175 protein-coding genes, 5 tRNA genes and 8 pseudogenes (1 of these 188 cut by a window edge) are annotated in these 229,391 nt (G+C 64.0%); 81 read left to right on the forward strand and 107 right to left on the reverse strand.

The annotated features are described in order from the left end of the window. The 3 genes from H7A19_08390 to H7A19_08400 form a co-directional block, all read right to left on the reverse strand. Positions 1-293: the 5' portion of a hypothetical protein gene (locus H7A19_08390; protein MCP5474847.1), read on the reverse strand. It extends 79 nt beyond the left edge of the window; only the first 293 of its 372 coding nucleotides appear in the window; its start codon is at positions 291-293; the stop codon falls past the left edge of the window. 319 nt (positions 294-612) lie between these two features. Then, entirely contained in the window at positions 613-1,596 is a 984-nt protein-coding gene (locus tag H7A19_08395) for a class I SAM-dependent methyltransferase (protein MCP5474848.1), read from the reverse strand. A gap of 54 nt (positions 1,597-1,650) precedes the next feature. Further along, on the reverse strand, positions 1,651-3,198 hold the full coding sequence (locus H7A19_08400) for a cryptochrome/photolyase family protein (GenBank protein MCP5474849.1): 1,548 nt from the start codon (positions 3,196-3,198) through the stop codon (positions 1,651-1,653). Positions 3,199-3,421: 223 nt separating this feature from the next. On the opposite strand from H7A19_08400, the gene H7A19_08405 reads away from it, so the two are divergent. Further along, on the forward strand, positions 3,422-4,771 hold the full coding sequence (locus tag H7A19_08405; protein MCP5474850.1) for a serine/threonine protein kinase: 1,350 nt from the start codon (positions 3,422-3,424) through the stop codon (positions 4,769-4,771). Between the two features lie 528 nt (positions 4,772-5,299). Here H7A19_08405 and radA read toward each other — a convergent pair. Continuing rightward, positions 5,300-6,676 (reverse strand): DNA repair protein RadA, encoded by a 1,377-nt coding sequence (radA, locus tag H7A19_08410; GenBank protein MCP5474851.1) that lies wholly within the window; start codon positions 6,674-6,676, stop codon positions 5,300-5,302. Between the two features lie 508 nt (positions 6,677-7,184). Here radA and H7A19_08415 point away from each other — a divergent pair. Continuing rightward, on the forward strand, positions 7,185-7,913 hold the full coding sequence (locus H7A19_08415) for a MerR family transcriptional regulator (protein MCP5474852.1): 729 nt from the start codon (positions 7,185-7,187) through the stop codon (positions 7,911-7,913). Positions 7,914-8,328: 415 nt separating this feature from the next. Here the strand turns inward: H7A19_08415 and H7A19_08420 are convergent, their stop codons facing one another. From H7A19_08420 to H7A19_08460, 9 genes are all read right to left on the reverse strand, one after another. Beyond that, positions 8,329-8,949 (reverse strand): bifunctional phosphoribosyl-AMP cyclohydrolase/phosphoribosyl-ATP diphosphatase HisIE, encoded by a 621-nt coding sequence (locus H7A19_08420; protein MCP5474853.1) that lies wholly within the window; start codon positions 8,947-8,949, stop codon positions 8,329-8,331. A 277-nt stretch (positions 8,950-9,226) separates the two neighbouring features. Then, complete coding sequence (gene hisF / locus H7A19_08425; protein ID MCP5474854.1) at positions 9,227-9,997, reverse strand: imidazole glycerol phosphate synthase subunit HisF; 771 nt, start codon at positions 9,995-9,997, stop codon at positions 9,227-9,229. Continuing rightward, on the reverse strand, positions 9,994-10,719 hold the full coding sequence (gene hisA, locus H7A19_08430; GenBank protein ID MCP5474855.1) for a 1-(5-phosphoribosyl)-5-[(5-phosphoribosylamino)methylideneamino]imidazole-4-carboxamide isomerase: 726 nt from the start codon (positions 10,717-10,719) through the stop codon (positions 9,994-9,996). The genes hisF and hisA overlap by 4 nt, the downstream gene beginning before the upstream one ends. Beyond that, the gene (gene hisH / locus H7A19_08435) at positions 10,716-11,351 is read right to left on the reverse strand and encodes an imidazole glycerol phosphate synthase subunit HisH (protein MCP5474856.1); all 636 of its coding nucleotides are present in this window, start codon (positions 11,349-11,351) and stop codon (positions 10,716-10,718) included. Before hisH ends, hisA begins: the two co-directional genes overlap by 4 nt. Next, entirely contained in the window at positions 11,348-12,409 is a 1,062-nt protein-coding gene (gene hisB, locus H7A19_08440; protein MCP5474857.1) for a bifunctional histidinol-phosphatase/imidazoleglycerol-phosphate dehydratase HisB, read from the reverse strand. The genes hisH and hisB overlap by 4 nt, the downstream gene beginning before the upstream one ends. Before the next feature lie 382 nt (positions 12,410-12,791). After that, a complete protein-coding gene (gene hisC / locus H7A19_08445) occupies positions 12,792-13,850 on the reverse strand; it encodes a histidinol-phosphate transaminase (protein ID MCP5474858.1) in 1,059 nt (352 codons plus the stop codon). Continuing rightward, entirely contained in the window at positions 13,847-15,160 is a 1,314-nt protein-coding gene (gene hisD / locus H7A19_08450) for a histidinol dehydrogenase (protein MCP5474859.1), read from the reverse strand. The genes hisC and hisD overlap by 4 nt, the downstream gene beginning before the upstream one ends. Positions 15,161-15,183: 23 nt before the next feature. Beyond that, positions 15,184-16,092 (reverse strand): ATP phosphoribosyltransferase, encoded by a 909-nt coding sequence (locus H7A19_08455; protein MCP5474860.1) that lies wholly within the window; start codon positions 16,090-16,092, stop codon positions 15,184-15,186. 150 nt (positions 16,093-16,242) lie between these two features. Beyond that, positions 16,243-16,578 (reverse strand): DNA-binding transcriptional regulator, encoded by a 336-nt coding sequence (locus tag H7A19_08460; protein MCP5474861.1) that lies wholly within the window; start codon positions 16,576-16,578, stop codon positions 16,243-16,245. Between the two features lie 261 nt (positions 16,579-16,839). Between H7A19_08460 and H7A19_08465 the strand changes: the two genes are divergently transcribed. The 4 genes from H7A19_08465 (at position 16,840) to H7A19_08480 (ending at position 21,868) form a co-directional block, all read left to right on the forward strand. Beyond that, positions 16,840-17,739, forward strand: a complete 900-nt coding sequence (locus tag H7A19_08465; GenBank protein MCP5474862.1) for a hydroxymethylglutaryl-CoA lyase — start codon at positions 16,840-16,842, stop codon at positions 17,737-17,739. 161 nt (positions 17,740-17,900) lie between these two features. Further along, positions 17,901-20,495, forward strand: coding sequence for an EAL domain-containing protein (locus H7A19_08470; protein MCP5474863.1), 2,595 nt, complete (start codon positions 17,901-17,903; stop codon positions 20,493-20,495). A gap of 123 nt (positions 20,496-20,618) precedes the next feature. After that, the gene (locus H7A19_08475; GenBank protein ID MCP5474864.1) at positions 20,619-21,389 is read left to right on the forward strand and encodes a cyanophycinase; all 771 of its coding nucleotides are present in this window, start codon (positions 20,619-20,621) and stop codon (positions 21,387-21,389) included. Further along, the gene (locus H7A19_08480) at positions 21,386-21,868 is read left to right on the forward strand and encodes a GNAT family N-acetyltransferase (protein MCP5474865.1); all 483 of its coding nucleotides are present in this window, start codon (positions 21,386-21,388) and stop codon (positions 21,866-21,868) included. The genes H7A19_08475 and H7A19_08480 overlap by 4 nt, the downstream gene beginning before the upstream one ends. A gap of 360 nt (positions 21,869-22,228) precedes the next feature. Here H7A19_08480 and H7A19_08485 read toward each other — a convergent pair whose 3' ends face one another. From H7A19_08485 to H7A19_08495, 3 genes are read right to left on the reverse strand one after another with little or no spacing between them, the layout of a single operon-like run. Beyond that, positions 22,229-23,623, reverse strand: a complete 1,395-nt coding sequence (locus H7A19_08485) for a sensor histidine kinase N-terminal domain-containing protein (GenBank protein MCP5474866.1) — start codon at positions 23,621-23,623, stop codon at positions 22,229-22,231. Further along, complete coding sequence (locus tag H7A19_08490) at positions 23,620-24,282, reverse strand: response regulator (GenBank protein ID MCP5474867.1); 663 nt, start codon at positions 24,280-24,282, stop codon at positions 23,620-23,622. The genes H7A19_08485 and H7A19_08490 overlap by 4 nt, the downstream gene beginning before the upstream one ends. 32 nt (positions 24,283-24,314) lie before the next feature. Continuing rightward, the gene (locus tag H7A19_08495; protein ID MCP5474868.1) at positions 24,315-24,971 is read right to left on the reverse strand and encodes a methyltransferase domain-containing protein; all 657 of its coding nucleotides are present in this window, start codon (positions 24,969-24,971) and stop codon (positions 24,315-24,317) included. A gap of 66 nt (positions 24,972-25,037) precedes the next feature. On the opposite strand from H7A19_08495, the gene H7A19_08500 reads away from it, so the two are divergent. Next, on the forward strand, positions 25,038-26,129 hold the full coding sequence (locus H7A19_08500) for a homoserine O-acetyltransferase (GenBank protein ID MCP5474869.1): 1,092 nt from the start codon (positions 25,038-25,040) through the stop codon (positions 26,127-26,129). Between the two features lie 218 nt (positions 26,130-26,347). Here the strand turns inward: H7A19_08500 and malQ are convergent, their stop codons facing one another. The 13 genes and pseudogenes from malQ to H7A19_08565 form a co-directional block, all read right to left on the reverse strand. Further along, a complete protein-coding gene (gene malQ / locus H7A19_08505) occupies positions 26,348-27,907 on the reverse strand; it encodes a 4-alpha-glucanotransferase (GenBank protein MCP5474870.1) in 1,560 nt (519 codons plus the stop codon). After that, positions 27,904-30,036, reverse strand: coding sequence for a glycogen debranching protein GlgX (gene glgX / locus H7A19_08510; protein MCP5474871.1), 2,133 nt, complete (start codon positions 30,034-30,036; stop codon positions 27,904-27,906). Before glgX ends, malQ begins: the two co-directional genes overlap by 4 nt. Beyond that, positions 30,033-32,204, reverse strand: a complete 2,172-nt coding sequence (glgB, locus tag H7A19_08515; GenBank protein MCP5474872.1) for a 1,4-alpha-glucan branching protein GlgB — start codon at positions 32,202-32,204, stop codon at positions 30,033-30,035. The genes glgX and glgB overlap by 4 nt, the downstream gene beginning before the upstream one ends. After that, positions 32,197-34,692, reverse strand: a complete 2,496-nt coding sequence (locus H7A19_08520) for a glycogen/starch/alpha-glucan phosphorylase (GenBank protein MCP5474873.1) — start codon at positions 34,690-34,692, stop codon at positions 32,197-32,199. The genes glgB and H7A19_08520 overlap by 8 nt, the downstream gene beginning before the upstream one ends. A gap of 226 nt (positions 34,693-34,918) precedes the next feature. Further along, the gene (locus H7A19_08525) at positions 34,919-35,413 is read right to left on the reverse strand and encodes a GNAT family N-acetyltransferase (GenBank protein ID MCP5474874.1); all 495 of its coding nucleotides are present in this window, start codon (positions 35,411-35,413) and stop codon (positions 34,919-34,921) included. Between the two features lie 52 nt (positions 35,414-35,465). Next, positions 35,466-36,998, reverse strand: coding sequence for a CRTAC1 family protein (locus tag H7A19_08530; protein ID MCP5474875.1), 1,533 nt, complete (start codon positions 36,996-36,998; stop codon positions 35,466-35,468). Positions 36,999-37,053: 55 nt separating this feature from the next. Beyond that, positions 37,054-39,789 carry an Ig-like domain repeat protein gene (locus tag H7A19_08535; GenBank protein MCP5474876.1) on the reverse strand — a complete coding sequence of 912 codons (2,736 nt, stop codon included), beginning with the start codon at positions 39,787-39,789 and terminating at the stop codon, positions 37,054-37,056. Positions 39,790-39,800: 11 nt separating this feature from the next. Beyond that, positions 39,801-41,333 (reverse strand): tail fiber domain-containing protein, encoded by a 1,533-nt coding sequence (locus tag H7A19_08540; protein MCP5474877.1) that lies wholly within the window; start codon positions 41,331-41,333, stop codon positions 39,801-39,803. An 81-nt stretch (positions 41,334-41,414) separates the two neighbouring features. Continuing rightward, positions 41,415-42,404 carry a tetraacyldisaccharide 4'-kinase gene (locus tag H7A19_08545; GenBank protein MCP5474878.1) on the reverse strand — a complete coding sequence of 330 codons (990 nt, stop codon included), beginning with the start codon at positions 42,402-42,404 and terminating at the stop codon, positions 41,415-41,417. Continuing rightward, a pseudogene (gene msbA / locus H7A19_08550) lies at positions 42,388-44,056 on the reverse strand (lipid A export permease/ATP-binding protein MsbA). Before msbA ends, H7A19_08545 begins: the two are co-directional and overlap by 17 nt. Positions 44,057-44,145: 89 nt before the next feature. Beyond that, the gene (locus tag H7A19_08555; protein ID MCP5474879.1) at positions 44,146-44,568 is read right to left on the reverse strand and encodes a biopolymer transporter ExbD; all 423 of its coding nucleotides are present in this window, start codon (positions 44,566-44,568) and stop codon (positions 44,146-44,148) included. Beyond that, on the reverse strand, positions 44,565-45,245 hold the full coding sequence (locus H7A19_08560; protein MCP5474880.1) for a MotA/TolQ/ExbB proton channel family protein: 681 nt from the start codon (positions 45,243-45,245) through the stop codon (positions 44,565-44,567). Before H7A19_08560 ends, H7A19_08555 begins: the two co-directional genes overlap by 4 nt. A 35-nt stretch (positions 45,246-45,280) precedes the next feature. Continuing rightward, positions 45,281-46,603, reverse strand: coding sequence for a DNA internalization-related competence protein ComEC/Rec2 (locus H7A19_08565; protein MCP5474881.1), 1,323 nt, complete (start codon positions 46,601-46,603; stop codon positions 45,281-45,283). A gap of 355 nt (positions 46,604-46,958) precedes the next feature. Here H7A19_08565 and H7A19_08570 point away from each other — a divergent pair, with 355 nt between their 5' ends. After that, on the forward strand, positions 46,959-47,096 hold the full coding sequence (locus H7A19_08570) for a hypothetical protein (GenBank protein ID MCP5474882.1): 138 nt from the start codon (positions 46,959-46,961) through the stop codon (positions 47,094-47,096). A 21-nt stretch (positions 47,097-47,117) separates the two neighbouring features. Here the strand turns inward: H7A19_08570 and H7A19_08575 are convergent. The 10 genes and pseudogenes from H7A19_08575 to H7A19_08620 form a co-directional block, all read right to left on the reverse strand. Next, positions 47,118-47,528: pseudogene (locus H7A19_08575) on the reverse strand (DUF4131 domain-containing protein). Between the two features lie 117 nt (positions 47,529-47,645). Continuing rightward, positions 47,646-48,332 (reverse strand): lipoprotein-releasing ABC transporter ATP-binding protein LolD, encoded by a 687-nt coding sequence (gene lolD / locus H7A19_08580; GenBank protein ID MCP5474883.1) that lies wholly within the window; start codon positions 48,330-48,332, stop codon positions 47,646-47,648. Beyond that, positions 48,325-49,568, reverse strand: a pseudogene (locus H7A19_08585) (lipoprotein-releasing ABC transporter permease subunit). Before H7A19_08585 ends, lolD begins: the two are co-directional and overlap by 8 nt. A 2-nt stretch (positions 49,569-49,570) precedes the next feature. Next, positions 49,571-50,092, reverse strand: a complete 522-nt coding sequence (locus tag H7A19_08590; protein ID MCP5474884.1) for a hypothetical protein — start codon at positions 50,090-50,092, stop codon at positions 49,571-49,573. Then, positions 50,058-50,321 (reverse strand): succinate dehydrogenase assembly factor 2, encoded by a 264-nt coding sequence (locus H7A19_08595; GenBank protein MCP5474885.1) that lies wholly within the window; start codon positions 50,319-50,321, stop codon positions 50,058-50,060. The genes H7A19_08590 and H7A19_08595 overlap by 35 nt, the downstream gene beginning before the upstream one ends. Before the next feature lie 79 nt (positions 50,322-50,400). After that, entirely contained in the window at positions 50,401-51,189 is a 789-nt protein-coding gene (locus H7A19_08600; protein ID MCP5474886.1) for a succinate dehydrogenase iron-sulfur subunit, read from the reverse strand. 124 nt (positions 51,190-51,313) lie between these two features. Next, positions 51,314-53,101 (reverse strand): succinate dehydrogenase flavoprotein subunit, encoded by a 1,788-nt coding sequence (locus tag H7A19_08605; protein ID MCP5474887.1) that lies wholly within the window; start codon positions 53,099-53,101, stop codon positions 51,314-51,316. Next, positions 53,098-53,493 carry a succinate dehydrogenase, hydrophobic membrane anchor protein gene (gene sdhD / locus H7A19_08610; GenBank protein ID MCP5474888.1) on the reverse strand — a complete coding sequence of 132 codons (396 nt, stop codon included), beginning with the start codon at positions 53,491-53,493 and terminating at the stop codon, positions 53,098-53,100. The genes H7A19_08605 and sdhD overlap by 4 nt, the downstream gene beginning before the upstream one ends. A gap of 13 nt (positions 53,494-53,506) precedes the next feature. After that, complete coding sequence (gene sdhC / locus H7A19_08615) at positions 53,507-53,887, reverse strand: succinate dehydrogenase, cytochrome b556 subunit (protein MCP5474889.1); 381 nt, start codon at positions 53,885-53,887, stop codon at positions 53,507-53,509. A 99-nt stretch (positions 53,888-53,986) separates the two neighbouring features. Beyond that, positions 53,987-54,169: a DUF1674 domain-containing protein gene (locus H7A19_08620; protein MCP5474890.1), complete on the reverse strand. Its 183-nt coding sequence runs from the start codon at positions 54,167-54,169 to the stop codon at positions 53,987-53,989. Positions 54,170-54,180: 11 nt separating this feature from the next. Here H7A19_08620 and H7A19_08625 point away from each other — a divergent pair, with 11 nt between their 5' ends. Genes H7A19_08625 through H7A19_08635 form a run of 3 tightly spaced genes read left to right on the forward strand, consistent with a single transcriptional unit; the run spans position 54,181 to position 55,960 of the window. Next, positions 54,181-55,074, forward strand: a complete 894-nt coding sequence (locus H7A19_08625; GenBank protein MCP5474891.1) for a hypothetical protein — start codon at positions 54,181-54,183, stop codon at positions 55,072-55,074. Between the two features lie 53 nt (positions 55,075-55,127). Next, on the forward strand, positions 55,128-55,547 hold the full coding sequence (locus H7A19_08630) for a PhnD/SsuA/transferrin family substrate-binding protein (GenBank protein MCP5474892.1): 420 nt from the start codon (positions 55,128-55,130) through the stop codon (positions 55,545-55,547). Beyond that, positions 55,529-55,960 (forward strand): PhnD/SsuA/transferrin family substrate-binding protein, encoded by a 432-nt coding sequence (locus H7A19_08635; protein MCP5474893.1) that lies wholly within the window; start codon positions 55,529-55,531, stop codon positions 55,958-55,960. The genes H7A19_08630 and H7A19_08635 overlap by 19 nt, the downstream gene beginning before the upstream one ends. Before the next feature lie 66 nt (positions 55,961-56,026). Here the strand turns inward: H7A19_08635 and H7A19_08640 are convergent, their stop codons facing one another. From H7A19_08640 to H7A19_08650, 3 genes are all read right to left on the reverse strand, one after another. After that, positions 56,027-56,512: a methyltransferase domain-containing protein gene (locus tag H7A19_08640; protein ID MCP5474894.1), complete on the reverse strand. Its 486-nt coding sequence runs from the start codon at positions 56,510-56,512 to the stop codon at positions 56,027-56,029. A gap of 272 nt (positions 56,513-56,784) precedes the next feature. Continuing rightward, positions 56,785-57,588 (reverse strand): peptidyl-prolyl cis-trans isomerase, encoded by an 804-nt coding sequence (locus H7A19_08645; GenBank protein MCP5474895.1) that lies wholly within the window; start codon positions 57,586-57,588, stop codon positions 56,785-56,787. Beyond that, positions 57,585-57,857 (reverse strand): BolA family transcriptional regulator, encoded by a 273-nt coding sequence (locus H7A19_08650; GenBank protein ID MCP5474896.1) that lies wholly within the window; start codon positions 57,855-57,857, stop codon positions 57,585-57,587. Before H7A19_08650 ends, H7A19_08645 begins: the two co-directional genes overlap by 4 nt. Before the next feature lie 256 nt (positions 57,858-58,113). Here H7A19_08650 and H7A19_08655 point away from each other — a divergent pair, with 256 nt between their 5' ends. The 6 genes and pseudogenes from H7A19_08655 (at position 58,114) to H7A19_08680 (ending at position 65,520) form a co-directional block, all read left to right on the forward strand. Continuing rightward, positions 58,114-58,731, forward strand: coding sequence for a threonylcarbamoyl-AMP synthase (locus tag H7A19_08655; GenBank protein MCP5474897.1), 618 nt, complete (start codon positions 58,114-58,116; stop codon positions 58,729-58,731). After that, entirely contained in the window at positions 58,728-59,567 is an 840-nt protein-coding gene (locus tag H7A19_08660) for a segregation/condensation protein A (protein ID MCP5474898.1), read from the forward strand. The genes H7A19_08655 and H7A19_08660 overlap by 4 nt, the downstream gene beginning before the upstream one ends. Before the next feature lies 1 nt (position 59,568). Then, entirely contained in the window at positions 59,569-60,213 is a 645-nt protein-coding gene (scpB, locus tag H7A19_08665) for an SMC-Scp complex subunit ScpB (GenBank protein MCP5474899.1), read from the forward strand. Further along, positions 60,210-60,962: pseudogene (locus H7A19_08670) on the forward strand (pseudouridine synthase). Before scpB ends, H7A19_08670 begins: the two are co-directional and overlap by 4 nt. A 1,832-nt stretch (positions 60,963-62,794) precedes the next feature. Next, positions 62,795-63,190 (forward strand): heavy metal-responsive transcriptional regulator, encoded by a 396-nt coding sequence (locus H7A19_08675; GenBank protein MCP5474900.1) that lies wholly within the window; start codon positions 62,795-62,797, stop codon positions 63,188-63,190. Continuing rightward, positions 63,187-65,520, forward strand: coding sequence for a heavy metal translocating P-type ATPase (locus H7A19_08680; GenBank protein ID MCP5474901.1), 2,334 nt, complete (start codon positions 63,187-63,189; stop codon positions 65,518-65,520). Before H7A19_08675 ends, H7A19_08680 begins: the two co-directional genes overlap by 4 nt. Positions 65,521-65,601: 81 nt before the next feature. Here the strand turns inward: H7A19_08680 and H7A19_08685 are convergent, their stop codons facing one another. The 4 genes from H7A19_08685 to H7A19_08700 all read right to left on the reverse strand — a co-directional run bounded on the left by H7A19_08685 (position 65,602) and on the right by H7A19_08700 (position 73,914). Beyond that, positions 65,602-66,327, reverse strand: a complete 726-nt coding sequence (locus tag H7A19_08685) for a CsgG/HfaB family protein (GenBank protein ID MCP5474902.1) — start codon at positions 66,325-66,327, stop codon at positions 65,602-65,604. Positions 66,328-66,473: 146 nt separating this feature from the next. Then, entirely contained in the window at positions 66,474-67,022 is a 549-nt protein-coding gene (locus H7A19_08690; GenBank protein MCP5474903.1) for a DUF1249 domain-containing protein, read from the reverse strand. 94 nt (positions 67,023-67,116) lie between these two features. Next, positions 67,117-69,162: an SEL1-like repeat protein gene (locus tag H7A19_08695; protein ID MCP5474904.1), complete on the reverse strand. Its 2,046-nt coding sequence runs from the start codon at positions 69,160-69,162 to the stop codon at positions 67,117-67,119. Between the two features lie 24 nt (positions 69,163-69,186). Further along, on the reverse strand, positions 69,187-73,914 hold the full coding sequence (locus H7A19_08700) for an autotransporter domain-containing protein (GenBank protein ID MCP5474905.1): 4,728 nt from the start codon (positions 73,912-73,914) through the stop codon (positions 69,187-69,189). A 400-nt stretch (positions 73,915-74,314) separates the two neighbouring features. Here H7A19_08700 and H7A19_08705 point away from each other — a divergent pair, with 400 nt between their 5' ends. Next, positions 74,315-79,237: an alpha-2-macroglobulin family protein gene (locus tag H7A19_08705; GenBank protein MCP5474906.1), complete on the forward strand. Its 4,923-nt coding sequence runs from the start codon at positions 74,315-74,317 to the stop codon at positions 79,235-79,237. Positions 79,238-79,244: 7 nt separating this feature from the next. Beyond that, positions 79,245-81,593, forward strand: a complete 2,349-nt coding sequence (pbpC, locus tag H7A19_08710; GenBank protein MCP5474907.1) for a penicillin-binding protein 1C — start codon at positions 79,245-79,247, stop codon at positions 81,591-81,593. 210 nt (positions 81,594-81,803) lie between these two features. Here the strand turns inward: pbpC and H7A19_08715 are convergent, their stop codons facing one another. Next, complete coding sequence (locus H7A19_08715; GenBank protein MCP5474908.1) at positions 81,804-82,298, reverse strand: macro domain-containing protein; 495 nt, start codon at positions 82,296-82,298, stop codon at positions 81,804-81,806. Between the two features lie 352 nt (positions 82,299-82,650). Further along, positions 82,651-83,202: a putative Fe-S cluster assembly protein SufT gene (gene sufT / locus H7A19_08720; GenBank protein ID MCP5474909.1), complete on the reverse strand. Its 552-nt coding sequence runs from the start codon at positions 83,200-83,202 to the stop codon at positions 82,651-82,653. A 183-nt stretch (positions 83,203-83,385) separates the two neighbouring features. Between sufT and H7A19_08725 the strand changes: the two genes are divergently transcribed. Together H7A19_08725 and H7A19_08730 are read left to right on the forward strand one after the other, a co-directional pair. Beyond that, entirely contained in the window at positions 83,386-86,403 is a 3,018-nt protein-coding gene (locus tag H7A19_08725) for a diguanylate cyclase (GenBank protein ID MCP5474910.1), read from the forward strand. Positions 86,404-86,488: 85 nt separating this feature from the next. Beyond that, positions 86,489-86,938 (forward strand): hypothetical protein, encoded by a 450-nt coding sequence (locus H7A19_08730; protein ID MCP5474911.1) that lies wholly within the window; start codon positions 86,489-86,491, stop codon positions 86,936-86,938. 366 nt (positions 86,939-87,304) lie between these two features. Here H7A19_08730 and pntB read toward each other — a convergent pair whose 3' ends face one another. Further along, entirely contained in the window at positions 87,305-88,717 is a 1,413-nt protein-coding gene (gene pntB, locus H7A19_08735) for a Re/Si-specific NAD(P)(+) transhydrogenase subunit beta (GenBank protein MCP5474912.1), read from the reverse strand. Between the two features lie 11 nt (positions 88,718-88,728). Next, positions 88,729-90,285 carry a Re/Si-specific NAD(P)(+) transhydrogenase subunit alpha gene (locus H7A19_08740; GenBank protein MCP5474913.1) on the reverse strand — a complete coding sequence of 519 codons (1,557 nt, stop codon included), beginning with the start codon at positions 90,283-90,285 and terminating at the stop codon, positions 88,729-88,731. 343 nt (positions 90,286-90,628) lie between these two features. On the opposite strand from H7A19_08740, the gene H7A19_08745 reads away from it, so the two are divergent. Beyond that, on the forward strand, positions 90,629-91,222 hold the full coding sequence (locus tag H7A19_08745; GenBank protein MCP5474914.1) for a nitroreductase: 594 nt from the start codon (positions 90,629-90,631) through the stop codon (positions 91,220-91,222). Then, positions 91,222-92,127, forward strand: a complete 906-nt coding sequence (locus H7A19_08750; GenBank protein MCP5474915.1) for an exodeoxyribonuclease IX — start codon at positions 91,222-91,224, stop codon at positions 92,125-92,127. Before H7A19_08745 ends, H7A19_08750 begins: the two co-directional genes overlap by 1 nt. A 303-nt stretch (positions 92,128-92,430) precedes the next feature. Here H7A19_08750 and H7A19_08755 read toward each other — a convergent pair whose 3' ends face one another. Then, on the reverse strand, positions 92,431-93,795 hold the full coding sequence (locus H7A19_08755) for a hypothetical protein (GenBank protein MCP5474916.1): 1,365 nt from the start codon (positions 93,793-93,795) through the stop codon (positions 92,431-92,433). Positions 93,796-93,987: 192 nt separating this feature from the next. Here H7A19_08755 and H7A19_08760 point away from each other — a divergent pair, with 192 nt between their 5' ends. Then, positions 93,988-94,533: an NUDIX hydrolase gene (locus H7A19_08760; protein ID MCP5474917.1), complete on the forward strand. Its 546-nt coding sequence runs from the start codon at positions 93,988-93,990 to the stop codon at positions 94,531-94,533. Between the two features lie 487 nt (positions 94,534-95,020). Here the strand turns inward: H7A19_08760 and aceA are convergent, their stop codons facing one another. The 5 genes from aceA to H7A19_08785 form a co-directional block, all read right to left on the reverse strand. Next, positions 95,021-96,310 carry an isocitrate lyase gene (aceA, locus tag H7A19_08765; GenBank protein ID MCP5474918.1) on the reverse strand — a complete coding sequence of 430 codons (1,290 nt, stop codon included), beginning with the start codon at positions 96,308-96,310 and terminating at the stop codon, positions 95,021-95,023. Between the two features lie 3 nt (positions 96,311-96,313). Then, the gene (gene aceB / locus H7A19_08770; protein MCP5474919.1) at positions 96,314-97,924 is read right to left on the reverse strand and encodes a malate synthase A; all 1,611 of its coding nucleotides are present in this window, start codon (positions 97,922-97,924) and stop codon (positions 96,314-96,316) included. Between the two features lie 159 nt (positions 97,925-98,083). Next, positions 98,084-99,826, reverse strand: a complete 1,743-nt coding sequence (locus tag H7A19_08775) for a hypothetical protein (protein MCP5474920.1) — start codon at positions 99,824-99,826, stop codon at positions 98,084-98,086. 411 nt (positions 99,827-100,237) lie between these two features. Then, on the reverse strand, positions 100,238-100,846 hold the full coding sequence (locus tag H7A19_08780; protein MCP5474921.1) for a glutathione S-transferase family protein: 609 nt from the start codon (positions 100,844-100,846) through the stop codon (positions 100,238-100,240). Between the two features lie 192 nt (positions 100,847-101,038). Continuing rightward, on the reverse strand, positions 101,039-102,178 hold the full coding sequence (locus tag H7A19_08785; GenBank protein ID MCP5474922.1) for an AraC family transcriptional regulator: 1,140 nt from the start codon (positions 102,176-102,178) through the stop codon (positions 101,039-101,041). A gap of 195 nt (positions 102,179-102,373) precedes the next feature. Between H7A19_08785 and H7A19_08790 the strand changes: the two genes are divergently transcribed. After that, on the forward strand, positions 102,374-103,195 hold the full coding sequence (locus H7A19_08790) for a DUF2306 domain-containing protein (protein MCP5474923.1): 822 nt from the start codon (positions 102,374-102,376) through the stop codon (positions 103,193-103,195). Positions 103,196-103,621: 426 nt separating this feature from the next. Here H7A19_08790 and H7A19_08795 read toward each other — a convergent pair whose 3' ends face one another. The 3 genes from H7A19_08795 to H7A19_08805 all read right to left on the reverse strand — a co-directional run bounded on the left by H7A19_08795 (position 103,622) and on the right by H7A19_08805 (position 107,505). Continuing rightward, complete coding sequence (locus H7A19_08795; protein ID MCP5474924.1) at positions 103,622-104,338, reverse strand: hypothetical protein; 717 nt, start codon at positions 104,336-104,338, stop codon at positions 103,622-103,624. A 325-nt stretch (positions 104,339-104,663) separates the two neighbouring features. Further along, complete coding sequence (locus H7A19_08800) at positions 104,664-106,592, reverse strand: PQQ-binding-like beta-propeller repeat protein (GenBank protein ID MCP5474925.1); 1,929 nt, start codon at positions 106,590-106,592, stop codon at positions 104,664-104,666. Between the two features lie 697 nt (positions 106,593-107,289). Further along, positions 107,290-107,505: a WYL domain-containing protein gene (locus H7A19_08805; protein MCP5474926.1), complete on the reverse strand. Its 216-nt coding sequence runs from the start codon at positions 107,503-107,505 to the stop codon at positions 107,290-107,292. A gap of 228 nt (positions 107,506-107,733) precedes the next feature. On the opposite strand from H7A19_08805, the gene H7A19_08810 reads away from it, so the two are divergent. Beyond that, positions 107,734-107,982, forward strand: coding sequence for a hypothetical protein (locus H7A19_08810; protein MCP5474927.1), 249 nt, complete (start codon positions 107,734-107,736; stop codon positions 107,980-107,982). Positions 107,983-108,211: 229 nt separating this feature from the next. Here H7A19_08810 and H7A19_08815 read toward each other — a convergent pair whose 3' ends face one another. The 3 genes from H7A19_08815 to H7A19_08825 form a co-directional block, all read right to left on the reverse strand. Continuing rightward, a complete protein-coding gene (locus H7A19_08815; GenBank protein ID MCP5474928.1) occupies positions 108,212-108,667 on the reverse strand; it encodes an IS110 family transposase in 456 nt (151 codons plus the stop codon). 87 nt (positions 108,668-108,754) lie between these two features. Then, the gene (locus H7A19_08820) at positions 108,755-109,414 is read right to left on the reverse strand and encodes a hypothetical protein (GenBank protein MCP5474929.1); all 660 of its coding nucleotides are present in this window, start codon (positions 109,412-109,414) and stop codon (positions 108,755-108,757) included. A 304-nt stretch (positions 109,415-109,718) separates the two neighbouring features. Further along, positions 109,719-110,369, reverse strand: a complete 651-nt coding sequence (locus H7A19_08825) for an FMN-binding negative transcriptional regulator (protein MCP5474930.1) — start codon at positions 110,367-110,369, stop codon at positions 109,719-109,721. A gap of 417 nt (positions 110,370-110,786) precedes the next feature. On the opposite strand from H7A19_08825, the gene H7A19_08830 reads away from it, so the two are divergent. The 3 genes from H7A19_08830 to H7A19_08840 all read left to right on the forward strand — a co-directional run bounded on the left by H7A19_08830 (position 110,787) and on the right by H7A19_08840 (position 113,016). Continuing rightward, positions 110,787-111,404 (forward strand): hypothetical protein, encoded by a 618-nt coding sequence (locus H7A19_08830; GenBank protein ID MCP5474931.1) that lies wholly within the window; start codon positions 110,787-110,789, stop codon positions 111,402-111,404. Continuing rightward, positions 111,346-111,840, forward strand: coding sequence for a pilin (locus H7A19_08835; GenBank protein MCP5474932.1), 495 nt, complete (start codon positions 111,346-111,348; stop codon positions 111,838-111,840). Before H7A19_08830 ends, H7A19_08835 begins: the two co-directional genes overlap by 59 nt. A 69-nt stretch (positions 111,841-111,909) precedes the next feature. Further along, complete coding sequence (locus tag H7A19_08840) at positions 111,910-113,016, forward strand: hypothetical protein (protein MCP5474933.1); 1,107 nt, start codon at positions 111,910-111,912, stop codon at positions 113,014-113,016. Positions 113,017-113,183: 167 nt separating this feature from the next. Here the strand turns inward: H7A19_08840 and H7A19_08845 are convergent, their stop codons facing one another. Both H7A19_08845 and ffh read right to left on the reverse strand, forming a co-directional pair. Next, on the reverse strand, positions 113,184-113,939 hold the full coding sequence (locus H7A19_08845) for a hypothetical protein (GenBank protein MCP5474934.1): 756 nt from the start codon (positions 113,937-113,939) through the stop codon (positions 113,184-113,186). Between the two features lie 51 nt (positions 113,940-113,990). Next, positions 113,991-115,376: a signal recognition particle protein gene (gene ffh / locus H7A19_08850; GenBank protein ID MCP5474935.1), complete on the reverse strand. Its 1,386-nt coding sequence runs from the start codon at positions 115,374-115,376 to the stop codon at positions 113,991-113,993. A 147-nt stretch (positions 115,377-115,523) separates the two neighbouring features. On the opposite strand from ffh, the gene ccsA reads away from it, so the two are divergent. Beyond that, complete coding sequence (ccsA, locus tag H7A19_08855) at positions 115,524-116,321, forward strand: cytochrome c biogenesis protein CcsA (protein MCP5474936.1); 798 nt, start codon at positions 115,524-115,526, stop codon at positions 116,319-116,321. Positions 116,322-116,586: 265 nt separating this feature from the next. Here ccsA and H7A19_08860 read toward each other — a convergent pair. The 3 genes and pseudogenes from H7A19_08860 to H7A19_08870 all read right to left on the reverse strand — a co-directional run bounded on the left by H7A19_08860 (position 116,587) and on the right by H7A19_08870 (position 120,867). Further along, positions 116,587-119,245: pseudogene (locus tag H7A19_08860) on the reverse strand (bifunctional acetate--CoA ligase family protein/GNAT family N-acetyltransferase). A 16-nt stretch (positions 119,246-119,261) separates the two neighbouring features. Next, positions 119,262-120,188, reverse strand: coding sequence for a histone deacetylase family protein (locus H7A19_08865; protein MCP5474937.1), 927 nt, complete (start codon positions 120,186-120,188; stop codon positions 119,262-119,264). A gap of 112 nt (positions 120,189-120,300) precedes the next feature. After that, positions 120,301-120,867, reverse strand: a complete 567-nt coding sequence (locus H7A19_08870) for an NUDIX hydrolase (protein MCP5474938.1) — start codon at positions 120,865-120,867, stop codon at positions 120,301-120,303. A 173-nt stretch (positions 120,868-121,040) separates the two neighbouring features. On the opposite strand from H7A19_08870, the gene H7A19_08875 reads away from it, so the two are divergent. The 4 genes from H7A19_08875 (at position 121,041) to H7A19_08890 (ending at position 123,996) form a co-directional block, all read left to right on the forward strand. Beyond that, complete coding sequence (locus H7A19_08875; GenBank protein ID MCP5474939.1) at positions 121,041-122,489, forward strand: amino acid permease; 1,449 nt, start codon at positions 121,041-121,043, stop codon at positions 122,487-122,489. A 330-nt stretch (positions 122,490-122,819) separates the two neighbouring features. Then, a tRNA-Arg gene (locus H7A19_08880) sits at positions 122,820-122,896 on the forward strand. Between the two features lie 216 nt (positions 122,897-123,112). After that, positions 123,113-123,436 (forward strand): hypothetical protein, encoded by a 324-nt coding sequence (locus H7A19_08885; GenBank protein ID MCP5474940.1) that lies wholly within the window; start codon positions 123,113-123,115, stop codon positions 123,434-123,436. Next, positions 123,430-123,996, forward strand: a complete 567-nt coding sequence (locus tag H7A19_08890; protein MCP5474941.1) for a hypothetical protein — start codon at positions 123,430-123,432, stop codon at positions 123,994-123,996. Before H7A19_08885 ends, H7A19_08890 begins: the two co-directional genes overlap by 7 nt. 72 nt (positions 123,997-124,068) lie before the next feature. On the opposite strand, the gene H7A19_08895 is transcribed toward H7A19_08890, so the two are convergent. Together H7A19_08895 and H7A19_08900 are read right to left on the reverse strand one after the other, a co-directional pair. Continuing rightward, on the reverse strand, positions 124,069-124,836 hold the full coding sequence (locus tag H7A19_08895) for a hypothetical protein (GenBank protein ID MCP5474942.1): 768 nt from the start codon (positions 124,834-124,836) through the stop codon (positions 124,069-124,071). A gap of 205 nt (positions 124,837-125,041) precedes the next feature. Then, positions 125,042-125,440 (reverse strand): XRE family transcriptional regulator, encoded by a 399-nt coding sequence (locus H7A19_08900; protein MCP5474943.1) that lies wholly within the window; start codon positions 125,438-125,440, stop codon positions 125,042-125,044. Between the two features lie 112 nt (positions 125,441-125,552). On the opposite strand from H7A19_08900, the gene H7A19_08905 reads away from it, so the two are divergent. The 7 genes from H7A19_08905 to H7A19_08935 all read left to right on the forward strand — a co-directional run bounded on the left by H7A19_08905 (position 125,553) and on the right by H7A19_08935 (position 135,722). Beyond that, positions 125,553-127,703 carry a hypothetical protein gene (locus H7A19_08905; protein MCP5474944.1) on the forward strand — a complete coding sequence of 717 codons (2,151 nt, stop codon included), beginning with the start codon at positions 125,553-125,555 and terminating at the stop codon, positions 127,701-127,703. A 474-nt stretch (positions 127,704-128,177) separates the two neighbouring features. Further along, positions 128,178-129,539 (forward strand): hypothetical protein, encoded by a 1,362-nt coding sequence (locus H7A19_08910; protein ID MCP5474945.1) that lies wholly within the window; start codon positions 128,178-128,180, stop codon positions 129,537-129,539. Positions 129,540-129,822: 283 nt separating this feature from the next. Then, complete coding sequence (locus H7A19_08915) at positions 129,823-130,308, forward strand: hypothetical protein (protein MCP5474946.1); 486 nt, start codon at positions 129,823-129,825, stop codon at positions 130,306-130,308. A gap of 40 nt (positions 130,309-130,348) precedes the next feature. After that, the gene (locus H7A19_08920; GenBank protein MCP5474947.1) at positions 130,349-132,052 is read left to right on the forward strand and encodes an AAA family ATPase; all 1,704 of its coding nucleotides are present in this window, start codon (positions 130,349-130,351) and stop codon (positions 132,050-132,052) included. Then, positions 132,045-133,475 carry a UvrD-helicase domain-containing protein gene (locus H7A19_08925; GenBank protein MCP5474948.1) on the forward strand — a complete coding sequence of 477 codons (1,431 nt, stop codon included), beginning with the start codon at positions 132,045-132,047 and terminating at the stop codon, positions 133,473-133,475. The genes H7A19_08920 and H7A19_08925 overlap by 8 nt, the downstream gene beginning before the upstream one ends. A gap of 269 nt (positions 133,476-133,744) precedes the next feature. Next, entirely contained in the window at positions 133,745-134,890 is a 1,146-nt protein-coding gene (locus H7A19_08930; protein MCP5474949.1) for a hypothetical protein, read from the forward strand. Between the two features lie 361 nt (positions 134,891-135,251). Then, positions 135,252-135,722, forward strand: coding sequence for a hypothetical protein (locus tag H7A19_08935; GenBank protein ID MCP5474950.1), 471 nt, complete (start codon positions 135,252-135,254; stop codon positions 135,720-135,722). A gap of 231 nt (positions 135,723-135,953) precedes the next feature. Here H7A19_08935 and H7A19_08940 read toward each other — a convergent pair whose 3' ends face one another. The 3 genes from H7A19_08940 to H7A19_08950 all read right to left on the reverse strand — a co-directional run bounded on the left by H7A19_08940 (position 135,954) and on the right by H7A19_08950 (position 137,437). Further along, positions 135,954-136,304, reverse strand: a complete 351-nt coding sequence (locus H7A19_08940) for a hypothetical protein (GenBank protein MCP5474951.1) — start codon at positions 136,302-136,304, stop codon at positions 135,954-135,956. Between the two features lie 471 nt (positions 136,305-136,775). Then, entirely contained in the window at positions 136,776-137,135 is a 360-nt protein-coding gene (locus H7A19_08945; protein MCP5474952.1) for a transcriptional regulator, read from the reverse strand. Beyond that, the gene (locus H7A19_08950) at positions 137,135-137,437 is read right to left on the reverse strand and encodes a type II toxin-antitoxin system HigB family toxin (GenBank protein MCP5474953.1); all 303 of its coding nucleotides are present in this window, start codon (positions 137,435-137,437) and stop codon (positions 137,135-137,137) included. Before H7A19_08950 ends, H7A19_08945 begins: the two co-directional genes overlap by 1 nt. A gap of 51 nt (positions 137,438-137,488) precedes the next feature. Here H7A19_08950 and H7A19_08955 point away from each other — a divergent pair, with 51 nt between their 5' ends. Together H7A19_08955 and H7A19_08960 are read left to right on the forward strand one after the other, a co-directional pair. Then, positions 137,489-137,650: an XRE family transcriptional regulator gene (locus H7A19_08955; protein MCP5474954.1), complete on the forward strand. Its 162-nt coding sequence runs from the start codon at positions 137,489-137,491 to the stop codon at positions 137,648-137,650. Between the two features lie 235 nt (positions 137,651-137,885). Then, positions 137,886-139,250 (forward strand): amidase, encoded by a 1,365-nt coding sequence (locus H7A19_08960; GenBank protein ID MCP5474955.1) that lies wholly within the window; start codon positions 137,886-137,888, stop codon positions 139,248-139,250. Positions 139,251-139,378: 128 nt separating this feature from the next. Here the strand turns inward: H7A19_08960 and H7A19_08965 are convergent, their stop codons facing one another. After that, entirely contained in the window at positions 139,379-141,733 is a 2,355-nt protein-coding gene (locus H7A19_08965; GenBank protein ID MCP5474956.1) for a response regulator, read from the reverse strand. 402 nt (positions 141,734-142,135) lie between these two features. Here H7A19_08965 and H7A19_08970 point away from each other — a divergent pair, with 402 nt between their 5' ends. After that, positions 142,136-144,196, forward strand: coding sequence for a cation:proton antiporter (locus H7A19_08970; GenBank protein MCP5474957.1), 2,061 nt, complete (start codon positions 142,136-142,138; stop codon positions 144,194-144,196). A 177-nt stretch (positions 144,197-144,373) separates the two neighbouring features. On the opposite strand, the gene H7A19_08975 is transcribed toward H7A19_08970, so the two are convergent. The 3 genes from H7A19_08975 to H7A19_08985 form a co-directional block, all read right to left on the reverse strand. Further along, positions 144,374-144,592, reverse strand: coding sequence for a hypothetical protein (locus H7A19_08975; GenBank protein ID MCP5474958.1), 219 nt, complete (start codon positions 144,590-144,592; stop codon positions 144,374-144,376). A 681-nt stretch (positions 144,593-145,273) separates the two neighbouring features. Beyond that, positions 145,274-145,861, reverse strand: a complete 588-nt coding sequence (locus tag H7A19_08980) for a hypothetical protein (protein ID MCP5474959.1) — start codon at positions 145,859-145,861, stop codon at positions 145,274-145,276. An 8-nt stretch (positions 145,862-145,869) separates the two neighbouring features. Further along, on the reverse strand, positions 145,870-147,933 hold the full coding sequence (locus H7A19_08985) for a type II/IV secretion system protein (GenBank protein MCP5474960.1): 2,064 nt from the start codon (positions 147,931-147,933) through the stop codon (positions 145,870-145,872). 180 nt (positions 147,934-148,113) lie between these two features. On the opposite strand from H7A19_08985, the pseudogene H7A19_08990 reads away from it, so the two are divergent. Further along, positions 148,114-149,186, forward strand: a pseudogene (locus tag H7A19_08990) (PilT/PilU family type 4a pilus ATPase). On the opposite strand, the pseudogene H7A19_08995 reads toward H7A19_08990, so the two are convergent. After that, positions 149,179-150,064: pseudogene (locus H7A19_08995) on the reverse strand (PhzF family phenazine biosynthesis protein). The pseudogenes H7A19_08990 and H7A19_08995 overlap by 8 nt on opposite strands. 143 nt (positions 150,065-150,207) lie before the next feature. Here H7A19_08995 and H7A19_09000 point away from each other — a divergent pair. The 4 genes from H7A19_09000 to H7A19_09015 all read left to right on the forward strand — a co-directional run bounded on the left by H7A19_09000 (position 150,208) and on the right by H7A19_09015 (position 152,649). Then, a tRNA-Ala gene (locus H7A19_09000) sits at positions 150,208-150,283 on the forward strand. A gap of 9 nt (positions 150,284-150,292) precedes the next feature. After that, positions 150,293-150,368 (forward strand) — tRNA-Glu (locus tag H7A19_09005). A gap of 667 nt (positions 150,369-151,035) precedes the next feature. Continuing rightward, positions 151,036-151,842, forward strand: coding sequence for a hypothetical protein (locus tag H7A19_09010; protein MCP5474961.1), 807 nt, complete (start codon positions 151,036-151,038; stop codon positions 151,840-151,842). 96 nt (positions 151,843-151,938) lie between these two features. Beyond that, positions 151,939-152,649, forward strand: coding sequence for a M50 family metallopeptidase (locus tag H7A19_09015; protein ID MCP5474962.1), 711 nt, complete (start codon positions 151,939-151,941; stop codon positions 152,647-152,649). A 33-nt stretch (positions 152,650-152,682) separates the two neighbouring features. Here the strand turns inward: H7A19_09015 and H7A19_09020 are convergent, their stop codons facing one another. Further along, entirely contained in the window at positions 152,683-152,814 is a 132-nt protein-coding gene (locus tag H7A19_09020) for an entericidin A/B family lipoprotein (protein MCP5474963.1), read from the reverse strand. 219 nt (positions 152,815-153,033) lie between these two features. Between H7A19_09020 and H7A19_09025 the strand changes: the two genes are divergently transcribed. The 5 genes and pseudogenes from H7A19_09025 to H7A19_09045 all read left to right on the forward strand — a co-directional run bounded on the left by H7A19_09025 (position 153,034) and on the right by H7A19_09045 (position 161,963). After that, positions 153,034-155,541 carry a right-handed parallel beta-helix repeat-containing protein gene (locus H7A19_09025; GenBank protein MCP5474964.1) on the forward strand — a complete coding sequence of 836 codons (2,508 nt, stop codon included), beginning with the start codon at positions 153,034-153,036 and terminating at the stop codon, positions 155,539-155,541. A 153-nt stretch (positions 155,542-155,694) separates the two neighbouring features. Continuing rightward, positions 155,695-156,369 carry an RNA polymerase subunit sigma gene (locus H7A19_09030; protein MCP5474965.1) on the forward strand — a complete coding sequence of 225 codons (675 nt, stop codon included), beginning with the start codon at positions 155,695-155,697 and terminating at the stop codon, positions 156,367-156,369. A gap of 218 nt (positions 156,370-156,587) precedes the next feature. Further along, positions 156,588-159,341 (forward strand): protein kinase, encoded by a 2,754-nt coding sequence (locus H7A19_09035; GenBank protein ID MCP5474966.1) that lies wholly within the window; start codon positions 156,588-156,590, stop codon positions 159,339-159,341. Between the two features lie 198 nt (positions 159,342-159,539). Further along, entirely contained in the window at positions 159,540-159,854 is a 315-nt protein-coding gene (locus H7A19_09040; GenBank protein ID MCP5474967.1) for a hypothetical protein, read from the forward strand. Positions 159,855-159,972: 118 nt separating this feature from the next. Then, positions 159,973-161,963, forward strand: a pseudogene (locus tag H7A19_09045) (MBL fold metallo-hydrolase). Positions 161,964-162,112: 149 nt separating this feature from the next. Here H7A19_09045 and H7A19_09050 read toward each other — a convergent pair. Together H7A19_09050 and H7A19_09055 are read right to left on the reverse strand one after the other, a co-directional pair. After that, on the reverse strand, positions 162,113-162,739 hold the full coding sequence (locus H7A19_09050; protein ID MCP5474968.1) for an NAD(P)-binding domain-containing protein: 627 nt from the start codon (positions 162,737-162,739) through the stop codon (positions 162,113-162,115). A gap of 12 nt (positions 162,740-162,751) precedes the next feature. Beyond that, positions 162,752-163,522 carry a type 1 glutamine amidotransferase domain-containing protein gene (locus H7A19_09055; protein MCP5474969.1) on the reverse strand — a complete coding sequence of 257 codons (771 nt, stop codon included), beginning with the start codon at positions 163,520-163,522 and terminating at the stop codon, positions 162,752-162,754. A 96-nt stretch (positions 163,523-163,618) separates the two neighbouring features. Between H7A19_09055 and H7A19_09060 the strand changes: the two genes are divergently transcribed. Both H7A19_09060 and H7A19_09065 read left to right on the forward strand, forming a co-directional pair. Continuing rightward, on the forward strand, positions 163,619-164,671 hold the full coding sequence (locus tag H7A19_09060) for a LysR family transcriptional regulator (GenBank protein MCP5474970.1): 1,053 nt from the start codon (positions 163,619-163,621) through the stop codon (positions 164,669-164,671). Next, positions 164,587-164,931, forward strand: coding sequence for a YkgJ family cysteine cluster protein (locus H7A19_09065; protein ID MCP5474971.1), 345 nt, complete (start codon positions 164,587-164,589; stop codon positions 164,929-164,931). The genes H7A19_09060 and H7A19_09065 overlap by 85 nt, the downstream gene beginning before the upstream one ends. Positions 164,932-164,954: 23 nt before the next feature. Here H7A19_09065 and H7A19_09070 read toward each other — a convergent pair whose 3' ends face one another. The 3 genes from H7A19_09070 to H7A19_09080 form a co-directional block, all read right to left on the reverse strand. Next, entirely contained in the window at positions 164,955-165,356 is a 402-nt protein-coding gene (locus H7A19_09070) for a SirB2 family protein (GenBank protein ID MCP5474972.1), read from the reverse strand. A 482-nt stretch (positions 165,357-165,838) separates the two neighbouring features. Next, a complete protein-coding gene (locus tag H7A19_09075; protein MCP5474973.1) occupies positions 165,839-168,118 on the reverse strand; it encodes a nitric-oxide reductase large subunit in 2,280 nt (759 codons plus the stop codon). Between the two features lie 161 nt (positions 168,119-168,279). Continuing rightward, a complete protein-coding gene (locus tag H7A19_09080; GenBank protein MCP5474974.1) occupies positions 168,280-168,951 on the reverse strand; it encodes a 4'-phosphopantetheinyl transferase superfamily protein in 672 nt (223 codons plus the stop codon). 108 nt (positions 168,952-169,059) lie between these two features. On the opposite strand from H7A19_09080, the gene H7A19_09085 reads away from it, so the two are divergent. Both H7A19_09085 and H7A19_09090 read left to right on the forward strand, forming a co-directional pair. Then, a complete protein-coding gene (locus H7A19_09085) occupies positions 169,060-170,475 on the forward strand; it encodes an MBOAT family protein (GenBank protein ID MCP5474975.1) in 1,416 nt (471 codons plus the stop codon). Continuing rightward, the gene (locus H7A19_09090) at positions 170,450-171,574 is read left to right on the forward strand and encodes a hypothetical protein (GenBank protein ID MCP5474976.1); all 1,125 of its coding nucleotides are present in this window, start codon (positions 170,450-170,452) and stop codon (positions 171,572-171,574) included. Before H7A19_09085 ends, H7A19_09090 begins: the two co-directional genes overlap by 26 nt. A gap of 216 nt (positions 171,575-171,790) precedes the next feature. Here the strand turns inward: H7A19_09090 and H7A19_09095 are convergent, their stop codons facing one another. Further along, on the reverse strand, positions 171,791-172,144 hold the full coding sequence (locus tag H7A19_09095; GenBank protein ID MCP5474977.1) for an acyl carrier protein: 354 nt from the start codon (positions 172,142-172,144) through the stop codon (positions 171,791-171,793). A 268-nt stretch (positions 172,145-172,412) separates the two neighbouring features. Further along, positions 172,413-174,887 (reverse strand): hypothetical protein, encoded by a 2,475-nt coding sequence (locus H7A19_09100; GenBank protein MCP5474978.1) that lies wholly within the window; start codon positions 174,885-174,887, stop codon positions 172,413-172,415. Between the two features lie 362 nt (positions 174,888-175,249). On the opposite strand from H7A19_09100, the gene H7A19_09105 reads away from it, so the two are divergent. Continuing rightward, positions 175,250-175,915 (forward strand): response regulator transcription factor, encoded by a 666-nt coding sequence (locus tag H7A19_09105; protein MCP5474979.1) that lies wholly within the window; start codon positions 175,250-175,252, stop codon positions 175,913-175,915. Between the two features lie 262 nt (positions 175,916-176,177). Here H7A19_09105 and H7A19_09110 read toward each other — a convergent pair whose 3' ends face one another. After that, entirely contained in the window at positions 176,178-178,115 is a 1,938-nt protein-coding gene (locus H7A19_09110; protein MCP5474980.1) for a hypothetical protein, read from the reverse strand. 399 nt (positions 178,116-178,514) lie between these two features. Here H7A19_09110 and H7A19_09115 point away from each other — a divergent pair, with 399 nt between their 5' ends. Then, positions 178,515-179,894 (forward strand): alpha/beta fold hydrolase, encoded by a 1,380-nt coding sequence (locus H7A19_09115; GenBank protein ID MCP5474981.1) that lies wholly within the window; start codon positions 178,515-178,517, stop codon positions 179,892-179,894. Positions 179,895-180,025: 131 nt separating this feature from the next. Here H7A19_09115 and H7A19_09120 read toward each other — a convergent pair whose 3' ends face one another. Further along, positions 180,026-180,985 carry a threonylcarbamoyl-AMP synthase gene (locus H7A19_09120; GenBank protein MCP5474982.1) on the reverse strand — a complete coding sequence of 320 codons (960 nt, stop codon included), beginning with the start codon at positions 180,983-180,985 and terminating at the stop codon, positions 180,026-180,028. Positions 180,986-181,187: 202 nt separating this feature from the next. Here H7A19_09120 and H7A19_09125 point away from each other — a divergent pair, with 202 nt between their 5' ends. The 3 genes from H7A19_09125 to H7A19_09135 all read left to right on the forward strand — a co-directional run bounded on the left by H7A19_09125 (position 181,188) and on the right by H7A19_09135 (position 185,411). After that, the gene (locus H7A19_09125; GenBank protein MCP5474983.1) at positions 181,188-182,828 is read left to right on the forward strand and encodes an acetolactate synthase large subunit; all 1,641 of its coding nucleotides are present in this window, start codon (positions 181,188-181,190) and stop codon (positions 182,826-182,828) included. A gap of 118 nt (positions 182,829-182,946) precedes the next feature. Continuing rightward, positions 182,947-184,380, forward strand: coding sequence for an aldehyde dehydrogenase family protein (locus tag H7A19_09130; GenBank protein MCP5474984.1), 1,434 nt, complete (start codon positions 182,947-182,949; stop codon positions 184,378-184,380). A 593-nt stretch (positions 184,381-184,973) separates the two neighbouring features. After that, on the forward strand, positions 184,974-185,411 hold the full coding sequence (locus H7A19_09135) for a cell wall hydrolase (GenBank protein MCP5474985.1): 438 nt from the start codon (positions 184,974-184,976) through the stop codon (positions 185,409-185,411). A 262-nt stretch (positions 185,412-185,673) separates the two neighbouring features. Here H7A19_09135 and H7A19_09140 read toward each other — a convergent pair whose 3' ends face one another. Further along, positions 185,674-187,023, reverse strand: a complete 1,350-nt coding sequence (locus H7A19_09140) for a substrate-binding domain-containing protein (protein ID MCP5474986.1) — start codon at positions 187,021-187,023, stop codon at positions 185,674-185,676. Positions 187,024-187,119: 96 nt separating this feature from the next. After that, on the reverse strand, positions 187,120-187,512 hold the full coding sequence (locus H7A19_09145) for a hypothetical protein (protein MCP5474987.1): 393 nt from the start codon (positions 187,510-187,512) through the stop codon (positions 187,120-187,122). 463 nt (positions 187,513-187,975) lie between these two features. On the opposite strand from H7A19_09145, the gene H7A19_09150 reads away from it, so the two are divergent. The 5 genes from H7A19_09150 (at position 187,976) to H7A19_09170 (ending at position 193,585) form a co-directional block, all read left to right on the forward strand. After that, a complete protein-coding gene (locus H7A19_09150; protein ID MCP5474988.1) occupies positions 187,976-191,125 on the forward strand; it encodes a glycosyl hydrolase in 3,150 nt (1,049 codons plus the stop codon). Further along, the gene (locus H7A19_09155; GenBank protein ID MCP5474989.1) at positions 191,122-191,337 is read left to right on the forward strand and encodes a hypothetical protein; all 216 of its coding nucleotides are present in this window, start codon (positions 191,122-191,124) and stop codon (positions 191,335-191,337) included. The genes H7A19_09150 and H7A19_09155 overlap by 4 nt, the downstream gene beginning before the upstream one ends. A 549-nt stretch (positions 191,338-191,886) precedes the next feature. Further along, positions 191,887-192,060, forward strand: a complete 174-nt coding sequence (locus H7A19_09160; protein ID MCP5474990.1) for an oxidoreductase-like protein — start codon at positions 191,887-191,889, stop codon at positions 192,058-192,060. 329 nt (positions 192,061-192,389) lie between these two features. Then, positions 192,390-192,668 (forward strand): hypothetical protein, encoded by a 279-nt coding sequence (locus H7A19_09165; GenBank protein MCP5474991.1) that lies wholly within the window; start codon positions 192,390-192,392, stop codon positions 192,666-192,668. After that, on the forward strand, positions 192,668-193,585 hold the full coding sequence (locus H7A19_09170) for a hypothetical protein (protein MCP5474992.1): 918 nt from the start codon (positions 192,668-192,670) through the stop codon (positions 193,583-193,585). The genes H7A19_09165 and H7A19_09170 overlap by 1 nt, the downstream gene beginning before the upstream one ends. 92 nt (positions 193,586-193,677) lie before the next feature. On the opposite strand, the gene H7A19_09175 is transcribed toward H7A19_09170, so the two are convergent. From H7A19_09175 to H7A19_09190, 4 genes are all read right to left on the reverse strand, one after another. Continuing rightward, positions 193,678-195,084 carry an alpha-glucosidase C-terminal domain-containing protein gene (locus tag H7A19_09175; GenBank protein ID MCP5474993.1) on the reverse strand — a complete coding sequence of 469 codons (1,407 nt, stop codon included), beginning with the start codon at positions 195,082-195,084 and terminating at the stop codon, positions 193,678-193,680. A 234-nt stretch (positions 195,085-195,318) separates the two neighbouring features. Continuing rightward, complete coding sequence (locus H7A19_09180; GenBank protein ID MCP5474994.1) at positions 195,319-195,930, reverse strand: membrane integrity-associated transporter subunit PqiC; 612 nt, start codon at positions 195,928-195,930, stop codon at positions 195,319-195,321. Beyond that, the gene (locus H7A19_09185; GenBank protein ID MCP5474995.1) at positions 195,920-197,503 is read right to left on the reverse strand and encodes an MCE family protein; all 1,584 of its coding nucleotides are present in this window, start codon (positions 197,501-197,503) and stop codon (positions 195,920-195,922) included. Before H7A19_09185 ends, H7A19_09180 begins: the two co-directional genes overlap by 11 nt. A gap of 59 nt (positions 197,504-197,562) precedes the next feature. Then, complete coding sequence (locus tag H7A19_09190) at positions 197,563-198,912, reverse strand: paraquat-inducible protein A (GenBank protein ID MCP5474996.1); 1,350 nt, start codon at positions 198,910-198,912, stop codon at positions 197,563-197,565. A 455-nt stretch (positions 198,913-199,367) separates the two neighbouring features. On the opposite strand from H7A19_09190, the gene H7A19_09195 reads away from it, so the two are divergent. The 4 genes from H7A19_09195 to H7A19_09210 all read left to right on the forward strand — a co-directional run bounded on the left by H7A19_09195 (position 199,368) and on the right by H7A19_09210 (position 203,874). Further along, positions 199,368-200,720: an aspartate aminotransferase family protein gene (locus tag H7A19_09195; protein ID MCP5474997.1), complete on the forward strand. Its 1,353-nt coding sequence runs from the start codon at positions 199,368-199,370 to the stop codon at positions 200,718-200,720. 22 nt (positions 200,721-200,742) lie between these two features. Beyond that, on the forward strand, positions 200,743-201,117 hold the full coding sequence (locus H7A19_09200) for a DUF1801 domain-containing protein (protein ID MCP5474998.1): 375 nt from the start codon (positions 200,743-200,745) through the stop codon (positions 201,115-201,117). Positions 201,118-201,514: 397 nt separating this feature from the next. Further along, a complete protein-coding gene (locus H7A19_09205) occupies positions 201,515-202,306 on the forward strand; it encodes a hypothetical protein (GenBank protein ID MCP5474999.1) in 792 nt (263 codons plus the stop codon). Between the two features lie 548 nt (positions 202,307-202,854). Further along, entirely contained in the window at positions 202,855-203,874 is a 1,020-nt protein-coding gene (locus tag H7A19_09210) for a mechanosensitive ion channel family protein (GenBank protein MCP5475000.1), read from the forward strand. Positions 203,875-204,249: 375 nt separating this feature from the next. Here H7A19_09210 and tgt read toward each other — a convergent pair whose 3' ends face one another. Then, entirely contained in the window at positions 204,250-205,362 is a 1,113-nt protein-coding gene (tgt, locus tag H7A19_09215; GenBank protein MCP5475001.1) for a tRNA guanosine(34) transglycosylase Tgt, read from the reverse strand. Next, a complete protein-coding gene (gene queA / locus H7A19_09220) occupies positions 205,359-206,384 on the reverse strand; it encodes a tRNA preQ1(34) S-adenosylmethionine ribosyltransferase-isomerase QueA (protein MCP5475002.1) in 1,026 nt (341 codons plus the stop codon). The genes tgt and queA overlap by 4 nt, the downstream gene beginning before the upstream one ends. Positions 206,385-206,945: 561 nt before the next feature. On the opposite strand from queA, the gene H7A19_09225 reads away from it, so the two are divergent. Next, positions 206,946-208,448 carry an aminotransferase class III-fold pyridoxal phosphate-dependent enzyme gene (locus H7A19_09225; GenBank protein ID MCP5475003.1) on the forward strand — a complete coding sequence of 501 codons (1,503 nt, stop codon included), beginning with the start codon at positions 206,946-206,948 and terminating at the stop codon, positions 208,446-208,448. Positions 208,449-208,451: 3 nt separating this feature from the next. Continuing rightward, entirely contained in the window at positions 208,452-209,309 is an 858-nt protein-coding gene (locus H7A19_09230; protein MCP5475004.1) for a hypothetical protein, read from the forward strand. A gap of 177 nt (positions 209,310-209,486) precedes the next feature. On the opposite strand, the gene pip is transcribed toward H7A19_09230, so the two are convergent. From pip to H7A19_09285, 11 genes are all read right to left on the reverse strand, one after another. Next, positions 209,487-210,437: a prolyl aminopeptidase gene (gene pip / locus H7A19_09235; GenBank protein MCP5475005.1), complete on the reverse strand. Its 951-nt coding sequence runs from the start codon at positions 210,435-210,437 to the stop codon at positions 209,487-209,489. A 76-nt stretch (positions 210,438-210,513) separates the two neighbouring features. Then, positions 210,514-210,590, reverse strand: a tRNA-Pro gene (locus tag H7A19_09240). A 714-nt stretch (positions 210,591-211,304) separates the two neighbouring features. After that, positions 211,305-211,673, reverse strand: a complete 369-nt coding sequence (locus tag H7A19_09245) for a MerR family transcriptional regulator (protein MCP5475006.1) — start codon at positions 211,671-211,673, stop codon at positions 211,305-211,307. Then, positions 211,654-211,953 carry an integration host factor subunit alpha gene (locus H7A19_09250; protein ID MCP5475007.1) on the reverse strand — a complete coding sequence of 100 codons (300 nt, stop codon included), beginning with the start codon at positions 211,951-211,953 and terminating at the stop codon, positions 211,654-211,656. Before H7A19_09250 ends, H7A19_09245 begins: the two co-directional genes overlap by 20 nt. 3 nt (positions 211,954-211,956) lie before the next feature. After that, positions 211,957-214,323: a phenylalanine--tRNA ligase subunit beta gene (locus H7A19_09255; protein ID MCP5475008.1), complete on the reverse strand. Its 2,367-nt coding sequence runs from the start codon at positions 214,321-214,323 to the stop codon at positions 211,957-211,959. Between the two features lie 101 nt (positions 214,324-214,424). Continuing rightward, positions 214,425-215,417: a phenylalanine--tRNA ligase subunit alpha gene (gene pheS / locus H7A19_09260; protein MCP5475009.1), complete on the reverse strand. Its 993-nt coding sequence runs from the start codon at positions 215,415-215,417 to the stop codon at positions 214,425-214,427. Between the two features lie 95 nt (positions 215,418-215,512). Beyond that, positions 215,513-215,875, reverse strand: a complete 363-nt coding sequence (gene rplT, locus H7A19_09265; GenBank protein MCP5475010.1) for a 50S ribosomal protein L20 — start codon at positions 215,873-215,875, stop codon at positions 215,513-215,515. Positions 215,876-215,890: 15 nt separating this feature from the next. Then, positions 215,891-216,088 (reverse strand): 50S ribosomal protein L35, encoded by a 198-nt coding sequence (rpmI, locus tag H7A19_09270; protein MCP5475011.1) that lies wholly within the window; start codon positions 216,086-216,088, stop codon positions 215,891-215,893. 189 nt (positions 216,089-216,277) lie between these two features. Beyond that, on the reverse strand, positions 216,278-216,808 hold the full coding sequence (gene infC / locus H7A19_09275; GenBank protein ID MCP5475012.1) for a translation initiation factor IF-3: 531 nt from the start codon (positions 216,806-216,808) through the stop codon (positions 216,278-216,280). Between the two features lie 48 nt (positions 216,809-216,856). Continuing rightward, entirely contained in the window at positions 216,857-218,770 is a 1,914-nt protein-coding gene (thrS, locus tag H7A19_09280) for a threonine--tRNA ligase (protein ID MCP5475013.1), read from the reverse strand. 222 nt (positions 218,771-218,992) lie between these two features. After that, positions 218,993-219,067, reverse strand: a tRNA-Val gene (locus H7A19_09285). 203 nt (positions 219,068-219,270) lie between these two features. Here H7A19_09285 and H7A19_09290 point away from each other — a divergent pair. From H7A19_09290 to H7A19_09310, 5 genes are all read left to right on the forward strand, one after another. Continuing rightward, complete coding sequence (locus H7A19_09290; GenBank protein MCP5475014.1) at positions 219,271-221,046, forward strand: ABC transporter ATP-binding protein; 1,776 nt, start codon at positions 219,271-219,273, stop codon at positions 221,044-221,046. 14 nt (positions 221,047-221,060) lie between these two features. Next, positions 221,061-222,041 (forward strand): sulfate ABC transporter substrate-binding protein, encoded by a 981-nt coding sequence (locus H7A19_09295; GenBank protein MCP5475015.1) that lies wholly within the window; start codon positions 221,061-221,063, stop codon positions 222,039-222,041. 6 nt (positions 222,042-222,047) lie between these two features. Then, positions 222,048-222,902 (forward strand): sulfate ABC transporter permease subunit CysT, encoded by an 855-nt coding sequence (cysT, locus tag H7A19_09300; GenBank protein MCP5475016.1) that lies wholly within the window; start codon positions 222,048-222,050, stop codon positions 222,900-222,902. Continuing rightward, positions 222,895-223,749: a sulfate ABC transporter permease subunit CysW gene (gene cysW / locus H7A19_09305; protein MCP5475017.1), complete on the forward strand. Its 855-nt coding sequence runs from the start codon at positions 222,895-222,897 to the stop codon at positions 223,747-223,749. Before cysT ends, cysW begins: the two co-directional genes overlap by 8 nt. Before the next feature lie 81 nt (positions 223,750-223,830). Further along, positions 223,831-224,934: a SpoIIE family protein phosphatase gene (locus tag H7A19_09310; protein MCP5475018.1), complete on the forward strand. Its 1,104-nt coding sequence runs from the start codon at positions 223,831-223,833 to the stop codon at positions 224,932-224,934. Positions 224,935-225,365: 431 nt separating this feature from the next. Here the strand turns inward: H7A19_09310 and uvrB are convergent, their stop codons facing one another. Further along, positions 225,366-227,408: an excinuclease ABC subunit UvrB gene (gene uvrB / locus H7A19_09315; GenBank protein MCP5475019.1), complete on the reverse strand. Its 2,043-nt coding sequence runs from the start codon at positions 227,406-227,408 to the stop codon at positions 225,366-225,368. Between the two features lie 118 nt (positions 227,409-227,526). On the opposite strand from uvrB, the gene H7A19_09320 reads away from it, so the two are divergent. After that, complete coding sequence (locus tag H7A19_09320) at positions 227,527-228,078, forward strand: GspH/FimT family pseudopilin (protein MCP5475020.1); 552 nt, start codon at positions 227,527-227,529, stop codon at positions 228,076-228,078. 60 nt (positions 228,079-228,138) lie between these two features. Continuing rightward, positions 228,139-229,391 (forward strand): hypothetical protein (locus tag H7A19_09325; GenBank protein MCP5475021.1); only part of this gene is annotated, 1,253 nt, incomplete at its 3' end.

The following is a 229,391-nucleotide window of genomic DNA, read 5'->3' on the forward strand; positions in this document are numbered from 1 at the left end:
GCCTCGACGTCGATCTCGATGTATTGGGGCTGCGGACGCTCGCGTCGGTTCAGGTGGAAGGCGTTGTCGCGCTCGATCAAGGCCACCACGCCCAGGCGCCGCTTGCCGGGCGCCAAACGGATCAGCTGCCGCGCCATCGGCAGGTTCTGCCCATCGACGCTGATGACTCGAACCGCATACAGACGCTCGCTTTGCCGCGTGAGCACGCTGGTCACCTGCCCCTTGTCATCGGCCAGGGCCACAGATGGAACCAAGAGCATCAGCGCCAATGCCACCGCACACAGAGTACGCATCGACCATCTCCTCGCAGGCCAGCCCCGACGGGGTCAGCAGGCGTGCATCGTAGGCTGCACCGATGTGAGTGCCAAGTGCACAAACGCTCGCACAGCCTGCCGGGCAAGCTCGGCACTACCAAAGCCCCGTACACCGCAGCTGTTGTAGAGCGGAGCTTGCTCCGCTGCTTCTGCTGGGTTTCTTGCTCTTCGCACCGCCAGAGAGCCGCACATCCTGCCGAGCAAGCTCGGCACTACAAAGGCCTCGTACACCGATGCTCTGGTAGCAGAGCTTGCTCCGCTGCTTCGGCTGACTCGTACACCGTCGGCTTGCCGGAATCTACTGCGCGCCGGCCCGTAGCGACCATCCAAACAACTCCTCGCGGACTCGAATCTCGGCGATCTCCAGCGCCAGGCCGTCGCGTTGTGCCAGTTGCTGACCGAGTGACTGCAAGCGATCGGCGCTCAGGGCATGGGCGACGAGTTCGGCCTGACGCAGGCGTGACTGGTTCAGATGTTCGACCAACGCCTGCAACTGGGTCTCGGCGGCACGCTGACCGATGACAGGGGTCGCCGCCACGATCTGGCCCAACGCTTGCTGGGTTTCGCCCAGAAAGTCACCCGCAAGGCCGCTTGCGCGCTGCTGCAGCTCGCGCATGGCCTCGTTGTAGCGCTGTCTGGCCTTGGCGGCTTCAGGATCGCGCTGCACCGAAGCAGCACCCTCGGGCGTGCCCAGGCGAGCGAGAAACGGCAGCAGGCGACGCGCGCGCTGGATCAAACCACCCGATTGCAGCAACCCATCGATCTCCACACGCTCGGCGCGGCCCAATCGCACCGGCAATGAATCGGCATGGTGCACGATCAGCGCCACGCTGGCGCCGGGCTTGAGCACCCGCAGCAGTTCGTGGACGGACAGCGACAGATCGGAATACTCGAGTCCGTATTGGCTGATCACCAGATCGAAGCTGGCGTCGGCAAAGGGCAAGCTTTCCGCCGCGATGTCGGCATGGAAGCGCAGTCGTTCCCGGACGCCGGTGTCGCAGCCCCGTAGCCACGGAGGATCAATGGCCGCAAGATCGATGGCATCGACTTCAGGCATGCCCAGGGCAGTGGTCCGGGTATCGAGCAGCAGCCGCGGCAGAGCGCCATTGCCGGTAGCGATGTCGAGCACCCGGTCGGTCGCCTTCAGCGGCTCGAAAACGCTGCGCCAGAAAGCGCCGATGCTGTCGCCATAATTGCCCTCGAAACTGCCGGCGCAGGAATGCAGTGCCCCGCCCTGCCAATAGCGACTCCAGCTGTCCCTGCGTTGTTCATTGCCGCTCATGCGCATCCGATCCTGTCTCAGCTGGCGCGATCATGCACGGCCCGGCTGCATTTCTCACCCTTGCGCGCGCAAGCTGGCCCGCAGTTGCTCGGCCTGCTGCTCGATGGCCTGGCGCTTGCCGGCACTCATGCGCGCCAGATGCTTCCACTGCAGCGCCGTGCGCGGGTGGCGGGCGAATCGCGACTCGTGGCGAATCAGGAAATCCCAGTAGAGGGTGGTGTAGGGACAGGCCTTGGCCCCGGTGGCTTCGGCCGGGTCGAAAGCGCAGCCGGCGCAGTAGTTGCTCATGCGCTGGATGTACTTGCCGCTGGCGCAATAGGGCTTGCTGGCCATGAAACCGCCATCGGCGTACTGGCTCATGCCGATGGTATTGGGCAGTTCCACCCATTCCACCGCATCCACATACACCGCCAGATACCACTCATGCAGCTCGCGCGGGCGTACGCCCAGCAGCAGGGCAAACAGCCCGGTAACCATCAGCCGCTGGATGTGGTGGGCATAGCCCAGCCGCAATGTCTGCTGGAGCGCATCGGCCAGACAGCGCATGGGCGTCTCGCCAGTCCAGTAGATCGACGGCAGCGGCTCCTCTGCCCCCAGGGCGTTGTCCGCCAGATAGTCCGGCATGCGCTGCCAATACAGCCCGCGCACATATTCGCGCCAGCCCAGTATCTGCCGGACAAAACCCTCGACCGCCTCGATCGGTGCCCGACCCTGCTCCCAGGCGTCGATCGCCGCGGCGATCACGCTGCGCGGATCGATCAGCTTGAGATTCAGCGAACTGGAGATGCGGGCGTGATAGAGCAAGGGCTCACCGCGCCAGAGGGCGTCCTGATAGCGGCCGAAAGCCACCAGGCGGTGGGCGATGAAATCTTCCAGGGCCGCCCGTGCCTGCACTGGGGTGACCGGCCAATCGAAGTTCTCAAGCTCGCCGGGGTGATCGGGCCAACGTGATTGCACCAGTTCCAACACCTCACGGGTGGTGGAATCGGGATCGAAGCGGATCGGTTGCGGCAACAACCCAGGACCACGGGCATCGAAGCTGCCGCGATTGTCGGCATCGAAATTCCAGCGCCCGCCCACCGGCTGGTCGCCGTCCATCAACACCCCAAGGCGCTTGCGGAAGTGTCGGTAGAAATGTTCCAGCCGGAACTCGCGCCGGCCCTGCGCCCATTCGGAAAAGGCCTCCAGGCTCACCAGAAAATGCGGATCGGGCAGTTCCTCCCAGGGCAGCCCGGACTCGTTCAAGGCCTGATGCAAATGTTCACGCACGCGCCAGTCGCCGGGTTCGACCAGAACGACGCTCTGTGGCCGCAGCGCCTGCAGATCCTTGGCCAGGGCTTCAGGCAGGCTGCCGGCATCGTGCTCGCCCAGCCGGCGATAGTGCACCCTGCGACCGCTTTCGCGCATGGCCAGCGCATAGTGGCGCATGGCACTGAGGAAGAGCGCAATGCGGGCCTTGTGCGACCACACATGGGTGGCTTCCTCGGCCACTTCCGCCATCCACAGGGCATCGTGATCGGCATCAAAGTCCGCGAATACCGAACTGGCCGGATCCAGTTGATCCCCCAGCACGAGATACAAACGCCGCAATTCCTGGCTCAAGTTGTCGCATCCACAGGGTTGAGCGGCAACTCTCGCAAAGCCGCGGTATCGACGACGCGAAGCCCCGGCAGAGTCGGGAAGTGGCGCTTCTGGGGAGCCCTGCGGCCATTACGCCGGCCCTTTTTGGGCCCGGCCATGCCCTGTCGCGTCAATCAGCAGTCGAACGCGAACGGTTTGCGCGGTTATGATCGGCCATCGTCCTCACCGACCGACCACCGACCTGATGGATGCACCGATCGAAATCCCGAATTTTGAGCTCTTCAAGGAGATCGGTCGCGGCGGCATGTCTCGCGTCTACCTGGCGCACCAGCTGCAACCCAAGCGCGAGGTGGCCATCAAGATCGTCTCGCCGGGCTCGGCACCCGACGAGACCTTTCTGGCCTCGCTGAAGATCGAAGGCGACACCATCGCCGGCCTCAACCACGACAACATCGTCACCGTATTCGCCTGCGGCGTGGTCGACAAGCACTACTACCTGGCGATGGAGATCCTGCCGGGCGGCGACCTGACCGACAAGATCAAGAAAGGTCTGCGCGCCGAAGACGCGGTCGAGGTGATGATCCAGATCGGCGGCGCCCTGGAGCACGCGCACAAGCGCCACGTGCTGCATCGCGACATCAAGCCCGAAAACGTGATGTTCCACGAAAGCGGCAAGGCCGTGCTGGTGGATTTCGGTATCGCCAAGGAGGGTGACGCCGAATCGAGCTTCACCCAGGTGGGCGCCGTGGTCGGCACGCCGCACTACATGAGTCCCGAGCGCTGCATGGGCAAGTCCACCGATGCCCGCTCCGATCTCTACGCCATGGGCGTGATGTTTTTCGAGATGCTGACCGGCCACAAGGTCTTCGAGGGCCGTGACACCTTTGCCGTGAGCTATGCCCACGTCTACGAACCGGTGCCGCCGCTGCCACCCGAGCACGCGCGCTTCCAGGGCGTGATCAACAAGCTGCTGGCCAAGGATCCCAACGATCGCTACCAGACCGCCGCCGAAATGGTCGCGGCACTGAAGAAGCACCGGGCCGGCGCCGCGGCCCCAGCCGAGCCCGCCACGCGCCGGGTCGACACCAGTATCGCCTCGCCGTTGCAGGTCAAGCTCAACAAGCTGGCGGCAGCCGACAACAATGTCGGCGCCACCACGGTCAATCAGCCCACCGGGCCGATGCGGCCGCAGGACAGCGAAGGCGCCACGGCGGTATCCAAGCCGATGTCCGGCGCCGCCGCCGAGAAACCAGCGGCCGCTCAGGCCAAGCCCAAGCCGGTGATGCTGTATGCCGCGGTCGGGGCGCTGGTGGTCGTGGTGGTTGCGGGCGTGGCGATGTGGCCGAGGGGAACGCCGAACGACTCCGATATCTCGAAGGCCATTCTGACGACAGAACAGACCGTGAAAATGACTGATCTGCTGTCCTCCGGCGCGGCACAGACGCGACTCGGGAACTACGAAGCGGCTGCCGACAATTTTGAACAGGTGCTAATCGAATACGATTGCTCAAATGAAGAAGCCCGACGAGGCCTCAAGGCCACCGACCCCGGCAACGAGCAGCGATACGTGAAGGCCATCGAGAAGTGCAAATAGCCTCAAAGTCGTAGGTCCCGTTGGCAGCAATACGGTCCACGAGACCTACGAATGAACTGGATTTCTCGAAATGCAACAAAATCCTGTGGCCCGATGGCACTTGGGCCCTGGACTCCAACGTGACCTAAGTACGCGGGGTGCCGGTAGGGAGTAAGCCAGTCGCGTCACCGTGTCACGTAGCCGCTGCGCGGCAACGTGACCTACCTACTCCCCACACCGTCATTCCCGCGAAAGCGGGAATCCAGTGCTTTCAGATACTTGCGTACGACTGGGTTCCCGCTTTCGCGGGAACAACGAGTACTCGAAGTCGCTCTCAGGCTTCACCGCTCACCGAAAATGCGCTAACCCATTGATTTCTATACCTGGAAAAGAAGAAGCAAGGGGCAGGGGCAGGGGTCCAACCTCGACGCATGATCTGACCGTGCCGTGACGTGGGTCCCCTGCCCCCTGCCTCCCGCCCCTGTTCAATGCGCGAACAGGCGCACCGCCAGGAGCCAGCGGGACCCTCACCCTCCCGCACCCCAACCCCTACTCTGCCGCCGCATCCAGCGCCTCGGTCAGGGTCTGGGCGCCAATCACTTCCATCTCGCCGACCCTGCCCTTCTTGGGCCGATTCTGCGCCGGCACGATGGCGCGTTTGAAACCGTGGGTTGCGGCTTCACGCAGGCGCTCTTCGCCGTTGGGGATGGGCCGGATCTCTCCCGAAAGTCCGACTTCACCGAAGGCCATGGTGTGCATGCCCAGGCTGCGGTTGCGAAAGCTGGAATGCACTGCCAGCAGCACCGGCAGATCGGCCGCGGTCTCGGACACGCGGATGCCACCGACGATGTTGACGAACACGTCCTGATCGTAGATGGCGACACCGCCGTGGCGGTGGGCCACGGCCAGCAGCAGTGCCAGCCGATTGCTTTCGTAGCCCACCGTGACCCGGCGCGGATTCGCCAGCGGGCTCTGATCAACCAGTGCCTGCACCTCGACCAGCAGCGGCCGGGTGCCTTCGCGGGTGACCATGACGATGCTGCCCGGGCCGCGTTCGGCCTGCCCGGAGAGGAAGATGGCCGAGGGATTGGGCACTTCGCGCAGGCCGCGATCGGTCATCGCGAACACGCCCAGTTCATTGACCGCGCCGAAACGGTTCTTGAGCGAGCGCAGGATACGGAAGCGGCTGCCCGACTCACCCTCGAAATAGAGCACCGCATCGACCATGTGCTCAAGCACGCGCGGGCCGGCAATGCCGCCTTCCTTGGTGACATGGCCGATCAGGAACACGCTGACGCCCTGTTCCTTGGCATAACGCACCAGTCGCGCCGCGCATTCCCGCACCTGCGAGACCGAGCCAGGTGCCGACGTCAGTTCCGGTAGCCACAAGGTCTGGATGGAATCGATGATCAGGACCTTGGGTTTTTCCTTGATGGCCGTGGCCAGGATGCGTTCGACATTGGTTTCGGTCTGACAGCGCAAACCACTGACTTCGACCTGCAGCCGCCGCGCCCGCTGCGCGATCTGGCCCAATGACTCCTCGCCGCTGACGTAGATCACCTCGGCCTTGCCCTGCAGACTGGCGTGCACCTGCAGCATCAGCGTGGACTTGCCGATACCCGGATCACCGCCGACCAGAACCACCGAGCCCGACACCAGACCGCCGCCCAGTACCCGGTTCAATTCAGCCAATCCGGTATCCATCCGGATTTCCTGCTCGGAGGCCACACTGGCCAGGTCCGATACCTCGCCGGCGCTGGCGGCACCGGCATATCCACCGCGGCGCGAGCCCGGACCGGAACCGGCCGAGACTTCCTCGATCAGACTGTTCCAGGCGCCGCAATCCCCGCACTGCCCGGCCCACTTGGGCGCCACCGCGCCGCATTCGGAGCAGACATAACGCGATTTGGGGCGGGCTGTACTCATGCGGGCAGGAATTCCATCGGATATCAGCCGCAAAGGATCGCACGGCGCCCAGGGCAGGAGCGACCTCGCGTCGCGATTGCCCTCGCCGCCGCCATCGCGAAAACCCCAGACCGGCGGCATGTTGAGGTCAAGAGCAGGTCGCAGAGTGCGCAGAGAGAGGCAAAAGCAATTCACCAAGGTTCCTCTGAACAAGGCGTCCCTCCCGCGAAAGCGGGAATCCATGCATCCGCAAGTACCTGAAAGCACTGGATTCCCGCTTGCGCAGGAATGACGGTCAAGATTTGTTCAGAGCTCCCCAATGCTGCTCTCCGCGTGCTCTCTGCTTTTCCTCTGCGTCCTCTGCGTCAGGCATTTTCTCCAACCCGCCTCAGGCACAGGTTTTCGGAGATCGCGGCGCGAGGCCTCCCATCGAGTCCTTGCCAGGGACATGATGCAATCGGCGCTTGACCTTGTCCCAGGGACAAGCTGCAGTCTTTGCATCGATGTCTGAGCGCAGAGGTGCAGCAACATGCGGATGATGCGGATCGGTGAACTGGCCAAGGCCACGGGAGTCAGCGCCAAGGCGCTGCGCCTGTACGAGTCACGGGGCTTGTTGCGGCCGTGCAGTCATTCGATGGCGGGCTATCGTCTGTACGGTACGGAATCGCTTCGGCGTTTGCAGCAGATCCTGGTGCTGCGCAAGGCGGGGTTTGCGCTGGCCGAGATCGGGCCGCTGCTGGCAGCCGGTGCGAACACGGCAGAGCAACTGATCGACCAGCGCATTACCCGCCTGCAGCGCGAGCTGGCCCAGCAACACGGTGCCTTGCAGACGCTGCTGCAGGTGCGCACCCGGCTGCAATCAACATCATCTCTCGATCAACTACTGGAGTGCATACACATGAGTCAGGAACTGGAAGTCAATCTGACGGCCGCCGAGCGCGCCGCCTTCAAGCAACGCGCCGAAGCCCTCGGCACCGAGACCATCCAGCGGGCGGAAATGGAATGGCCGCAGCTGATTGCCGGCGTGCGCGCAGCGATGGACGCGGGCACGCCACCCAGCGATCCCGCGGTCATCGCCATGGCCCAACGTTGGCAGCAGCTGGTGCAGATGGCCACCGGCGGCGATGCCGTGGTCGAGCGCAAGATCGCGACGGCCTGGCAGGCCCAGCCGCAGCAGATGTCGGCCATGGGCATGGATCCGGCGATGTTTGCCTATGTCGGCGCGGCCATGGCGGCGGGCAAGGCGGTGGAGCAGTAGCCCGTCGTTCGAGCTCTTGCGGGGCCAGGCTGGTCGGGACCTGCTCTCGCCCGCATGCGCTAACCCATTGCGTTATGAGACTTAAAAAGAAGGGGCAAGGGGCAGGGGGCAGGTTTCCAACCAAGACGCATGGTCCGACCGTGCCGCGGCGTGGGTCCCATGCCCCCTGCCCCCCGCCCCCTGTTTGATGGGCGAATAGGCGCACCGGCAGCGGCGACCGATACTCTCACCACGCATGCGCTAACCCATTGATTTATGATCCGGAAAGAGCAGGGGCAAGGGGCAGGTTTCCAACCACGACGCAGGGTCCGACCGTGCCGCGACGTGGGTCCCCTGCCCCCTGCCCCTTGCCCCTTGTTCGCTGCAGGGGCGAGAAGCGTCCAGACAAGTCTGGACCTGCACCGCTACGCGGCCGTCACCGATGCCTGGCGCGCAGCGTGCGCGCCAAATCATCCAGACCCAGTCCGCGATCGCGCAGCAGCACCAGCAGGTGAAACAGCAGGTCCGCCGATTCGCCGAGCAGCGCTTCAGCATCCTGGGCGACGGCCGCCAATGCGGTTTCAACGCCTTCTTCGCCGACCTTCTGCGCGATGCGCCGGGTGCCCGATTCGAACAATTTGGTGGTGTAGCTACCGGCGGGACGCTCGGCATGGCGAGTTTCGACCAGGCGACCCAGCTCGCCCAGAAATGCCAGCTCGGGCCCGGGAAAATCCCCGAAGCAGGTGACTGTGCCCTGGTGGCAGGTCGGCCCATGAGGTCGGGCCAGAACCAGCAGAGTGTCGCCATCACAATCGACGGCGATCGACACCAGTTTCAGCACATGCCCACTGCTCTCGCCCTTGGTCCACAGGCGCTGCTTGCTGCGGCTGTAGAAGGTCACCTGACCCAGGGCGCAGGTCTGTTGCAGGGCTTCTTCGTTCATGTAGCCCAGCATCAGCACGAGCCCGGTGTCGACATCCTGGACCACCGCCGGGATCAAGCCCTTGGCCCAGGCGATGCCTTCGGGTATTGCAAAGCCCGAGTTGGGTTCGATCATTTGGTTCATTACGGCATTCCCGGTTTCAGGTAGGAGCGACCTTGTGTCGCGACCGATACCGCGCGCGTGCCACCGCGGTCGCGACACAAGGTCGCTCCTACAGGGAAGCTTGCGGCGATCTGGCAGTCTGAAGTTCTGCCCGCGAGCGCCAGGAAAAACACAACATGCCGAGCGGCAAAGCTCGCGGCCGCAAGACCATATTCATGCAACTCTTGCTTTCCTTGGCGTTCTTCGCGTTCTTTGCAGACAAATGCTCTGGAATCCATGCGTGCCCGCCTCAGGCCTGCCTGATCGAAATGCCGGCATGCGCCAGTTCCGCTTTCAGCTGGGGAATGGCGATCTCGCCGGAGTGAAACACACTGGCCGCCAGCGCGCCGTCGACATCGGCCTGCTCGAAGACCTCGGCGAAGTGTGACATCGCCCCGGCACCGCCAGAGGCAATCAACGGCACCTGGCAGATGCCCCGCACGGCTTTGAGCTGCGGCAGGTCGTAGCCCTGGCGGACACCGTCGACATTCATGCAGTTGAGCACGATCTCCCCGGCGCCACGCTGTTGTACTTCGCGCACCCAGTCCAGCGTCCGCCGCGCCAGCTCGCGCATCTTGCTGGGATCACCGGTGTACTGGTTGACCCGCCATTCACCATCGACCTCGCGCGAATCGATGCCGACGACAATGCACTGAGCACCAAATTCGGCCGAGAGCGCGTCGATCAGTTCCGGTGATTCCAGCGCCGGCGAATTCACCGAAATCTTGTCGGCGCCGGCGTAGAGCACCGCCCGGGCGTCGGCAACGCTGCGGATGCCACCGGCCACGCAGAAGGGGATGTCGATGCTGCGGGCCACCCGCTGCACCCATTCGCGATCGACACTGCGTCCCTCGGGGCTGGCGGTGATGTCGTAGAACACCAGTTCATCGGCGCCGTCATCGCGGTAGCGCATGGCCAGATCGAGGATCTCCCCCATCACCACGTGATCGCGGAAACGCACGCCCTTGACCACCTGACCATCGCGCACGTCCAGGCATGGAATCAGTCGGCGGGCGATCATGCCAGTGCCTCGGTCAGGCTGAAGCGCCCATCCAGCAGCGCCTTGCCGATAACCACTCCGGCGACACCGACCTGGCGCAGCTCGGCGAGATCGTCGAGGCCCTGCACACCTCCCGAGGCGAGGATGGCCGCCTGCGGCGCCAGTGCGCGCAGATGCCGATAGAGCGCCACGTTCGGGCCAGCCAGCATGCCGTCGCGGTCGATGTCGGTGACCAGAAAGTGCGCGAATCCGTCGTCGGCGAAGTCCTGCAGCATCTGGTCCAGGGCCACACTCTCCAGCGTGCGCCAGCCGGCGGTGGCAATGCGGAAGACCTGGTGCTCGTCCACCCGCGCGTCCAGCGCCAGGGTCAGACTGTCGGCGCCGTAACGCACCCGCAGCGCCCGCGCTGCCTGCGGATCACGCACTGCAAAGCTGCCGACTACCACCCGCGAGACCCCGGCATCGACGAAGCGGATGAAGTCCGCTTCGCTGCGTACACCGCCGCCAGCCTGCACCCTGATCGGCACCTGATTGGCAATGGTCTCGATGGCCGCAAGATTGGCGCTGTCGCCGGATCTGGCACCATCCAGATCCACCACATGCAACCATTCGGCACCGGCCTCCGCATAGGAGCGTGCCAGGGCCAGTGGATCCAGTTCATAGCGCTGTTCGCGGTCGTAATCGCCCTTCTGCAGGCGCACCACCCGGCCGCCGCGCAGATCAATGGCTGGGTAGATCTTCATCGGTACTGAGATTCCACGTCCAGGGAAAGGAAATTTCGCAACAGGCGCGCCCCGACTGCCGCCGAGCGCTCGGGATGAAACTGTGCGCCCATGAAATTGCCACGGGCGACGATGGCCGAAAACTCGACGCCGTGCTGACAGGCCATCAGCGTGTGCTCGCCCTCGGCCACGGCAAAGCTGTGCACGAAATAGGCGTAGTCGCGCTGATCCAGTCCGGCGACCAGCGGGTGCGCCCGTCGCGGCAGCAGATTGTTCCAACCCATGTGCGGAATGCGGATACCGGGGCTGGCCGGCAGACGGTCCACCCGTCCCGGCAGCATGCCCAGGCAGCGAACCGCTGCTGGCTGCGCGTCGCCGACACCCTCCTCCGACTCATCAAAGAGCAACTGCATGCCGAGGCACACGCCGAGCACCGGCTGCACCAAGCCGGGCAGCCGATCGACCAGATCCAGCCGCGCCAGTTCGCGCATGGCAGCAGCGGCCGAACCCACACCGGGCAGCAGCACGCGCGGTGCCTGGCGGATGATTTCCCAATCACGACTGACGACCACCTGGGCCTGAGCGCGCTCCAGGGCCGCAACCACCGAGCCGACATTGGCGACCCCCGAGTCAATGACGACGACCGCGCTCACAGCACGCCCTTGGTGCTCGGCAGCGTGTCGCCCTCGCGCCGGAAAGCCTGGCGGAAGGTGCGGGCCACCACTTTGAAGCAGGCCTCGATCTGGTGGTGGGTGTTCTCTCCCTTGACACTGAGATGCAGGTTGGCGCCGAGCGTGTCACAGAGCGAACGGAAGAAGTGCGTGACCATCTCGGTGGGCAGGCCACCGACCTGCTCTCGCCCGAACTGCCCCTCGAACTCGAACCAGGCCCGCCCGGACAGGTCCAGCGCCGCCTCGGCCAGAGTTTCGTCCATGGGCAGCGTGAAGCCGTAGCGACCGATGCCGCGCTTGTCGCCGAGCGCCTGCCGCAGCGCCTGACCGAGCGCCAGCGCGGAATCCTCGACCGTGTGGTGCTCGTCGATATGCAGATCGCCTTGGCACTTCAGCGTCAACCCGAAGCCACCGTGCTTGCCCAGCTGCTCCAGCATGTGATCGAAGAAGCCGAGGCCGGTCGAGATCTGCGGCGCCCGCTCCGAATCCAGATCGACCTCGACCTCGATCCGAGTTTCCTTGGTCACCCGCTCGATCCGGGCCGTGCGCGGTGCGTCCAGCAGCTGGCGCGCGATCTCGGGCCAGGACAACCCACCCGGACCGCAGCGGATGCCGGCCACGCCCAGATTCTTCGCAAACTGCAGATCGGTGTCGCGGTCGCCGATCACCGCGCTGCGCGAGCGATCCCAACCCGGATCGGCCAGATAGTCGAGCATCATGCCGACCTTGGGCTTTCGGGTATCACTGGGCTCGTGCGCAAAGTGGCGATCGACCTTGATGGCCGCAAAGCGAATGCCCTGGGACTCCAGAATGTGCAGCAGCAGATTCTGCGGCGGCCAGAAGGTCTCCTCGGGAAAGCTCGACGTACCCAGACCATCCTGATTGCTGACCATGACCAGCTCATAGCCGGCATCCGCCAGCCGCTTGAGCGGCACGATGACATCGGGCAACAGACGGAACTTCTCGATCGAATCGATCTGCTCGTCGGCAGGCTCTTCGATCAGGGTGCCATCGCGGTCTATGAACAGGATTTTTCGCATGTTTGGGCTCAGCGGATCAGGAAGTCAGCTTGCAGGAAGGGCTTCGGTTTGCCCGATGGGAGTCCCGGTCGTCCCTGTCGGTGCGCATATTCGCGCATCAAACTGTGGGCGATCTCGGAGTTCACTTTTTTGTCCGCAAAAGACGCAAAGGACGCGAAGAGTTCAATGGTTGTCCGGCTGAGCCCGATCTCTGGCGACACCGCCCCCCGAGATCTTGGAATTGCTCTACTTTGCGTCCTTTGCGTCCTTTGCGGAAAATGTCTTGTTTCAGGTACTTGCGGCATGTTTGGTGGGAGCGGGCTCCGCCCGCGATGGCGGTACGGCAGCTGCGAGCATCGCGGCTGAAGCCGCTCCCACAGGGTGTCCGAGGCGGCTCTGGCCATCACGACAAGGCCGCCAGAAAGGCATCGTTCTCGGCCGGGGTACCGATGCTGACACGCAGGCAATTAGCCAGTCCGAGGTAATGACTGACATCGCGGACGATCACACCGGCCTGCTGCAGCCTTTGCCAACTGACGTGCGCCTCATCCACGCGGAAGGCGATGAAATTGGCGTCGCTCGGCCACTGCTGGCGCACGGCTGGATGCGAGGCCAGCGCCGCCTGCACGCGGACGCGCTCGCTGCGCGTCTGCGCCAGATGCGTGGTGCGCGCAGCGCTGGCCTCATCAGAGAATGCCGACAGGGCCGCGGCCAGACAGGGCGTGGGCACTGGATACGGAGCCATGATGCGGCGGATCAGGGCGATGATCTCGGAGGATGCAATCAGCACACCCAGTCTGGCGCCAGCCAGACCGTAGGCCTTGGACAAGGTCCGCAGCACGACCAGATTGGGCAGCTGCGGCATCCTGGTCGTGAGGGATGGGACATCGGCAAACTCGGCATAGGCCTCGTCGACGACCACCAGCGCACGACCCGCCAGATCAGCAGCCAGCGCGGCAATCGCATCGGCGGCGACGCTGCCGCCAGTGGGATTGTTGGGTGTGCAGACGAAGACCAGCTTGACCGGCTCAGCCAAGGCCGTTGCCCGAAGGGCGTCAAAGTCCGGTTTGAAGTCGTTGTCCGCCGTCAGCGGCACGCTCAATACCGCAGCGCCCTGCACGCCCGCGGCCACCGCATACATGCCGAAGGTCGGCGGCGAGATCAGCACCGCATCCTGACCGGCACGACAGAAGGCCCGCACCAGCAGATCGATGGCCTCATCGCTGCCGCGGCCGATGAACAACTGTTCGGTAGTCACGCCATAGCTTTGCGCAAGTTGCTCCAGCAGCGCGCGCGGTTGTGGATCGGGATAGCGATTGAGTGCCCAGGTATCGCCCACAAAGGGCGCATAGGGCGATTCATTGGCATTCAGCATCACGGCCGCGCTGCCCGCTTCCATGCGCGCCGAGCTGTAGGGCTTGAGCGCCAGCAGTTCCGGGCGTGCCAGATCGAGCACGCTCACGGCCGACCCTCGCTGGCAATCGCCCGCAAACGCAGCTGCACGGCCAGCGCATGTGCGGACAGGCCTTCGGCCTGAGCCATGGTGATGGCGGTGGGGCCAATGGCCTTGAGGCCTTCGGCGCTGGCTTCCTGGACCGTCACCAGTTTCTGGAAACTCTGCACCGACAAGCCACTCAGCGTGCGCGCATGGCCGTAAGTCGGCAGTACATGATTGGTGCCACTGGTGTAGTCGCCGAGCGATTCGGGCGTATAGCGGCCCAGGAACACCGAACCGGCGTTGTCCACCGACAGCAGTAGCCGCCGAGGATCGGCGACATTGAGGATCAGGTGCTCGGGCGCGTAGGCATTCGAGACTTCGATAGCCTGCTGCAGATCCTGCACCAGAATGGCCCGACCATGGGCCAGCGAGGCCGTGGCCTGATTCGATCGGGACAGACCTTCCAGCAATTCGCGCAGCGCCTCGTTGACAGTCTCCAGCAGCTCCCGACTGGGCGTGACCAGCAGGGCCTGCGAATCGTGACCATGTTCGGCCTGCGAGAGCAGATCAGCCGCGACAAATTCGGCATCGGCCATGGCATCGGCCACCACCAGCACTTCCGAAGGTCCTGCAGGCATGTCGATGGCCGGGCCGCCCTGTTGCTGCGACACCCGCATCTTGGCCGCCGTGACATAGGCATTGCCGGGACCGAACAGCTTGTCGCATCGGGGCACACTCTCGGTGCCGTAGGCCATGGCCGCGATTGCCTGGGCGCCACCGAGCTTGAAGACCCGGGTCACGCCGCAGGCGTGGGCCGCAAACAGCACCGCCGGATCGGCGCTGCCGTCGCTGCGCGGCGGCGTGCACAGCACGATCTGGCGGCATCCCGCCAGCCGCGCCGGCGTGCACAGCATCAACGCCGTCGACGGCAGCGGAGCGCTGCCGGCCGGCACATACAATCCCACATTGACGATGGGCAGCGGCAGGCGCTCGCACATCACGCCCGGCGCGGTCGACAGCGCCATCGGTTGAGGACGGGTTTCACGATGAAAGCGTTCAATGCGGTGACGCGAATCCTCGATGGCCTGTTTCAGCTCTACGCTGAGTTGGCCGGCGGCGGCGGCGAATTCCTCCGGCGTGACCTCGAAACTGGCCAGTTCGCAACCATCGAAGCGCCGCGTCAATGCCCGCAAGGCGCCATCGCCATCGGCCTTGACCTGTTCCAGCACCCGCTCGACCGCGGCCTGCAGCTCGGCACTGCTGCTGCTCGCCGGACGCGCCAGGACTGCCTCACGCTGCGCGGGCGTGGCGCTGGCCCAATCCAGCATCTGCATCTGGGTAAACTCGCTGATCGCACTCATGCCAGCATCTTCTCCACCGGCAGCACCACCAATTGAGTGGCCCCGGCTCGTTTCAGGTCTTCCATGTGCTGCCAGTTGATGGCCTCGTGGCAGATCGCCTGCACCGACAAGGTGTCTGCGGGCGCTTCCAGTCGCGACACCGACGGCGGATCACCCTTGGGCAGGGCCGCCAGAACCGCACCGAGTTGCGCACGGCCCACCTGCAGCAACACCAGTTTGGTCTCACGCACCCTGATGACACCGTCAATTCTGCGTAACAGCAGCTCACGCAGTTCAGTTCGTTCGTCGGCGTAATCCTGCGGCGCCCCGATCAGCACCGCCTGACTGTCCAGAATGGAGACCACTTCGCGCAGCTGATTGGCAATCAGGGTGGCACCGGAGGACACCAGATCGCAGATCAGATCGGCCGTGCCCAGGCGCGGCGCGATCTCGACCGAACCGTTGAGCACCACGATGTCGGCCTCGACCCCGTTGTGACTCAGGTAGTCGCGCAGCAGATTCGGATAGCTGGTGGCGATGCGCCGCCCTGCCAGGTCCTGCGGACCCTCGTAGCCTTCCTCCTGCGGCACCGCTATCGACAAGCGGCAGCGCCCGAAGCCCAATTCGCGCAGCTCGGCGAAGGGCGCAACGCTGCCCGGTCCACCCTCCAGCACCTGCTCTGCCGAGACATTGCGGCCGACAATGCCGAGTTCGCAAACGCCTTGGGCAATCAGCCCGGGGATATCGTCATCGCGCACCAGCAACAGATCGATGGGCATCGACTCGCCAAAGCAGAACAGCTTGTCCCGGCTCTGACGGAACTTGAGGCCGCAGCGGCCCAGCAGATCCTGCGAGGACTCCGACAGTCGTCCGGATTTCTGTACGGCAATGCGAAGTCGATCTCTGGGTTTGGTCATGGTCTTCATTCTGTCTGGCGGACACCAGGGGCATCCGCGTGAGGCTGAGGCTGCGCAGGAGCCGGATTGGCGCTGCGTTTGGCGGGTATCAGGGCGCTGAGCGAGCGTTCACGAGATGGCACCCCACGTCGCTTGCGTCTCGCGGGTGAAATGGCCAGATCAGTCGGTTTCCGAAGGCGGCCAGCGACCCTTGCGCTGCAGGCGCTTGGCTGCCAGCGCGTAACCCCCCTGCTCTCCCACCAGAAACCGGGCGACACGACCGATGGTGGTGACGCTGACCGCCGTGCGATCATGGATCTCGCGGTAGGCCACTTCGCGCAGCAGATAGGGAACCACACGCCAGCGATCGGTGAGCGCCTCAAGTTCCGCGGGCGTGGTCAGATCGCGCAGAAAGGCGCGCATCTCCTCCACCGTGCGCATCGACATCATCGCCTCGCAGAGAAAATCCAGCGAAGCGGTGTCGGAGGTTTCTGGCTGTACCGCTCGACGTTTCATTCACGTAATAGCGCGTTATTACAATGCGGCGGAGCATAGGGGCGATGCTGCATAGCGTCAAGGGCGGGAGTTTGCACCTCGTTCAGGTCCCGGGTCAGGTCGACACGGATCGCCGACAATCTGCCTCGTGGCGCTGCGGGCCCTCTGCGGCCGCCATGGACGCATGTACGGCGGCCAAGTGATTCCCGAAGCAAGGCTTGATAAGCGCGCCGCACCACCCCAGCATAGCCTGACCATCAAGATGTTCAGTACGCATCGCTCATGACTGACAAGCATATCCGCCTGGTGGAAGTTGGCCCCCGCGACGGTTTGCAGAACGAAGCCCGGCACTTGCCCACGGCCAGCAAGATCGAACTGATCGAGCGACTGGCGGCGGCGGGCCATCGCACGGTCGAGGCCACCAGCTTCGTCAGCCCCAAATGGGTACCGCAGATGGCCGATGCTGCCGACGTCTATGCCGGACTGCAGCAGCGGCCAGGCGTGGCCTATCCGGTGCTGGTTCCGAACCTGCAGGGCTATGAGCGCGCGCGCGCGGTGGGTGTGGCCGAGATAGCGGTGTTTGGCGCCGCCTCCGAAGCCTTCAGTCAGCGCAACATCAATGCCTCCATCGCCGAGTCGCTCGCCCGATTTGCGCCGGTGATCGAGCGTGCCCGCGCTGACCAGGTGCGCGTGCGCGGCTATGTTTCCACGGTGCTTGGCTGTCCCTACCAGGGCGAAGTCCCCTTGTCCGACGTAGTCCGGGTGGCGCGCACGCTGTATCAGATGGGCTGCTACGAGATTTCCCTGGGCGACACGATAGGCGTCGGCACGGCTGGCAAGGCCCGGGCCATGCTGAAGGCAGTGGCCACGGAGGTGCCGATGGTGGCGCTGGCCGTGCACTTCCACGACACTTACGGGCAGGCGCTGGCCAATACCCTGGCCTGTGTCGAGGAAGGCGTGCGCGTGGTCGACGCCTCGGTTGCAGGCCTTGGCGGATGTCCCTATGCCGCCGGCGCCAGCGGCAACGTCGCCAGCGAGGATGTGGTCTACCTGCTGCACGGCCTGGGCATGGAGACCGGTATCGATCTGTCCGCACTGGTGGAGACCGGCCGCTGGATCAGCACCCTGTTGCAACGAAACAATGGCAGCAAGGTGGGCCTGGCGTTCAAGAAGACGGCCTGAAAGATCGAATCCGGCGATGACGAATTCGTTCGCTCCCTGCTAACCTGAAGACTCCGCGGCTACGCAGCCCGCGCCGACCAGAACAGGGCCATGAAGCCAGCGCTTGCGCATCACCCTCAGATCGGTGCTCGTCTGCTTCCAGCGGCTGTCAGCGGCCAGCGGTGAGCACGCAGCCACCCTCGCTGTCGCGGCGGTCAGCGGTCGATCAGACGGCCCGCGAACTGCTGGAGTGGCTGAGCGAGCTGCGCGCCAAGGCCGCCGGCGACGGCCTGGACTCCAACGATCTGGCCGAGATCGCCCGACGCGTGGGCGAATTGCTGAAAATCGGCCGTTCCGCCGTTTCGCGTTATGTCGGACTGTTCGATGCGGCCGCCGATGCCATCACGCTGATCGACCGTAATGGCCATATTGTCGATGCCAACCTGGCAGCGGAAAGGATGTTCGGCTGGAGTCGTCAGGAACTGCGGGAGCGCAGCGTCTACGACCTCAATCCCAGCCTGCCGGCGAACCACATCGAGCGCATCTGGGACAATCTGGCGGTCGGCGAGAGTACCTCGACCGAGACCACCAATCGCTGCAAGGACGGCCGCCTGATTCCAGTCGAGGTGCACTCACGCGCCTATTTCGATCACGATCAGAAGCTGATCGTGGCCATCGCCCGCAACATCAGCGAACGCCTGCATTCGGAGCGTGAACTGCGCGCTGGAGAGGAGCGCTACGCGGCCTTGCTGCAGGCCGTGGACAAGGGTGTGATCGTCCATGACGCCAAGGGCCGCATCGTGTCGATGAACGCCTCGGCTGAACGCATCCTCGGCATGGACACCGAAGCTTCCGGCGATCTGTCCAGGATCACCGAGTGGGATTTGTATGACGACAACGGCCAGGCGATCGAATGGTCCGCCAATCCGGTGCTGCAAGCGGTGCGCACAGGACAGCGGGTCGAATCCACGGTGCTCGGCCTGGTTGATCGCCGCACCGGGCATGGCCGTTGGGTGGCCATCAGCGTCGTGCCGCAGTTTCGCGAAGGTGAATCCCAGCCCTTCCAGTTGATTTCCCTGTTCAGCGACATCACCGAACTGAAGCGCACCGCAGAGCTCTTCGACCAGGTGCAGGCGCTGGCCCGGATCGGCGGCTGGACCGTGGATCTCAAGCAGCACACGCTGTACTGGACCGAAGCACTCTATCACCTGTTGGGACGCGACCCCGGCGCGGGCATCGGCCGCGACGGGCTGGCGGAGATGCTGGTGCCGGAGGACCGGCAACGATTCGAGAACGCCGTCCGTCGCTCTGCCGAAACCGGCGCAGCACTTGACACCGAAGTGCGGGTGGCACACCCCTCCAACCGCATCATGTGGGTGCGCGTGCTCGGTCATGTCCAGAGTCGCCGTGGCGTTCCCTACCAGATGTCCGGAACGGTGCAGGAGATCACGTCGCGCAAGCTGGAAGAGGAACGGCTGCGACGGCAGGCACAGACCGATCCCCTGACCGGCCTGCTCAACCGCGATACGATCCTGGCCGGCCTCAGCGCTGCGCTGGTCGGCAACACTGGGCAGGCAGGCCCGGCGCTGATGTACGTGGATCTGGATCGCTTCAAGGTGGTCAACGACCTGATCGGACACACCGCCGGAGATCGCTTGCTGGTCGCCGCTGCGCGGCGTCTGCTGGGCGTGCTCCCCGAAGGCATCAGTGCCGGTCGATTCGGGGGTGACGAGTTCCTTGTCCTGATGCCCAGCGCGACCTCGGAGGAAGAGGTTTGCGCCCTCGCCGAAACCATCAGCGCCGCATTCGCCAAGCCATTTGCGCATTCCGGCGAGGAGTTTGTCATCACGCCGTCGATAGGCATCGCCCGCTATCCGAATGATGGCCTGAACGCGCAGCAGCTGCTGAACCATGCCGATGTCGCCATGTACGAGGCCAAGCGCCGCGGTCGCAACACCTGGCAGATGTTTTCTCCAGCACTGGCCCTGCAGCTGAAGGAACGCCTGCTGATCGAGACCCAACTGCGCCGGGCCATCGAAAACGAGGAGTTCTATCTGTTGTACCAGCCCAAGATCGACATGCGCACCGGCTGCGTGGTCGGTGCTGAAGCATTGCTGCGATGGCGCAGCCGGGTGCTTGGCGATCTGGCGCCCGACACCTTCATCCCGATCGCCGAGACCTCCGGCGACATCGTCCGGATTGGCGCCTTCGTGTTGGAACAGGCCTGCATGCAATGGCGCCTGTGGCACGAGCGCGGACTGACCGTGGGCCATGTCGCAGTCAATGTCTCTTTCCGGCAGTTCCTGGGCGAGAGCTTCGAACGCAATGTGCGCCGAGTGCTTGAGGCCACGGGCGTGCCTGCGCATGCGCTGGAACTGGAAATGACCGAACGCGCGCTGATCGAGGATGCGCCCGCCACCGAGCAGACCCTGGCGCGCCTGCGTGATCTGGGCGTGGCGATCAGCATCGACGATTTTGGCGAGGGCTACAGTGCTCTCGGCTATCTGCGGCGACTGCCTATCGCCGGCATCAAGATCTCGCATAATTTCATGCACGGCATCCCCGGTCACGAGACCGACGCCAAACTCTGTCGCGCCATCCTGCAGATGGCCCAGGCCCTGGGTCTGTCGGTGGTCGCCGAAGGCGTGGAGACCGTCGAACAGCGGGATTTCCTGCTGGAACTGGGCGCCCGCTATGCGCAGGGCTTCTACTTCTCCAAGCCCCTGAACGCCACGGAATTCGAGCGTTTCGCGCGCGATCGCGAGTGTGCCATCTAGCCGTTTCCAGACGCGAAGACGGCGGCGGATGCGCTTTCGCTATACTCCCGCGGCTTTGTACCCTCTGGAGGTTCTGTGCCGGCCAAAAGCCAGCCCGACAAGACGCGTGGATTTCTGATTCCCATTGGCGGAGCCGAAGACAAGATCGGCGCGACCAAGATTCTCAAGCGCTTCGTCAAGCTCTGCGGCCGTCGGCCGACCATTGCCATCATTCCGACCGCGTCCAGACGCGAGGATGCCGGCATCAATTATCAGGAACTGTTCTCTGGCTTCGACGCAGCGCAGACGCCGATCCTGCGATTTGCCCGGCGTGAGGATTGCGAAGACGACGCTGCCCTGGACACGCTCAAGAACTGCGATGGCGTGTTCATCACCGGCGGCAATCAACTGCGCCTGTCGACCACCATCGGCGGCACTTCGGTGGCGCGACTGTTGCGTCGTCGCAATGCCGACGGCATGCCCATCGCCGGCACCTCTGCCGGGGCAGCGATCATGCCCTCGCACATGATCTCGGGGGGCGAGGAAGGCGCCACGCCGCACGCAGGCATGGTCAGCCTGGCGCCGGGCCTGGGGCTGGTCAACAAGATCATGATCGACCAACACTTTCGCCAACGCGACCGGATTGGCCGACTGCTGACCGCGCTGGCGCTCAACCCCTTCGCCGTCGCCTTGGGCATCGACGAGGACACAGCGGCCTTCATCGGTCCCGACAACGTCCTGGAAGTGGTGGGCAGCAGCACCGTGCTGGTGCTGGACCCGTCCGAAGTGCGCCATTCCAGTCTGGCTGAGGCCGAACACGGCGAACCGGTCAGCATCACCAATGTGCGCCTGCATATTCTGACGCCAGGCATGCGTTACGACATCAATGCCCGTAGCGTCGAGGACATCGAATGAGCCTGCTGATTCGCGCAATCACCGCCCAGGACGACCCAGCCGTCGCCGCCATCATCCGGACCGTCATGCCCGAATTCGGTGCCGACGGGCCGGGTTTTGCGATTCACGATCCCGAAGTCGCGGCGATGAGCGCGGCCTATGCGCGGGCGCGGCATCGCTACTTTGTCGTCGACATCGATGGCCAGGTTGTCGGCGGTGCCGGCATCGCGCCCTTGTCTGGCGCTGACGAGGACGTCTGCGAATTGCGCAAGATGTACTTCCTGCCCCAGGCGCGCGGCATCGGCGCCGGCGCCGCCATGATGCGTACCTGCCTGGACTTTGCCCGCGGCGCCGGCTTCAGCCGCTGCTATCTGGAAACCCTGACCGGTATGGACCAGGCCCAGGCCTTGTACGAGAAAGTGGGATTCCGGCAGATTTCGGCGGCCATGGGCGCCACCGGACACTTTGCCTGCAACCGGTTTTATCTGTTGAGCCTTTGACGGGGCACGGGGCACGGGGCACGGCACGGGGCACGGGGCACGGGAAAGGCTACGGGAATCGGGCTCTTGTGGGTCCAGACAAGTCTGGACCTACAGCACTCCATGAACCCATATCGTAAGTTATTGATTTGACGTCCACGTGGGCACAGCGCCGGCTTCATCCACCTGTAGGAGCGCCCTTGTGGCGCGACCGCTACTGTGGACCTGCGGCTTGGCGGTCGCGACGCGAGGTCGCTCCTACAGGCAGCTTGTGGTTCATGGCGCGAGGGCGCGAGGGCGCGAGGGCGCGAGGGCATGAAAGAGCAACGGCGCGCGTCGAACCAGCTTTTTCGTGCCCTCGCGCCCTCGCGCCCTCGACTATTACGCTTCCCGCGCCACCGGAAAGCGCACCTGCACGCGCAAGCCCTTGCCGCCACTGCCCTCGCCGAGTTCGATGCTGGCTTTGTGCAGTTCGGCCACACGACGCACGATCGACAGACCGATGCCGCTGCCAGGGCCAGTCGCGTCCGGCTCGCGATGAAAGCGATGGAAGACCAACTCGCGCTGCCGCTGATCAATGCCTGGGCCCTGATCCTCAACCAGCAGCAGCACGCTGGCTCGTTCACGTTGCAAGGCGATGTCGACGGCGGCCTCCGCCGGGCCATGGCGGATGGCGTTCTCGATCAGATTGCGGGCCAGCACCGCCAGCAGCACCGGATCCCCGGACACCAGACAGCTTGAATCTCCGGAAAATGCCAGCTCGATGTTGCGGCGGTGCGCTTCCGGCGCCAGATCGGCAATGACTTGACGAATCACCGCGCCCAGATCCAGAGACTGGGCCTCCAGCTTCAGCGCCCCCCGTTCCAGCCGGGCCAATTCCAGCAGTTGCGACACCAGGCGCTCACAACGATCTATTCCTGCCCTCAGTCCCCGGCTTGAGGCGTCACGCGCGGCTTGATCCTTGCCCTCGGCCAGATTCTGGGCATGCAGCTTGATCGCCGAAATCGGCGTGCGCAGTTCATGTGCGGCATCGGCGGTGAAGCGCTTTTCATGTTCCAGCGTCGCCTGCACGCGCAGGAACAAGCGGTTGATCGACTGAATCAGGCCCGTCAGCTCCTGTGGCGCGGCCTTCACGTCGATGGGATGCAGCTGATCGGCCGGCCTGGCCTCCACCTCGTCCGCCACACGGGCGATGAACCGCGTCGCCCGGTTGACCACCAGCACGATCAGCACGGCGATGATCGGCAGCGCCAGCAAGGGCGGCAGCGCAGTGCCCACGGCAATCTCCGCTGCCAGTTCGCTACGGATATCGTCGCGCTCGGCCACCAGATACCAGCGACCACCGGCCCTGTGCAGCGCAAAGGTGCGCCAGATCGTGTCGCCCAGGCGCTGGCGGGCAAACCCGGGTCGCTCGGGCTTGCTGAATTCTGCCGGAGCATTATTCGACTGCAGCAAGCGCGCACCGTTCTCGGCATACACCAGGAAGGCGAGTTTGGTCTCGTAGGCATGACCGTCGTCGGTGGCCAGATCATCTCCGTCTCCCTCGATGTCGAGTTCAGGCACGCTCACGACCACCGCTTTTGTCTGGGCCTGCATCTGGTCCAGGCGATGCCCGACCAACGCCTGGAGTACCCGCGCCGACTGCGCCAATTTGGCGTCGAAGAGCTCTTTGGCCTCGTTGCGACTGGCGGCATAGCTGAGCAGAGTACTGATCGCTGCCGCCACGCCGATGGTCAGCAGCAGGGCCACCAGCAGCAGCCGGCGCAGGGATCTCACGGCTGCTGCTCGACCAGATAGCCCACGCCACGAATGGTGCGGATCAGTTCTGGATAGAGCTTCTTGCGCAGATGATGTACATGCACTTCCAGTGCATTGCTTTCCAGTGCTTCGTCCCAGCCGTAGACGCGCTGGACCACGGCGTCGCGGGTCAGCACCCGTCCGGCGTTCTCCAGCAGGCAACGCAGCAGCGCAAACTCGCGCCGTGGCAGATCGATCACCCGACCCTGATAGGTGCACAGGTGGGCGGCAGCATCCAGCCTGATCTCGCCATGGGTGAGGATGTTGCTGGCCTGTCCCAGCGAACGCCGGTGCAAGGCCCGAATCCGGGCCAGCAGCTCGTTCAGGTCGAAGGGTTTGACCATGTAATCGTCGGCACCCAGATCCAGCCCACGCACGCGATCGCTGATCTGGTCGCGCGCGGTCAACACCAGCACCGGCAGGCGCTTGCCGGCCTTGCGCACCGCGCTGAGCACGGCATGACCGTCCTGCCGCGGCAGTCCCAGGTCGAGCACGGCCAGATCAAATTCTTCCGAGGACAACGCGGCGATGGCAGCACTGCCGTCGCTGACCCAGTCGGCGGTGTAGCCATGGCGCTTGAGCGCAGCCACCAGGCCCTCGCCCAGCAGTGGGTCATCCTCGACGACCAGTATTCGCAAGTCCTGCCCTCCTGATATCCGATGATTGCCACTCAGCCGAGGTCGACCGACAGCCGCCACAAGCCATGGCCCGAGTCACGATACTTGCGCTCGAAGGGACTCACCGGCTCGTCGCTGGCATCGACGGCAGTGATGATGCCCTGATGGCCGCAGGCTTGCAGCGCCAATGCGAATTCGTCCACATACAGGCGCCAGTTGCTGCGCAGTTCCAGCTTGCCTCCCAGCGCCAGCAACTGTGGAAAGACCGGGTGGCCGTGCCAGCGTCGCTGCAGGTGCTCGGGCTTGGGCCAGGGGTTGGGATACCACAGACAATGGCGCAGCGGACGGAAGCCCTGCGCCAGCATCAGTCGCCACAGATCCTCCAGCGGCGCCCGCAGGCGCAGGGCGTTGGCAAGCTCGGCAGTGGCCCGACCCAGGCGCGCCTCCGACTGGTCGATACCGAGCACGGCGTGTGCCGGATGGCTCTCGGCCAGCAGTAGCGTGCTGGCCCCGGTTCCGCAACCGCTGTCCAGAATCAGCTGGCGGTCCGGATGCGCCTGCAGCCACTGTTGCAGGCGCTCGAACGCTGCCAGTGAATGCGCCGCATAGGGCCGCTGCCAGGCATGGCGGCGGTGCCGCTCGACCACGTCCAGCAGCCGTGGATGCGGCCCGGATTGCGGCGTCTCGATCATCGGCGAGTTGGCATACATCGCTGTCCGGCCTCTGATCCCCGGCGGTTCTGGTTATGATGCCCGCCCCAGACCGCAATATCGCCTATGTCCGGTGCCGCTCAATTTGTTGCCCTGCCCTCGCCAATGCCGCTGTTGCGTGGCGGTGAGTTGCGCGAGGCGGTCATCGCCTACGAAACCTGGGGCAAGCTGTCGCCAGCCCGGGACAATGCCATTCTGATCGTCACCGGCATGTCGCCGAGCGCCCATGCCGCCTCCAACGCGCAGGATCCAACCCCCGGTTGGTGGGAGCCGATGATCGGCCGCGATCGCAGCTTCGATACCGAACGCTATTTCATCATCTGCGTCAATTCCCTGGGGAGCTGCAAGGGCTCCACCGGTCCGGCCTCGCCGCATCCGGATGACGGCCTGCCCTACCGTTTGCGCTTTCCCTCGATCAGCATCGAGGATGTCGCCGATGGGGCCGCCGCGGTGGCCCGGGCGCTGGGCATCGAGCGCCTGCTGGCCGTGGTCGGCCCGAGCATGGGGGGCATGACCGCGCAGGCGATGGCACTGCGACATCCGCCGCTGGTGCCGAATCTGATCATCATGTCCTGCGCCGCGCGCTCGTCGGCCTTTGCCATCGCCCTGCGCTCGCTGCAGCGCCAGATCGTGCGCGCCGACCCCGCCTTTGCCAACGGCAACTATGCCCACGCCGCCGACGTCTCCAGCGGCATGGGCCTGGCGCGCAAACTGGGCGTGGCCACCTACCGCTCGCCGCTGGAATGGCGCGAGCGCTTCGGCCGCGAACGCCTGAGCGAGCGGGACGCCGATCCCTTCGCCAGCGAGTTCCAGATCGAATCCTATCTCGATGCCCATGCCCGACGCTGGTCGGGCGGTTTCGATCCGCTGAGTTATCTGTATCTGTCCAGGGCCATGGACTGGTTCGACCTGGCCGACTACGGTGGCAGTGTCGAGGCTGGCTGCCGACGAATGGCGGTCGAAAAAGCATTGGTGATCGGCGTCTCCACCGACATCCTGTTCCCGGTCGAGCAACAGGAGGAAATCGCCGAGGCCCTGACTGAGGCCGGCGCCGAGGTCGACTACCAAGCCCTGCCCTCCATCCAGGGCCATGACGCCTTCCTGGTCGACATTCCGCGCTTCGCGCCAGTGATCTCGCGTTTTCTGGATCGGCTGTAGGGTCTGCCAGCGTTCGGGCCGGGACCACACAATGCCGGATCCAAGAGCAGAATTTTCCGCAAAGGACGGTCAATACCGATTCCACTTCTCCGCGGCTCCGCGTGAGACGTCCGCCTTGCACCTGCCCGCAGCGACGATCTGACCCAAACGCCCTTTCGGCATTTGCCGTCTTCGCGTTCTTTGCGTCCTTCGCGGACCAATGCTCTGAACAAACCCGCTCAAGCTGCCAGCGATGTCGCTATCGGCTGGGTCTCGCAGCCCGGCAAGCGCAGCAGATCGAAGGGCCCACGACCGCTGGCGGCGGTGATCAGGCCTAGCACGCGTGAGGGTTCGGGGCCGACCATCTCCCAGCGGAAACGCCAGCTCCAGTTGTGGCCGCCGATGGTTCCCGGAATGTTCATGCGATGGGCGCTGTCCAGCCCGAGCACGTCCTGGAACTGACACACGGCGATGTTGGCCACCGAGTTGCAGCAGGCGCGGATCATGGCCCAGTGCACATCGTGGTCGCTGGCCGCCAGATAGCTGCCGGCGTAGGCACGCTCGCGCTCGCTGGCCCGATTCCACCAGCCACGCACCGTGTCGTTGTCATGAGTGCCGGTGTAAGCCACGAAATGTCGGCTCCAGTTGTGCGGCAGGAATTCGTCACTGGCGTCGCTGCCAAAACCGAACTGCAGGATCTTCATGCCGGGGAAGCCGCAACCATCACGCAGTTCCACCACATCGGGCGTGATCAGACCAAGGTCTTCGGCCACGATCGGCAACTCACCGAGCTCGGCACCGATGGCGTCGAACAAGGCCTTGCCCGGACCCGTCACCCACACGCCCTCTTCGGCCGTCGGGCAACTGGCGGGAATCTCGTAGTAGCCGGCGAATCCGCGGAAATGATCGATACGGAACACATCGGCCTGATGCAGGGCCCGACGCAGGCGTGCCGTCCACCAGCGGTAGTTCTCGGCGGCCATGCGATCCCAGCGGTACAAGGGATTGCCCCAGCGCTGGCCGGTCGGCGCCATGGCATCGGGTGGGCATCCGGCAACGACCGTGGGCTGGAAATCCTGATCCAGGAAGTACAGATCCGGCCGCGCCCAGCAATCCGAACTGTGGTGGGCGATGAAGATCGGCAGATCCCCCATCAGCGCGACATCGCGGGCATTGGCATAGGCCTTGAGTGCCACCGCCTGCGTGTCGAAACACCACTGCACGAATTGCCAGAAACGGATTTCCGATGCATGTGCCTTGCGCGCAGCGGCCAGTGCCACCGGATCGCGATCGCGCAGTTCGGCTGACCAGAACCACCAGGCACTGCCCTGATGCGCGGCCTCCAGCGCCATGAACAGGCTGTAGTCATCCAACCAGTGCGCCTGTTCGGTGCACCAGCGCCCGAAGGCGGCGCGATCGGCGGCAGCGGCCCGCGCTTCGAAACCGGCGGCGGCCAGTCGCAGTTGCGCCAGCCGCCACGGCACCACCCGGGAATAATCGACCCGCTGTGGATCGAAGCCGCCATCGGGCAGGGTCGGAGGCGGCAGCCAGCCCGAAGCCACCAGCGGTTCCAGCGCCACCATCAGTGGACTGCCGGCAAAGGCACTGACGCTCTGGTAGGGCGAATCGCCGGGACCGATGGGATTGATCGGCAACCATTGCCACAGGCGCTGCCCGGCCGCCGCCAGCCAATCGACGAAGCGGAAGGCATCCGGCCCGAAATCACCGATGCCGTGGGGACCGGGCAGAGAACTCAGGTGCAAGAGCACGCCGGAACTGCGTTGGTGTAGATCGATCATTGCAGACCCTCGGGTACATCAATACGAGCCAGCACCAGCAACGCCTGTGCCGGCACCAGCAGGGTGGGAAGCAAGACGGGAACCGCGCTCAGCGCCGGCCGCGTCGAGGGCAGCGGCAGGCGTTCGCCGCTACTGTCCAGACACAAGCACCAACCCTCGCCGGAAAGCGCAAACTCGCAGTCCTGCGGCGCTGGATTGAACATCAGACAGAGTTCGGCCTGATCAGCGCCAGCGGGCGTCATTTCGCAAGCGAAGGCACGCTGATCCGCGTCATGCCAGTCACTCACACGCATGTCGCGACCTGCGGGCGTCAGCCAGCGCACGCGCGCCCGCTGCGGGTCAGCGGCATCGGCAAACCAGTGTGGATGCCGTAACAAGGCATGCCCCTGGCGCAGCGCCAGCAATGCACCGACCAGGGACGAGTCGTCTTCATCCGCGTTCCAGTCCAGCCAGGCCAGCGGATTGTCCTGACAGTAGGCGTTGTTGTTGCCACGTTGGCTGTTGCCGTGCTCGTCGCCCGCCAACAGCATCGGTGTGCCCTGAGCCAAGAACAGCGTGGCCAGCAGCGCGCGCCGCACACGACGGCGCTGCAGCATCACCTGCGGATCGGTGCTGGGTCCTTCGATACCGAAATTGTGCGCCGGCTCGTCATTGCGACCATCGCGATTGTCCTCGCCATTGGCCTGATTGTGCTTGACAGCGTATGAGACCACATCGGCCAGGGTTCGCCCGTCGTGCGCGCTGACGAAATTGACGCTCGCCTGAGGCCTACGCAAGCCGTGATGGAAGAGATCGCTGGAACCGCAGAAGCGCCGGGCGAATTCGCCGCGGCTGCTGCCGCGGCCGCTGCTTTGCGGTAGCCAGTAGCGACGCACACTGTCCCGGAAACGATCGTTCCAATCGAGGAATCGCCCCGGGAACCGTCCCACCTGATAGCCGTTCGGGCCGATATCCCAGGGCTCGGCAATCAGATGCACCGCGGCCAGCAGCGGATCCTGCTGCAGAGCAACAAAAAAGGCGGCGTGAGGGTCGAATCCGTGGTCGTCACGACCGAGCACCGTGGCCAGATCAAAGCGGAAGCCGTCCACGCCCATGGTTTCAACCCAGTAGCGCAGCGAATCCAGCACGAACTGGGTGACCCGCGGGTGGGCCACATTGAGCGTGTTGCCGCAGCCACTCCAGTTCTCGCAGCGGCTGCGATCATCGGCGAGCGTGCGGTACCAGTTCGCATTGTCCAGGCCGCGAAAGCTCAAGGTCGGCCCCAGTTCATCGCTCTCGGCCGTGTGGTTGTAGACCACGTCCAGAATGACGTCGATGCCGGCCGCGTGCAGTGCTGACACCATCTCGCGGAACTCGGCAATCAAGGCTGTCGGATCTTCCCCCGGGCCGCCCAGGCGAGGATCGGGACTGAAGAATCCCAGGGTGTTGTAACCCCAGTAGTTGACCCGCCCGCCACGGCTGAGGGCGGCCTCGCTGATGGCGTAATGCACCGGCATCAATGCCAGTGTGTTGACCCCCAGCTGGTGGAAATGGGCAATGGCCAGCGGGTGCGCCAATGCCGCATAGCGACCACGCAACTCCTCCGGCATGCCGGGGAATTGCATGGAGAAGCCCTTGACGTGAACTTCGTACAGCACCAGGTCGGTCACGCGGTGGCGCGGACGCGCTCCGACCAGGGGAGCGAATGGCTCGGCCACCCGCGCCTTGAGGGCAAGGATGGCATTGTCCTGCGCATCGAAGGAGCGGGCACCGTCCGGATGACCGAGTGCGTAGCCGTAATGGCTGTCGCGCCAGCGAAAGCGGCCTACGATCTCGCGAGCCCAGGGGTCCAGCAGCAATTTGTTCGGATTGAAGCGATGGCCGTGCTCGGGGGCATAGGCGCCGTGCGCTCGGTAGCCATAGACCAGTCCGGCACCAAGACCCGGCAGAAACCCGCAGTGCACGCCGGCTTCCTCGGCCTGCAGCGGATAGCGACGAAGCTCGCGAGTGCCGCTGTGGTCGAACACGCAGAGCTCCACCCGTGTCGCGCCCTCCGACCACAGCGAGAAGTTCACACCCTCGGCGCAGACCATCGCACCGAAAGGTTCGGCCCGGCCGGGCAACAAGGTATCTGGCAGTCTCACATTCATGCCGGCAGCAGGTACAGCGTCGCCAAAGGCGGCAGGCAAAGGCTCAGGGAATGGCTACGGCCGTGGCTGGCCACCGCCTCGGCCCGAAGCACCTGTCCAGCGTTGCCGTTGTCACTGCCACCATAATGAGACGAATCAGTGTTCAGCACTTCGCGCCACTGATGCAGGCCCTCGGGCACCGGCAATCGGTAGTCATGGCGCGGCACCGGCGTGAAGTTGCAGACCACGATGGCGGCGCCGCCGGCACCGTCAAGACGAGCCCAGGCATAAACCGAGTTGGCGCTGTCATCGGCAATCAACCACTGGAATCCGGCCGTCTCGCAATCGAGTCGATGCAGCGCCGATTGCGCCCGGTACAGACGGTTGAGATCGCCGATCAGACGCTGCACCTGGGCGTGGCGCGGCTCATTCAGCAGATGCCAGGGCAAGGCCTGTTCGTGATTCCATTCCTGCGGCTGGGCAAATTCCTGGCCCATGAACAGCAGCTTCTTGCCCGGATGGCCCCACATGAAACCGTAGTACGCACGCAGATTGGCAAAGCGTTGCCAGTCATCGCCGGGCATCTTCGCCAGCATCGAGCCCTTGCCGTGCACCACCTCATCATGCGAGATCGGCAGCACGAAGTTCTCGCTGAAGGCATAGACCAAGCCGAAGCTGAGCTTGTCGTGATGCCAGCGCCGGTGCACCGGATCTTCGGCGATATAGCGCAGCGTGTCGTTCATCCAGCCCATGTTCCACTTGAAGTGAAAGCCCAGGCCACCGGCGTAGGTGGGCGCCGTCACCTGCGGAAAAGCCGTGGATTCCTCGGCCAGGGTGATGCTGCCCGGGCATTCCGTGCCCAGTTGCACATGCAGATTGCGCAGCAGCGCGATCGCCTCCAGATTCTCGCGGCCACCGTGCTGATTGGGTATCCACTCGCCGGCCTGTCGCGAATAGTCGCGGTAGAGCATCGACGCCACCGCATCCACACGTAGCCCATCGACCGCAAAACTCTCCAGCCAGTAGAGCGCGCTGCCGGTCAGAAAACTGGCCACCTCGGTGCGGCCGAAGTTGTAGATCAGGGTGTTCCAGTCGCGGTGGAAACCCTCGCGCGGATCGGCGTACTCGTACAGCGCGGTGCCATCGAACTGGGCCAGACCATGGGCATCGGCCGGGAAATGCGCCGGCACCCAGTCCAGCAACACGCCCACACCCCGGGCGTGACAGGCCGCGACAAAGCGAACCAGACCGTCAGGGTCACCAAAGCGCGAGCTCGGCGCGTACAGGCCCAGCGGCTGATAGCCCCAGGAACCATCAAAAGGATATTCGCTGACCGGCAACAACTCGATATGGGTGAATCCCAGCTCCGCCGCATAGGCCGGCAGTGTGGCGGCCAGTTCGTCCCAGCATGGAAACTCGCCCGTACCATGGCGCCAGGACGGCGCGTGGACCTCATAGATGCTGATCGGCGCCAAACGCTGATTGGCCTCGGCGCGTTCTGGCGGCAAGGCCTTCCGCGCGGGCAAGCCACTGATCCTGCTGGCGTTGTCGGGTCGCAACTGGGCGGCGAAGGCATAGGGATCTGCCTTCAGCGGCAACAACTGGCCATCGGCACCGACGATTTCGTACTTGTACAGATCGCCTGCCGCGACATGTGGAATGAAGATTTCCCAGATGCCGCCCTCATGACGCAGGCGCATCGGATGGCGACGTCCATCCCAGCCGTTGAAACTGCCGACCACGCTGACCCGGCGCGCATTCGGTGCCCACAGCGCAAAACGCACGCCATCGACCCCGCTCACCTCAAACGAATGCGCACCCAGCACCTGGTAAGGCCGCGGATGTTCGCCGCTACGCAGCGCCCGCAGCTCCGCATCAGAGATCAGGGCGCCAAAGGCATAGGCATCGGCATAGACACCGCTGCTGTCATCCTGCCAATGCACCGCCAGCCGGTACTCGAAGCGCTTGCGACGGCGCGGAATCCGACCTTCGAACCAGCCATCCTCACCCGCGTTCAGCACCGCCAACATCTGGCCGCTCGGCACCAGTTGCACCTCAACACGGCTGGCTCCCGGCAACAGCGCCCGCAGCCACAGCTGGCCTCGCCCGTCAGCGTGCAGCCCGAGCACCGCGAAGGGATCGCCGTGGCGAGCCTCCAGCAGGGCCTGGCGCTGATCCTGATCAAGCATGGTGCGGCAACGCCCGCAACAGACCACTGCGATTCAGAGCCGCGGGCGACCAGACCTGTTCGATGTAGTCGCGCACGCTGCGATCGGCAGAGAACCGGCCCATGCCGGCGATATTGCGCAGCGCACAGGCAGCCCACTGCTGCGGATCGGCATACAGGGCATCGACCCGCGCTTGCGCCTGCAGATAGTCGTCAAAGTCCGCCAGCAGGAAGTAGCGATCGCGATGCAGCAGACTGTCGACCAGATCGCGGTGGCGGGCGGGCTCGCCCGGCGAGAAACCGCCACCGGCGATGGCATCGAGCACCCGCCGCAGGCGGAGATCCTGTTCGACATACAGGCTGGGGTCGTAGCCCGTCGCCCGCAATCCTGCCAGCTGCTCCACGCGCAGACCGAATTCGAAGACATCAGAAACGCCGATGGCCTCGGCCATCTCGATGTTGGCACCGTCCCAGGTACCGATGGTCAGGGCACCGTTCATGGCGAACTTCATGTTGCCCGTGCCGGAAGCCTCGGTGCCCGCTGTCGAGATCTGTTCGGACAGATCGGCCGCTGGGATGATCACCTCGGCCATACTGACGCCGTAGTTGGGCAGAAACACCAGTTTCAGACGACCAGCCACGCGCGGATCGCTGTTGACCACGCGGGCGATGTCGTGGGCCAGCTGAATGATCTGCTTGGCCACCCGATAGGCCGACGCCGCCTTGCCGGCGATGATTACGGTACGCGGCACCCAGGGCTTTCCATTGATACCGGCGGGCTGCTCCAGAATGGCTTGATATCGGGATACCACATGCAGCAGGTTGAGCAGTTGCCGCTTGTACTCGTGGATGCGCTTGATCTGCACGTCGTACAGGCTGTCAGCCTGGACGAATGGGCCAAGATCGCGGCGGATCAGGGTAGCCAGGCGCTGTTTGTTGGTCTGCTTGACCGCGAGAAAGCGGGCTTGCAGCTGGGCATCACCTGCCAGCGGGCGCAGCTTGGCCAATTCCTCCAGATTGCGCCGCCAGCCGCTGCCGATGGCCTCGTCGAGCAAGCCCGACAAGGACGGATTGGCCTGCTGCAGCCAGCGCCGGGGCGTGACCCCGTTGGTCACGTTGAAGAAGCGCTCCGGGTACAACCGTGCGTAATCGGCAAAGATGGTCCGCACCATCAGTTGTGAATGCAGTGCAGCCACTCCGTTGATCTTGTGCGAGGCAACGATGGCGAGCCCAGCCATGCGGATCCGCCGGCCCTGGCCTTCATCGATCAACGAGATTCGCTGCACCAGCGCCTCATCGCCGGGGAAACGTCGGCGCACATCGGCCAGCAGGCGTTCGTTGATCTGGTAGATCACTTCCAGATGTCGCGGCAGCCAGCGCTCGAACAGACTCACCGGCCAGGTTTCCAGGGCCTCGGGCAACAGCGTGTGGTTGGTATACGACAAGGCCTGTCGGGTGATGCGCCAGGCCTCGCCCCATTCGAGCCCGTGCTCATCCAGCAGCAGGCGCATCAACTCAGCCGGCGCCAGCGCCGGATGGGTGTCATTGAGATGGATGGCGTTGCGCTGGCCGAGCTGGGCAATAGGCCCTCCCTCCTGCAGGTGTCGCGCGATCAGATCCTGCAGCGACGCCGAGACCAGAAAAGCCTCCTGCTTCAGCCGCAACTCGCGACCAGCGTCGGTGCTGTCATCCGGATACAGCACCCAGTTGAGCACATCGGCGTCCAGCCGGTGCTGCGCCGCCGCCGGATAGTCACCACGGCAGAAAGCCGCGAAATCGATGCTCTCGCTGGCTTCTGCATGCCATTGGCGGAGCGTGGCCACCCGCTCGCTCTGATGGGCGGGAACGATGAAATCATAGGCCCGGGCGACGATGCGCTGCGCCGGTGTCCAATAGCGGCCGGCGCCTTCGGCATTGACCCGCCCACCAAAGCCGACCACGTAATGCAGGTCCGGGCGAGCCACCTCCCAGGGATTGCCGGAGCGCAGCCAGTCGTCAGGCACTTCAATCTGACGACCATCCTGGATACGCTGGGCAAACATGCCGTAGCGGTAACGCAGGCCATAGCCGAAAGCCGGCAAACCGACTTCGGCAAAGGAATCCAGAAAGCAGGCCGCCAGGCGACCCAGACCGCCATTGCCCAGCGCGGCATCGACCTCGCCCTCCAGCACATCGGCAAGCTCCAGGCCCAGTTTGGCCAGCATCTCGCGCAGGGTCTCGATGCAGGACAAGGCCGCCATCGCATTGCCCAAGGCACGACCCAGCAGAAACTCCATCGACAGATAGTGCACACGTCGCGCCTGACCCGCCGACACCGCAGCGGCGTCCTCGACCTGGGTGCGCCCCCAACGTGTCAGCAGTGCATCGCGGCAGACGTCTGCCAGGGCCCGGAACAGCGCCGACCGACGCTGCTCGCGCGAGGCCCCTGCGGTCAGGGGCTGCTGCGCCAATCGAGCATCCAGCGCGTCGCGCAGCGAGGGCCGGATGGGCACATCAACAACTTCGATCATGCAGCGCTCGCTTTCTGGCTGAGGAAGGGATGTCGCGCTTCTCCTGGCGCAAACGGGACCGGTCGGATGCCGAAGGGCAAGCGCCAGAGCACCCGTCTCGGGCGGCCCCGGGCAGCTTAATGGCCGAGCCCGAAACTGCGGCGCAGGTGCAAACGTATTCATGATCCTGCCGACCCTGGACGAAGGTCCAGGTGCGTCCGTCGAGCCGCAGCGAGGCCTCGTCGGCCTACGCTGGCTGACGCAGAAACAGGCCCATGTAGTGATCCGAAAGCTCGCGCATCTGGCCCGCTTGCGGCGCACAACGCGCCAGAGTGCGTTCAATGACGAATCCCAGTCGCTGGTAGCAAGCGATTGCGCGACGGTTGCGGCTGTCGACAATCAGGTCGATGCGCGCCACACCGCCGCGCTTCAGTTCCTCGATCAGATCCCCCAGCACCTGCTGCGCCAGACCCTTGCCCTGATGCTCGGGCGCCAGGGCGATGGTGCTGAGGTAGGCGCTGATGCCGGCAGCACTGACCAGCAGACTGAGATGGTGGAAGCCGACCACTACGCCGCCGAGCTCCCAGACCTGAAAACTCGGACGCGCACACAGATCGTCGAACAGCGGCTCGAAGTCTTGCAGCGCCATCGATTCGCGCCCAAGCCAGGCGGCGATCTGCGGATGGGCATAGATGGCGTGCACCGCCGCCAGATCCTTCGCAGTGGCGAGACGGGTGGTCATCTGCAAGCAATGGTCGGAATCGGCATGCCCCAATGTATAGCGCGTGCCGTCTTCAATCGCGCGTCGCGAATACCCGGTCCGGGTCGTCAACGGTCAGCAAGGCCTGAGCATCGGGCTCGGCGATGCAGGTGGTGCGGCCATCGGGCCAGTCGATCTCCAGCGCATCGGCCCGGGTTGCCGGACCCAGCCCGAAATGGGCCTCGACGGGGCTGGAGGACTGGAAATGACTGCCAGCCATCAATACCCGGGTTTGGATCTGCCCATCCAGACGCAGCCGCAGCCGTGCGCCTACCGCCTGAGCATTGGCGCCGCCCGTGCGCAAGCGCACGCCCAGCCCGTGATTGGCAGCTGGCGCGTCGTTTCGATACAGGCGGCCATTGCCTTCGTTGTTGGCGATGTAGATGTCGATATCGCCGTCGCGATCGTAGTCGAAGCAAGCGATGCCACGTCCCTGCCTGGTGTCATCGATGCCCAGAGCCAGCGCCTTCTCGACGAAGGTGCCATCGCCCTGATTGACGAAGAGCCGACTGGGATCGGCGTTGAACACCGGGTGGTTGCCGAAAGGCATGCCGTTGACGTTAAAGATGTCGAGCCAGCCATCCTGGTTGAAATCGGCAAAACAGCTGCCCCAACCCCAATAGCCCTGACGCACGCCAGCGGCGGCGCTGACGTCGACGAAGACGCCATTGCCATCGTTGCGGTAGAGCCGATTGCCGGTGATGCCCTGCCCGGCCACCGGCACGCCTGCCGGGTCGTAGATCGAGCTGACGAACCAGTCGAGGTCGCCGTCGTTGTCGTAGTCACCGACATCGGCACCCATGCCGTTCTCATCATCGAACAACAGCGGATCGAGCATCTGGAACTGGCCGTTGCCGAGGTTGCGGAAGGCCTTGCTGGTACCGAAATCACTGGCCATCAGCAGATCGACATCGCCATCGTCGTCAAAATCGACCAGATGCGGGCTGAAACTGTAGTCCGGCCCGGTGTAGGCCACGTTGATGCCGCTGCTGACGTCGATGTCGGTGAATCCGGATCCGGAATTGCGCCACAGGTGTCCGCTGGTGGGCGCAGCGCCGGTGCGGTTGTCCCAATGGCTGACCGCCAGATCGAGCCAGCCATCCCCATCGATATCGCCGGCGGCCGCGGAATAGGCGTCGATGGTCGACCCAGCCAGTCCCCAGGCCGCCGTGGCCTCGGTGTACTGGCCTGACTGGTTCAGATACAGGCGGGTACCGAAGCCGCGCAGGCCGGTCAGCACCAGATCCAGGTCGCCGTTGTTGTCGAGGTCGGCCAACAGCGCGCCAGCCGCGACGTTGCCAGTGAGGTTCAGACCCACCTGCGCTGCCACTGATTGGAAGCCGCCATTGCCCAGATTGCGCAAGACCCGCAACGGCAGGTAGTCGCCCTGCGGGATGATCAGGTCGATATCGCCATCATTGTCGATATCCCCGGCGGCAACTCCCGCCGGCATCATGTCGCGGGTTTCGGAGTAGCCGAACTCGAAGCGGAACTGCGAGCTGGCACCTGAGGCACTGGTGACGTCGACAAAACCCCAGTTGCCGCTGGCCGCAGCACCTGAACTCATTCCAGGTGCGGCAAGCAAGACGAGAATCGCTAATCCAGTGCTGTGCATGGGGCTATCAAAGTTGACGTCGGACTCCCGGCAACAGCACCAGACCGGCCATCAGCAGACCCAGCAACAGCAGACCCGGGCCACCGAGGGCAGGCACCTTGATCGCGGTGACCGTGACCGAAGCTGTGCCCGAGGACGGCAGATCATCGACGTCCCCGGAATAGGTCGCCACCAGCTGGTAGACGTTGAAATCTGCAAAGGTCACCACGCACGAAGTCTGTCCGTTGCCGTCCAGCACCAGGTTCTGACACACCGGCAGGGCCACGCCATTGGCGCTGATGCTCACGGTGCCGGACAGCGGCGGTACGCCGCCGCTGACGGTGATCGACAACTGCACCGGATCGCCTACGACCACCGCCTGTGGCGAAACCGTCAGTGTGGTCGTTGTCGGCACCCTTTCCACGGGCAGCGACAGCGCGCCCGAGGAGGCCAGGTTGTTGGCATCACCGGAATAGTTGGCAACGAGATTGCGCGCGCCTTCGGGCGAGAAGCTGGTGCTGCAGCTGGCCGTTGCAGCCACCACGGTCACCGCGGCACACCCGGCAATCGGATTGGCGCCTTCCAGGAATGCGACCGTGCCTGTGGTGTTGACGCCATCGCTGACGGTGGCCGTCAGTACCACCGTCTGACCGACAATCGCCGGATTCGGTACGGCGCTCAGCGCAGTAGTCGTGGGCGCCGGGTTGACCGTCTGCGCCGCGGTGGCGGACGACGGCAGATTGTTGACATCGCCCGAATAGCTGGCCGTCAGGGTCTTGGCGCCGGCCGTCTGCGAGCTGAGATTGCAGCTGACCGCCGGCAGCGCGATCGTGCAGCTGGCGCCGGTGCCGTCATCGACCATGACGCTTCCAGTTGGCGTACCAAAGCCGGTCACGCTGACCGTCACCGCATAGGGCTGACCGGCAACGCTCGGCGACGGCACCACGGTAACGATCGTGGTGGTCGAGGGTGCCCGGTCTATGGTGTAGGGCTCGGTGTCGGCACTCGGCAGGTTGTTGACATCGCCGCCGTAGCTGGCGGTCAGAGTCTTTGCGCCGGCGAGGTTGGATGTCAGATTGCAGCTGCTTGCAGGCAGCACCACGGTGCAACTGGCGCCGGCGCCATCGTCGATGACGACATTGCCGACCGGCACACCAAAGCCGGTCACGCTGACGCTGACCGCATAGGCTTGACCGACCACGCTGCTGGCGACTGGCACAACGCCGGTGATGGTCGTGACTGAGGCCGCGCGAAGCACTTCGTGCGCTGCGGTGGCGCTGCTGGGCAGATTGAATCCGTCGCCAGGATAGCTGGCGCTGATGGTCTTCGGTCCGGCCACGGTGGATGTCAGCATGCAGCTGACAGCGGGCAGCGTAATGGTGCACATCGCGCCGTTGCCATCGTCGACGCTGACGTCGCCGCCAGGCGGACCAAAGCCACTGACGCTGACGCTGACCACATAGCTCTGACCCACCGTGCTGGGTGAGGGCACGATGCTGTCGATCTGGGTGCTGCTCGGGGCTCTATCGACCGTCAGCGCCGCCGTGTCGCTGCTACCCGCATAGCTGCTGTCGCCACCGTAGCTGGCAGTGATCGTCAAGGGTCCGACAACAACGGAGGTCAGCTGGCAACTGCTGGCTGGGAGCACGATGGTGCATTGGGCGCCGTTGCCGTCGCCGACCACCACGCTGCCGGTAGGCGTACCGCTGGCGGCCGACACCGCCACGGTGACGGTGTAGGGCTGACCGACCACCGCCGGCGACGGCGATATCGAGACAATGCTGGTGGTCGAGGGCAACAAGCCCTTGAGCAGATCGAACATGCCATCCACGATCCGATTGGCGGCGATCGGCGCGGAACTGAAGCTGGCCGCGCCGGTGCCGAGATCGAAGGAGATCAGATCGAATCCGCTCATGCCGACACGGGTACCGACGGCGCGCAGTGCGCCATCGTTGACGGTGACGGTATCCGGAGCAATGGCACAGCAATCGGCGGTTGCGGCACCGATGGGAGACAGGTTGGCGCTGCTCGGATCGACGCTCACCAGTTGCAGGCTGTAGTTTGCGGGCGCACCACTGGCCAGCTGCTGCAGCCCAATCAGCGTGTTGGTCAATCGATCGGTGACCAGTGCCACCAGCTCGGCGCTCATGGCGGTCTGGCTCACCGCGGGAGAGCTGGTGGAGAATCCGATCAGCATCTGGGTTCCGGGCGCGCCTTGCAGGCGACCGACCGCGTAGAGCACGCCGCTGCGTTCGGCCACAGCCCCGGAAATCAGCTGACAGCAGTCCGCTGCACCCGGATTGACCACTGTTGCGGTCGCGGTGGCGGTGTCCACTGCCAGCACGTCAAGCTGCGTGGCCGACACCTGACGCAGGGCCAGCAGGCGCTGGGTACTCTGCTCGAAAGCGGCGCCGACGATACGTCCAGGCAGGGACAGGCTGCCCACCAGCGCCCCGGCGCCGCTGAGCGCATCAAAACGATAGAGCACGCTGATCGACGGATCGGACGAACTTGGCCCGAACGCAAACAGCACCTGCGAGAAGGGGTCAAAGGCGTTGGCACTCATTGCCACTTCACAGCAGGCCGCCGCACCGGTGCCAAGATCGGTCAGCGAGCCGTCCGCGGGATTGATCGCTGCCAGCGTGGTGCTGCCCGTGCTGCGGTCGTAGCTCAGGGCGTACAGCTGTGCTGCGGCCGGACTGGCCTGCAGCAAGGCCACCAAAGCCAGCGCCGCGCTGGCCAACAAGGGCAGGAGGGTGCGCATGACCGCGCCCCTCAGTGGGCGTTGGCGTCAGAACGCAACAGCGCTGCTTCCAGCCGCTCCAGGCGGGCTTCCAGCTCGGCAATGCGCCGATCGCGCTTGTCGATCTCGGCACTCAGCGCCTGACTGGCCGCCAGCGCGACGCCGGCCACGTCCGCCGGCGCCAGTGAACGTTCGCTCACGCCGAAGCCGAAGGTGCGATAGAAGTCCTCGGCCACCGGGCCGATATGACGATCGCCATCACTAGTCTTGATGTAGTTCCAGCTGAAGATCGGCAACTGGCGCAGCTGAGACAGCAGTTCACCACCGGCGACGGCGACGAAGTTTTCCTTGCTGTAGCGGCTGGACAGCTGGGTAATGGTGCCACCCACGAACAGATTGCCGGCGCTGTCGAGCTCCAGCCGACGCTCCTCGGTGGCCGGATCCGAATCGTCGGGCAGATCAACACGCAGCAAGGCATCCGTGTAGGCAGGCCCGCGCCTCAGGTGCAGCGCCGCCAGAGGGGCGGAGTTACCCATGGCCACATCACCGTCGGAATCCACGAAAAAACTGCTGGTCGGCGCACCAGGTCGGATGCGAAAGGGCAACTGGGAACCGTTGGTGACATCACGCACGAAGAATTGGGTCTCGTTGCCCGCGACATCCCAGATCTGGGCCAGGAATCCACTGGAACTGTTCTGGTCCAGCCGGACTCCCGGCGTGTTGCCCGTGTTGATGTGCAAATCCAGTACCGGGGCGCTGATCCCCAAGCCAATGCGACCGGAGCTGTCCACGTAGAGTGCATTGGCGCGGGCCGCTGCTTCCACGGTAAAGGGCCGCGCCGACGTACCGCGGTCAAGGAAGGCGAGGTAGTTCAGGCCGCCGCTGGCGCTGTCGTTCGCGGTGATCTCCCAGTCGTTGCTGGGAAAGGCCCCGACCGAAGTATCCTCGAAATTGACGCGGGTGTTGTTTTCCTTCAAGCGCAAGGTGTCGAAACCGAAACTCTCGTTATTGACACAATCCATGCCTATGCAGGCACTGCCGTCGACGATCAGGTCATCGGCAATCACCTGATCCTTGAGTCCCAGCTCCGCCTTGCCTCCACGCGCCGTCGAGGTACCTGCGGCAGTGCTCTTGTCGGGCACGCTGCTGCTGGCCTCCTCCAGATCCATTGGCGCAAAGCGGCCGTTCTGGATCAGGAACAAGCCCGATTGCGTGGGCAGCGCGGCCGGCCAACCGGCCGGCAACTCGGTGACGCCAGCCTCGCGCGCCTGACCGCCCGCCTGACGCTGGGCCGTGGAAATCTGCGGCGCAAACACCAGCGACCACTTCCAGGTGCCATTGGCGAGATTGCCCAGCCCCGGCACCGCAGAGTTGATCGTGACGGCTTGACCGGCTGCGAAGTCAATGCTGGCGCGCTGCCCATTGGGGCCGCTCAAGAGCAGCGTGGCCGTACTGGAATTGGCCGGTCGGATCCAGGAATAACTGTCACTACTGCTCTGTGCGTAGCCCATTGAGCCCGCGGTCAAGACCAGTGCCATGACCAGAAACAGGGGGGACTTGCGCATGGCCAGACTCCGGTCGGATTCGAGGCCACTAGGCTACCGGCAACAAGGCCTCAGTGTCGCCCATCACGTAACAATGTGTATCTATCTTCCGCTGGCGGCTTCGATAGCCGAAATCGCCGCGGCCACCACGGCCGGATCGATCTCAGCCCGCACTTCCAGCACATACCAATCGACGTCGGAGGCCAGCTTGACCGCGTCCTTTTCGGTGGTGATGCACGGCAGCCCGTCATCGAACTCGGGCATGCCCGACCGCGCGTAATCGTGATGATCCGCCAGTGTGTGCTCGATCACCTCGATGCCCAATGAGCGTACCGTCGCGAACACCCGCGCCGGGTTGCCGGTGCCGGCAATCACATGTGCCTTGCGCCCACGCCACTCCTGCAGGGACTCGGGGCGCTCGGATCCCAACTTGCGAAGTGCCCTGACCTTGAGGGTCATCGCCAGCTCGCCCGCCTGCGGCTCGCCACCATTGCGCACCCGCAACTGCGTCTTGCGCAAACGGCTCAGCGGCGCCCGCAGCGGCCCGGCCGGCAGCAATCGACCGTTGCCGAAACCGCGCTGACCATCAATGACCACGATCTCGCAGCAGCGCGGCAGCGCCATGTGCTCCAGGCCATCATCGGAAATCAACACATCCAGCGGTACCACGCCGATCAGTCGCTGCGCGGCCGCGACCCGATCCTCGCCCACCGCCACCGGGGCGCGACTGAGACGAGCTATCAGCAAGGGCTCGTCGCCGACTTCGGCCGCCGTACTGGCACGATCCACCAGGCGCACACCAGTGGTTCTGCGGCCATAACCGCGGCTGATCACGCCGACGCCATAGCCCTGCGCACGCAGCGCCTCCACCAGGGCGATGGTCAACGGCGTCTTGCCGGTGCCGCCGACGGTGAGGTTGCCGACGACGATGACCGGCACTTCCAGCCGCCGCGGTCGACGCAGGCGCAGCCGCCAGGGCAGTTGCACCAGCAGACGCAGGCCGCCATAGACCACGCTGCCGAGCTTCAGGTACCACGGTATCGCCGCGCCCTCGTACCAAATCGAGTGCAGCCGCTCAGGGGATATCGGCATCGACCGCATCCTCGCGCGAGCGATAGAGCTGGGCATACATGCCGCCCTGGGCCAGCAACTCGGCGTGACTGCCTTGCTCGACGATGCGTCCCTCGTCCATGACCACGATGCGATCGGCCTGCTCCACCGTACTCAAGCGGTGGGCAATGACAACGGGTCGTGCGGCCGTTCATGGCGCTGCGCAGCGCCTGCTGTACCTGGCGCTCGGAGGTGTTGTCGAGGGCCGAAGTGGCCTCATCCAGGATCAGGATCGGCGCATTCTTGAGCAGCGCCCGGGCAATCGCCAGACGCTGGCGCTGGCCACCGGACAGTGCAGCGCCACGCTCGCCAATGGTGGTGTCAGGCCCTGCGGCAGCGCCTCGATGAACTCCCAGGCATGGGCCGCACGCGCGGCCGCCTCGATCTCTGCGCGCGAACTGCGACGCAGATCGCCGTAGGCAATATTGCGGGCCACCGAGTCGTTGAACAGCACGATCTGCTGACTGACCAGCGCCAACTGCCGCCGCAGTGCCGTCAGGCTGTAATCGTCCAGCGGCACACCGTCAATGCTGACCTGCCCGGAATCCGGATGGAGAAAGCGCGCCAGCAGCGCCACCAGCGAGCTCTTGCCGCTGCCGGATCGACCGACCAGGGCCACGGTTTCGCCGGCAGCCACGTGCAGATCGATGCCACCAAGGGCGTAGTCCTCCCGGCCGGGATAGCGCAAGCGTATGCCGTCCAGACGGATTTCGCCGCGCACGCGTTCCGGCGCATAGGTGCCCGGATCCGGTTCTGCGGCCTCATCCAGGATGGAGAACACCGACTCGGCCGCCGCCAGGCCACGCTGAATCAGCGATTGCGCGCTGGTCAACCGCTTCAGCGAGGGCAGGATCGCCAGCATCGCGGTCATGAAGGCGGTGAAAGCGCCGGGGGTCAGACGTTCCAGCTCACCCCGGCCGGGTGGCCACGTAGACCACCAACGCCAGACTGCTGGCCGCCAGGATCTGCACCAGCGCCGAACTCATGGCATTGGTGGCGGACACCTTCAGATGCTGGCGCCGATTGTGTTCATTGACCTTGGAGAAGCGCTCGGCTTCGTCCTGCTGGCCACCGTAGATCTTGATCTCGCGCTCGCCCAGGATCACGTCCTGCCCGATCTGGGTGACGTCGGCCACCGAGGTCTGGATGCGCCGGCTGATGGCGCGATAGCGCTTGGACACCAGCCGCACCACCAGGGCAATGGCCGGGCCGGCCAACAGCACCGATAGCGTCAACTGCGGGCTGTACCAGGTCATCACCCCGAGCAGGCCGATGATGATCAGCGAGTCCAGTACCCAGATCTTCAGGCCCTCGGTGCAGGCCTGCCCGATCTGTTCGACCTGGAAACTCAGGCGCGACAGTGCATCGCCGCTGGCGCGCTCGGCAAAAAAGCGCGAGGGCAGCACCAGGTAGCGCTCGAAGACCTGCGCCCGCAGATCGGCAATCATGCGCCGGCTGATCCAGGCCATGCCGTAGTCGCCGATGAAAACGCCGAGGCCGCGAGCCACGAACAGGGCGATGATGGCGAAGGGCAACCAGGCAATGACGCTGGCATTGCGCGCCCCCAAGGCATCATCGAGCAGCGGCTGCATCAGCGCTGTGAACCCTGCCGCGACGCTGGCTTCCAGCACCATACCGGCCAAGGCGCCCAGCGCTACCGGCCAATGCGGACGCGCATAGGGCAGCAGGCGCCGATACAGGCGCGGGTTGCCCGGATCTTCGGTCACGGCGACTCGCTGGCGCGCACCGTCGCGATCGACAGATTGCGATAGCCGGTCTGTGCCAGCGCATCCATGGCCGTCACCACTGCCTGATGCTGGGTGCGGGCATCGGCACGCAGCACCACCGACTGCTTGGCCGGGTCACCGCCCTGCTGCTGCAGCGCCGACTTCAACGTCTCGATACGGGAATTGATGACTTCGCTGTTGTTGACGAAATAACGCCCTTCGGCGTCGATCTGCACGATCAGGGGTTGATCGGCCGCCGGGGTCGCTTCGCTGCTGGCCTCGGGCAACTGCACCTTGATGCGCGAGTTCTGGTCAAAGGTGGCCGTCGCCATGAAGAAGATCAGCAGCACCAGAATCACGTCGATGAGCGGAATGACCGTAATTTCAAGGTCGTCACTCTCCGGTGCCGTGAACTTCATCGCACCGCCCTCACCGGGGTCGCACTGCTTTCCGGCACATGCTCCAGGCTGTCGATCAGCAAGGTGGCTTCCTGTTCCAGCTCCACCGCAAGATCACTGAGCTTGCCGCGGAAATAGCGATGAAACAGATAGGCGACAATGGCGATGCACAAACCGACTGCGGTGGCGACCAGAGCCTCGCCGATGCCGCCCGCCAGCGCATTGGCATCACCGATGCCGGCGGTGGTGATTACGAGGAACATGCGGATCAGACCGGAAACCGTGCCGAGCAGGCCCATCAGCGGCGAAATGATGGCGATGGTGCCGAGCGCATTCAGATAGCGGCTGAGACGATGAATGGCCAGGCGACCCGCATCCTCGGCCTTTTCGCGGATCAACTCACGCGAACGTTGGCGATTGCCGACAATGGCCGCCAGCACCAGCCCTAGTGGCGAGTTGTTGCGCAGCTTTTCCAGATGATCGCGCTCGATCTTCGGTGATCGCGCCCAGGCTCGTACCTCGGCACCGAGCTTGGACGGAATCACCGCGCTGCGACGCAGCGTCCAGAAGCGCTCAAGCACGATGCCAAGCATGGCGATGGATGTCGCCACCAGCGGGAACATGACCCAGCCGCCAGACTTCAGGATTTCAAACACGCTTGACCTCGCATCAGCAAAGACTCCAAAGCCGGCGATCATACAAGGCCTCCACCGGCAATGCCGTGACCGGCGGCCTAATCGGCCGACGACCGGAGCATGGGCGCAGCAGCGGGATTGAGCGATTTTTCGGGCAAAGCGGGTGCCAGCGGCTCCTGCCACCAGCGTCGGACCGCCATCCGCTGACCCAGCGCCACCGGCGCCCTGCCCGGCTTGAAGTCGAAGCCGATGGCACCGAAATCGGCCGTGTTCCACTGCATGGCGCCCGCCGCGGCCACCCGTTCGACCACTTCCGGGCGCGGGAAACCGAAGCGATTGCGACTGCCGGCCGAATACACCACCCAGACCGGCGACACGGCAGACAGGAACTCGGCGCTCGATGAGCCTGCGCTGCCATGATGGCCGGCAATCAAGAGGTCGACATCGAGCAGATCGGCCTGCTCGCGCACCAGTCTGGCCTCGATGACCTCGCCGATGTCACCGGGAATCAGCGCGCTGCCGCCGGCACCCGCTACCCTGACCACGCAGGAACTCTCGTTGCCCAGGTAAGGCAAGGTGCTGGGTGGGTGCATGATCGCGAATTCGACGCCATCCCACTGCCAGTGCTCACCGGCGCGGCAGAGCTCGGCATCCGGAATCTTCTCGGGCAATGAGGCAGCCACCGCGTCCACTGGCACCCGCCGCCGCAAGCTGGCAGTTCCGCCACTGTGATCCAGATCGTTGTGACTGATGATCAGCCGATCCAGCCGCCCCACCCCCTGTTGTACCAGACTCGGCACCAGCACCCGGTCGCCGAGATCGCCGCCCTCGGGGAATCCAGGGCCGGTATCGATCAGCAGCGCATGTTCGGCGGTCCGGATCAACACCGACTGTCCCTGCCCCACATCCAGCACCGTCAGCATGTAGGCCCCTTGTTCTGGACCTGTACTGACCGGCAACAGCAGAGGCAGAAGGCCAAATACGCCCAAGGCGCGAGCCGGCCAGCCGCGCGGCGCCAACAGCCACAGCGTACCCAGCAGCGCCAGCGTCCAGGCCAGCAGATCCGGGGCCGGCAAAGCCCAGCGCGCCGCCGGCCATTGCGCGGCCGTGACCAACAGTGCATCGAAGCCACCGAGCAGCCAAGCCGCCAGATGCAGCAATCCATGGCTCAGCCAGGCCCAGGGCCAGAACACCAGCGCTGCCAGCAGCACCGGTATGACCACCAGGGTAACGAAGGGCACCGCAATCAGATTGACCAGCGGCGCGGCCAGACTGGCCTGCTGGAAAAAGGCCAGCCCCAGTGGCAAAAGCGCAAGCGACAAACCGAGTTGCGGCAGCAGCCACAGACGCCAGCGCGATTGCGCCCGCCAGCGCCCGCTGAACGCCAGGATCAACCAGGCGACGGCGCCGAAGGACAGCAAATCCGGCGCTCAGCGGCGCCAGCGGATCGATCAGCAATACGCCAGCCAGCGCCAGGGCATAACGCGTCCACCAACCGAGTTCCCGTCGGGTCAGCACACCGGCCAGCAAGGCCAGCATGGTGATCAGGGTGCGCTGGGTCGGCAGACTGAAGCCAGCCAGCGCGGCATAGGCACTGGCACTGAGCAGCGCCCCCAGCGCCATGGCCTGCGGGCGCGGCAGACGCAGCCCCAGCGCCGGCCACAGCCCGTACAGCAGCCAGATCGCGCCGGCGCCGATGGCCGCCGCCAGACCCACGTGCAGACCGGAAATGGCGATCAGATGGCTGGTCCCGGTGGCACGGAACAGATCCCAGTCATGCTCGTCCAGCTCGCGGGTATCGCCAATGGCCAGGGCCTTGATCGTGGCGCGGATGCGCCCGGCCGTCAGTGTCTGGTCGATGCCCTTGGCGATCGACGAGCGCAGCGCATCCACGCGCCCACCGCCCGCGCATGAGGCAGCGGGCCGTACTTCGCTCACCACATAAGCGGTCGCGCCGATATTGGCCGCCAGGGCGTAGCGTTCGAAGTCGAAACCGGCCGGATTGCTGAGCCCGCGCGGGCGCTTTAGGCGGACCATCAGCGACAGGCAGTCGCCAGGGCCAAGCTGGGGTGCCTGTTCGTACCACGACAGCCGCAGATGGCTCGGCAGGCCGCGCCCATCGGGCTCAGTGCGCAGATCAAATCGCAGTGCGCGACCGCTCTGCTCTGGCAAGCCGATCACGGTGCCACTCACGGCCAGATCCTGTCCCTGCAGTGACGCCGGCAGGCGCTCGGCCAGACGCTGCTGGGCCGTGACCGTTGCCAGCAATAGTCCGATGAGCACTGCCGGAATCGCGCTCGCCACCCGGCGTGGGCGATATCGCCATGCCAGCAGCAGGCTCAGCATCAGCAGGCCGGCTATCCAGAGTGGATCGGGCAATTCCGGAAAGGCCAGCACCGCGCTGGCACCCAGTGCAAAGGCCAGGCCGTGCAGCGGATGCAGTCCGAGGCGCAAGCCTGCGGCTCAGAGCTCAGCCGGCGCCAGACGACCGCCGCGCAGCTCCAGCACCCGGTCCATGCGCGCCGCGAGGCGGCGGTCATGGGTGACGATCACCAGACTGGTGCCGATTTCGCGGTTCAGCTCCAGCATCAGCTCGTAGACCTGTCCGGCGGTGCGCTCGTCGAGATTGCCGGTGGGCTCGTCACCGAGCACACAGGCCGGTCGAGTCACCAGCGCACGCGCGACCGCGGCACGCTGACGCTCGCCGCCCGACAATTCCCCCGGCTTGTGCCGCAGGCGCTCGCCCAGCCCTACCCTTCCGAGCAGCGCAGCAGCCCGCTCGCTGGCCTGCGCCACCGGCATGCCGCCGATCAGCAGCGGCATGGCGACATTCTCCAGCGCGCTGAATTCGGGCAGCAGGTGGTGGAATTGATAGACAAATCCCAGAGCCTGATTGCGCAACCGGCCCCGCTCCCGATCCGACAACCTGGACATGCGCTGGCCCTGCACCATGACCTCGCCACGGGAGGGCAAATCCAGCCCGCCGAGGATATGCAGCAAGGTGCTCTTGCCCGCACCCGAAGTGCCGATGATGGCCACGCTCTCACCCTTGGCCACCGCCAGCGAGGCATCGCTGAGCACCTCCACGCGCAAATCGCCCTCGGCATAGACCCGGGCAATGCCACTGGCTTCGATCACGGTCTCACTCATAGCGCAGCGCCTGGGCGGGTTGGGTGCGCGCGGCGCGCCAGGCCGGATACAGCGTGGCCACTACCGAGAACAGCACCGACAGCAGGCCGATCCGGGCCACGTCACCCATACGCAGTTCTGAAGGCACGCTGGAGATGTAATAGATGTCGCTGGGCATGGCCTGGAAGCCGAAGGTGCGCTCGATGAAGGGCACGATGACATCGATGTTGCTGGCCACCGTGACGCCCAGGATCAGGCCCAGCAGGGTGCCGATGATGCCCACCGCCAGACCCTGCACCATGAACACATTCATGATCAGCCGCGGACTCGCCCCCAGCGTGCGCAGAATGGCGATGTCGGCCTGCTTGTCGGTCACCACCATGACCAGGGTGGACACCAGATTGAAGGCAGCCACGGCCACGATCAGCGAGAGGATGATGAACATCACCAGCTTCTCGGTTTTCACGGCCCGGAAGAAATTGCTGTGCTGCTGGGTCCAGTCGCGCACGCTGTAGAGGCCGTCGAGCCGGTTGGTCAGATCCTGAGCCACGCGCCAGGCCAGGAACATGTCGTCAGCTTCAGGCGCACCCCGGTCACGCCGTCGCCCTCGCGAAACAGCTTGGCGGCATCGTTCAGATGGACGAAGGCGTAGCCGCGATCGTACTCGTACATGCCGACCTCGAAGATGCCCGTTACCGTGAATCGGCGCATCTGTGGAATCACGCCGACCGGCGTCGCCCGCATCTGCGGAGCCATCAGGGTGACGTGATCGCCCAGCGTCACCCCCAGCGTATGGGCCAGCTCGGCGCCGAGCACGATGTTGTAACTGCCCGGTTGCAGCTCGGAAAACGAGCCCTCACGGGTGTCCTTGACCACCTCCGAGACGCCGGCCTCAAGCTCTGGTTCGACACCACGGATCATCGCCCCGCTGATACGCTTGCCCTGCAGCATGCCCTCGCGTTCGATATAGGGCGCAGCGCCGATCACATGCGGCTGCTTGCGCGCCTCTGCGACCACCTGTGGCCAGTCGCTGACGTTGTCGCCATAGGCGGTGATGGTCGCGTGCGACACCATGCCCAGAATCCGCGCGCGCAGTTCCTGCTCGAAGCCGTTCATGACCGAAATGACCACGATCAGCGCGCTGACGCCGAGCGCAATGCCCAGCATCGACACCAGCGAAATGAAGGAGATGAAGTGATTGCGACGCTTGGCGCCGGTATAGCGCAGGCCGATGGCGGTCGACAGCGGATGAAACAACTTCATAGGCCAGTCCTGCCGTAGGAGCGACCTTGTGCCGCGACGGCTGCTGCCGCCGCAGCGGCATGGTCGCGGCGCAAGCCAGGAGCAGCCGCCGAGTCTTCGGGCCGGTGCGTGGCCAGCCAGACCCGCAATCGATGCCGACCGCCGGGATCCAACCGATCCGGGAACAGCAGACCACTGTGGCGACGACCATCGGCATCGCGCAGTTCCAGCTGCGGCAAGCCCAGATAGCTGCAGGCCTGCAGCAACTCGGCGGCACGCAGATCACCGCCGACATTCGCCTCGACCTGGCCATCTGCGTACAGCAGCAGTCGCGTCGGCCGCGCTGCGGCCTGCCGCCAGCCATGCACGGCCCAGACCATGGCGAGCAACAGCAATCCCGCCATCTGCGTGCCGGACAGCGCGCTCAGCCAGATGCCGCATGCAGCCACCAGAACCGCCACCCCCAGGGCAAGGCGCTCCCAGCGTCCGGGGGTCAGATCGAGTTCAAGAGGTGCCGCGTATGCGCTGGACGAGGGCATCGAGTTCCGAATCTTCAGGGTGGCTGCGCCCGAGGAACCAGGCCCAGAGCAGATCATCTTCGACCTTCAGCAAGCGCAGGAAGTTCTCTCGCTCTATGGCCGAAGCGCTGCAGAAGTGCGCATCAAGATAGCGCACCAGCAGGAAATCCAGCTCCTTCATGCCGCGTCTGCACTGCCAGCGAAGCTGGCGTTGCAGCGCCAGCACCGATTCTTCAGATTCCGTATTCATGATCGGCACCGGTGCGCAGGCAACTTCCAATCCTGATCCATGGGCCGCAACCCACGCCGACTTGACGCCTGTGCCCTGCTCAAACAGAACGCCGCGCAATCATCGCCTTCTTGATCTCGGCAATGGCCTTGGCCGGGTTCAAGCCCTTCGGGCAGGTCTTGGTGCAGTTCATGATGGTATGACAGCGGTACAGCCTGAAGGGATCCTCCAGATCGTCCAGGCGGGCGCCGGTATCTTCATCGCGACTGTCGGCAATCCAGCGATAAGCCTGCAGCAGGATGGCCGGACCCAGATAGCGGTCGCCGTTCCACCAGTAGCTGGGGCAGGAGGTGCTGCAGCAGGCGCAGAGGATGCATTCGTACAGACCGTCGAGCCGGGCACGATCTTCCGGCGACTGGCGACGCTCCACATCCGGCGGCGGCGAGCTCTGGGTGCGAATCCAGGGCTTGATCGAGGCGTACTGGGCATAGAACTGGGTCAGATCGGGCACCAGATCCTTGACCACCGGCATGTGCGGCAGCGGATAGATCTTGACCTCGCCCGACACCTCGCTGATGGCCTTGGTGCAGGCCAGGGTATTCGTGCCGTCGATGTTCATCGCACAGGAGCCGCAGATACCTTCGCGGCAGGAACGGCGGAAGGTCAGGGTCGGGTCGATCTCGTTCTTGATCTTGATCAGCGCGTCCAGAACCATCGGACCACAGCTGGCGAGGTCGACCTCGTAGGTGTCGGTACTCGGGTTCTCGGTGCCATCCGGGTCATAGCGATAGATCTTGAAGCGACGGATCGACTGTCCTGCGCCGCCCTTGGCAGCGAAAGTCTTGCCGACCTTGATCTTGGAATTCTTCGGTAGCGTGAATTGGGCCATGATGATTGCCTCGGTGCAGCGTTAATCTGGTCAACCGCGACTGGGGCCAGGTCCAGCACGCCCGGCGGTCCCCTGAATCCTGCGTCAGGCGTGGCCCAGGGGCCACCACCCGAAACGCGTAACCTCAATAGACACGAGCCTTGGGCGGAACCATCTCGACCTCGTCGGTGAGCGTGTACAAGTGCACCGGCCGGTAGTCGAAGCTGACCTTGCCGGACTCATCGACATAGGACAGCGTGTGCTTCAGCCACTCGGTGTCATCGCGATCCGGATAGTCCTCGCGGGCGTGGGCGCCTCGGCTCTCCTTGCGGTTCTCCGCCGAATAGATCGAAGCCACGGCGCACCCGAGCAGATTCTGCAACTCCAGGGTCTCCACCAGATCGGAGTTCCAGATCATCGAGCGATCGGCCACGCGCACGTCGTCGAAGCTGCGGTAGATCTCGCTGACCTTCTGGCAACCTTCCTGCAGCGATTCGCCGGTGCGGAACACGGCCGCATGCGCCTGCATCGCTTTCTGCATCGACAGTCGGATGTCGGCCGTCGGCGTGCTGCCCTTGGCGTGGCGCAGCTTGTCCAGATTGGACAGCGCCTTGTCGTAAGCCGAGTTCGGCAGCGTCTTGTGGGTGGCGCCGGCCTTGACCACCTCGGCCGCGCGATTGGCCGCCGCTCGACCGAACACCACCAGATCCAGCAGCGAGTTCGAGCCCAGGCGGTTGGCGCCGTGCACGGAGACACAGGCGGCCTCGCCGATGGCAAACAGCCCCGGTACCACACTGTTCGGATCGCCGTCCTTGATGGTGACCACCTCGCCATGGACGTTGGTCTGCACGCCGCCCATGTTGTAGTGCACGGTCGGCAGCACGGGAATGGGCTCCTTGGCCACATCGACGCCGGCAAAGATCTTGGCCGTCTCGGCGATGCCAGGCAGGCGCTCGTGAATCACTTCCGGCCCCAGATGATCCAGATACAGGTAGATGTGGTCCTTGTCCGGACCCACACCGCGTCCCTCGCGGATCTCGATGGTCATGGCGCGACTGACCACGTCACGCGAGGCCAGATCCTTGGCGTTGGGCGCATAGCGCTCCATGAAGCGCTCGCCCTTGGAGTTCTTGAGCTGTCCACCCTCACCACGCACGCCTTCGGTGATCAGGCAGCCGGCACCGTAGATGCCGGTCGGGTGGAACTGGGTGAATTCCATGTCCTGCAGCGGCAGGCCTGCACGCAGGACCATGCCGTTGCCGTCACCAGTGCAGGTGTGCGCCGAGGTGCAGGAAAAATAGGAGCGTCCATAGCCACCAGTGGCCAGCACCACGGCGTGGGCGTGGAAGACGTGCATGCTGCCATCCGACAGATCCCAGGCGATGACGCCACGACATTCGCCGTTGTCCATGATCAGATCGATGGCGAAATATTCGATGTAGAAGCGCGCGTCAAAGCGCAGCGACTGCTGGTAAAGCGTGTGCAACATGGCGTGACCGGTGCGGTCGGCCGCCGCGCAAGTGCGCTGCGCCGTGCCCTTGCCATAGTTCGTGGTCATGCCGCCGAAGGGCCGCTGATAGATCTTGCCGTCCTCGGTGCGCGAGAAGGGAACGCCGTAGTGTTCGAGTTCGATGATGGCCGGAATCGCTTCCTTGCACATGTACTCGATGGCGTCCTGATCACCCAACCAATCCGAACCCTTGATGGTGTCGTAGAAATGGAAGCGCCAGTCGTCCTCGCCCATGTTGCCCAACGCAGCACTGATGCCGCCCTGCGCCGCCACGGTGTGGCTGCGGGTGGGAAAGACCTTGGTGATGCAGGCGGTGGACAGGCCCTTGGCGGCCATGCCCATGGTCGCCCGCAATCCGGCGCCACCGGCACCGACGACAACCACGTCGTACTTGTGATGAATCAGCTTGTAGGAATCGGTCATGAGCGCTCAACCGCAAGAAAGACGAGACGCAGAATGGCAATCGCGGCGGCCAGAACGGCCAGCACGGCGCCAAACCGGATCAACACCATCAGCGTGATTTCGAGGGCACGCGGGTGCACGTAGTCCTCGATGACGACCTGCAGACCCAGGTAGGCGTGGTAGAACATCGAGCTGACGAAAGCCAGCAGCAGCACGGCATTGATCGGCTGCCCCACAGCCGTGCTGAGGCTGCTGTAGTCAGCGCCGCTGTGAGCCACGGCAAACCAGACAAACCACAGACTCAGCGGCGCCAGAGCAATGGCGGTGACGCGTTGCCCCCACCAATGACCCGTGCCCTCGCGGGCAGAACCGAGGCCGCGTACGTTTTTCAACGGGGTGCGAAAAGCGGTCATGGACATCAACTCCTCAGATCCACAGGCGCCACAGGATCAGTGCGGTCAGCAACGGGGCAAGCACCACCAGGGACCAGCCTGTCGCGTAGGCGCGTTTCAGATCCAGACCCCAGCCGGTGTCCCACGCCAGATGGCGCAGTCCATTCAGCCAGTGATACACCAGGGAAAACACGAAGGCGGCCACCACCAGCCGGCCAACAACGGTCGACATCAGCTGCGCGAACTCATGCCACGCCTCCGGCCCCGCCGCCAGCGCCACCAGTCCCCAGACCAGCAACAGACTTCCGGCCGACAGCGCCACGCCGGTTGCACGATGGGTGATGGACAGCAAGGAAGTGAGTTGGGGTCGGTAGATCTGCAGATGCGGCGATAGCGGCCGTGCTCGCGTTGCCATCTCGAAAACTCCCGATTCGGTCATGTAGGGGCGTCTGTTGCAGACGCCAAGTGCTGCTGAACAATAGCAGCTGAGCCCCGAAGGTCCAGCGTCAATCTGTCAAAAGTCAATGCACCGTCCGTTCTTCTCCCAATCGCCATAGCGCGTTGGGTCCGGGCCCTTGCGTCCACCAATCTCGGCCGGCGTCGGCACAGCCACCGCAGGCACTGCCTTCGCCTCCGGCGAGACGGCCTTTCCCAACGAATCTTCACGTGATGCCAATGGAGTACTGCTGTCAGACATTTGTATGCTCCTTGAACGGGCTCAACGCTAGCCCACGCCGGATGATGATGCCGCCAAGTTTTGCCGAAATTCTCGTCGACGGACCAGACGCGCTCAGCTTTGTCCACGGACAGCTGGCCGGCGACATCAAGGCCATCGCGCACGGACACTGGCGCTTTGCAGCTTACTGCGTGCCCGACGGCAGGGTACAGGCCTTGATGATGGTCGCCGTCAACGCTGCGACCCGCTTGCGCCTGCTGCTGCCGGAAGAACTGGCGGGCACCGTGCAGGACCGGCTGCGCCGCTACCGGCTGCGGGCTCGATGTGAGATCGCGGGGAGATCGGTACAGATTGCCCGCTGCGGCCCGACGGGCCCAGGCGCGCTGGCTGACAATCATTGCGTCTACCAGAGCGACGCCTTCCAATGGCAGCTGTGCAACGCCGAATCGACCCCGCTGGATGCATCGATCTGGTCAGATCAGGTGGCTCTCGGCATTCCCTGGATCGTCTCTGCCACCAGCGAGAAATTTCTTCCACAAATGCTCTCACTGGAGCAATTGGGCGCGTTTTCGCTACGCAAGGGCTGTTTTCCGGGACAGGAAATCGTGGCCCGCACCCATTTTCTTGGACGCAGCAAGCGTCATCTCGCCACTCTGACACGAACCGCCGGGTCCGACCCACTGGCCCCGGGCTGCGAGTTGTTGAGCACGATCAATACCTCAGTGACAGCGGGCTGGATCATCGCTGACGGACATCCCGAATTGCCGCTGGCGCTGGCCGTCGTGACTGATTCCGCCTCTGAAACGCTGTGTTCGGGAGTTGCTTCACAGGACTCGCGCGCAACCTTCGTCATTAACCGTGAATCAACTGAAACAAAGCGCGACAAGCTACTGAACGGCCGCTGTTTGCTGCCTTTGCAGACATAGCGTTTTCGGCCACGAAAATGGTATGAACTTATCGTCTTCCAGGGGGGGGATGCATGATGATCAAAAATCAAGGCAAGGGCCCGGTCCACGCGATCGCACTCGGATTGACGTTGATGGGTTTGACTGCCGTCGATGCACTCTCCGCAGCGGAATACAATTTTGCGGTGGAACCCACCTACACGCCGGAGCGAGCCCGGGAAGTCTACGAGCCTCTGGTGGACTATCTGAGCAAGGCGACCGGCGAGCAATTCAAGCTGGTGGTGGCGCGCAACTACGCCTTCTACTGGAACGACATGCGCAACCGCAAGGATCTGCACTTTGTCTTCGACGAGGCGCATTTCACTGATTTTCGGATCCAGCGCTTCGGCTACGAGCCCCTGGCAAAATCATCCATCCCACCAGCTACTCGCTGCTCTCGCAGGATGACGTCGGAGAGGGCAATGTCCAGGCCTTCGTGGCCCGCCGTCTGGTGACCATGCCGGCACCGAATCTGGGCTTTGCACTGATGCTGGAGTATTTCCCCAACCCCATGCAGCAGCCCGACCTGCGCTCACTGGCCACCTCCTGGCGCGACACGGTGGAAATCGTGTTCGCCGGCGAGGCCGACGCCGCGCTGGTGCCCAGCTGGCTGCGCGATCTGTATCCGAACCTGATTCCCATCGTGACCACCCGCGAATTCCCGGGACCTGCGGTGTCGGCGTCAGCGGACGTGCCCGACGACCTCAAGGCCAAGGTGAAGGAAGCCCTGCTGGTGCTGCATGAGGATGCTGCGCTTTACGAGGTGCTTAGCGAAATCGGCATGCAGCAGTTCGTGGAAGCGAGCAAGGAGGAGTACAAGGGTTCCGAGCAGATGCTGAAGAACTTCTACGGCTACAAGCAACGCTGAATGGCGATCGCCTGACGGATGCCCCGGCATCCGCAGCGCTTCTTCCCCACTCACCATCGCACTCGCTCAATTGCCGCCCGGATTTCGTCGCAACTCGTAGACGGATGCGGGCGGCAGATTCATCCATGTGAAATCCACGCGCCGCGCCACCAGCCCGAGACGCCGCAGGATCGCGGCACGAACCGGGCACTTCGGCCCGTAGGTAAACTGGATCAGTACCCCATCATCGGGCAGGCAGGCAAAGGATGCCGCGAGAATTTCCTCGACCAGCGACGGTGGCATCGACAGGAAGCCCAGCGAACTGACCACGGCGTCGACCTTGCCGTCCCGAAACCCGGTGTGTGCACCCAGTAGTTGTGGCAGTTGCCGGGCATCGCCGCATACGACGGTCGACAGCGGAAAGGCCTGGGTCAGATCGTCGTGCAATTCCTCATTCAGTTCCAGCACGAACAGCTGCTCAGGCCGCACCCGGTAACGCAGTAGCTCACGCGTGATGGCGCCGGTGCCGGCGCCGAGTTCCACCACGCGAGCGACATCGGAAGGCAGAGCCATGGCCATCGCCCGGCCCAGTCGTGGGCTGCTCGGCACCACCGAAGCGGTCGTCAGCGGTGCGCGCAGCCATTGCCGAAAGAAAACCCAGTTCCGGGACGCGCCGCTACGCCATCGATTGAAAGACGATTCCAGGGACGAGTGCATGGCGCGCCGCGTTGTGGTTTGGACGGAGCCTAGCAAGGTCCACAGGCTACTGCCAATGTGTCGCAGGCCATGCCCGCCGAACTGCGGGTCGATGGCTCGTTGGACAACAGGCGTCGGCTCACACCTGCCTAGTGCTCGATCTTGGCCTCAGCCTTGATCGCCTTGGCGACGTCCAGCGCCCGCTTGCGTTCCAGGGAGGCACGGATGGCTTCGTGTACCTGCTCGAAGGGCGGCGCTGCGAAAGGTCGCTTTGCCCGCAGCAGAGCCACGTGAAATCCGAACTCGGTCTGTACCGCCTGCGGCGTCCACTGACCCGGCGTCAATGCCGACAGCGCCGTGGCCAGGGCTTCCGGCAACTGGTTTCGACGCACCCAGCCAAGCTCCTTGGAATCGCGCACCCCGGATTGACCTACTTCGGCCGCCATGACCTGATCGAAACTGGTTCCGGCGTTGAGCGACGCCAGGACCTGCTCGGCGCGCTCGGCATTGTCGACCAGCACATGCGCGACCTGGTACTCCTCGTTGCCGGTGGTCGCCAGTTCCTGGTCATAGGCCGCACGCAGATCCTGTTCGGTCACCGGCGCAGCGCCGCGTTCGATCATCAGTCCGCTCAGGCGGTTGAGACGCTCCAGTTCCAGATCGGCCTGCACCTGGGCGTCGTCCAGCAAGCCCTGCTTTCGGGCCGCCATGGCCACGGCCAGCAACTCGCCCAACTGTTCATAGACCTGTTCCAGCTGACCCGGATCGCGAACCTCCCAACCGCGCTTGCGCGCATAGGCCTCCACCAGAGCTTGCGGCACGGCCTCGCCGTTGACCTTGAGGTCGCTGCTGGCGCCCTTGAGCTGCACCAGACCTTCCGGCTGCTGCGGTTGACCACAGGCAAACAAGGACAGGGCCAGCATCAGCCCAAGAAGCACATTTCGAACGTTCATCCAATTTCCTCAGGTGTGAGCGCCTGAATCGACAAGGCGTGAATATCGGTATCCATCAGGGAACCCAGGGCCGCATAGACCATCCGGTGCCGCGCCAGCGGCGCCTTCCCCTTGAAGCAGGAGGCGACGATGCGCACGCTGAAATGACCGCGACCGTCACGCGCCCCGGCGTGTCCCACGTGTTTGTGACTGTCATCGACCAGATCCAGCGATTCTGGCGCCAGGGCGCCTTCGAGGCAGGTGCGCAGTCGTTGCATGCGATCAGACATGAATTCCCCGGCTGTGGACTCGGATGAGGGCAAGAAGTTCCCCGCGCAGCGCGGATGATGCCCGGGCCCTGGTGTCGGTGCCTTGGCAACATGCGGGCTTGGGGCGCCAAGATGAACCGCGGGACCTGCCAATTCGCGGTGGCGCATGGTACGGAATCGGCCTCGTCCGGTACACTCCCGCGGCTAAGAGTTTGCAGTTTGCCCGGCGCTCAGCCCGTGAATGCGCATTCCGCAGCCCCGATCAGTCTGGAATTTCATGTCGCGCCGCATCGCCATCCATCCACAATCGCCCCAGAAACGTCTGATCGATCAGGCCGTGGAGGGTCTGAAGGCGGGCCAACTGCTGGTCTATCCGACCGATTCGGGCTACGCCTTCGGCTTTGCACTGGATTCCCGCAACGCGCTGGAGCGGGTCGCCAAGCTGCGTCAGCTCAAGCCGCGGCACAACTTCACCCTGGCCTGCCGCGATCTCAAGCATGTGGGCCAGTACGCCCGCCTGGACGACGCCGCCTTTCGCATGATCCGTTCACACGTGCCTGGCGCCTACACTTTCATCCTTCCGGCCAGTTCTCTGGTACCCAAGCGGGTCGCCACCGAGAAACGCCGCTCCATCGGTGTGCGGGTGCCCGACAACCGGGTCGCTCAGGCCCTGATCGAAGGGCTGGGAGAGCCCATCCTCAGTTCCAGCCTGCTGCTGCCGGACCGGGAGCTGCACGGCATGGAAGTCGACGAGCTTTTCGATGCGTTGGATGCCCATGTGGACCTGTTCATAGACGGTGGCCCCTGCGGTTTTGATCCAACCACGGTGGTCTCACTGATCGATCAACCGTACACGGTCCTGCGCTACGGCAGCGGCCCGGTGGATTGGGAATGAGCGAGCATCCGGTCATCCCCAGCGGCGAAGGCGGTAGCGCCAGGCAGGGAGAAATCCCCTTCGCGCTGGTGCGCGGCGAACCCTTCTACGAGCTGCCCAAGGACCTGTACATCCCGCCGGACGCGCTGGAAGTCATCCTGGAAGCCTTCGAGGGCCCGCTGGATCTGCTGCTGTACCTGATCCGGCGCCAGAATCTCGACATCCTCGACATTCCGATCGCCGCGATCACGCGCCAGTACGTCGGCTACATCGACATGATGCAGGAGCTGCGCTTCGAGCTCGCGGCCGAGTATCTGGTGATGGCCGCCATCCTGGCCGAGATCAAGTCCAGACTCCTGCTGCCCAGGCCCCCGGCTACTGGCGAGGAGGAAGAGGATCCGCGCGCAGAACTGGTACGTCGGCTGCAGGAGTACGAGCGTTTCAAGAAGGCTGCCGAAGATCTCGATGCGCTGCCGCGCATGGAACGCGATACCTGCGCGGTCACCGTGCACGTGCCGGAACGCAAGATCAGCGTGGTACCGCCCGAGGTCGAACTGCGCGAACTGCTGCTGGCATTCCGCGACGTGCTCAACCGGGCCGACCTCTTCGTCAGTCATCAGATCCGCCGCGAACCCCTGTCGGTGCGGGCCAAGATGACCGAATTGCTGGATGCGCTGAACAGCGGCGAGTTCATCGAGTTCACCACCGTCTTCACGCCCGCCGAAGGTCGGCTGGGCGTGGTGGTCTGCTTTCTGGCAATGCTGGAGCTGGGCAAGGCCGGACTGCTGGAAATCGTGCAAGACCGACCGCTGGCACCCATCTACCTCAAATCATTGGCCGCGCGAGACGCTGACTGACATGCCCATTGCCCCTCTCAAGCCGATCATCGAAGCGGCCATTCTGGCTGCCGGTCAGCCGCTGACCATTGCCCAGATCAGCGAACTCTTCGACGAGTCGGAGCGCCCCAGCCATACCGAGGTGGCCCAGGCGCTGGAGTCGCTTGCCGCTGACTGCGCCGAACGCGGGGTGGAACTGGTCGAGGTCGCCAGTGGCTTTCGCTATCAGGTGAAGACCCAGGTCCACGCCCATGTCGCCAGGCTTTGGACCGAGCGTCAGAGCAAGTATTCCCGCGCTCTGCTGGAGACGCTCTCTCTGATTGCCTACCGACAGCCAATCACCCGAGGCGAAATCGAAGCGGTACGCGGCGTGGCGGTCAGCACCAACATCATCAAGACGCTGGAAGAACGCGAGTGGATCCGCGTCATCGGCCATCGCGATGTCCCCGGCCGCCCTGCCCTCTACGGCACTACCCGAGCTTTTCTCGACTATTTCGGCCTGAAGAGTCTGGATCAGCTGCCGACACTGGCAGAAATCCGCGATCTGGATTCGATGGAACCCGAATTGTCCTTTCCCGAGCGCGAAGCCTCCACCGCGACGGAAGTCGAGATGCCGCCGGTTCCGCTTGCCCCTGTTGAAGTTCCGTCCACGGAGACGCGTCAATGAAACGCCGCAATACCCTTTCACTCAAGCGCGGCGCCGATCTGGCGGGTCCCGAGCGTCTGCAGAAGCTGCTGTCCAAGGCCGGACTCGGATCCCGCCGGATGATCGAAGAGCGCATCCTCCGCGGGGAAATCGAGGTCGACGGTCGACCAGCGTCGATCGGCGATTCGCTGGGAGACGGACAGCACATCAAGCTCGATGGTCGCGAATTCGTGGTCCGGGCCGTGACCCACGAGGGTCCGCGCGTACTCGCCTACAACAAGCCCGAGGGCGAAGTCACAACCGTGATCGATCCGGAGGGCAGGCCGACGGTCTTCGATCGCCTGCCGCGCCTCAAGGGCCTGCGCTGGATCGCTGTCGGTCGCCTGGATCTGAACACGGCCGGCTTGTTGCTGTTTACCACCGACGGCGAACTCGCCAATCGATTGATGCATCCTTCTCGCGAAGTTGATCGCGAGTACCTGTGCCGGGTGCACGGCGATGTCGAAGACGCCGCCCTGAAGCAGCTCAAGGCCGGCGTGCAGCTCGAAGACGGCCCCGGCCACTTCGACGAGATCGAGGCCATGGGCGGCGAAGGCAGCAACAAGTGGTTCAAGGTGGTGATGCGCGAAGGCCGCCAGCGCGAAGTGCGACGCCTGTGGGATGCGGTCGGTGCCGAGGTCAGCCGCCTGAAGCGGGTGCGCTACGGCGTCATTGAACTGGGCAAGGATCTCAAGCGCGGCTGGTATCGCGAACTTGAAGCCGAGGAGATCGCGCAGTTGCTGGAATCGGTGGAGATGCCGATGACCACGCGCAACGAACTGCGGGTCATGCCGGTGGAGGTTGCCCGCAAGTTCGAGCGCGGATTGCGCGGCGACAAGCGCCCCGAAGAGCGACCGCGCTGGAAGCGTGAAGCGGATGAAACCGTGGCCGAACGAGGCTCACAGGCGCGCCCGCCACGTGCCGCCGGCGCTGCGCGCGACGGCGAGCAGTTCCGGGCCCGCGGCACTCAGCCGGGACGACGTCCGGCCAGCCAACGCCCCCGCGATCGTGCCGGCACCGGCCCGCGTCCGGCCCATCCAAAACCGAGTCCTGCGGCCGAGGCCCGCGCCGCCGAAGCCGACAATGCCGGACAACGACCGTGGCGCAGCGCTGAAGAGGGCCGCGGCCAGCGCCGCGACGAACGCAGCGCTGGCCCCCGTGGGCCCCGTAGCAGCGCTGCTGCGGAGCTGGCGAGCCTGCGAGAACGCCGTTGCAGCGGACCCGGACGCGGCTCAGCGAAACCAGCGCCGGCAACGCTACGCGTACGCGAGCGCCTGTCGGCTGGCACACGCGGCGAGCGATGGACCGCCGGCAGCGGTGGCAAACAGCGGACGGAAAAGCCCCGAGCGCACGCAGCGCCGGCGAGCGCGACCTATGCCCGCGAGGGCGGTGCCCGCCGTAAACCGGCGGCGCCATGCAGGCCGGGGAGCCAGCACAACGCCGCGCACCGGACCCGCAAACCGGGCACGCGGCGCGGCGAGCTGGCTTCGTGCGGGCGCAGAGGGGCACAGGGCACACGGGGCACAGGGCACGGGGCACAGGCCACAGGGCACAGGGCACGGGCGCAGGGCACAGGGCACCAGGCTTCGTCCCTCGGCGCTGTTGGGTCAGACTTGTCTGGACGCTTTTCGAGACGACGCCAGGGCGTGAACGAAGTCTGGACCCACAGGGTGCCTGCCATTGCGAGCCACGTGTATCGGCCCGACACTGCCACCACGGGCCATGACCACCAGTTGTCTGTAGGAGCGGCCTCGCGTCGCGACCGGCAAACCACGTCCCGCGCGGTCGCGCCGCAAGGGCGCTGCCAGTGAACAAAACCGGCGTTGCGCGGAGGCGCGGAAGGCCAGGGCGCTCAATGGCGATTGCATCTCCGGTTCGCCGCGCCTCGCGTGAGCATCCGTGAAACCTGTGGATCGCTAGGCAGAAAGCCCCGCTGAGACGCGCTGGCAGGCTACCGCTGAGTTCATGGCGTGCTCGGTGTCGGCGGGACGCCGGTAGCCTCCGCCGGCCTTGTCGCAAGTCGTTGATTTTCAGCGGGTCAGGTTGCTGGCGCAGCGCGCGTGACAACGCTGGTTCCACGCCGAGGCGGAAAGACTTCAAGGCGCTGTTAGCGTCACGCATTCTCCGCGCCTCCGGCAGACATCAGCGGAAACTGTGGGATCGCTGCTGGATGGGGCCGGCGAGGCAGCCCCGCTGACGCTGCGCACCGCAGGCTACACGCAAGAATGAGTTCATGGTCGCGTGCTCGGTATCCCGGACGCAGGTAGCCTCCATAACCCATATCGCAAGTTGTTGTTGCTGTTGCTAGGTCAGGTTGCTCGCGCGCTACGTCAGCACCGCTTATTCGCAGGCGCAGAGGCCGCAAAAGGCCAGGGCGCTCGATGGCGATTACACCTCCGCGCTCTCCGCGCCTCCGCGTGAACATCCAGCGAAACTCCTTCCTTTTCCCTTTCGCCTTTGGTCTTTGACTATCCCGCCCCCTGCCCCGTAAATCACGCCGACCTTGACTCTGGACCATGGTCCAGGGTTCACACTAGGGGCCACATCAATCACGGGCCTCATCATGAAGATCGGAGAACTCGCCCGGCGAGCAGACGTCTCCGTCGACACCGTGCGCTATTACGAGCGTGACGGTCTGTTGACCCCGGCAGGGCGCCAGGCCTCGGGCTATCGCGTCTATGGCGACACCGAGCTCAAGCGCATGCGCTTCATCCGGCGCGCCAAGGCACTGGGATTCTCGCTCGACGAGATCCGCGGCCTGCTGGCCCTGAGCACAGATCCGGACGTGGCTGAGGTCAGGCGAGTTGCCGTCGCCAAGATCGCCGATGTCGATGAGCGTCTTGCTGAACTGCAGCGAATTCGGGCGGGACTGAGCCGGCTCGTGACGGCCTGCCCCGGACACGGCCAGGCCGAGGCCTGCCCGATACTCAACGCCCTCAACGACGAGGCCCCGACATGAACGCCGGGCACACACAGCCGCATTCTGGCAGCGCTTCCTGCTGCAGCCATGGCGCCGGGCGCGCCAAGGTTGATCCGGTCTGCGGCATGTCGGTCGCTGCCGACGCGCCCCATCAGGCCATGCACGACGGTCAGGACTACCGCTTCTGCTGTGCCGGTTGCCGCAACAAGTTCCTTGCCGAGCCGGCGCGATATCTCAAGGCCGCTGGCAATACGCCAACGCCTGAAACCGCTGTGGCCGGGGCACAGTACACCTGCCCCATGCACCCGGAAATCGTCCGCGATGAACCGGGTGAATGCCCGATCTGCGGCATGGCCCTGGAACCGACGATGCCTGGAGTGGACGAGGCCGAGAACCCGGAGCTGACCGACTTCCGACGGCGCTTCTGGTGGACCCTGCCGCTGTCCGCGACCGTGCTGATGCTGGCAATGTTCGGCCACCAGTTCGATGGGCTCTCGGCGAATACCCGCACCTGGCTGGAATTCGCGCTGTCGGCGCCGGTGGTGCTGTGGGCCGGCCTGCCCTTCTTTCAGCGCTGGCTGCAGTCGCTGCGCAATCGCAATCCGAACATGTGGACGCTGATCGGCACCGGCGTCGGCGCAGCCTTCGGATACAGCGTGGTGGCCACGCTGGCACCCGGACTGTTCCCCGAATCCCTGCATGAACATGGACGGGTCGGTGTCTACTTCGAGGCGGCGGCGGTCATTGTCTCGCTGACCCTGCTGGGCCAGCTGCTGGAGCTGAAGGCACGATCCAGCACCTCGGCCGCCCTCAGGAACTTGCTGGGACTGGCCCCCAGGACCGCGCGGCGGCTGCGCGATGATGGCCGCGAGGAAGACGTCGAACTGGACCAGGTGCGAGTGGGCGACCGCTTGCGGGTGCGCCCGGGCGAGAAGGTCCCGGTCGACGGCAGCGTGCTCGAGGGCCGTTCCAGCGTCGATGAATCGATGCTCACCGGCGAGCCGATGCCGGTCGAAAAGACTGAAGGTGCCAAGGTGATCGGGGCCACGATCAATGGCAATGGCGCGCTGGTGATCAGCGCCGAAAAGATTGGTTCCAACACGGTTCTGGCGCAGATCGTTCAGCTGGTGGCGCAAGCCCAGCGTTCGCGCGCGCCGATGCAGCGCATGGCCGACAAGGTGAGTTTCTGGTTTGTGCTGGTGGTGCTGGCCATAGCCTTCGCGACCTTCCTGGTCTGGGGCCTCATAGGTCCGGAACCGTCCTGGACCTATGCCGTGGTCAACGCGGTTTCCGTGCTGATCATCGCCTGTCCCTGTGCGCTGGGACTGGCGACACCCATGTCGATCATGGTCGCCACCGGCCGTGCCGCACAGGTGGGTGTGTTGTTTCGTGACGCCGAAGCCATCGAGCACATGCGCAGCATCGACACCCTGATCGTGGACAAGACTGGCACTCTGACAGTAGGCAAACCGGCGTTCAAAGAGGTGCTGGTTGTCGACGGCATGGGTGCCGACGAAGTGCTGCGCCTGGCTGCCAGTCTGGATCAGGGCAGCGAACACCCTCTGGCGGATGCCGTTGTCGCCGAGGCAAGACGCCGCGGCCTGGTGTTGACCGAAGCGACGGAATTCCAGTCTGTGTCTGGCTTTGGTGTGCGCGGCGCGGTGGACGATCGGGAACTGGCGCTGGGCAATGATGCGCTGATGGCCGATATCGGCGCCGATATCAGCAGTCTCGGCCAGGATTCAGAACGCCTGCGCAGGGAAGGTGCCAGCGTGATGTTTCTGGCGATCGACGGCCGAGCCGCGGGACTGCTGGCGGTCGCCGACCCGATCAAGGAAAGCACACCCGCTGCCATCAAGGCACTCAAGGCCGCCGGACTGCGCATGGTCATGGCCACCGGCGACAGCAAGACCACGGCCGCGACAGTGGGCCGACAACTCGACATGGACGAGGTTCATGGCGAGCTTCGGCCTGGGGACAAATCCGACCTGGTGGCGACACTGAAAGCCCAGGGTCGACGCGTGGCCATGGCCGGCGACGGCATCAACGATGCCCCCGCGCTGGCCGCGGCGGATGTGGGTATTGCCATGGGCTCGGGCACCGATGTGGCCATGTCCAGCGCTCAGGTGACCCTGGTCAAGGGCGATCTGAGTGGCATTCTGCGGGCGCGCGAGATCTCCGAAGCGACCGTCGCCAACATGAAACAGAATCTCGCCTTCGCCTTTGCCTACAACGCATTGGGCGTGCCCCTGGCCGCCGGCGTGCTCTACCCGGTATTCGGCTGGTTGCTGAGTCCGATGGTTGCAGCCCTGGCGATGAGCCTTTCCTCGGTTTCAGTTGTAAGCAACGCCTTGAGAATCCGGCGATGAAGGACCCTCAGAACGCAACAAGCCGGTCGGAGAGCCGACCGGCTTGTGCGCTCTTCAGCCTCGCTCGGGCGCAGACGAAGATCAGTCGTCCAGATCCAGCGCGCCGCGGGTCTTGTCGCGACGGCGGCTTTCCTTGGCGTCATACTCGGACATGCAGCGACTGGTCTGCTTGACCATCACGCATTCCAGGTAGTCAGTGATCTCGACCAGCGCGGCGCGAATGGCCTTGCCGGCAGGGGTCTTGTTCTCGCTGGCGAGATTGCCGCCAAAGCCGCCGCGGTACAGACCGATGCTCATGCCGCCGCCCTTGCTGGTGCCCTCGATGGTGCGGGCAAAATCGATCTCGCCGGTTTCCGCATTGATGACCCGCAGATCCACGGCCAGATAGGCTTTCTCGCTCTTGCCGCCCAGCGATACGCCGCCGAAGCTGATACCGCCACCGGTGCTGGCAGTCTCTTCTTCGTAGGCCGTCACCGTGCCCGTGATCAGGTACTGGGCGCCGGTCAACTGACCGATCTGGGCGCCGGTGCCGGCCTTGACCCGACCGGAAGCGGCCAGATTCTGCTCTTCCAACACCGACTGAATCTGTGCCCGCTCCAGCACCTTGAAGGCGCCGCTGGCACTGAGTTCATTGCTGAGCATGCCGGCCAGTTCCCAGCCCACGCCTCCGCGCCACCAACCGGCGCCGGATTGATTCTCGAATTCCGTCACGGCAACCACCGGCTTGTCGCCTCGGGCCGCAGCCAGATTGGGTGCCAGGGCGAAAGCGCCCGCCATTGCCAGACCACACCACCAGATTGCTCGCATCGACATGTCCTCAGGGCTGTACCGCCGTACCGGCGTAGACGTCAGATTGTGAATACCGCGCGCAATGCTGGCACAAGTCCAGCTCGGCGCGACGATGTGTACACAGATTCCCTAGTGTAAACGCAAGAAAGCCAGAATCAGGGACATCAGGCCATTCGAGCCGTCCGCCGCCCATCACCGCGACGCTTCGCCCCGGCTCGGTCCAGATCCTCGACCTCCCCGGGCGCCATCATCAGCGCCCGGTCCCATTCGGGTACCGGACCGGCTTCGCGCCAGGATTGGGCGGCGTAATCCAGCTCCAGCAGATGTTCCAGCCACTTGTTGGCGAAACTGTTCATGCGCCTGCGGTACTGTGCGATCAGCCGCGCAGGGGTATCCGGCGCAAACAGGCGGACCCGATGGGCGTCAAATCGACAGTGAGTGACTTCGGCCTGCAGCGCATCGTGATAGACCCGCCAATAGGATTCCGGGTCTTCGGCGGGCGTCGATTGCTCAAAGCGCAGGCTCAACCGCAACAGCGTCGTGTAGGGCTGCTGCTCGAGAATGTCGAGCACCAGGGCCGGCCTGCCATCGGGCTGATTCAGATAACGGCCCGGCAACAGTCGGCGGCTGTCCACCAGCTTGCGCAAGCGTTCGAAGTTGTCGCTGTAGAGGCCAAGCAGCCATTCGAAGGCGTTGGGTAGAGCTTTGGTCATGGTCATCGTCTGGCGGTGCCTGTGTCGCTGTGGGCCGCCAGCAGCAGAGCTGCGGCGGGTGCCTTGGTGATCAGCACCCGCCGCCTGCGCCGCCTCAGGCGTCGCGAGGCAGGAAGAAGAACTCACTGCCTTCGTGACCGGCGTGCCGCAACGCCGAGTACTGAGGGCGCTGCGGCAGCCGGGCGACAGCGGAGCGCTGACCAACCAGTTCCGAGACCTCCTCGTATAGGCGATAGCCCTCGTTGAGTCCATCGGCCTGTTTCAGGGCAGTCAGGAAAGCCGTGGCAAACACCGAGTGCCCGCTACCGTCGTCATCCAGCACCGGCTGCAGCCCGCCCGAGGTAATGACCGTTCGTGCCTTTACCCGGGAGATGAACAGCAGATCCTCTTCCTTGGCGTCCAGCGGGATCGGTCGGATCGCATTACCGGACATGGTGCCGGAATAGCAGGAATCGGCAACCACCATGACGTGCTTGGCCTCAGAGGCCCCCAGATAATCATTGATCTGGTCATTGCCGATCCAGGTGGCCGGATCGTCGGTGCGACCGTCCACCGGTATCCAGTAGCCATTGCCCTTGTCGTCGATCTGGCCATGGCCGGCGTAGTAGATCAGAAGGTTGTCATTCTTTTTCATCCCCATGGTCATTTCGGCGAGCTTGGTGATGATCACCTGACGCCCGACATTGGTCAGCTTGGTGACCTTGAAACCGTAATGAGATTGCAGTTGCTCGGCGATGGCATCGGCATCGGCAACGGCCGTCGACAGGGCCGGGAAAGAACTATAGGCGTCGTTGCCGATCACCAGCGCATGGAAGGTGCCGAGATCCTGACGCATGCGCCGCTGGAACAACTTGCTGGTCACACGCTTGGCTGCGGCCGCGCCGCCGCGATCACGGGTGATGAGAAAGCTCTCGACTGCGCTCAAGCCGTCATTTGTGATTGCCTGGATCTCCACGGGCGTGTCGCCGGCCACCAGGTCAAGGTCGATCTGGAACAGGCCATCGGAGTCAACCTTGTCGCGGTAATCGCGATCATTGACTTTGAGCGCCTTCAGGCTGCTGGCCGGATAGACCCTGCCAACCACCTGGTAGGTGGGCACCGCCGCCAGCAAAGGCGCGGCCAGCACGCCACTGCGGGTAGCGACCAGCTTGGGCGCAATCACCTGGATCTTCGGTGATGTGCCCTCGGGTGCCGGGCCACGCAGATTGGGATCAACACCCAGCGCGGTATAGAGCTTGTCGGCCTCGGCATGCGATGACGCGACTGCCTGCTCCTGAGCCGCAATCTGCTGTTCCAGCTCGGCAATGCGCTGACTGGCGCGCTGGGCACGGGCACGATCGGCGCTCGCCGCGGCCAGCTCCGCCTTGGCTGAACTCAGCTGATTGCGCGACTGACCCAGTTCCGTTTCGAGCTGACCGAGATCGGCGCGGGTCTGTTCCAGCTGCGCACGCAGGCGGCTGACTTCGCCACGCAGTTGCTCGGTTTCTTCAGCCGCGGCGCGCCTGCGGGCATTCTCTTCTTCGGTGACCAGCTCCAGGTTGCCGCTGCTGAGACCGGAGGCCTTGCGGTACCAGTTCATCGCCATCGTCAGATCCTGGGGCACGCCCTTGCCAGCCTCATACAGGCTGCCCAGATTGATCATGGCCGAGGAACTGCCTTTCTCGGCCGCTTGCCGGTACCACTCGACGGCAGTGGCGTAGTCAGGGGTGACACCCAGGCCTTTCTCGTAAATCTCGCCCAGATAGTTCATGGCTTCCACATCACCCTGCTTGGCGGCGGGCAGCCAGACCTTGAGCGCGGTGGCGTAGTTCGCTCGATCGTAAGCCACGTATTCGCCGCCACGGATGGCGCAATCCTTGGCCGTGGTGCGGATTGGGCGCCTGGCCGACAGATAGGTGAAGTTGCCACCCAGTTGGCGTACTTGCCCCGGCAACAGACAGTCGACGATGTACAGATCCTCGACGTTGACACCGCCCTTGGGAACTTCGGTCTTCTTGGCCAGCACGCTGGCACTGCCCAGCAGGCCGATCACCAGCGCACTGCCCAGAATCAGGGCGAGTCGCCCGCTTGTGCTCGTGCCCGGCAGCGCCGGCTTGGCGGCAGCGACTCCCGGCTTCGTGATTGTGTCTTGTTTCGGCATGGTATAGATCCTCCTCTGCCGTAGTTAGAACTCGAAACGGGCGCCCAGGTTCACCGTCGAGCGACTCAATCCATCCACGCCGACGCTCTCGCGCCATTGCAGATAGGCCTGTTTGCCATTGGCCAGCACATAGACCAGCCCGATGCCCACGCTACCGTAGCTCTTGTCGGGCTCCTCCGGTGACAGGCTGAAGAATTCACCCGGATCGCCACTGACGAAACTGGCATCAATGACGGTGTCGTTGTTTCGGCTTTCATGATTCCAGATCAGATCGAACTGCGGCGTCAGCACCCCGTTCGACAGACTGATCACACGATTGACCTGTATGCCGGCACCAAGTACCAGCGAACTGACCGTCTGGTCGCCGTAGCGCACCGCAAAATCACTGCCGCGCTCGCTGAAACCGTCGACCGTGCTGCGCATGTAACGCACGAAACCGTTCGGCGTGAAGGTCCACGCACCCCGCGTGAAGTGATGCCCCAGACTGGTCGCCAGCGTCAGTTGATTGGCCTGGGTGTCGCTGGTCAGCGTTTCGTCCAGCGTGAAACCGGTGAGGTTGACCCGCAGGCGCCGCGTCTGGTCAAGGTTAACCCGACCGTAGCTCAAGCGGGTATCGAGATAGGTCAGGTCGTTCAGGTAGTAGGCACTGTAGCCGCTCAGCGTCAGCGCACGGGTCTCCAGCTTGCCATCATCGGTGAGGGCCGAATTGAACTTGTCGAAGCCCACAGCCGCGCCCATCACCCAGCGCGCACTGCGCCGGTAGTCCACGCCGGCGGTCACACCAATGGAGTCAAAGTCCAGCACTACCTCTCGGTTGCTGCCATTGACGTTCTGATCGCCGCGACTGATGGTTCCGTTCACGAAGAAACCCCACGGACTGATGAGGTCGCCGGGGCCACCGATCTCCGGTTCGTCGGCATTCTGGAACAGACTCTGCAGCAGGGCGATGGGAATGGACTGGGTGCCGTTGATGACGTTGAGCCCACCCAGATTGACGCCGGTACCGCCACCGCTGTGCAACTGGCTCAAGCGGGCATCAAGATTGAATGACTGCGTATTCGAGAGCTGGTTCAGGGACGCGTGCTGGGACAACACTTCTTCTGGATAGAGCGCGCGCAGGGCACTGCTGACCTCTGCATTGTTGCCGTTGGCGGCATCCTGGAACAAGGCGTCACAAAGGGCCGACACCTGCCCTGTGGAGCCGTCGCAAAGGTCGACGACTGGATTGACCGCATCACTTGCCAGCGTATCTCCCAGCGTGGTCTGCATCAGCGAATCACTCGCCTCGGAGCCTTCCGGCGGCAGCACCTCGGTGCTCAGCAAGGAGCGGTTGTTGCCAAGTACCGGATCCGCCGTGGTGGCTGACACTGACACCTCGTTGCTGAGCGTCGCCCGCTCATTGGGGGCATCGACGGTCACGGTCAGCTGCAGTTGTTGACCAGAGGACAGCGGTGCGCTGGCCCGACAGAGCACCGTGCCCGCACCCGTGCAGGTCAAACCCGCCCCGGAAGCCGAGATCAGCGTGGTGCCTACCGGCAGGATCTCGGTGATCAGCACTTCCTGCGCCGCGGCGGGCCCCAGATTGCTGACCGTCACGCTGTAGCTGTAGCGCTGGGCAAAGGCGAGCGGATCGTCACTGACCGTCTGACTGATGCCGAGATCCGCCGATTCAGGCGGTGGTGGCGTCTGCGTCACGGTGATCTGGGCGACTGCGGAATTGTCGGCCGGATTGGGGTCCGTCAATGCCGAATTCACATCAAGCAGCGCCTGCACCGAAGCGCTGGCCGCGACCCCAAGCTGAGCGCGCAGATTGAGGGCCGCACTGGCGCCCGCTGCCAGTGAGGTCAGCCGGCAGTCCACGCCACCGCCCGCCGGCACACAGGAGAAGCCGCCGCCCGATCCACTCTGAATGGTGAAGTCTCCGTTGCTGCGCGCGCGTACCAGAACATTGGCGGCTGCGGACGGCCCCAGATTGAGCACGTCGGCAGCCAGATCGACGATGTCACCCGCCGCGGCCGACGCAGGACCGGACAGACTCAGACTGAGATCCGCAGCATTTGGCTGTACGCCGACAATCTGGGTGCTTTCCTGGGCGCTGTTGTTGGCGCTGACCGGATCGGCCTCGGACGCGGAAACGGTAGCGCTGTTGCTGGCCGTACCGGCCCCGTCGGCGCGCACCCTCAAGCTCAGCAGCGACTCTGCACCCGGCGCCAGCGGTTCCGCCAGAGTACATTCGGACGTTCCCACCAAGGGACAGGTCCAGCCCGGTGAACTGCTGCCCAGCACCGCGAGGTTCAACGAGGGGCTGTTGACCACGCGTATGCCGCTGGCCGTACCCGGCCCCAGATTTCGCACCCGGATCAGATAGTTGAACGGCGTGCCAGCGGTTGCCGGATCGGCGCTGTCACTCATCTCCAGGGCCAGGTCGGCACTGCCGGGCGGCGGCGTGTTGGTAACCGTAACCGTCGCATTGGACGCCTGTGGTGCCAGCCCCAGCGCCTGCAGCTGCGCGCGATTGACGAAACTACCGGCGCTGGTCGGCAGCGTTTCCAGCACGATGGTGCTGCTGGCACCGGCCGCAAGTGAGGGCCGGCGGCAGTCCACGCGCCCGGCATTGAAAGTGCAGGTCCAGCCATCACTACTGGCGGTCACGAAATCAAATCCCGACGGCAAATCATCCAGCACCACCAGACCCAGTGCCTCGCTCTGGCCAGCGTTGCTCACGGTCAGGTCGAACACGGCCATCTGCCCCAACACGACCGAAGCGCTCCGCGCCTGTTTGCTGAAGCTCAGTGATTGCGACTGCGTGATCGTCGTCGCCTGCGAGGCCGAGCTTCCAAGCGTGTTCTGCAGGCTGCTGGCCTGGGCAGTGTTGGTCACGGTGCCCGTCGCGTTGCCGCGCACGCGCAGACTCACACTGGCGCTGGCTCCGGGCGCCAGGGGCCCCGGATTGCTGCAATTGACCACGACCGGAACGCCAGTGCTGGCGGTGCAGTTCCAACCTGCGCCGACAAAGCTCAGATAGCTGAGATCCGCAGGCAAGGTATCAATGATGGTCAGACCGGTCTGGCTGATGTTTCCGGCGTTGCTGACGCTCAGCAGATAGTCGTAGGGGATGCCCACGGCCACCGGATCGATACTGTCGGTCTTGGTCAGATTCAGCGTCGTCACGGCGGCAGTGACCGTGATCGGCAGCAATGCCGAGTTGTTGGACGTCACGGCGTCGAAGTTGTCGGAGCTGATCGAGCCCTGCTGACTGAAAGGCCCGCCGGCCGAGGCAGGCGCGCTCAGCGTCAGGCTTGCCGCAGTGCTGCTGCCCGTCGGCATGGTGGCGCGTTGGCAGCTCACCGACTGTCCGGAGGCCAGACACGACCACCCTGCCCCACCACTGACCACGCCGACGCCGAAGCCTGGCGAAACGATCGCGGTCGCAGTGACATTGGCGGCCAGATCCGGCCCCAGATTGGTGGCCACCAGATCCAGGGTGAAGGAGCTGCCGGCGACTACCGGAGAAACGGCATTCAGTTGCACGGCCAGGTCGGAGCTGCCGCGGATCGAAGCCGTCGCCGAAGCTTGATTGTTGGCCGACACCGGATCGGGTTCGGCGCCGCTGACCGTCGCCGTATTGGAAACCGAGCTACCGCCTGCCGGTACCGCGCTGTCATAGACCACCTGCAGATCCAGCGGCGCACTGCTCTGACCTGCAGCCAGAGTCGGCGCATAGCTGCAATTGACATTGCCACTGCAGTTCCAGCCGGCACCGCTGAAGCCCTGCAGCACCAGACCTGCGGGCAGGGGATCGCTGATCTGGATGCCGCTGCCGGTCTGGGTGCTGTTGATCGCGTTGCTGACGATCAGACGGAAGACAAAGGGCACATTGCGCGGAATCGGCTGGGCGCCCACTACAACCTTGCTCAAGGACAGGTCAACCAGGCCCGGACTGGCAGCCGTGACCGCGATGGCGGCGTTGGCGGTCGCCGGGGTCGGGTCATTGGCCGAGGAACTGGCCGTCAATCCCAGAGTGGCGCTTCCGGTCCCAGGTCCAGCGACACCGTTGATGACGATCGGCGCCGCATTCAAGCCGCTGGCCAAGGTGCCGGCAGGTGCTCCACCCTGATAGAGACAGCTGATGGAGCCGGCCGAGTGCGTGCAGTTCCAGGAGGTCGATACGCTGAAGTTGCTGAACACCACGGCCCCGCTGAGCGTGCCGCTGACCTGAAGTGATGGAGCCGCTCCCGGCCCTGCGTTGCTGACGTTCGCCGTGAAACTGATCGGGGTGCCGACTTCCACCGATGTCGCACTACTCGCAAGACTCAGGTTCAGATCGGCATTGCTGTTCACCACCTGGGTGTTCTGGGTGATGTTGGTGTTGTTGGCTGGATCGAAATCCGGATCCAGCGAGGAAGCGGTCACGGCGACCTGCACGGTTTGCGCGGTGGGCGGCGCGGTAAAGCGCAGCCGCAGCAAAGGGGCAGTGCCTGATACGGCAATGCTTCCGGAATCGAGGGTGCAACTGATGACCGTGGAGCTGAAGCAGGTCCAGCCGGGTGTCGCCAGCGTCACTGGCGTCAAGGCGCCTGAATAGAACACCGACACATCGACCATGGTCGCAGCGATGGTGCCGATGTTGCCGACGCTGATGTCGTAATCGACCGTCTGACCGACAAATACTGGATCAGGGGCGTCAGTGACACTGACGGTCAGATCCGGAAAGGATCCTCGAACCGCGTTGCCGATGGCTGCGTCCGCCATCGCGCCGGATTGAGCAAAAGCACCCATCGGTGCGGCGAGGCATAGCGCTAGCAAGGCGCCAAGGGCCAAGGGCAAGGTCCATCGACGCGGTCTCGTCGCCCGCAAGCATCCATCTCGATTCACGAAGTTCCCCCACCACCATCTGTGTCTGAGCTGCATTTCACGCTGATTGCGTTGCGGTAGCAAGCGCATGAGGTCAATTTCCGCATCAGATACCGAACAAACGGACAATCTGGCCCGTTCGGGACACTCGCAATCGGCAATTTCTGCGAGTGCCGAAGCCGAGAGACAGGATGCGGGCAGACCGCGCAAATCGGTCTTGGTGAACCCCCCGGGACATGGCCGAAACCCTACAATGCCGACCCTGGAAGTCCCCAGAATTGCTGCCCGGAGTCATGCCATGTCCATGCTCGCCCCTGATTGCCACCACCCAGCACTTCAGACACCCGGGGAGTGTTGGAAGCCATGGCCACGGCTGCTCTGGGCGGCATCGCTTCTGCTCCTGGTGGCGTGCGGGCGCGCGCCCGAGGCGCCGTCGGCACCCACGAGCGACACGGCGATCGAAGCACCCAGCGGCTTTGCCGTTGCCGCGGTCAACGGCGAAGCCAGCGACGGTCGCCCGGCGCTGACCGTGCGTTTCACCCGGCCGCTGGCGCAGGCCCAGGATCTGGGGCAGTTCCTGAAGGTCACCGACAGCGAAGGCAAGGCCGTGGACGGCGCCTGGATCACCGACGACGGCGAGCGCATCGCCCGTTTTCCGCACGTCAAGGCGCAACAAGAATTTACGGTTGAAGTGCTGCCGGGCGTGGTGGCCGCCGATGGCAGCACCCTGACCGAAGGGCTTACGCGCAAGGTGCAGTCGGTCGATCTGCCGCCCGCCGCGGGCTTTGCCAGCCAGGGCAGCATCCTGCCCAGCATCGGCACTGATGGACTTCCGATCGTCAGCGTCAACATCAACGAGGTCGATGTCGAGTTCTTCAAGGTGCGCGCCGAGAGCTTGCCGCGCTTTCTCAGTGAGTTTCAGGGCGGCGGTCGACGCGGCTACTGGGATCTTGATCAACTGAAGCGGATTGCCGACAGCGTCTATCTGAATCGCTTCGTCATCAATGCCAGCGCCAACGAGCGCAAGGTCTCGCACCTGCCGGTACACCAGATCGCCGAACTGGAAGCGCCCGGGGTCTACTTCGCGGTGCTCAAGCAGAGCGGCCAGTTCGACAGTCAGTTCCAGACCACCTACTTCGTGCGCAGCGACATCGGCATCCACAGCCGTGTCCATGGTGACAAGCTGTGGGTGGCGACACGCTCGCTGGCCGATGGCGAGGCGCTCAGCGGCGTCGAGGTGTCGATCCTGGATGCCAACGGTGCGGTGGTCGTCAAGGGCGTCAGTGACGGCGACGGCATGCTCGAGCTGAACTACCGGATCAATACCCGTCATGTGCTGGTCGGCCATCGTGGCGAGCAGATGTCCATGCTGGGTTTCAATCAGCCGGCGCTGGATCTGTCGGATTTTGATGTCGCCGGTAACACTGCCGCCGAACTCAGCGTGTTCCTGTGGTCGGGCCGTGACCTCTATCGCCCGGGCGAAACGCTGCGGGTCTCGGCACTGCTGCGCGACTACGACGGTCGACCCATCCAGGGCGAACAGCCCTTGTTTGCGACCCTGCGCCAGCCGGATGGTCGCCCCTACGCCAGCAGCCAGTTGCTGGCCGCCAAGGGCGGCTATTACGCCTACGAGAAAGCCATGACCAGCGATGCGCCCACCGGGCGCTGGCGACTGGACGTGAGTCCGGATCCCGCCGGCGAGCGCGCGGTCTACGGCTACAACCTGCGCATCGAGGAATTTCTTCCCGAGCGCATGAAGCTCAATCTGGACAGCACCCAGACGGCGCTGAAACCTGGCGACGCGCTCGAATTCAGCGTGGAAGGCGCTTACCTCTACGGCGCCCCGGCGGCGGGCAATCGCTTCACCGGCAAGCTCAGTTATGCAGTCGACACCCATCCGGTCGAAGGGCTGAAGGGCTATGTGTTCGGCGACCCGGTCAATCCGCCCAACCAGGAACCGGTGGACGCGGTCGACACCGCGCTGGATGCCGCGGGCGAATTGCAGCAATCGCTGGAGCTGCAACCGGGCACGGTGGCCGGGCCGATTGCGGTCACCCTGTTCGGCAGCCTGTACGAGAGTGGCGGGCGCCCGGTGTCGCGCATCCTCAAGCGCACCCTGTGGCCGGCGCCGCAACTGGTCGCGGTGCGGCCACTGTTCGATCCGGAGAACCTCTCTGGTGGTCAGGAGGCCCGCTTTGAAGTGCTCAAGGTCGACGCCCAGGGCCAGCGGGTGGCAGCCAGCGGCCTGCAGGCGCGTCTGATCCGCGAGGATCGTGACTACAACTGGACCTACGACAACGCGCTCGGCTGGCGGGTCGATTTCACCCAGCGCTTCGTCGAAGTGGAACAGCGCAGTCTGGATCTGCCCGGCGAAAGTCCGGGCAGCATCGGCTTCAATGTCCAATGGGGACCCTATCGCCTGGAGATCACCGATCCGGCCACCGGCCTGATCACCCGCTACCCGTTCACCGCCGGCTGGAGTTATGACGACGACAACCGTGGCGTCGATGCCCGCCCGGACAAGGTCAAGCTGGCGCTGGACAAGAGCAGCTACCGCGCCGGTGATCGACTGACTCTGACGGTCACCCCGCCGCACGACGGCCCGGGACTGCTGCTGGTCGAGAGCGATCAACTGATCCAGAGCCAGAGCTTCAATGCGCGCGCCGGCGTTGAGCTCAAGCTTGAGGTCGCCCCGACCTGGGAGCGCCACGACGTCTACATCACCGCGCTGGTGTTCCGGCCCGGCACGGCCGCTGACAAGATCACGCCCTCGCGCGCCGTCGGCATTGTCCATGTGCCCATAGACCGCAGCGATCGCAGCATCGCAGTGGCGGTGTCGGCGCCCGAGCGCATCCGCCCGCAGGAAGCGCTGAAGGTCTCGGTGTCGGCGCCGGATCTGGCCGGACAGGACGCCTTCGTGACGGTTTCGGCAGTCGATCAGGGCATCCTCAACATCACCCGTTTCGAAGTGCCCGACGCGGTCAAGTTCTTCTTCGGCAAACGCCGCTACGCGGTCGAGGCCTACGACCTCTACGGACGCATCATCGAGGCGCTGGCCGGTGAGCGGGCCCGCCTCAAGTTCGGTGGCGACATGGCCGTGCCGGGACTGCCGCAAGCGCGTCGACCCACAGCCAAGGTGCTGACGGTTGATCTCTACAGCGGGCCGATCGCGCTGGATGCCGCCGGCAAGGCCGAGATCAGCCTGCCGGTGCCGGACTTCAACGGCGCGCTCAGGGTCTCGGCCCTGGCTTTCGGCAAGGATCGCTACGGTTCGGCCTCGACCGAGACGCTGGTGCGCGCACCGGTGGTCGCCGAGGTCAGCACACCTCGGGTCATGGCACCAGGCGATCGCGCAGTGCTGACGCTGGACCTGCAGAATCTGTCCGGCGCCACCCAGACTCTGGACGTGCAGTTCGAAGCGGACTCACCGATTGCCATCGATGACGCCAGCCGCCGAGTCAGCCTTGCCGACAATGCGCGCACCACCCTGCGATTCCCGCTGCGGGCACTGGGCGATATCGGTGTCGGCAAGTTCCGGCTGCAGGTCCGCGGCGGCGCCATCGGTCTCGACCGCGATTGGGAAATCGCGGTGCGTTCGCCCTACGCGCCGGAACGGCGCAGCCGCGTCGAGCAACTCACCGGACCGGGCAGCGTCGATCTGGGTGTGTCCACGCAGGGCCTGCTGCCGGCCAGCGTGCGCTCGCGCGCCAGCGTGTCCACGCGGGTGCCCCTGCCGATCGGGCGCCTGATCGGCGAACTGATGGAATACCCCTATGGCTGCATCGAGCAGACCACCAGCAAGGGCTATCCCTACGTGTTGCTGGACGAGGCCGGCAGCAAGGCGCTGGGTATCGCCAGTCTCGATCCCGAGAAGCGCCGGACCAACGTCCAGTACGCGATCGACCGCATCGCGTCGATGCAGCTGGACAACGGCCACTTCAGCTTCTGGCCGGGCAGCAGCGACTACTCCGATCCCCTGATGACACCCTATGTGGTCGAGTTCCTGCAGGATGCGGCAGCTGCCGGATTCACGGTGCCTGCCCGGGTATTGCAGAAGTCGCTGGAGCGCTTGCGCGAAGATCTGCTGAGCGGTGGCGTGGTCGCCTGGGAGCGGGTCTGGGGCGATCCCGCCAACCATGTGCGACTGGCCTTCAATGCCCATGCCGCACTGGTGCTGGCGCGGGTCAACCAGGCACCCTTGGGCACGCTGCGCAACATCTACGACAACAATCGCAACGAGGCCCGAGGCCCGGTGCCGCTGATGCGGCTGGCAGTAGCCCTGAAGATGTCGGGCGACCAGGAGCGCGCCGCAGCCGCCGCAAAGCTGGCCTTGGGCAAACGCTACGCCCGGAACAATGACTACTGGGGCGATTACTACACCGCACTCGGCGACCGTGCCGAGGCCCTGGCGCTGGCCGTGACCCACGGCTTCCTGGCCGATGATCAAGGCGCACGCCTGCTCAAGCTGGGTCAGGAAGCTCAGGCCAGCCGCTGGATCGGCACCCACGACGCCCTGGCCCTGCTGAAGCTCGGCAAGGCCTTGTCGGGCAGTGGCGGCAGCCTGTCCGGCCAGCTGCTGATCGGCGGCATCGCCGAGGGCTTCGCCAGTGCCGGCTGGTTCACCCGCGACCTGGTGATCGAAGACCTGCGCGCCGGCGCCTCGCTGCAGATCGACAGCAAGAGTCGCTACTATCTGGTGCAGGACACCGTCGGCATCCCCGAAAACCCGCCGGCGGCGAGCAGCAACGGCGTCCGCATCCAGAGCCAGTGGTATCGCCATGATGGCAGCGTCTTCACCGGCGACACCCTCAAGGAAGGCGAAGGCCTGGTCGTGCACATCAAGGTGCAGGCCAGCGAGCGCATGCCCGACACGCTGGTGGAAGCGCCGCTCCCTGGCGGTCTGGAAATCGAGAATCTCAACCTGATGGACAGCAAGCAACTGGCCGATCTGGTCATCGAGGGCACGAATCTGGACGAATGGCGCAGCTACTCGGCCAATGTACGCTTCCAGGAGTATCGCGAAGACCGATTTGTCGCCGCAGTGTCGCTGGAACAAGGCGGAGAGGTCGATCTCTATTACCTGGTCCGCGCGGTATCGCCCGGCGAATACCTGATTCCAGCGCCCTACGTTGAAGACATGTACCGCCCGGAGCTGCGTGCCCAGGGTGCGCCATCCACAATCCGGCTGAAGGTGGTGGCGCCGACGGCGAACACGCCATGAGCTGAGCGTGCGCGGCTTGCGCCTGCCCGGCTGGATGCGGCGATGGTGGTGGCTGCCACTCATCCTCGCCGCAGCCGTGTTCCTGGCAGACCGACTGGATCCGCCGCCGCTGGAACGGATCGATGCGCCTGGCAGCGCGCTGGTGCTGGCGAGAGACGGATCGCCGCTGCGGGCCTTTGCCGACGCGGGGGGTGTCTGGCGTTACCGCGTGCGCATCGATCAGGTCGCGCCCGTCTACATCGATGCGCTGCTGAATTACGAGGATCGCTGGTTCTTTCACCATCCGGGCATCAATCCGGCCAGTATGTTGCGGGCGCTGGCGCAGGCCGGCCTCCACGGCGAAATCGTTTCCGGCGGCTCCACGCTGACCATGCAGGTCGCGCGCATGCTGGAAGCCATTCCGCACACACCGCTGGGCAAGCTCAAGCAATGCTGGCGTGCGCTGCAACTGGAGTGGCGCTTCAGCAAGACCGAGATCCTGGAGATGTACCTCAACCTGGCGCCCTTCGGTGGCACGATCGAGGGCGTGCAGGCCGCCAGCTATGCCTATCTCGGCAAGTCCGCCGACCGTCTCAGCGACGCCGAGGCAGCCTTGCTGGTCGTGCTGCCACAGTCACCCAGCCGCTGGCGGCCGGATCGTCACCCCGAGCGGGCACAGAAGGCCCGCGACAAGGTCATTGGACGCCTGGTGGCACAGGGAGTCTGGTCCGCCGCCCGCGCTGCCGACGCCCGCATCGAACAGGTGGCCGCCCGCCGCCTGCGCCCGCCCATGGTCGCGCCGCTGCTGTCACGGCGACTGCGCCAGAATCAGCCTGAAGAGTCGATCATTCACAGCACCATCGATCTGGCGATACAAACCCGGGTGGAGGCCCGCGTGCGCTCGCGGCTGCGACGGCTGCCGGAGCGCAACTCGGTGGCGGTGATGGTCGTCGACAACCGCAGTGCACAGACGCTCGCCTATGTGGGATCAGCCTATCTGCTGGCCAGTGACCGGGCCGGCCATGTCGACATGATCCGGGCACCCCGTTCACCCGGGTCGACGTTGAAGCCGATGCTCTACGGCATGGCGCTGGATCAGGGGCTGATCCATTCGATGAGCCTGCTGATCGACGCCCCGCAATCCTTCGATGGCTACCAACCCAGCAATTTCGCCGAGCGCTTCCAGGGGCCGGTCAGCGCCACTCAGGCGCTGCGGCTGTCCCTGAACGTACCGGCGGTCGATCTGCTGGATCGGGTCGGCGTGGTCCGCTTCGCCTCGACGCTGGAGAACGCCGGCCTGCGGCTGCGCATGGCCGAGGGCGCCACGCCCAATCTGTCGCTGATCCTGGGCGGCGGCGCCACCACGCTGGAAGAACTGGTCGGCAGCTATCTGGCACTGGCGCGCGAAGGCCGCTCGGCTCGGCCGCGCCTGAGTGCCAGCGATCCCTTGCGCGAGCGCTATCTGATGAGCCCGGGAGCGGCATTCATCGTCCGCCGCATGCTCGAGCGCGATCCCAACGACAACCTGGGAACCGCACAGTACGACACCGCCAGCCGCGTCAGCCTGGCCTGGAAGACCGGCACCAGCTACGGCTATCGCGACAGCTGGGCACTGGCAGTCACGCCCGAATACACCATCGGTGTCTGGATCGGCCGCCCCGATGGCACACCGCAACCTGGGCAGTTCGGCGCGATCACCGCCCTGCCCCTGCTGATCGAAGTGGCCGACAGCCTGCCCACCCGCAAGACCCGGGATCTGGGCGCGCCGCCGGTCACGGTCAGCCAGCGCGAAATCTGCTGGCCCCTGGGTACCGAGCCAGACCCCGAGCAACCGGGCTTCTGCCATCGTCGACTCGATGCCTGGGTGCTCAACAACACCGTGCCACCGACCTTTGCCGATCGCCAGTCCGGCCACTGGCAGGGCAGTCTGTTGCAGTACTGGCGCGATCCGGTGAGCCGAAAACGTCTGAACCTCAGTTGCCTCAAGCCCGACTCCCGACTGATCACGGTGGCTCGCTGGCCGGCATTGGCCTACCCCTGGCTGTCCACAGGACTGCGCCGGCGCTCCGAGCTGCCGCCGTTGGCGCCCGGTTGTATCGGCGACGAATACAGCACTGGATTGCGCATCGCCGGCATCAACGACGGCAGCGTGCTGCGCACCCCCAGCAATCGCCGCGGCCCCATCCGCACCCAGGTCCAGGCGCTCGGCACCGATGGCGAAGTGCGCTGGCTGTTGAACGACCGCTATCTCGGCAAGACCCAAGGCCCGGCCATGCTCGACCTGGAATTCGACCACTCCGGCGACCAGCGCCTGGTGGCCATCGATCCGGCAGGCCGCTACGACGGCATCAGCGTGCGCACCATTCTCAATCCGTAGGGGCACGGGGCACGGGGCACGGGGCACGGGGCACGGGAAAAGGCTACGGGCTTCGGTGCTGTTGTAGGTCCAGACTTGTCTGGAGGCTTTTTCGCCGCGTCGCCAGAAGCGTCCAGACAAGTCTGGACCTACAAGAGCTCGCGTCCTTGCGCCGCTGCGCTCGCCTGAGCTACCGGGGGCTTGGTTGAGCCCCCAGTTCGCCCTATCTCCCTAGCCCGCCAGCCCCTCATCGGCGGCAACGCCCGCCTGGAAGCTTGAATAGACCACAACCGGAATACTCAACGCTCCCAGATGCGTCTCGATCAGTGGCGCCACGGATTCCCAATCGAGCCCACCGATTCCGGTCGCCAGCCGCGGCAAGGCCACGCTTCGGTAGCCTTCCTTCTGAATCTCGGCAGCCAGAGCGCGCAAGGCGTGATTGACATTGGCCACCGTGGCCCGGCCTGGTTTGGCACCGTGCCCGTAAGCACCTTCCTGGGTGAACAGGTTGATCAGATGCGTATCGCCAGCGCCGCTCCAGGTCCAGAGCGTGCCCGGGTCAGGGTGACGGGTCTGACAGAAATGCCGGAAGTCCTTGTACATGGCCGGCCATTGCTCGCGCAGGCTGTGCGCCAGACCGTGGCTGAAGGGATCATTCGGCGCCACCCCATGGGCGATGGCCTGTGCCTTGCTCAACAAGATGTCCCCACTGACGTTTCGAATCATGCGCTGCCCTTTGACGTAACGCCGAAAACCGGCTGATGCGGGCAATGCTGCGAGAAGTGGGACGACCACACCCTGATCGAGGTCAACAGGCACGGGGCACGGGGCACGGGGCACGGGGCACGGGGCACGGGGCACGGGAAAAGGCTACGGGCTTCAGTGCTGTTGTGGGTCCAGACTTGTCTGGACGCTTCCCGCAGGTTGAAGCCAAAAGCGTCCAGACAAGTCTGGACCTACAAGAGCTGGTGTCATGGGGAACTCCGGTCACACGATCCGCAGCGCACCCCGCTCTTCCCGTGCCCCCTGCCCCGCTCTTTGGCTGCTCTTCCCCTGCCCCCGCTCTTCCCGTGCCCCGTCAAAGCATGCCCGTCTCAAGCTTTGCCGCTTCACTCATCATGTTCTGGTTCCAGGGCGGATCGAACACCAACTCGACATCGGCTTCGCTGATGGTGGGTATCAGCTCCACCTTGGACTGCACATCGCTGACCAGGGTATCGCCCATGCCGCAGCCGGGCGCGGTCAGGGTCATCTTGATCTCCGCGCGGCGCTGGCCGTCGTCCAGACGGAACAGATTGCATTCGTAGACCAGACCCAGATCAACGATGTTCACCGGAATCTCCGGATCGAAGCAGGTGCGCAACTGCTCCCAGACCAGCACTTCGACATCATGATCAGAGGCGCCTTCGGCCAGTTCCGGTGGCGCCATCGGCGGCTTGCCGATGGCATCGGCATCGGTGCCGGCTATCCGGAACAGATTGCCCTCCACGTAGACGGTGAAACTGCCGCCCAGGGCCTGGGTGATGTAGCCGACACTGCCCGCCGGCAGGCTGACCACTTCACCGCTGGGCACCATCACCGCCTGGCAATCTCTCTCAAACTTCACCGGTTCGCTGGTTCTGCTGTACATGCTGGTCGCGATCTCATCCGATCAGGGGTAAGGCCAGATCCTGGCCATGCTTACTCGCTCTACAATACCCGGTCATCATCCCCAAAACCCCCACTGCACAGGCTCGCTCAGGTGCCAGTTCAGCTGCAGCTCTCGCCATGCGCCAACGACACACACCTCCGCGGCCGATGGCGGGGCTACGCCGTGGCCATGTTGCTGTGGCTGCTGGCCTTCAATGCCCATGCGCTGGACCCCGACAAGGCCTTTCGCCACTACGTCATAGACCAGTGGGGCATCGAAGACGGGTTGCCGCAGTTGTCCGTACTCTCGATCACGCAGGATACGACCGGATATCTGTGGCTGACGACCCAGAACGGCGTGGCCCGTTTCGACGGCGTCCGATTTCGGGTCTTCAATGTCGAGAATACGCCGGCCCTGCGTGCAAATATCATCGACAAGACCCATCTGGCCGCGGATGGCAGCCTGTGGTTTGGGTCGAATCGCGGACTGACGCGCTACGCCGGTGGCGAATGGGCCGGTATCGACCTGATTCCCGGCAAGGACGTGGCCATCGGCGCCTTGCTCAACGATATTGACGGACGGGTGCTGGTCGGTACCGAGAACGGATTGTTCCGGGTCGATGGTCAAAGCGTCGAGGCGCCCGTGCTTCCCGGCGTAGCCGTTCATTCCCTGGCCCGTATCGGCAGCACGGTCTACGCGGGCAGCAATGGCGAAGTCATCGAACTGAAGGCCAGCCGATCGCGCTCGATCGCCATTCCCGGTGCGGCCGACGCACCGGCGGTGATGGCCTTGCTGCCCACACCCGAAGGCTTGCTCGCGGGCACCCGGCGCGGACTGTTCCAGCGCAGCGGCGATGGCTGGGTGATTCCACCCTGGGCGCAGCCGCTGGCCATGCACCGCATCGAAGCGCTGTTTCGGGACAATGACGCGAATGTGTGGATCGGCACCACCCAGGGGCTGTATCGCTACCATCCGCGGCTGGGACTGGAACATTGCCTGACGGCACAACTGGGCGACAATGCCTGGATCTCCAGCTTCTTCGAGGACCGTGAGGGCAATCTCTGGGTCGGCAGCCTAACCCACAGCCTGACCCGGGTCTGGAACGGCTGGGTGGCGCGCCTCAGCCTGGAAGAAGGGTTGTCCGACGCCTTCGTCTGGAGTGTACTCAGCGATGACAGCGGGCGGGTGTGGATCGGCACCAACACTGGCATCGAGGAAATGAGCCCCAACGGTGCTGTGCGCCTGCTGACCAGCACCCGCGAGCTGCCGGATTCATCGGCCTATGACCTGTACCGCACCCAGAACGGCGATCTGCTGGTCGGCACCCGCGCGGGGCTGGCACGCTGGGATGGCCACACGCTGAGCCGCGATCCGATCTGGGAGCCGATCGCACAGTCGGCGATCCGGGCCATCATCGAGGAAACACCGGGGCAACTCTGGATCGGCACCGACCAGGGTCTCTACGTGCAATCCGAAGGTTCCCTGGCACGCATCGGGCCCGAACAGGGACTCACCGAATCCAGAGTCCGGGCCTTGGCGCAATCTCAACACGGGGAGATCTGGGTCGGCACCGAACGCGGCGTGTTCCGCGGCATCAATGGCCGCTATCGGCGCCTGGACCAGCCGCCGGAACTGACACCAGCTCTGATCACTGCCATCGTCCCCTGGCTTGGCAATCGTTTCCTGATCACCAGCATGGACGCCGGCTTGTTCATCGGTGCTGCCGGCGATTTCCGCCAACTCACCACCACCGACGGCCTGCCCTTCAACAGCGCCTTTGCCGCTATCGCCGATGGCGGCTGGGTGTACGTGAGCAGCCCCGAGGGTGTCTACAGGATCACCGAGAGCGATCTGGACCACTTCCATCGCCAGGGCGGCCGTGTCGAGGCCGACATGGTCGTGCAGACCGGATCGCAACATCCGGGCGCCCTGCGCGCACGCTGTTGCAATGGCGGCGCGCAGGCGCGGATCACCCGCGCCAACGGCAGTCTCTGGCTGCCGACGCTGGAGGGCGTGCTGCGCCTCGATACCGGCAAGATTCGCCGCAGTGCCCTGCCGCCGCCGGCCGTGGCAGAGTCGGTCGAGCACCTGGGCGTGACCTATGAAGACCAGGGCCCTTTTCGGCTGGACGGCAGTAGCGGTGATGTCGCCATCCAGTTCTCGGGATTGGCGCTGCAAGACCCAATAGGCCTGCGCTTTCGCTATCGATTGATAGGCTATGACTCCCGCTGGCGATCAGCGGGTGAAAGGCGCACGGTCTATTACACCAATCTTGCGCCGGGCTCCTATCGCTTCGAAGCCGTCGCCAGCAGCAGTTCCGGTTTGCTCAGCCCGGAACCGGCACAGCTGCGCTTCGAACTCGTGCCGCCCTTCTATCGGGCGTGGTGGTTCCTGGCATTGATGGCCTTGATCGGGCTTGGCCTGGTGGCCCTGGGATGGAGCGGATATCGGCGTCGGGTGCAGGCCCGCGAACGGGCGCTGGAACGCCAGATCCAGCAGCGAACAGCCGAACTGGATCGCGCCAACGAGCGCCTGAGATCGGCCAATCGAGCCCTGCTGGAGGAGTCCCAGACCGACGCGCTGACGGGCTTGCGCAATCGCCGCTATCTGGCCCGGTACATGGCCGAGTGGCGGCTCGATGCCAACGATGACCGCCCCCAGCGACTGGCATTCGTGCTCATCGATCTGGACCACTTCAAGCGCATCAACGATGTCCATGGCCACCTTGCCGGCGATGAAGTGCTGCGCCAGCTGGCCGAGGTTTTGTCCGAATTCACCGGCAATGAAGGATTTCCGCTGCGCTGGGGCGGCGAGGAGTTCATGCTGGTCCTGGCGGCGGAGTCGATTACCGATCCGGAGCAGTTCTGCGAGAGTCTGCGCCAGCGTATCGGCTCGAAAGCTTTCGAGCATTCGACCAACCAGCGCAGCCACGTGAGCGCCTCGATCGGCTATGCCCTGTTCCCGGCTCTGGCTGACCGCAGCGACGCCAATGACTGGAACCTGTCACTGGAACTGGCAGATGCCGGCCTGTACCTGATCAAGTCGGGCGGACGCAATGGCTGGGCCATCGTTCAGGCCCGCGCCCGTGCCGGCGCTGCCGCGTTCTCCGGCGGGGTCACGGGCCGACTGGATCAGCTGGAGCGCGAGGGACTGATCCAGATCGACACTGGTCCGCGCCGCCGCGTCGGCGATCCGCACTGATCCGCCCTCTTTCGGTTGCCTACGGCACAGCGCAGACCTCAGCCAGCTGGCATCATCCCCGCCTTTCCGCACCTCAGGCCTGCGCATGCGCTTCATCAATCTACTGCTCGGCGTGATTGCCGCGCTGCTGGCGGCGACCGCCATGGGCGCAATCTGGTCACTGTTCGGCCTGGCCGGCAGTGGCCGCGCCAGTTGGATGGCCGTTCCCAGTGCGCTGGCGCTGGCAGCGGTGCTGCGCTTCAACAACCATCCACCGGGCGTGGTGCGAGCCGTGCTCTGCCTGTGCCTGCTGGCCTTGACCATTGCCTACGCCAACTGGCTGATTGCCGCAGGTTTCATCGCCGCGCAGATGGGCCTGGGCTTGCTCGATGCCATACGCATCATCGGCCTGGACATGGCCTACGCCGTGGCCCGGGCGCAGAACACCGCGCTGGACCTCAGCTGGTACGGCGCCGCGCTGATCCTCGCCTTCGGCCTGGGCTGGGCCCAGCCCGGCGAAGCACCCGGCAGGAAGGTTCGGAAAAAGCGCGGCTGAATCGGTTCCACCATTGCGGCGGCTGTGGAGGGCGTCGCGCCGCGGCGCCGCTTTGCTTGTGCCACGGAAATCAAGAGCGGCCGCGCAGGCGCGCGACCCTCCTCAAAGCCGTAGGCCGGGTCCGCGCGCCGGAGCCGCGCTACCTCACACCCTGGTTCATGGCCCGAGCGCCGTTTCGGACCGACACACCCCGTAGGCCGAGAGCGCGCGCCGCAGGCGCGTTCCCCGGCACACGCACCACTCAACGCCTCGCGGCAGCCTCGGCCTACCTCCGACCGCCGGCGAACTCATCGCCCATGGCGAATGTCGTTCCTGCACAACTCGCCCTCCATGCCGAAGTAGAGTTCTCCTGCTTGTATTCGACAATCAAGCCTTCAAAGCCACCAGCACCTCGTCCAGCATCTTCTTGGCATCGCCAAAGAGCATCCGATTATTTTCTTTGTAGAACAATGGGTTATCTACACCTGCATAACCGGAAGCCATGCTCCGCTTCATGACGATCGAGGTCTTGGCCTTCCACACTTCCAGCACCGGCATGCCAGCAATCGGGCTGGTCGGGTCGTCCTGCGCGGCCGGATTGACGATGTCGTTGGCGCCGATCACGATCGCCACGTCCGTACTCGGGAAATCGTCGTTGAGTTCGTCCATTTCCAGCACGATGTCATAAGGCACCTTGGCTTCAGCCAACAGCACATTCATGTGCCCGGGCATGCGCCCGGCCACCGGGTGGATGCCGAAGCGGATCTTGACGCCGTTCTCGCGCAGATGCTTGGTGATCTCGTACACCGTGTGCTGGGCCTGCGCCACGGCCATGCCGTAGCCGGGAACGATGATCACGCTCTTGGAGTCGCGCAGCATCTCGGCCGTTTCGGTGCTGCTGATCGGCACCACGTCACCGGCCGGCTGGGCCGCACCAGCGGGCTTCGCGCCGCTGGTGGTGCCAAAGCCACCGGCAATCACGCTGATGAAATTGCGATTCATCGCGTTGCACATGATGTACGAGAGGATGGCGCCACTCGATCCCACCAGCGCGCCGGTGACGATCAGCAGATCGTTGCTGAGCATGAAGCCGGTGGCTGCGGCAGCCCATCCCGAGTAACTGTTGAGCATCGACACCACCACCGGCATGTCGGCACCGCCAATCGCCATGACCATGTGGATGCCGAAGAGCAGCGCTATCGTGGTCATCACGATCAGCGGCGTCATGCCGTCAGTGACCGAATGGGCGTTGAGGAAGGCGTGCCCGAACCAGATCACCACCAGCAGACCGATGAGATTGAGCCAGTGACGCCCCGGCAGCAGCAAGGGATTGCCACCAATCTTGCCCGAGAGCTTGCCGAAGGCAATGATCGAACCAGAGAAGGTCACGGCACCAATCAGGATGCCGACGTAGATCTCGATCTCGTGGATGGTCTTCTCGGCGCCGCTGAGTCCCTCGGAGGCCGAGGGATCGATATAGCTGGCAAAGCCGACCAGGCAGGCGGCCAGGCCGACCAGGCTGTGCATCAGCGCCACCAGTTCCGGCATCTGGGTCATCTTGACGGTGCGCGCGGCATACAGCCCGACCGCACCGCCAGCGACCATGGCGCCGACGATCCAGGGAACGCCCGCCATGGTGACACGCGGCCCAAAGACCGTTGCCAGCACGGCAATGGTCATGCCCAGCATGCCGTAGAGATTGCCGCGGCGGGAGGTTTCCGGGTTTGACAGCCCGCCCAGGCTGAGGATGAAGAGAATGATGGCCCCGATGTAGGCGACAGTAACCAGACTTGCAGACATTCGTGTGTCCCCTACTTGTGGAACATCTGCAGCATGCGCTGCGTGACGGCGAATCCGCCGAACATGTTCACCGCGGTCAGCGCGATCGCCGCCACCGCCAGCCAGCGAATCCAGCCTTCAGGCCCGACCTGGATCAGGGCGCCGATGGCGATGATGCTGCTGATGGCGTTGGTGACGCTCATCAAGGGCGTGTGCAGCGCGGGCGTCACGTTCCAGACCACCATGTAGCCGACAAAGCAGGCCAGCACGAACACCGTGAAATGGGCCAGAAAGGCTGAAGGTGCGCCATAGCCGATCAACCCGAAAATCACGGCGCCGACCAGGAACATCACGGCAGTTCGGGTCGCCGAGGCCGGCTCGCTGGGCTTGCCGTGGCCACCACTCTTCTTCTGCACCGGTGCGGCCGGCTTGGCGGCTGGCGTGGCCGCGGGCAACTTGGGCGCCGGCGGCGGCCAGGTCACTTCGCCGTTCTTGATGACCGTCAGGCCGCGGATGGCATCGTCGTCCATGTTGACGTCAATGACCCCATCCTTGGTCTTGCACAGCTCTTCGCTGAGACGGAACAGGTTGTTGGCGTAGAGCGTCGATGACTGCTTGGCCAGTCGGCTGGTCAGATCGGTGTATCCGACGATGGTCACCCCGTGCTTGACCACGGCCTGGCCGGGCTCGGTCAGCTCGCAGTTGCCGCCGCGTTCGGCCGCCATGTCGACGATCACGCTGCCGGGCTTCATGCTCTGGACCATCTCGGCCGTGATCAGCCTGGGGGCGGGCTTGCCGGGGATCAGCGCGGTGGTGATGATGATGTCCACCTCCTTGGCCTGCTTGGCGTACATCTCGCGCTGGGCCTTCTGGAAGCCCTCGCTCATCACCTTGGCGTAGCCACCGCCGCCGGAGCCTTCCTCTTCGTAATCGACCTTGACGAACTCGCCGCCCAGCGACACCACCTGATCGGCCACTTCGGCGCGGGTGTCATTGGCGCGCACGATGGCACCGAGGCCCGCTGCCGTGCCGATCGCCGCCAGACCAGCGACGCCAGCGCCGGCGATGAACACCTTGGCCGGCGGCACCTTGCCTGCGGCCGTGATCTGGCCGTTGAAGAAGCGACCAAAGGCATTGGCGGCTTCAATCACCGCGCGATACCCGGCGACGCCGGCCTGCGAGGTCAGCGCGTCCATCTTCTGGGCGCGGCTGAGCATGCGCGGCAGGCAATCGATGGCCAGCACGGTGGCCTTCCTGGCGCTCAGCTGCTGCATCAATTCCGGATTCTGCGCCGGCCAGATGAAACCGATCAGCGTACCGCCTTCGCGCAGCAAGCCGACTTCCTCGGTGGTCGGAACGCCAACCTTGAAGACGATGTCCGATTCCGCCCAAAGCCGGGCCGGGTCCGGGATGATCCGGGCGCCGGCGGCGCTGTAGCTGTCGTCACTGCAATTCGCCCCCTCGCCGGCGCCGGATTCAACGGCAACCTGGAAGCCCAGCTTGATCAATTTCTCGACCACTTCGGGAACAGTCGCAACGCGCTTCTCGCCCGCCGTGACCTCTCGTGGCACTCCGATAGTCAGTGACATTCAGTTCTCCATGACTCGATTCATCAGCATTGGATACACGGTCCGGACTGCAAGCTACTCCCGCAATCCTTCTCCCCGTTGACGCGCATCAAGACAGCAGCCAGCGAACCGCCATGCGGCGAGTGCAGAGCGTTGTCCCGCCAGTCTGCCATATGCCGCTTCACCACCCCAAGCCCCGCGCGCGCGAACGGGTGCTACACCGTGTCACCTGGCCCGCGTTGCGGCCAACGTGACCTACCTTCGGTCAACCCGTGCGCTTGTAGGTCACGTTGCGCTTGCGCTACGTGACGCGCTCGTCTCTAACCTACGTAGAATCGAATGACCCCACGAAAAGCCCGCCGCCATGACCATCGAATCCAAACTCAGGCCGCTGACCGATCGGCAGTCCACCCCGCAACGCTTCCTCGGCCTGCCAGCACCCACGGAAGCCGAACTGCGGGCCTTGATCGAGGCCGCCGCCAAGGTGTCCGATCACGGCCGCCTGCGTCCGTGGCGATTGTTGCTGATCCACGGCGAGGCCCGTGATGCACTCGGCCGGGCCCTGGTGGACATGCGCAAGGCCCGCGGCGACGAGATGGATGAAGCGCTGCTGCAGAAGGACCTGCAGCGCTTTTCCCACGCCCCGGTGGTCATCGCCGTGATTGCCAGGCTGACGCCGGATCACAAGATTCCGGAAGTCGAGCAATTGCTGTCGGCAGCGGCGCTGGCCCAGAACCTGCTGATCGGCGCCTGCGCCCTGGGCTATGGTGCCATCTGGCTGACCGGCTGGCCCGCCTACGACGAGATCGCGCTGCGCATTCTGGGTGTGGAAGCGCATGAGAAGGTCGTGGGCTTCATCCACATCGGCACCGCCCAGGGCGAGGCACCACCACGGGAACGGCCCAGTTACGAACAACTGGTCCGCGAATGGCGCCCCGCCGACATGCCAGCCATCTGATGAGCACTGCCGACGAACCGGTTTGTCTGGTCGATGCCAGTCTCTACATCTTCCGCGCCTACCACTCGTTGCCACCCGACTGGCACGACCGAGACGGCTGGCCCACCAATGCCGTGCAGGGGTTCGCCAGCTTTCTGCTGCAGTTGCTGGAACAGGGGCAGCACAGCCATATGGCCGTGTGTTTCGACGAGGCCCTGGACAGCGGCTTCCGCCACGAAATCTATCCAGCCTACAAGGCCAACCGCGAGCCGCCCGATGAGGCCCTGTTGCGCCAGTTTGCCCATTGCAAGGCCGTCGCCAGCCTGCTCGGGCTGAGCATCCATTCCGATCAACGCTATGAGGCCGACGATTTGATCGGCTCCCTGGCGACTGTGGCCCGCAACCAGGGGCGCCGGATCCTGGTGATCTCGGCCGACAAGGATCTGACCCAGTTGCTGGGCGACGGCGACGAGCAATGGGACTATGGTCGCGACAAGCGCTACAACTGCGCCACCGTGGAGGAACGTTTCGGTGTGCGCCCCGACCAGATGGTCGATCTGCTGGCGCTGGCCGGCGATCCGGTCGACAACATTCCCGGCGTGCGCGGCGTCGGCCAGATCAGCGCGGCACGGCTGCTGGCACATTTCGGCAGCCTGGATGAACTCTACAGCCGGGTACAGGAAGTCGAACACCTGCGCCTGCGCGGCGCCAAATCACTGCAGCTCAAGCTGATCGAACACCGCGAGCAGGCGTTTCTGTCACGTCAGCTCACGCAGATCCACTGCGCCGCGCCGGTGCCGGACGATCTCGAACTGCTGCGCCCGCAGCAACCGGATCTGGATGCACTCGGCCAGCTGTTCGACCAGCTCGGATTCGGACCCTTCCTGCGCCGGCGAGCCGCGGCCATCCACGCCCGCTTTGCCTAGCCCGAACTCCCGGGCGCGCAGACTCGACCTACTTCAACGCTCCGACGTCGCCGTCGGTCAGCGAGGTAGCGCGGCTCCGGCGCGCCGCGAATCGGGATGTGCGTCAGGGCCGTTCGCGCCGGCGGCCGCGGCATGGCCTGCCGGACCCACCCTCGCGAGCCAACAGTCTGGCCCCGCGCTGCTCACAGGCCATGAGCCCCCATCGTCATCCCCGCGAAGGCGGGGATCCAGCGACCCGTAGCTGGATTCCCGCCTTCGCGGGAATGGCGCCTCACCTTTCCGCGTATTGCGCGCTTTGCTCCCTTACTCCGGCTTGGCAGGCAGCGCGCCCTGTGTGCCGACCGCGTCCTCACCCTGCCAGGCAAAGCGTGCCGAGACCTGGTAGAGCTTGCGCGCTTCCGGGAAGAATCCGGCCACCGGATTGCCGTTGGCGTCGTAGACATCGCGCTGGCTGTTGGGGATGAAGTAGAAATCGTCCCCCACCATGGCGCCGTAGGTCGGCATTTCCAGCACGTCCTTGTTGGCTTCGATCGGCTGCACGGCCTTGATGGCCATGTGATCAGGCGTCAGGGCGATGCGCAGTACGCGGGTCGGGATCGATCCGTTCTGCACGGCAATCAAATGGTCCTTGTAGAAGTACAAACCATCGATGCCGCCCAGATTCTGGCCGTCCTTGCTGAGATCACGCACTTCGCTCTTGCTCAGATCAGCCACGCGCAAGCCGAGTTCATAGTCGACGAAGTAGAGGAATTTCTGGTCGGGCGTCACTGCAATGCCGCGCAGGCTGGTCGAGCCCGGCACGGTCAGCAGGACCCGCAGCTCGCCACCCTGCACCTGGTAGATCACGTTGGTGAGCGCATCCGTGGCGTACACCGTGCCGTTGCTGGACACCGTGATCGACCCGAAATTGCGCGGCGTTGGCGCCGGCGGCAAGGGATAGGCTTCGATCAACTTGCCGGTCTTCAGATCCATCTTCAGCAGCGCGGCAAAGCCCATGTCGGCGGGCTTGTGGTCCACATACTGCGGCGCACCGGCCGTGCCCACCCAGAGAAAGCCCCGGGCCTCATCAGCCGCCAGGGCGAAGACACTCTTCAAGCCCACGGTCGTGGCCGGCTTGGCCCAGACGCTCTGCTTCTTGCCGTCCAGACTCACGCTCAGGATTTCACCCGTGCGCACGCTGCCCACCAGAAAGCGCTTGCCCTTGGCGTCATAGGTCAGGCTCTCGATGAGTTCCGGCGCGTCCTTCAGCGTGATCGCCACCTTGCCCTCACCAAAGGGCGTGGCATTGGCTTCCAGCCCCTCGATGATGTACTTGAAGGCCTGCGTGTTGCGGATGGGATCGAAATCCTTGTCCTTGTCCGGATTGATCGCCAGGCCCTGCTTCTGCACCTGGATCAGCAGGTTGTAGGCCCGGGTCTTGTCGTCCTGGATGGCGTAGGCCTCGGCCAGCCGATACATGAAAGTCGGGCTGTAGGGGCGCAGTGCCAGCAGGCGCTCCATGGCATAGGTGTAGCGGCGCATGTCGCCCGCGGACTTCCAGCCCTCCGCCTTCTGCATCAGCTGGCCGATATCGGAGATCTTGGACAGTTCGATCTGGGTGTCAGTAGGTGGCGGCGGCGGCGCATTGCGCAGGGCCTGGGCCGACAAGTTGGAGGCCGCGAGGATCATTGCAGCTGCGCAAATGTTGAGAACGTAGGTCTTTGATTTCATGACACCAACAGAGATGAGGAACAAGAAAGGGGCAATTCCGGACCGGCACGGCGTCTGGCGGCACAGTCGGACAAGCGTGGCATTATCGCGTGCGCCGCGCTGAACTGCGAAGCAATGCTGACCGCCCCCCGCCGATTAAGTTCCCCAATCATGACTGATCAATCCATTGAAACCCTGTTCGCTGGCAAGTATGTGCATCTGCGCCGACGCGGTACCTGGGAATACGCCGAGCGCGCCAATCCGCAGGGTGCCGTGATCATCGTCGCGGTCACGCCCGAGGACCGGGTGTTGCTGGTGGAGCAGTACCGCATCCCGATCCAGTCAAAGACCCTGGAGTTTCCGGCCGGACTGATCGGCGATCAGGCCAGCTTCGAAGGCGAATCCTGGCGCGAGTCGGCCCGTCGCGAACTGCTGGAAGAAACCGGCTGGGACTGCGAGCACGTCGACAGCATCATGGCCGGCCCGAGTTCCGCCGGCATGAGCACCGAAATCATGCATTTCGTCCGCGCCCGCGGCCTGATGCGGGTAAATGCCGGCGGTGGCGATGCCAGCGAGGACATCACCGTGCACGAAGTCCCGGTCAACGAGATCGCCGCCTTCGTCGCCGCCAAGATGGCCGCCGGTTTCGCAATTGATCCCAAGGTCTATGCCGGCATTTATTTCCTCAATCACGACGCCGCCGGCCGCGCTCTGTAGCGACCTCGCGTCGCGACCGGCGGCCCGGCACCGCGACCCACCCGCTACTCTGCGGCGTCATCGGTCGCGCCGTGAAGGCGCTCCTGCGCGAAACCCTGCCCGGTAGGAGCGACCTCGCGTCGCGACAAGGCAGCGCAAGCCGGACCACGTGGCGGGCTTGATCGAAGAAGCTGAACGCGGAGAACGCAGAGGGGCGCGGAGCACGCAGAGAGAAGCAGATTCAGGTTGGCATTCGCCCTTCTCCGCGTTCTCTGCGTGCCTCTGCGTTCTCCGCGTTGATGCGTCGGCTACCAAATGGCCCGGAACACGTTCGGGCGCAAGCCTCCGGTGTTGGCGCTCGCGACACGAGGTCGCTCCAACGAAACTACAGGCACAAAAAACCCCGACAGAAACCTGCCGGGGTGAGGGTGCAATACCTACAAGAACGACCCGGGAAGGTCCCCGGGGCCATCCGCGCCGTTCAGAAACGGCGCGGCGGCGATCCTGTTCAGGCTACCTTTTCATCGAGGAACTGCTCGTCCTCGGTGGAACCCTTCAGCGCGGTGATCGAAGACTGCGCGCCGGCGATGACCTGGGTGACCTGGTCGAAGTAACCCGTGCCCACTTCGCGCTGGTGCTTGGTCGCAGTGTAGCCCAGCGGCTCGGCCGCAAACTCAGCCTGCTGCAGTTCCACATAAGCCGACATCTGACGCGACTTGTAGCCCTTGGCCAGCTGGAACATCGAGAAATTCAGCGCGTGGAAACCGGCCAGCGTGATGAACTGGAACTTGTAGCCCATGGCGCCGAGCTCGCGCTGGAACTTGGCGATGGTGGCGTCGTCCAGGTACTTCTTCCAGTTGAAGCTCGGCGAGCAGTTGTATGCGAGCATCTTGCCCGGGAACTTGGCATGGATGGCATCGGCGAACTGCTTGGCGAATTCCAGATCCGGCTTGCCGGTCTCGCACCAGATCAGATCGCAATAGGGTGCATAGGCCAGACCACGCGAGATCGCCTGCTCCGGACCCATATTGCTCAGGTAGAAGCCCTCAACGGTGCGCTCACCGGTCAGGAAGGGCTTGTCATTCGGATCAATATCGCTGGTGACCAGATCGGCGGCGAGCGCATCGGTGCGGGCAACGATGATGCTCGGCACGCCGGCGCAGTCGGCCGCCAGACGTGCGGCAATCAGCTTCTGCACCGCTTCCTGGGTCGGCACCAGCACCTTGCCGCCCATGTGGCCGCACTTCTTGGCGCTGGCCAGCTGGTCTTCCCAATGCACACCGGCGGCACCGGCCTCGATCATGTGCTTCATCAGTTCGAAGGCATTGAGCACGCCGCCGAAACCGGCCTCGGCGTCGGCCACGATCGGCTGCAGCCAGTCGAAGTCGGCATCGCCTTCAGCATGGTGCAGCTCGTCGGCGCGCAGCAGCGCGTTGTTGATGCGGCGCACCACATTCGGCACCGAGTCCACCGGATACAGCGACTGGTCGGGATACATGGCGCCAGCGGTATTGGCATCTGCAGCCACCTGCCAGCCCGACAGGTAGATGGCCTTGAGGCCAGCCTTGACCTGCTGCATGGCCATGTTGCCGGTCAGCGCGCCGAGCGCATTGACGTAATCCTCGGTGTGCAGATAGCGCCAGAGCTTCTCGGAACCGAGCTTGGCCAGCGTGTGCTCTACGGGCACGGTGCCGCGCAGACGTACCACGTCGGCTGCACTGTAGGGGCGGGTGACGCCCTTCCATCGGGGATTGGTGGCCCAATCTTGTTCCAATTGCTCAGCAGTCAAAAACGCCATGATTCAGCCTCGTTCACGTTGCAATAGCAGCCCGTAGGCCGGGAGGGTAAGAAAACGCTCGAAACGCTCGGCCAGAGCCAACTGCTTCAGAATTGCGGCGGCGGCATCCAGGTCGGTGGCGCTCAGCGGGTGATTGCCGTTCTTGAGCTTAACCACTTCCTCATTGAGCCACTGCTCCACCTTGGCCGCATCGATCACTCGACCATCGTCCAGGCGGGCACCGGTGCGCACCCACTGCCACAACTGGGCGCGGGAGATCTCGGCAGTCGCGGCGTCTTCCATCAGGTTGTGGATGGGCACACAGCCGTTGCCCGAGAACCAGGCGCCGATGTATTCCAGACCGATGTTCATGTTCAGGCGCACACCAGCCTCGGTGATCGTGCCCTGCTGCGGACGGATCAGGTCCTCGGCCGACACCTCGACATCGGGGCGCAGATTGCCCAGCTGATTGGCTTCGGGCATGTGCTTGTCGAAGATCTCCATCGCGATCGGCACCAGCCCCGGATGCGCCACCCAGGTGCCGTCGTGGCCATTGCTGGCCTCGCGCTCCTTGTCGATGCGCACCTTGGCCATTGCCGCCTCATTGGCTTCCGGATCGTTCTTGATGGGAATCTGCGCCGCCATGCCGCCCATCGCAAAAGCGCCGCGGCGATGGCAGGTCTTGATCAGCAGCTGCGAATAGGCCTTGAGGAAACCGCTGCCCATCGTGACCTGTCCGCGCTCGGGCAACACCCGGCTGGCATCGGTCTGGAAGGTGCGGATGTAGCTGAAGATGTAATCCCAGCGGCCGCAATTGAGGCCCACGATGTGCTCGCGCAGTTCGTAAAGAATTTCATCCATTTCGAAAGCGCCGAGCAGGGTCTCGATCAGCACCGTGACCTTGACCGAACCCCGCGGCAATTTCAGCTGCGTTTCGCAGTGATCGATGACCAGATTCCACAACCGCGCTTCAATGTGGTTTTCCAGCTTCGGCAGATAGAAGTACGGGCCACTGCCGCGCGCCAGCAGTTCCTGGCCGTTGTGAAACAGGAACAGGGCGAAGTCGAACAGCGAGCCTGAAATCGGCTCGCCATCGAGCGTCACGTGGGCCTCGTCCAGATGCCAGCCGCGCGGTCGCACGATCAGCGTGGCGGTCTGGTCCTTGAGCTTGTAGGCCTTGCCTTCGGGCGTGACGAAATCGACCTGGCGGCGGATGGCATCAAAGAGATTGCCCTGCCCTCCGATCAGATTGTCCCAGGTCGGCGCATTCGAATCCTCGAAATCGGCCATGAAGGTCTTGGCGCCCGAGTTGAGCGCGTTGATGATCATCTTGCGATCCACCGGCCCGGTGATCTCGACCCGGCGATCCCACAGGTCGAGGGGAATCGGCGCCACCTTCCAGTCGCCAGCGCGGATCGCGGCGGTCTCGGGACGAAAATCCGGCAGCTCGCCGGCGTTGATGCGCTCCTGACGGGCCTCACGCGCCGCCAGCAGCCGCTTGCGCTCAGGCAGGAAGCGAATGCAGAGATCTTCCAGGAATTGCAGCGCTTCCGGGGTGAGAATGCGCGCTGCATCGGCCGCGGGAGGAGCGACGACACGCAGACGAGACGTCGGCGCGGACTGATCTTGGGTCATGGATGGCTCTCGTTGGTGGCACCGCACAGCCCCCTCCCAAGGCCCATGCGGCAGATGAATCCGAGCCTAACGGACGAACGTAGTGCGCGCAAACCGGACATAAGTCTGAGGTAAGCCGGCCCCGCAGGGCACGTGTAGCCCGTTGTGCCGCGCAGCGGCTCAGCGGGGGCTTTTCCGCGTCACCGTCCGCACGGCCATTTCCAGTTCCGGATCGCGACCGGCGCGTACGCTCGCTACCGTCGGCGCCACTTCGATGTCCGGCAGCACGCCCACGCCGACGAAATCGGTGCCATCCGGGTAGCTGTCGCGTTTGACGCAGATGCGCGCGAAGCCGCCGCCGGGCAGCGGGAAGCCCAGGGGTTGACCGGTGCTGCCGCCGCTGGCGACGCCGATGATGGGGCCGCGCTGCATCAGCTTGAATGCGGCAGCCGTGTCTTCGGCCGCCGAGAAGGTGCGGGCATCGATCAGCATGGCTACCGGGCCGCTGAACTTGCGCGAGTCCCGTCGCTGGTAGGGCTCGTCCGGCACGATTCGCCATTTGATCGAGGCATTCTCGCCATTGCGGGCTCGACTCAGTGGCGAGCCATCGCGGTAGCGAGACACCGGTGTTACCACCGGATCGTCGCTGAGATGCGTCAGCAGATCCCAGCCATGGTTGCTGGAACCACCGCCGTTGCCGCGCAGATCGAGCACCAGGGCTTTGGCGGAACTCAGTTCCGACCAGTGCTTGAGCAGCAATTGATGGGCCGCATCCGATTCGAACTGCGAAGCCCGCAACACCGCCACGCCGTCGCGGCGCACTTCAAAACTCTCGGACGCCCGCCCCGGCGTGCGCTGGTAGCCCGAGCGCGGTGCGGACACCTCGAACAGCTTGCCGCCCGCCGATCGCAGCTGCAGTTGTACAGGCTGCTGGGCATCGCCAGCCAGCAATCCATAGCTGAAACTGCGCACGTCGCGATCTTGCCGCGTGGAACTGCTTTCGTACGGCGCCACCTGCGCTTCTGCATAGCTCCGCACCGGTTGGCCGTCGATGCGGAGGATCTCATCGCCGACCTTCACGCCCGACTTCGCCAGCGCCGGATCACGCACCTCCAGCACCAGCACCTTGTCCTCCACCAGCGCCGTGCGCAGACCCGGGCGCGAGTACATGGCCGGCGCCAGCTCATCGGGTGGATAGGCGTTACTGTGCCCATCCTTGAGCAGAGCGGCAAAGCGCATCAGTTCGCGATAGTAGTCGGCGGTGTCCTTGGCCTCGATCACCTTGGGCAGCGTTTCCAGATAGGCCTGATCCCAGTCGAGCTCCGGCAGCTGATCGAACCAGACAAAATTGTCGCGAGCCACCGACCAGATCAGCGACAGCCCGGCAATGCGCTCGGCTACCGGCAACTGCTCGCGATACGGTGTCTTCAAGGCTGGATAGCCAGCCCAGCGCGCCGTTACTTCGGCTTGCGCCCGAATGCCGGCAGAGCGCGGATCGGCCAGCAGGCGCTGGACATGAACATCGGAGACGAAGGGGCTGATCTCCGACAACCAGGCGATGTCCTGCACCGATTCCCAAGCCGCCAGCGCCTCCGTCATCTCGTTCAGCCGCGCATGCACCTTGACCTTGTCGATCAGGAAATTGAAACGTCGATAGCGCAGATATTCATTGCCTTCGCCCAGATCCCGGTACAGCGGCGTATCGAGCTTGGCCAATCCCTGGTCCAGATCGACCAGAATGGCGCGCAGTTCCTCTGGCGTGGCGGCGGCACCCTGATAAATGACGTCCGAATGCGGATCGCGCAATCGAGTCACGTCCTCGTAGGCCTCCATCGCCGGCGACAGTTCATCGGCGTCGGCGGGCAAATTGGCCGTCAAGCCGAGCACCAGGCTGACGGAGAGCGCGAAGATAGGTCTGGCCATGGAAGCTCCTGCTGGCGATGTAGTGCTGGGTTCGACGGCTGGCGAAGGCCGCGCAATCAACGCAACCCCGCGCCCGCAGCGCCTGAATGAGTGCACGATGAGAGCAGCAAGCGCAAACAATAGTTCCAGCGCGGCCGGAATGGACCCTGCTGCACGCAGTTCAGTAGCCCGTTGTGCCGCGCAGCGGCTCAGCGGGGCTCTTCGCGTCACCGCCCGGACAGCGCTACGCGCAGTTCGGGCTACAGTAGCCGGCAGCAATGGACACCCAGAAACCCATACGCTCCAAATGCCCTACCCCGAACCCGCAGGCAGGGCACCGGCGACAAACGTACCTGATAGACCCATCCGCAACGTCTGGCTGTCTATTTTCATCCATGGGTCCGCAGCAATCGCCTTGATCGATTGCGCTTGCTACGCCCGCGCGTACCAGGCCTTGATCTGCGGATGCTCGCGCACGGCGTCGTGTACGCCCATGAGTTTGGGGTAGCTGCAGAAGATGTTGGCCGGAATGTGGTCGACGTTGCCGCCGAGGAACCAGCGCACGGCCATATGCAGTTTCACGTCGACCACGTGGATGCGCTCGCCCGCGAAGTACGGCCCGGTGGCGATGTTGCGTTCGGCCGCGCGGCCCCAGGCGGGCAGGTAGCCGGCCACCAGTGCTTCGCGGGCGGTCTTTTTCTCGGCCTCGCCCATGCGGATGGTGGGGCCGACATTCGCACGCAGATCTTCCACGTGCTGCATCATGCCCTCGTGGCGGGCCGCCTCGAAGTCGTCGGCCGGGTGCAGCCCGTGGCGGCGACCAATCAGCACCAGGATGGCATTGGTCTGCGCCAGCGGCGGATGTCCAGGCAAATCGAGCACGGGCAGCGAGCCGTAGGGCGTGTGTTCCTTCAACGCCGGCCAGTCTTCGCGACGAATACGATGGTCTTCAAAGTCGACGCCCGCCAACTGCAGCGCGAGGCGGCATTCCTCACCGCGGCTCACCGGGGCGTCGAAATAGGTCAGGCTGGGTCGAGTCACAGCGGTATCTCCCAGGCAAGAGGCAAAGGGTGCGGCGCGTTGGCGGCGGCATTATCCGTCACGGCCCCGCCATCCAGCGTAGCCCGGACAACGACGCTTGCCTCGCTCATCTGCGAGCAACTCCGCGTAGCGTGACGCTTCCGATCGAAGATGGGGCGCTGGCAATCGTTGCATGATCGCCGCTGACGCCGTTCATGTCTGTGGGAACAACTCGCGCGTTGCTGCCGCAGAGTTGCTGGAAAGTGGGTATCCGATGGTGTCCGCCTGATGGTGTCTGCCTTCGGCCAGGCAACGGGCACGATACGCGGTGGGCGTGCAGCCCATCATGGACTTGAATGCGCGGTTGAATGGGCCCAGCGAGGCGAAGCCGCTTTCGCTGCTGACCTGCAGGATAGTGCCGCAGCCCTCTGGGGCCGCGAGCAGCGCACAGGCGTGGGCTACGCGGTGGCGGTTGAGCAATTGGTTGAAGTTTCTTTCGCCGGTGTGCTGGGTGATCAGCTTGCTGAGCCGATGCTCAACGGTTCCCAGTCGCTCGGCCAGCTGCGCAACTTTCAGCTCGGGTTCGCGATAGACCTTGAGGACGCTCAGGTGGCGCTGCAGCTCGGCGATCAGGGTCGCGTCACCGGCAGCCGGAACCGGGGCCCTCGGCGCGGAATGCGCCCGGTCAGCGGCAAGCAAGGGTGCCGGACTCAGGCGCCGCAGGCGAAAGGCATGATGCATGAAAGCGATCATCAGCATGGCGCAAAGCGCCACAGCGCTGGTTCGCAGCGGGACCAGCGTCGGGAAGGCATGCGCGAGTTCACCCAACAGCGTCGTCGAAAGGACGCTGCTGCCGTAGAGGATCATGAAGCCGATGCGCAAGCTCCGCTCGGTCTGTGTCCATTGCGCGGACCAGCCGCGCAGGGGTTCAACGAAGCTCAACGCCAGCAAGGAAGTGCTGCTCAACGTCAGCAAGGCATCGATGCTCACAGTAGCCATGGACGGTTCGGCGTTGGCTTGCAGCGCCGTGCCGCGATGGATGGCAATGAGGATGGCCACACTTGCCGCCAGCAGAAGGTGTACCCGCCGCACGCCGCGGTCGCCGCGGAACAGGGTGCGGGAGACCAGCCAGAAGCCGTTGCAGGTGACTGAGCCACCGATCGCCACCATCCACACCAGCCAGGGTTGGGTGTCCACCACGAACGGTGACATCAGCGACAACGCCAGAGAGCCGCTGACCACGGCGAACAGCCGCTCGTGATCCCGCAGGTTGTGCTGCATCCGCAAGGTCAGCAACGACAGCAGTGCCACGCCAACGGCCACGGCGGTCAAAGTTGCTTCCCACCACAGCATCGTCAATCCCTCCCCTGGAGCCCGAACAGTCTGACGCACCAACGGTGACTTCGCATGCGTCGCCAGTCACAGCCTAACCGCAGTTGAACAACGATTTCCGGTGCGGATTTTCGACTCGCCGATTCGCGAATCGGCGAGACCCCGCGTTGGCACAGGGGCAGGCTTGAGACTTCTCCACAGACCCGGCATCACGGCATGACCCACACTCGCACCCATTCTTCCGCCCGCGCCCTGCAGCTGGGGGCCGCCGCCTGGTTCATCTGCGCCACGATAGGTCAGTGGACCTTCGTCCTGTTCATCCTGCTGTTCTTCGGCGGGCACACCGTCAGCGGTGACCTCGCCGGACTCAATCAAAAGGCGCATGTTACCGGCTATGTCCCTGGCGATGCCATCGGCAACTTTCAGTTCATCGCCCATGCGCTGATGGGCGGCATCGTCACTTTCGCCGGAACCTGGCAATTGATACCCGGCGTACGTCGTCGCTGGCCTCGCCTGCATCGCTGGAATGGCCGGATTTTCCTGGGCATCTCCCTGGTGGCCGCATTGACCGGGTTGTCGCTGACCTGGATTCGCGGCTCGCAGCTTGGCCCGGGCAGCAACCTGTCGATCACCCTCAACGGCGTGCTGATCCTGGTGTTCGCGACGCTGGCATGGCGCACCGCGATCCACCGAGACTTTGCCCGACATCGCGTTCATGCACTACGAACCTTTCTGTTGGTGAACGGCGTTTGGTTCCTGCGCATCGGGATCATGCTTGCCGGACTGCTGCTGGCGCCGCTGGGAGTCGAGATCAACTACCGGGGGATGGTGTTTGTCGGGGTGAGTCTTGCCAGCTGGATACTGCCTTTGCTGATGCTGGAACTGTATCTGCGTGCGGAAAGATCGCTGCGAGTAGCGCCGCGCTACGCCATGGCAGTCACGCTGGGCCTGTTGGCACTGCTCACCCTGGCCGGCAGTCTGGCGGCGGCGGCATTCATGTGGTTGCCGGCACTACACCCGGCCGCCTCTTCCTTCTAGCCCGCATTTTTCACACCTGTTGCGGAAGATCGCGCAGGGCTTTGCGACTAGCGCAAGGCGCGACGACGAGGAATGGTGATTCCATGGCGAGGAGGAGCAACGCAGCGATAGTCGCAAAGAACCAGCGAGGGCCGCAAAGCGGGCAGATGCAGCCAAACACTCCGTGACTGCTGCGTGCCTCGGAATCGCCTGTTTTCACTAGAAGATTGGGGGCATCTGCTCGCGCAGGTGTGAGAAATGCGGGCTAGCACGCGACTGCCAGAACTTTCGGACCAAGGTGCAGGAGAACACGATGTCGCGTGTGTCCGATGGTGGCAGCGGGGCCGAGGTTGGTCACCGTCCAGTTCAGGTTCACCGTGGCGCCGGCGACGACCACGACCGGGGCACTGACATCGACACTGAGGTCCGACAAGGCCGGCGGCTGACTCAGGCACTGGATGTCCAGCGACCAGTCATTGAGCTGCCCGACATCGCCGCCGCCCTGCGGTAGGGACCGTATTTGATGCTCAGCTCGGCGCCTTCGCCCAACACATGGGCCGGTACGTGGACACCAGCACCGAGGCCGGCGACGATCGTGGCGACGGATTGCACCAGGGCATTGGGTCGGGCCGTCACTGACGGAAAACTCATCGGCGCCGGCTGCAGATCCCATGCCGCTGCGGCAAAGCCATTGCCCTGCAGTCGGGTGACCAGGGGCAGCTCCAGGTCCTGCTGGATCGAGCTCAGCAGCAGGATGCGCCCATCGCGCTGCAAGGCGACATCGCGCACCTCCAGCACGCCTTCGCTGCAGTCGGAGAAGTCGAACAGCGGCTGCACGGGATACCAGAAGGCCTGCCCCTGGGCGGCGAAGCTGCCATCGCCACCGCCGCTGCGCAAACGCCGGGTCAGATGCTGAAAGCGGTCGGTACGCGGACAGGTATGGGGATCGCGTCGCAGCAGGCTGGCGAGCAAGGGGCGACCGTCTGAACCGAGTGCATGGGCGGCCAGGTAGGCGTCGTCATTGCTGCCGCTGCTGGCGCCGAAGCGGTCGTTGACCAGCGGCGGGTCACCGCCATCGACGCCATAGCGATCCACCGAAGCGCGTACGTTGAACTTCTTCGCCAGCGCGACCAGGATCTCATTGTCCGGGAGTACCGTCAGCATCCGGATCAGGAATCAGGGGGACTCAACGCTCAGTCAGCGACTGATTCCAAGCCCACTCGACGAGGATGTCCTGGATCTCCAACCGTAACGGCAACCAATCAGCACCAGAACGGCATTGGTCTGCGCCAGCGGCGCAAGTCCAGGCAGGTCGAGCACCGGCAGCAAGCCGTAGGGCGTGTGTTCCTTCAACGCAGCCCAGTCATCGCGACCAATGCGGTGGTCTTCAAGTCGACTCCCGCCAGCTCTCGCCCCTACTCCTCAAAGCCGTTGCCGAAGAGCTGATCCACCAGTTCCCAGGCCCTGACCTCGTTGTCGCGCACGCCATTCAGCAGTGTCGGCGAGGCAACCTGCAGGACAGGAAAGTCTGCAGCGAGTCGTCGACCGATGTGACTTCGCCTGACAGATCGTCGCGCACGGCCATGTACTGCGGTCGGCTCCCAGTGACGATCCAATCCCCGGCTTCGGCGGGTCGCGCGAGATAGCTCAAGCGACACAGGGACTCGCACGAGCCATTGAGGCTGAGCTGTCGACGGTTCAGTTCGCTGCCGTTGATGTCGAGGAGCACCAGCGTCGAATCCTGCAGCATCACTGCAAGGCGATTGCCGTTTCGGCGCACCGCCCGGACGTCTTGGACCGAATTCATCGGAACATCCCACACAATCTGGCCGGTGCGGGCATCGATCGCGCGCAAACGCTGCTCGGCATGAACGACGAGTTCCGGATAGCTGTCACCGGACAGCTGGGTCAGGGCGCGCAGCGCCTGGGATTGATTGCTGGGACTCGAACTCCAGAAAACGCTGCCATCCTGCCCGTTGAGCACGCGTTGGACGATCGAGTTGCCGGTAGTGCTGCGCTCCTGCACCGCCAGCGGCGGACAATCGATGCCGGCGCACTCGCTGTCTGACAGCTGCACAAAGCTGTACTCGCTGTTCGTGCTGGCGGCCCGTTCCCACAACTGAGTGCCATCCAGCGCAAAGGCGCGGAGCAGGGTGCTCGATATCCGCAGGATTTCCGGGCCCGGGGAGGAATGGAAATCGCCCAGCAGGAATTCCGGAGACTGCACATTTCCGGGCGAAGGGAAGGGCAGGTTGGGAACGACAATCTCGGTGATGGTCGACAGGGTGCGTGGATTCAGCCGACGGATGAGCAAGTCCCCGCCCGCCTCGATGACAACGACCAATTGCTGCTCGCCTTGCGCCTGAAAATAGCCGAGTGCGTGACTCTCGCCATGGCTCCACTGGAGTACGCTGGCGCCCTCGGGATTTCGCAGCAGACGCATCGACCCTTGATCGAACCACAGCAGGTCCTGGTCGCCGTCATTGTCCCAGTCCAGCGCCTTCGCGATGACTCGACCCACGCCCCCCGGGGCGAGTGACTGGTCCCGCAGCACCGCCCCGCTGCGCGGATCCACCACGGCGACATGGTCGTTACCCAGTGCGACCAGTTCTCGTGATCCTGCTGCAGTCCAGTCGAGCAGGCCCAACGCTCGATAGATATCCGGCATCGGCAGCGCCGGCTCACGGTAGGAACCGCCCATGTCGGGATCGAGCAGCGCCAGCGCTCCGTTTGCAGCGGTCGCCATGGCGATTTCATCGTGGCCATCGCCGTCCCAATCGCCGCTCCAGGCTGGGCGCGCTTCGGTGAAGGTACCAAGCGGCGTCCACGGCTCGTCGATCAGGGTCGACGCGTCGCGAAAGCGCAAGAGGCCGGTGCCCGGCGCCAGCCAACCCAATTCCGATGCGCCATCCGCATCGAACTGTCCGCTGACTACCGTCTTGATATTGGTGGTCGCCAACGTCTGGAAAGGCGGCTGCAGACCGCCGGGAAGCGTGATCAATGCCGAGGACCCCGAGGTGATGCCAATCATCGTCGGGTTCGGGTCACCCGGCAGCTGGGCATAGAACACCGGGTCGGAAGGCAAGGCCGAGGTGAGCGCGAATTCGGAGCGTGCGCCGGTCATGGGATCAATGGCGGCAACCGGATTGGTGGAGAAGAACGGGTTGGTGGTCGCCATGTAGACCTTGTTGTCGCCTGCAATGGGACCACGGACCAGCCTTTGCCAAAACGACAGCGACGTGGGACCCGAGTACCGGCCCGCGTCAGTGACCGTGACCCGGTTGCCCACATGCCGGACGCAGGCCCACTCGCCGTTGTAGAAGAACATCCAGTCGCTTCCACAGCGACTCTGGATGTCGAAACCGATGTAGTCCGGTGACAGCGACAGGCGCGGCTGAGTGGCCACGAGCTTCGGCAACAGCGGCTGCGCCAGACAGGGCAGCGGGAGAAGACACAGAAGAGCAAGAGTGCGCATGGATCCTCGATGAAGGGAATGGCCGCGCGCCGCGACCTTTGAGTAACATTACGATACATTGTCTTAGGACTTGTCGCGAGTGCCGACCCTCTGCGTACTCCGCGTTGATGCGCCTACCGGCAAGCTGTCGTCGTCAACCCGTGGGAGTGGGCTCCGCCGGCGATGCTCTTCAACCGGCGTGAGCATCGCGGACAGAGTCCGCTTGTATGGTCCCGATCGGCTCTTTGGAAGAAGCCTAAAGGGCCGGGGTGGTTGGACTGTTCGCCCGCTTCTGCATGACAGACCGTGGGAGCCCTCCCGCCACTGCCTCACCGTCGATGGGGAATCTCGCTCGGCTAGGGGTGTGGGCGGTGGGATCCGCCTGTGAGGTTGATGGCGAGAGGGGCGGGAAGCGACAGCACAGAGTGCAAATTGGCGATACCGGGGGCGGCTGGGATCGCCGAGTTGTACTCGGCAGCTTTTGGCTTTTCCGCCTTCCGGTGTAGCCGTGTCAGGGCAGCGGCTACGCCGTTGGTGTGTCGGTGGTGGCTGGGCTCGGAGAAGCAAGATCGCCGTGTGCAACTCGGCGATCCCAGAGGGACTGGGTGAAGCAAGAGCGCCGAGTGCAACTCGGCGATCCCGGGTGGCGGCTCGCCCTACTCTACTTGGCTGGCTGGGGACAGTTCGCCAGCGCCGCTGCCAGCATCTCCCGCATCTGCTGGCGCAGCTCGGGTGGGGCGAGGATTTCGGCGTCGGCGCCGTACCGTTGGATGTCCATCAGCAGTTCGCGGGGCTGGGCGTAGGGGATGGTGAGTTCCAGGCTGCCGTGGGGTAGTTGTCGCTGGCGTTGGGCGGGGTGCGAGTGTTCGTCGGCTATCCAGCGCGCGGCGTGGGGGCTGAAGCGGAGCGCGAGCGCTGGGCTTCCTGCATCAGGCGGTCATTGCTCAATCCGTAGCGATTTCGACTCAGCAAGCCGTGCAACAGGGCGATGCGTTCGGTGCGTTCCATGGGGCGGGGTTGCGTGCGGTGGGTGTGAGGATGTTGCCGTTGGGATGGCGCCTGGGCAATGTGGGAGTGGGAAAGCGCCGGGCGCCTCGCGTATGGGGTGAGCGGCCACGTTGGGGTTGGCGGACGCGAGCACCCGGCCTTCTGGTGGCGTGGCGGCAATGTGGGTGTGGGAAATGCGCCGGGCGCCTCGCGTGTGGGGATGTGCGGCCGACTTGAGGCTCGCGGACGCGAGGACCCGGCCTTCTATGAGGGCTTTCCGAACGTCAAGGAATCTGCGGCTCGTTTTGCTTTCCGTTACATGAACTTCCGTTGTCGTTGCGGCGATCCTGCCGTCATCCTCAAGTGATCGGTCGAAGAGCCAGTTTTCGCTGGACCACCTTCTATTCGTGTCCACTCACTGCGGATCACCTTTTGCCGTTTTCGCTGTTGCGAAAGCTGCCGATCCAAGGGCGCCCCATCTACAAGAACGGTGGTCTTGAACCACCCAGGCCGGGTACGGGCGCCCGCCTTGCTGATGTTGACTGGTCGCGTTTCTGTTGCGTTCGTTCTCGCGTTTTCGGGTTCTGTGGCTTAATTCAAGCCGCCATCTGCAGCTGCGCAGCTTCGCCCATGCTCGGCATCCGCACCTCCTTCAGGCGTACGCCTTCCGGGATCACACCGTACTCCAGGTACCGCCAGAGCAGGATCGACAGCCGCCGCGCCAAGGCCACGATGCCGCGCTTGCGCGAGGCCTTGCCGACGCCGAATTTCTCTTGAAACCAGCGCGTTAAGTCGGTGTCCGGCTGGTGGCGGATCCAGCGCCACGCCAGTTCCACCATCATCGCTCGCAGATTAGGCGGCCCGCATTTGCTGATTCCCTGCTCATGGCTTGAATTGCCGGACTCGAACGGGGTTCCGGTCAAACCCATGAAACCGCCGACCTGACGCCGGTTCTTGAAGCCGCGCCAACCGAAGGCTTCGAACACCACCGGCCAGGCCGTATGCACGCCCACACCCACCAATCCCATCAGCTGCCACACCTGCTCCACCATCCGGGCGTGCTCCACAACCTCGCCGGCGCGCGCGCTTCTTCAGCGATGAGATCTGCTCCGCTTCCACCGCGCGAATCTGCTTCCTCGTCAGCAATATGTGTTCCTGCAAACGCTTGAGCTCAGCTTGAATCGACTCCGGCAACGCCTCCCCAAAGCAGTCCTTGATCCGCTCAACCTGGGTGCTCGGCTTGGCTTGACCAAGGTCGCGCCCAGGCTCACCAGCAGCGATTCCCAGCGCAACTCGTGCTGCGTCTTCACCTTCACCCAGTGATCGCGTTCGCGATGCCGCCGCCGCGCCATTTCGACGTCTGCCGGCGGCACGTTGATCGCGTACTTGTCCACGTCTTCATCGAGCGTGCGACGCAATTGCAACACCAGTCGGCGCACGTCCAACCGGTCGGTCTTGGCCTGCTTGCGCGATGGCTTCTCGATCGCATTGCTCGCCCACTCATGCACATCGATCCCCAACCTCTTGAGCATGCGATACGGATAGTGGCCGTGACGGCCAGCCTCGAAGCACGCCAGCACCCGCGTCTCCGGCGGCAGACCCAGTCGCTGCTTCGCCCGGTCAATCAGCGCCAGCAGCGCGGTCCAGTCGTCACCCGTAATCTCATGCACCGAGGGGTTGCGTTCGAACCGCCCCAAAATCCCGATCTTCCACTTCTTCATCGACAACTCGATCGCCACGCACAGCACCGGAAGCGTGATGTTGAAAGTGGTAGCGTTTGCAGCGAGGGTCGTGGACATCAGCGTAGCTCCTTGAGGTTTCGGCACCGCAGAGGATCTCGCGTCCACGGCCCTCATGGCATCTACGGGTGGCGTGGCGGCAATGTGGTGCCGATCAATGACCGCCCGCGCATGTGTGCGTGGAAGCGAGCCGCAGTGTTGGGCCGGCCAGTCTCATCGTTGGGTTGCTGACGACGGTCGTTGGGGCTGGCGGACGCGAGGACCGCACGAGGGAATGGATGGGTCCGGCGGAGCAGTCGGCGCCCGTCGGTGACATCAAGGATTGATTGAGGCGCGCTCAGTTCCCGTCCGGGTGCCGGCGCTGTTATCCCTGAACCTCGCCAGCCTCCTGCAGCCGCGCCTGCATCTGCGCCGCCACCGCTTGCGCGGGCGATTGATCGCGCGCTGAAAGTCCGGCCACCACGCCCCGTTGATTCGGTTCAGGGTGGTTCTGGTGCAACTTGTCCTTGCCGATCAATCGATCCACGCGCAGGTCGATGCCGACGATGGCGCGGAGCTGACGGTCGATGTAATCCGGCGGCGCCTCGTCCAGCCGCCACGGGCGAGGCTGAAACGCCTCGTGCTCCGCGCTCAACTCCTCCAACAGCTGCCGCAGCCAGATCGGATCATCGATCGCCTGCAGACGGCCATGAGCGTGCACCACCGAGTAATTCCAGGTCGGCACGGCCCTGCCGTCCACGGCCTTGCTGGGATACCACTGCGGGCTGACATAGGCCTGCGGGCCATGGAAGATGGCCAGTACCGCTTGCCCGTCGGCCTCGCGCCACAAGGGGTTGGCGCGGGCGACATGACCGACCAGATGCGTGGCCTCACCGACCCTTCGCAGGCGCAGGGGAATGTGGTTGGCGTCCGGCCCGTGCGCGCCGACATGGATCAGCGTGGCGAGCGGAAAACCGCGGATCGACTCGGCAAGCGCCTGCGCATCGGCCTGTTCAAAATGCTTTGGCAAGTACATGACTGTTCCGGGTCGGACTCACGGCTGTCAGATTGTATGCCGGCCATCGGTGGGAGCAGCTTCAGCCGCGATATCCGGACCCCGGCATACATCAGCCGAGATCGCGGAAAGAATCCGCTCCCACAGCCATGTCCAATGGCGGCAGGCATTCCCGAAAAACCTCCGGGGACAATCTGAGACCGTCTCCATCAATGATCAACGAGGTCGTGGTCCGGGTTGGCCTGTGCGCTATTCTCGGCGACGGAAACGCCTTCCACAAAGCCTCGAATACCATTGACGGCACGTCATTGGGGTCGCGAATGCTGGGCCAGCGCATGGGTTCCGAAACGCCGCGTTGCCGCGGTCTTTACCCAAGGCCGCCGACCCGCCGTGTGACAGGGTGTGCAGCATCTGGATACGACGACGCGAGGCAAACCGATGAAAGCTGCGACCTGTTATTCCCTGATGGCTCTTCTGGCCCTGTCAGCCTGCTCAGACACAGGGGTGCCAGACCCGGCGCAGCCGCCGATGGCACCCGATCAAGCGCAGCCGCAAGCCGCGCAGGCGCCTGGCATCGAAGTCAGCACCGAAGGTGGCGTGACCACTATCACCACAGCCGGCAATTTGCAGTCGACCTTCGATATCGGCTGCGTCGATATGGCGCAGGTGAAAAATGTCTACTCACCCGCTGATCTGTTCAAGGGATCGGTTGCCTGCTTCCAGGCTGGCGACGGCGCCCATGGCGCGGGCTTGTTCCGGCTGGCTTTGGCCTATGGACGTTACGACATCGACAGAGTAGCCGACAGAACGGCCCATCAGGGATTGGAAGTCCTGAAGCTATCAAGCTTTGAACCCTTCAGTGAGGCTGACAAGACGTTGATCCAGGAACAGCTTAACGTCTTCTTCAGCTCTCCTGACGCAAATCTGCAATTCTGCGCCCAACTGCGCGGCCCTGGGCCCACCTGCCTACCACCCGGACTACATGATCCAGCACGGCATGCAGGCGTTTCAGCCCTGGAGCCAGGAAGGCATCAACGGACTGGTGGCGGATTTTGACCCGGACGCCACCTGGCAGATGGTGGTGGATCGATACATGAGATGTGCCAGCGACGCGGACGTGACGGCAAGCACATCTCCGGATCCAGACGCAGATCAGAACACCGCGACCAAGACCGATGCGGCAACCCGGGTGCGGGAAGCCCCCTCGCTCGCTGCGTCCGCAAGGACTGCGGTTGCCGAGTACTTCAACTCGGAAGGCACTTGGCCGGAGAGCAATGCGCAAGCGGGCATCGCAGAATCCTCACCGCAATTTCCGGTCAGCATCGGCCCGGGCGGCGTCATCACGATCCATTTTGATGAACCGGCCGAGCTGGTGGGGAAATCCATCGTGCTGACGCCCCGCTCCGAGGCGTCGGGCGACTGGGTTGACGTGTACTGGAGCTGCTCGGCAGTGGACATTCCGATGGAGCTTCGATCGCAGAATTGCCCCTGAGGCGCGTCAGCGCGCGCATCAGAGGCACGGCGCTACTCGCCCGCATCGCATCGAGGGAACTCAGGACACATGGAAACCACCGAGGAACAAGGCACAGCGCGCGGTGACGGTGGAGCCTGGCGAAAACCACTCGTCGCGGCCGCATGGCCGGCAGTTGGTGCGCTGATCTATACCCTCTATGCCTGCTTTCCGCAGTGGTTCCCGGCCGGCACCGGTTCGGCGCTGGTGTTGCTGTTGGTCGCCGAAGGGCTGGCGATGGCCATTGCCTCGGTGCGTGCCAAGGCGCTGGCTGATCCGTCCCCACGAAATCGCCGGAAGGTCATCTGGCTGATCGTATCGATACTGGCGCTGTTGGCTTTGCTGCACTTTGGCTTCGAGGTGGAGTGGGCGGTGATGGTGCCCATGCTGATCTGGATCACCATCGCCTGGCTGGCGCCTCGGTGGTCTGGCAACGAAGACGCGGAACTGGCGCTGCAACAGACTCAGGCGGTCTTGCAGGATCGTGGCACTGTGCTGGAGGCGATCCTGGCCCTGACGGTCCTGGGAACGCCGATACTGTTGGGCTCGACGCAGATCCCGGAATCCTGGCTTGCCTTCTATGGCACGGTGTTGCTGCTGCAGGGCGCCGCCAGTAATGCCTTTGTGCATCGGCCCAAATTCCTGCGCAAACGCAAACGCTTGCTGGATCACCCCTGGATCAACGCGCTCAGCCGTCGCAAACGGATTGAACGCAAGGTGGCCAAGCTGCCGCAGGTGGCCGAGGAGAGTCCTGCAGATCTGGAGGCACACGCTCAACTCAGCCTGACGCAGCGCTTCAAGGTGCTGTTGAGCCCGGCGACCTTGAAGAAATGGTGGCGATATACCTGGATCGGGACAGCCTGGATGTGGGCCATCTCCTCTGGCGGGGCGATCCTCAGTGGCAAGAAGGCCGACGTCTGGGATGACAGCGGTGCGCTTGCAGTGGTCATGAACTGGGCATTCTCGCTGCTGGCCATCGGCTTCGCCTGTCTGGTCGTGGCGGCCGCGGGGATGCTGCCCATCGTCGTTCATTCGGCCGTGGACAGACGCCGCGGGGCGATCGGGCTTGGCTTCCTGCTTGGCCTGATGCTCAGTTGTATCCTGTTGGTGGTGGGCTTCTGGGCCCTGTTCCAGCTACGGGATCTGATCGCAGGGTAAGCGGGGCTGTTCGTAGCCCGTTGTGCCGCGGAGCGGCTCAGCGGGGCTCTTCCGCGTCACCGCCCGGACAGCGCTGCGCGCAGTTCGGGCTACAGTAGCCCGTTGTGCCGCGCAGCGGCTCAGCAGGGCTGTTCGCTGGGCAGAGCAGTCGCGACGCAAGGTCGCTCCTACGGGCCAGCGGGTGGTTCATGGCCGGTCGGGGGAGTCAGTTCGGAACGGGTGGCTCGTGTCCAGTCCTGGAGACCGCCCACGATCCAATCGCCCTGAGTCTGATTGACCGACAGAAGCAGTTTCAGCGTGCGTGGAAACCATCCGCGCCGTCGATGCCGAATGCGCAGGAAATAATCCGGCATATCCTGTCCCCGATCGAGACCGAACAGGCTTTGCGGCTTGCCCTGGAATTCAGGTCCGCTCTCGCGCCTGATGCGGTAGTGCCAGCGCATGCGGAAGGCGATATCAACGGCCAGCACGAGTGATTCAGGCGATCGCTCGATGCGAGCAACCCTGCTGCCGAAAAACTGCAGCGCCACGCCCATGCCGATGATCAGCATGCCCGGCACCCACTCGAACAGAAACAGGGGCTCCAGGGTGCCAAAGGCGATGCCCCAGGCTCTGCTCACCATTGCAAAGGCCATCATGCCGGCCAGCATCAGACCCAGACCGCGACCCACAGACTCGATGAACAACTTGCGCACCGGCAGATGCAGAACGCTGGCGTGATCAGTTTGTTCCACACGCAATCGGGCACCGGACTGACCGTCACGATGCTGCAGCTCGGCACTTTGATCGGGCGCCCGCCACCGCCACGGCGCGCCCGCAGCATGGGAGTGAGCCAGATATTCAAGCTTGCGATAGCGCTGACGGGAGCGAATCCAGGCGCTCAGCGTGGCGATCAATCCGAGCGCCACCAGTGCGATCTTCACGGCAAGATTGACGCTTTCCACCCTGATTCAGTGCAGCACGCGCAGCAGCACTCAGCGCCTCGGACCACCGCCCAAGCCCGGCGGCATGCCGCCGCCCATGCCACCCTTGAGGGCGCGGAGCATGCCCTTGATGCCGCCGCCGGACATCTTCTTCATCATCTTTTCCATCATCATGTACTGCTTCATCAGTCGGTTGATGTCGGAGGGATGAGTGCCCGATCCACGGGCCACGCGGACCTTGCGCGAGCCGTTGAGCAGATCCGGAAAGCGCCGTTCCTTGGGGGTCATCGAATTGATGATCGCCACCATCTTGCGCATTTCCTTGTCGCCCATGGCACCAGCGGCGGCGGTATCGCCCATCTTCGGCATCATCGGCAGCTTGTCCATCAGCTGCGCCATGCCGCCCATGTTCTGCATCTGCAGCAACTGCTCGCGCATGTCGTTGAGGTCAAAGCGCTTGCCGCTGGTCATCTTGGCGGCCAGCTTTTCCACCGAATCCTGATCAGCCTTGCGGGTGACATCCTCGATCAGCGACAGCACATCGCCCATGCCGAGGATGCGCGAGGCCACGCGATCCGGATGGAAGGGTTCCAGCGCGTCCATCTTTTCGCCGGCACCCAGGAACTTGATCGGGCGACCGGTGAGGTAGCGCACCGACAGGGCGGCGCCGCCGCGGGCATCGCCATCGGTCTTGGTCAGGATCACGCCGGTCAACGGCAGCGCATCGGCAAAGGCCTTGGCGGTGTTGGCGGCGTCCTGACCGGTCATGCTGTCGACCACGAACAGGGTCTCGATCGGGCTCAGGGCCTGATTGAGCTCGGCCACTTCGGCCATCATGGCTTCGTCGATGGCCAGGCGACCGGCGGTATCGACGATCAGCACGTCGATCAGCTGCTTGCGGGCAGCATCCAGCGCGGCGCGGGCGATGGCCAGCGGCTTCTGATCCGGGGTGCTGGCAAACCACTCGGCGCCAACCTGGGCGGCCACGGTCTTCAGCTGCTCGATGGCGGCAGGACGGTAGACGTCGCAGCTGACCACCATGACCTTCTTCTTGCGGCGCTCGTGCAGCAGCTTGGCCAGCTTGCCGGTGGTGGTGGTCTTGCCCGAGCCCTGCAGGCCGGCCATGAGCACCACGGCCGGTGCCGGGCAATTCAGGTTCAGCTCTTCGTTCTGCGAGCCCATGACCGCGACCAGCTCGTCGCGCACGATCTTGATCAGGGTCTGACCCGGCGTCAGGCTCTGCATCACCTCCTGACCCACCGCGCGCGCCTTGACCCGCTCCATCAGCGCCTGCACCACCGGCAAGGCCACATCGGCCTCCAGCAGGGCAATGCGCACCTCGCGCAGGGCTTCGCGGATATTGCCTTCGGACAATCGGCCGCGGCCACGCAGTCGGTTGACGGTATCGGACAGGCGTTTGGACAGGTTTTCGAACATGGCGCAGGAACCAGCAATCACTGAGGACGCGCACTCTACGGACTTCTGCCCCGCGCCGGAAGCATTCGCCGCCAGGCGGGCGTCGTGGCATTCAAGCTTTCTGAAGGCCGGATGCCCGCCACGCCGTGGCTATGCGATGATCAGACCATGCTTGAAACCATCCTGCTGACCATCGTGGTGCTCGGCTACGCCGCCGGTTCCACCCTGCTGCTGCTCGACGCCTTCGGCGTGCGCCGCGAGCCCGCGTGGCTGGCGCTGGGTGCCGGTGTCGTCGCGCTGATCGCCCATGCCGGGCTGATCTTCCTGCCGGCCATGGCCGGCCAGCCGCTGAGCACCAATTTCTTCCATGCGCTGTCGCTGGTGTCCTGGGCCATGGCCACGGTGATGACCGTGACCAGTGCCCGAAACCGGGCCCGGGTACTGCTGGCCATGATCTGGCCGATCGCCCTGCTGGCCGCGGTGGCCGCGGCGCTGAGTCAGGCTCCGCCGGCCGATGCCATTTCCGGCTGGCAGATCCGATTGCATGTGGTGATCGCGCTGTCGGCCTATGCCCTGCTCAGCATTGCCGCGCTGCAGGCGTTGGTGGTGGCCTGGCAGGAAGGGGCGCTGCGGCGCAAGCATTTCTCGGCCACGCTGCGCGCGCTGCCGCCGCTGTCGGCGATGGAAGAACTGCTGTTCCAGTACATCGTCGCCGGATTCGCCATGCTCACGCTGACCGTGCTCAGCGGCGCGCTGTTCATCGACGACTGGATGGCCCAGCACCTGGTCCACAAGACGGTGCTGACACTGCTGGCCTGGGTGGTCTTCGGTGGCCTGATCTTCGGGCGCTGGAAATTCGGCTGGCGCGGTCGCACCGCGGTCAACTGGACGCTGGTCGGCATGCTGGTGCTGCTGCTGGCCTTCTTCGGCAGCAAGTTCGTGCTGGAAATCGTGCTCGGGCGATAGGCGGCGCAGGCGCCCTCCACATGAGCCAACAGCGCGTAGCCCGTTGTGCCGCGCAGCGGCTCAGCGGGGCTGTTGATCTTCGATTGGAGCAAAGCGGCGCCGCAGCGCAGGCGCCCTCCACAAGAGCCAACAGCGCGTAGCCCGTTGTGCCGCGCAGCGGCTCAGCGGGGCTCTTCCGCGTCACCTCCCGAACAGCGCTGCGCGCAGTTCGGGCTACAAAGGCCGGCCCGTGGGCGGGGCCGTCCACCCCTGCAACAGCACGGACTCACAACGCCAGCGACACCAGCACCATGGCGGCATCGTCCGGATCGATGCGCACGCTGAAGCCCAGCTTGCGCATCATCTTCTGCATCTTGCGGTTTTCCGCCAGCACCATGCCCTCCATGTGCTTGAGGCCGCGCTCGCGGGCGACGTCGATCAGCGCCTGCATCAGCTGCACGCCCAGGCCCTGTCCCTGCCAGTCGTCGCCGATGGCGATGGCGAACTCGCAGCTGTGCATGTCGGGGTTGAGCATGTAGCGGGCGACACCGGCGATGCGCGTGGGTGCTGCCGGTGCTGATGACTCGACAGGCCCGCGGTCGACTTCGGCCACCAGCGCCATTTCCCGCCAGTAGTCGATCTGGGTGTAGCGCGCCAACTGCCTCGGCGCCAGTTCCTTGACGCTGGCGACAAAGCGGAAGTAGCGGGTTTCTTCCGACATCGAGCGCACGAATTCCTGCAGCGCCTCGGCATCTTCCGGGCGGATGGCCCGCAGGCGCCACGCGCTGCCGTCGTCGCATCAGGCCCTCGCGTTCCAGGGCCGTGGGATAAGGCATGATGGCCATGTGCCCATAGGGCAGGATTCCCGGCTGGTACGAGGGCTTGAGCAGAATCCGGGCATCGACCACGCTGACGCCACGCTCGTCGACAATCAGCGGATTGAGATCGATCTCGGCAATCTCGGGAAACTCGCAGACCAGTTCCGACACCCGCAGCAGCAGCTGTTCGACGGCATCGATGTTGGCAGCAGCCGCGCCACGCCACTCACCCAGCATGCGCGCAGCGCGGCTGCGCTCGATCAGTCGTCGCGCCAGAAAGCGGTTCAGCGGCGGCAGCTCCATGGCCTTGTCGGCATAGACCTCGATGGCCCGCCCGCCGGCACCGAAGAGCAGCACCGGGCCGAACAAGGCATCGGTGACCACGCCCACGTAAAGCTCGCGCGCATGCCGCGAGGACACCATCGGTTCCACCGCGATCCCGTCGATCTGCGCCTCGGGCGCCCGGGCACGCACGCCATCCATCATCGTCTGCCAGGCCAGCTGCAGTTGCCTTGCGCCGCGGATATCGAGCGCCACGCCATCCACATCGGATTTGTGGGTGATGTCCGGCGAACTGATCTTCAGCACCACCGGATAGCCGATCTGCTGGGCGATCAGCGTGGCTTCCTGCGGGCTGCGACTAAGCTGGGTGTGAGCCACGGGAATGTGGAAGGCCGCCAACAACGCCTTGGATTCCATTTCCGACAACAGCGCCCTTCCCTGCCCCGACACGTCTGCCAACAGTAGTCGCGCGCTGTCCAGATCCGGCCACTTGCCCTCGGTCAGCGCTGGCGGCGTCTGCCAGCGCAGTTGCTGATTGCGATAGAAGCTGGCCAGATTGCCGAAGGCATCCACCGCCGGCTCGGGCGTGCGGAAGGTGGGGATACCGGCATGCGAGAGCAGCGCCCGCGATTCCAGCACCCGGCGATCGCCCAGCCAGCAGGCAATCAGCGGCTTCTGCGCACCTTCGTGCAAGGCCATCAGGCTTTGCGCGTAGGCCAGCGGATCGGAATCAGCCTTGGGCGCATGCAAGGCCAGCACGCCATCCACGGCCGGGTCTTTCATCACGGCGGCCACCGCTGCGCCAAAGGTCGCTGCGTCGGCGCGCTCGCCGAGGTCGACTGGCGTGGTGATGGTCGCTTCGGGGCTGAGCGTCAGCAACTGCCGCGCCGTATCCGCGCCCAGCGTGGCCAGGGCCAACCCGGATTCCAGTGCCCAGTCGGCGGCAAGCACGCCCGGGCCACCGCCGTTGGCGACAATGGCCAGCCGCCGACCGCTGGGCCGATAACGCGAGGCCAGGCACTTGACCGCCGAGAACAGCTGCACGAAAAAGCGCACGCGCACGGCGCCGGCCCGGCGCAGCGCGGCATCGAAGACATCGTCCTCGCCCACCAGCGCCCGCGAATGGGTCTGCGCGGCGGCCGCGGTTCCCGGGAAACGCCCGGCCTTCAGCACCACCACCGGCTTGATCGTGGCTACCGCGCGCAAGGCCGAGAGGAAACTGCGCGGCTCGCGCACGCCTTCCAGATAGATGACGATGCTCTCGGTGGCCAGATCGGCGGCCAGGAAATCGAGCACCTCGGCCATGTCGATATCACGCTGGGCGCCGACCGTGGCCACCAGCGAAAAACCCACACCCTGGTCCAGCGCCCAATCCATGGTCGAGGCTGCCAGCGATCCCGATTGCGCCAGAAAAGCCACACTGCCCGGCGGTGGCATCGGACCCAGCAGACTCAGGTTCAAGCCATGCCGCGGACGCTGCAGGCCGATCGAATCCGGCCCCAGCAGGCGCACCCCGTGCTCGCGGGCCGCCTCCAGCAGCCTATCGATGGAGACAGCAGACCCGCACCTTCCGGTATGCAGTGCCAGCCGCAGCTGCCAGGCGCCCAGCCGCGGCATCAGTGCTGCGGCCTGGTCGGCATCCATCAGCAGCCAGACCACCTCCGCGGCGATCGGCGCAGCCTCAGCCGCCAGCAGGCCGGGGCTGAGTTCGTCCAGGCGGGCCCGGCCGTCGGCGATCCAGTCGGCCATCGCCGCCTTGACCTGCTGCAGCTCGGCACCGGCCAGGGCGTGCACCACCCAAACCCGCTGCGGATCAAACAATCGGCTCAGCGCATGCTTGTCCACTAGGCCGGCACTGCGCTCATTCAAAGCCACCGAGCACGCGCACATGCGCCAGCACGCTGCGGGCCAGCGAGGGCAGATCGTAGCCGCCCTCCAGCGTGGACACGATGCGGCCGCGAGCGTGGCGCTCAGCCACCTCGACGATCTGCTCGGTGACCCAGGCATAGTCGGATTCCACCCAGCGCAGCTGCGACATGTCGTCATCACGGTGGGCATCGAAGCCCGCCGAAATCACGATCAGCTGCGGCTGAAAACGCTCCAGCGCCGGCAGCCAGTCGCGACTCACGGCCCCGCGCATGGCGCTGCCATCGCTGTAGGGTGGCAGGGGCACATTGACCATGTTGAAGCCCAGCGGCTCGGTGCCGCTGGCCGGATACAGCGGGTGCTGGAAGGTGGACACCATCAGCACGCGTTCGTCATTGGCCAGGATGTCTTCGCTGCCATTGCCGTGATGAACGTCGAAATCGACCAGGGCCACCCGCGCCAGACCATGTTCCTCCAGCGCATGCAGCACGCCGATGGCGGCATTGTTGTAGAAGCAGAAACCCATGGCCTCGTTTCGGATCGCATGGTGGCCGGGCGGGCGCACCGCGCAGAAGGCGCGGTCGAACTCACCGGCCATGATGCCGTCGACAGCGCGCACCACCGCGCCGGCAGCGCGGCGCGCAGCGCGCAACGTGTAGGCATTCATGAAGGTGTCGGGGTCGACATGGGCGTAGCCCTCGCCGGGCGAGGTCGCGTTCAGTTCGGCCAGATACAGCGCATCGTGCGCATGCCGCAGCACCAGCGGACTGACCTCCGGCGCCTCGATGTGCCGCAGCCAATCCATGACGCCGGCAGCCGCCAGACGATCTTCGATGGCGCGCAATCGAGCCGGGCATTCCGGATGATGCGGCCCCATGTCATGGCGCAGACAATCGGGGTGGGAGATGTAGGCCAGGGTCAACTCAGACTCCGAAGCGTTGGTATGCGGACAAGACTAGCGGCGATTGACCTCGCCGCAAGCCCGTAGCCGTATTGAGCATGCAGATAGCGCCATTTGCGCACCTTGAGCCTGCTCAAGTGCGCCGCTGCCAAAGCCGCGCCATGCGCTGCAGCGAAGGATCCATCGCCGGATCGTCCAGCACCTGCGCCACCGGCACCCAGGCCAGCGCCAGCGATTCCTCCGACACCTGAAAATCCTCGCTGCCGGTGCAATGCAACACGAAGCGCACGTCCCAGTGCGTGTGTTCGGGCTCAGGCCCGCGAGCCGGAATGCGATGCGCGTCCAGATCGAAGATGGCGGGCTCGATCTTGAGATCGCCAAGCCCGGATTCCTCCTCGGCCTCGCGCAGGGCCACGGCCGCCAGGTCAGGATCGCCATCGGCATGACCGCCCAGCTGCAACCAGCGCCCGAGCTTGCGGTGATGAGTCAGCAGCACCCGCTGACCGTCGGCCGACAGCAACCAGCACGAGGCCGTGAAATGCCCGTCCAGGCGCGTACGCAGGAAGACATCATCGCCACTCCGGGCAAATGCCAGGAACTCGCGCGTCACCTCCAGCGCCTCCGGGCGGGCCGGCCCGAAGGCCTGCAGCAGGTCGATCACCTTTGTACTCAGAACTGTAGACAACCGCCACTCCTTCACGCTTGCTGCACACTCCAGTGCTGCCGTATGTTAGCGCCGCCACAGTCCCCGGGATCATCGTCCGACGGTCAATCGGAGGCGATACCGTGGCCCCTGCCCACGCGGCATCGACGGCACCCAGCCATGAGCGGGGCTGACGAGCGCCCGTCCAATCCCACCTGCTGGAGCACGACATGATCTTCTGGCGCGTCAAGCCGCTTGATCAGATTCTGGAAACCGCTGCCAAGAAAAGCCTGAAGCGCCAGCTGGGTGCCTTCCAGCTGACCATGCTCGGCATCGGCGCGATCATTGGTACGGGGATTTTCGTGCTGACCTCGGTGGCCGCCGACAAGGCGGGTCCCGGCATGATGTTCTCCTTCGTCATTGCCGCAGTGGTGTGCGCGCTGACGGCTTTGGTCTACGCCGAAATCGCCGCCATGGTGCCGGTTTCCGGATCCGCCTACACCTACTCCTACGCGGTGCTTGGCGAATTCATCGCCTGGCTAGTCGGCTGGGCGCTGATCCTCGAGTACGCCGTGGCCGCCGGTGCAGTGGCGGTAGGCTGGTCGGGCTATATCAATGGCGTACTGAGGGAAGTGGGATTCGGCCTGCCACTGGCGCTGACGGCGGGACCGGCGGATACGGTCACGCTGGCTGATGGCACCACGGCCAAGGGCGCCTTCAACCTGCTGGCCTTCCTGATTGCCCTGGTGGTCACCTGGCTGCTGGTGATCGGCACCTCCAAGAGCGCCAAGGTCAACGCGGTACTGGTGGCCATCAAGATCACCGCGCTGACGGTGTTCGTGGTGCTCGCCCTGCCCGCGGTCAACACCGCCAATTTTGTCCCGCTGACGCCGAACGGCTGGGGCACGCCCTTGTCGTCAGTGGGTGTGCTTGGCGCTGCAGCATCGATCTTCTTTGCCTACGTCGGCTTCGATGCGGTATCGACCGCCGCCGAAGAAACCAAGAACCCCAATCGCAATGTCCCCATCGGTCTGATTGCCTCGCTTGCGGTCTGCACCGTGTTCTATCTGCTGGTGGCCTACGCCGCCGCGGGTGCGGTCGGCGCACAGCCCGGCGGCGCGCTGTCACAGTCCAAGGAACCGCTCGCCTTCGTCCTGCGAGAAATTGGCTACGGCAAGGTGGGCAACTGGGTGGCGATGGCCGCCGTGGTCGCCCTGCCCTCGGTCATCCTGATGATGATCTACGGCCAGACCCGCATCCTGTTCGTGATGTCCCGCGACGGCCTGATGCCGCAAATGTTCTCCAAGGTGCACGAGAAGTTCCACACGCCGCACGTGGTGACGATCATCACCGGCGTTGCCGTGTCACTGTTTGCGGCGATGTTCCCCGTCGCCATCCTGGCTGACATCTCCAATTCCGGCACGCTGTTCGCTTTCTTCGTGGTGGCGCTGGGCGTCATGGTGCTGCGCAAGACCCAGCCCGACCGCTTCCGCCCCTTCCGCACGCCCCTGATCTGGGTGGTAGGCCCGCTGGCCATGATCGGCTGCGTCACGCTGTTCGTCAGCCTGGGCTGGGAGACCATCAGCCTGTTCTTCGGCTGGGCAGTCATCGGCCTGGTGGTCTACTTCGGCTACAGCATGAAGCGCAGCGAGCTGGCGACGGGCAACAAGCCGAGTTGATCCTGCTGCCCGGACCCTCAAGGACCGCGTGACGCAGGTCACGTTGGTCGCGAAGCGGCCGTGTGACTGACGCAGCTGTCACGTAGACCCTGCGGGTCAACGTGACCTACTTCTCACCGAACATACGCTAACCCATTGATTTATAGTCATGGAAAAGAAGGAGCATGCGTCGGGGGGCAGGAGTCCAACCTCGACGCATGATCTGACCGTGCCGCGACGTGGGTCCCCTGCCCCCTGCCCCTTGCCCCTTTTTTCCGGGCGAACAAGCCCACCGCCAGGGGCGACCGGAACTCCCACGCAGCGCGCCTTGTTGTATGCTCCGCGGCGAGCGGGTCCGTAGCTCAGCTGGATAGAGCACCTGGCTTCGAACCAGGTGGTCGGGGGTTCGAGTCCCTCCGGGCCCGCCATTCCTGAATCAGCCTGGATGGCGAGCAGCCAGCTCGCGTTGCCCTGTCCACGGCAAAGCCGGAGCAGGCGCGTTGCCAAGACTTGCTGGCGACGGTTTCCGCTGTTTCGTGCGAGCCCCAGCGCCGGCCGCGTCCCGCGATCACCCCAGGCGGGCGACTTGCCGCGCGCCCCCAGACGCCTACGATGCCTTGCAGCTCATGACCCCAGGCGCTTCCTTGGACTACGCCGCCCCTCTGCCTTCCCGTTCGACGTCGCCCGCGCGTGAGCGCGAGGCCGCCATGCTGGCACGCTGCGTCGCCATCGCCCGCGGTGAGGTGGAAGCACTGCAGCCGACCGACGCGCCGATCCTTGCCCTGGCCGCCTCCCTGCTGCAACACCGGCTTCCCGACGCCGCGCAGGCCCTTACCACGGCCGCTGAAAAGGTCCGCAGCACGCACTTCGCGCCGCCATTGCCACTCACTGAGCTATTGCGCAGCGGTCTGATCGTGGACCTGCCGCGCTTCAAGTCACGCCTGTTGCAACGCCTGACGGCATCGTGACCGTCCGCGTTCCTGCAACGCCCGTGGGCGTCGCCGTCCGCGAACTGTTTTCCCGACTCGTGGAGAGACTGGGGCTACGGCAAACACTCAAGGTCTACCTCGCAGGCGGAATGGCGGTTTATTTCTACGTCGGCAAGCGCGTGTCGCGCGATCTTCATGCCGAGTTCGGCACTCGCGTCCTGCTGCCCTCGGATCTCGCGGTCGAGATCGAAGGCGAAGAACCGGTCTACTTCGACACCAACTTCAACCCGATGTTTGCACTGGTGCACGAAAACTACCAACGCGACGCCGTTCCGGTGGAACTCGGAGTAGACCACATCGATCTGCGATTGCTCTCGCCTGTGGACCTGGCCGTCAGCAAGATCGCCCGATTCGCCGACGTGGATCGCGAAGACATCACCAGCCTGGTGCAGGCCGGCCTGACGGACGCAGCCGCCATCGCCCAGCGCGCCCGCGAAGCAGCCACGGCCTACATCGGCAACCCCGCCGACATCCGCCACAAGATCGAGCTGGCGGTAGCGTTGGCGGTGAGGGCCCGGCCGGGCCCGCCATCTCGGTAATTTCCGCAGTCCCTTGGTCTGGATAGCGACAAGCCAGGCAGCGCGGGCCCGTGCGCCCGCGCCAGCAAGCCTTCAGTGCCTGGAGCCGTGGCCCGGTTGCGGCCTGATCCAACGCACGTTCTTGAGGATCATGTAGGTGTATCCGTTGTCGTCACCGGTTCGATAGGCGCCGCTGGCGTCCAGAGCCTTCGCTGCGATGGCGGTCATTTCCCAGCCGTCTTCCTCGGTCGCCGACCAATGGGCAGCAGCGAGCCTGAGATAACCCGGCTCCTCACCCAGCTCTCGCAACGATCTGGACAGGGCCTTGACCGATTCCTCCAGCGAGCTGTTGGCCCAGGCCCACATCCAGGTTCCGGACACCGTCGACACCGACCCGACGAAGTGGATATCAGCGTCTACCTGCGGGACACCCTGGTGGGAAAACACGATCTTTCCGGACGTCTGATCCCAGTCCCAACGTTCGTGTTGGTCGATCCGGAACTCGTCCATGAGTTCGGACTGCCTGGCCTGCAGATACTCGAAACCGGAGGCCGCTAGCTCCTCATAGCCCTCGTCATCCTGGATCCAGTTGTCTTCCCGCAGATTCTCGTAGCAATGACTGCAGATCATCTTGATCTCAGCGAATGCCATCGCACGATCATTCCACTCGCCCTCGGCCTGCAGGCACTGCTCGCAGGCGTCACACCAGGCGTCTGGACACAGCGCATCCGGATCATCCGGATCAAAGCCCTGATTGAATCCGAGCCCGCTGCCGACCGTGAGATGCTGGCAGACGAAAGCCCCCTGCGAACTGCCATGCGCAGCGCACTCGATACGAGAATCATCAGCATGCCCGCTCATTCCGACCCTCCGCTGGAACTGAGCGTCATCCCCTCGCCGTCCGGCCCACAAACCTTCGTCATTCTCACCTCACTGGTCCAACAGCCCGCATTTCCGCTGAAGTCGATGAAATCATATGCCAGCCAGTTCGAACTCGCGCACCCAGGAACTCCCGGCCAGAACCGCACTCGACAGGAACATTTCGCCAGCGGACGCCGCCGCCTGATCAATCGACCAAGCCGCATCCTGCATGCGTGCATTCGCCGCCAGCTCCATAGGTTGGCGGTGAGCGCAGCGAACCCCAACGCGAAGGCGCCACCGAACCCGAATGTTGCGGTTCGCTGCGCTCAGCACAAGCTATCGGGCTGTCCAATGTCGCGTGACTATCCAATGTTGTCGATGGTCCAATGTCGTCATCCAATGTCGCTGGGTTTCTAGCTTCGATCTGTGGCGAGGCCTTCAGTCGGGCCGTAGAGAGCGTTAGATGCCCGATCGGCTCGACCGACGGCCGAACGTTGATTTCGATGTCGTAGCCCAGACGGTTCAAGCAGTCCATCAGCTTGTGCGCGGACAGGTTGGTGAAGTCGCCGCGCATCATGGCAGACACCTTCGGTTGCGGAATCATTCTGCCGCTCCCACTGGCGATGAAACTGCGGCGCCCACGACACGAGTACTTGCTCAAGGGTATTCCGCCAGACTCCACGCCCCGGGCAGCTTGCCCAACGGAGCGAGCTGCGATGATGCATTCATGCCTTTGGCAATGGCCTTGTGTGGCCGTCCTTGCGCTGATCGGCGGCGTTGCTGACGCGAGCGGCAGCAACGACACCAGAATGCTCGACGAGCAGGGTCACCGCGCGACGCGGCCGTCGTCGGCAACCACGGCCGATACACCGCCGCGGGCCGCGCTCGCTACCGGCTCATGGCGGGGGCTGGGTCCAAACGGTGGCGATGTGGCCGATGTTGCGGCATCGCCGGTTGCGCCTGGTGTAGTTCTGGCTGGGCTCTCGCCCGCCAGTGGTCCTGGAGCCCTCTATCGCTCGACCGACGACGGCGCCAACTGGACAAGGCTGGCGTATCCCGCCGGTGTGGGTGTCAACGATATTGAGTTCGCTGTCGATGGCACCGCGTACATCGGAACCAACGGTGGGCTCTTGCGCAGCTTCGACCATGGTCAGCACTGGAGCCTGATTGATCTTGGAATTGGCGTGAACCAAGTGGTGCTGGATGTCACGCTGGTTCCAACCGTTCCCCAGACCATCTGGTTGGCACTGGCGAATCCGAACGGAAATCAGCCCATAGTACTTTTGCGCTCCACCAACGCGGGCGGTAGCTGGTCGAATCGCACTCCAGCGCTGACGGCGCCCCTTTACGCGAGCGGGATCGCCGTCGACCCTGCAAACCCCAATACAGTCATGGCTACGTTCAAGGGTGAGTTTTTTGGCGGCGCGGTTTGGGTTTCGACCGATGGCGGCGAGCAATGGGCGGATCGCAGTGCCGGCTTGCCCAACAGCCCGATCAACACTGTCGTCCACGACGGCAGCCGATTCCTGGTTGGCGGAGGTCGGCTGTTCGGCTCGCAGTTCGTGGGCCTCTACGCTACGACCAACCTCGGTCTGCAATGGACACCTGTGCATGACGGAAGCTGGCCGGAGCTTGCAGCGGAGTCAATAGCCATCGACCCGAGCAATCCGGCCGTGATACTCGTGGCCACATCCAGCCATGGGGTCAATCGTTCCATCAACGGTGGCCAGAGCTGGCAGACGGAGATCGGATCCACCGCCGGATTGTTCACGCGAGCGGTACGCTTCGCACCGGGCAGCTCAACGCACGTGTTGCTGGGCGCCAGTTCCACCGGCGTGCTGCGTTCGCTGAACGCCGGCGCAAGCTTCGTCATTTCGTCGGCCGGCATGAGCGAGCTGAATATGACTGCCATCCAGAGCAACCCTCTGAATCCGGAGGAGATCGCGGCTTCCTTCTCTGGTGAGAACAATGGTGGTGTGTACACCTCGATCGACGGCGGAGCCAACTGGATCCTGGAGCCGCTGCCGCCCACGCGATACGAAGCGGTCGGCTTTGCGCCAGACGGCAGGCTGTATGCCGCGTCGACCGGTCCGACTTCGGTAGCCACCGAGGGCCTTTATCGACGCGAGGGCAATGGCATCTGGACGCCGCTGGGACCCGATCAGGGCCCGTTCTTCGAAACCAACATCCTCGCGATTGCTTTCGATCCGGACAATCCGCAGGCGATCCTGATCGGCGGCGCCGATTCGGGCAATGTCCAAGGCTACGAGGCGACGATATGGCGCTCCGAGGATGCCGGCGCCAGTTGGAGCAAGCGCTTTGAGGCGCAGTCCGGCGACACCGTCCGCGGCCTGCAGATGCGCAGCGGCGGCACTGCCGTTGCCGTTGTCGACGGTTATACGGATCCACAGCAGGGTGGCGCGTTGCGCTCCACCAACAGCGGTCTCGATTGGCTGCCAGCGTTGCAGGGACTGCCCGGCTTCGCACGTCTTGGGCGCGTGTGCCTGAGGGCGGACAACCAGTTCATGCTCGCCGTATGGACCAGCTTCCTCGCCAGCGCGCGGGTCTATCGCAGCGCGGATGGGGCCAGCTGGGACGCCACGGGCTGGACCGGGCCGGTCACCACCGGCATAGCCTGCGATCCGATTGACACCAATCGGCTATATCTATCGCTGCAGGATGCGCCCTGGGTGCTGCGGTCAGACGACAAGGGCGAATCGTTCGCGCCCTTCGGTGCTGGGCTGGTCGGCATCAACCGCACCCGGGACTTGAGTATCGCTGGCACACGCCTGCTGCTGGCCACGACGAACGGCGCCTTCGACACCGATCTGGACCGGCTGCATGTCGACGGCTTTGAGAATCCCTGAAGATCCTTGCAACCAGGCTTCCGGTGGCGCCAACCCCTGCGCTCGAGAAAACTGCCTTGTGGCGGCTTGTCGTCCGTCAGCGACATAGGTCACGTTGGCCGCGCAGCGGTGTACGTGGCGCCGACGTCAGCGGGCATCGGGCGAAACCTCAGGCGGGCTAGTGCGCCTCCGGTGTCGCCCCGGGCGATTTGCTGAATCGTGTACCCAGGCTCTTGCGCATGGCATCCAGACCTTCGCTTCGACCCACAAGCTTTTGCAATCCATAGCCTTGCACCACTACCGACATCGCATGCGCTGCCCAAGGCGAAATCGGTGACATTGCCACGCTCAAACCAGCGAGCCGCCTGTCGTAGGATGCCGGCAAGCAAAGCGAAACGCATCGATCGAGATTGAGGGCAATCGACCCGATAGGTGCGCTTCGTGCCCCAACGCATGCTGCGCGCGCCAAGCTGACGAGCATTCAAGGAGTCTCAGATGACCGACACCGCGGATGCGCTCGCGGAGCAATGGAATGCGTTGGGACGGCAGCATGCCGCAGAGGTGCAGGCCCGTCTGGCGCGTTTTCATCGGGGCGAGGTCGAGGACCCAGAGCTCCCCGCGGATCCGCGTGATGCGGCCATGGCCAATCAAGTGCTGCATGCCGTGACCGTGATGAATCAGCAAGGGCGCTGGCGCGAGGCGCGTGGGCGCTTCGATCCAGCGCACGCACCATTCATTCCCCATCTCGGCAAGGAGGGCCTGCCCTTCGTGATCGCGTTGGGCCCGGACGAGGCGCTGTTTCGCCGCGGCAGCTGCTATCAGGCCGGCCATTTGTGGCACGTCTGCGGCGAGAAGCTCACGCCCTTGCCCACACTGATCGCTGCAGCCATCTCACCGGACCGCAGTCGTTTGGCGGTTGCGGACACTGGCGGGGTCCGCATTTTCTTGGGTTGGGGTGGAGCTGAGGTGGCACGTTTGCCGTGGCCATCGTCTGAACAGATGGTTCCCGCGTGGGTGCCATCAGCGTTGCGCTCGCGCTACGACGTGGAGCCGCCAGAGAAAAATCTCAAAACCTTGTGCGTGTCGAACTCCGGCTTGCGGGTGGCAGTGGCCAACGGCAACGGAGTCCTGGTCGGCACGGTGCGGGAAGGCGGGCCGTCCTGGCGGCTGGCGATGCCCTTCGACGATGAGCCGGACGATTTCATCATGGAGAGTCTCGACGAGGACAGCGCCGGATTCTCCGCCGACATGGTGCATGTGGCCCTGTCAGGCGATGGTCGCTTCCTCGCCTGCGGCACGCAGTGCGACGGCCACCATCTGCTGGCGCTGGATGATGACGGCCGGGCGTCGAGATGGGCGCAGGTTGGGCATCTTTCCGAGTATCCGCACCATGCCTGCTTCTCCCACGACGCCAGGTGGGTGGCGCTGAACTCCTGCCACTTCTACCACGGCGCAACCATCGCAGCCGACGTTTCAGCCCTGCAGGGCGCGACCACCGAAGCCTACCAACCCGACCCGCGCGCTCGCGAGATCAACAGCTATCTGCGCGTTTACGCCGCCACCTGGCTGCCGAGGGGCGCCCTGCCGACGGGCCAGCCGGCCTTCGCATTGGCCGGCGCATCGGTCCTGACCTTGGTGACGCCGGAGGGTGCCGTGCAGGGTGAATTGATGTTCGGATCGAGCGCCAGCGGGATCGACTACTGCCCAGCGAGCCGCACGTTGGTGTTGGGCAGCTACTCCGGCTTCCTGCATTTTCTGGACCTGTCGATGACCGACCCAAACGCGCCAGGATGGCAGCCCCCCAGAGAAACCAAGCGCTGGTGTTTTCTGCCAGATCGAGCACCCCTGCAGTGGTAGGCGGTGGCGCGGGCGTCAGCAAGCAACCCGCGTAAGTCATCTATGGACTCCTCCTCGGGCGCAACCGGTCTTTGCTGGCGGATAGAGAGCAACGCGAAGGCACTGCGGCATCGTGGTTGGGGGCCGTCGTCCCCGAGCCGGAATGGGTCGTTCGCACCAAAGCTGCCTATCGGATTCTCGGCACATGAATTCCGCTTTACGTGTGGGTATCCGTAGCCTGGGCAGGATGTCGGTGAGCGCAGCGAACCGCATCGGTCGGGATAGAGGGCGATGGACACGACAGATGCGTTTCGTGCCTCAACGCATCCTACGCGGGCTGATTGAATCCGAGCCCGCTGCCGACCGTGAGATGCTGGCAGACGAAAGCCCCCGGCGAACTGCCATGCGCAGCGCACTCGATACGAGAATCATCGGCATGCCCGCTCATTCCGGCCCTCCGCTGGAACTGAGCGTCATCCCCTCGCCGTCCGGCCCACACACCTTGGCCATTCTCACCTCACTCGTCCAACAGCCCGCATTTCCGCTGAAGTCGATGAAATCATATGCCAGCCAGTTGGAACTCGCGCACCCGGGACTTCCCAGCCAGAACCGCACTCGACAAGAACATTTTGCCAGCGGACGCCGCCGCCTGATCGATCGACCAAGCCGCATCCTGCATGCGTGCATTCGCCGCCAGTTCCATAGGTTGGCGGTGAGCGCAGCGAACTCCAACGCGAAGGCGCCACGAAACGCGAATGTTGTGGTTCACTGCGCTCACCACAGCCAATGAGGGCTGATGGTCCAACAGCGAATTGCACACAGGGGATACGATGAAGATCAGAAAGCTGAAGATCCTTAACTTCAGGGGTATCAATCAGCTTGAATGGGACCTCCCAGACGAGAGGACCTTTTGCCTCATTGGCAAGGGCGATTCCATGAAGACGACGGTTCTTGAAGCTATTCGCTGCGTGTTCAGTCCACAATGGAATCATGCGTTCAATGATTCCGACCTCCACCAATGCAGAAGCGACAATTCGATCCAGATCGAGGTTGTTATCGGAGATTTGCTTCCCGAGTTCTGCGCGGAACAGAAGTACGGCGGGCACCTGCGCGGTTGGAGCAAGAGCCACAGCAAGCTGAACGACGAGCCGGAGGACGACGACGAACCGGTTCTCAGCATCCGGCTCTCCGTATCCAGGGACCTTGAACCCAAATGGAAGGTGGTTACCGACCGCAATCCCGACGGGGTCGACTTTAAGGCGACCGATCGCGCCAAGGTTGGTGTCGGCTTGATTGGCACGTATAGCGAGAAGCAGCTCACCTGGGCCACGGGTACGGCGCTAGCGAGGATCACCGAATCGGACAGCCTGAACGAATCACTCGTCGAGGCGACGCGTGCGGCAAGAAGCTCGCTAGACAGCCAGAGGGCACTGGTCTTAAAGAAGTTCGATGCCGCAGCGACCAAATCGGAGCAGGTCGCCAAGGGTCTTGGAGTTCCTGTAGGACATGGATACAAAGCGCACCTCGATCTCAATGCGATCAGCATCCGGATCGGCGGCCTGAGTCTGCACGATGGAGACATTCCCCTGAGGCAACTGGGACTTGGGTCAAGGCGCATGCTGCTGTGTGGCATCCAACAGGAAAGCCTCGCAGAACAGCACATCACCTTGTTCGACGAAGTCGAATACGGGCTGGAGCCGCACCGAATAGCACGCCTGATAAAGCACATTCGTGATGACCAGAATGGGCAGTACTTCCTGACAACACACTCTCCGGCCGTGCTGCGCGAGTTGACGGTGGAACACCTATACGTGATGCACAAGCAAGAAGACTTTATCCGCGTGGTTCCCGCCGCAGGCAAGGAACTGGAAGGGCTGAATATCCAGGGCCATATCCGGTCCAGCGCGGAAGCATTCCTGTCCCGAAAGGTGGTCGTCTGTGAAGGCGCAACTGAGGTTGGATTCCTGCGTGGCATCGACAATCTGTGGTCCGCGAAAGGACGGCTGCCGTTTTCATACTTAGGCGTGGTCGCGCTAGACGCGCATGGCGCGAGCAAGGTCAAAGGACTTGCAACAGGATTCAAGGCCCTGCACTACGATGTCATGGTGCTCGCCGATGGTGACGCGCAGAACCAGTTCTCCGATCAAGATGCAGTGGACTTGAATGGGAAAGGTGTCGCCGTGGTCATGTGGGCGGACAGGCTTTCGATCGAGCAAAAGGCAATGGTCGACCTGCCTTGGGCACAGGTACTGGCGAGCGCCAAGCTTGCGCAGGAATTTGGATTCCCGGTCCAAGACCAGGTCCGGTCGAAGCACCACGTCCAGCTCGATAAGGACATCGGCAAGTGGCAGGAATCCGATGATCTGCGCAAGGCCATTGGCGATGCCGCGAAATCGTCAAATTGGTTCAAGAACATCACGCACGGCGACCGATGGGCGCAAGCCATCTTCACCGCGTTCGAGGACGCCACATTCCAGCAGAAGGAATTAGCGACCAAGCTGAGCCAGTTGCGCGCATGGGTAGACAATGGATGATGACCTGTCCAAGGTCTTAGCGGATTCCAACGGCAAGGGCTATGTCATCGCCCCTGCCGGCTACGGCAAGACCTATCTGATCGCGAAAGCAGTGCAATTGGCCACCCGTCGCCAACTGGTTCTAACGCATACCTATGCTGGGGTGAATGCGATCAGGAAGAAGATGCAGCTGCTGCGGATTTCGCCGGCGCAATACCAGATTGATACCATTGCGAGTTGGGCGCTGCGAACGTGCCTTTACTTCCCGAAGACATCGAAGTGGATGAAGGACCATCCAGCCGGGAAGGACTGGGGGAAACTCTATGCGGCTTGCTCCCTCCTTTTGGATAAGCCATTCGTGCGGCACATGATCGAGTGCTCGTACGGTGGAGTCTACGTCGATGAATATCAGGATTGCTCCCAACAACAACATGAACTCGTCGAGGCCCTGGCGAGCTTTCTTCCTTGCCGTCTGTTGGGCGACCCTATGCAGGCGATCTTCGACTTCGGTGAGACGCCGGTCGATTGGGAGACGGCCATTTATCCCTACTACAAATGGATGGGTGAACTGAGGACGCCCTGGCGATGGAAGCTGACGGGAGCGGACGAACTCGGGCAATGGCTGAGCCAGGCGCGGGCACTTCTGGCGGAGGACAAGAAGATTCCGCTTGGCGGGCTGCTTCCAAATGGCGTTCGGAAACTCTCGGTTGATCTAAGCGACTTCAAAGATCGAAAGCGATTGAACGTGTTCTACGAATACCTTGACAGCCGGGATTCCGTGATTGCCATCCATGCCGGCGACCAGAGGTCGAAGAACAAGACACATAAGCTGGCGCAAAGCCTGGCGGGCAAGTTCTCCAGTCTGGAAGAGGTAGAGGGAAAGGACCTACATCGATTCATCAAGAAAATCGATACGGCCAAGTCACCGAGTGAGAGACTTCGATACGTGGTCGATTTTTGCAAGGCCTGCTGCAACGCGGTAGGCGGTGTCCTCACGACGGCAACCAAGAGGGGCCAGTGGGGGAAGCCGACAAAGGCCACCAGGTGTCCTGACATTCTTGACGCGGCTAATCGCTACTTGGCAACAGGCGCTAGCGGCGATCTGACCGCATTGCTCAGCCTTATCCGAGACCGCCCTGAAGTCACGACCTATCGCCGTGATCTGCTAAATAGAATGATGGGCGTACTGCGCACATGGGAGGAGCGCTCTGGTATTACTCTCACCGAAGCAGCCAACCTGTACCAACGCGAGTTCCGATACACGGGCAGGCCTATTCGTCACAACAAGCTCATCGGCACGACCTTGTTGGTCAAGGGACTAGAGTACGACCACGCTATCATCCTTGAAGCGGAATCTATGTCCCCTAGGCATCTGTACGTAGCGCTGACGCGTGGCGCAAAATCGATCACTCTGATCACGCTAGACAATGCCATTCCACGGTGAAGGTGTCTCAAGGCGTGCGTCTCGCTTTGCAAAGGCTCATTTCACTTTTCCTTGGAAACTCCGGCACCACCTGCACAACCCCGACGCCCACGAGCAATGCCCATCGTCTTCGATCCACCGAGTTCTTTACGCATGTTTGAAACGTCTGCGGGATTCAGGACACCCAAGTGAACGACCGCGCCGACAAGGGTTCGCGGAAGCAATCTGGGTGTCCAGAACTCCCGTCCTAACTGACTGCAAGTCAACCTTCGAACTGGCATGCTTTCGAGATGGACGATCTTGCGCCTGAAACCGTTGCATGTCTGGACTCTGCGCATTGGGGCCAGTTGCTGGCAGCCTTAGGCTCAACGCAGACACGGCCCCAGGCGCTGGTCCGCCTGTCGGCGTTCGCCGCACAGGGCGGAATGCTGGCTCTTACGTTTCACCACATCCTTGAATTGGCCCAGCACGAAAACACCGAGAAGGTGAAAGTCCGATTCGAAGCGCTCTGCGAGCTGGGGCCGCTGCGTGTGGTGTCCGCTATCACTGTCGACGGCCCCGGCTCCATCGTGGACTTGGTAGCCCTGGAATTGATGGCAGCTTTGAAGTCGCCCGACGCCAACGCGACATCCGTTGCCGACTTAGTCTGGCCAAATGCGCTGGCGACCGCGACCGGGGCGCAGGTTAGCGATTGGGTACTTCCTCAACTCGACGTCCTTCGGACCCACCTCACCGCGGACGCCGCCCGCAGGCGAGCTGTTTCCGCGCTCTCCCAATCCGTCGTACTCGACCGTTCAAAAGAACGACTGATGCCCAACGTCCGCCTGGTTTCGCCGCACCAAGCCAAAGCGAACTTGGCTTCACTGGAGAAGCGCTTGACCGCGGAAGTTGTAAGTCGTCGCGACCCGCGCGCATCAGAGAGTGAAGCTGCCTCTTCTGCAGCTGAATTCGTTCGCGAACTCACGATTGATGCAGACGCCATTGCAGCGCACGGTAACCATTGGGAAGGATTGCTTGCGCGGGCGGGCGTGAGCGCGCAGGACGTAGCCGGGATGCGATACGTCAGCGAGGCAGTTGACTTGGCGCAGTTTAGGAAGCAGGTCGAAATAGCGGCCTATCATCTTGGGGTGTCCGCGGAAGAACTTTGCCGCGTACGCCCCGAGCAATTTCCCACATGGCTCATACACCGCGCTTACAACGCGCACCGACAGTTGGCAACCACAACTCGGGCGAGTGATTTGGGGGATCTTCACCTACTCAGTCATGCGCCCTACATGGATGCCCTGTTCGTGGACAAACGAACGCACGAGAACGTTCGGCGTATCCGGCAGAAGGACGCGAATGCGGGCGTTTTCCTTCAATCGGTTGTGCGAGCGGGTTCGTGGGAAGAAGCGTTGGTGCTTCCTCTGAGCTCGACACGCCCTGGCAAGACCTGAAGCAACAAGCAAGCCTGCGTAGGGCGGGTTCTTCGGTAGGATGAACCCGCACATGCTTCATCGTGCGGATTCCACCGCTTGCCGCGGTTGTTTGCGCAAATTGGAGGTTTGTGGCGTCTCCGACGGTGGAATCCGCCTACGCTGACATATCCTATGGAGGGCGCGAAGTCGTGGGCGGGTTCCACGTGACTGGCGAATACCCGCTTGCGCTTGAGGAGGGAGAGTGGTGCTCACTTTAGTCGCGGCGCCGGCGGCGTACGCTCTGCCCAGAGCACAGTGGCTGTGGGTCGTGGCGTTGTGGATGGGGATGGTGGCAAGCGCTGCCGCGAGCTCTGACAGCGTGATGTGCTCCGAGCCAGTCATGAGCGAGGAGCGAGCCCTGGAACTGGCACAGGTGGCGATGCGCCAGGAATTGCCGGACTTCGAGCGCTACCTGCAAAAAAAGCGAACGAGCGTACATGTGGACTGCCGCGAGGGTCGAAACCTCTGGCTGATCAGCGCGCATGGCCCGACCTATGCCTTGGGCGATTCGGTGCTCTATCTCCTGAATGATCTTGATGGCGAGATCATCACCCGCCCCGACCCGCAGTGTCCCGCAGCACGTCTACGCTTGACTGCCGATCAGGCAATCGAGGTGGTCAAGCGATACGCGGCGGCGGTCTCTTGGGACCTGGGGCAATATGGTGAACCGTACGCATCACCCGAATGCGTCGGCACCGATGCACCGCGCTGGTTTGTCAATGCAAGATCGAGATCGAGTTCGCCAGATTCCGAACTGTTCGTGTACGTCGATGACCGCACGGGCAAAGTTAGGATCGTAAGCCAGGGGTAGTCCGCGTTGCTTCGGATAGGCACAGCGCAGCCCAAGGTCTTCGGGGCCGTGCTGCTTCAATGTTGGGCTTCGCTTCGCTCAGCGCCAACCCATGGCCGGCGCTTGTGTGCGAGATTGCGTTGTTGTGGCCATCGACATGCTGGTTTGCCCGGGCGGGTTCTGCGGTTGTGCGCTGTGCTGCGGCCATCATCCGCGCCAACGCGGGCGCGGATGGCCTGGCAGCCTGTGGCCTCAATCCTTCCACTCGATATGCACTTCCCAGGTGCAGAACTGGAAGGGGTGTACGCCGAGTTCGATGGATTTGCGATCGGCGGAGACGTAGTAGGAACGTCCGGGATCGGGGCAATCGTTGCCGCCCTCGGGGTTGGTGTATTGCAACTGGTACCACTTCACCTTCTTGCCGAAGCGGGCGATCACCGAATTGTCTGATGCGGTGAGGTTGATCTGCTTGTAGCCGTCGATCACCTTGGCCGCATTGGGTTTGGTGATCTGGATCACGGCCCAGCGATCGGCTGCCGTGGCTTCGCGGCCGAAGAGCAACATCAAGGCGGTCACGGCCGCCACCATCTGCACCTGTTTCATCACAGCCTCCTGGTTGGCACGGTCTTGATCGAGATGAACTCGCCTGGCCTGGCTGGCGCCGCGGTGAATGGGCGTCGGCCGCGGGAATGCAGTTCGGCCGGTGTACTCGGTGCGGCAGTGCCGACACGGGCGGGTTCGATATGCAAGGAGATCGACGGGCTGCAAATGTCGCAGCGCGGATGGGTTGGGCCAGGCGCGGCGCATCCCAACATCTTCGGGGCCGGGCGACCTCATTGTTGGGCTTCGCTTTGCTCAGCGCCAACCTGCCCGCGCAGGAGTGAGAAATTCGGGCTGGCAGCCTGTCGGACTTGAAAGATCGAAGCGAAAAATTCGACTGTGCGAGGCCAGATCTTGACGATTTCGCAGGGCAATAGCTGCTCTATTGGCCAAGAAAGCGGTGAAATATGGAGCGCACAGGCGGATTTGCAGCCGATCCCTTTCGAGTCCGACAGGCTGCCAGGGGCTGCCGGCTCAGCTGGTATCGGCCAGCAGACTCTCGTACGGGATGTGCAAACCTGCGTGCAATCGTTTGACCATGGCCAAGCTGAGGCGACGCTTGCGATTGAGCACTTCGGAAACTCGGCCGCTGGTGCCGATATAGGGTTCCAGATCGCGTGCCGTCAGACCCTGTTGCTCCATGCGGAACTTGATCGCCTCAATGGGATCGGAGGGCGGCATCGGCTCATGCTCGGCCTCGTAGCGTTCGACCAGTACCGCCAGGATCTCAAGCTCGTCGCCTTCGGCACTTCCAGCCGGAGCGCCCCACAAGGCATCGATACGGGCCATTGCCTGTTGGTAGGCTGCATCGCTTCGAATGGGTTTGATGTCCATCAGATGGTCTCCGCGTCGATGTCGTCGTATTGCGCATGGGTGCCGACGAAACGCACCTTGGCCAACTGCCGCTGGTAGTCGACGGCCAGCACCACGCGGTACTTGTTTCCGCCGATGTTGAACACCACACGTCCACCCTTGAGAATGCTGGCAGAGCGCAATTCGGCCTTCAGTTCCTGCGGCGTTCGGTAATTGGCCTTTTCCATATGCCGATACCACTCGACCAGCGGTGCTTGGGCATCGGCATAGACAGGACTGCTTTCCCAGAAGAGGCGCAATGTGCCCCGCGCAATGACATGCACATCGATCCTCCCATTTTGGGAGAAGCATAACCTCAAAGTGATCAGCCCGCCATGGTCCCGAACAAGCTTGTTGTTGCAGCGGCCAACATCCTTGGCGTGAGCCAGGCTCGCGTATCGGATTTGGTGCGACACAAGACTGACAAATTCAGCCTCGACACCTTGGTGGCATTCGCGGCCAAACTCGGGCATCCGGCACGCTTGGTGCTGAGCTGAGCCTGGCACTGACGAGGGCATTGATTGTCGTATCAAACGAAAGTGCGTTGCTTGGGCCAGGCGCAGCGCAAGGTTGTCGAGTTCGAGCAAGCTCCTGGCGGGTGCCGGTTGCCAAGCGTCGCGGCTGAAGCCGCTCCCACAGGGGCGGGTTGATGGCACTGGGCGGTGGCGGGCCGGAACAGCTTGTGGGTATTGGCTATGCTTCGCACATTGCTCTGCCACCTGACGGATCTGCATGAACTTCGCCGGCTTGACGCTTCTTGAACTCTCGCAGCGTCTGGCCGGGGGCGGGCTCAGCAGTCGGGAGCTGGTGGAGCAGGCGCTGGCTGCCATCGATGACCCGGCGGGCGAAGGCGGGCGTACTTTCATTCGGGTTCATCGCGACTCGGCCCTGGCGACTGCAGACCGGGTGGACGCGATGCGGCGTGCGGGCGCTGCTTTGCCGCCGCTGGCCGGGATTCCGATTTCGATCAAGGATCTGTTCGACGAGGCCGGCGTGACCACGCTTGGCGGTTCGCGGGTGCGCATAGGCGCGCCGGCGGCGGAGCGTGATTCGACGGTGGTGGAGCGCCTGCGTCGGTCTGGGGCCGTGATCATCGGGCGTACCAATCTGACCGAGTTTGCCTACTCGGGCGTGGGCATCAATCCGCACTACGGAACGCCCAGGAATGTGTTCGATCGGGCGCTGGCGCGAATCCCCGGCGGCTCTTCCTCGGGCGCGGCGATCTCGGTGAGCGATGGCATGGCTGCGGCGGCGATCGGCACCGACACCGGCGGATCGGTGCGCATTCCGGCGGCGCTGAACGGGCTGGTCGGTTTCAAACCGACGGCGCGACGGGTGCCGCGTGAGGGCGTGCTGCCGCTGTCGATCTCGGCCGATTCGGTCGGGCCGATTGCGCATACCGTGGCCGACTGCGCGCTGCTCGATCAGGTGCTGGCGGCCGAGGATACCGGCATTCCCACGCCTGCCGACGTGCGTGGCCTGCGCCTGGCGGTTCCACAGACGGTGGTGATGGACGAGCTGTCCGAGTCGGTGGCAAACGCCTTCGCCGCCGCATTGGCGCGATTGTCGGCAGCCGGCGCCAGCGTGATCGAAGTACCGATGACCGAGCTTGCACAGGTCGCCACGGTGAATCCGCGGGGTGGAATCAGCGCTGCCGAGTCCTACTGGTGGCACCGGAACTGGATTCGCGATGGGGCGGAGCAGTACGACCCGCGCGTCCTGGCGCGCATCCGTCCGGGCGAGTCGATCACGGCGGCGGACTACATCGAGATGCTGCAGCAGCGGCAACGTTTCATTCGCCTCATCGGCGCGGCGACCAGCGGATACGATGCGATGCTGATGCCCACTACCGCGGACACGGCGCCCACCATCGCCGAAACCAGCGCAGACGATGCGAATTACTTCCGCCTCAACTCACGCATGCTGCGCAATCCTTCGATCGTCAACCTGTTCGACGGTTGCGCGCTCTCCCTGCCCTGCCACGCACCCGGAACCGCGCCGGTGGGATTGATGATCGCCGGTACGCAGGGCACTGATCGCAGGATTCTGGCGATAGGCCTGGCCGTTGAGGAAGTGCTGACGCAAGACCGCCGCTGAGATTGGGTCGTCGCCGATGCGTGGCTTGGGCCAGGCGCAGCGCAACCCAACATCGTCGGGGCCAAGCAAGCTTGTTGTTGGGCATCGCTGCGCTCAGCGCCAACCTGTGTCGATGCCCTGCTCCGGCTTCAGCCGAAATCTCCGAAATCGTATTCCAGCTTCTCGCTGGGGGTGCCGATGAAGCTGCCCATGCCAAAGTCCACGCCGAGCGCGAACAGTTTGGCCAGGGTCTGGGCGTCGGGGATGAAATGGGCTACGACTTCGGCGCCGCAATCGCGGGCCAGTCCAAGGATGGGAGGTACCTGGCCGGCGGCCCGCAGCGATACGGCGTCCACGGCAATCAGTTCCGGCGCCAGATCTTCAAGTATCTCGCTGCCCTTGCCGTCAGCGGCAACCCGACCCAGACAGAAACCCACCCGAAGCTCACGCAAGGCCTGCCGCGCAGTCTGTGCGCGCTTCCCCAGCATCAGAGCCTCGTTGTGGTCGATGCTGAGCACCAGACCCGAGTCGCCCAGGACACGGGCATGCAGTTCGTTGGCGAGGGCTGACATGAAGTCGCGGTCGAGCAGACTCTCGGCGCTCACTGCCACCACGATGCGTAAGCCCTTGATGCGTTGACGCATCATTCTGGCCTGGTCAAGCGCGCAGCCGACGGCATGCAGGTCAAGGCCCAGACTGCGGCGACTTTGCCGCGCCAACGACATCCATTGGCGACGCGTGATGATGCGCTCTCCGCCCATGTCCACCCGCAGCCCCAGGTGCAAATGATATTGCGGCCTTGCCGTGCCGTGCAGTGGCACAATCGGCTGGAACAACACACTGCAATTGGCAGAAGAGGGCTCCAGAGCCAGCGATTTCTGGATGGCCAGCGAAAGATCTGGGGGCAGGTCGCTCTGCGCTTCGGCGAGAGCCAGCTTGACACGCTTTCCTCCTGCGTGTCGGGCTACAGCCAGGGTACGGTCAGCAAGATCGACCAGAATCTCGGGCGGCGGCAAGGATTCCGGCGGCAGCGGCAATACGCTCACACTGACCGCCCCGCCCCCGGGCTGCCCGATTTCCTTGGCGATGGTCTGCCTGATCAGTTCAGCGCGCTCCATCAGACTGGCTTCGGGCGCACGTTCAACCAGAAACAAGAAGGCCGAGCCCTGCCATTCCGCCATCCGCTCTTCGTCCGCCAGATCCGCCTGCAACTTGGTGCCGATGCGAAACTGCAGTTCGCGTTCGGCCGCGATATGGGTATTGGGCGAGCACAGGCGACCGCTGTCCGGCGCTGCCAGGAACAGGGCCAGATTGCAGGGACGATCCTCTCCCAGGTGCTGCAGCATGCTGATCAACTCACCGGTGTGGATCAGACGCGACTCACGCTTGACACTGCGCTTGCTGAACTGCTGGCGCAAGGCACGAGCACGCCTGGCCCGCGTCACCACGGCGGTCACCAGGTGGCGGGGACGCACCGGCTTCAACAGATAGTCATCGCCGCCTGCGCGCAGGGCTTCGTAGCGGCGGCCCTCGTCCTGTTCTCCCGTCAGAAAGACGATCGGCAACATCGCCAGATCTGGATTGTCACGGATCAGGGTGGTCAGTTGCATGCCATCGATCTCTGGCATGTGCAGGTCGACCAGCATCAGATCCGGCGCAAAGCTGATCACCTCCTCCAGCGCCTTGCGCGAGTCACTGGCCACTCGCACATCGATGCCTTGCTTGCGCAGAATCGCTTCACAGTACATGGCCTGCGAGCGGTCGTCTTCCACCACCAGAATGCGCAGATGCTCCTGACGATCGCGCACATCAACCAGTTCGAACACCCGCGCGCTGAGTTGCTCGAGATCCTCACCTTCCAGTGACGTGTCGGCGCCCATCGCCAGAGCCATCGACCGGGCTGCCAGATCGCGCCCGCGATTGATGAAGATGATGGTGGCGCCGAGCGATTCGGCGCTGCGGGCGCGTTCCAGTTTCTCAGCGATGGCTCCCAGATCACCGAGGAATTCCTGGTCAACCAACACCGCCGCGAGTCCAATGGGATCGATTCGAGCCAGCAACTGCTGCGCGGTCAGAAATTGTTCGGCGCGATACTCCTTGGTGTCCAGACGCGTCAACAATGCTGCCGTCATTGGCGTTTTCGGTGCCAGCACCATGATCCGCTTGCGGGGATCGACCTTGGTGGTACCGGCTCGCTCGGCGCGCAACAGGCCCAGCGTGGCCTCTTCCAACTGTGCCAATCGATGCCACTGCGTGGGATTGGGTGCAGCCAGATCAGACTCGACCAGGAAGCCCAGATATTGGGCCAGATCGCTCAGCGCGCGAGCCAGGGGTTCGCGCCCGCTGTTGCCGGCAAGATGCACGCCGCTGAGCAGGCCAGAGTGTACTTCTGCAACCGCAGCCTTGGACCACGACCCCTTGCGCACCGCCTGCCAGCGCGACATGACGGAAATGATCTCACGAGGCAAGGGGATGATCGTTGGTGCGGCGCGGGTATCCAGCATGGTCTGGGAAAATTCGGATGAACTGCGGCGGGCTGTTGAATGTTGCGGATGCGGGACAGCGGCGGCAAGCGCAAAGAGCAGCCAGCCCGGCATCAACCGGACTTGGTTCAATACTCGCCGAGGTACCGGAAGCGCCCCTACCCGCGCTGCGTAATCTCTTTTGATTCAATACGATAGGATATTCTGGCCACGTCGAAACGTGGTCTCACAAAACGAGCTGTGCAATGACTTCATGGCTGTCATCTTTTGTCCACCCGCTTTGAATTCGCATCCTGCAGCCGTTGAAGACAGCCAGGTCTGCGGCCGTACACCACAGCTCCGTACACAAGGCAAAGTCGCGCTTGCAAACTCGCTCTGCGGTTCCACGCGGGCAAGATCTACACCCGCAAGCTACTATGGGGCATGCATGGAGATTCCCACTTCCTGGAAAGTCTTGCGGTAGTGCTGTGTGTGGCCGCGGCCACCACGGTGCTGTGCCAGCGCGTGCGCCTGCCTGTCGTATTCGGTTATCTGCTGGCCGGCGTGATGATCGGGCCGCATGCGCCGCCGCTGCTGGTGGCCGATCCCGGGGTGATCGTCACGCTGTCGGAACTGGGCGTGATCCTGCTGATGTTCTACATCGGCATGGAGCTGTCACTGCGCAAGCTCGGAGAAGTGGGCCCGCGCGGCTTTGCCGTGGTGCTGGTGGAAATGGGGCTGATGCTGTTCCTCGGCTATCTGGCCGGGCGGCTGGCTGGATTCACCCCGATCGAGTGCGCCTTTCTGGCGGCCATGCTGTCGATCTCGTCGACGACCATCATTGCCCGCACCTTCGAAGAGCAGAAAGTCAGCCCGCGGCTGCGTGAGCAGGTCTTCGGCGCGCTGGTCATGGAAGATATCGTCGCGATCCTGCTGATCGCCCTGCTGACCACGCTGGCGACCACCCGCAGTTTCGATTTTGCCGGATTGGCCACGGCGGCCGGGCGCCTGGGCATCTTCCTGTCCATCCTCATGCTGGTGGGGCTGGTCACGGTGCCGCGCCTGATTCGTTTCGTGGTGTCGCTACGGCGACCGGAAACCACGCTGGTGACCTCGGTTGGTGTCTGTTTTGCCGCCGCGCTGGCGGCGCAGCGCTATGAGTATTCGGTAGCGCTGGGCGCTTTCCTGGCCGGCTGTCTGGTGGCCGAATCCGGCGAGGGCAAGCGCATTGCCGCCCAGATTCGACCGCTGCGCGACATGTTCACCGCGGTGTTCTTCGTGTCGGTGGGCCTGTCCATCGATCCGGCGCAGATCGTGGCCCAGGCCGGTTGGATTGCGCTGTTCGCGGCGCTGGTGGTGTTCGGCAAGTTCCTCGGCGTGGCGGTGGGCTTCTTTGCCACCGGCAGCGCCGTGCGTTTCTCATCCCAGGCCGGACTGGCCATGGGTCAGATCGGCGAGTTCTCCTTCATCATCGCCGGGCTCGGAGTCAGCCTGGGCGCGGTCGATTCCTCGCTCTATCCGATTGCCGTGGGCGTGTCCTGCGTGACCACGTTGATGACACCGATCGCGGTGAAGTACTCCGGGCAATTTGGCGAGTGGATAGACGCCCGCCTGCCGCGCGCACTGCAGACTTTCGTGTCGCTCTACGGCAGCTGGATCGAACAACTGGGTGATGCCCGCAAGCGCGGCACCCTGGGCACCCGGGTGGGCCGCCTGATCCGCCTGATCGTTCTCGATGCGGCCTTGCTGGTCGCGGTGCTGATCGCCGCCAGTGTCGGTGGAGACGAGGTGGCGGCCTTTCTCCAGCGCAAGGTGCCGGCGATCGCCGACTTCGCCCGCTGGGTGGTCGCCGCCGGCTTTCTGGTTCTCGCGGTGCCGATGGTGCTCGGCCTGTTCCGACTGATTCGCGCGCTCGGACGCGCCCTGGCACTGGCGGCCTTGCCGGCCGCGCCAGAGGGTCATGTCGATTTCGCCAATGCGCCGCGGCGGGCCTTCGTCGTGGCCTTGCAACTGGGCTTGATGGTGCTGGTGGCCCTGCCCTGCCTGGCGCTGGTCCAACCCTTCCTGCCTGGATTGAAAGGCACGCTGCCGCTGTTGCTGCTGTTCCTGGTGGCGGGCTACGCCTTCTGGCGCAGTGCCACGCAATTGCAGGGACATGTACGCGCCGGCGCTCAGGCGCTGGTGGCGGCTGTTGCCGTGCCGGGCGCCACCGCCGACCAGCAGGCCGAAGCGCTGGACCAGATGGAACAGGTGCTGCCGGGACTGGGTGATCTGGCGCCCTTTGCCCTGAGCGAGGGTAATCCCTGGATCGGTCGCTCGCTGGCCGAAATCAATCTGCGCGCAGTGACGGCGGCAACGGTGCTGGCGATCCGTCGCGGCGAGGACGCCGTGCTGACGCCCGATGGCAGCCAGCGACTGATCCTGGGCGATGTACTGATTCTCACCGGCACCCACGACGCCATCGACGCCGCCCGCCGACGGCTGCGGGATGGCGGCAAGGCATGAGGGCACGAGGGCGCGAGGGCATGAGGGCGCGAGGGCACGAGGGCATGAGGGCGCGATGGCACGAGGGCGGTCGTGCCGTCACGTAGCCCGCTTCGCGGCCGACGTGACCTACGTCCAGCGCGATGACGAAGCTGCTCTTGCGTGCCCTCTCGCCCTCGTGCCCTCGTGCCCTCGACTTCAGGCGTAATAACGACGCGGCGGGTCGAACAGTGCGGCATCCAGTATCGACCACAGGTGTATGACCCAGCCGAGCAGGATGATCCACAGCACCGCGGCCATGACGAACTGCACGACGGCGATCAGAAAACGTCCCTGCAACAGCTGCCCCAGCCCTGGGACGAAGAAACTTGCCAGAGCGGCAATCACATTACCGGCAGATCCTTGACCGTGGCTCATCGATTTCCTCCATTTCCGTCACGGGCGATACGCGCCTTCAGCAGGTGTGTCGCAAGATCTGTGCCGCTCGCGGAGCCTGTGGGACGCCATTTGCACTGTGCAATCCTCGCACGCAGTGGTGAATCCGACCCAATTTTGGCCTTTTAGACCATACGAGCTCCGCCTTGGGGAGTCCGTTGGCGCACCGCGCCACCGCCGATCCCGATTCATGGCCTTGGTCAGTGTCGGGTGGCGGCCATAGAGGGCGCCGCGCTGCGGGCGCCAGAAGAACAAGAGCGGCCGCGCAGGCGCGCGTCCCTCCTCGAAGCCGCCTCGAGCCCGCCGCCGGGCAACTTCCCGGCATCGTCAGCATGATCAAGGTCGTCTTCGCTGAGGATCAGACCCTGGCACGCTGACTCTTCGGGCTGTTGAGATGCTGGGCCCATTCACCCGTCTAGCCCGCATTTCTCACACCTGTTGCGGAAGATCGCGCAGGGCTTTGCGACTAGCGCAAGGCGCGACGACGAGGAATGGTGGTTCCATTGCGAGGAGGAGCAACGCCGCGATAGTCGCAAAGAACCAGCGAGGTCCGCAAAGCGGGCAGATGCAGCCAAACACTCCGTGACTGGTACGTGCGTCGGAATCGCCTTGTACCACCAGGGAATTGGGGGCATCTGCTCGCGCAGGTGTGAGAAATGCGGGCTAGGATGAGTGCGCCGAGTCGAGAATCTGGTTCAATCGGCCCTCATCCAGCGTGCCGCAGAGTTCATCCAGATCGCTGTGCCGCCGCCGGACCATATCGGTCACTGCCTTGTAAAAGCGCATGAACTGACCCTCGGCGGCCGCGGTGGGTCGGATATTCATGCGGTTTCGATAGGCCTGTCCCAGCGCATGCAGGAAACGCTCGGCGGGCGAGCGGCTGCCCTGAAACGAGGCGCTAACCAGCGCGCGCAGATCGGTCAATTCCAGGCTGAAACGATCGAGCGCTTCACCGATGCGCTCGGCATCACGACCGACGGCGGCCAGACGTTCGCCGTCGAGAATGCCCACCAGCCCTGATTGATGCAGCTGGTCGGGCAGCGGATACAGCGCCGCCCGCAGCGTGGCGACGGATGCCAGCAGACTTTTCAGTTCATCGCCCAGTGATGTACCCGAGGCGCCGTCCGCACTGCTGCCATAGGCACCCAGGGCCACCTCGACATCCTCGGTCAGATGCCAGGCAGCGCTGTCGCTGCGACCGAGGGCCTGGAAGAATGCATCGCGTTGTTCGGGAGTGAAGGTAAACGCCATGACGCACCTCAATCGACGTGAATCCGGAAGGCTTCAGCCAGGGTAATGGTACCGCCACGGGCCAGACTCAGCGCGTGCTGGCTGATGGTCCTCATGCCCTGATCCAGGGCGTGGCGGTGAATGGCATCGGCATCGGCGTGCGGCTCGATCAGGCGCCGCAGGCCGGCATCAACCGTCATCAGTTCATAGACCGCCACCCGCCCGGAGATGCCGGTACCCTCGCACTGCGAACAGCCCTGGCCGCGATAGAAGCTCTCATCGGCCTGCGCGCCCATCACCTCCGCCATGTGCGGATCATGACGGTCGGCCACCAGACAATGCGGGCAGTTGCGTCGTGCCAGGCGTTGAGCCAGCACGCACAGCAGGGTTGATCGGAGCAGGAAGGCCTCAACCCCCAGATCGAGCAGGCGGGTGACCGCAGTGGCGGCGCTGTTGGTGTGCAGCGTGGACAGCAGCAGGTGACCAGTCAATGCTGCCTCGGTGGCGATGGTGGCGGTCTCGGCATCGCGAATTTCGCCCACCATGACCACATCGGGATCGTGTCTGAGGATATTGCGCAGACAGCGTGCGAAGGTGAAACCGATGTTCTGATTGACCTGGATCTGCATGATGCCGGCGATGTGGTACTCGACCGGATTCTCCACCGTGACGATGTTGATCGACTCGTGGCGCACCTGATTGATGGCTGCGTACAGGGTGGTGCTCTTGCCCGAGCCCGTGGGCCCGGTGACCAGCACCATGCCATGACTGCGCGCGAGTACGTCGCGCAGGCGCACGGTGTCGTCCGGCGACAGCCCGAGCGAGTCCAGATCACGCAGCGATTGCGCGGTATCCAGCAAGCGGATGACCACGCTCTCGCCATCGACCGTGGGCAGGACGGAGATCCGCAGATCGATCAGTCGCTCGTTGAAGGCCAGACTGGCCCGCCCATCCTGCGGCAATCGCCGCTCGGCGATGTTCATGCCGCCCAGCACCTTGATGCGACTGACCACCGCAGGCAGCAGCGCCCGGTCCATGCGGCGAACCACATGCAGCAGACCATCGATGCGGTACAGCACCTCGACCTGCTGGTCGCCAGGGCGCACATGGATGTCCGAGGCCCGCTTTCGGGCCGCGGCCTCCATCAGATCATGTACCAGTCGCACCACGGGTTGCTCGCTCGACAGCCGCTCCATCTCCCGGGTGGCGTCTGCGCCTTCGTGCTCACGCCCTCCCAGGATGCCCAGCGCCTGCATGAGTTCGCGGTCTTCGAGGCGGTCATAGTGACGGCCGATGGCGGCTTCCACCTGACCTGGCGGACACAGCAGCAGCAGGACACGGTGGCCGGTGACAAATTCGAGCTGGTTGTTCAGCCCGGCACGCGCCGGATCGGCCACGGCCAGGGCCAGCACGCCACCGCGCACCAGCAGCGGCAGCGCCATCAGGCGTCGAGCCACCGCCGGCGCCAGCAAGGCCAGCGCCGCCGGGTCCGCTTCGAGCAACTCCGGTGCCAGCAGCGGCAAGCCGAAACGGCCGGCGCGGCTCAAGGCCTCGCGCGCCAGATCGGCGCCGTGCATGACCTCTGCCAGCTGGCCCAGCTCAGCCCGCGGCAACTGCCTGCGAGCAAGTTCCGGATCGTCGGGCCAATGCTCCAGATAGGCACCCAACTGACTGCGGTCGGCTATCCAGCGTGGATCGCCGTCTGCTTCTGCTGGGACCGGCGTGACCGCCAGTGGCTCCACTGGCGGTGGCGCCGTGGCGCTCCTCGCACTCACCCGGATATCAACCAGATGGGAGCCCGGGATGGTCACCCGTTCCAGATTGCTCTGGTCGCGGCACAGCAACAAGGACAGACCATCGGCCATGGAGCGCAGCGACAGCAATCCGCCCTGCTGCTGCATGCCGCCGCGCAGCCGCAGCTCGAAGGGCAGCAGGCGCTCGGCCTGTCCGATCACCAGTGGCGTCATGCCCTCGACGAAGTCAGGGCTCGGCCATGGTGCAGCGTCCGAAACCGGTGAATGGCAGGCTACCGCCGCTTCGGTGTCGGCGACACCGGCGTCAGCACCCACAGACTCATGGATACTCTGGTTCATGATGACGCCCCCTGCGTCATGACCACGGTCTTGAGTCTATCTGCGCGCGCCAGGGCGGGCTGAATCCAGATCAAGGCCGACGCGGGCCGCAGGGCGGACACTCATTCCATGCGTCGCCATGCCCGGCCCGGGTGCCAGGGAGCCCAGCCCGTGAAAGACTTCAACAGCTATCTCCAGCTCATGGCCAGGCAAAAGGCCTCCGACTGCTTCTTCAGTGCCGGAGCCCCGGTGTCGATCAAGATCGAGGGAAACACCGTGCACCTGGGCGACATCCCGCTCTCCGGGGCACAGGTGGCGGAAATGGCCCGTTCGGTGATGAGCGAGGCCCAGCAGCACGAGTACCAAAACACCCTGGAAATGAATCTGGCCTACACCCTGGCCGACGGCGAACGCTTTCGCATCAACGTCTATCGCCAGCGCGGCGAAGTGGCGATCGCCGTTCGCCACATACGCGCGGACATCCCGGGCATCGAGGAACTCAACCTGCCGGCCCAACTCAAGGATCTGATCATGCTGCCGCGTGGTTTGATCCTGGTGGTGGGCAGCAGCGGCTCCGGCAAGTCCACGGCGCTGGCGTCGATGATCGATTACCGCAACCGCACGCATACCGGCCATATCCTGACCATCGAGGAGCCGATCGAGTATCTGCACACCACCGCAAGTCCATTGTCGATCAACGCGAGATCGGCATCGATACGCTGTCCTACGAAAACGCCCTGAAGAACGCCATGCGCGAGGCGCCGGACGTGATTCTGATCGGCGAGATCCGCGACCGCGAGACCATGCAGCAGGCCATCGCCTATGCCGAAACCGGCCATTTGTGCCTGTCGACGCTGCACGCCAACAACGCCAATCAGGCCATCGACCGGGTCATCAATTTCTTCCCGGACAGCGCCAGGCATCAGGTGCTGATGGACCTTTCCCTCAATCTGCAGGCGGTGATCTCGATGCGCCTGATCCAGGGCCTTGACGGCAAGCGCCTGCCGGCGGTGGAGCTGATGCTGCGCAGCACCCACATCGCCGAGCTGATCGCCAATGGCGAAGTCGACATGCTCAAGGAGGCGATGAAGCAGGGCCTGGAGCTCGGCATGCTGACTTTCGACGAATCCCTGTTCCGACTGCACAGCGCAGGCCTGATCAGTCTGGATCAGGCGCTGGAACACGCTGATTCACGCACCGATCTGGCCCTGCGCATCCGCCTCAACCAGCCCGCCGACAGCGACGGCGGCCTGCGCATGGAAGAACTCAGCTGAGCGGCCAGTCCAGGGCGCCATCGATCACGGTCTGGGTCTGGCCACCCACCCAGGGCTGTCCATCGAGATCGATCTCGACATCAATGACTGCATCCTTGCCCAATTCACGGCCCTGGCTCACCCGGTAGCCGCGCGCCAGCGCCCCCTGCGGCTCGGCTTGCGCGATGTAGGCCGCAATCAGCGCGTTGGCGGCGCCAGACGCCGGGTCCTCAATGATGCCGACGCCGGCCGGAAAGGCGCGAACCACCAGTTGGTAGCCGCCCTGCGCCGAACGCGCAAACACGCACAGGCCCAGACTGTCGCTGGCGCGCGCCAGTTCGCCGATCGCCCGGTGATCCGGCCGCCAGTGGCGCAGCGCCGACTCTTCGGCCAGTTCCGCCAACCACCAGCGTCGTCCGCCCTCGACAAAAGCCACACCCAGCGCGCCCAGCGACAAGCCGTCCAGCAGCGTACCGACCCGGCTTCGAGCCTCGATGCCGTCGATCAGCACGGTCGCTGGCGGTGCCTTGACGAAGATGCGCCGCCCCCTCCCTGACCCGTCGACCCGAATCGGCAGCAAGCCGGCACCACACTCCTGCACCAACAGCCCCGAAACCGGCTGCACCAGCCCACACTGCAGAGCGGCGTGGGCGCTCCCCACCGTCGGATGCCCGGCAAAGGGAATCTCCCGCTCCGGCGTATGGATGCGCAAACGATAGCTGGCGCCAGGACTCGACGCCCTCAGCAGATAGGTGGTCTCCACCAGATTCGTCCAGCGCGCAAAGGCCTGGAAAGGCTGGCTCCGGCCAGTCATCGGCACCAATCACCACCGCCAGCGGATTGCCACCACCCGCCCGCGTACAGAACACATCCAGTTGCAGGAATCGAACAGCCATGATTGGACTCGCCAGACTTCAAGTCCGGAGCATGCCGTATGCAGCCACAGCGGCGCCATCGCTGCAGAACTCACCGCCTACAAATTGAGACAAGAAAACGCTTGACAGAGCTTCAGGTACAACTCTATCTTGGCGGACTCAGCTGTGGGGCCATAGCTCAGCTGGGAGAGCGCTACAATGGCATTGTAGAGGTCGACGGTTCGATCCCGTCTGGCTCCACCAAAAACTCTAGTCCCCATCGTCTAGAGGCCCAGGACACCGCCCTTTCACGGCAGTAACAGGGGTTCGAATCCCCTTGGGGACGCCAAACTTGCTTCAATTCGAAGGGCTGCCGCAAGGCGGCCCTTTTTTCTGCGCGCGTTCTGACGGCCTCAGTGCCAGCGTCGCCGGCGGCAAGAATCCGTAGGCAATCGCAGGCAACAGCCACTCCGCGCCCAGATCGCGGCCCCTTCACGTCCTCTCACCCTCGTTCCCTCTCGCCCTCTCGCCCTCTCGCAAGATCCGTCGCCCTCGCAATCGCCCAGCCACCTCGCGCCCCGCGCCCCTCGCCCTCGCGCCGCCCCCTCTCGCCCTCGCGCCCTCTCGCCCTCTCGCCCTCTCGCCCTCTCGCCCTCTCGCCCTCTCGCCCTCTCGCCCTCTCGCCCTCTCGCCCTCTCGCCCTCTCGCCCTCTCGCCCTCTCGCCCTCTCGCCCTCGCGCCCTCGTGCCCTCGTGCCCTCGTGCCCCCCCGGCGCCGAGCTGTCACGTAGACCCTGCGGGTCAACGTGACCTACGGCACGGCCGAGATCGTGAAGCGTGCTGAAACAGTCCGGCACGCTTCCGTCACACTGCTCAAGAGCGCCTCTCAGTGCCGCTTGTCGGAATTATTGACCCGCTGCTGCGATTTGCGTCACAGACCGGGACATTTAGGTAGATCACACTATCCCTTGTGGTTCATCATCGGTTCATACGCCACAGCTCGTTCCAGGGGACTCCATGATCAACGTACGCACCGCGGTTGCGCTCTCCATTGCTGCCTGCCTGGCGAGCTCGACCGCCTCGGCCATGACGGTGTTTCCGGTCGACTCGACTGCAGGGCTGGTTGCTGCCATCCAGGCAGCAAACCTGACGCCTGAGGCCGACATCATCACGCTGGAGCGCGGCCTGTACGTGCTGGATGCCGTCACCGACGGCGACCAGATTTCTGCGTTGCCGCAAATCACCTCGCCGATCGTCATCCGCGGCAACGGTGCGGAACTGCGTCGCTACTCCGACGCGGATTTCCGGATTTTCCACGTCGCCGAAACCGGACACCTCAAGCTTGAGCGGATCGTGCTCGCCGAAGGCTCGATGGGCGCCATCCGCAATCACGGCACGGTCGAATTGCGCAATGTGGCGCTGGTGGACAGCACCGCGCGCGGCGCGTCGGCCATCGTCGAAAATTACGGCGAAATGCGTCTGAGCCACTGCGAAGTGAGCTTCAACACCGTGGCCGGTGCATCGCGGGACGCCGGCACCATCGTCAACTGGGGCAAGCTCTGGTTGAACGCGACCACCTTCCAGGGCAACCAGCTGACTCGTCGGTATGATGGCGTGGCGCTGGCATCGTCGGTATTGAACTACGGCACCGCCGAGATCCAGGATGTGGTGATTGCCGAGAACGTCGCCGGCGAGCCCGACACCGATGGTGCGCCACAGGCGCCCCTGGTCAATCTGGGCAATGGTCGGCTGGAATTGCGTCTGGTGCGCGAGCATGACAATCTTCCAGGCGAAGCTCTGGTCGCCAAGGCGATCGCGCCCTGACACCTCCGAATTGGCGCTCACCGCAACGGTGAGCGCCGTTCTTCGATGCGGCGCTGAGCAGAGCACTGTTTTTTCAGCGCCGATTGTCGAGGATTGATGAATCCTGCGAATACACAGATCGAAGAGCACCCGCTCGTGGCCTTGTTGGGCCTAGCGGTTCTGGCAGCGGTGTTGATGTGGTTGGGCGGCAGTCCCTGGACCGCCCCGCTGGAAATCCTGGTGGTGTTCTTCCACGAAGCCTCGCATGCACTGATGACGCTGGTCACCGGCGGCAAGGTCGTGTCCATGCAGGTCACGGTGGAGCGCGGCGGCGAGGTACTGTCTGCCGGCGGCAGCCGATTCCTGATCCTGAGCGCCGGCTACCTCGGCTCCTTGCTGATCGGCGCCGCATTGCTGGTGGCCGGCATGCGCAGTCGCCATGACCGCGCCATTCTGGCCGTGGTCGCGCTGTTCATGGCTCTCGCCACCGTGCTGTTCATGCGCAATCTGTTCGGATTCGGCTATGGCATGGCCATGGCTGTGGCGCTGCTGGCCATCGCCCGCTTCCTGCCGGAACAAGCCAGCGACTTCTCCCTGCGACTGATTGGCGTGATGAGCCTGCTGTACGTGCCGCGCGACATCTTCAGCGACACCATCGAGCGCTCTCAGCTGCAGTCCGATGCGCGCATGCTGGCTGAAGAGTTTGGCGGCGGCACCTGGCTCTGGGGCGGTCTCTGGCTGCTGGCCTCGCTGCTGATCTGCTATCTGGCGGTGCGCTGGAGCCTGAGGCCGCGGCGCAGATCCGCGGCCCTCGCGACCCAGCTCTGAGTATGTCGACGCGGGCTCGCCGCGCCGGAGCCGCTAGTTCTTGGCCGTATCTTCGATCTTCTCGCCGGCTTTCTTGATGTCCTTGCCCATGCCCTGCATGGTGTTGCAGGCCGCCAGCGCAAAGGCCAATGCCACAAACAGAGAGATCAATCTAAAGGTCTTCATCATTCCTACACCCTGAAATCGCGGATAGCCGCCCAAGGCTCTGATTCTCTCCGGGCTCGGTTGGCAATGCCAGCACCGCGCGGCCTGTCCTTCGCCATCAGATGCTTCACTGTCCGAATCCGATCGGGATGACGTGCCTGCCCGCCCGACGGCTCCCGCGGACCTGGCAGTGTTTGCCAGCCGCTTGCGTATCACCGGTAAAACCACCGGATACCTGTCATGCGCAGCGCAATTCGCTCTCTCCTCATTTTCCTGGTCCTGGCGACGGGAACTGCCAGGGCAGACACCGTCTGCGTCAATTCCGTCGCGGGATTGATTCAAGCAGTCGACAGCTTCGACTTCCAGAACGACGGCACGCTGACGATCAAGCTGGTGCAAGGCACCTACAACGTGGGCAGCGGCCTGGTCGGGACCACCCATACCTCAGATCCGAGTGTCGTCAGTCTGAAATTGCTTGGCGGCTATACGGCGGGTTGCGCCGCCCGCACGGTCAACCCCTTGAACACCACCATCAACGCGGGCAACGCCGACAATACGGCCTTGCTGTTCCGATTCAACGACGATGCCACGGCGACTGTCGAGGGCATCACCTTCACTGGCTTCAAGGCGCCAGCCGGGAAGTCCGTTCTGGAACTGACCGATCTGCTCGGCGACAGCGATGAGGAAACCTATTCGGTGCGGCATTGCCGCTTCCTGGGCAACACCGGCCACAACATGATCTACATGAGCGCCTCGCAGATGAACGTGACCAACAATCTGGTCGCCAACAACACCCTGGTCGGCGGCGGCGCAGGCGCCGTACTCATCAAATTCAAGTACGGTGGAAACTCGCGCGTGGCCATCGACAACAATACCGTGGCCATGAACAACGGCGGCTTCGGCGTGTTGGTTGATACCGACAATCGCGAGAGCGAGCGCTACACCAGCATCGTCAGCAACATTCTCTGGGGCAATTCGGGCACCGACCTGAACCTGACTCGGTACGACACCGGCCTGAGCCCCAATCTGCTCTACGGCCACAACATCTACGGAACCACCGCGGGCTTTGCCCTGCGCCCGGGCGATCTGGTCACCAACCCGCAGTTCACCAATGCTGCCGGCGGAAACTTTGTGCCGGCAGCCGGCTCGCCAGCCATCAACAGCGGTCCGACGCAACAGTTCTACGGCTTCCCCGCCAGGGATCTGATCCATAACGAGCGCATTGTCGGCAACCTGATCGATCGCGGCGCCTATGAGGCCACGGTCCAGAACCAGTCGAGTTTCCTGGTAACCAGCAGCGGCGACAACGGCAGCAACGCCAGCCCGACCACCGGTTCGCTGCGCGCGGCCATCAAGGCGGCAAACGCGTCCGGGCTACCGTTCAGGATCAGCTTCGGCATCAGCGGCAGCTGTCCCCGTATCGTCAACATGAGCACGCCGATGCTGGATATCACCGGCGACGTGACCATCGATGGACGCACCCAGCAGGGCTGGTCGGGGAATACCCAAACAGGCAGCTTTGATGCCAATCTGTGTCTGGTGGTGAACGGCAGCGGCGCCGCCCCTTACGCCTTCCACGTGCCCAGCGGAGCTGGCAACGCACGGCTCACCGTCATGGGCATGATGTTCGCGGGCTTCACCGATGCCGCGATCAAGATCGAGGCCGGCAACGGACATCGGCTTGCCGGCAATCAGTTTGGCGCGGTGCCCTTCACCAGTTCGAATCACGATGCCATACGCATTACCGGCACCTCGGGAGGCGCCTTCATTGGTGGCTACGACGATCCCACCGCCACCAATCTGATAGCGGGCAGCAGCGGCGTCGGCGTGTATCTGGACAATGCCGGCGGCGGATCGACGCTGGCCAACAATCTCATTGGATTCCAGACCGACGGCGCCGGCCTTGGCGGAAACGGCACCGGGGTCTACATCTTCAATTCCCCGCAGAACGTGCTCCAGTACAATCTGATCGGCAACAGCGCCAGCCACGGCGTCAACATCTCCGGATCCGGTTCCAGCGGCAATCTGCTGCAGTACAACATCATCGGCACAACTTTCTTCGACTTGCCCGCCGGCAACGGCGCCGCGGGCGTGGGACTGTCTTTCGGTGCGCAGGGCAATACCATCGGCGCACCGCAGTCGGGCAGTTATGGTGCCAACACCATTGCCCGCAACGGTGCAGCCGGCGTCTGGATCACGCCCAGTGGCGGCAGTTCCAACCGGGTGATGGGCAATCGAATCCGCTTCAACGGTGATATCGCCATTGATCTGTCTACTGCCGGTGCCACCGCAAACCAGAGCACGAATCCAGGATCTGGCCCCAATCATCTGCAGAACTACCCGATTCTGACTCAAGCCCTGCGACATCCGTGGAACTCACCATCAGCTGCCGCCACCGGCCACGTGCCGAGCGCGGTCCCCGGGGCCGACGCTCTGATCGACGTGACTGGCAACCTGCACAGTACCCCTCTGGAGAGCTATCGCATCGACGTCTATTTCGGCATTGACTGCGATGTGAATCACGCCAATCGCGGCGTGCCGGATGTCCCCTTGGGTCGAACTGTGGTCACGGCAGACGGCCAGGGTAATGCGAACTTCCAATTGACGGTACCCGGCTACTCCGCGTTCCTCGGCCACGTCTCGGCGACAGCCACCCATGTGGGCGGCGACACGTCTGAAGTTGGCACTTGCCTGGCGGTGGTCGATGGCACTCTGCCGGACCCGCTGTTTGCCGATGGCTTCGAGTAGGCCGGATCCGCCATCATGCCGTCGGCAATCCCGACCACCAACGCTTCATCGGTCTCACTCAATAGCAGGCGTCAGCGCACGCGCGCCCGCAGGCGACGCGCCCTGCACTTGAGTGTCTGTCAGTGGCCCAACGTCGTTCCGCTGGCGCGCCCAATGGCGCGATCGGGCCTGTGCGCGATCAAGGGTGAATGGCCCTTGGCAGCCAGTTCATTCGTGGTAGGCAATCGGGAGTACGCGTGGTCAAATAATGTGAGCCTGCCTGATCAAGTTGCCGTGTCGGAAGCTGAGACCATATCGGTTTTGATTGACGCCATCCGGTCCGGCGACCTCGCCGCCAGTGACCGCTTGTTCGCGCGGCTGTACGACGAATTCAAGTCCAGGGCGCACCTGATGCTGCGAGCAGGACCGCGACAGACACTGTGCACCACCGAACTGGTCAACGAAACCTGGATGCGCCTGCAAGGGCGCGCCCTGTCCATCGAGAACCGTGCCCATTTCAGCAATCTGGCCGCACGGGCGATGCGCCAGGTGCTCATCGACCGGGCGCGCCACCGCAATGCCCAGAAGCGTGGCGACGGCGCCCAGCCGATTACCTTGAGCGCCGCCGATGACATTCACGGCGATGACCCTTTCGACGTTCTGGCGCTGGACCAGGTGATGAGCGAACTGGCGAAGATCGATCAAGGTCTGGCGAACCTGGCGCAATTGCACTTGTTCGGTGGACTGACCATTCCGGAAATTGCCGAGCTCAACGGCACGTCGGATCGCACCGTGTTTCGCCAGTGGCGGACCGCGCGCATGTATCCTGGTGAAATCGATGGCCCCTGAGTAGGGGCGACCCGGCACCAGACCACCGTTGAGGCCAATTTGCGCAGTTCCAGACCTCCATCGACCTCTCGCAGCACCGTGACCCACGGCCAGATGCGATGGACCGGGCTGTCCAGACGCCTGTGCCCGGATGAACGGCACCCCGCGCAAGGACCATAGCCATCTTCAACGACTCCCAGATCTCGGCGGGGAACAGCGGACCGGCCAGCGTGGAGCTGATGCGCCGGGCCCTGGAGATCGCCTGCGCGGCGCTCGACGAACCCGAATCGCGGCGCCGCTCCTGGGCTGAAGGCCAATGCGGCGACGACCAAACCCTGCGTCAGGAAGTGATCGCCCTGCTGGCGGCGGATGATCGCCCCGAGCGCGTGCTGCGCAGCACTGTCAGCGAGCGCGAGCCAGAGCTGGTCGATGTCTGGACGGGCCGTCTGGTGGGCCGATACCGGGTGGGTGAACGCATTGCCAGCGGCGGCATGGGCGTGGTCTATCGAGCTCAGCCCGAGTCGGGAATTTCGCAAAAGCCGGTCGCACTGAAAGTGATCAAGCGCGGCATGGACAGCGAAGAGATCGTCCGACGATTCCTGCGCGAGCGCGAGATCCTGGCGCGACTGGATCATCCGCACATTGCCCGCCTGCTCGATGGTGGCATGACGACCGACGATCGGCCCTGGTACGCCATGGAGTTGATCGAGGGCGAAGCCCTGCTGGATTACTGCGACCGTCGACAGTTGCCGCTGGCAGCCCGCCTGGGGCTGATGCTGCAGATCTGCGAGGCGGTGATCTACGCGCACCAGAATCTGGTCGTTCACCGCGACCTCAAACCCGGGAACATCCTGGTCACGGCCGACGGACAGGTGAAGCTGCTCGACTTTGGCATCGCCAAATTGATCGACGTCGATGGCGAGTCTGCCACGCGCAGTGCCATGGCCATGATGACGCCCGATTACGCGGCACCCGAACAGTACGAGCGCGGCCCGATCACCACCCAGACCGATGTCTACCTGCTGGGCCTGGTGTTGGCGGAGTTGCTGACCGGGCGGCGCCTGCCCTGGCCGATGCGGCCCGATGCCCGGGACTATCGAGCGCCCGCTCGACTGGATCTTGCCTTCCGCGCGCGCGGAGCGTCGACCGATCCGGAATTGATGGCCCTGGCCACGAAACGCAGCAGCAGCGTGGCCGGGCTGGCGCGGTCACTGAGCGGAGACCTGGACCGGATCACCCATCGCGCCACCGCCTACGAGGCCGAACAGCGCTACGACAGCGTTGCCGCGCTGGCCGATGATCTGCGGCGCCATCTGCACGGCCAGCCGGTCGACGCAGTGGGCCCCTCCTGGACCTACCTGGCAGGCAAGTTCGCGAAACGCCATCGGACATCGGTTCTGGCCACGCTTGCCGTGCTCGGTGCACTCGCCCTGGGATTGGTGACCACCTTGCGTGAGGCGGAAAGGCTGCGCGTGTCCGAAGCACAGACCGAAACCACCTTGAGCATGCTTGAGGATGTGTTCCTGGGCGCCGATCCCTATACCGCGCGCGGCGGCGATACCCGTGCCACCGACCTGCTCGCGGGCGTCGCTCAGCGTCTGTCCTCGGATGCCGATCTGCCGCCCGCCATGGCGGCCCGGCTCTGGACCAAGTTGGGCTCGGCCTATGTCTCGCTCAATGAACGGGTTGCGGCGGAACGCGCGCTGCAGGCCGCCATTGAAAGTGGTCAGAAAGCGCTGGCCTGCCGTGCGCTGAGCTGCCAGGACAAGGATCCGACCACGACCGCGATTCTGGTCGCCGCAGCCCGGTCGCGACTTGCCCACTACCGCCTGGTGGTTGATGGGCGTGCGGAAGCATTGCCGGAACTGAACGCGTCCATCGACGAGCTTCGTGCGGCCGGCTTGCCGGCGGTGCTCCCTCTGGCCAAGGCCCTGGAGTTCTTGCGGGATTACGAATTCGCGCAGGGAAATCATGACGCAGCCGATCGCATCAGCCTGGAGGTCATCCGGCTGGATGAGCAGGGTTCCGGCCCGAATTCGCCGGATACGATCATGGCGTTGGGAAGTCGCGTATCGGTGCTGCGCGCAGCCGGGCAGCCCGAGCGGGCAATGGCCGACGCCGCCGAGGCGCTTCGTCGAACCCAGATGCCGGAGCTGGAGCTGCCGCCAGCGGTGCGTCTTTACGTCGAGCAGCAATATGCCGGGGTGCTGACTGATCTTGGCCGATCGGCCGAGGCAGAACCCGTTCTTTCGGCCGCGCTGGCCCGTGCCAATGAAATACACGGCCCGGCCAGCACCGCTGCGCAGGGTTTGATCTGGGAACTGGCCACCACCCACGCCGAGCTGGGCCAGTTCGTGCTGGCGCGGGACGAATTCCGTGAGCTGATTGCGCTGAGTCACGACATCAAGAGCGGCAACATCGTGGCCATGCACAATTCGCTGGGCCTGGCCCTGCTCGGAAACGGCGAAGCCGACGAAGCCGTGAGGGAACTCGCCATCGCTGCAAAACTGGCCTGTTCGGAATCGAAGGATGCCGTGCCTTGCGTGGCCGTGGGCCTCAACCAGATCGATGCCGATCTCGGGGCCAATCGCCGGAATGAAGCTGGCGACGGGCTAGAGGCTCTGCGAGTGATCGCACTGCGGATGGGCGGACGGGCCGCGATGCGCTGGTATTGGCTGGATGCGCGCCTGCGATTGGCGCAGGGCGACCTCGCCGGCGCTGATCAGTCGCTGCAGCAGAGTCGCCTGCCCTTGCCTGCCGGCGCGACCCCCGTGGATCAGGCGCGCTGGCTGGAGCTGGAGGCGGCACTCAAGCAGGCTCAGGGCGACACCCGCCAGGCCCTGCCGCTGTGGGTGCAGGCCGAACAGATCTATCGGTCACGATGGATCGCCGATTCGCCTACCCTGCGCCGTTTGCGCAGCACCATCGAGCAGATGGATCCGACCGCGAGCACATCCCGTTCCGCCAAGGACCAGCAAAGCGCCCTGGATTGACCGCCGTGGCGCGTCGCTCCCCTGCCCCGCCACCAGCCTGATTCAGGCCGTCGGCGTGGCTCGCTCATTGGCAGCCTTTGCCTCGGACTTTCGTATCAGACAATGCGGTCGCCGGGCGGCAGACCGGCAACACGGCGGCCTCATCCCCGCACGCGACCCCGCAGATCTGGACAAACACCACGGTAACCTGGAGCCCTCATGAGCTGGTACATCAAATCCCGCGCCGAATTCTTCGACGTGCTCGAATCCACCATCGCCATCGCCAAGGCCCGCGCCGAGCATGTTCCCGCCTTCGGCCCCTACCAGACCGTGCTGGCGCAGTTGCAGGCCATGCGCAACTGGACAGCCGACGGACGCACGCCCGAGCAGGAAGAGCGCGATCGCATCGACATCGGCTTGATCGCCGTGCGCGAGATCGACGAGCAGGCCGATGATGAAAGCGCCGAATTTCACGAACTGCTTCTGCAACTCGATGGCTATTTCTGCGAATGGCCAGAAGACGAGCCGGCCTGAAGCTGCGGCCTGCCTTGTGGACGGGTGAAAGCAAGACGGGGCTCGCCAGAGCGATTGGACGCCGACCCGGCAAAAGAGCCAAGATCAGCAGGCAGCCATCCCGTCGACAGGAACCCGAATGTCATTGACCCCACCTGGCTTCTTGCCTCGCACGGCAGTTCTGCCTCTGATGGCAATCCTCCTGGCTGCCTGTTCGACCTCGGAGAATCCCAATCCGACGGCAGGTGAGGCCAGTCAGCGCGTGGCCCGCGCAAACGCCGAACTGGCCGCAGCGCTGGACCTGAGCGACCCGCCCTCCTTCGCCGACGCCGAGCGCGGTTTCATCGCCGCGCCTGTCGGCCAGGTCAAGAATGAGGCCGGCGATGTCATCTGGGACTATGACGCCTTCGCCTTTGTCCAGGGACAGGCGCCGGCCACGGTCAACCCAAGCCTGTGGCGCCAGGCGCTGCTCAACAATCACATCGGCCTGTACCAGGTCAGCGAGCGCATCTGGCAGCTGCGCGGTTTTGATCTGGCCAATATCACCTTGATCGAGGGCGACACCGGCTGGATCGTCGTCGACACCGCCACCGCGCGAGAAACGGCCACAGCAGCGATGGCCTTCGCCCGCCAGCACCTGGGCGACAAGCCAGTCTCGGCGGTGGTCTTCACCCATAGCCACGCCGATCATTTCGGCGGCGCTCTGGGCGTGATTTCGGCCGAGGAAGCGGCGGCACGACAGGTACCGATCGTGGCCCCAGCGGGATTCATGGAGGAAGCCACCAGCGAAAACGTGCTGATGGGTACAGCCATGGGTCGGCGTGCCATGTACATGTACGGCAGTCGCCTCAGTCGCGATGCCAGAGGACTGGTCGACAATGGCCTGGGCAAGGCGGTGGCTTTCGGTCGCATGGGCATCCTGACCCCGACCATCACCGTGAGCGGCACCGACCAGGAACTGGTCATCGACGGTCTGCGCTTTGTCTTCCATGGCGTCAACGGCAGCGAAGCGCCCTCGGAGTTCGTGTTCTATCTGCCCGAGCTCAAGGCTTTTTGCGGCGCCGAACTGATGAGCCACACGCTGCACAACCTCTACACCCTGCGCGGCGCCAAGGTCCGCGACGCCCTGAGCTGGGCGGGTTTCCTGGATGCCGCGCTGGCGCAATCGGCCGAGGCCGAGGTGCTGTTCAACCAGCACCACTGGCCGGTGTGGGACCAGCCGCGCATCGCCGAATTCATCACCATGCAGCGCGACAGCTATCGCTACATCCACGATCAGACCGTGCGCCTGATGAACGCTGGCCTGGGCGCCAGCGAGATCGCCGAGCAGTTGCAGTTGCCGCCCGGACTGGATCACTACCTCAACGTCCGCGGCTACTATGGCACTGTTCGCCACAATGCGAAGGCGGTTTACCAGTTCTATCTGGGCTGGTTTGACGCCAACCCGGCCAACCTCGATCCGCTACCGCCGGTAGAAGTGGCGCGCCGCTATGTGGCGTTGGCCGGAGGACCCGAGCGCCTGCTCCTCGCCGCTCAGGGCGCCTATGATTCCGGCGATTACCGCTGGGCCGCGGAGTTGCTCAAGCACGCCGTATACGCCGATGCCGATGACGCGCGGCACGCGAGTTGCTGGCGCGCAGCTTCGAACAGTTGGGCTACATGGCCGAGGCCGCCAGTTGGCGCAATGTCTACCTGAGTGGAGCGCTGGAGTTGCGCGCGGGCCCGCCGGAACAGGGCATCAGTCGCGCCATGCTGATCGACGTGTTGAAGCACGCACCGATCGAGCGCTTCCTCGATGCCATGGCGGCCTCGCTCAACGGCCCCGACGCTGCCGATGTCGAACTCACGATCAACCTGGTGTTCTCCGACCTGGGTGAGAGCCATGTGCTGACCATCGAAAACGCGGTCCTTCACCACCACCGGGCACCCCCCGATCCGCAAGCCGACGCCACGCTCACGCTGACCAAGGATTTTTTCCTGCGCATGGTCACCGGCGGCGCCGGCGCCAGCGACCTGCTGCTGTCGGATGACACCGATATCGAGGGCAGCCGCATCGACCTGGCGCGCTTCTTCCGACTGCTGGACAAGGCCCCGGGGACCTTTCCGATCATCACCCGGGGCGATCACTGATCGAGCTGATCACGGCGGTTGATCAACGAACACCGCGGGGCGATGTACCCAGGATTCGACCGTCGCTGCAGTCAGCGTCGGCAAGGTCTGTCAGACCACCCGTGCCTGCAGACGGATCGGGACGGCGCTGAGGGCTTTGGGTGAGGCGCTCAGCCGCGCATCTGGATGCGCGCGAAGGCCCAGTGGCGACCGTGACCGCGGGCGTAGGCCAGATGAATCCAGGTCATCGCGAAGGGTTCCAGGTAACGCGCCGCTGACAGCGGCCCGGCGTCCATGGCGTCGAAACCCATGCTCTGGGCGAGGGCCACCACCGTTGCACGGGCGGCGTCATCGTCACTGGCCACCGGCATGAATACGGCACCCTCCCCGGCTCCGGGATTGGCCATGTTCTCGGCGCCGGTGACGTTGAAGCACTTCACCACGCGGGCGTTGTGGGCACGCGCGGCCACCTGCTCACCCGCCGAGGTGTGAGTGCCCACGCTGAGGCCGGCAAAGCCCGGTGCGATCGGATTGCTGGCGTCTATCAGGATGCGACCCTGCCAGTCGGGCAGCGACTCGGCGATGTCCAGCGCAGCCGCATAGGGCACGGCAAGAATGACCAGTTCGGCCTTGGCGACCACCTCGGCAACCGGGCCAATCCCTGCACCCAGGCCCTCGGCGAGCTCGCGATATTTCTGGGGCTCGGGAACGCCGAAGTCGATCTGATGGCCGAGTCGGATCAGGTTTTGGGCGAGTGCCTGGCCTACATTGCCGGCACCCAGGATGGCGATATTCATGGCTTTGCTCCTTCAGCGACCCAGGGCTTCGATGATCAGGCGCGCCGTCTCCGCACCCGAGAAGTTCTGCTGGCCGGTGATCAGATTGCCGTCGCGCACGGCAAAGCTGCGCCAGAGTCCAGCCTGCACATAGTTGGCGCCGATCTGCCTCAGCGCGTCTTCAATGCGCCAGGGCATCAGGTGCTGATCGCGGGGCAAGAGGCCATAGCTCCATACGGCCTCGTCGGCGAAATCCTCTTCCACGTTGGCAAAGCCGGTGACCGTCTTGCCCTTGGCCAGGAACTCGCCGTTGGGCAGCCTGACGTAGTTCAGGACGGACACGCCGTGACACAGGGCCGCAGCCACCTTGCCGGCGTTGTAGAACTCCAGAAATTTCGCGTGCAGCGCGGTGGCCTTGTCGTAGCTGAACATCGGGGCCTGACCACCGGCGACGACGATGGCGTCAAATCGGTCGACACGGATGGCAGCGACGGCGGCCGTGTTCTCCACCAGCGCCATCAATTCAGGTGTGTGCACGAAGCCCTGACTGATCAGATCGGTCTTGCTGTAACCGCTGGCATCGCTGGGGTCGCTCATGGCATCGCCAACGCACGGGCCGCCGTCCGGACTGAAGATCTCGACCTCGTATCCAGCCTCGGTGAACACCAGATACGGGTGGGTGAGTTCGCTCCACCAGAAGCCCACGGGCCAACCGGTCACCGTGGAGGTGCTCGGATTGGCAATCACGATGGCGATGCGCTTGCGGCGCTGCTCATTGACGATATTCGGATCCTGCAGGCTCATCGCGATCTCCAACCGGGGAATGAAAGCAGTATCCGGATTGCAGGTTTTGCGATAAATAGGTTGAATGAACACCCACTGTTGCCGATTTGAACAACAATGAACCTCCAGGCGCTGCGCGCTTTCGTCAGTGTGGTCCAGTGCGGCAGCTTCACCGGCGCCGCCGAGCTGCTTCGCAGCCAGAAGGCAAGAATCAGCCGACAGGTCAGCGAACTCGAAGCCGAACTCGGCGTGCGTCTGCTCGAGCGCAGCACCCGGGCGCTGCATCTGACGGAAATCGGTCGCGAAATTCACGAGCGCGCACTCGGAATCCTTGCCGCCATCGAGGACACCGAACAGATCGCCCAGGCCATGCACGGTGAGCCGCGGGGATTGTTGCGGCTCACCGTACCTCTGGAATTCGGGCTGATCGCCGCCTTCGACTGGGTAAGCGCCCTGCTCGCCCGCTATCCTCGCTTGGCGATCGAAGTGGACAGCAGTTCGCGGATCGTCGATCTGGTCCACGAAGGCTACGATCTGGCGATTCGCGTCGGCCCCTTGCCGGACTCCCGTCTGGCGGCACGACGCCTGGGCGAGCTGCGCTACGGATTGTACGCGGCACCCGACTACCTGCAGCGGCGCGGCATGCCGCAATCGCCGGCCGATCTGTCCGATCACGATCTGATCAGTTTTGCACCCGGCGGCAAGCCCTCCCGTCTGCGCCTGCAGCGCCCCGGCGAATCGACTGACCTCGGCGATGTCTCACCGCGCTTGCGGGTCGACAGCCGCCATGCCCAGCGTCAGGCGCTGGTGGCTGGATTGGGTATCGCTGACAGCCTGCTGTTGCTGGCGGAGCCCGAGGTGGTGGCGGGACGTCTGGTGCGGGTATTGCCGGACTGGTCGCCCGCCGCCGTGCCGGTTCATGCCGTGTTTCCCAGCCATCGCTTTCTGACACCCAAGGTCCGCGCCTTCGTCGAGCACGCACAGGCGAATTTTCCGGCTAGCGCCAGAGCCCCGACCAGGGTTCATGGTGAGCGCAGCGCCAGCCGGCGCGGCTGCGGTTCACAAGCCATGGGCGATCATGGCCGATGGCTATCGAATTTCGCGACGACGATGAACTGGTGGATCCCACCGTGCACTGCAGCAGCTGCGACGCAGTCTGTTGCCGTCTGACGGTTTTCGTCATGCCCGAAGACAAGGTGCCGCGCGCCTTTGTCGACGTCAACGAGTACGGCATGGAAGTCATGGGCCGCGGTGAGGATGGCTGGTGCGTCGCCCTGGATCCCCTGCGTATGTGCTGCAGCATCTATGACTTGCGCCCCGACACCTGCCGCCGCTTCACCATGGGCTCGGGCTATTGCCGCGATGAGCGTGCCGCCTATCGCCGACAGTATCCGGGGACCATACCCAGCGTGCTGGTCGACGAGGGATGAGCTGAGGTCGGTCACCGCGCCAGTCAGCGCAGCCACATCAGCCAGCCCAGCGGGTGATGGGCCAGGGCGATGCCGGCCATCGTGAGATAGGTGAGCAAGGCCGCCAGATAGCAGATCAGGCGCACCCGAGCACTGCGTCCCCGCTTGAGCGCAAACATCCCGAGGCCGACGTAAAGCACCAGCAGCAAGAGCTTGGTGGTCAGCCAGCCATTGGCAAACATGGCCCCCGGCAGGATCGACAGCAACATCAGCGCTGCGGTCAGCAAGACGGTGTCGATGCTGTAGCTCAACAGGCGCATGGGCATCGCCAGTGCCAGATTCTGCCTGCCCGCCAGCACCAGTAACCCGCGCAGCAGGAAGACGCTGCCGCTGAGCACCACGGCGGCAATGTGCACCCATTTGATGTGTGGATAGAACTCGATCATGACCTGGTCATCCTGCAGCGATTGATCGCGAGTGAGCGAGCACCGATCGCCCGGTGTCTGCCAGCGATACTGGTCCGGTTCCCTGTCCATGAACCCATATCGCAAGTTGTTGATGCGTCATTGCGAGCCGCCTGTATCGGCCCGATGCTGCCCACAGGCCATGAACCCGCCGTCGTAGGTCATGTTGTCCGCGTCAGCGGACTACGTGACATCGAATTGCGTCACGTAGCTCGCTACGCGAGCATCGTGACCTACAACAGCAAATCAACAACTTGCGATATGGGTTCATGGAGAGGAGCGCAGCGACGAAGCAATCCAGGGTAGCGCCGCACATCCCTGGATTGCTTCCCCCGGATCAAGTCCGGGGTCGCAATGACGCCGGGGGTTCATGGCCCGTGGGCAGTTTCAGGCCGAAACAGGTGGCTCGCAAGGAAACGGCCAGCGGCGAATGCTGCACCGCCGGCCGGGATCTTGCGCTCAGATCATTCCGCACTTGCACCTAAGGCTGCCGCGGGAAGCTCTGGTGCCCGTTTGGGTGCCACCCACAATCGGAACACGAACCAGGCCACCAGCAAGGCCCCCACCGAGAACACGGTATCGCCGGGCACGCGCATCCACACCAGCAGATGAATCAAGGGCTGCCCCATGAACTCGGCCGAACGCGCGTACCAGTAGCCGTGTTCCAGCGCCGCCTGCAACTGCAGCACACCCATGGGCAACAGGGTCAGCAGCGCCATCAGGGTGAGACCGATGTTGAGCGACCAGAAGGCACCGGCCAGCGCACTGTTGTTCCACTGCGCCTGGGGCTTGAGTCCGCGCAGGCAGAACAGCATCAGGCCAATGCCGAGCATGCCGTAGACACCGAACAGCGCTGTGTGTCCGTGCAACGGCGTCAGATTCAGGCCCTGCATGTAGTAGAGCGCCATCGGCGTGTTGATCAGGAAGCCAAACAGGCCGGCGCCGACCAGATTCCAGAAACTCACGGCCAGGAAGAACAGGATGGGCCAGCGGTAGCGCTGCATCCAGGGCGTGGCCTGGCCATGTTTCCAGGTGTCGTAGGCTTCCAGCCCCACCAGGGCCAGCGGCACCACCTCCAGCGCCGAGATGCTGGCGCCAAGGGCAATCACCGACGTGGTGGTGCCGGTGAAATACAGATGATGGAAAGTGCCGAGGATGCCACCGGCCATGAACACGATGGTGGCGAACAGCACATTGATGGTTGCCGTGCTGCCGCGGACCAGGCCCAGCTTCACGAACAGAAAGCTGATCACGGCCACCGCGAAGACCTCGAAGAAGCCCTCCACCCACAGATGCACCACCCACCAGCGCCAGTATTCGACCATCGACAACGCACTGTGCTCGCCCCACATCAGGCCGGCACCGTAGAGCAGGCCGATGGCAATGACCGAGAGAAACAGCAGGCCAACGATGGAGGACATCTCGTCCTTGCGCGTGATCGCCGGCCACAGCGCGCGCCCCATCAGTGCCAGCCACAGCAGCAGGCCGATCCACAGGAAGGCTTGCCAGAAGCGACCGATGTCGACGTACTCCCAACCCTGGTGACCAAACCAGAAATTGTGTTCCAGACCGAGTTTCTGCATCACCGCAAACCACTGCCCGGCGAAGGCACCGACCACGATCACCAGCAGACACACGAACAGGAAGTTGACCCCGGCCCGCTGGTACTTGGGTTCATGACCGGAGATTGCCGGCCCGATGTACAGACCGGTCCCCAACCAGGCCGTGGCGATCCACAGCACCGCCAGCTGGGTATGCCAGCTGCGCGTGAGCGAGTAAGGAAGCACCTCCGACAGCGCGAAGCCGTAGGCATTCTGCCCTTCCACCTGGTAGTGCGCAGTGATGGCACCGAGCAGGATCTGCACCAGGAACAAGGCGATCACGACCCAGAAATACTTGGCAGTGGCCTTCATCGAGGGTGTCACCACCAGACCTGCCAGCGGATCTTTCGCTGGCGGCACCACTGGCGCTTCCTTGCCATGCCAAACGGCATAGTGCCAAGCCATCAAACCGATGCCGGCAATCATGAACAGGATGCTGAAGACGGTCCAGATGAAGGTGCTGGAAGTCGGACGATTGCCCACCAGCGGCTCGTAGGGCCAGTTCTGGGTATAGCTCATGGCCTCGCCTGGGCGCTCGGTCACGGCCGCCCAGGCCGACCAGAAGAAGAACCCGGTCAGGGCATGCCGATGCTCAGCGTCGGGCACGGTGTCTTCGCGCATCGCGTAACCCACGCGCAACTCGTGCGTGGCCGGATCGCTTGAGAACAGGCTTTCGTAATGTGCGGCGACTTGCGTTATCGCCTGCGCCCGCACATCACTGACCAGCAATTGGTCACGCTCGGCATCGTAGGTGTTCTTGCGCATCAAGGGCTGGACTTCAGCCTGCAAGCGCGCCTGTGCACCTGCCGGGAGACTGGCGTAGCCGAGGCCATCGCTGGCTTGCGCCGCCAGTTCGAGCATGGCCTCGGCCTCGCGGTGCAGCCAGTCGGCCGACCAGTCCGGCGCCACCAGCGCGCCGTGCCCCCAGATCGATCCCAACTGCTGGCCGCCGAAGCTCTGCCAGACCTGCCGCCCCTGCTCGATGTCGGCCCGGGTATAGAGCACCTGTCCGCTCTCACTGACGATCCTGGCGGGCATCGGTGGCGCCTGCTGATGAATCACCCCACCCATCCACAACAGCACGCCAAATCCCGAGACCAGCAGCAGGATCAGTCCTATCCACAATTTGCGAGTCGTGTCCACCGCATGCACTCCACTTTCCAAAGAAACTGGAGTCAGTCTAGGAACCGGCCCGCATAGATCGCCCTGACCTGCGTCAGGTGGAACGCAGATTCCAGGGCGAAGAACCCGAATGACTGGCACGACATCATCGGCAAGCTGCGCAAACCCTTCGGTCGAACCGGTCAGGCCGGCGCGCGGCTCACCGGAGAACCATCGGCGAGCTGGCTGCTCGCCAATACCCAGATCAGATCACCCAGAGCCCGAGACACCAGATCCAGACGGACTTCCTGGCCGTCAATCAGGACCTCGATGAGGCCGCGGCCATCCTCGTGCCAGATCGGCACCAGTGCCTCCAGCGGGAACTCGGCGCCCAGGGCGCTGCAGCATTTGTAGCCCGCTTCCTTGGCTGCCCAGACCCGCGTCCACACCCACGGGTCGGGCGATTGCTCGGCGACTCGGGCTTCGTCTGCGGTCATGACGCGACGAACCACGCGCTGTCGACGCTCTGCCAGATGCAGCTCGATGTCGATACCGAGCGCTCGCCACGGCGGCCGGTGGCCGGCGATGGCCATGGCAAGACCGCCGCTGTGACTGATCGAGCCGCAGCAGGATGCAGGCCAGACCGGCGCGTAGTCGACCATCCCGACCGCTGGCTGATGGCAACCGAGGCGCTGCAGCGCCGCTCGCGCGGCCAGTCGCCCCGCCAGAAATTCGCGCCGACGCGATGCGCGCAGATCGTCGGCGTAGGCGACGATACCGGCATCGGCGGCGCGTATTTCCAGATCATCAGCATCTATCACTTCGATCTGCCATTCGATGGCCGTCGGCATGATCTCTTGCAGCGCGAGACTCATGGCCTCCAGCCTGTGCGAAACGGATTCCTCTGGCATGTTCAGCCGAATTCCTGAATTCTGGCGCGGCCCGGGCGAGCCGGCGCTGGGTCGGCAGCCGCGAGGAAGTGCATGGTCTTCAATTCGCTGACCTTTGTGGTGTTCTTCGCCATCGTGCTGATGTTGCACGCACTGCCGCTCAGTTGGACAGTGCGCAAGATCAATCTGCTGCTGGCCAGCTATCTGTTTTACGCGGCCTGGAACCCACCCTTCGTCATCCTGCTCTGGATCTCCACGCTGGTCGACTGGTGGGCCGCCAGACGTATTGCCGACGCCAGCACCCAAGGGCGCAGACGCGCCTGGCTGCTGCTCTCGCTCAGCACCAACCTCGGCATGCTCGGATGGTTCAAATATGGCGAATTCCTGCTGCGCAACACGCAGTTACTGGCCGCCAGCATGGGCATCGACTATCAGCCGCCGAGCTACGACATCGTGCTGCCGGTGGGCATTTCCTTCTATACCTTTGCCACTCTCTCCTACACGCTAGATGTGTACCTGCGGCGCGCACAGCCCAGCCGCTCGCTGCTGGATTTCTCGCTGTTCGTGACCTTTTTCCCGCATCTGGTGGCCGGACCGATCATGCGCGCCAGCGAGTTGCTGCCGCAGTTCCAGACGCCGAGGCGGGCATCGGGCCAACAACTGGGTTTTGGTCTGGCGCTGATGACGCTGGGCCTGTTCCAGAAGATCGTGCTGGCCGATGGTTTTCTGTCCAAGCCCGCGCAAACGGTATTCGACACCCACCTGACGGCCGGCGCACTGGACGCGTGGATCGGCACCCTGGCCTTCAGCGGCCAGATCTTCTGCGATTTCGCCGGCTACTCGACCACCGCCATCGGCGCGGCACTCTGTCTGGGCTTCGCCATGCCGGACAACTTCCGTTTTCCCTACGCGGCGATCGGGTTTTCGGACTTCTGGCGACGCTGGCACATCACGCTGTCGTCCTGGCTGCGCGACTATCTGTACATTCCGCTGGGTGGCAACCGCCATGGTCGCGTGCGCACTTACCTCGCCCTGATGTTGACCATGCTGATCGGCGGCCTGTGGCACGGTGCCAACTGGACCTTTGTGGCCTGGGGTGGCTTGCACGGGGTGTATCTGGCGGTCGAACGCGGTTTGCGTCAACGCTTTTGCGAATATGAACCTGGGCGGCTGGCGCTTTTCGCGCTCGGCGTACTGACTTTCGTTCTGGTCAATATCGCCTGGGTGTTCTTCCGTGCCGACAGCCTTGATAGAGCCGGGAGCATGCTGGCCGGGATGTTCGGATTTCATCCCAATGCTGCACCCCTGCTCGCTGGCATCGATGTGCTCTGCGTCATCCTGATCGTGGGCGGCATCGTCGGGTGCCATTGCTGGATGCGGGCGCGCACACTCGAATCGGTGCTGGCGCGCGTACCGGCAACAGTGCTCTCGGGCGTCTGGGCCTTGATGGCCTTTGCCATCCTCATCGAGCAAGGAAGTGGCCATGCCTTCATCTACTTCCAGTTCTGAACGCCTGACGGCCGCCGACCGGCCGGGCGTGGCCCAGCCGGTGCCGGAGCGTCCGCTGCCGCCCAAATCCTGGTTGCAGATCCTGCTTGGCGCGATGCTGCTCACGCTGATGCTGCTCGCGCTCTGGGAATGGCAGATGCGTGAGCAACAACTGGTCGCTGGCGATCTCAGCGACAGTCCCTCGGCCTGGGCCGAACAACGGCGCCGCGTGAATGCCGGCGCGGGCCAGATCGTCATCGTCGGCGACTCGCGCATCCTGTTCGACACCGATCTGGATCGATTCCAGGCCCTGACCGGCATCCGTCCGATCCAGCTGGCCTTGACGGGCAGCAATGCATTGGCCCTGCTTGAGGATCTGGCAGCCGACCCGGATTTTTCTGGTCTGGCCATCGTCGGCATATCCGAACTGCTGTACTTCCGCACCCCTATCGGCCCGGCGCAGGCGGCGCTGGCGCGTTATCACTTTGAGTCACCGTCCCAGCGCAGCGGCTATTTGATCCATCGTTTGCTGGACCGCCAACTGGCCTTTCTCGACGACAGCTATCGCCTCAGCCGACTGTTGCGCCGAGTCGATCAGGGCTGGCGAGCCGGCGCCCGCTCGCCTCATGACGAGGTCTGGAAAATCGCGTCATCCAGTGATGATCGACAGACCTGGCTATGGCCGCGCCTGGAGAACGACCGTGCCCTGCGACGCCAGGTCATCGGCGCATGGATCTATGACCCGGTCGAGGTGCCGGAGCCCGCGCTGATCAAGGCCACGCTGAGCGCCAGCAAGATGGCGGTGGCGCAGATCCGCGCACGCGGTGGCGAGGTGCTGTTTCTCAGACCGCCGTCTGCGTTTCAATTCCGTATGGGGGAAGAGCGCTATCTGCCGCGAGCGATCGGATGGGATGACTTGCTGAATACGGCCCAGGTCGCCGGTGCCCATTTCGAGGACTATCCGAACATGCAGGGCTTGAAGTTGCCCGAGTACTCGCACCTGTCGCAGGCTTGCGCTCGGGTCTACACCGACGCCTATGTGCGCGCGTTGGCAACGCTGAGTCCGCGTCTGCGCTTGCGCCGAGAGGCGCCAGACGCATTGACGCCGGGAGACTGCTGAGCCGGAAGTGTTTGCGGCAGGCTTGGTCGCCTCTGGGCGGCTTGCTTGTGCGCGAATCAAACATTGGAGGGCACGAGGGCCGGAAGGCACGAAAGAACCAAGCTCGCGCTGATGCGCTCCGGCGCGCCCTCATGCCCTCGCGCCCTCGAATCAATTGCCGACGGACGCTTCAGCAAGCCACGCCCAGGAAGGACCGCAGAAACTTTTGGAACCTGACTACATCTTCGAACTGATGATCGAAACCAGCTGACCGATGTTCCGGGCTCCCGAAAATTCCGCAAACGGGATCTGCACACCCAAAGTCTCCATGGTCATCATCACTATTTCAGAGCGATCCACGGAATTGGCACCGAGATCCGAGAAGGAATCACCGTCAGCAAAGTCATGCCCGCCCAGTTCCGGCAGCACCTGGCGGATAACGTCATGCAAGGTGGCCCTGACCCGATCTTCGTTGCTGGCAGCCGACTGCGAACCCGCAGAGCCGGCATCGTCCCAGCCACCCTGGTCGCTGTCGTCAGCGGCATCGTCGCTGTCCCAATCTTCTGAATCCTGCGCGCAGGCTGCGGACATCAGCCCGCCCGAGCAGTCCCTGCCCGGCCCTGCCACATTCGCGGCAATCAACAAGCCGGCCAATCCGAGCACCACACCGACACGACGCTGAATCATCCCGCCCCCTTCAAGCCTTGAATGACGTTCAAGCATGCTCGCATCGAAGCGCTTCGGGCAAGGACAGTATCTTGAGCACATCGGTGTCAGCGAGACTGGCTGACCCGCAATTCTGCTTTGGCGGGAACAGCGGAGCCGCGCGCATTCGCGCGGCTCCACTTTGGCATTGAGCTCATTCGAAGCCGTTGGCGAACATGGCATCGCCATTGACTGACAAGCTGAAGCTGCGGGTCGAGGTCAGCGAGCAGTTGTCCACAGCGGTCAGTGTGATCGTATACGGACCCACCGGCCCGGCATTGCCGATACTCACCACGCCCGTGGAGGTGCTGGCCGCCAGCGTTCCCGAGAAGGTGGCGGGTGTGCTGGCCACCGTGATGCTCGACACCACGCCGTTGTCGCCGGGCGCCGCATCAGGGCTGACGCTGATCGTCTGAGCCAGGAGGGCAGCACTGGCCGGATAGTTGCCAAGGACCGGCGCGCTGTTGTTGGCAACGTTGATCTGCACGTCGGCGGTTCCGGTATTGCTGCCATCAGACACCTGGAAACGAAGCGTGCCGGAAGTGGCCGTGCAACCGGCGCTCAGCACGGCAGTCACCGTCCCAGCGGTGTTACTCAATTGGGACACGTTGATGCCGGTGGCCGTGCCGCCCGAGATCTGGCTTACGGTCAAGGCGCCAAGCGCTGTATCCGGGTCGCTGAGCGTGCCCAGGGTCACAGCCGGACCTGCAGCCGACCCTTGCTGACGCGAGATCGGCGGCGCTGGCGCCATGCTCGGCGCGCTGTTGCTGACGGTCAGCGCAAAGGAGGCATCGCGAGTGGCGCCGCAATTGTCGGTGACCCGGATCGTGACCGTATGAGTGCCAACCGGCGCGGCATTGGCGTAGCTGATCACACCACCAATGTCGACTGTGAGGGTGCCGGTGTAGGTGCCCGGCGACTGCACCACCACGCTGCTGATGCTGCCCAGATCACTGGGACCCTGACTGGGGTTGATGGTGCCGGTGCCTGAGAGCGGCACACCGGCCGGCGCATAGGCAAGCACGGGCTGATCATTGGGCAACACGTTCACCTGCAGATTTCCGGTCGCGGCCAGCAGACCGTCGGAAACCTGCAGCCGCTGGGTACCCGTGGTCGCCGTGCAGCTGGCATTGACCTCGGCCAGCAGTCCGCCGCCGATATTGCCGGTCACCACCGTGGTGATGCCGCTGGCAGTACCGCCGGCAATGGCGGTGCCCTCCAGGGATTGTGGCGCGGATTCGTTGTCTGCAACTTCGGCCACGCCGGTTGCTGCGCTGGGTGCCGCACCTTGGCGGCGCTGCAGGGAAGTGCTGATGTTGATGACGGGCGCGGTGTTGCTCAGCAGATAACTGTAGACCCGACCCGAGCCTGCACCGGGGATTCCGCCGGGCGGCTCCAGCGGCGCAGCGATGATGGCCTCACCGCCTCGAAAGACGATGGCAGAGCCGAAGTTGGCATTGTTGCTGCCGGCGCCAAAGAAATAGCCCGGCGTCGGTGAGGACCAGAGGCCGGCGGTGCCGCGCACGTATTGCTGCACCCCGCCCGGCTTGGGCGTACCCATGGCGGCCTGGGAATCACCGATCAGCGCGTAGCTGCCATCGATGCCGATAGCGGCACCGAATCGGGTGGCATTGAGCCCGGGAGACACACTGTCTATGCGCTGCAGCTGCTGCCAGTCACCAGCGCTGTTGCGCCTGAATGCGAACACCGCCCCGCGAAACACACCACCATTGACACCGCGCTCGAAGGGCGCGCCGACCAGCAGGGTGGCGTTGTCGCTGGTCAGCGCCAACGCTGAACCGAAGCTCGAATTTCCGCCGGCGCCGGACTGCGCCGTAGGACGAAAGCGCTGGCGCTGCGTCCAGACGGCGCTGGCACCATTGCCGCTACGCTGGAACTCATAGACCCAGCCCAATGCCGACTGTTCGCCGTTGGCCGCGATCAGAAGTCGGTCTCCACGCATCAGCGTGCGCACGCCAAAATTGGATCCCGGCGCAATACTGACGTCCAACGTCGAGTGGTAGACCCAGGCCTCGAAATCGCCGTCATAGCGATAGAGCTGGACCTGACCGTCGCCACCGCCGCCACGCAGCGAACCGATGGCCAGCCAGCCAGCATCCTGCGAATGACTGAATCCGAAATTGGCATCCGCACCGGGGGCTACTCCAGGGTTCAGCGTCTGTGCCCCGGGGCCGAAATTGGTGCCCACGCGATTGTAGAAGTAGGCGATGCCCTGCTGGGTCACGCCGCCCACGGTCGAAAACGGCGCCCCAACGATCAACTGGGTGCCCGTCAATTCCACGTGGTAGCCGTAGCCATCGCCGTTGACCGGCGCGGGGGCCTGCAATCGCTGCGAGAAGGTCCAGCTGCCACTGATCTTGCGGTAGATGATGACCGAGCCAGGCGACGTACCCCCGGTGCCGCCACCGTAGAAGGGCGCGCCAACCGCCAGGTACTGGCCATCACTGGACACGCTCTGACCAAAACGTTGCTCCAGAGGCGGTGGTGTGGGGATGTCCAGCACTTGCCCAGGCGCAATCACCTGCGCGATCGCGGGCATTGCCAGTCCGAACATCAGCAACAACGCGGCGGCAAACCGCCATTGATAGGACAACAGAGTCAGGCGCATGTCATTCCACCTCCGGAGGGTTTTTGATGGGCCTAGGCTCTCAGGCAGGTGGCGGATGCGAATCCCCAGATCCGGTAGTGCCAGTGTCAACAGCCGACAAGCGCGCGACTCCGGGCGGACCAACGGCATCGCGACCACGGTCGTTGCGCCGGCAAAGCACGAGCGACCCATCGGTGCCGAGCAGAGATCGCCTGGCCGTATCCTCAATTCCGGTGATGCACGGTCACGACAGGCGCGGCATGCTCATGGGCAGGCGAACGCCACCTGCATCGGGCGATCCTGAGAATCCCGCCCCTCTAGACCTGGATTTGCGATTTACAATCAATAGCTTGCAAAATTCCCGACAAGAGCGAGGTAGGGAAATGGCAGCGACCGATTCAGACCAGCAGATTCGGGTCGGCATTGTCGAAGACCACGCCGATCTGCGCGCGGCGCTGGAACAGACACTGCAATCCGCGCCCGATTTCTGCTTGAGCTTCAGCGCCGAGGATCTGGCACAAGCCCGTCGGCTGATGGTCCAGGATTTCGATCTGCTGATTCTCGATCTGTCCTTGCCCGATGGGCTGGGCACCACACTCATACCGGATCTGCGCCGCCGCCTGCGACCACCGAAGATCGTCGCCCATACCGTGTTCGATGACGAAGGCAGCGTGATCCGCGCCATTGAGGCCGGCGTCGATGGCTATGTGCTGAAGTCGACTGCGGCGGAGGCGCTGTTTGCGGCACTGCACGCCGCCATGCGCGGCGAAGCGCCAATCTCGCCCGCAGTCGCTCGCTATCTGCTCAAACGTCTGCGCCAGCCGACGACGGCGCAAACGCCGGGCATGACAGAGCTCACGCCCCGCGAGCGTGATGTGCTGGAGTGCCTGGCCCGCGGCAACAGCTATCGGGAATCGGCCGAATTGCTGAACATCAGCACCAACACCGTCGCCCATCACGCCAAGAACGTCTATTCCAAGCTCGCCGCCAACTCCTGCACCGAAGCGGTGTACCGGGCGGTGCAATCGGGGCTGATTTCGCTGGAATGAGGCTCAGCGACGGGAAGCGCGAGGCCGACGAAATGGCGGGCAGCCGGTTTGGAGGGCGCCGCGCTGTGGGAACAGACACTGTCCGCGATCGACGCGGCGATTGATACCAAGGTCCCGGATCGCGGCTGAAGCCACTCTCACAGTCGCAGGGCGGCTAGTCCTGTGGGAGCGGACTCTGTCCGCGATCGACGCGGCGATTGGTACCAAGGTCCCGGATCGCGGCTGAAGCCGCTCCCACAGTCGCAGGGCGGCAAAATCGCCGCTAATCGGCGTTCAGCGTCACCACGTCCCAACGCAATCTGACCACCGTGCCGCCCTGCTCTCCCGAGCCGATGTCGAAGCGGGCGCCCACGCGCGTGGCGCGTTCGGCCATGGCCGACAGGCCGATACCCCTGCGGATCTGGGCACGCTCCTCCGGTGCCGGCAAGCCTGAACCGTCATCTTCGATGCGCAACTCCGCACCCTCCCCGACCGGCTCGAACACCAGCGTCACGGTCTTGGCCTGGGCATGGCGCAAGGCGTTGTTCACCGCCTCCTGGACGATGCGATAGACCTGCAGCACCCGTTCCGGACCGAATCCCGGCATGCTCAGTCTGGGGTCGACGCGCCACTTGAGGGCCACGCCTGCCTCATTGAGCACAGGTTGCAGTCGTGCGCGCAACGCGCCCAGGGCCATGGCCAGATCATCATCGACCTGAGTCAGGGAATCGATGATCAGGCGCAGGTCGGCCAGTCCCTGAGCCGTGGCCTGCAGCAGTTGCTCGGGATTGGACCGGCCCTGCTGCGCCAGACTCACCAGGGCCGCCAGCTGCCCACCGACCCCGTCGTGCATATCCTGCATCAGGCGGCGGCGCTCGGCCGCGAGCACCTGGGTGCGCTCGGCTTCACGCACCAGCTCGTGATTGCGCTTGAGCTCGGCCTCGCGCTCACGCAGGCGATCGGTGAGCAAACGGTTGATCTGCGCCGCCGAACGGAACAACTGAACGTTGTGCGAGAGAAAGGCGGCCACCAGTCCCAGCATCAACAGCGGCATGGCCTTGGACACATGATCACCATGGTAGCCGCCGATCAAGGCATTGAAAGCGTCGACCGCAATCAGGCTGATGCACAGGGTGAACACAGCGGTTTCCGCAACCCGCTGCCGAGCGACGCTGGGGAACTGACGCGCAAAGGCGCCGAAAGCGGCCAACGCCAGCACCAGACTGAAGCCCATGCTCAGGGTTTCCACGGTTTCCACCTTGTCCAGCAACGATCCGGTCAGGATCACCGTGTTGACGATGCTGAGCAGCAGGTAGGCGCCGAGGGACACAGAGGCTACTCGCGGAACCGGCTTCAGCCCCCAATGATTGGCCAGATTGAGCCAGGCTACCGGCATCAGATTGACCATGGCAAACAGCAGCGCCATGCGCGCCTGAGCGCGAAGTGGCGGCTCACTGAGTTCGTAGTAGAGCAAGCGCAAAGTCCAGGCCGCAATCAACACCCCCAGCCAGATCAAGGCCCAGGGACGCTCGCCGCGTGCCAGTACGATGGCCACCATCAAGACCAGTACCAGGCCGATGCTGTAGCTGATCACGTTGAGATCATTCAGCATGAATCGACGCACCTTGAAGGCGCTCTGAACCTGCTCGTAAGGGCCAATCACCGGTGCGGCGACAAAAAAATTCGGCGATCCGGCATCGCGGACCATCAACATCCGGATCTCGTTGTCGCCCTGCCGCAGGGCCGAGGCCGGTATCCGGAAGACCGCGCGCACATTGCCGTGGTAACTGATGCGCGGCAAGGTCATCTGGCCTTCGCCGTAGATCAGGGTGTCGTTGATCCACAAGCGAAAATTGTCGGAGCCGACGATGGGGACGATGGCCAGCTCCGGACCGGGCAGCTCGCTCACCGCAAAGCGCATCCGCGCCAGACGATATCCGGGCTCGCAACAATCCTCCCAAGGCAGCTCGACTGCGTCGAACCGGGCGTCATCGACCTGTTCCGATTCGATCCCATCCAGCGTTGCCACCTCGGCGGCAGTCACCGCCAGACGCTCGATGCGGCCCACGGGCGCCACCATCGCTGGATAGATCAGCCACCAGTACAGCAACTGCAGAAGAACGATGGCCAGCAAAAGGCGAATCAAAGCCGAGCGGTGCGTCCAGCGACGCCCGTCAGCAGCGCCTGGCTGGCTCGATACCGCTTGCATCTGCTCAGCCATCAGACTCAGTCATCCCCGTCGATCCATTCAGACTCTCACCAAACACACGGTAAGTCATTGATTTGAGGGCACGAGGGCACGCAAGATCAAGAGCTCGCGGTGAGGCTGTCTTTGCGTGCCCTCGTGCCCTCGCGCCCTCCTACGTTTGATGCGCGAACAAGCGCACCGCGCGGGAGGATCCGAACTCTCACGGAACCTGCGGCGCGCACCGCAACGAGCATAGCCCGATTCAACAACGGCACTGCTTTTGCCTCTGCCTGTTCCTGCCTGACTGCCAACGCGTGGCCCGGACAGCACTTGCTCTATCCGCATTGGTGTACTAGTGTCGTAGCACACCAATCTTCAAGACGAGAAACGCACGTGCTGAGCCGAATCGGAATTGCGAGCCTGAGCGCTCTGATGTACCTGCTACCCAGCATCGCTCCGGCGAATGTCACCATGGAGGAATTGCAGGGTGCCTGGCTGGGCTCCATGCAGGTACCCGACGGGCCGAAACTTCGCGTGGGCGTCGAGATCTTTCAGAAAGCCGATGGCAGCTGGGGAGGCAATGTCGCAAGTCCGGATCAGGGTGTGCGCTACATGACGGTAGGCAGCGTCAGCCTGCGTGAGGATGTGCTCAGGGTCGAACTGGCGGGCGCTCCGCTGTACGTCAGCGGCAAGGTTGACCTCGACGCTCGCCAGATCACCGGCGAGTTTGTCCAGGGCAGCAGCAGCTTCGACCTGCAGCTGGAGTCGGTTGCCGCCTTGCCGGAAATCACTCGCCCACAGACACCGGAGGGCGAACTGCCCTACGAGGAAGTCGAGGTTCGTATCCATAATGCACCGGATCAGATCTGGCTGGCCGGCAGCCTGACCGTGCCCGCCGATGATCTGAAGCATCCTGCGGTGCTGTTGCTGGCAGGCTCGGGCCCCAGCCATCGTGACGCTTACTCGGAAGGCCACCGGCCTTTCAAGGTGCTTGCGGATGACCTGACCCGACGCGGCTATGTGGTACTGCGTGCGGACAAGCGCGGCGTCTACAAATCCGGTGGCAACTACATCGGCGCCGAAACCGCCGACTTTGCCCGCGACGCCGAGGCAGCCATCCGCTTCCTCAGACAGCATCCCAGGGTGGACGCTTCGAAAATCGGCTTGATCGGGCACAGCGAAGGCAGTCTGGTCGCAGCCATGGCCGCGGTGTCGGAGCCGGTACAGACGATCGTGTCGATGGCCGGACCCGGGCTCAGCGTGCATGAAATCCTGCTCCTGCAAGACCAGACCGAACCGGCAGCCAAGGGCGCATCGGCAGCGGAGGTCCAGGTGCTGCTCGACTTCAGCCAGCGCTTCTACCAGACCGCGCTTGAGGCTCCTGACAGCATCGAGCGTAAAGCCCGTCTGCAGGCCTTGTATGACAATATGGGCGAGGCACAGGCGGCCATCGTCAATCGCTGGAATGACCGCAGTGGTACGCTCAATGTCGATTACGCCGCCAGGGACAGCTTTGTGGACTTTCTTCAGAATGACCCGGCCAGATACTGGCAACAGATCAGTACGCCGGTCCTGGTGCTGAATGGCGGCAAGGACGTCCAGGTGTCAGCCGAGGAAAACGTGACCGCCATACTCGCAGCCTTGAAAAAGCGGAAAGCCAGGGCTGAATCGAAGATATTCCCGGACCTGAATCACATGTTTCAGAAGGCAGAAACGGGTGGCACCGATGAATACGGCCAGATCAGCGAATCCTTGAATCCTGCCCTGCTGACGACCGTCAACCGCTGGCTGGAGCGGACGCTGGCGCCGTAGCTGCGGGTGCGATCGCGAACTGGCCCCGGGTGCGCCTTCGGCTTACCCGGGCTACTCGCTGTTGTGCCTGATCACCACGCTACCCGCAGGAAGCACATCTCCCCTCGCGATCATGGCTAGCCGAAAACCATTCAAAGCGCGAGGTCTCGACTGCCCGCAGCCGCGCGCCGCAAGCGATCGTGCACGGCTACCCAGGCTTCAGTGTCGGGTGGCATCTCGACCAGTATTCGTATCCCGGGCTCGGCATCGAGTTGTCGCAGCGCGGCATAGAGTCCACGCGCGTAGCTCTGCGGATCGGTGCCCAGCGCAATCCCGGAAACGCCAGCGGGCAGTGGCCCCTGGGTCAACCACTGATCCGAGGATGAGGCACCGCTGCGCAGACGCTCGCGGGCGCTGTCGGCATCCACCATCACCATGGGCTTGGCCGGCGCGTAGTGGGATTCCAGCCTCCCGCTGGCGCGCGGCCCTTGATCATCACCGGGGCGCTGCAAGGGGCCGATCAGTGCTTCGATCGCGCTGGCCGTGATCTGCCCGGGGCGCAGCAGACGTGGCTGATCACCACTGAGATCGACGATGGTCGATTCAAGTCCCACTTCGCTGGCGCCGCCATCGAGAACCACGAAGTCGGCGTCTGGAAACTCCTCGCGCACATGCGCGGCCGTGGTCGGACTGATGCGACCGAAACGGTTTGCCGATGGCGCCGCCACCGCACCGCCGAAGGCCCGCAGCAGTGCCTGCGCGATCGGGTGCGCCGGGAGGCGCAGTCCGACCGTGTCCTGTCCACCGGTGATGATGGGATCGACAGTTGCCGCCTTCTTCAGCACCAGCGTCAGCGGGCCAGGCCAGAAGGCATCCATCAGCAGCCGGGCCTTGGCCGGAACTGTCTCGGCCCACTGGGTGATCGCCGATTGATCGGGCAGATGCACGATGACCGGGTGATCGGCTGGTCGCCCCTTGGCCAGGAAGATCCGACGCACTGCCTCCGGGTTGCGGGCGTCGGCGGCAAGTCCGTAGACCGTCTCGGTCGGCATGGCCACCAGTTCACCCCGACGCAGGGCAGCGGCGGCATTCGCGATCAGTTCCGGGTGCATCTGCAGCAGGGACTCCAGGCAATGTTTGCCGAGCATACGCAATCGCGGCGCAGCAACCGCGCAGCCGATCGACGCCGGCCGCTGACGATCGACGCCAGGATCTGCGGCGACCGGGACGGAAGTGTAATCCATGCGAGTTTTGCGTTGACCCAGGTTCACTTTGGCGCACAGAATCGAACGGACCCCACTCGGAGCATTGTCGATGAAGGCATCAGACCTGTTCATTCGCGCGCTGGAAGCTGAGGGCGTGCAGTACATCTTCGGCATTCCCGGCGAAGAGAATCTCGACTTCCTGGAGTCGCTGCGCACCAGTTCGATCAAACTCATCCTGACCCGCCATGAGCAGGGCGCGGGATTCATGGCTGCCACCTACGGTCGCCTCACTGGTCATCCGGGTGTCTGTCTTGCCACTCTCGGTCCTGGTGCCACCAATTTCGTGACCGCAGCCGCGTACGCCCAGCTCGGCGCCATGCCGATGCTGATGATCACCGGCCAGAAGCCGGTCAAACTGAGCAAGCAGGGCCATTTCCAGATTGTCGACATCGTCGACATGATGCGCCCGCTCACCAAGTACACGCGGCAGATCGTCTCGGCCGACAACATTCCGGCGCGCGTGCGCGAGTCTTTCCGCCGCGCCATGGAAGAGCGACCAGGTGCGGTGCACCTGGAACTGCCGGAGGACATCGCCGACGAAGAGACAGAGGCTTTCGTGATTCCGGCCAGCCATGTGCGCCGGCCGGTTGCCGACGAGAAGTCCATCGTCTACGCCGTGGAAGCCATTACCAACGCCAAGCGGCCGCTGCTCATGGTCGGTGCCGGCGCCAATCGCAAGACCACCAGCAAGATGCTGACGGAATTTGTCGACAAGCTCGGCATCCCCTTCTTCACGACCCAGATGGGCAAGGGTGTCATCGACGAACACCACCCGCTGTGGCTGGGCAATGCCGCGCTGTCGGACGGAGATTTCGTGCATCGCGCCATCGACAAGGCCGACTGCATCATCAACTGCGGTCACGATGTCATCGAGAAGCCACCCTTCTTCATGCGCACTGGCGCGCGCACGGTCATCCACCTCAACTTCTTCTCGGCCGAGGTCGACACCGTCTACTTCCCGCAAGTGGAAGTGGTCGGTGACATGGCCAACTCGATCTGGCGTCTGAAGCAGCGCCTGGAACGCCAGCCGCATTGGGATTTCGCCTATTTCGACGGCATCCGCCGTGCACTCAACGATCATCTGAAGCTGCGTTCCGATGACGAGCGCTTCCCGATCCATCCGGTGAAGATGGTCGACATCGTGCGCCAGGAAGTGTCGCGCGACGGCCTCGTCTGCCTCGACAACGGCATGTACAAGATCTGGTATGCGCGTTACTACCGCTGCTACGAACCCAACACCATGCTCCTCGACAACGCGCTGGCCACCATGGGTGCCGGCCTGCCGAGCGCCATGGCGGCCAAGATGGTCTATCCGGATCGCAATGTGGTCGCAGTCTGCGGCGATGGCGGATTCATGATGAACTCGCAGGAAATCGAGACGGCGGTCCGTCTGAACCTCAACATCGTGGTCATCATCATCAGCGATAACGCCTTCGGCATGATCAAGTGGAAGCAATCGGGCATGGGCTTCGAGAACTTCGGCATGGACATGAACAATCCGGATTTCGTCAAGCTCGCCGAAGCCTACGGCGCCCGTGGCTGGCGCCCGAACAGCACCGCCGAGTTCCAGTCCATGCTCAAGCAGGCGCTGCTGGAACCGGGCGTGGACATCATCGAACTGGCCATCGATTACTCCGAGAATCACGCCATCCTGAACAAGGAAATCAAGGAGTTGAGCGCGGCTTTGTAGTCTCGTTCCGGCCATTGACGCGGCGGGCCGGCCGCGTCAATGGCGCAGTTTCGGATGGCGGTGCGGGCAAGCCCGCCCGTCGCCCCCAGGCAATCCTTCGGGCCATCAGGAGACACAGATGTTGCGTGACGCCTATCCCTATTACCTGGCCAACAAGGCCATTCAGGCCAACACCGACCTCGAGGTCACCGACAAGTACACCGGCAAGGTGGCCACACGCGTGGCCCAGGCCGATGCGGCCGCCATTCACGCGGCCATCGACGCCGCCGTCAGATCGCAGAAGGCGCTTCGCGATTTCCGCCCCTACCAGCGCAAGGCCGTGCTTGAGCATTGCGTCAAGCGCTTCAAGGAACGCTTCGACGAACTCGCCCATGCCCTGTGCATCGAGGCCGGCAAGCCGATCAAGGATGCCCGCGGCGAAGTGACCCGCCTGATCGACACCTTCCAGGTGGGCGCGGAAGAAGCGGTGCGCATCCACGGCGAAGTCATGGATCTGGAGATCTCTGCGCGGGCCAAGGGCTATCGCGGCTTCTGGAAGCGCACACCGATTGGTCCCTGCTCACTGATCTCACCGTTCAACTTCCCGCTGAACCTGGCCGCGCACAAGATCGCGCCGGCCATTGCCGCAGGCTGTCCCTTCGTGATGAAGCCAGCCAGTCGCACACCGATCGGCGCCATCATCATCGGCGAGGTGCTGGCCGAAACCGATCTGCCGGAAGGCTCCTTCTCGATTCTCCCCTGCCATCGCGACGGCGCCGATCTGTTCACCGTCGACGAGCGCTTCAAGCTGCTGTCCTTCACCGGTTCACCCGGTGTGGGCTGGGACCTGAAGGCGCGCGCCGGCAAGAAGAAGGTCATTCTGGAACTGGGTGGCAACGCCGCCTGCGTGGTCGACGAGGATCAGGGCGAGCGCCTGGACCATGTCGCCGACCGCATCGTCTTCGGCGCTTACTACCAGTCGGGTCAGAGCTGTATCAGCGTGCAGCGCATCCTGATCCATCGCTCGCTCTACCCTGCGCTGCGCGAGAAGCTGACCGAACGGGTTTCCAACCTGGTGCATGGTGATCCACGCCAGGAAGACACCTTCATCGGACCGATGATTTCCGAAGGCGAAGCCAAGCGCCTGCATGGCTGGATCGAAGCCGCTCGGGCTGGCGGCGCGAATATCCTCTGCGGCGGCACCCGTGAGGGCGCCATGTTGCGGGCCACCTTGATCGAGAACGCAGGTCCGGCCATGGACGTCAGTTGCCAGGAGGCCTTCGGTCCGGTGGCACTGATCGAGCCCTTCGACGATTTCGATGCGGTGCTGGAACGGGTCGACGATTCCATGTTCGGCCTCCAGGCCGGCATCTTTACGGACTCGATGTCCAGAGCCATGAAAGCCTGGGATCGACTCGATGTGGGCGGCGTGGTCATCGGCGATGTGCCGTCGTGGCGCGTCGACAACATGCCTTACGGCGGCGTCAAGGATTCCGGTCTGGGTCGAGAAGGCGTGCGCTTTGCCATCGAGGACATGACCGAGATTCGCCTGCTGGTGGTCAAGGATCCCTGATCCTCAAGCGGCTTCAGGCACCCGGCAAAGGCCCGCGATGCGGGCCTTTTGTTTGCATGCTCCACGGCTTGCCTGGACTGGAAGATCGCCCCTGTGGGAGCGGATTCATCCGCGATCGCCGCTTTCATGATCCACAGCCTTCGCGCACAGCGGTCGCGCCGCAAGGGCGCTCCTACAGGGAGCGAAATTGTCAGGGAATGCTGAATCCGAGTGCGTGAGTCAGGCGAATCCCTGTCCCCCAGTCAGCCTCCATTCCGTCACTTGTGGCAAGAATCTGGCACCTGCATTTGGAGTGCACGCTCTAGCGCGCTGCAGGTACGGTTGTTGCTAGGGCCAGCCGAAATGGCTGGTTTGCGGTGTCCAGGATGGCACACCGCGCACGTGGAACCCGTCGCGTTGGCCGCGTGACGGCAAGTCTGAGCAGTCGGGGCTAAACGAAGAACCCCTCGCTGCACAGACCAACTAACAGCGTTCGAACCGTGGCAAGGAACTTGTCCCGGCTCGTTACGTTCCCTGGTCCTGGTACTTGTCTGGTCGGTGCTTTCGAGCCCTGGCCGAGAAGTGCGGAAGGATGCTCGAACGGAGAAACCCGCATGAAGTTGGCCTGGATACTCTGGCTAAGCTCGTTTTCACCCACCCCGATGGCGGACTCGATGTGTCTCGCCACCACGATCTACCTCGAAGCCCGCAATCAGTCGGTAGAAGGGCAACTGGCAGTTGCCGAAGTGGCACTGCGGCGTCGCGACAGCGGCCGTTATGGCAATCAGCTCTGCGAGGTGTTGACCCAGCCCAAGCAATTCGCGCTGACACTGGTGTCACCCGACAAGGAGATCACCGACTGGAAGGCCTTTGGCCGATCCTGGAAGGTCACCATGGAAGCCTTGCGCAACTGGCAACTGCCGGAGCCGCAACGGCGACTGATCGTCCCCGGCGCAGACCATTTTCTCGCCTATGAGCGGGTCAGCACTCACTGGTCCAGCGGCGAACCCCTGCACATCATCGGTGACCACGGCTTCTACCGGGTGAACTGACAGCAAAAACGAGGGCACGAGGGCACGAGGGCACGAGGGCAGGCAATAGCATTGCGCAGCAACTCCTCGCCTTTTCCTGCCCTCGAGCCTTCGCCGATCGCTGGCAGCGCTGACGGACTTGAAGGATCGAAGCGAAGTCGACTGCGCGAGGCCAGACTTGACGATTTCGCAGGGCAATAGCTCCTCTATTGCCCAAGAAGGCGGCGAAATATGGACCGCACGGGCGGATTTGCAGCCGATCGCTTTCAAGTCCGACAGGCTGCTAGCCCTGAGGCGAACGCGGTTCCGCCAACCACACCTCGACGCGCTCGTTCCGGGCGCGGGTTTCGGCTCGGTCAATCGGGGCCACCGCAGCGCCGTCGACAAATCCGCGACTCATCTCGGTCCGCACACCACGGGACGCCAGTATCTGGGAGATGTAATCGACCCGGTCATTGACCGCAAACAGGGTCATCATCGGCGAGCGCTCGCTGGAGACGCCGAAGGCCGCAAGCCGCAGTTGTTTGCCGCGATTTGCCGGCTGGTTCATGAAATCACTGACACGCTCGATATCGCGCAGCGCGCGGCTGTCGAGCGTGGCGCTCTGCGGGCGAAAGCGAAAATTCAGCGAGAGCCGCTCGGCGTCGGCGATAACGTCGTAGTAGCCGTCGGGATTGCCCGGCAGCGGATCGACCTCGGCCACGAAGATGTCCTGGGCTACGAAGCCCGCCGCGGCCGTGACCTTCTGTCCGGCACTGCCCTGAACGAAGTCGAGGAACTCCCGGGTCGTTGCTGACGCTTCTCTGGCTGAGTACAGATAGAGCCGTCTGGCCAACAGATAATCTTCCGTGGCAATCGAGAGCGCGTCAGCCTTCAAGGCCGTGGTGCCCGCTGCCCTGACGGCCACCGCCTTGCCTTGTGCGATATGCGAGAAGCCGACGAAACCCAGCGCCTGGCGATCCGCCGCCACCGCCCGATCCAGTTCCGCCGAGGATTCGAAGCGGCGGCTCTGGCTGCTGAGCTGGGCGCCGTCGCTCATCACCATGGTCTTGAAACTGTCGAAGGTACCGGAGTTCTCGTCGCGCGCGTAGAGTCTGATCGGGCCCGGGGCTCCGCCGAGACCCGACCAGTTGCTGATCCGGCCGGCAAAGGCATCGCGAATCTGATCGGCACTGAGCTCGCTGACCGGATTGTCCGGGTGCACGACGATCGCCAGGCCATCCAGCGCGATCACATGCTCCTGGTCGGCGGAGTGCAGATTGCCGATGGCGCGGGCATCCCGGACCTCCTCGGCCTTGGCTTCACGCGATGCCATCCACAGATCGGCGGCACCCGATTTCAGGTCGGCATAGCCCGTATTGGTACCATGCGCCTTGACGATGCCGTGGAACTTGCTGCCATCGGCGCGTCGGCCCTCGATCAGGAATTCCTGCGGAGACGTCTCCGACTGTTTCACGCCGACGAAGCCCTTGGAACGCGCATACGCCATCAGCAGGTCGGGCCCCAGTCGTGCGCCGATGGTGTTGGAGCCGTGCAGTCGCAGGCTGATGTCCTCGGCCTGGGCCATCGAACTGAGGGCGCCCAGCAACATCCAGCATGCCAGCGACGAGAAACGGGGTCTGACCAAGGCCATGGCTGCCTTCCATCCGGGGAGATGGAAGCACCTTAGGCTCGGTCAATGACGCCTGCGTTGCCACCAGATTGCGCTGCCAAGCACGATGCCGGCGGCTCAGCCCGGCCCCGGCTGCGAATTCTCGTGCTCGCGCACCGAGCGCGCGACCAGACCGACGCCAGCCGCGATCATTCCCAGGATGATCAGCGTGTTGTACAGACTGGTCGGGGCAAAATAGACGCGCAGATTGGCGATGATGCCGGCCAGAATGATGAGGATGCCGGCCGACACCAGAAACCAGCCGATGATCGACTTGCCGTTGTAGAACACGATGCCCAGCCCCAGCAGGAAGGGCACCAGCGACAGCCCGAAGGCATCGTAGCCATACAGGCTCCAGCCACCGCTGGTCACCATGACCTGCTTGAGCAGCAGGTAGCCGCCAGCCACCACCAGTCCCAGTCCGAGGAAAAACTCACCCAAGCCACCTGATGTGCCGCCTGCGCCGCGCATGGAAACCTCCATTCTCTGCCTGTGCTGAGTATGCCCTGCCCCGCACCACCCTGTGGGCTCTCCGCCCGCGACCGTTTCCCGCGCAAGCCGAGCCAACAGCAGGACGCGAAGGACGCGAAGGAAGAGCAAGCAAGGAAAGCAGTTCTTGGTTGAAGACCCGTTGCGGCTGCACCTTCGGCGGAAGTCGCGCGGTCCTGGCGAGCAAGCCAAAGCATCAAGATCCCTATCGAATCTCATCTTTTGAACAGCTCTTCTTGGCGACCTTTCTGCTTTTCCTTCGCGTCCTTCGCGTCCCGCTCTTTGCTGGACATCCAGAAAGAGCTGTCGCGGCTGAAGCCGCTCCCACAGGGGTGACCGAGTTTGCAGTGCTTCACGCCGCCTTGGTCGGTCGGCGCCTTCCTGCACTTGCCATCGCCGGCCCCTGCCACTAGCGTCGAACGTCCGCTCCCGCCGGATCAAGCCCATGCTGCGCTGCGCCGTGTTCGTGCTGCTCGCGTCCCTGTCATCGTCGATCCTGGCCGCCGAGGCGCCCGATTCGCTGGCAGGTCTGGAATACCGGCAGGTGGGGCCGAATGCCGGCGGTCGTTTGACGCAGGTATCGGGGGTGATCGGTGATCCGCTGACCTGGTATCTGGCGGCAGCGCAGGGCGGTGTCTGGAAGAGCGTGGATGGCGGAGTCGCCTGGGCGCCGATCTTCGACAAGGTGCCCTCCAACTCGGTGGGTTCGCTGGCAGTCGCCCCCAGCGACGCCAATGTCATCTACGTCGGTGGCGGCGAAGCCAATGCCCGCGGCAACGTCCAGCCTGGCGAAGGTTTGTTCGTGTCCACCGATGCCGGCAAGACCTGGCGACACACGCTCAAGCTCCGGGCCGCTGTCGGCGACATCGAGGTCGATCCGGGCAATGCCGAGATTGCCTATGCCGCGGTGCTGGGTTCGCCCTTCGCCAGCGGTGCCGAACGCGGCGTCTATCGCACCCGCGACGGCGGCCAATCCTGGCAGCAGGTGCTCGGCATCGATGCCGACACCGGCGCCAGCGATATTTCGATCGACGCCGGCAATCCGCGCATCGTCTGGGCCGGCAGCTGGCAGATGCGACGCACGCCCTGGGGCATGCGCAGTGGTGGAAAGGGCAGCGGCCTGTGGCGCTCGGCCGATGGCGGCGAAACCTGGACCCGTCTGACCGCGGGCGAGAAGGGACTGCCCAAAGGCGAATGGGGCAAGGTGGGTGTGGCCGTGTCGCCGGCCGATGGCCAGCGCATCTACGCCCTGATCGAGGCCGAGGACGGCGGTTTGTACCGCTCCGACAACGGCGGCGACAGCTTCACCCGCATCAACGACCATTGGGTGCTGCGTCAGCGCGCCTGGTACTACATGACGCTGGTGCCCGACCCGCACAATGCCGATGTGGTCTGGTTCCCTCAGGTGCGCATGCAGCGCACACTCGATGGCGGCAAGACGGTACAGCCGGTGGGCGGCTTCGATCACGGCGACCATCACGCCCTCTGGATCGACCCGAGCGCGCCCGAGCGCATGATTTCCGGCAACGACGGCGGTGTCGAACTGTCGGTGAATGGCGGCGTCAGCTGGCGCAAGCCGAATCTGCCGCTGGGCCAGTTCTACCATATCGATGTCGATCAGCGCCGCCCCTACCATGTCGGCGGCACCCTGCAGGACATGGGCACCATCAGCGGCCCGATCATCAGCCTGGCCAACGGCGGCAGCTCGATGAGCGACTGGCGCGCGGTCGGCGGCGGCGAAGCCGGCGACTTCCGCTACGATCTGGCGCAGACCGGTACCGTCTATGCCGGCGAGTACAGCGGCTATCTCTCGCGCTATGTCGAAGGCACCGGACAGTACCGCAACATCTCCTCGGTACCGGACAGCACCGTGGGCCTGCCGGCGACGGACATGCGCGAGCGCTTCCAGTGGACCGCACCGATCGAGCTGTCGCCACAGGATCCAGCCACGATCTACCACGGCGCCAACGTGTTGTTCCGCAGCCGTGACCGCGGCGAGACCTGGACCATCATCAGCCCCGATCTGAGCCGCAACGACAAGAGCAAACAGGGCTGGTCCGGTGGTCCGATCACCGGCGACAACACCGGAGTCGAGGTCTATTCCACCATCTTCGCCATCGACGAGTCGGCCTTGACACCGGGCGAGATCTGGGTAGGCAGTGACGATGGTCTGGTGCACATCAGCATCGATGACGGCGACAGCTGGCAGCAGATCACGCCCAAGGGCCTGCCGGTGGATGCCACGATCTCCAGCCTGCGCACGTCCACCCACCAGGCTGGACGCGCCTACGTCGTCGCACATCGCTATCGCCTGGGTGATGATCGCCCCTACCTCTACGCCAGCGATGACCGCGGGCGCTCGTGGCGCAATCTGGCCAGCACCCTGCCGCAGAACATGCCGCTGTATGCGATTGCCGAGGACGAGACCGATCCGGCCATTCTCTATCTCGGTGCCGAACGGGCGATTTATGCCTCCACTGATGGCGGCCGCCACTGGCGCGCCATCCAGCTGAACCTGCCGCCCGTAGCCGTGGTGGATCTGGAAACCGCGCATGGCGATCTGGTGCTGGGCACCCGCGGGCGCGGCCTCTACGCCTTCCACGATCTGGCGGCCCTGCGCATGGCCTTGCGCGGCAGGTCCGATCAGGCGCAGCTGGCCACGCCGGCGCCGGCGACGCGCTGGCGCCGGGACCAGCGCTGGGGAGAGGATAATGGCAGCAGCAATCCGCCCTATGGTGCGATCTTCAGCTACTACCTGCCGGCCAAGGTCGACGGCGAACTCAAGCTGCGCATTCTCGACAAGGACGGTCAGCTGGTGCGCGAACTCAGCAGCACGGCCAAACCGCGAGCCGGCGAGAAGGATGATCCGGATGCGCCCGGCGAAGCACCCAAGCCCGAACTCTCGCTCGACGCCGGCTGGCACCGGGTGGCCTGGAATCTGTCCTACGCTGGCGCCCAACGCCTCAGCGGCGCAAAGTTCTTTGCCGGCGATCCGGAATCGGGGCCGCTGGCCCTGCCGGGCAGCTACCGGGCTGAGCTCAGCGGACCGAATCTGGCACTCGGCACCGAGGTCACGGTGCTCGCCGATCCACGCTCGCCGGTGGACACCGCTGCCATGGCCGAGCAGCTGGCTTTCGCCCTGCAGCTGCGTGCCGATCTGGAACGCACGCGACTGGGCATCGAATGGCTGCGCGCCGCGCGCGAACAGGCGGCTGACCTGAGTGAGCGCCTGAAGGACGATCAGCGCCACGCGGAACTGGTGGCGGCCGCCCGAGCGGTGACGGCCGATGCCGACAGCATCGAAGGCCAGATGCACAATCCCGAAGCCAAGGTCGCCTACGATTTTCTGCGCGGCCCCAAGGGCCCGCAGCTGTACTCCAAGCTGGCCGGATTGTTCAGCTCCGCGCAGGACTCCGACCACGCCCCCAGCCAGGGCATGCGCGCCCAATACGCCCGCTTCAGCGCCGAACTGGCCACCCGCGAGGCGGCGATCGCGCAGATGCAAGGCGGATCGGTAGCCACGCTGGAGGCCGCTGCGGCCAAAGCCAGTCTGCCGCGGCTGATCCTGCCCGTCAGAACCGGACGTCAGCCGTGATCGGCGCCCTGATCTCGGCCATCTCCAGCTGGGCCGAGCACCTGCGCTTTCCCAAGCTGCTGCTGCTCACCGCGGGCCTGTTTCTGGCCGATCTCGCAATCCCCGACTTCATTCCCTTCGTGGACGAGATCCTGCTGGCCCTGGCAACGATCATTCTGGGGCGCATGCGGCGGCCGAAAGGCGCGCCTCCGGCCGCGCAGGCGCCACGCTAGTCCGCATTTCTCACACCTGTTGCGGAGGATCGCGCAGGGCTTTGCGACTAGCCCGCATTTCTCACACCTGTTGCGGAAGATCGCGCAGGGCTTTGCGACTAGCGCAAGGCGCGACGACGAGGAATGGTGATTCCATGGCGAGGAGGAGCAACGCAGCGATAGTCGCAAAGAACCAGCGAGGGCCGCAAAGCGGGCAGATGCAGCCAAACACTCTGTGACTGGTGCGTGCCGCGGAATGCCCTTTGTTCACCACAAGATTGGGGGCATCTGCTCGCGCAGGTGTGAGAAATGCGGGCTAGCGCAAGGCGCGACGACGAGGAATGGTGATTCCATGGCGAGGAGGAGCAACGCAGCGATAGTCGCAAAGAACCAGCGAGGGCCGCAAAGCGGGCAGATGCAGCCAAGCACTCCGTGATTGGTGCGTGCGTCGGAATCGCCTTGAACCACTAGGAAATTGGGGGCATCTGCTCGCGCAGGTGTGAGAAATGCGGGCTAGGACCAGGCTATCGCAAGAACCGAGGCCCACCCGCCCTCCGCTATCATGAAGAATTGCCTGAATCGCTCAGCGATCCCCGCCCGACGCCGCCGGAAAAGCCCTTGGCCTCCGACTGCTGCGACAGCGGCTGCGCGCGCTGTGTGTTCGAGGTCTACGCCGAGGCCCGCGCGCTTTACCGTGAGGAACTGAGTGCATGGCAGGCACGCCAGTCCGGGCAGGATGATTGACGCCCGACCTTCGATTCGCGACGGTCATTCCCCTACTCGATGCAATCGTGCAGGCCTTGGCCGCAATGATTTTCCGGCGTCTGCGACGGCTGAATCGGCCATCGCCATGAGCAGGGACCCATTCACCGATGCCGTGGCCTCGTCCGCCACGATTTTCCGTTGTAGGTCTCAATGTCCGAACTCATGCTCGGGCGCGCCTCGCTGAAAGGTCAGCTCGTGCAATCGGGTTGACTGCCGTGGTCAGGCTGATCGGGAATGTCATCGGAGGTTGAACCATGCTGCCGACCGGTTTCAGGCCGTCTCGGGGTGAGCCCCCAACCGCGAAATCAATGGCCGGATGGCGTCGCCCGACGACGCTGCTGATCCTGCTGCTGGCACTGGCTCTGCCGGTCATGGCTCAGGTCAGTCTGTCCGGGTCCGTGATCGCGGGCGGTGGTGGTCACGCCGAATCACTGGGACGCTGCCTGGCACTGGACGGCACCTTCGGCGAGGCGGTTGCCGGATCAGCGAGCGGCGGCTCCTTCTCTTTGATCAGCGGCTTCCGAGCGGGCGATGCCACCGTCTCGTCCGACACGATTTTTCGTCAGGGATTTGAGGATTGTCAGTGATGAAGACCATGCGCGCCCGTCAGTTGCTCACGTCCCTCTGTGCCGTTTTGATCACCTGCTGCTTGCTGACTGAAACCGCTGTCGCCGTGCCGCAATTGCCTGAGTTCACCTATCAAGGGCGCCTCAGCCAGAACGGCGCACCCGCCAATGGCAGCTTCAATCTCAGCTTCGCCCTGTTTGACGCTGATACCAATGGCAATCAGATCGGTGCCACCATCAGCGAACCGGGCTTCCCCGTGACCAACGGGCTGTTCACGGTCTCCCTGAGCTTTCCCGGCGCCTTCGATGGAACCCAGCTATGGCTGCAGGTCAGCGTCAACGGCACGCCGATGCTGCCTCGACAAGCCGTGTCTACCACCCCCGTCGCGCAATTTGCACTCAGCGGCAGCATCAGCGGCCCCGCCGGCGGAGACCTGACAGGCAACTACCCGAACCCAACGATTGCCGATGGCGCAGTGACCAATGCCAAGATCGGCATCGCTGCGGTGACATCCAGCAAGCTCGGGAGCAGCTCAGTCACCAGTGCCGCCATCGCCAGCGCTGCGGTGGGCAACAGTGAACTGGCAACTGCGGCTGTCTCCAGCTCCAAGATCGCCGATCTGGCCGTCACCGAGACCAAGATCGGCAACAACAGCATCACCCGCGCCAAGATCATGGGCGCAGACATCACCGGCACCATGGGCGGCGTAAGCCTGGCGGGCGGCGCCTGCGCCGACGTCTCCGTCAGCGCGGGCGGCGCGCAAGTCAATGATCTCGTGATCTTCGGCCTGCAGGCCGGTGCCACCCTGCCCTCCAGATTCATCGCCCTGCCCGGACGCGTGGACAGCGCCGGCGTCGTCATGCTGCGCTTCTGCAACATCGGCACGGCGACCCAGTCCTTTTCCAGCCTGAACGTGCATATCCTGACCATGCGCTGATGCGCTGTCTGACGAGCCGGCAGCTGGCTTGGTGTTTCGACGACCAAGGCCCGCATGGATAGGCGCATCGTCTGCCGTCGCCCGGCGCTGATTCAAGGAGCCAGATCACGCAGGTAAACCCGGTACTCCCAGGGCTTGAGCGTCAGCGTGCTTTCGGCAGCCAATTCCACCGACTGACCCGCGAAGTAATCGGTGTAGGCGCCCGGATACAGACCTTCGTGCAAGGTCACCGATTGCGCCTGATGGGAGAAGTTGATCACGACGAAGACCTGGCTCTGGGCATCCCGACGCACAAAGCTCAGCACCTTGGCGGCCGCACTGTTGGGAACATGCACCATGCGTGCGCCCCAGCGTCCATTCCACAATGCACTGTGCTGCTTCTTCAACGCCAGCAGGCGGGTATACAGATCGCCTATCGGCGAGGACTTCCACGCGATCGGATCCTTCTCGAAGAAGGCCAGTCGCTTGCTCTCGCCGGCTTCCTGGCTGTTGTAGATCAGCGGCAGACCCTCGCCGACCACGCTGAGCACGATCGCTGCCGGCAAGGCCTCGCCGAACTGCTCCGGGCCGGTGCCCTCCCAGGCGTTCTGGTCGTGATTGCTGGTGTAGACCATGCGCAGCGCTTCGCGCGGGAAAGCGCTCTCGTTCCACGAGTAGTAGATGTACAGCGCATTGACGTCTGCACGACCGTGTGCAATCTCGTGCACCGCCTTGTTCCAGCTCCAGGCATAGGTCATGTCGAATGCGCGGGCATGCAGATCGCGCGATTCCCACTCGGCCAGCATGAACACCGGCTTGATCGCATCGAGCTCGCGGCGGACGTTGTCCCAGAAATCCACTGGCACGAAACCCGCCACATCACAGCGATAACCGTCAATGTCCACCTCGCGCACCCAGTATTTGAGTGCTTCGGTCATGTAGCGCCGCAAGCCAGGCTGGCTGTAGTCCAGATCGATGATGTCGGCCCAGTCCCACCAGGGCGTGGGCCGGAAATCACCCTTCCAGTCGCGCTCGTACCAGTCGGGGTGTTCGCTCACCAGCGGGTTGTCCCAGGCCGTGTGGTTGGCAACCCAATCCAGAATCACCTTGAAACCCTGCGCGTGGGCGGCGTCTACGAAATGCTTGAGGTCGGCCAGCGTACCGAACTCGGGATTGACGCTGTAGTAGTCCTTGACCGAATAAGGGCTGCCGAGGCCGCCTTTGCGGTTCTTGACCCCGATCTCGTGGATGGGCATCAACCACAGAATCTTGACCCCGAGCGCCTTGAGCCTCGGCAATTCGCGTTCTGCGGCGCGGAAGGTGCCCTCAGGCGTGAACTGACGCGTATTCAGCTGATAGATCGCAGCGTCCCTGGCCCATTCCGGCGTTTGCAGCTGCACATAGGGCTTGGGTTGGTAGGGGTCCACGATGTCCGCCCTGGTCGGAGCGTTACTGCAGGCCACCAGGGAAAGGAGCACCGTCGCCAGGCCCAGTCGCAAGGTTGATGTGGAACCCGGCATGCGCAGCACCTCTCGGCGATTGATTCGAGCTCAGTGTAGCCCGCGCACTTGATGCCGGACGCGGTACAGGGACCGCGACCGCGGATGAATTCGAATTCAATCTCGGACCCCACTCCAAGCGGATTCATCCGCGATCGCTCGCAACTTGCAGGTAGTTTGTGGTTCATGGCCCTTGGGCAGTGCCGAGCCGAAACCGGTGGCTCGAATGGCGCATCCACGATTCCCGGTTTGGGCTCAGTCCGGCGCCTTCCAATGTTGCCGCACTTCCGCTTCCAGCCGCAGCGAGAACTGGCTGATGACGCCGTTGATGGCGGCCACATAGCTGGCATGGCTGGCATCGGCGGTGTCGGCGGTGAACTGCGCTCGGCCCACATCCACCAGATGCTGTCCCTGCTGGTCCAGCAAGCGCCACTTCACCGCCAGCGTCACCTGCGCGCCGAGTCCACCTTGCAGCGATTCGATCAGCACGCTGATCTGTCGCTGCGGTCGATGCCGGGTATCCCAGGGAAAGGGTGAGACGTCATCCAGCACCAGGCGTCGGCTGAGGTTGTCGGCGATGACCCGACTGATCGCACGCTGCAGATCGCCCGCCCACAGATGATCGGGGCTCTTCTGCACCTGCTGCCCGCCAACCACACTGACGATGTTGAGTCCGGTCATCAGCTCGGGCAATTCCACGGGACCAACGCCCAGGCCACCCTCCAGGTTGAGTGGCGCCGCATCGGCAGGCTGGTTCATGGCCTGCAGCGTGTAATAGCGTTTGACCTGCACCGTCGAGGCACAGCCAGCGCTCAATCCGATCAGCAATGCCGCTACCAGCACACTGGCACGGGATCTATTTGTCATTGTCATTTCCAAAGATCAGTGAGTCCGGCTTGCGGTTGAGCTTTTCCAGCAGATCGGTCAACGACTGCACCGTGTTCTGCAGCGAGCGGAAGGTCTGATTCAGCTCGTACTGGGTCTTCGAGTCCGGGGCCAGCAGCGAGTCCACCGATTGCAGCGTCTGCGTCATCGAATTCAGGGTGGCTTCCACCGACTTCAGGGCATCGTTCAGTTGCGCGCTGGCCTCGCTCAGATTGGCCAGCGTGCTGTCCACCTTCTGCGCGGTATCGGCATCGGCCAGGGTGCCCAGCACCTTGTTCAGGCTGGACATGCTCTGCGCCAGCTCCTTGCCGATCTTCTCGAAGGGAATGGCATTGACGCCTTCGGCGATGCTGTCGATCTTCCTGGCAATCCCGGCGACCTGTTGATCCAGATCGTCGCCGCTGGCGGCCATGGTCGGGATATCCGAGAACTTCTCGGAGACGAGGAACTCAGCAGGCGTGACATCCCGCGGGAAACTGAGATCGACGTACTTGGCGCCGGTCAGCAGGCTCGCCGTCTTCAACTGCGCACGCATGCCCTTGGCCACCAGATCGGCCATCTTCAGATCGAAGCTTTCCCGATCCGGCAACTGATCGGCTTGCAGTCGTTGCGGCTGCATGCTGACAAACACATGCAGGCTGTCTGGCAGGTTGTCGACCGAATCCAGCTGCACATCAACCACTTCGCCCACCTTCAGACCACGGAACTCGACGGGCGCCCCCACACTGAGACCGCGCACGCTGTTGCTGAACTTGAGCCGGTAGAAGTACTCCAGCGTGAAGCGCTCTTCCAGCACCGAGTCGCGATCGGCGTAGAGGAAGAAGCTGTGATCGGGTGGCGCCGGTTGTGCCGCATCCAGCCCAGAGCTGTTCTCGAAGGTGATGCCACCACTGATCAGCGACGCGATCGACGCGACCTTGGCCTTGACGCCATCAGCGCCAATGCGGACGTCGATGCCGCTCACATTCCAGAATCGGCTTTGGGTTTCCACCAGCTTGTCGTGCGGGGCATCGATGAAAATCCGCAGCTCGATCGAGGAACCCTTGTCGCCCAACTTGTAGCTGGTGACCTCGCCCACCTTGAGCTCGCGGAAATACACCGGCGAACCAATATCGAGCGAGCCCAGCGTCTCGGCCTGCAGCACGAACTGCGTGCCCTGGTCGTCGGAGGCCACTGTCGGCGGCTCGGACAGGCCTTCAAACACGGTCTTGAAGTCGCCCGGCTTGCCCGGCTCCATGACGATGTAGACACCGGATACCAGCGTGCCCAGATTGGACACGCCGGTGGTGCTGATGCGTGGACTGACCAGCCAGAAGCGGCTGTTCTCGCTCAAGTGCTGGCTGACCTGGCGATCGAGCACGGCAATGACTCGCACCTTGCTCAGATCATTGCTGAGACTGACGCTGGTGATCTTGCCGACCGGCACATCCTTCAGCCGAATCTGGGTCTTGCCGACCTCGATGCCGCTGGCGCGATCGAAGATGATTTCCACCTCCTGACCTTGCTGGCGCCACGCGTTCACAGCCAGCCAGGCACCGATCAGCAGCGCGGCAATGGGCACGATCCAGATCGGCGAAATACGCTGTGCCGGTTTCAAGGTGGGCTCATGTGCATTCAATGCGTGCCACTCCCAATGGGCTGTTGCTGCGTCACTGCGGGATTGCTGGCGGCTGCTCCCGACGATTCCTCGCCGGCGCCGTTCGCCTGATCCACCGGATCCCAGATCAGACGCGGGTCAAAGGTCTCTGCCGCCAGCATCGTCAACACCACCACTGCAGCAAAAGGCAGCAAGGCCGGACCAGGCGCAACGGCGCCGATGATGCCGAATTGCACGGCGGCAGTGAGCAGCGTGACCACATAGACATCGACCATCGACCAGCGCCCCACCAGTTCGGTCAATCGATACAGCTTGATCCGCTGACGTGGCGCGCGATTCATCCTCGTGTGTACGGACCAGACCAGAAAGGACAACATCAGCAATTTGGCAACCGGCACCACGACGCTGGCGACGAATACCACCAGAGCCAGAATCCACAAGCCGTGATGCGCCAGATCGATCACGCCGGCAAAGATCGTGCTGTCGTAGTTCACGCCCAGTTCGTCGTACTTCATGATGTCGAACAGATTGGCGGGGATGTACAAGATGGCTGCCGCCAGGGTCAGCGCGGTGGTGCGCTGCAGGCTGTGCGGCGTGCGGGTGTGCACTTCGGCGTTGCAACGCGGGCAATGGCCCTGAGTTTCGACAATGCTCAGACCGACGATCGCCTTGCAGGCATGGCAGTCGTAGAGCATCTCGCTGCGATCGCTGATGAAGCGATTGTTCGGCGACAGCCAGGTCCACAGGCTGTCCTTGTTCATGACTCGATAGGCCAACTGCAACACGAAGACCAGCGCAAAGAACAGCAGCATGCCGGGCCCGACCTCCACCGTGGCGTTGTCGCCGAGCTTGACCGTGGTGACCAGCACGCCGAGCAGAAAGACATCCAGCATGATCCACGGCTGCAGTTCCACCAGCCAGCGGAAGATCGTGATCTGACCCGGCAGGCGCCGCTGCAATCGATGCGGAATCAGCAGGTACAGCAGCGCAAAAGCCTCGAAGGCCGGCAGCAGAAAGATCGTGAGCAACACCAAGGCTGACAGGATCCAGCGATCATTGGCCGCCAGCGCCAGGACACCGGAGAGGATGCTGATGTCCTGCTCGATGCCCGCCAGCTTCAGGGTCATGAAGGTGTAGACATTGGCACTGATGAAGAGAATGCCGGCAGCTACGGCCAATGCCGTGGCCTTGTCCAGCCAGTCCGAAGTCGGTCGCTTCAGCAGGTTGCCACAGCGGCCGCACACCAGTTCCTGACCCGGCGCCACCGGCACCAGGGTTTGCAGCGCCCCACAATCGCGACAGACCATGCAATCGCACTGTTCGGCGATGATCGGCGATGGCGCGTGTGTCGCCAATTGGCTCGTCATTGAGACCGGCATTGGAAAAGGGTCTGCAGCTCCTGAGACTTGCTGCGCCCTCGGCAGATTCGATTCATCAGCCTGATAGAAATGCAGCCAGCACTCAGACTGCAGCAAGCGTCGATGCAAGGCAATGCTCAGGAGGCAGGACGGTGACGCCAAGAGCCCCGCTGAGCCGCTGCGCGGCACAACGGGCTACTGTAGCCCGAACTGCGCGCAGCGCTGTCCGGGCAGTGACGCCAAAGAGCCCCGCTGAGCCGCTGCGCGGCACAACGGGCTACAAGAGCTTTTGTTGCCCGTACTGCGCCCGTTGGCTATCCACGACTGGTGCGCTCGATATGGGCCGCCATGGCGTCATTGCAGTAGGCCGACCGTCAGCGCTGGCGCTACAATCCGCACCCATGGCAGGCACCCGACGCTTGCCGATTTCGCAACCGACGAGAAGCCCCATGCCTGACGCGCCGATGGTACCGACCTTGCCCCCCTACCCGGTCACGCCGGCGCCCTACACCGGTCCCAGCAAGGACGAGGTGCTGGCGCTGCGCCGCGAGTATCTGACGCCGGCCCTGATCACCATGTACCGCGATCCGCTGATGATCGTGCAGGGTTCGATGCAGTATTTGTTCGACGAGAAGGGCAAGCGCTACCTGGACGCGTTCGCCGGCATCGTCTCGGTCAGCGTTGGCCATTGCCATCCGCGCGTGATCGCGGCGGTGCGCGAGCAGAACGAGCTGTTGCAGCACACCACCACGATCTATCTGCACCCGAACATTGCCCAGTTCGGCAAGAAGCTCGCCGACACCTTTCCCAAGAGTAGTGGCCTGGACGTCGTCTACTTCGTCAATTCCGGCAGCGAAGCCAATGACATGGCGATGCTGATGTCGCGCGCCTACACCGGCAATTTCGATGTCATCGCGCTGCGCAACGGCTATCACGGTGGCTCGCAGAGCACCATGGCGCTGACCGGCAACAGCCACTGGAAATTCAACACGCCGCACAATATCGGCGTGCAACATGCGGTGTTGCCCGATCGCTATCGCGGCCCCTACGGCTACGACGATCCCGAGGCCGGCAGCAAATATGCACGCGAGGTCCTCAACCTGATTCAGCACGGCACCTCGGGCAAGATCGCCGCCTTCATCGCCGAGCCTGCCCAGGGCGTCGGTGGCGTGGTCGAGATGCCGCCGGGCTATCTGCCACAGGTCTATGAATACGTGCGCGCCGCCGGCGGATTGTGCATCTCCGACGAAGTCCAGACCGGCTTCGGCCGCACCGGCGATGCCTTCTGGGGCTTCGAGAACCATGGCGTGGTCCCGGATATCGTCACCATGGCCAAGGGCATCGGCAACGGCTGCCCGTTGGCCGCCTGTGTGACCCGCAGCGAAATCGCCCAGGTGCTGAGCACGCGCGTGCACTTCAACACCTTTGGCGGCAATCCGGTGTCCTGCGCCCAGGGCATGGCCACGCTGGAGGTGCTGCTCGAAGACCAGGTCCAGGCCCATGCCAAGGCCATCGGCACGCGTCTGCTGGACGGCTTGCGCCAGTTGCAGAAGAGCCATCGGTTGATCGGCGATGTCCGTGGTCGCGGCCTGATGGTCGGCGTGGAACTGGTGCGCGATCGCCACAGCCGCGAACCGGCGTCGACCGAGACCGTCGCCGTGGTCGAACGCGCCCGTGAACTGGGACTGCTGCTCGGCAAGGGCGGCTACTTCGGCAATGTGCTGAGGATCAAGCCACCGATGTGCATCACGGCCGCCGACGTCGACTTCCTGCTCGGCGTGCTCGACGTCACGCTGAGCGAGGCCGAGCGCGCCTGAGGTATCGCAAAGGCGCCGAAAGATGCCCAGCAAGCGCCCCGGCAGCATTGGCGAATACATCGAAGCCGCCCCGCCCGAGGGGCGCGCTCTGCTGCGCCAGTTGTACGCCCTTCTGAAGGCGGCGGCGCCGGACGCCACCGAGACCCTCAAATGGGGCAATCCCTTCTTCGTCGAACCGCGCTTCCTGTTCGCCTTTTCCGCGCACAAGGCGCACCTCAGCTTCGCGCCGATGGCCGCCACGCTGGAGCACTTTCGCGAAGACCTGAAAACACATCTGACGACCAGCAACTTCCTCAAGATCCCCTATGACCAGCCGCTGCCGGAGGACCTGATCCGCAAGATGGCGGCGTATCGGGTGCGGGTAGTCAGCGAGCGCCAGGGCGACGGCTTCTGGTAGCGCCCTGCCATGTTCGCCGGGCCCTCGCCAGGACAGCGCTGGTCTCGAACGTCCGGCTGATCACCCGGACATCGATGGCACTCAGAGACACGCCGGTGACGATATCGTTGCAGCTGACCGCGCCTTGCCGGTCTGTCACTGCAGCGCGGCGATACTGCTGATCTCCACCAGTCCGCTCAGCAGAATGATGCCCCAGCCGCGGGTCTGCCAGGATCTCGATGATCCGCGCAGTCTACGACTCGCCAGCCGCTGGGAAGCATGGTGCCCGGATTAAGAAACTCTAAGTACTGATCTGAACTCATGCCGGCTATGTTCGATGGCGGCTCACCCTTGGCCATTCGAGGATTCCACAGTGCCTGCGAACCGATCTGCTTTTCTCGCCACACTCGCACTCATCATGACCGGATTATTCGTGGCGCCGTCGGCGATGGCCTGCTCGTGTGCGCCGGCGGTCACCCCTGGCCAGGCGCTGGCGGATGCGACTCAGGTGTTTGTCGGCACGGTCGTCGCGGTGTCGCGGCCGCCGGAGGGTTCGAGCGCCTTCGCCAACACTTATCGCTTCACCACCACGGAAATCTGGAAGGGAGAAGGCGCCCCGTTGATCGCCGTGGCCAGCGGCAACAGTTCCGCCAGCTGCGGCAACGGCTTTGTCGAAGGCGAAACCTATCTGGTTTACGCCACCGATGGCTTCACCACCTCCTGCGACCGTACCCGACGTTTGAGTGAAGCCGGTGCCGACCTCGCAGCGCTGGGCCTGGGTCGTCAGCCAGTCGTGGCCTCCGCCGCGATCGCCGCCCGCGATCAACTCTTCTCCGGCACCTGGTTCAATCCGAGTCGCGTCGGCGAGGGCCTGCTGGTGCAGATTCTCTCCGATGGTCGCGCCAGCGTGTACTGGTTCGGCTACCGAGCCGACGCGCCGCAGGAGCAGACCTGGCTGGTGGGAACCGGAGACTTTGAAGCCGACGTGCTGCGCGTGGTCGACGTCTACAGGCCCACCGGCGGCGGCTTTGGCCCGAGCTTCGATCCCAACCAGGTGGTCCTCTCTGACTGGGGCGAAATGCTGCTGGACTTCAAGTCTGATGGCAGCCTGTCCCTGCGATGGACCAGCAGCCTGCCCGAATATGGCAGCGGCACGCGAACGCTGCAGCGACTGACCCGGCCGCCGGCCGTGCCCGTGTCCTTGCCCTGAACATCCAGACTTGCGATTCGCGCGGCGGCTTTCCATGAACCCATGCCCCAAGTCGTTGATGCGTCGTTGCGAGGAACGCAGTGACGAAGCAATCCAGCAGATTGCGAGCGGGCGTCTGGATTGCTTCGCTACGCTCGCAATGACGCCGGGGGGGGTTCATGGCCCGTGCGCAGCGTCGGGCCGATAAAGGTGGCTCGCAATGGCGCCGGTTTGTTGCTTGCAGGCGGTGTCAGCCCACCAACGGTCGTGCCCCGATCGCTGAGCTGCCTGGGCGGCGCGGGGATCTGAGCGCTTTTCTTCGCGTTCTCTCTGCTTTTCCTTCGCGTACTCTGCGTCCGGCTTCTGGCGCCAGCCTGCCTCAGGGCAGGATTATCGCGTCGCCGGTCGCGCCGCAAGGGCGCTCCTGCAGTCGGTGGCTCATGGCCACCAGGCAGCTACGGGCCGACACGACGAGTCCCAGCCCGGGTGGCACCGGAGCCTGCTACGCTTGGCCATAGCTCATCGAGCAGAAGCCAGCCTTCTGACCCGACCGCCACGGAAGCCAGAACATGCCGCAATTCGACTTTTCCATTGTTGCTGCCCGCTTGTTGGACACCCTCTACGACCTCGCGGCTGCGCTGCCGATGCTCTTGCTCGCACTGCTCATCGTTTGGTTCGGCTGGAAGCTCGGTGGCTGGCTGTCGGGGCGTCCCGTCATTGCCCGCGTCGTCGATCGCAATCCGCTGCTGATCGATGTCGCCCGCACCACCACCCGGTGGCTGGTCACGGCGATGGCCGTGCTGCTGGCTCTGGAAATCATGGACGCGACGGCGATAGTCGGGGCCATGCTGGGAACTGCGGGCATTGTCGGTGTAGCCATCGGCTTTGCCTTCAAGGACACCCTGGAGAACTATCTGGCGGGTGTGCTGATGAGCTTCAGGCAACCCTTTGCGCCGCGCGATGAAGTAGTCATCGATGGCGAGACTGGCACCGTGATCGCACTAACCTCGCGCGCCACGATCCTGATGACGCCGGATGGCAATCATCTGCGCCTGCCCAATGCCAAGGTTTTTCGCAGCGTGATTCTCAACTACACCCGCAACCCCAACCGGCGCTTTGAGTTCGATGTTGGCATCGGCGTACAGGAAGACCTGATCCAGGCCCAGCAGATCGGGCTGGAGCAACTGAGAGGCTTGCCGGGCGTGCTGTCGTCACCGCCGCCGCAGGCGCTGATCGTCTCGCTGGCAGATTCCAGCGTGACCCTGCGTTTTCGCGGCTGGGTGGATCAACGCGAGCACAATTTCTGGATGGTCCGCAGCGAAGCCATACGCCTGGCCAAGGTCGCGCTCGACGATGCCGGCATGGACATGCCCGAACCCACCTACCGGGTACAGTTGCATGACGGTCGCGCCGCCATCGAAGCTGCCGCGAAAGCGCCGGCCGCAGCCATTCCAAAGCCGAAGACGCTGCCGGCCGAGCTTGCCGCACCGGACACGCGGGCGCGCTCCGAACTGGACGAACAGATCGATCGCGACCAGCAGCAGTCGGGCTCCGCGAATCTGCTCGATGCCGACGCGCCGCGCGAATAGCCGCTGCGGGCAACCTTGCGTCGCGACCGTCGAGCCCCGCTGCCGTGGCCAAGATTGGATACCGCGTCGGGCTGCTGTCAGAAGCGGAACGCAGAGGACGCAGAGAGGCGCAGAGAACGCGGAGAGAAGCAGAACGGACTTCAGCTTTTCTCTGCGTTCTCCGCGCTTCTCTGCGTTCTCCGCGTTGACGCTCCTGCCCGCACGTAGCCGAGTAGGTCTGCCGGTGTCGCATCCGGATGGCGACGGTCGCGACGCGAGGTCGCTCCTACCGATGCCCGAGCGCTCGCGGGCGCAGCCGCACCCTCAGTATGGCGACGGTCGCGACGCGAGGTCGCTCCTACCGAAGCCCGAGCGCTTGCGGGCGCAGCCGCGCCCTCAGTTCCCCGCAGCGATGCGCGCATAGAACGCGGCGACGAAGTCTTCCAGCCCGCCTGCCGCGATGGCCGCGCGCAGGCCCTGCATCAGCTCCTGGTAGTAATGGAGGTTGTGCACCGTCATCAGGTGGGCGCCGAGCATTTCGTGGCAGCGGTCCAGGTGGTGCAGATAGGCACGGCTGTAGTTCCGGCAGGTGTAGCAGCCGCATTCGGGATCGATCGGCCCGGTGTCGTCGCGATGTCTGGCATTGCGCAGCCGGACCACGCCGAAGCGCGTGAACAGATGGGCATTGCGGGCATTGCGCGTCGGCATCACGCAATCGAACATGTCGATGCCGCGGCGCACCGCTTCGACGATGTCCTCGGGCCTGCCCACACCCATTAGATAGCGTGGCCGCTCGCGCGGCAGCATCGGCACGGTGTGATCCAGCGTCTGCTCGCGTTCGTGCTGCGGCTCGCCGACGGCCAAACCGCCCACGGCGTAGCCGTCAAAGCCCATATCGATGAGCCCACGCGCCGAGCGCTCGCGCAGCGCTGGGTAGATGCCGCCCTGGACGATGCCAAACAGCGCGTTGCGATTGCCCTCATGCGCGCGCTTGCAGCGCGCCGCCCAGCGCAGGCTGAGTTCCATCGATTCGGCCGCCTGTGGCTCGGTGGCCGGGTACGGTGTGCACTCGTCGAACTGCATGACCACATCGGAATCCAGGACACGCTGGATGCGCATCGATTCCTCCGGGCTCAGAAAGACCTTGGCACCGTCCACCGGCGAACGGAAATGCACGCCCTCCTCGGTGAGCTTGCGCATCTTCGCCAGACTGAAGACCTGGAAGCCGCCCGAATCAGTCAGGATCGGTCCCTGCCAGCCCATGAAACGATGCAGGCCTTCGTGGGCTTCGATGACTTGCGTGCCCGGCCGCAGCCACAGATGGAAGGTGTTGCCGAGAATCATCTGCGCGCCCAGTGCACTCAGATCCTCCGGACGCATGGCCTTGACCGTGCCGTAGGTGCCAACCGGCATGAAAGCTGGCGTTTCCACCACACCGCGGCGGAAATGCAGGCGTCCGCGGCGGGCGCGGCCGTCTTCGGCGATGAGTTCAAATCTTTCCAGTGTCATCCGGGAAGCACCAGGCAGGCATCGCCGTAGGAGAAGAAGCGGTAGCGCTCGGCCACCGCGTGGCGGTAGGCATCAAGCACGAATTCGACGCCGGCGAGTGCACACACCAGCATCAACAGGCTGGATTGTGGCAGATGGAAATTGGTGATCAGGCCATCGATGACGCGAAACGCCGATCCAGGCCGGATGAACAACTGGGTGTCGCCCTCGAACGCCTGCAACTGTCCGCCGGCGGCCGCGCTTTCCAGCGTTCGGGTAGCCGTGGTACCGACTGCAATCACCCGACCGCCCGCAGCCTTGGTGGCGGCGATGCGTTCGACCAACTCAGCGCTCACCCGGCACCATTCCCGGTGCAGCACCACCTTGTCCAACTCATCCTCGCGCAGATTCTGGAAGGTGCCGGCACCCACATGCAGGGTGACGAAATCGATGCCCACGCCCTGATTCTGCAATTCGGCCAACAGCACATCGTCGAAGTGCAACCCGGCCGTCGGCGCCGCCGCCGACCCGGGATCGCGGGCAAAGACCGTCTGATAGCGCTGATGGTCACCCGGGGTGTCGCTGCGCTCGATATAGGGTGGCAGCGGCACATGACCATGGCGGGCCAGATGCGCCGGAATATCCGAGCCATCCAGCGTGCGCAACAGGAACAGCGGCCCCTGGCGGTCGAGCACCTCGAAGACACAGTCCTCGGCCACGACGATGCGTCCACCGGGCTTGGGATTCTTGCTGACCCCCAGATGAAACCAGCCGCGATCGGCATCTGCCAATCTCTCCAGCAGCAGTTCCACCGCACCCCCGCTGTCCTTGTTCCCCAGCAGGCGCGCCGGCCACACCCGGGTATCGTTGAACACCAGCAGATCGCCGGCGCGCAGCCACTGCGGCAGCTGGCGCATCGTGCTGTCGTGCAAGGTTTGTGTCACCCGATCCAGCACCAGCAGACGGCTGGCCGAGCGCTCGGGCAATGGCGCCTGGGCGATAAGCTCGGGCGGCAGGTGGTAGTCGAAGTCTTGTTTGCGCACGGGGGATTGTCGGTTGTCGGTTGTCGGTGGTCGGTGGTCGGTGGTGAAAGGTGAAAGGTGAAAGGTGAAAGGTGAAAGGTGAAACGGGGAAGGTTGCACACCCAGCCAGGCTTGATCAAGGCAGTTACTTCGTTTCGCCCGGCGTCATTGCGAGGAGCGCAGCGACGAAGCAATCCAGAGCTTCTGAAGCGATGCCTCTGGATTGCTTCGCTACGCTCGCAATGACGCCGGCGGTGAGGTAGCGCGGCTCCGGCGCGCGGCGAATCGGGATGTGCGCAAGCGTTGTTCGCGCCGGCGGCCGCGGCATGGCTCATAGCACCGGCAAGCGCCGGGGAGCCGCTGCGCGGCACCCTCGGCCTACCCGTCGGCGGCAGAGGTTTTCATAACCCCTGGGAAGGAGCTGCCTGCCTCACTTGCGTGACCGATCAGGCCATAGCCTGCGCTGAACCAGCCCCAAGGCCGGGGGTTACCGGAAAAAGCCGCTCGTGATAGCATTCTCGGACTAAACTTTTCAAGCACTTAGCGCAATTGGCCGGACCAATCTGCGTGGGAGGAGGTGTCATGAACGCACTACAGAAACTGAATGCCATGCGTCAGGCGGGCGGTACCCGACGAACGGTAGGCCTCGCCGACAGCGTAATCGAGCGCTTCCTGAAGACCGATCCCCTGCTGGGACAGGCCATCGACGAGGGCCATGCCCAGTTTGAAGCCGCCAAGGCCGAGTTTCCGGAATTGATCGATCTGGACGAGAACGATCAGCTGCATTCGATCCAGGCCGGTTACGTCAATTTCTACAACGACGACGCCGTCAATCCCTACGTGGCCGTGGCAGCCCGCGGCCCGTGGGTGGTGACCCTCAAGGGAGCCGTGGTCCAGGACAGCGGCGGCTACGGCATGCTCGGCGCCGGTCATGCTCCGCAAGCCATCATCGATGCCATGGCCCGCCCGCAGGTGATGGCCAACATCATGACCCCGTCACTCAGTCATCTGCGCCTGGATCGAGCACTGCGTGCCGAGATCGGGCACACCCGCGGCGGCTGCCCCTATTCGCGCTTCCTGTGCCTCAACTCGGGTTCGGAATCGGTGACCCTGGCCGGCCGGCTGGCTGATGTGCACACCAAGGACATGACCGACCCAGGCGCTCCGCATGCCGGTCGCAAGGTGCGCCGCATCGCCGTCAAGGGCGCCTTCCACGGCCGCACCGAGTTGCCAGCGCTGTATTCGGATTCCTCGCGCAAGGCCTATGCCGAGCATCTGGCCAGCTTTGCCCATCACCAGCACACCATCACCATCGACCCCTACAGCGTCGAACAGCTGCGCGAGGCCTTTGCCAAGGCCGAGACCGAAGGCTGGCACATCGAAGCGGTGTTCCTGGAGCCGGTCATGGGCGAAGGCAATCCCGGCCGCGGCCTGACGCCAGAGTTCTACGCCGCCGCGCGCGAACTGACCAAGACCCACGGCTCGCTGCTGCTGGTCGATTCCATCCAGGCCGGCCTGCGCGCCCACGGCGTACTGTCGGTGGTCGACTACCCGGGCTTTGAGGGTCTGGAAGCGCCCGACATGGAAACCTATTCCAAGGCCTTGAACGCCGGTCAATATCCGCTGTCGGTGCTGGCCGTGACCGAGCGCGCCGCCAAGCTGTACCGCAAGAACATCTACGGCAACACCATGACCACCAACCCGCGGGCGATGGACGTGGCCTGCGCAGTGCTGTCTTCTCTGACCCCGGAACTGCGCACCAATATCCGTGAGCGCGGCAAGGAATTCGTGCAGAAGCTGGAAGGGCTGGCGCGTGAGTTGCCGGGCATGATCACGGCGGTCCAGGGCACCGGATTGCTGTTCTCCTGCGAGCTGTCGCCGCAGTTCAAGTGCTACGGCAGCAACAGCACCGAGGAATACCTGCGCGAGCACGGCTTCGGGGTGATCCACGGCGGCGTCAATTCGCTGCGTTTCACACCCTACTTCGGCGTGCGCAGCGATGAAGTGGACTTGCTGATCGAAGGCGTGCGTCAGGCGCTGATCGAAGGTCCGCGCATGAGCAAGCCGGCAGCACAGGCCGCCTGACCGATGAACCTGCGTCGTCGACTCGCCAGCCACGGCTTCGAGTCGAACGACGACTATGAATTCGCGCTGCGCCTGCTGTTCGAGGCGCAGCCTGAAGGCGTGCGTTGTCTCAACATCACGGGAGACTCGGGCCGTCGCAAGACGGCCTTTGCGCATGCGCTGGCCAGTGCGCTGGACTACCCTCATGTGCTCTATCACGACTTCTCGCGCGAACACGCTGCCGCACCAGCGCTGATCGTCGATGCAGAGAGTGGCGAGACCCAGACCATCGAAGCCGCCGCCAGCCCCTTTGATCGGGTGGTGACGGAGGCCTGTGCCTATTCGGAAGGCGCCAGGGTCATTCTCATCCTCGACCAGATCCAGGCCAGCGATTTCCAGGATCAGGTGCGGCTGTACCAGTTCGCTCAATCCCGGCAATGGTCCAGTACCATCGGCGCTGTCGTCGCCAACAGCGGCCATCTGCTGCTGGTGCTGATCTCGGAACAGCCGCTGTATCACTCGCTGCAGAAGATCAGCTTCAAGATCTGGGCCGATGCGGCTGGCGCCGGGCTGGAATTCGATCCCCGCGACTACGATCTGGGCCCTGAGGCCAGAGCCCTGTTTGCGGCCCTGGGCGAGTTGTTCCGGCAGATCGGCCAGTCCCCCACCCCCAGCGAGTTCAAGCGCATCCTCAACGACCTGCTGTCGCGCGTGCGCAGCATCGAGCAGCTGCGTACCAGTCTGTTCGGCTGGATCGAAAACCTGGAGCGCGAGCGCTTGTACGCGGCGCCAATCAAGCCGGCACTCGAACAGGTCGTATCCGAACTGGATCGACTCGTCGGCGTCGAGGAGATCGAGATTCTGGATACTGGCGAGGAATAGGCTGACACGAACTGAGCGGGGGCCTTACCGGCCGCAACGCGCAACGGTGGGAGCGGATTTATCCGCGATAGCTGTTCGGCGAACCGATCGCGGATGAATCCGCTCCCACAGGCAAAATCACGACTTACCCGGCGAACCGATCGCGGATAAATCCGCTCCCACAGGCAAAATCGCGACTTACCCGGCGAACCGATCGGTGGCCAGAATCAACTCATGCGCATTGCCGGCCTCAAAGGCCGAGTGTCCAGCATCGGCCACGATGCGCAGCTGCGCTTCCGGCCAGGCCTGATGCAGATCCCAGGCCGAGCGCATCGGGCAGACCACGTCGTAGCGGCCCTGCACGATCACCGCGGGAATACCCTTGAGACGGTAGGCGTTGGCCAGCAGCTGATCGTCGCGATCGAAGAATCCGCCATTGACGAAGTAGTGGCATTCGATGCGGGCGAAGGCCAGCGCGAACAGATCTGCTGCCGAGGCCTCGACATGGCCCTGATCCTGGAACAGGAAACTGGTACGGGCTTCCCACACAGACCATGCCCGTGCTGCGGCCAGTTGCACGGCCGAATCGGTCGAGGTCAGACGTCGATGGTAGGCACTCATCAGATCGCCGCGTTCGACCTCGGGAATGGCTGCGAGATAGTCATCCCACGCGTCGGGGAACAGGGCGTCGGCGCCTTGCTGGTAAAACCACTCCAGCTCCCAGCGGCGCAACATGAAGATGCCACGCAGTACCAGTTCGGTCACGCGATCCGGATGGCTCTCGGCATAGGCCAGGGCCAGCGTGGAGCCCCAGGAGCCCCCGAAGACCTGCCAGCGCTCGATGCCCAGATGTTTGCGCAGGCGCTCGATATCGGCGACCAGATGCCAGGTGGTGTTGGCGACCAGGCTGGCGTGCGGCGTGGAACGACCACAACCGCGCTGGTCGAAGAGCACGATGCGGTACTTGGCCGGGTTGAAGAAGCGCCGCGCCTTGGCATTGCAGCCGGCACCGGGACCGCCGTGCAAGAAAACCACTGGTTTGCCTTCGGGGTTGCCGCACTGCTCGAAGTAGAGCTCGTGACCGTCACCCACCGGCAGGCGTCCGGTTTCAAAGGGCTCGATCTCCGGGTACAGCTCTCGGCGTTGCATGGCGTTCTCCGTTTGGCATTCCAGAAACGCAAACGGCGACTCGGGTTAGCGGTCGCCGTTCAGGATTTGTCCTTATTGGTCGGGGCGGAGAGATTCGAACTCTCGACCCCTACAACCCCATTGTAGTGCGCTACCAGGCTGCGCTACGCCCCGACCGAAGGAGGGCGGAGGCTACACCAAGTTGCAGCTGGATGCCAGAGATGGGACTCGGGACTCGGGACTCGGGACTCGGGACTCGGGACTCGGGACTCGGGGCTCGGGACTCGGGACTCGGGACTCGGGACTCGGGACTCGGGACTCGGGACTCGGGACTCGGGACTCGGGACTCGGGACTCGGGAAAAGGCTACAGGGTATGGGGGGCAAGTGCGTCCAGATTTGTCTGGTCGCTGTTGGAGGCGTGTTGAAACAGCTTGCGGCGCCACTGACATGGCGACGATCCAGTGCTGAGGCACGCGGCGGCCAGAAGCTGGACGCAGAGTACGCAAAGGAAAAGCAGAGAGAACGCAAAGAAAGGCGTTCCGCTCATCGGGATGTGCAAGATCGTCCGTCTCGACAGGCGAGAATGCAGTCCCGGCGCCGCCAGCAGGCAGCAGGCAGCAGGCAGCAGGCAGCAGGCAGCAAAGCAGTGTTATTGCGTGCCGCGCGCGTGTAGTCCCGACACCGCGCTTTGAAAAGGGACGCGCGCCTGCGCGGCCGCTCTCGTTCTCCAAAATCTGGCCTTCGCGGGCGTGCAACGCCGGGCTGGTTCAAAGGTCGGAGCGCCCTTGTGGGGCAGCCGCTGTCGCGGTCGTGCGGCTGGCCGGTCGCGACGCGAGGTCGCTCCTACCTAGAAACCACGCCAGCTCAGGTCAACCAGGGCTCGTTGCCTAGGGGCGCAGGATTTCCAGAACTGCTTCCAGGTCCACGCGCATCTGCCGGATGAGTTCGCTCGGCACATGGTTTTCAGGTTTCTGCTCGACCTTGTTGGCTTCCCCATCCAGGCGCTGACGCGCGCCGCCGATGGTGAAGCCCTGTTCGTAGAGCAGACTGCGGATCTGCCGGATCATCAGCACATCGTGGCGCTGGTAATAGCGGCGATTGCCGCGGCGCTTGACCGGCTTGAGGCTGGGGAACTCCTGCTCCCAATAGCGCAGCACATGCGGCTTCACGCCACACAGCTCGCTCACCTCACCGATGGTGAAGTAGCGCTTCGCCGGTATCGGCGGTAGCTCGCTATTACTGCCCGGATCCAGCATATGCCTCTACCCGCGCCTTCAGCTTCTGACCTGCCCTGAACGTCACCACCCGACGTGCGGAAATCGGAATCTCCTCACCCGTCTTCGGATTGCGACCCGGGCGCTGATTCTTCTGGCGCAGATCGAAATTGCCAAAGCCCGAAAGCTTGACGTTCTCCCCTTTCTCCAGCGCTTCGCGGATGACGTCGAAGAAGATATCGACGAACTCCTTGGCCTCACGCTTGTTGAGTCCCACGTCCTCGAAAAGTCGTTGGGCCATCTCGGCCTTGGTCAGCGCCATCCCCTAACTCCGCACCTGAGCCCCAAGTTCCGCCGCTGACTGCTCGATAATCGCAGCCACCAAACGGTCTACATCCGCGTCGCCTAGAGTGCGTGAATCGTCTTGGAAAATCAAGCCGATAGCGAAGCTTTTGCACCCCTTTTCGATCCCGGTTCCGCGATAGACGTCGAACAGGCGCAACTCGCGCAGCAGACTACCCGCCGCCCGGGTGACCGTTTGCCGAAGTGAGTCGTAGGCAACGGCTTCCGGCAGTACCAACGCCAGATCGCGCCGGACCGAGGGGAAACGCGACAGTTCGCGGGCTCTGGGCATCAGCCTGGCGCGCACGGCGTCCAGCGACAACTCGGCCACCAGCACCTCGCTGTCGACGTCCAGCTCTCGCGCCAGCTCCGGATGCAGTGCACCGATGAAGCCTGCCACCTGGCCATCCACCAGCAACTGCGCTCGTCGTCCGGGATGCAGGCAATCGGGACCACCCGCCTGCCAGATCCCGGGCTCGGCCATCAGGGCTTCGACGTCGGCCTTGAGATCGTAGAAGTCCACGGCGCGCGTCGGCTCGCCCCATTGTTCGGGGCGGGCCTCGCCGCTGATCACCAGCGACAGCAACTCGCCTTCCACCGGCTTGCCCTCTGCACCCGATCGGTATTGGCGACCGAGCTCGAACAGACGCACCCTGCCCTGCTGGCGGTTCTGATTGCGTACCAGCGCCTCGATCAAACCGGGCAGCAGCGTGGTTCGCATCACGGCGAGGTCGGCCGACAGCGGATTGGCGAGCGTGATCGCCCCTTCGTCCATGCCCCAGCGCTGCAGTTGCGACTGGCCCAGGAAAGCGAAGGTGATGGCCTCGGAATAGCCGCGCGCCACGAGTCGCTCGCGCAGACGCATCAGCGACAGACGCGACTCGCTGACCGGCTCCACCTCGAGTTCGCCGCGCGGCGCCACCGTGGGGATTTGATCGTAGCCATGGATACGGGCGACTTCCTCGATCAGGTCTTCCTCGATGGCGATATCGAAACGCCAGCTTGGCGGCAGCACGCTCCAACCGCCGTCAACTGGCGTGACCTGCATGCCGAGCGCGTCCAGAATGGTCCGTACGGCAGCGGCAGGCACTTCGATACCCAGGACCCGGGTCAGGCGCTGATGACGCAGGGTCACGGCCTGGCGCTGCGGCAGTTCGCCTGCGATTACGGCCTCGGTCACCGGCCCGGCGCTGCCACCCGCGATCTCCAGCAGCAATGCGGTCGCGCGCTCCAGCGCCTGGCGCGGCAATTGCGGATCGACGCCACGTTCAAAGCGGTGCGAGGCATCGGTGTGCATGCCCAGTCGGCGCGCACGTCCACTGATCGCGTCCGGCGCAAAATGCGCACTTTCGAGAAAGACCCGGGCGGTGCTGTCAGTGACGCGCGTATGGAATCCACCCATCACCCCGGCGAGGGCCACCGCACCACTGTCGTCGGCGATGACCAGGAATTCGGGATCGAGCGTGGTTTCGCGGCCATCGAGCAAGGTGCAGTTCTCGCCGGCCAGCGCCCGGCGAACCTGGATGGCGCCCTGGATGCGATCGGCGTCGAAGGCATGCAGCGGCTGACCGAGTTCCAGCATGACGTAATTGGTGACGTCGACCAGCGCGCTGATCGGTCGCAGGCCGGATCGACGCAGACGCTCGACCATAAAGGACGGCGTGACCGCAGCCGGATTCAGGCCATTGATCACGCGACCGCAGTAGCGCGGACATCCGGCGCCCGGCGTGAGCCGGATGTCCAGTTGCTGGTCATGCCCAAGGGCGGCGGGAACGATTTCGGCCAGGCGCGTGGCGCTGCCGTATTCGGCCGCCACTTCCATGGCCAGCCCGCGCAAGCCCAGACAGTCGCTGCGATTGGGCGTCAGGCCCAGCTCGATGATGGCATCGGGCAGACCCAGCCAGTCGGCAAAGGGTTGGCCCGTCGGTGCATCAGCCGGCAGTTCCAGCAGTCCGGAGGCATCGCTGTCCACGCCCAGTTCCTTGCCCGAACAGAGCATGCCGAAGGACTCGACCCCACGCAATTTGGCGGCCTTGATCTGAAAGCCACCGGGCAGACTGGCACCCACCACGGCCACCGGCGCCTTCAAGCCGACGCGCGCATTCGGCGCGCCACAGACGATGTTCAGCAGCTCGCCCTGACCGGCATCGACCTTGCAGACCCGCAGCCGATCGGCATTGGGATGCTGCTCGGCCTCGACGATCTCGCCGATCAGCACGCCGGTCAGATCCGCACCCAGGGCCTCGACCGATTCGACCTCCAGACCGCACATGGTCAGCCGATGGGTGAGCTCATCGCGCGTGGCCGGAATATCCACCAGATCGCGCAACCAGTTTTCGGAGAATTTCATGATTAGTCTCGGATCTCCAGTGATCGGTCACGTCGGCTCGGAGCCACCGCAACGCGTCGATTCGTCACCCGGCCCTGCGGGCTGATGACCTGCATCAGGTGTCAGGCAAATTGATTGAGAAAACGCAGATCGTTTTCGAAAAAGGCGCGCAGATCGGTCACGCCGTAGCGCAGCATGGCAAAGCGCTCCACCCCCAGGCCAAAGGCAAAGCCGGTGTAGCGCTCGGGATCAATGCCGCAGTTGCGCAGCACATTCGGATGCACCATGCCGCAGCCCAGCACCTCCAGCCAGCGCTCGCTGCGATCGGGCAGTTCCCAGTTCATCAGTACATCAGCCGAGGGCTCGGTGAAGGGGAAATAGGAAGGACGGAACAGCAGTTTCGGCTCGCGTTCGAAAAAGGCGCGCACGAAGTTCAGCAAGGTGCCCTTGAGATCGGCGAAATTGATGTCCTCGCCCACGACCAGGCCTTCGACCTGATGGAACATCGGCGAGTGGGTCTGGTCGGAATCGCTGCGATAGACCTTGCCGGGAATGATCACGCGGATCGGCGGTTGCTTGTTCTGCATCACCCGGATCTGCACCGGTGAGGTGTGGGTGCGCAGCAGGCGTCCGTCCGGGAAATAGAAGGTGTCGTGCATGGTCCGCGCCGGATGATCGGGCGGGAAATTCAGGGCCTCGAAGTTGTACCAGTCGTCTTCGATCTCCGGCCCGTCGGCCACGGTATAGCCCAGCCGCTCGAAGATGCCGACAATGCGATCCAGCGCGCGGGTGATCGGATGAATGCCGCCGACGCCAAGCTGCCGACCGGGCAGCGAGACATCGATGCTCTCGCGCTCCAGCCGCGCCTGCATGGCCGCGGCGTCGAGCACGGCCTTGCGCTCGTTCAGTGCCTGACTGAGCGCATCGCGGACGCGATTGACCTCGGCTCCACGCAGCTTGCGTTCTTCCGGCGCCAGCGCACCCAGTGACTTGAGAATGGCAGTGACACTGCCGGACTTGCCCAGATACTCGACGCGCAACTGATCCAGCGCCGCGAGATCGGAAACCGCCGCGATGCGCGCCTGCGCCTCGCTTTGAAGGTGTTCGAGGTTCATGCCTGCCCCAGAAACGAGAACGGGGAAAAGCAAGCTTCTCCCCGTCCGGTCGACTAACGTATGGCGATGGACGCGACCTCAGTCGCGCACCCGGTTCAAGCTGCGACCAGCTTGGACTTGGCCTGGTCGGCAACAGCCTTGAAAGCGACCATGTCGTGCACGGCGAGATCGGCCAGCACCTTGCGGTCGATCTTGATGCCGGCCTTGCTCAGGCCGTTGATGAAGCGGCTGTAGCTCAGACCACATTCGCGAGCGGCGGCGTTGATACGCACGATCCACAGCGAACGGTAATCACGCTTCTTCCGCTTGCGACCGATGTAGGCGTACTGCAGGGCCTTCGTGACCGCCTGTTTGGCGACGCGATAAACCTTGCGGCGGGCGTTGTAATAGCCCTTCGCGCGATTGAGAAGCTTCTTGTGGCGCCGACGCGCCGTTACACCACGTTTGACTCGTGCCATTGTCGAAATCCTCCCTTATGCGTACGGCAGCATGCGTGCGACGCGACCTGCATCTTCGTCACGCACGTGATTCGGAGCGCGCAGACCGCGCTTACGCTTGGTGGACTTCTTGGTCAGGATGTGGCTCTTGAAAGCATGACCACACTTGAACTTGCCCGAGCCGGTCTTGCGGAAGCGCTTGGCCGCCGCCCGGTTGGTCTTCATCTTAGGCATTGCTGTTCCCTTTCACTCACTTGGTTGAGCCAGCGGGTGACTCCTTGCGGAGTGCTTTCCTGATCCGTACCCGTTTGACTTCGAAATCCGGTTGCCCGGCGTTTCCCGGCCATCACTGACCGGGGGAGTATCCCGCCATTCCTGGCAGGTCCAACCGGCGACCATACCGCGTCGCCGTAGAGCAGGCGATCAGGCCTGCGGTTTCTTCTTGGGGGCGATCATCATACTCATGACCCGCCCTTCCACGCGCGATCGTTGTTCGATCGTGGCTTCTTCCTTCAGCTCGGCTTCAATGCGGTTCAGCATGGCATCGCCGAGGTTGATGTGCGCCAACTCGCGTCCGCGGAAGCGCAGGTTGATCTTGACCCGATCACCCTCCTCCAGGAAGCGCCGAATGGCACGCATCTTGACGTTGAAATCGCCGTCGTCGGTACCCGGACGAAACTTCATCTCCTTGATTTCGACCTGCTTCTGCTTCTTCTTGGCCTGATTGGCCTTCTTCTGCAGTTCGAACTTGAACTTACCGTAGTCCATGATGCGACAGACGGGTGGCTCGGCATTGGGCTGGATCTCGACCAGATCCAGACCAATATCCTGCGCCATGGCCAAGGCCTCATTGCGCGACAGGATACCGATCTGTTCACCATCGGCGCCGATCACGCGAATCTGCGGTACTCGGATGTCTTCGTTCTTTCGGGTGGATTTGTCCAGGACAGCTATGGCGGCGACTCCTTGTGATGCAAACCGGTGACTACGGCACCGGCACCGTTAGTGGCCGAGGGCCAACACCTCAGCCCGCAGATGTTCGGCAAATTCGGCGACCGTCATCACGCCCAGATCCTCCCCGGTGCGACGACGGACAGATACGCTGCCAGATTCCTTCTCGCGCTCACCGGCGACGAGCAGGTACGGCGTCTTCTGCAGCGTGTGCTCGCGGATTTTATAGCCGACCTTCTCGTTCCTCAAGTCCGAAACGACTCGGAAGTCTTGATTTTCAAGGGTTTTGGCCACTTCTGCGACATATTCGCCCTGCGCATCGGTAATTCCCATCACCACGGCCTGGGTCGGCGCCAACCAGACCGGCAGTGCGCCGGCGTGATTTTCGATCAGGATTCCAATGAAACGCTCCATCGAACCGACGATGGCGCGATGCAACATGACCGGGTGCTGGCGCTGACTGTGCTCGTCGACATACTCCGCCCCGAGCCGGCCGGCCATCATGAAATCGACCTGCATCGTGCCCAGCTGCCAGGTGCGACCAATGGCATCCTTGAGGTGGTACTCGATCTTGGGGCCGTAGAAGGCACCCTCGCCCGGCAGTTCCTCCCATTCCACACCGGCCTTGGCCAGCGCATGGCGCAGCGCGTTCTCGGCACGATCCCAGGTGGCGTCATCGCCCAGGCGCTTTTCCGGGCGCAGCGCAATCTTGATCTGCACCTCGCCGAAGCCGAAATCGCGATAGACCTTCAGCGCCTGCGTGTGGAATGCAGACACTTCAGACTCGATCTGACTCTCCGTGCAGAACACGTGGCCATCGTCCTGGGTGAAGCCGCGCACGCGCAGGATGCCGTGCAGCGCCCCCGAGGGTTCATTGCGATGACAGGAGCCGAATTCGCCATAGCGGATGGGCAGATCGCGATAGCTGTGCAGGCCGTGATTGAAGATCTGCACATGCCCCGGGCAATTCATCGGCTTGACCGCGTAGGTGCGCTTCTCCGACTCGGTGAAGAACATGTTGTCGGCGTAGTTGTCCCAATGACCGGAGCGCTTCCACAGCGACACATCCAGGATCTGCGGACCACGCACTTCCTGATAGCCCGACGACCGGTAGACGCGCCGCATGTACTGCTCGATGACCTGCCAGATGGCCCAACCCTTGGGGTGCCAGAAGACGAGGCCAGGCGCCTCTTCCTGCATGTGGAACAGGTCCAGCTGCTTGCCGATCTTTCGGTGATCGCGCTTTTCCGCCTCTTCCAGCTGCGTCAGGTAGGCCGCCAGATCCTTCTTGTTGAGCCAGGCCGTGCCGTAGATGCGTTGCAACTGCTGGTTCTTGGCATCGCCGCGCCAATAGGCGCCAGCCACCTTCATCAGCTTGAAGGAGCCGAGCTTGGCCGTGTTCGGCACGTGTGGGCCACGGCACAGATCGACCCACTCACCCTGCCCGTACAGCGAGATGTCCTCACCGGGCGGAATGATGTCGTCGATGATCTCGGCCTTGAACAACTCGCCCTTGGCCTTGAAGAACTCGATGGCATCGTTCTTGGCCATGATGCTGCGCTGTACCGGCAGCGCCTCGGCCACGATCTTGCTCATCTCGGCTTCGATGGCGGCCAGATCATCGGGCGTGAACGCGCGCTCGAAGGCGAAGTCGTAGTAGAAGCCGTTGTCGACCACCGGACCAATCGTCACCTGGGCGCCCGGAAACAGCCTTTGCGTGGCCTGCGCCAGCAGATGGGCCGTGGAATGACGCACGATCTCCAGCGCATCGGGATGCTTGTCGGTGACAATTTCCAGCTTGCTGTCGTTCTCGATGCGAAAGCTGGTGTCGACCAGCTTGCCGTCGACCTTGCCGGCGAGCGCCGCCTTGGCGAGACCCGGACCGATGCTCATTGCCACGTCGGCAATCGACAGCGGCGCATCGAAGGAGCGGATGGAACCATCGGGGAGTTGTACGTTGACCATGTTCTTGTCCTGGCGAACTCCGACCTGGATGCGGTCGGATGGCAATCGGGAAGCATGTCATTCGGTCTTGCCGTCACCGGAGAATCGGTGCATCAACGGCGATCGAAAGACACAAAAAAAGGCGCCGAGCGCCTTGAATTGTCGCAATGAGGCTGCTCAGCTAGTCAGTTGTTCACCGCAGTTCGAGTGCTCATGTGCCACCTCACGATTTTTTCCGGCTCTTGGTGGGCGCAACAGGGATCGAACCTGTGACCCCTACCATGTCAAGGTAGTGCTCTACCGCTGAGCTATGCGCCCAAGAGAGCCCGAGAGTATATCAGCGTGTTTTGCAGGCGCCAAGGTGCTCGGCATCGCAATCGAAATATTTCTTTTTCGGCACCCGGCAGGCGTGGCGCCGGGGTTGCGCTGACATATCGTTATGCAGACGCGGCATCTGACACGCCCCCCGGCGACCCTCAGAATCCGCCCTACAGACGTATGGACGTCCGCAAAGGCGCAATATGGCAGTCGAAGTTCGTGGATTGTCCAAGACCTATGAAGGCCGGGCGGTGGTCCGTCGGGTCGATCTGTCGATCTCCCGCGGCGAGCTGCTGGTGTTGCTCGGACCCAGCGGCAGCGGCAAGAGTACCCTGCTGCGCATGATCGGCGGCCTGACGGCTGCGGACAGCGGCCAGATCCTGGTCGATGGCGTTGATGTCACGCGACTGCAGCCACAAGCCCGTGACATGGGTTTCGTGTTCCAGAGCTATGCACTGTTCGAGCAGATGAGCGTGGCGGACAACGTCGAGTTCGCGCTGCGCGTGCGCGGCGTTTCCCGCGAGCAACGTGAGGCCCGTCGCCGCGAACTGCTGGCCATGGTCGGCCTTGAAGGGCTGTCGGCCCGACTGCCGGCGCAGCTCTCCGGCGGCCAGCGTCAGCGCGCGGCGCTGGCTCGGGCCTTGGCTCATCAGCCCCGACTGTTGCTGCTGGACGAGCCATTCGGGGCGCTGGATGCGCGCATCCGCGGTGAATTGCGCAACAGTCTGCGGGACCTGCTGAAACGCCTGGGAACCACGGCAGTCTTCGTCACCCATGATCAGGAGGAAGCGCTGGCGCTGGCGGACCGCATGCTGGTGATGCACCGCGGACGGGTACTGGAACAGGGAACGGCTCGGCAACTGTATCTGACCCCGCAAAACGAATTCGTGGCGCGATTTCTGGGTCGCGCCAATCTGATGCCCGCGTCGCGGCTACCCGCGGCGCCGGCCGTCGACGGACAGAACCAACCATCCAGCACGCTGGCCTTGATGCGCCCGGAAGACCTGCAACTGCGGGAGCTGACATCGGCGTTGGCATCCGGTTCGATCTCGCTCGGCATCGGCGCGGTCGAAGGCAGCGAGTTTCTTGGGGCCAGCGAACGCATCCGCGTACGCCTGTTCGGCAACTGCCCGGATGACAACACCCGCAAAGACACCCTCATCGAAGTGGAACAGCACGGCAGCGAAACCGCCTTCGTTCCCGGCAGCCGCTGGCGCGTCGAGGCCAGGCGCGTGCACCGGATCGCGCAGGCACAGCTGCGGATCCTGCTGCTCGCCGACGCCGGTGCGCACAGCCGCGCCTTGCTGGATCGCGCGCTGGCCTTCGGCGAAGACGCCGACGCACTGGTGACGATCGTCGGCGAGCTTGGACGCTCCAGCGCCGGCAATGCCCGGCTGGATAGCTATAGACAGCAATACGCGGGCGATCTGCGGATCTGCGAGGCTGGCGGCGCCCATCGCGGCACGCTGGACGTGGCCAGCGAGTGCCTGGAACGCGAGGCCTTCGATCTGCTCATCGATCTCCGATTCCCGGGCGGCAACGACTGGCAGGCACTGCTGGCCAGCGGCAATGTTCGAGGGCTGTTGCTGCCGCCGCGTGATCTGAACGCGCCCTGGCCGTTGAGCGTGGCATCGGCAGCCCGCTGGCGCTGGCAATCACCGCCGCCAGCCGAGGCGCACGCCGCAATGACGCTGGCTCAACAAATGGCGAATCTGGCGCAGACAAGGATCGATGGCGGGAGCGCCTCCGACCCGACCCAGCTGCTGATCCACGCCCTGCCGACCAGCCTGGCCGAGACTCGATGCAAACTCGATGCGGCGCGCGAGCACTGGCTGAACCAGCCGCAACAGGGGCAGCTGCTGCTGGTTCGCACGGAAGCGCTCGGTCAGGAGCTGGCGGCCAGCGTCGCCTACGCAGATCTGAGCGAAGCACTGGCAGCCATCGGGCCTCCGCTGCCCCGATCCTGGTTGCGTCTCTGAGTCGCGGCTCCTTCATGCGACGATGGATCACCCTGGCGCTGGCACTCGGCCTGAGCGGGCCGCTGGCAGCAGCCACCCTGCTGAACGCCTCTTTCGACAGCACCCGCGAGTTCTATCGCGACCTCAACGCCGCCTTTCTCAGCGCCTGGCAGGCGCAGGGTCACCCGCCAGCGCAGATCCAGATGTCCCACGGCGGCTCGGGCAAGCAGGCGCGCGCGGTCATTGCCGGGCTGGACGCCGATGTGGTCAGTCTGGCCTTGCCCGGCGACATCGACCAGCTCGCCAGACGCGGCCTGCTGGCCGCCGACTGGTCACAACGCCTGCCCCATGCGAGCGCACCCTACACATCAACCATCGTCATGCTGGTGCGCGCCGGCAATCCCAAGGCCATCCACGACTGGTCCGATCTGGCGCGCCCGGGCGTCGGCGTCATCAGCGCCAGCCCCAAGAGCTCCGGCGGCGCGCGCTGGGTCTATCTGGCGATCTGGGGTGCGCTGACGCAGGAGGGTGCCAGCAATGCCGAGATCCTCGGGCTGATGCGCCGGATCGTGCACAACGTGCCGGTCTGGGACAGCAGCGCCCGGGCCGCCACCACCACCTTCGTTCAGCGTGGCATCGGCGATGTGCTCTTGACCTGGGAGAGCGAAGCCTTGCTCAGTCTGGATCGATTGGGGAAGGGTGAGTACGAACTGATCCGTCCACGCTGGTCGATACTGGCTACACCCAGCATTGCGCTGGTCGACAGCGTGGCCGATGCCCATGGCAGCCGCGATCTGGCGCAAGCCTATCTGCAGTTCCATTATTCGAGTGAGGGCCAGTCACTGGCAGCGCGCCATCACTTCCGGCCGCGTGACACCGCAGCCCTTGGGGCGGAGCCGACCCTGCCCGCCATGCAGCTGTTCACCGTGCAACAGGTCTTCGGCAGCTGGACCGAGGCAGAGGCCAGTCACTTCGCCGACGGCGCCAGTTTCGATCAAGCGCAGGCCGAGCACTGAGACCCAATGGATACCCCGAGCGCCACCTTGCCGCCCCTGTCCTCGCGCCGGGTCATCCCGGGATTCGGGTTGTCACTGGGAATCACCCTGAGTTATCTAGGGCTGGTGGTGCTGCTGCCGCTGACGGCGCTGATGATGTCAGCGCTGGACATCCCGGCCGACAGGCTCTGGAGTCTGGCCAGCGATCCACGCACGCTGGCGGCGTTCAGACTGAGCTTCGGCCTGGCATTGCTGGCTGCGGCCATCAACTGGCTGCTGGGGCTGCTGATCGCTTGGGTCCTGGTGCGCTATCGCTTTCCGGGACGGGCCCTGGTCGACGCTGCCATCGACCTGCCCTTTGCCCTGCCCACGGCCGTCGCCGGCATTGCCCTGGCCACGGTGTACGCGCCCAGCGGCTGGATCGGCCACTGGCTGGCGCAAGTCGGAATCCAGATGGCATTCAACCCCGCCGGCATTCTGCTGGCACTGATCTTCGTCGGCCTGCCCTTCGTCGTGCGCACCGTACAGCCGGTCATGCGCGATCTGCCGATTGAACGCGAGGAAGCCGCAATCTCGCTGGGCGCCGGCCGCTGGACCGTCTTCCGGCGGGTGCTGCTCCCTGCCATTCTGCCCGCCAGCATCACCGGCATGACGCTGGCCTTCGCCCGTGCCATCGGCGAGTACGGCTCGGTCATCTTTATCGCCGGCAACCTGCCGATGGTCTCGGAAATCGTGCCCCTGCTGATCGTGGTGCGCCTGGAGCAATTCGATTTCGCCGGCGCCAACGCGCTGGCCCTGATGATGTTGCTGAGCTCGCTGCTGCTGCTGATGGCGATCAATACACTGCAGCGCCGCTACAGCGGGAGTGCTGCCCATGGCTGAGACCACAGCCGCAGAGGCCCAGAGCGAAGCGCCATGGCTGCGAGCGGCGCTGATCGGACTGGCGCTCGGCGTCTTGCTGCTACTGCTCGGGCTGCCCTTGCTGGTGGTCTTCGCCCAGGCCTTCAGCCTGGGCTGGTCAGCCTACTGGCAGGCGCTGGCAGATCCGGAGGCACGCGCAGCCATCCAACTCACGCTGTGTCTGACCGTGCTGACGGTTCCGCTGAGCACGGTCTTCGGAGTGGCCGCCGCGTGGGCGCTGGCGCGCTTCCGCTTCCGCGGGCGAGGCCTGTTGCTGACGCTGATCGATCTGCCCTTCGCCATTTCACCGGTGGTGGTCGGACTGGCGCTGATCATGCTCTACGGCAAGTTCAGCCCGGTCGGCGGCTGGTTGATCGCCCATGGGGTCCAGGTGATCTTCGCCCTGCCCGGCATGTTGCTGGCCACCTTGTTCATTTGCGTACCCTTCGTCGCCAAGCAGGTGCTGCATCATCTGGAAGCCCAGGCGGTCGATCGCGAGGAGGCAGCCTACACGCTGGGCGCCAGCCCCTGGAGCACTTTTCTGCGCGTCACCCTGCCCTCGATCCGCGCCAGCCTGCTGTCGGGGGTGCTGTTGTGCAGCGCCCGCGCCATGGGCGAGTTTGGCGCAGTCTCGGTGGTCTCGGGCCACATTCTAGGGCGCACGACGACCTTGCCGCTGCAGGTCGAGAATCTCTACAACGAATACAACTTCCAGGGCGCCTTCGCCGTCGCCTCGGTACTGACCCTGTTCGGATTGCTGGTGCTGCTGATCCGCAGCACTCAATCCTGGCAGCAAATGCGACGTCAACGTTCGGCTCGCGGGGACTAGTCCGCAGAGGCGGAAGCTGCGTCACCCGCCGAGTTCAAATGCGATAGTCTGTTACCTATCTTCACACCAGTACCTATCCCGATGAGCCCGGTCCGTGTCCGCCTGCAATTCACCGACGCGCTGGGCGCAGGTCAGTCATTTGAGGTGGCCGATGGCGATGTGTGCGGGCGCGACGCTTCGGTCAATCTGCTCTTCGATCATCCCACCGTCTCGCGACGACATGCCCGGTTCACCATCGTCGACACCGATGTCGACGTGACCGACCTCGGCAGCGCCAACGGCACCTTCGTCAATGGCAAACCTCTGGACCAGCGACCCTATCGCCTGTCGGACGAGGACCAGTTGCGTTTCGGGCACCTGCAACTGCGGGTGATCATCGATCCTGCGGACGACGCCACGGCGCCAGCGCCCGAGAGCAGCGATCCGGATGTGCCGCGCACCACCCTGTTCGACAGCTTGCGGGCAGAGCCGCAATTGCTGATGGCGCGTATCGCGCAGCGGCGCATGGTCTCGGATCCACCGCCGCAGTTCGAGGACTATGACATTGGCCAGCTGATCGTGCCGGCGTTGGGCGTGGGTGGCGACTTCATCCACTGGGCGGTCGCCAACGACGGCCGCCAGGCAGTGGTCATGGGCGAAGTCAGTGGCAAGGGTGTCGCCGCCGGCATGTACATGGCCTTCGTCAGCGGCCTGCTGTTCGAGATCGTGCCGCATTGCGGTTCGGCCGAAGAAATCCTGCGGCGCATGAACCGGGCGCTCCGGCGGGTCATCGAGCCAGGCCTGTCGGTCACGGCGAGCACCGTGCTGATCGATCCCCGGCGGCACATCGTTGAACTGGGGTGCGCCGGACATCCGCCAGGCCTGATCAAGCAGGTGGACGGCAAGGTCGTCGATCTGGGCATCGACTCCGGCCGAGCGCTGGGGCGGGAGTCCGAACCGGCGATAGGTCTGTTGGCTCGTCACATGGCCGCTGGCGAAGTGCTGATGGTGAGCACCGACAAGGTCGAGGAAGCCCAGAACCCGGCCGGCCAGAAACTCGGGCATGCCCGCGTGATCGAAGTCCTGAGCGAAGCGTCCGGCGCCGCCGATGCCGCACGCCGGCTGCATTCCACCATCCGCGAATTTGTCAGCTCTGCGCGCCAGCAGGACGATCTGACCCTGGTGACGATCGAACGCATCTGTTAGCCACGAGCTGCGTCGAACAGTGCGTAGCCCGTTGTGCCGCGCAGCGGCTCAGCGGGGCTCTTCCGCGTCACCGCCCGGACAGCGCTGCGCGCAGTTCGGGCTACAAAGGCCAACAACCCCAGCTTTCGTAGCCCGTTGTGCCGCGCAGCGGCTCAGCGGGGCTCTTCCGCGTCACCGCCCGGATGTCGAAGCAATCCGGGGACTCGCGACCCTGCTTCTGGATTGCTTCGCCCGGATCAAGTCCGGGGTCGCAATGACGCCGACTTGTTGCCCTCTTTCAGCGGCTGGCAAACGAGCATGGCACGCAACAGCGATCTTTTCGGGGCATACCGAAAATCAGACCGCTCTTCTTCGCGTTCTCTCTGCTTTTCCTTTGCGTTCTCTGCGTCCGGCTCCCGGCAACGACTCGACTCAGGACAAGATTGTCGCGCCTACGCCAGCAAGCCCTGCGCCTTGATCTTCTTGATCTCGTCGCGAACCCTGGCGGCTTCTTCGAATTCCAGATTCTGGGCGTGCTGGAACATCTGTTCTTCGAGTTTCTTCAACTTCGACCCCAGCTGCTCGGGTGACATCGCTGCGTAATCGATGCGCGGCTCGGCGACGCCGATGGCGCGCTTGCGGCCGCGGCCGCCGCCACTGGCCGCGCTTGCCTGCTCCTCGACCGGCGTGTCGCGGGCACCTTCCATGACATCGGTGACGGTCTTGGTGATGCCGCGCGGGGTGATGCCATGGGCCAGGTTGTATTCGATCTGCTTCTCGCGGCGCCGGTCGGTCTCGTCGATGGCGCGGCGCATGGAATCGGTGATCCGATCGGCATAAAGGATGGCCTTGCCGCGCAGATTGCGGGCCGCCCGTCCGATGGTCTGGATCAGCGAGCCAGTCGAGCGCAGGAATCCTTCCTTGTCGGCGTCGAGGATCGCCACCAGCGAGACCTCGGGCATGTCCAGACCTTCGCGCAGCAGATTGATGCCGACCAGCACATCGAATTTACCCAGGCGCAGGTCGCGGATGATCTCGACCCGCTCCACGGTTTCGATGTCGGAATGCAGATAGCGCACCTTGACCCCGTGCTCAGTCAGGTACTCGGTGAGGTTCTCGGCCATGCGCTTGGTCAGCGTGGTTACCAGCACGCGGTCGCCCATGGCCGTGCGCAAGGTGATTTCCGACAGCAGATCATCGACCTGGGTAGCCACGGGGCGGATCTCGGTGGGCGGATCGATCAGACCGGTGGGTCGCACCAGCTGCTCGACCACGGCGCCGTCGGTCAGGCGCAGCTCGTAAGGACCGGGCGTGGCCGACACGAAGATGGTGCGCGGCGCACGGCGCTCCCATTCCTCGAAGCGCAGCGGTCGGTTGTCCAGCGCCGACGGCAGTCGAAAACCGAAGCCGACCAGGGTCTCCTTGCGCGAGCGATCGCCCTTGTACATGGCGCCGAGCTGCGGAATGGTCACATGGCTCTCATCCACGACCAGCAGCGCATCGGGCGGCAGATAGTCAAACAGGGTCGGTGGCGCCTCGCCCTCGCCACGACCGGTCAGATGCCGCGAGTAGTTCTCGATGCCCTGACAGAAGCCGATCTCGGCCATCATCTCCAGATCGAACTGGGTGCGCTGCTTCAGCCGTTGCGCCTCCAGCAGCTTGTTCTCGGCGTATAGCACTTCCAGTCTTTCGGCCAGCTCGTCCTTGATGGTGGTGATGGCGTCCAGCACATTGCGGCGCGAGGTCACGTAGTGCGACTTGGGATAGATGGTGAACCTTGGCAGGCGCTTGATGACTTCGCCTGTGAGCGGATCGAACAGGGCCAGATTCTCGATTTCGCCATCGAACAGCTCGATGCGCAGGGCCTCACCGTCGCTTTCGGCCGGGTGCACATCAATGACCTCGCCGCGCACCCGATAGGTACCGCGACGCAGCTCGTAGTCGCCGCGCTTGTACTGCAACTCGGTCAGGCGACGGATGATCTCGCGGTCAGGGATGCGATCCCCGCGCACCAGGTGCAGCACCATGTTGAAGTATTGATCCGGATCACCGAGGCCATAGATCGCCGACACCGTGGCCACGATCAGCGCATCCTTGCGCTCCAGCAGCGCCTTGGTGGCCGACAGCCGCATCTGCTCGATGTGCTCGTTGATGCTGGCGTCCTTTTCGATGTAGGTATCGCTGGACGGCACGTAGGCTTCGGGCTGGTAGTAGTCGTAGTAGCTGACGAAATACTCCACCGCGTTGTTCGGAAAGAACTCCTTGAACTCGCCGTAGAGCTGCGCGGCCAGCGTCTTGTTCGGCGCCAGCACCAGGGTTGGCCGCTGGATGGCCTGAACCACATTGGCAATGGTGTAGGTCTTGCCGCTGCCGGTCACGCCCAGCAGCACCTGATGGGCCTCGCCAGCGCGGATGCCGTCAATCAGTCTGGCGATGGCCTGCGGCTGGTCGCCGGCAGGCTCGAAGGGCGACTGCAACTGGAATAGATCCGACACCTGGCCTCTCTGGTCTGGTCTTGTAGGAATTTTCCGACAGCGGAATCGGAATGCAGTGGCTGGCCGGCCCTCGTCGAATCCCTAGCCTAACCGACATCTACCGCGTCGGAACACCGCCATGAATTTCCCTTGCCACCGCACTGGCCGCAACCACGGCTTCAGCGCCCTGGAGCTGATCCTGGTGCTGCTCGTCGCCAGCATCGTACTGGCGGTCGCGATACCGTCTTTCAAGACCATGGGCAGCTCCACCCAGGTGCGGACCGCCAAGAACGCCCTGATTCTGGGCCTGCAGAGAGCGAGAGCCGAGGCGCTCAGCACCGGCCGCAACGTGGTGCTATGCCCCAGCAGCGACCAACACAGTTGCCGCAACGACAGCGACTGGTCGGAAGGCTGGCTCTTGTACCGTGACGACAATCACAATGGTCGCTTTGACCCGGTGGAGCAACTGCTGCTCAGCCAGCAGCTCGATCCCAGACTGATCGGTATCCGCAGCAACACTGGCAGACGCCAGATCACATATCGTAACCTTGGCGAATCGGCCGGCGCCAATGCCAGTTTCGTCATTTGCAGCCGTCGTGACCCGCATTTCGGCGGTCAGGTCATCATTGCCAATTCCGGCCGCGTGCGCAGCCTGAGCTTTGCACCACTGGAGACCTGTGCCGCCATCTGATTCCGCGCGGCGACCCCGAGAATGGTTGACCGCACACGCCAGCAAAGGACCCTATCAACGATGTCGACACGCCCGAACGCCGCCGCCGAAGTCCCCTTCTGGGAGCGCTTGCGGCCGATGCTGGCCTACCCGCTGCATTCCGAGGCCCTGCTGACCATCACGCTGCTGGCCTTCCTGCGACTGCTGGGCTACTTGCCCGGTGTCGGCTTCATCCTGAATATCGTGATTGCCGCCGCCACGCTGAAATACGCGGCCGAGGTGCTGAGCTCGACCGCCAACGGCATCATGGAAGCGCCCAGTGGCTACAACACCCCGGATTCGGTGGGCTGGGTGGTGCTGAAGGTGCAGGTGCTGTTGTGGATCATCGGCATCTTGCTGGTCATCGGCGCAATGGCAGCCGGCCTGCCCGCATTGGCCTGGATTCTGGGCATCGCCGTCGCCCTGGGCGCCCCCGCCGCATTGATGTCGGCCGCCATCGACCAGGACACCCTGGGCGCGCTCAATCCCTCGCTCTGGATGGCCACGCTGACGCGCATCGGCTGGCCCTACATCGGCGCCGCCCTGCTCTGTCTAGTCCTGATGATCAGCGAAGGCAACGCCCGGGCGATGATGCTGCCCTTCCTGCCGGGACCGCTGGCTGTGGTCGGCCATTATTTCATCGCCAACTATGCCACTGTGGTCACCTTCCATCTGCTCGGCTATCTGGTCTACCAGTACCGCGATGTACTGGGTTATGAAATCAAGCAGAACGCGCCTACGGCCTTGCCGCGCCCCAAGGATCGGGACCAGTCGGTACTGGATGAAAGCGAGGCTTTCGCCGCCAATGGCGACACCGAGAGCGCGGCACGGGTGCTGCGCGAGTTCATCAACGAACGTGGCGCGACCGATGCCGTGCACCTGCGCTATCGCAAGCTGCTGACACTGCACGCCGATACCGCTGCGCTGAACAAGCATGCCCAGCAGTATCTGAACGTCATGATCGCCCAGGAGAAATGGGCGCAGGCGCTGGAGTTCTGGTCGGAATGCCGCGGCGCCGATGCCAACTTGTGGCCGAGCGATCCCGATCAAGTGCGTGAACTGGTGGACAAGGCCCGTGAGCTCGGCAAGCCCGAACTGGCCCTGAAATTCGCCAATGGCTTCAGCCGCACCTATCCCAAGCATCCCGCGATTGGTGCCATCCATCTGCGAGTGGCGCAAGCCCTGAACGAACGCCTGGGCCGACCAGCCGAAGCCCGCAAGCTGCTCGAAGCCACTCGCGAGGCCTACCCGAAGTCCAAGGCCTTGCCGGAGATCGAGTCCTATCTGATGCGGAT

Source organism: Rhodanobacteraceae bacterium (genome assembly GCA_024234055.1).
In the GTDB taxonomy this organism is placed as follows: Bacteria; Pseudomonadota; Gammaproteobacteria; order Xanthomonadales; family SZUA-5; genus JADKFD01.

Bases quoted from the DNA above. Each gene is read 5' to 3' on its own strand.
- H7A19_09310 (MCP5475018.1), top strand. From the start codon at position 223,831: ATGAGCCCGGTCCGTGTCCGCCTGCAATTCACCGACGCGCTGGGCGCA.
- H7A19_09170 (MCP5474992.1), top strand. From the start codon at position 192,668: ATGAAGACCATGCGCGCCCGTCAGTTGCTCACGTCCCTCTGTGCCGTT.
- H7A19_08545 (MCP5474878.1), bottom strand. From the start codon at position 42,404: ATGCCGATATCCCCTGAGCGGCTGCACTCGATTTGGTACGAGGGCGCG.
- H7A19_09015 (MCP5474962.1), top strand. From the start codon at position 151,939: ATGAATCCTGCGAATACACAGATCGAAGAGCACCCGCTCGTGGCCTTG.
- H7A19_08980 (MCP5474959.1), bottom strand. From the start codon at position 145,861: ATGGCGTTTACCTTCACTCCCGAACAACGCGATGCATTCTTCCAGGCC.
- H7A19_08910 (MCP5474945.1), top strand. From the start codon at position 128,178: ATGACCGACACCGCGGATGCGCTCGCGGAGCAATGGAATGCGTTGGGA.
- H7A19_08715 (MCP5474908.1), bottom strand. From the start codon at position 82,298: ATGATTCGAAACGTCAGTGGGGACATCTTGTTGAGCAAGGCACAGGCC.
- H7A19_09065 (MCP5474971.1), top strand. From the start codon at position 164,587: ATGGCTATCGAATTTCGCGACGACGATGAACTGGTGGATCCCACCGTG.
- H7A19_08820 (MCP5474929.1), bottom strand. From the start codon at position 109,414: ATGTCCACGACCCTCGCTGCAAACGCTACCACTTTCAACATCACGCTT.
- lolD (MCP5474883.1), bottom strand. From the start codon at position 48,332: ATGAGTGAGACCGTGATCGAAGCCAGTGGCATTGCCCGGGTCTATGCC.
- H7A19_08520 (MCP5474873.1), bottom strand. From the start codon at position 34,692: ATGATCGAAGTTGTTGATGTGCCCATCCGGCCCTCGCTGCGCGACGCG.
- tgt (MCP5475001.1), bottom strand. From the start codon at position 205,362: ATGACACTGGAAAGATTTGAACTCATCGCCGAAGACGGCCGCGCCCGC.
- scpB (MCP5474899.1), top strand. From the start codon at position 59,569: ATGCCCATTGCCCCTCTCAAGCCGATCATCGAAGCGGCCATTCTGGCT.
- H7A19_08970 (MCP5474957.1), top strand. From the start codon at position 142,136: ATGCATGGAGATTCCCACTTCCTGGAAAGTCTTGCGGTAGTGCTGTGT.
- H7A19_08695 (MCP5474904.1), bottom strand. From the start codon at position 69,162: ATGCCGAAACAAGACACAATCACGAAGCCGGGAGTCGCTGCCGCCAAG.
- H7A19_08630 (MCP5474892.1), top strand. From the start codon at position 55,128: ATGATGATCAAAAATCAAGGCAAGGGCCCGGTCCACGCGATCGCACTC.
- H7A19_08975 (MCP5474958.1), bottom strand. From the start codon at position 144,592: ATGAGCCACGGTCAAGGATCTGCCGGTAATGTGATTGCCGCTCTGGCA.
- H7A19_08920 (MCP5474947.1), top strand. From the start codon at position 130,349: ATGAAGATCAGAAAGCTGAAGATCCTTAACTTCAGGGGTATCAATCAG.
- H7A19_09290 (MCP5475014.1), top strand. From the start codon at position 219,271: ATGGCAGTCGAAGTTCGTGGATTGTCCAAGACCTATGAAGGCCGGGCG.
- H7A19_08620 (MCP5474890.1), bottom strand. From the start codon at position 54,169: ATGTCTGACAGCAGTACTCCATTGGCATCACGTGAAGATTCGTTGGGA.
- H7A19_08760 (MCP5474917.1), top strand. From the start codon at position 93,988: ATGACTGATCAATCCATTGAAACCCTGTTCGCTGGCAAGTATGTGCAT.
- ccsA (MCP5474936.1), top strand. From the start codon at position 115,524: ATGCTTGAAACCATCCTGCTGACCATCGTGGTGCTCGGCTACGCCGCC.
- H7A19_08730 (MCP5474911.1), top strand. From the start codon at position 86,489: ATGCGCTTCATCAATCTACTGCTCGGCGTGATTGCCGCGCTGCTGGCG.
- H7A19_08935 (MCP5474950.1), top strand. From the start codon at position 135,252: ATGAGCGAGGAGCGAGCCCTGGAACTGGCACAGGTGGCGATGCGCCAG.
- pip (MCP5475005.1), bottom strand. From the start codon at position 210,437: ATGCAACGCCGAGAGCTGTACCCGGAGATCGAGCCCTTTGAAACCGGA.
- H7A19_08955 (MCP5474954.1), top strand. From the start codon at position 137,489: ATGGTCCCGAACAAGCTTGTTGTTGCAGCGGCCAACATCCTTGGCGTG.
- H7A19_08660 (MCP5474898.1), top strand. From the start codon at position 58,728: ATGAGCGAGCATCCGGTCATCCCCAGCGGCGAAGGCGGTAGCGCCAGG.
- H7A19_09095 (MCP5474977.1), bottom strand. From the start codon at position 172,144: ATGTCCGCAGCCTGCGCGCAGGATTCAGAAGATTGGGACAGCGACGAT.
- rplT (MCP5475010.1), bottom strand. From the start codon at position 215,875: ATGGCACGAGTCAAACGTGGTGTAACGGCGCGTCGGCGCCACAAGAAG.
- hisA (MCP5474855.1), bottom strand. From the start codon at position 10,719: ATGAAGATCTACCCAGCCATTGATCTGCGCGGCGGCCGGGTGGTGCGC.
- glgB (MCP5474872.1), bottom strand. From the start codon at position 32,204: ATGCTTGATCAGGATCAGCGCCAGGCCCTGCTGGAGGCTCGCCACGGC.
- H7A19_08940 (MCP5474951.1), bottom strand. From the start codon at position 136,304: ATGAAACAGGTGCAGATGGTGGCGGCCGTGACCGCCTTGATGTTGCTC.
- H7A19_08985 (MCP5474960.1), bottom strand. From the start codon at position 147,933: ATGAACCAGAGTATCCATGAGTCTGTGGGTGCTGACGCCGGTGTCGCC.
- H7A19_09320 (MCP5475020.1), top strand. From the start codon at position 227,527: ATGAATTTCCCTTGCCACCGCACTGGCCGCAACCACGGCTTCAGCGCC.
- H7A19_09200 (MCP5474998.1), top strand. From the start codon at position 200,743: ATGCCCAGCAAGCGCCCCGGCAGCATTGGCGAATACATCGAAGCCGCC.
- H7A19_08755 (MCP5474916.1), bottom strand. From the start codon at position 93,795: ATGATCCTCGCGGCCTCCAACTTGTCGGCCCAGGCCCTGCGCAATGCG.
- H7A19_09055 (MCP5474969.1), bottom strand. From the start codon at position 163,522: ATGAGCCTGCAGGATCCGAATATCGTCAATGAGCAGCGCCGCAAGCGC.
- H7A19_08690 (MCP5474903.1), bottom strand. From the start codon at position 67,022: ATGACCAAAGCTCTACCCAACGCCTTCGAATGGCTGCTTGGCCTCTAC.
- cysT (MCP5475016.1), top strand. From the start codon at position 222,048: ATGGATACCCCGAGCGCCACCTTGCCGCCCCTGTCCTCGCGCCGGGTC.
- radA (MCP5474851.1), bottom strand. From the start codon at position 6,676: ATGAGTACAGCCCGCCCCAAATCGCGTTATGTCTGCTCCGAATGCGGC.
- H7A19_08420 (MCP5474853.1), bottom strand. From the start codon at position 8,949: ATGATCGAACCCAACTCGGGCTTTGCAATACCCGAAGGCATCGCCTGG.
- H7A19_09110 (MCP5474980.1), bottom strand. From the start codon at position 178,115: ATGGCTGAGCAGATGCAAGCGGTATCGAGCCAGCCAGGCGCTGCTGAC.
- H7A19_08790 (MCP5474923.1), top strand. From the start codon at position 102,374: ATGACCCACACTCGCACCCATTCTTCCGCCCGCGCCCTGCAGCTGGGG.
- H7A19_09295 (MCP5475015.1), top strand. From the start codon at position 221,061: ATGCGACGATGGATCACCCTGGCGCTGGCACTCGGCCTGAGCGGGCCG.
- H7A19_09100 (MCP5474978.1), bottom strand. From the start codon at position 174,887: ATGCGCCTGACTCTGTTGTCCTATCAATGGCGGTTTGCCGCCGCGTTG.
- hisB (MCP5474857.1), bottom strand. From the start codon at position 12,409: ATGCGAAAAATCCTGTTCATAGACCGCGATGGCACCCTGATCGAAGAG.
- H7A19_09050 (MCP5474968.1), bottom strand. From the start codon at position 162,739: ATGAATATCGCCATCCTGGGTGCCGGCAATGTAGGCCAGGCACTCGCC.
- H7A19_08555 (MCP5474879.1), bottom strand. From the start codon at position 44,568: ATGAAGTTCACGGCACCGGAGAGTGACGACCTTGAAATTACGGTCATT.
- H7A19_08650 (MCP5474896.1), bottom strand. From the start codon at position 57,857: ATGTCTGATCGCATGCAACGACTGCGCACCTGCCTCGAAGGCGCCCTG.
- H7A19_09140 (MCP5474986.1), bottom strand. From the start codon at position 187,023: ATGGCCTTGGTCAGACCCCGTTTCTCGTCGCTGGCATGCTGGATGTTG.
- H7A19_08830 (MCP5474931.1), top strand. From the start codon at position 110,787: ATGAAAGCTGCGACCTGTTATTCCCTGATGGCTCTTCTGGCCCTGTCA.
- pntB (MCP5474912.1), bottom strand. From the start codon at position 88,717: ATGTCTGCAAGTCTGGTTACTGTCGCCTACATCGGGGCCATCATTCTC.
- H7A19_09060 (MCP5474970.1), top strand. From the start codon at position 163,619: ATGAACCTCCAGGCGCTGCGCGCTTTCGTCAGTGTGGTCCAGTGCGGC.
- H7A19_08775 (MCP5474920.1), bottom strand. From the start codon at position 99,826: ATGGCCAGACCTATCTTCGCGCTCTCCGTCAGCCTGGTGCTCGGCTTG.
- H7A19_08785 (MCP5474922.1), bottom strand. From the start codon at position 102,178: ATGCTGTGGTGGGAAGCAACTTTGACCGCCGTGGCCGTTGGCGTGGCA.
- H7A19_09245 (MCP5475006.1), bottom strand. From the start codon at position 211,673: ATGCTGGATCCGGGCAGTAATAGCGAGCTACCGCCGATACCGGCGAAG.
- H7A19_09025 (MCP5474964.1), top strand. From the start codon at position 153,034: ATGCGCAGCGCAATTCGCTCTCTCCTCATTTTCCTGGTCCTGGCGACG.
- H7A19_09150 (MCP5474988.1), top strand. From the start codon at position 187,976: ATGCTGCGCTGCGCCGTGTTCGTGCTGCTCGCGTCCCTGTCATCGTCG.
- H7A19_08600 (MCP5474886.1), bottom strand. From the start codon at position 51,189: ATGGCCCAATTCACGCTACCGAAGAATTCCAAGATCAAGGTCGGCAAG.
- H7A19_08395 (MCP5474848.1), bottom strand. From the start codon at position 1,596: ATGAGCGGCAATGAACAACGCAGGGACAGCTGGAGTCGCTATTGGCAG.
- H7A19_08965 (MCP5474956.1), bottom strand. From the start codon at position 141,733: ATGCTGGATACCCGCGCCGCACCAACGATCATCCCCTTGCCTCGTGAG.
- H7A19_08915 (MCP5474946.1), top strand. From the start codon at position 129,823: ATGCGTTTCGTGCCTCAACGCATCCTACGCGGGCTGATTGAATCCGAG.
- H7A19_08740 (MCP5474913.1), bottom strand. From the start codon at position 90,285: ATGTCACTGACTATCGGAGTGCCACGAGAGGTCACGGCGGGCGAGAAG.
- H7A19_08460 (MCP5474861.1), bottom strand. From the start codon at position 16,578: ATGAAACGTCGAGCGGTACAGCCAGAAACCTCCGACACCGCTTCGCTG.
- H7A19_09020 (MCP5474963.1), bottom strand. From the start codon at position 152,814: ATGAAGACCTTTAGATTGATCTCTCTGTTTGTGGCATTGGCCTTTGCG.
- H7A19_09210 (MCP5475000.1), top strand. From the start codon at position 202,855: ATGCCGCAATTCGACTTTTCCATTGTTGCTGCCCGCTTGTTGGACACC.
- H7A19_08875 (MCP5474939.1), top strand. From the start codon at position 121,041: ATGATCTTCTGGCGCGTCAAGCCGCTTGATCAGATTCTGGAAACCGCT.
- H7A19_08960 (MCP5474955.1), top strand. From the start codon at position 137,886: ATGAACTTCGCCGGCTTGACGCTTCTTGAACTCTCGCAGCGTCTGGCC.
- H7A19_09115 (MCP5474981.1), top strand. From the start codon at position 178,515: ATGTACCTGCTACCCAGCATCGCTCCGGCGAATGTCACCATGGAGGAA.
- H7A19_08840 (MCP5474933.1), top strand. From the start codon at position 111,910: ATGGAAACCACCGAGGAACAAGGCACAGCGCGCGGTGACGGTGGAGCC.
- H7A19_08590 (MCP5474884.1), bottom strand. From the start codon at position 50,092: ATGCCCTCGTCCAGCGCATACGCGGCACCTCTTGAACTCGATCTGACC.
- H7A19_09190 (MCP5474996.1), bottom strand. From the start codon at position 198,912: ATGACGAGCCAATTGGCGACACACGCGCCATCGCCGATCATCGCCGAA.
- H7A19_08525 (MCP5474874.1), bottom strand. From the start codon at position 35,413: ATGACCACCCGTCTCGCCACTGCGAAGGATCTGGCGGCGGTGCACGCC.
- hisF (MCP5474854.1), bottom strand. From the start codon at position 9,997: ATGATCGCCCGCCGACTGATTCCATGCCTGGACGTGCGCGATGGTCAG.
- hisD (MCP5474859.1), bottom strand. From the start codon at position 15,160: ATGCAGATGCTGGATTGGGCCAGCGCCACGCCCGCGCAGCGTGAGGCA.
- H7A19_08570 (MCP5474882.1), top strand. From the start codon at position 46,959: ATGCTCGTCCAGCTCGCGGGTATCGCCAATGGCCAGGGCCTTGATCGT.
- H7A19_08595 (MCP5474885.1), bottom strand. From the start codon at position 50,321: ATGAATACGGAATCTGAAGAATCGGTGCTGGCGCTGCAACGCCAGCTT.
- H7A19_09040 (MCP5474967.1), top strand. From the start codon at position 159,540: ATGAGCTGGTACATCAAATCCCGCGCCGAATTCTTCGACGTGCTCGAA.
- malQ (MCP5474870.1), bottom strand. From the start codon at position 27,907: ATGATCGATCTACACCAACGCAGTTCCGGCGTGCTCTTGCACCTGAGT.
- H7A19_08675 (MCP5474900.1), top strand. From the start codon at position 62,795: ATGAAGATCGGAGAACTCGCCCGGCGAGCAGACGTCTCCGTCGACACC.
- H7A19_09125 (MCP5474983.1), top strand. From the start codon at position 181,188: ATGAAGGCATCAGACCTGTTCATTCGCGCGCTGGAAGCTGAGGGCGTG.
- H7A19_09135 (MCP5474985.1), top strand. From the start codon at position 184,974: ATGAAGTTGGCCTGGATACTCTGGCTAAGCTCGTTTTCACCCACCCCG.
- aceB (MCP5474919.1), bottom strand. From the start codon at position 97,924: ATGACCCAAGATCAGTCCGCGCCGACGTCTCGTCTGCGTGTCGTCGCT.
- H7A19_08835 (MCP5474932.1), top strand. From the start codon at position 111,346: ATGCAGGCGTTTCAGCCCTGGAGCCAGGAAGGCATCAACGGACTGGTG.
- H7A19_09180 (MCP5474994.1), bottom strand. From the start codon at position 195,930: ATGACAAATAGATCCCGTGCCAGTGTGCTGGTAGCGGCATTGCTGATC.
- H7A19_08645 (MCP5474895.1), bottom strand. From the start codon at position 57,588: ATGAACGTTCGAAATGTGCTTCTTGGGCTGATGCTGGCCCTGTCCTTG.
- H7A19_08750 (MCP5474915.1), top strand. From the start codon at position 91,222: ATGAGCACTGCCGACGAACCGGTTTGTCTGGTCGATGCCAGTCTCTAC.
- H7A19_08535 (MCP5474876.1), bottom strand. From the start codon at position 39,789: ATGCGCACCCTCCTGCCCTTGTTGGCCAGCGCGGCGCTGGCTTTGGTG.
- H7A19_08705 (MCP5474906.1), top strand. From the start codon at position 74,315: ATGTCCATGCTCGCCCCTGATTGCCACCACCCAGCACTTCAGACACCC.
- sdhD (MCP5474888.1), bottom strand. From the start codon at position 53,493: ATGACCGCTTTTCGCACCCCGTTGAAAAACGTACGCGGCCTCGGTTCT.
- H7A19_08415 (MCP5474852.1), top strand. From the start codon at position 7,185: ATGCGGATGATGCGGATCGGTGAACTGGCCAAGGCCACGGGAGTCAGC.
- H7A19_09010 (MCP5474961.1), top strand. From the start codon at position 151,036: ATGATCAACGTACGCACCGCGGTTGCGCTCTCCATTGCTGCCTGCCTG.
- H7A19_09165 (MCP5474991.1), top strand. From the start codon at position 192,390: ATGGCCGGATGGCGTCGCCCGACGACGCTGCTGATCCTGCTGCTGGCA.
- H7A19_09195 (MCP5474997.1), top strand. From the start codon at position 199,368: ATGGTACCGACCTTGCCCCCCTACCCGGTCACGCCGGCGCCCTACACC.
- glgX (MCP5474871.1), bottom strand. From the start codon at position 30,036: ATGAATGTGAGACTGCCAGATACCTTGTTGCCCGGCCGGGCCGAACCT.
- H7A19_08925 (MCP5474948.1), top strand. From the start codon at position 132,045: ATGGATGATGACCTGTCCAAGGTCTTAGCGGATTCCAACGGCAAGGGC.
- aceA (MCP5474918.1), bottom strand. From the start codon at position 96,310: ATGGCGTTTTTGACTGCTGAGCAATTGGAACAAGATTGGGCCACCAAT.
- H7A19_09255 (MCP5475008.1), bottom strand. From the start codon at position 214,323: ATGAAATTCTCCGAAAACTGGTTGCGCGATCTGGTGGATATTCCGGCC.
- sufT (MCP5474909.1), bottom strand. From the start codon at position 83,202: ATGTACAGCAGAACCAGCGAACCGGTGAAGTTTGAGAGAGATTGCCAG.
- H7A19_08745 (MCP5474914.1), top strand. From the start codon at position 90,629: ATGACCATCGAATCCAAACTCAGGCCGCTGACCGATCGGCAGTCCACC.
- H7A19_09090 (MCP5474976.1), top strand. From the start codon at position 170,450: ATGCCTTCATCTACTTCCAGTTCTGAACGCCTGACGGCCGCCGACCGG.
- H7A19_09035 (MCP5474966.1), top strand. From the start codon at position 156,588: ATGCGCCGGGCCCTGGAGATCGCCTGCGCGGCGCTCGACGAACCCGAA.
- H7A19_09205 (MCP5474999.1), top strand. From the start codon at position 201,515: ATGACCGGATTATTCGTGGCGCCGTCGGCGATGGCCTGCTCGTGTGCG.
- H7A19_08655 (MCP5474897.1), top strand. From the start codon at position 58,114: ATGTCGCGCCGCATCGCCATCCATCCACAATCGCCCCAGAAACGTCTG.
- ffh (MCP5474935.1), bottom strand. From the start codon at position 115,376: ATGTTCGAAAACCTGTCCAAACGCCTGTCCGATACCGTCAACCGACTG.
- H7A19_08540 (MCP5474877.1), bottom strand. From the start codon at position 41,333: ATGCGCAAGTCCCCCCTGTTTCTGGTCATGGCACTGGTCTTGACCGCG.
- H7A19_08640 (MCP5474894.1), bottom strand. From the start codon at position 56,512: ATGGCTCTGCCTTCCGATGTCGCTCGCGTGGTGGAACTCGGCGCCGGC.
- H7A19_08930 (MCP5474949.1), top strand. From the start codon at position 133,745: ATGGACGATCTTGCGCCTGAAACCGTTGCATGTCTGGACTCTGCGCAT.
- H7A19_08795 (MCP5474924.1), bottom strand. From the start codon at position 104,338: ATGCTGACGGTACTCCCGGACAATGAGATCCTGGTCGCGCTGGCGAAG.
- H7A19_08495 (MCP5474868.1), bottom strand. From the start codon at position 24,971: ATGTATGCCAACTCGCCGATGATCGAGACGCCGCAATCCGGGCCGCAT.
- H7A19_08895 (MCP5474942.1), bottom strand. From the start codon at position 124,836: ATGAGCGGGCATGCTGATGATTCTCGTATCGAGTGCGCTGCGCATGGC.
- H7A19_09080 (MCP5474974.1), bottom strand. From the start codon at position 168,951: ATGAGTCTCGCGCTGCAAGAGATCATGCCGACGGCCATCGAATGGCAG.
- pheS (MCP5475009.1), bottom strand. From the start codon at position 215,417: ATGAACCTCGAACACCTTCAAAGCGAGGCGCAGGCGCGCATCGCGGCG.
- H7A19_08685 (MCP5474902.1), bottom strand. From the start codon at position 66,327: ATGCGAGCAATCTGGTGGTGTGGTCTGGCAATGGCGGGCGCTTTCGCC.
- H7A19_08815 (MCP5474928.1), bottom strand. From the start codon at position 108,667: ATGGTGGAGCAGGTGTGGCAGCTGATGGGATTGGTGGGTGTGGGCGTG.
- thrS (MCP5475013.1), bottom strand. From the start codon at position 218,770: ATGGTCAACGTACAACTCCCCGATGGTTCCATCCGCTCCTTCGATGCG.
- H7A19_09225 (MCP5475003.1), top strand. From the start codon at position 206,946: ATGAACGCACTACAGAAACTGAATGCCATGCGTCAGGCGGGCGGTACC.
- H7A19_09130 (MCP5474984.1), top strand. From the start codon at position 182,947: ATGTTGCGTGACGCCTATCCCTATTACCTGGCCAACAAGGCCATTCAG.
- H7A19_08905 (MCP5474944.1), top strand. From the start codon at position 125,553: ATGATGCATTCATGCCTTTGGCAATGGCCTTGTGTGGCCGTCCTTGCG.
- H7A19_09250 (MCP5475007.1), bottom strand. From the start codon at position 211,953: ATGGCGCTGACCAAGGCCGAGATGGCCCAACGACTTTTCGAGGACGTG.
- H7A19_09230 (MCP5475004.1), top strand. From the start codon at position 208,452: ATGAACCTGCGTCGTCGACTCGCCAGCCACGGCTTCGAGTCGAACGAC.
- H7A19_08700 (MCP5474905.1), bottom strand. From the start codon at position 73,914: ATGGCGGACGCAGCCATCGGCAACGCGGTTCGAGGATCCTTTCCGGAT.
- H7A19_08500 (MCP5474869.1), top strand. From the start codon at position 25,038: ATGTCCGGTGCCGCTCAATTTGTTGCCCTGCCCTCGCCAATGCCGCTG.
- sdhC (MCP5474889.1), bottom strand. From the start codon at position 53,887: ATGGCAACGCGAGCACGGCCGCTATCGCCGCATCTGCAGATCTACCGA.
- H7A19_08605 (MCP5474887.1), bottom strand. From the start codon at position 53,101: ATGACCGATTCCTACAAGCTGATTCATCACAAGTACGACGTGGTTGTC.
- H7A19_08900 (MCP5474943.1), bottom strand. From the start codon at position 125,440: ATGATTCCGCAACCGAAGGTGTCTGCCATGATGCGCGGCGACTTCACC.
- H7A19_08825 (MCP5474930.1), bottom strand. From the start codon at position 110,369: ATGTACTTGCCAAAGCATTTTGAACAGGCCGATGCGCAGGCGCTTGCC.
- H7A19_09145 (MCP5474987.1), bottom strand. From the start codon at position 187,512: ATGCGCGGCGCAGGCGGCACATCAGGTGGCTTGGGTGAGTTTTTCCTC.
- H7A19_08560 (MCP5474880.1), bottom strand. From the start codon at position 45,245: ATGATCGCCGGCTTTGGAGTCTTTGCTGATGCGAGGTCAAGCGTGTTT.
- H7A19_09070 (MCP5474972.1), bottom strand. From the start codon at position 165,356: ATGATCGAGTTCTATCCACACATCAAATGGGTGCACATTGCCGCCGTG.
- H7A19_08465 (MCP5474862.1), top strand. From the start codon at position 16,840: ATGACTGACAAGCATATCCGCCTGGTGGAAGTTGGCCCCCGCGACGGT.
- H7A19_08945 (MCP5474952.1), bottom strand. From the start codon at position 137,135: ATGGACATCAAACCCATTCGAAGCGATGCAGCCTACCAACAGGCAATG.
- H7A19_09030 (MCP5474965.1), top strand. From the start codon at position 155,695: ATGGCGCGATCGGGCCTGTGCGCGATCAAGGGTGAATGGCCCTTGGCA.
- H7A19_08680 (MCP5474901.1), top strand. From the start codon at position 63,187: ATGAACGCCGGGCACACACAGCCGCATTCTGGCAGCGCTTCCTGCTGC.
- cysW (MCP5475017.1), top strand. From the start codon at position 222,895: ATGGCTGAGACCACAGCCGCAGAGGCCCAGAGCGAAGCGCCATGGCTG.
- H7A19_09175 (MCP5474993.1), bottom strand. From the start codon at position 195,084: ATGCCGGGTTCCACATCAACCTTGCGACTGGGCCTGGCGACGGTGCTC.
- rpmI (MCP5475011.1), bottom strand. From the start codon at position 216,088: ATGCCTAAGATGAAGACCAACCGGGCGGCGGCCAAGCGCTTCCGCAAG.
- H7A19_08530 (MCP5474875.1), bottom strand. From the start codon at position 36,998: ATGAGTTCAGGTGCTGCGGCCAGCGGCAACTGGGGTTTTGTCGACGTC.
- H7A19_08480 (MCP5474865.1), top strand. From the start codon at position 21,386: ATGAGCCTGCTGATTCGCGCAATCACCGCCCAGGACGACCCAGCCGTC.
- H7A19_08455 (MCP5474860.1), bottom strand. From the start codon at position 16,092: ATGAAGACCATGACCAAACCCAGAGATCGACTTCGCATTGCCGTACAG.
- H7A19_09120 (MCP5474982.1), bottom strand. From the start codon at position 180,985: ATGCACCCGGAACTGATCGCGAATGCCGCCGCTGCCCTGCGTCGGGGT.
- H7A19_08405 (MCP5474850.1), top strand. From the start codon at position 3,422: ATGGATGCACCGATCGAAATCCCGAATTTTGAGCTCTTCAAGGAGATC.
- H7A19_09105 (MCP5474979.1), top strand. From the start codon at position 175,250: ATGGCAGCGACCGATTCAGACCAGCAGATTCGGGTCGGCATTGTCGAA.
- H7A19_09085 (MCP5474975.1), top strand. From the start codon at position 169,060: ATGGTCTTCAATTCGCTGACCTTTGTGGTGTTCTTCGCCATCGTGCTG.